A 219,476-nucleotide genomic window follows, 5' to 3' on the forward strand; every position below is an offset into this window, starting at 1 on the left:
CAGCCGGGACAGCCGCTTGCTCGCGGACGGCTGGCTGATCCGCAGCTCCCCGGCGGCGGCCGTCAGGCTGCCCCGCTCGGCGACCAGGACGAGCAGCCGCAGCGAGTCGATGTCGGGGTGAGGGGTCATGCCCTCAGGCTATGACGTGAGGCCGAAACGGCCGGTACCGGGCGTGCGGGGCGGGCGGAAGCCTCGGATGCATGAGCACTCTGGACGCGGTCCGCCCCGAGCGGGCGAGGTCATGGTGGGAGCGGACGGGGCCCGGCCTCGCGGTGGCGGCGGGCGGCGCGGGCGCGGCGATGGCGGTCAACCGGCTCGTCCCGGCGGTGAGCGCGCTGACCGTCGCGGTGCTCATCGGGGTCGTGGTCGGCGGGGCGCTGCCCGCGGTGACGGCGGACGGCCTCCAGTGGGCGACCCGCACCCTCCTGCGCGCCGGCGTCGTCCTCCTCGGGCTCCAGCTCAGCCTCACCGAGGTGGTGCGGCTCGGGCCCGGCATGCTCGCGGTCGTCGCGGCCACCGTCGTGCTGGCGTTCGCGGGGACGCTCGGGCTGGCCCGGCTCACCGGGGTGCCGCGCGGCCTGGGGCTGATGGTCGCGACCGGGTTCTCCATCTGCGGGGCCTCGGCGATCGTGGCCATGGACAGCGTCGCCCGCGCCCGGAAGGAGGACGTCGCGACCGCCGTCACGCTGGTGACGATCTACGGAAGCGCCGCGATCGCCGTCGTCTCGTTCCTGGGCGGCCGCGTGCTCGGGCTGGATCCGGAGACGCTCGGCATGTGGGCGGGGCTGAGCGTCCACGAGGTCGCCCAGGTGGTGGCCGCCGCGTCCCCCGCCGGGGCGGCGGCCGTCGGCACCGCCGTGATCGTGAAGCTGACCCGGGTGGTGCTGCTCGCGCCGATGGTGGCGGGGATGGGCGTGGTCGAGCGCCGGGCGGGCGGGGCGACCGGCGGGAAGCGTCCGCCGATCGTGCCGCCGTTCGTGGCCGGGTTCCTGGTGATGCTGCTGCTGCGCAGCGCGGGCGCCGTGCCCGGCCCGGTCCTCGCGGGGGCGAAGGAGGTCTCGACGGTGCTGCTGGCGGCGGCGATGTTCGGGCTGGGGACGTCCGTCCGCGTCCGCTCCCTGCTGCGGACGGGACGGCGCGGCCTCCTCCTCGGCCTGCTCTCGACGGCGCTCGTCGGCGCGGTCTCCCTGGCGGCGCTCAGCCTGCTCGGGCACCGGTGAGGACCTTCGGGCGGCCTCGGTCTAGCGTCCTGATACGAGTTGGTCGCCGAGGGGGCTTCGGCGGTACAGGACGTGCCGGCCGTCCCGGGCGCGGGTGAGCAGGCCCGCGTCGTGCAGGACCCGCAGGTGCTGCGAGACGGCGCTGGGGGTCACCTTCAGGCGGCGCGCGAGTTCGACCGTGGGCAGCGGCTCGTCGAGGACGGTCAGCAGCTCGGCGCGGCGCGTGCCGAGCAGCGCCGACAGGGCGGTGGCGCCGGGGGCCGGCGCCGGCGTCCACAGGGTGGCGACGCCGCGGCAGGGATAGGACAGGCCGGGCGGCTCGTCCGGGTGGACGGGCGGGGCGGGCTTGTGGGCGAACACCGCCGGCATGAGGAGCAGGCCGCGTCCGGACGCCGCCACGTGGTGCCGTCCGATCATCTTGTCGATGGAGAGCACCCCGTCCCGCCAGGTCAGGTTCGGGTGCATGTCGGCGAACAGCAGGCGGGCGCCGCCCACGGCGAGCTGCCGCGCCCGGTAGGTCATGTCGGCCTCCAGGACCAGCCGCATCTGCGGCCACACCGGTTCGAGCGCCGTCCGCCAGTAGCGCAGCAGCACGTCGCAGGCGTCGTCGCGGAGCCTCGCGGCCGAGGCGCCGTCCGGGGGCGTCGCCTTGACGAGCGCGGCCTCCATGTCCCTGCGGACCGTCTCCGGAGGCGTCCGGCGGACGAGGGCCAGCTGGTCCTCGAAACGCGGCGCGAAGGTCGTGGGGCGCGGCGACAGGAAGTCCGGGACGGCCAGCCTCGTCCCGACGAGGGAGGTCAGCAGGCGGACGTCGTCCGGGTCGAGCCGGGCGAGCACCGCGCGGCGCCAGGGCAGGTGCACCGTCTGCAGGCCGGGCTCGCGGAGGACGCGCAGGCTCAGGCACGCCTCGTTCACCGGTGACAGCGCGAACCGGGTGTCCGCGAGGTCTTCGACGCCGAGCTCGAAGCTGATCATTAAGCCCCACGCTACATCCGTTGGCGGACGCGAGCGCGTGGCGTGGACTGCTCTTCACGGCACCGAACGGAAGGACGTGCGCATGAAGGGCTTCGACCCGCGGACCAGCTTCGGCAGGGACGTGTCCGAACGCTACGACGCCGAGGAGATCCGGGGCGACGAGGAGGAGACGGCCGCGTTCCTCGCCGGCCTCGCGAACGGCCGTCCCGCCCTGGAGTTCGCGGTCGGCACCGGCCGCATCGCGCTCCCGCTGGCGCGGGCCGGCGTGCGGGTGGACGGCATCGAGCTGTCGCCGGACATGGTCGACCGGATGCGCGAGAAGCCGGGCGGCGACCGGATCGACGTAACGATGGGCGACATGTCCCGCGTCACCACCGGGCGCGCCTACGGCCTCGTCTACCTGGTGTTCAACACGATCGGCAACCTCCTCACCCAGGACGACCAGGTCCGCTGCTTCCAGAACGCCGCCCGGCATCTGGACGACGGCGGGGCGTTCGTCCTGGAATGCCGCGTCCCGACCGCCCCGGCCCGTCCCGGCCACCAGTACGTCGACCCGGAGCACATCGGCCTCGACGACGTCGGCCTCGACGTCAGCAGGTACGACCCCATCACCCAGATCCTCGACATCAACCACGTCCGGATCAGGCCAGAGGGCATTACCTTCGGCCCGATCAGGCTCCGCCTCGCCCATCCCCCGGAGTTCGACCTCATGGCCAGGATCGCGGGCCTCCGCCTGCGCGAACGGTGGGGCGGCTGGGAGGGCGAGCCCTACACCGCCGGCAGTTGGCGCCATATCAGCGTCTATGAACACGGCACATCCGCCGGCAACTGATCTGGTTATGGTGAGGCGGTGACAGAGACTCCTCGCGAAATCTTTCTCAAGCTCGTGAACGGCGTCTGCGAAGAGCGCTGGGCGGACGTGGTGGACCTTTACGCTGAGGAGACGGACGTCTCCCACCCGTTCCATCCTCTGGGGGCGCCCGCCATGCTCTCCCGGGAAGAACTCCGCGCCCATTTCAGCGCCGGGCCGCAGCCGGACGACGGCCCAACGCTGCGGCGCCGGCCGACCCGGATCAACGTCCACGAGACCACCGATCCCGAGGTCATCGTGGCGGAATTCCAGTACGAGGGCGTCGTGGTGGAGACCGGCGAGCCCTTCACCATTCCGGGCGTCTTCGTGATGCGCGTCCGGGACGGAAAGATCGTCGAATCCCGCGACTACCTGGACCACCTGCGCTCGGCGGCGGCGCGCGGCCAACTCTCCGAAGTCCTGGACGCCGTCAAGCGGCATCACGAGAAGGGCCGCGCCGGCTAGTCGGGGGCGGGGGCGAGCACCGCGAAAAGCCGGATGGCGACCATTCCGTCGGGCAGCGGTGCGGGGGTCGCCGCGACCACCGCCTCGCCGCCGGGCCACGCCTCGCCGTCCAGAAGCACCTCGTTGGTGTGCAGCCGGCCGTCGCGGTGGGCGGCGAAGAGGCGGAGCCCGTGCACCCGCCGGGTGAGCGGCTCCGCCCGCAGCGCCTCCAGCAGCCGGTCGAGCAGGGGACCGGCCGGCGGCACCGGGCGGTCGGTGAGCAGGATGATCTGCGGGCCCAGCACCAGGTCGAACGCGCCGCCCGGGTGCGCGTACCGCTCCCGCACGACCTGGCCGGGCGCGGCGCCGGGACGCAGCAGGCCCTCCACGAGCGGGTGCAGCGAACCGCGCTCGAACTTGTGCACGGCCGCGCTGATCGCCTCGCGCCAGGTGGTGCCGTACCCGGCGAGGCTCTCCACGAGCCACGGCACGGCCAGCGCCGGGTGCGACACGGCGAAGTCGATCTGGACCATCACCGTGCCCGGCCGGGCGGGGTGGACGAACAGCTTCGCGTCGACGTTCGTCTCGCCGCCGAGCGTCACCCCGTGCCCGCGCAGGAGTCCCTCGAACACGGCCCGCGGCGACGGCACGCCGCCGTCACCGGGCCGGACGGGGTGCAGGTCGGCGAGCAGCCGGGTCTCGGCGAGCGCCAGATCGGACATCTGCGAGCCCGCGTTCAGCGCGTTGTTGACCGCGCCGACCTCACTGCTGCGCAAGGCGATCCGTTCGAACTCGCCGCGGTCGGCCCATGCCGCTCGCGCCAGGGCGGCCGCGAACACCGGCTCGGCCGGGAGGCTCACCCGGCCGCCCGGCGCCGCCACCGCGTCCGGGAAGGCGACGTCCGGCAGCATCCGCCGCGCGTACGCCATCGGCAGGAAGACCAGCAGCCGCTCGGCCAGCCACGGCTCGACACCGGCTCCGGTCAGCCGCGCCCACACCTCGTCATCGCTCGGCGACTCGGTGCCCGCGCAGAAGGCCGCGACCCCCGCCTCGACGGCCGCGTCGAACCCCGGCATTTCGATCACCGCGCCACCGTACCGGCGGCCGGCCGCGGCGTCGCGCCCTTTTAGATCGGGTACCGGGTGGCCTCGTCGACCTCCGCGCTACTCGAGTCCGCGATCACCTGGGGTGCGGGCGGGACCTCCTGCCCGGCCACCAGGTCCTCCAGCGGCGTGCGCGGCGGCAGGGAATGCCACCGCGCGGACGTGTCGTCAGGTTCCCGATCATCGTTCATATGACCAGGATGTCCCGTCCCGGAGCGTTTTGGAAGCGTCCACGGGGCGCGGCCGGGCCGCGTCACGGCACGATCGAGATCTTGCCGATGACCGAGCCGCGGCGGAACGCGTCCTGAGCCGCGTGGATGTCGGCCAGCCGGTACCGGGCGGCGATGCGCGGCCGCAGGGCACCCGTGCGGGCCAGCTCCGCCAGCGCCTCGAAATGGGCCGGGGTGTGCATCGAAGAGCCGATGAGGCTGAGGTTGTGCAGGTAGAGGCGCCGCAGGTCGAACGAGACCACGGGCCCGGCGACCGCGCCGGCGATGACCCAGCGGGCACCGTCGCGCAACGCGGGCAGCACCCGTTCGAGCCAGGGGCCGCCCGCCACGTCGGCGACGGCGTCGAGCCCGCCGGGTGCCGCCGCGCGCAGCTCGCGGTGCAGGTCGGCCGGGTCCATGTCACGGGACAGGGTCACCTCGGCCCCGGCGTCGCGCACCGCCTCGGCCTTGGCGCCGCTGGTCAGCGCCAGCACCCGCGCGCCGCGTGCGGCGGCGAGCTGGACGAGCGCGAACCCGACGCCGCCGGACGCGCCGGTCACGAGGACCCCCTCGCCTCTCCCGATGCGGGCCCGCTCCAGCATGCCCATCGCCGTGCCGTAGGCCACGGGCAGCGCGGCGAGCTCCTCGTCCGACAGCGGTGACTCGCTCATGTCGTGCAGCCGGGCGGCGTCGACGACCACATGGGTGGCGAAGCCGCCGTCCGCCTCACTGCCCAGCAGGCCGACGGGCACCGCGTCCTCGCGCTCATCGGCGTAGAAGGCCGGGTCGACCAGCACCCGGCGCCCCACCCAGGCCTCGGGGACGCCGTCGCCGACCGCGCCGACCGTGCCGGCGATGTCGCCGCCCTGCACGCGGGGGAAGTGCAGCGGGCCGCGCCACCCGGCCTTCGCGTCCGGACGTCCCGGCAGCCCGTACGCCCCCTCCCGCGTCCAGATGTCGGTGTTGTTCAGCGCCGACGCGCCGACGCGCACGAGCACCTGCCCCGGGCCGGCCTCGGGCAGCGGCCAGTCCTCCCGCACCTCGAGGGCGTCCGGCCCGCCGTGCCGGCGCAGAACGGCGGCGGTCATGGAGGAAGCGCTGGCCATACCCCCACTCTGCCCGCAGCGCCTCAAGGCTCACATCGTTCCTCGTCGGCTCTGCTGATTCGGGCGCCGCCGCCTTGTGGCCGACGGGGCTGCGCACTTCGGAGTCGAGGCGTCAGCGGGGGCGGGGCGGGTGCTTGGCGATGAAGAGGCCCTCGGCCGACACGCAGGTCTCGCCGCCGGCCTTGATCTCGCCCGTCGTGCGGATCTTGCGGCCGTCCACGGAGACCTGGCGGGCGGTGATCGTGAGCGGTTCGAAGAGCGGGGTCAGGCGGTGGTAGCGGACGGTCAGCTCCGCCGTCACGCCCGATGCGCCCGCCCAGCCGTTCGCGACGCCGAGGGTGTGGTCGAGCAGCAGGGCCGAGACGCCGCCGTGGACGCACGACGGCGGCCCCTGGTAGGGCAGGCCGAGGGTCGTTTCCGCCTCGATGGTGCGGGAGTCCACGGCCGTGTAGTCGAGGGGCGGCGCGATCGGGTTCTCCCGGCCGGCGACCGGGTCGTGGCGGGTCATGCCGTCGCCGCGCCACATGTCGACCAGGCGGTCGTCCACGGGCGGGGACGACGACTCCAGGTCGCCGGCGACGGCGTTGAGCCGGTCGGCGATGTCGGACATGTCAGCGTCCGTCATGTCGCCGGCGCGGACGAGGGCGTCGATGACGCGGCGGGCCGCCTCGACGGCCGCCTCCACGCCTGCGGGACGGGTTCCGGAGTGCAGGTCGATCGTCATCACGCCACCGGGTCGCGGGGCAGGCCGAGGATGCGCTCCCCGATGATGTTGAGCTGGACGTCGGTCGTGCCGCCCGCGATCGACATGTTGCGGGAGTTCAGGAACATCCAGGTCGGGTCCTTCATGCCGCCCTCGCCGCGTCCGGCGAGCGCGTCGGGGCCGATCCAGTCCATGGCGGTCTCCCACACCTGCTGGATGTGCTCGACGCCGATCAGCTTGCCGATGCTCGACTCGGCGCCCGGCTGGCCGCCGGCCAGGGACCGCAGCGTGATGCGCAGCCCGAACAGGCTGCTCGACTGCGCGTCGCAGAGGATGCCGCCGAGCGTGGTGAGGCGCTCGTCGTCGGCGTCCGTCGCCAGCTTGAGGAGGGCCTCGCCGCCGCTGCCGAGGGACGAGTCGTTCGAGAGCGAGACGCGCTCGTTGGCGAGCGTCGTGCGGGCGAGTTTCCAGCCGTTGCCCGGGGTGGAGACGAGGAGGTCGTCCGGGATGAAGACGCCGTCCAGGAACACCTCGTTGAACAGGGTGTCGCCGGTCAGCTCGCGGAGCGGGCGGATGTCGATGCCCGCGGACTTCATGTCCAGCAGGAAGTACGACAGGCCCTTGTGCTTCGGGACGGACGGGTCGGTGCGCGCGAGCAGGATGCCCCAGTCGGCCTCGCGGGCCATGGACGTCCACACCTTCTGGCCGGTGATCGTCCAGCCGCCGTCCACCTTCTCGGCCCGGGTGGTGAGGGACGCGAGGTCGGAGCCCGCGCCGGGCTCGGAGAACAGCTGGCACCAGCGGATGTCGCCGCGGAGGGAGCCGGGCAGGAACCGCTCGTGCTGGGCCGGCGAGCCGTGCGCGATCAGCGTCGGCACCACCCAGTTGCCGATGATCATGTCGTGCGCGCGGAGGCCGACGGCGCGCATCTCCTCGGCGATGACGAGCTGGGTGACGGCGTCCGCGCCCTTGCCCCACGGGGCCGGGAGGTGCGGGGACGTGTAGCCGCGGTCGGCCAGGTAGGCCGCGCGCTCCTTGCCGTCCAGGGCCTTGGCCGGCTCCAGCTCGGCCCGGACGTCCGCGCGGATCGCCTCGGCCTCGGGCGGCAGTTCGACGCTCAGCTCGCGGCGGACGCCGTCCAGGGTCAGCCGCGCGACCCGGCGGCGCCACGACGCGGTGGAGCCGAGCAGGCTGCGGAGGGTCTGCGCGCGGCGGAGGTAGAGGCTCGCGTCGTGCTCCCAGGTGAAGCCGATGCCGCCGAGCGTCTGGATGCAGTCCTTGGCGGTCTGGAACGCGGCCTGGACACTGGTCGCCCCGGCGACGGCGGCGGCGAGCGACGCCTCGCCCAGGCCGGCCGCGTCCGGAGCGGTCGCGCGCGGGCCGGCCGCGTCCGGGTCGGCCGCGCTCGCCTGCCCGTGGCGCTCGTCCTGGGCGCGGGCGGCGTCCCAGGCGCAGGCGCGGGCCTGCTCGGCGTGCGCGAGCATGCGGGCGCAGCGGTGCTTGACGCCCTGGAACTGGCCGATCGGGCGGCCGAACTGCTCGCGGACCTTGGCGTACTCGGCGGCGGTCGCGGTGGCCCAGTCGGCGAGCCCGGACGCCTCGGCGGCGAACAGCACGGCCGCGAGGTCGCGCACCGCCTGCGAGTCCAGATTCAGGACTGACCCGGCCGGTACAGTTTTCTTCTCCAACTCGATCGTGGCCAGGCGCCGGGTCAGGTCGTGGCTGGGGAGTTCGTCCACGGTCACGGCGTCGCGGGGCAGGACGAGCCAGGCGTCCGCGTCGCCGTCCTTCGCCGGGACGACCAGGACGTCCGCCAGCGCGGCCCCCAGGACCGGCCCCGAAACACCGGTCACCGTGACCTCGGAACCGGAACCGGAACCGGAAACGACCAGGCTGCCGGCGTCCAGGCCCACCGCGCCGACCGCGCTCCCGTCGGCCAGCGCGGGCAGGTGCTCGGCGTGCCCGGCCCGGTTCAGCACGGCGCTCGCCAGGACGGTCGGCAGGAACGGCCCGGGGACGATGGCGCGCCCCAGTTCCTCCAGGACGACGGCCAGTTCCACCAGCCCGTAGCCCGCGCCGCCCGCGTCCTCCGGAAGGTGCAGCCCGAGCAGTCCCTGCGCGGCGAGGTCGTCCCAAAACGCCGGCGCCTTCTCCCGGTCGGCGTCCACGGCGACGCGCACCACCGCCTGCGTCACCTGCCGGGAGGTGAAGGCGCGCACGGCGTCGCGCAGGTCGCGGTGCTCCTCGGTCAGCCCGATGGTCATGTTCAGATCCGTTCGATGATCGTGGCCGTGGAGTGCGCGCCGCCCGCGCACATCGTGACGAGGGCGGTCGACCTGTCGGACCGTTCCAACTCGTTCACGGCCTGCGTGATGAGGCGGGCGCCGGTCGAGCCGACCGCGTGGCCGAGCGCGATGGCGCCGCCGTTGACGTTGACCTTGTCCATGTCGGCGTCCAGCACCGACGCCCACGACAGCACGACCGACGCGAACGCCTCGTTGATCTCGACGAGGTCGATGTCGGACAGCTTCATGCCCGCCCGCTCCAGGACGTGCCGCGTCGAGTCGATCGGCCCGTCCAGGTGGTAGTACGGGTCGGACCCGACCATCCCGGACGCGACGATCCGGGCGCGCGGCCGCAGCCCCAGCCCGGCGGCCCGCTCGGCCGACATCAGCAGCACCGCGGCGGCCCCGTCGCTGATCTGGGACGAGTTGCCGGCGGTGTGGATGCCGTCCGGAAGGACCGGCTTCAGCCCGGCGAGCGCCTCGGCGGTCGTGTCGCGCAGCCCCTGGTCGCGGGTGACCGCGGCCGTCTCCCCGGTCGGGCCCTCCTTGGTCATGACGGGCGCCTCGATCGGCAGGATCTGCCCGGCGAACCGGTCGTCCTCCCACGCCGCCTTGGCCTTGGCCTGCGACGCCAGCCCGAGCGCGTCGGCGTCCTCGCGGGTGATGCCGCGCTTCTTCGCGATGCGCTCGGCGGCGGTGAACTGGTCGGGGTAGTCGATGTCCCAGCCCTCGGGCGCGGGGCTGCCGGTCTCGGGGGTGAGCGCCTGCCCGAGGAACACCCGGCTCATCGCCTCGACGCCGCAGCCGATGCCGGTGTCGATCGCGCCGGACGCGATCAGCCCGGCGACCATGTGCACGGCCTGCTGGGACGACCCGCACGCGCAGTCGATCGTCGTGCACGCCGTCGTGTAGGGCAGCCCGGCGTACAGCCACGCGTTGCGGGTCACGTTGTTGGACTGCTCCCCGGCCTGGGTCACGCAGCCGCCGACGACCTGCCCGACCGTCGCCGCGTCCACGCCGGCGCGCTCCAGCAGCCCGCGCTGCGCCGACCCGAGCAACTGCGCCGGGTGCAGCCCGGACAGGGCGCCGTAGCGCTTGCCGACCGGTGTCCGGACGGCGTCGACGATGACGGCCTCAGGCATGAGAAGTCTCCTTGTCTCAGAACGACGCGCACCAGCACCGAGTGCGTTGACCTGCGGCGTGTTGTTGTTATGAGGCGCCTCATAACAACACCACGCCGCAGATCAACGGCTCGGTGGCGCGGGGGTCGCGTATCGCGGGTCAGGCACTCGGGGTCTGCTCGGTCAGGACGCGTTTGGCCCAGCGGTAGTCGGCCTTGCCCGACGGGGAGCGGACGATCGCGTCGGTGAAGGTCACCGCGGCGGGGAGCTTGTAGCCGGCCAGGTGCTCCCGGCAGTGCGCGCGCAGGTCGTCGGCGGTCGCGGACGTGCCGGGCCGCAGTTCCACGACGGCGGCGACGCGCTCGCCGAAACGGTCGTCGGGGACGCCGGCGACCAGCGCGTCCATCACGGCCGGGTGCGACTTGAGGGCCTGCTCGACCTCCTCGGGGAACACCTTCTCCCCGCCGGTGTTGATGCAGCCGGAGCCGCGCCCGAGGACGACGACCGTGCCGTCGGCCTCGACCCGGGCCATGTCGCCGAGGATCGTCCAGCGCTTGCCGTCGACGACCGGGAACGTCCGCGCGGTCTTCTCCGGGTCGTTGTGGTAGCCGAGCGGGACGTTGCCGGAGCGCGCGACGTAGCCGACCTCGTCCGAGCCGGGCGCGATCGGCTTCATGCCCGCGTCGACCACGGTGACGCGGGGGTCGGCGGCGAGCCGCATCAGGCCGTCGTCGCCGACGCTGATGTTGCCGTCGACGCCCGACTCGGACGCGCCGAACCCGTTGTTGATGTGGATGCCGGGGATCAGCGCGGCGAAGTCCTCCTGCACGCTGCGGGACAGGATCGCCCCGCCCGAGCCGAGCACCTTGAAGGACGACAGGTCGTAGTCGGCGCCGTGCGCGCGGATCGCGTCCGCGAGGGGCCGCGCGATCGCGTCCCCCACCACCGCGACGATCATCGGCTTCTCGCGGTCGATGGTGCGGAGCGCGTCCATCGCGTCGAAGCGCCGCATCAGGATCGTCTTGGACCCGGTGAACAGCGCCATGAGCAGCGTGTAGGACGCGGCGCCGTGCATCAGCGGCATCGTCAGCAGGAAGCTGAGCTCGAACCCGTTCCGCGCCGCGTCGGCCAGCTCCTCCGCGCTGAGGCGGGGCTCGCCGTAGGGGTTGCCGCCCTTCACGGCGGCCATGTAGAAGTCCTCCTGCCGCCATACGACGCCCTTCGGGTTCCCCGTCGTGCCGCCCGTGTACAGGATGTACCGGTCGGCGGCGCTGCGCCCCTCCCGGAGCGACGGGTCGGGCTCGCCGGGCTCGGACGTGTAGTCGCTGACGCTGATCCGCGACGGCCACGCCGGCTTCTCGGCGGTCTCCCCCGTCCGGACGACGGCGACGACGCGCAGGTCGGGGCATTCCCCGGCGACCCGGGCGGCGGCCGGGGCGAACGCGTCGTCCACGACCAGGCCCGCCAGCCCGGCGTCGGTGTAGAGGTAGTGGAGCTCCCGGTCGGTGTACCGGTAGTTGATGTTGACCGGGACGGCGCGGATCTTCAGGCAGCCGAGCAGCGCCTCGACGTACTCGGGCCCGTTCAGCATGTGGAGGCCCACGTGCTCGCCCGGCGCGATGCCCGCCGACCGCAGCCGGGCCCCCGCCGCGTCGGCCCGCGCGTCCAGGTCGGCGAAGGTGAGCCCGCGGTCGCCGCAGACCAGGGCCGTGCGGTCGGGGACGGCGGCCGCCACGGCCTCGAAGAGGGTCGCCAGGTTCAGCGTCATACCGGCGAGACTAGAATTCGTTCTTATCGGCGGGCAAGCGCCGTCCCACTCAGCGGTCTCGCCGCTCGCACGCCCTGCGGCCGACCGCTCAGCGGGACCGGACGACCGGCAGAAGTAGAATTCGTACTAGCCTCCGACCCGGCTACCGAACACACCGACCCGGAGGCTCCGATGAACGCTGACCTCTCCCTGGCGGGCCGCACCGCCATCGTCACCGGCGCGGGCGCCGGGCTCGGCCGCGCCGAGGCCCTCGCGCTGGCCGCGCAGGGCGCGAACGTCGTCGTCAACGACATGGGCCCGGCGGCGGACGACGTCGTCGCCGAGATCACGAAGGCGGGCGGCGAGGCCCTCGCGGTGAAGGGGGACGTCGGCGACTGGTCGATGGGCGACACGCTGGTGTCGGCCGCCGTCGACACGTTCGGTTCGCTGGACGTCCTGGTGAACAACGCGGGCGTGCTGCGCGACAAGATGCTGTTCAACCTGTCGGAGTCGGACTGGGACGACGTCGTCCACGTCCACTTGAAGGGCCACGCGTCGGTGTCGCGCGCCGCCGCCGTGCACTGGCGCGCCGCGAGCAAGGCCGCGGGCGGCCCCGTCTACGGGCGCGTGATCAACACCTCGTCGGAGGCGTTCCTGTTCGGGTCGGCGGGCCAGCCGAACTACTCCGCCGCCAAGGCCGGCATCGTGGCGCTGACGCTGTCGACGTCCGCGGGCCTCGGCCGGTACGGGGTGCGCGCCAACGCGATCTGCCCCCGCGCCCGGACGGCGATGACCGAGGCGACCTTCAACGAGGGCACCGCGCCCGGCGGCCTGGACGTGATGGCTCCCGAGCGGGTCGGCACGTTCGTCGGCTACCTGGCGTCGCCCGCCTCGGAGAAGATCACCGGGCAGGTGTTCGTGGTCTACGGCGACATGGTCGCGCTGATGGCCGCGCCGACGGTGGAGCAGAAGTTCACCGCGGCCGAGGGCGTCTTCTCCGTCGAGGAGTTCGGCGCGCAGCTCACGCCGTACTTCGAGGACCGCGACGCCCACCGGACCTACGCCGCCTACAGCGTGGCCGCGCTCGACAACACCGGTACCAGCAAGTACTGATCCCCGGCTCACCGGCGGCCGCCCCACGGCGCGAGGGGGCGGCCGCCGGTGTCTCTCGGACTCCGGTGCCTCTCGGACTCCGGCGTCCCTCAGAAGTGGGACGCGTCGCGCAGCGTGGCCTCGGCGCCGCCGTCCACGTAGATGACCTGGCCGGTCATGTGGGTGTTCCCCGGGGAGACCAGCCAGCGCAGCGCCTCCGCGATCACCTCCGGGTCGGCGTAGCCGTTCAGCGGCATCGGGACGGCCTCGTTCATGATCTGGAACATGGCCTCGTCCTCGAACAGCGGCTTGGTCATCGCGGTCTTGACGACGCCCGGCGCGATCGCGTTCAGCGGGATGCCCGCGCCCGCCCACTCGGGGGTGGTGCAGACCCGCCGCATCCACTGCGCGAGCGCCGACTTCGACGACGGGTACAGCCGGCCGCCGGCGCCGCTCTCCTCGACCTTCGTCGCCGCCGCGATCGCGGCCGGCTCGTCCAGGTCCAGGCAGGCGCGGACGACGTCGTCGTCCACCGGGTGGGTGCCGGAGATCGAGGCGACGACGGCGGCGCGCGGAGCCTCGGCCTCCGCCAGGGCGGGGCGCAGCCCGTCCAGCAGCTCGACGACGCCGAAGAAGTTCACCTTGACCGGCATGATCGTGAAGTCGGAGACGCCGGCGCAGGCGACGACGGCGTCGAGCCGCCCGCCCGCCTTCTCCAGGGTCCGCGCGACCGCGTCCGCCCGGCCCTCGGGGACGCTGAGGTCGGCGCAGACGTCGGCGCCGCGCAGGTCGATGCCGATGACGGTGTCGCCCGCGTCCCGCAGCAGGGCGGCGAGGGCCCTGCCGATGCCGGACGCCGAACCGCTGACGGCGATGGTGCGTGCCATGGTCACCCTCCTAGGTGTGGGAGCCGCCGTCGACGCGGAAGTCGGCGCCGGTGTAGTAGGCGGCGTCGGACGAGCCGGCGAACGCGATCGCCGCGGCGATCATCTCCGGCTCGGCGGCGCCGTAGTAGGACCGGATCTTGGAGAAGTAGTCCAGGTCGATGCCGGGCGGGAACATGTGCGGCGACCGGATCAGCGGGGTGTCGACCGACCCCGGCGAGATCGGCACGACCCGGATGCGGCGGCTCGCCAACTCGGCGGCGAGGCTGAGGGAGAACGCCAGCACCGCGCCCTTGGACGCCGAGTACGCCGTCATGTACGGGTTGCCCTGCGTCGCCGACAGCGAGGCGGTGTTGACGATGACGCCCGTCCGGTCCGGGAGGTGCTTCAGCGACTCGCGGCAGAACAGGGCGGTGCCGACGAGGTTGACGGAGAACAGCCGGTTCAGGTCCTCGACGGTCAGGGTCTCGATCGGGGTGGTCTTGTGGACGCCGGCCACGTTCACGAGGACGTCGATGCCGCCGAGCGTCCCGGCCGCGTCCGCGACGGCCGCGATCACCGCGGCCTCGTCGGTCACGTCGGCCGTGCGGGTGGCGATGGTGCCGGGCCCGGTGACGGCTTCGGCCGTCTCGGCGAGGCCCTGCTCGGAGATGTCCACGCCGTAGACCGCGGCGCCCTCGGTGGTCAGCCGGATCGCGGTGGCCCGCCCGATACCGGACGCGGCCCCGGTGAGCAGCACTTTCACGCCGTCATAGCGGTTCATGGCGGCACGCTAGCCGCGGCCCCGCGGTGCCCGCCGGGGCCGTCCCGATCACCGGGAGGGGCTGCCGCCGGCCGCGGACGCGTTCGAGCGGGGCGCCAGCAGCAGCTTGCAGGCGAGGCGGATGTCGGTCTCCACGTCCGCCATGGAGGCGCGGCCGTTCAGGCTCGACTGGAGCACCCCGTACCAGCACTGCATCAGCAGCCGGACGAGCGTGACGTCCTGCACGGTGGGGACCTCGATGCCCACGGCGCGCAGCAGGATCTCCCGGAACGTGTTGTCGATGTGGACCGTGTCGGCGACGGTCGCGACGTGCGCGGTGTTCGACGCGTGCAGCATCGACGCCGACAGCACGGGCTGCGCCATCAGGTTCCGGCTGGCCTGCACCAGCATGTCGGCGACGGCGTCCTCGGGCGCGACGCCGGGCGCGGGCTCGGCGACCTGCTCGCGGAGCCGGTCGACCTGCGCCGCCATCACCGCGGTGAACAGGTGGACCTTGGACGGGAAGTACCGGTACAGCGTGCCGATCGCGACCCCGGCGGCCTTGGCGACCTCGTGCATCTGGACGCGTTCGAGGGACTTCTCCATGCCGATGCGCGACGCCGCCCGCAGGATGCGCTGCCGCCGGTCGTGCTGCTCGGGTGAGCTGGGCTCGGCGGACATCCTCGCCGCTGAGATCCTCGCCACGGTCCTCCCTCCGGGTCCGTCGGTGTGCTGACTAGGAACAATATCCAGACTGCGCGCCGTCCCCGCGATCGCCGATACCGGTCAGTGGGACCGGTCGCCCCGCCGCGCCGGGCGCCGCGTCTACGGTGTGCCCGCGCCGCGATCGCGCAGGCTGGAGGGGACGTCACGTGGGCAAATGGGACGACGAGTACGACGTGGTGGTGGCCGGCTCAGGGGCCGGCGCGATGGCGGGGGCGCTCGCCGCGGCCGCGTCCGGGCTGCGGACGGCCGTCCTGGAGAAGACGCGGGTGCTCGGCGGGACGTCGGCCTACTCGGGGTCGGCGATCTGGCTGCCGGGCACGCGGGTGCAGGAGCGGGCCGGGCTCGGCGACTCGGCCGAGTCGGCGCGCACGTACCTGCGGGCGCTGCTCGGCGACGAGAACGAGGCGCACCGGGAGGCGTTCCTGGCGACCGCGCCCGAGCTGGTGGACTTCCTGGAGAGCGACCCGGCGCTCGAATTCACGTTCCAGGCGTTCCCGGACTACTTCGACGCTCCCGGACGCATGGACATGGGACGCTCGTTCGTCCCGCTGGAGCTGCCGGTCGAGCAGCTCGGCGACTTGGCCGGGCTGGTGCGCCCGCCGGTCGACCGCGACCGGGCGGGGCGCGGGCACTCGGCGTCCAAGCCGATGGCGCAGGGGCGGGCGCTGATCGGGCGGCTGCTGCTGGCGTTCACCGCGACCGGCAACGGCGCCGTCCGCACCGAGACCCCGCTGACCGGCCTGGTCGTCGAGGACGGCCGCGTCGTGGGCGTGGAGGCGGGCGGCCTGCGGCTGCGGGCGCGGCGCGGCGTGCTGCTGGCCGCGGGCGGGTTCGAGGCGTCGGCCGAGCTGCGCGCCGCGCGCGGCGTGCCGGGCGCGGCGGACTGGACGATGGCCCCCGACGGCGCGAACACCGGCGACGCGATCGAGGCGGCGGTGAAGATCGGCGCGTCCACCGGCCTGCTGGACCAGGCGTGGTTCTGCCCCGGCCTCCGCACCGCCGACGGGCGTCCCGCGTTCACGCTCGGCTTCCGCGGCGGGCTCATCGTGGACGGCTCGGGGCGCCGCTTCGCCAACGAGTCCCTGCCCTACGACCAGATGGGCCGGAAGATGGCCGCGGCCGAGGGACCGTTCCATCTGATCTTCGACGCGCGCTCGGACGGGCTGCCGGCGATCTCCGTCCCGCCGCTGGCGCGGGACGAGCAGCTGGCGTCCGGCCAGTGGGTCCAGGCCGGATCGGTGGAGGAACTGGCCGGGAAGATCGGCCTCTCTCCCGACGCCCTCAGCGAGACCGTCGCGCGCTTCAACGGATTCGCCGAGAAGGGCGCGGACGAGGACTTCCACCGCGGCGAGGACCCCTACGACCGGTACTTCTCCGGCGGCAGGCCGTGCGTCGTCGCGCTCGACCAGGCCCCCTACTTCGCGGCGGAGGTCGTCCTCAGCGACCTCGGGACGAAGGGCGGGCTGCGCACCGACCCCGACGGCCGCGTCCTCGACGCCTCCGGCGGCCCGATCCCCGGCCTCTACGCCGCCGGCAACACCAGTGCCTCGTTCACCGGGCCCGTCTACCCCGGGCCGGGCGTTCCGATCGGGTCGGCGATGGCGTTCGCCTACCGCGCCGTCCAGGACATCAAGAGGAGCAGCACGTGAGACCGATGGGAGGGGTCGCCGTCGCGGCCGTCACCTGCGCCGCGGCGGCCGGGCTCACCGCCGTCCCCGCCCAGGCCGCCCCGGCGCACCCGGGCAAGGGGCAGCGCGGCACGCTGCTCGACAGCCGTCCCCTGACGAACGCGGCGGCGCTGCCGAGCGCGTCCGCGAACCGGTTCGTCAGCTACGTCTCCGAGGGCGTGGGCGGGAAGCGGATCACCGTCACGGGCACCGTCGCCGTCCCGAAGGGCACGCCCCCGCCCGGCGGCTGGCCGGTGCTGAGCTGGGCGCACGGCACCACCGGGACCGCCGACGCCTGCGCCCCGTCCGCCGACACCGCGGACGGCCCGGCGCACGACTACCTGTCGATCACCGAGCAGTACCTCGACAAGTGGGTGCAGAACGGCTTCGCCGTCGTCCAGACCGACTACGAGGGCCTCGGCACGCCGGGCGGGCACCCGTACATGAACGGCGCCAGCGAGGCGAACACGGTCACCGACATCGTCCGCGCCGCCCGCAAGGCCGACCACCGCATCGGACGGGACTGGTTCGTCGCCGGGCACAGCCAGGGCGGCCAGGCGACCCTCTACACGGCCGCGGCCGCGCAGAAGCCCCGCGACATCCGCCTCAAGGGCGCCGTGTCGATCGCGCCCGGCTCCTCCATGAGCCAGACCGCGCAGTACGTGAAGGCGCAGTACCCCGGTGCCGAGATCGCGCTGCCGTTCCTGTTCGTCCTGCTCAACGGCGCGCACGCGGCCGACCCGGCGTTCGTCCCGGAGGACCTCCTGACGGACGACGCCGCCGCCATCGCCGAGGCGGGCCGGACGAACGCCTGCCTGGCCCAGCTCAAGCAGCTCACGGCGAACCTGCCGCTGACCGACGTGTTCCGCCCGGACGCCGACCTGACGCGCTTCGAGAACTACTACGACTCGCAGGAGGCGCTCGGCCTGACCATCAAGGTCCCGACGCTGGTCGCCCAGGGCACCGCCGACCGCGAGGTCTCCCCCGCCGCGACGCAGAACATCGTGACCGACCTCTGCAAGCGCTACGGCGCCATCGCCTACCGCACCTTCGACGGCGCCGACCACCGGGGCAGCATCAACGCCTCCTTCGAGGCCGGCCTGCAATTCGCCCAGTCCGTCCGCAACAACGAAACCCCACCCACCACCTGCTGACGCAGCCCGCGTGCCTCAGGCCCGCCCCCAGGCCCTGGCCATGCCTCCCGCCCGCGCAGGCCGCCCCTGCGCGGGCGGGACGAGCCGGAACCCCGCCTTGCCGAGGGTCTCGCGGAGCCGCTGGAACGTCAGCCGCACCTGGGCGCGCAGATCGCCCGGGTGCGCGATGGAGCCGTCGTCGGCGCGCGCCTCGTGGCCGGACACGAACAGCCAGCGTCGCGGTTGCTCCACGAGGACCGCCTGCTGGTAGCCGACGCGGTCGCCGGAGACGCGCGGATCGATGTCGGTGCGTCGCATGCGGCACCGCCTTCCGAGTGGGCCGGTGGTCCCTTCGGCACCGTCCGTACCCGGTATCAGACGAGGTTGTCCTCGACCTTGAGGCCGAAGATGCCGCGGCCCCACATCGAGAGGGCGTGCTCGACGTCGTTGGCGACGTGGACGCTGCCCGCGTGGGCGTCGCGCCAGGCGCGTTCGATGACGTTGCCGCGGTGCAGGGAGTTGCCGCCGGCGGTCTTGAAGAGGACGTCGATCGCCTGGATGGCGCGCTCGGTGCCGCGGACCTGGTCGCGGCGGGCCCGCAGCCGCAGCTCCATCGGGATCTTCTCGTTGCGGGTCGCGTACTCGTGGATCTCGCGGACGTTCCGGTCGGTCTGCAGGATCGCGGCGTCGATCTCGGACGCGGCGCGGGCGACGGCGACCTGGGCGTGCGGGTCCTCGACGAAGCGGCCGCCGCCGAGGCTGAGCCGGATGCGGTCGCGCATCCGCGCCACGTAGAGGTCGTGGCAGCCGGCCGCCATGCCGATCACGCTGGCCGTGACGGTGCTGGTGAAGATCGTCCCGAACGGCATGCGGTAGAGGGGGCCGGTGTTGACCTTGCGGCCCGGGTTGCGGAGCTGGGCCTGCTCGAAGTTGCGCATGGCGCGGTGGGACGGGACGAACGCCCGGTCGACGACGATGTCGTCGCTGGCGGTGCCGCGCAGGCCCATCGAGTCCCATACTTCGCGGATCTCGTAGTCGCGCTTGGGTACGAGCACCGTCATGAAGTCGACCGGCCTGCCCTCCGCGCCGACGACGAGGGCGCCGAGCAGGGCCCAGGAGGCGAACTCGACGCCCGAGGAGAACGACCAGTGGCCGCTCAGCTCGTAGCCGCCGTCGACCGGGGTGAGGCGGCCGATCGGCGAGTAGGACGAGGAGATCAGGGTGTCGGGCCCGGCGCCCCACACCTCGCGCTGCGCCTCGTCGGCGAACAGGCCGAGATGCCAGGAGTGGACGCCGAGGATCGCGGCGACCCAGCCGGTCGAGCCGCAGGCGCCGGAGATCGCGCGCACCACCTCGTAGAAGGCGACCGGGTCGCCCTCGGCGCCGCCGTAGCGGGTGGGCTGGAGCATCCGGAACACCCCGGCGGCGGTCAGTTCCCGTATCGTCTCGGTGGGGATCCGGCCCTTCTCGTCCACGGACCGGGCCCGCTCGGCGATGCCCGGCAGCAGCCCGTGCACGGCGTCCAGGACCTCGTTGCTCATCCGTCGACTCCCGTCTTCCCTAGTCCGACCATTGGAGCAGACCACGCCGCGGCACCGTCGGGGGGCCCCGCGTCCCGGCCACCGGGACTCGCCGGTCGGGACGGTGACCTGCGACCTAACGTTCGAATCACGCATCCATCGCTGAAGGGATGATCCACGTGACCGCAACCGAGTCGGACGCCGTCCGCGCCATCGAGGCGGAGGCCGTCTCCTCCCGGTTCGCCCGGGGATGGCACTGCCTCGGGCTGGCCGAGACGTTCAAGGACGGCAAGCCCCACACGGTCCACGCCTTCGGGCAGAAGCTCGTGGTCTTCACCGGGGCGGACGGGAAGACGAACGTCCTGGACGGCTACTGCCGGCACATGGGCGGCGACCTTTCCCAGGGCACGGTCAAGGGGAACGAGATCGCGTGCCCGTTCCACGACTGGCGCTGGGGCGGCGACGGCCGCTGCAAGTCGATCCCGTACTCGCGCCGCGTCCCGCTGCGCGCCCGGACCGCCGCGTGGCCGACGATGGAGCAGGACAAGCTGCTGTTCGTCTGGAACGACCCGGAGGGCAAGCAGCCGCCGGCGGACGTCCGGATCCCGGTGATCGAGGGCGCCACCCGCGACGACTGGACCGACTGGCGCTGGACGGAGCAGGTGGTCCACACCAACGCGCGCGAGGTCATCGACAACGTCGTGGACATGGCGCACTTCTTCTACATCCACAAGTCGTTCCCGACGTACTTCAAGAACATCTTCGAGAACCAGACCGCCACGCAGATCATGAAGGGCGTGACCCGGGAGGACGCCCGCCGGGCGCGCGAGGGCAGCGGCGGCGGCGGTCCGCGGATGCTCGGCAACACCTCGGTCGCGTCCTACCACGGCCCCTCGTTCATGATCGACGAGCTGACGTACCACTACGAGGGCTACGACCTGCACTCGGTGCTGATCAACTGCCACTACCCGATCGACGAGAACTCGTTCTCGCTGCACTCGGGCATCATCGTCCAGCACAGCGACGCGCTCCCGCCGGAGGCGGCCGAGGCGACCGCGGCGAAGCTGTCGGAGTTCATCCTGCTCGGCTTCCAGCAGGACGTCGAGATCTGGAAGAACAAGACCCGCATCGACAACCCGCTGCTGTGCGAGGAGGACGGGCCGGTCTACCAGCTGCGCCGCTGGTACGAGCAGTTCTACGTGGACGCCGCGGACGTCAAGCCGGAGATGACCGACCGGTTCGAGTTCGAGATCGACACGACCCGTCCGGTGGAGTCGTGGAAGAAGGAGGTCGAGGAGAACCTCGCGCGCAGCGAGGGGGCCTCGGCGTGACGTCCCGCCAGGACGAGCGGCTGCTGGACGGCCCGCTGGTCCCGGTCGCCTGCCGCCGCTGCGCCGCCGAGGTGCTGGTCCGCAAGTCGACCTGGGAGCAGACGAGCATCCAGTGGAACGCCGCCGCGCGGGCCGCGTGCGTGGGCATCCGGGACCCGCACGACACGTGCCCGGCGCTGCGCTCGTCGATCCAGGAGGCGGCGCTGACCGGCTCCGTCAAGGTCGTCGATGGGTGAGCTGGACGGGCGCGTCGCGGTCGTGACGGGCGCGGGCGACGGCATCGGACGCGGCGTCGCCCGCCGCTTCGCCGCCGAGGGCGCCCGCGTCCTGGTGGCGGAGCTGAACGAGGAGACCGGCGCCGCCGTGGCCGCCGAGATCGGGGAGAACGCCCGGTTCGTCCGGACGGACGTGACCGACCGCGCCCAGGTCGAGGCCATGATCGCCACCGCGGTCGAGACGTGGGGCTCGGTGGACGTCCTGGTGAACAACGCCTGGGGCGCCGGGACCGTGAGCCGCGTCGAGACCAAGACCGACGAGCAGCTCGCCCGCGGTTTCGCGATGGGCTACTACGGCCCGCTGTGGGCGATGCAGGCCGCGTTCCCCCACATGAAGGCGCGCGGGTGGGGACGCGTCGTGAACATGTGCTCCCTCAACGGGGTCAACGCCCACATGGGGACCCTGGAGTACAACTCGGCCAAGGAGGCCCTCCGGACGCTGACCCGCACGGCCGCCCGCGAATGGGCGCCGACCGGGGTCGTCGTGAACGCGATCTGCCCGGGCGCCAAGAGCGCGGCGTTCCGGCGGATGGCGGCCGAGCACCCGGAGATCGAGGCCGCCGCCGACCGCGCCAACCCGATGGGCCGCCTCGGCGACCCGGAGACCGACATCGCACCGGTGGCGGTGTTCCTCGCGTCCGAGGGCGCCCGCTACCTCACTGGAAACACCCTGTTCGCGGACGGCGGCTCGCACATCAACGGCGTCGCCTGGACCCCGGACCTGGACGGAGAGCAATGATCGACGCATATGGCCCGTGGGCCGTCATCGCCGGCGGTTCGGAGGGGGTCGGCGCCGCGTTCGCACACCGCCTCGCCGACGCGGGCCTGAACCTGGTGCTGATCGCCCGCAAGCCCGGCCCGCTGGCGGAGACCGCCGCGGCCGTCCGGGCGAAGGGCGTGGAGGTCCGGACGGTCGAGCTGGACCTGGTCTCCCCCGACCCGCTGAAGAAGGTCCGCGAGGTCACCGACGGCCTGGACGTCGGCCTGATGATCTTCAACGCGGGCGCGAACAGCTACGGGCACGAGTTCGTCACCGGCGACCTGGACCGCTTCCAGGGCGTCATCGACCTCAACATCACCGCGCAGCTCGCCTTCACGCAGCACTTCGGCGCGCTGATGAAGGAGCGCGGCCGCGGCGGCCTGCTGCTCGTCGGCTCCCTCGCCGGGTACATGGGCCAGGCGCAGATCAGCATCTACTCCGCCGTCAAGGCGTTCGGCCGCGTCTTCGCCGAGGGCCTGTGGCTGGAGATGCGCGAGCACGGGGTGGACGTCCTGGAACTCGTCCTCGGCGTGACCCGCACCCCGGCGATGGAACGTGCCGGCCTCAACATGGACATGCCGGGCCTGAACGTCGCCGAACCCGACGACATCGCCCGCGAGGGCCTGGAGCACCTGAAGGACGGCCCCGTCTGGGTCGCCGGCGGCAACTACGAGGCGGCGCAGAAGCGCGCGGGCTTCCCCCGCGACCGCAAGGTCCTCGGCGCCCACGAGGCCATGAAGCGGATGCTCCCGGACCCGTCCTGACCTTCGTCTGCGCGTGCTGATCGCGGCCCAGGGATTGCGGGAAGTCCTCCTGCCATCCCTGGGCCGCTCTGTTCGCGGGGTCCGGGAGATCGATTTCCTCGCTGGGTGAAAGATCCGGGCGGTGTCCCGACATGTGCAGGGTGACCACCGACCCGAGGAGGCCACGTTGCCGAGGACGCGGCCGACGTCGTCGCCGAGACGTTCACGATCGCCTGGCGCCGCGCGGCCGACATGCCGGCGGGCGACGAGGCCCGGCTGTGGCTGTTCGGGGTGGCGCGCCGCGGCGCCGCCGCCTCCCCCGGTTCGTCCGGCCCGCCATCGGCACGGCACTGGCCGGCGTCGCGGCCACGACGGTGCTCGTCCTGTCCGCGCAGGACTCCGGCCCGCTGCGCGCCTACGCCAACGCCGCCGTGCGGATCGACATGGCCGACGGCGCGTACGAGGTGGAGGTCAAGGACGCCTTCGCCGACCAGCGGGAGTTCCAGGAGGCGTTCGCCAAGGTCGGGCTGCGGGTCGAGCTCCGCATCGTGCCGGTGTCGCCGGGGCACGAACGCGACGTCATCGGCGTCGGCTCACTGCCGGCGCCGCCCGGGAAGCACGTTCCGGCCGACAGCGGGGCGGGGTCGTTCACGACCGTCCTGAAGTGCCCGCCCGGTCAGGACGCCTGCCCGCTCAGGGTCCGGCTCAGCGGTCCCATGTTCCGGACGTCGGGCGGCGAGATCGTCATCGGCCGCAAGGCCCGGCCCGGCGAGGTCTATGGGGACGCCCGGCCGGCGCGGGGCGACCACCCGGCGAGCCTCCGCCTCACCGGCCGGACCGCCGGCCGGGCGCTCGCGGACCTGCGCGGGCGCGGGCTCACCGCGTCCTTCACCATCGGCGACTTCAAGGCGGACGGCTCCGGGTTCATGTACGACCCGCCCGAGGGCTGGCACCCCGGTGACGGACGCCGGATCACCGGAGCCTGGGTGCGCAGCTCGGACTCGGTCGGCCTGCTGGTCGCCCCTGCCGAGGGCGACCCGCAGCCGCGGCCGACCGGCTGACCCCCGCCCCGCCGCGCGGCTTGACCTCAAGTTCGGTCGAGGTCCTAGCGTTCCTCATGATCGACGACGAAGGGGGACGACCATGCGGGTCGTGGGATTCACCGAGCCGGGCGGACCGGACGTGCTGACGGTGCTGGAGGTGCCCGTACCGGAGGCCGGCCCCGGCGAGGTGCGGGTCCGGGTCGCGGCGGCCGGGGTGCAGCCGTACGACCTGGCCATCCGGGAGGGGTGGTCGCCGCCGGGGACGCCGGAGGGCTTTCCGCGCGTCCCCGGCAACGAGTTCGCGGGCGTGGTGGACGAGGTGGGCGCGGGCGTCACGACCGTCCGGCCGGGTGAGGAGGTGCTGGGCTTCTGCCGTCTCACCGCCTACGCCGAGTACGTCGTCGTCCCGGCCGACGCGGTGACGGCCAAGCCCGCGGGCATGCCGTGGGACGTGGCGGGCGGCTTCCCCGCCGCCGTCATGACCCCGCACATCGCGCTGGAGGAGATGGCGGTCGGGGAGGGCGACACCCTGCTCGTCCACGCGGCGGCGGGCGGTGTCGGGACGGTCGCCGTCCAGCTCGCCCGCATCGCCGGCGCGACGGTCATCGGCACCGCCCGCGAGGCCAACCACGACTACCTCCGCTCGCTCGGCGCGATCCCCGTCACCTACGGGGACGGGCTGGAGGAGCGCGTGCGGGCCCTGGCGCCGGACGGCGTGGACGCCGCCCTCGACGGCGCCGGCGGCGACGCCCTGGACGTGTCGCTCACCCTGGTCAAGGACCGGACCCGCATCTTCACCCTGGTCGACCACGCCCGCGCCGCCGACCTCGGCGTGCGGACGATCCCGCCCACGAAGCGGTCGGCGTCCCGTGTCGCCGAGGCCGCGCGCTTTTACGAGGAGGGCCGCCTGCGCATCCACGTGCGGGCGTCCTTCCCGCTGGAGCGGGCCGCCGACGCCCACCGCGAGGTCGCCACCGGCCATGGCCGCGGCAAGGCCGTCCTCCTGACCTGACCGGCGGCATAGGCTGATCATCGGCGAATGACCGAGGAAGGACGGCATGGCCGATATCAACGAGTTCGACCGGATGCTGAGCGAGACGCGGGGCCTGCTCGACCAGATCCGCGGCGGCGGGACGCCTCCCGGCGCCGCGGAGGTGGAGGGGCGCGGCGAGGGCGCGGACGGCAGGGTGCGGGTGGTCGCCGGGGCCGGCGGGGAGCTGACCTCGGTGGAGCTGGACCCGCGCGCCCTGCGGATGCCGTCCGAGGAGCTGGCGGAGGAGCTGAAGGAGGCCGTCAACGCGGCGCTGCGCGAGCTGCGCTCGCGGTCGCAGGCCGCCGACACCGCGATCGACCCGGACGTCCTCGCCGAGCGGCTGCGCGAGGCCCAGGACCAGGGCCTCCGCCAGATGGCCGCGTTCACCCAGAGCCTGGACGACCTGATGACCCGCATCGGCGCCCGCTCCACCGGCGGGCAGCCCCCGCGTTAGGGCGCGTGTCGCGGGCGGGCGGCCGTCACGCCTCGACCAGGGTCAGCTCGATCCGCGGGTTGACCTGGTCGGGGGCGAACGGTTCGGCGGCGCCGCGGGTGTAGCCCAGCTCGATGCTCATCCGCGGGTACGCCCGCAGGAACTGCTGCATCGCCGCCCGGCACGACACGCACGGATAGTGCTCGCTGTACATGCGCAGGTGGCCCTTCGCGCGCCGGTTGGCGATCCGTCCGGCGGCGGCCTCCAGGACGAGGTACTCGGCATGGGCGGGCTCCGGCGTGCTGAAGCGGGGCGAGGCGGGCGGACGGCCCTCGCCGGTCACCCCGTCGAACGAGCCGCGGACGCCGCCGGCCTTCAGGTCGGCGGTGACGACGTTGCCCTCCATGGTCAGCCGTCGTCCTCGACGCGGGTCATGCTGAACCTGCCGGACGCCTCCAGGTCGCGGTAGGTGGCCACCTCGCGGCGCCGCATGTTCTCCAGCGAGACCAGGAACTCGCGGAAGGTGGGGAACGACTCGGACGGCTCCTCGCCCTCCACGTACGTCCACACCGGCGGGTCGGCCGGGGCCGTCGAGGCGTGCGGGATGTAGTACAGGACGTATCCCTGGTGCATGGCGATGACGAGCGCGTCGTCCAGCATGGACGGGTCGAGGTCGTTCTCGGCGAGCAGTTCGGCCGCGTCCTGCCGCAGTTCGAGGAGGTCCCGGTAGGCCCAGTCGGTGCCCTGCATCAGCGGGTAGGGGCGCTTGCCCATCACCGCGAGGAAGTCCCGGTAGAGCGCGGGCAGCGCGACGACCCGCTGGGCCCGCACCACGGCGGCGATCTCCTCGTCGGAGCAGCCGAGGAAGTCGCCGGGAGTGGCGAGGCCCTCCGCCAGCAGCCGGTCCCGGAACTGCACGACCGAGAACGCGTCACCATTCATCGAATCTCCACCGCTTGGCCGGCGCCGTCCAGAATGGACAGCAGGAATTCACGGAATGTCGCATGGAGCCGCACGCGGTCGGTTCCGTCGCTCGCCGTCCAGACCGGCGGATCGTCCGGCGCGGTGCTCGCATCGGGGATGTAGTAGATGAAATGCCCGGAGCCGAGGCCGATCACCAGCGCGTCGTCGAGAAAGCCCGTGTCGACCGCGTCGGAGCGCAGATCCTCCAGCACTTCCGCCTTCGCCTGGAGAAGGTCGGGATAGGACCAGTCGACGGTCGGCATCAGCGGCTTCGGGTTCTTTCCCATGGCGCCGAGGAACTCGCGGTACAGCCACGGGATCCGGCCGACGCCCTGGGTGTACATCAGCGTGTCGATCTCGCCCGGCGAGCATCCGGCCAGCTCTCCGGGCCGGACCTGCCTCCTCGCCTGCACGGCCGCCCGGTACTCGGCGATCGTGAAGCGCCGCGGGTCGAGGGCGGACGCGGGCGCCCGGTCGCGTTTGCGGCTCATCTCCGGGAGACTACCTCGCTCCGCGCGTGTAGTGGTGCGTGGTGATCCGGTCGTTCACATAATCGCCGGGGAACTTGTTCTGCGTGCCGATCGTCGGCGCCCCGCCGTCCACGTCCTTGTAGGTATAGACGATGTCCACCTTCATGTTGGGATAGCGGCGCAGGAAATCCTGGGTGGACATGGAGCATCCGTCGCACGGATGGCGCTCGGTGTAGATGGTGATCCGGCCGCTCGTGCGCGTATCGGGGAATCTCCGGGAGAAGTCCTCGTATATCTTCTTCTCCGAGTCGAAGCTGCGGTCATGGTTGTCCGTCTTGTAGTTGGGCAACCGGTCGTCCCCGGAACGGTCGATCGGGGTGAAGCCCTTCTTCTCCTGGTTCCCCCGGCCGCTCACCGTGTCGATCTGGCCGCGCTGCCTGCCCCGTCCGGGCGGGAAGACGTCGTAGTCGGACGTGGCGACGTTCTTGCGCTTGCCGACCCGCGTCTTGAGGGTGCGGGCGCGGTTCACCAGGCCGTCGAACTTGCGGTTGTTCGGCGTCCCGACCCGCGGTGTCGGGCTGCTCCCGGGGGCGCGGCGGCGCCCCGGCGCGGGCTTCATCAGGTCCTGCAGGCCCATCTTCTTGAACAGGCCCTTGGCCATGCCGCGGCCGCGGTTGCGGCCCCGGCGCGCCCGTCCTCGCTTTCCCCGTCCCATACCCGCGCCCTACTCGCCGAGGATCTGGTCGATCGCCATGCCGATGAGCTGGTCGATGATCAGCCCGGCGATCTCCTTGAAGATCGGGATCTCCGCCAGCGACGCCCCGAAGGTCACCGCCGCGGTCGCGATCGCCTGCGCGATCTGGATGGCGAGGATCACCAGCTGCACGATCACGCTGATCTTCAGCGCCAGCACGATCACGGCGGCCACGATGAGCCCGATGCCGACCACGGTCGTCCCGGTGACGGCCTCGCGCAGCAGCGAGTCGGGCGCCTCGGGGTCGGTCCACGCCTGCTGGAACGCCTCGAAGCCCTGGCCCGTCCCGGCGGCGTGGACGGCCTGGGCCGCGCCGCCGGACTCGCCGACCCGCGAGGCCAGCGTCCCGCCGAAGTCCACCCAGCGCTGCCCCATCTCGAACAGCTTGGTCTCGTCGGCCTCGGGCCAGGTGTAGCCGAGCATGCCGAGGAGGGAGATCAACTCGCCCGGTAGCTGGAGCCCCATCAGCCGAGGATCTCCCTGACCCGGTTGACCTCGATCTCGGAGAGGTCCTCGGCGTCCTTGTAGTTGTCGGCCATCTCCTCGAGGTCCTCGGCGAACGAGTCGAGCTCGTCGAGGTTGCTGTCGTAGCAGTCCATCGCCAGCTCGAAGGCGCCCTGGTAGCAGGCCCCGATGAGCATCCCGATGTCGTCGCCGCCCCACGGCTGGCCGTATCCGGACAGCTCCCCCTTGAAGGCGGCGAGGTCCTGGTCCATCTGGTCGATGGCCTGACCCAGCCGCGACGCCGCCTTGCGGAGGTCGGCCTCGCTGACCCGCAGTTCCTTTCCCACGGCACCTCCCCGATCATGAGGAGTCTAAATACGGCATCAGACGCGCACCACCACGAATCCGGCGCCGAGCAACAAACCATCACATCGTCGCAGGGCAATGCGGCCCTTTGATGTTGATCACATGCGCGGCGTCGCGGTGCTCAGACGATGCGGGTGCAGAGGGTGCGGCCGCGGACCTCCCAGTCGACCCTTCTGCCGCCGGACGGGCAGGAGGACGCGGTGGTGTACGCGGTGATGCGAAGGACGAACTCGTAGTCCCCCGGAGCGGAGCCGTCCCCGCAGGGCCACGAGGTCATCAGGTCGGCTTCGCTGACGGAGACCGTGTCCTCCTTCGCACCGTTGTGGGCCAGGAAGCACTGGCCCACGCGGAACTGGCGCCGCACGCAGAGGACGATCTCGTTGCCCTCCTCGCCATGGCTCCACCGCGACTGCCCTTCCAACTCGCTGCTGCCGCGGCAGGCGGCTTGGTCGTCGGCCACCTTGAACACCTTCACGTAGGCGTCCGCGCGGCCGCAGTCGACCGCGCGCGGCTTGCTCCTGCTCCACTCGTCGGATTTGTAAGGGTCCCGGTGGGCGTCCAGGCAGTCGCCGGCGGAGATCTTCTCGAACGCCGCGCGGGTGGAGTCGGGGAGGACGGCGCTGTCGGGCGTGCTCGCGCCGGACGCCCGAGGACTGGGCGTCGTGGGAGTCGAGGACGGGCCGGCCGTGCCGGCGGTGGTCGCCGCGGCGGCGGGTGCGGACGGTTCCTCCCCGCCGTTCCCGATGGCCCAGACGGCGAAGGCGATCACGAGAACGCCCAGCACCGCCGCCGCGGCCGCGATCAGCGGGGGCTTCGGCCGGCCGAGCGGCGGGATCCGCGGCGCGCTCCCGGCCGGGGGCGCCAGCACGTCCGTCTCCGCCACGCGCGTGGCGATCATTGTGGAGACGGGCTCGGGCAGCGCGGGGTCCCCGTCCCGCACGAACTCGGAGCAGCGGTCGAGGAACTCCCCCGGGTCGGGCCGGTCGGCCGGATCTTTCGCCAGCCCGGCCGTGATCAGTGGGAGCAGCGGCTCCGGCACGCCGTCCAGGTCGGGGCCTCGTTGACGACGCGGTAGCCGAGGGCGTCGATCGGGCCGTCCCCGAACGGCCGCCGACCGGTGGCGGCGAAGGCCAGCACGGCGGCCAGGCAGAACACGTCACTGGCCCGCCCGACCTCGCCGCCCCGGAGCTGCTCGGGCGACATGAACCCGGGCGTCCCGGCCACGCTGGTGCTGGACTGCGAGGTGGCGTCGAGCGCCCGCGCGATGCCGAAGTCGATGATGCGGGGCCCGTCCTGGGCGAGCAGCACGTTGCCGGGCTTGAGGTCCCGGTGGACGACGCCCCGGTCGTGGATCGCCATCAGCCCTTCGGCGAGCCCGGCCCCCAGCCCCGCGACCGCCTCCTCGGAGAACGCGCCGTGCGCGGCGACGGCCTCGTGCAGCGAGGGACCGGCGATGTAGTCGGTCACGAGCCAGGGCGGATCGGCGCCGGTGTCGGCGTCCACCACGTGGACGGTGTGGATGCCCCCGACCCGCCGCGCCGCCGCGACCTCGCGCTCGAACCGCCGCCGGAACTCCGGGTCCTCGGCGAGATACGGGTGGATCACCTTGACCGCGACCGGCCGTCCGCCCTTCGACCGGCCCAGGTAGACCCGGCCCATCCCGCCCGCCCCGAGCCGCGCCAGCAGCCGGTACTCGCCGACCTTTCGCGGGTCGCCCGCCCGCAGCGGTTTCAGTTTCTCGCTCGACACCCGCACGTCCTCCCGCACCGACCGGTGATCAGGATCGAACTTTTCCATAAGGGCGGGCGAATGTCTCCCGCGCGGCCCCCGGCCCCCTTCTCCATGCGCTCGGGGACGACGCTAACTATCCTTCGTCGATCTTGGTGAGGAGATGGCGAGTGCGCAGAGCGGGCATGTCACTGGTGCTCGCGGCCGTCCTGGCCGCGGGGTGCGGAACGGAGTCCGGCGGGAAGGCGGAGGCCGCCTCGCCGAGCGCGGCACCGGCTTCACCGGCCGCGGCGGGGCTGACCGAGTCCCAGGTCAAGCCCGCGCTCCCGGACCCGCACGCGATGGGCGCGTGGGAGCCGGTGACCAGGGGCGTGAACAGCGCGAAGGCCACCTCAACTGCCCCAGCGAGCAGCAGTGCAAGGGAAAATGGTTCGGGCACATCAAGTAGCGTCTGAATTCCGGCACCATCGTGTCCTTTCGATGACGACCTTCGGCAACGCGGCCGACGCCGGCGAGCATTTCCAGGAGCAGAAGGCAAGGTACTCGGAGTACGCGCCGATCGAGATGCCGAAGCTCGGCGATGAGAGCCTCGCCTACCGGCGCAACGCCGGCGGCCTGACCGGCGCCTACCTCACGGCGAAGGTCGGCACGGTGGTCGCGACCGTCCTCGTGGAACGCGGCGACTACGAGGTGACGCTCCCGCAGACCGCGAAGATGTTCGTCGACCGGATCCGCCAGGCCCAGGCGGGCCGGAAACCCGACGCGGGCCTACCCCGCTTCTGAGCCGGTCACCGACTACCGGTAACCGCGCTTGAGCAGGTACTTGGCCCCGGCATCGAAGCCGTCCCGGTCGAGCACTTCGAAACCGAAGGCGTCGGCGAGCCGGTCGGTGATGGTGAAGGCGGCGCAGACCGCCAGCGCGTCCCGCACCTGCTTCGGCGAGACCCCGGCGGCCAGCACGTCCCGCACATCATCAGCGCCGACTGCCCCGTCCCGGGTCAGCGTGCCGAGCATCCGCAACGTAGCCCGCAGCGACTCCTCGATAGGCGCCGACTCCAGGTCGGCCAGCACCGCCGCAACGCGCGACTCGTCCTGATACGCCAGCCGCGCGCACGCGCTGTGCGCGCCAACGCAGAACGCGGTGCCGTTCACCTCGGACACGTAGGCGGCCATCAACTCCCGGTCGCCCACCGACCAGTCGGACGGCCCGCGCATCGCCTCATGGGTGAACTCCTTGGCCCGGTCACCGTAGAAGTCGGGCCGGTAGAAGACCAGCTTGGCGGCGTCCGGCAGCGGACGCCCGGAGAACAGCCGGACGACCCCGAACACCACCTTGGTCTTCGGGCTGTAACCGCGATTGAGGATGTCAAGACGCATGCTCCGGCCCCTCCCCCGCGGTCGCCTCGGCCAGGGCGGCCAGCCCGGCCGCGTACAACCGGTCGGACTGCCCCACCGCGGCGCACACCACCAACTCGAAGACCTGGTCCTCGCTGTACCCGGCCGCCGCCACCAGCGCCAGATCCGCCTCGCTCACCTCCGAGGGCCGGTCGACGACCTTGCCGACCAGCACGTCCAACGGCGGCGAAAGCCCCTCATTCCGAAAGGCATGCCCCCGCAGCTCCGCAGAAGCCCTACCGTCCCCACGCAGCACCCGATCAACGAGCGCCCGGAAGGCGCCCAGCTTCCCGTCCGCGTCCGTCATGGCACCCTCACCCTCCTCCACGACCGACAACCATCCTCACCAACAAGACGATCGCCACACCCCCGACCACGACACACCCCGGCAGAACTTCAGCCACCCCGCTCCACCAAAGCTCAGGCCGGCATCCGGTGACGACCCACGGGGTTCCCCATCCACTCCTCCCGGAGGGATGTTCTGTCGCCGGTGATGCCACTTTCCGGCTCGTCCGTGAACTGGGTATGCGGACGTTCCCTATCGCCCCCTTGCGCCGCCGCGACGCAGATGTCGCACGCCTCCTGCAACTCTTGTGCGCCCTTGTGCTCACGGAACATCGTCCACAGCACCCTCATCCCGACGACCGTATCCGCCGGCGCCGCCCTCCAAGTGGAGCGCACCGCAACGAGCGATCCTGACGCCGACTACATCGACAGACATAGCGGGTGTGAGTGCAATCGTCCACCATTGGCCTGCATGTGCCAGTTTTCAAAATCGGTTGCGCAGCAACGCGTGTGAGCGGTGAGGTACATGGGTGCGGATACGACGAGTGAAGGTTCAGAACTTTCGGTGCCTGCCGGACGTGGACATCCGGTTCGACGACATCACGAGCTTCATCGGGCCCAACGGCGTCGGAAAGTCGGCCGTGCTCCGGGCCCTGGACTGGTTCTTCAACGGTGCCCCAGGGGGCCGGGGGCTCACGGAGAAGGACGTCTGGGCCGGCGCTGAGCATAAGCGCATCAGTGTCGGGGTCGAGTTCGGCGACCTCACCGACGTGGACCGGAACATGCTCGGCAAGTACGCGGCCGACGGCACGCCCACCGTGTGGCTGTGGCGCCGGTGGGAGGACGGCACTGACAAGCTGTCAGGCCGAGCACTGACCTACCCTCCCTTCGAGGAGATCAGGCGCGGCGGCACCGCCACCGAGCGACGCAAGAGGTACCAAGCGCTGCAGACTAAGCGGCCCGACCTGGACTTGCCGGCAGTCCGGAACGCCGAGCAGCTCAATGCGGCGCTCACCGCCTGGGAGCGTGAACACCCTGACGCGCTGACGGGCACGGAACTCGTGGCCGACACCCACTTCTTCGGTTTCGCGGGTCAGGCCAGGATGACCGGCCTGTTCGACTATGTGTTCGTCAGCGCCGATCTGCGCGCCAGCGAGGAAAGCCGGGATGCCAAGGGCTCCATCATCGGACGGATTCTGAATCAGGCCATCGACCGCAGCGAAGCGGAGACGGAGATGGCCGCCCTGCAGGATCTGGTGAATGCCAATCGGGAGACCATCCAGAGCAAGCATTTCGGGACCCAGCTCGAAAAACTGTCCGCACGACTGACCGGCGAGATCGAGCAGTTGACCATGGGACGGCGCGTGCAGGTCACCTCGCTCGTCCCCGAGCTACTCCTGCCGCAGGCTCAGTTCCAGGTCTCGATCGAGGACGGGAAGGCTCACACGCGCATCGACCAGCAGGGCCACGGTTTCCAGCGTGCGCTGCTCGTCACGGCGCTGCGGGTGCTGGCACAAAGCGAGGTCAACGCGGACGATCGCACCATCTTCCTGGCGGTCGAGGAGCCGGAGCTCTTTCAGCACCCGGTACAGGCCCGGGCGTTTGCGGCCGTCCTCCGTGCCCTGGCAATGGAGGCCGGGCACGGAGTGCAGATCGCATACGGGACGCACAGCCCCTACTTCCTCGATGCCGAAAGCTTCAGCGAGGTACGGCGCTTCTCGCGGGAGTTCACGGCGGGCGCGCCGTCGGCCCGGATCCATTCAACCACCCTCGACGCCGTCGCAAACCGGCTCGGCGCACTGCTCGACAAGGGAAAGATCAACCGGCGGCTCGCGAGCATGTGCCTCCACAACCTTCCAGAGGCGCTGTTCGCCCACGCGGTGATCCTCGTCGAGGGCTCCACGGAAAAGGGCGTCCTTGAAGGGTGCGGTCTGAGGCGGGACCCGCTCAACAGGCACGGGATCGTGGTCGCCGATGTCGGGGGCAAGGACGGCATCGCGCTCGCGCACGCGATCCTCACCGAGCTGGGCATCCCCTGCTATCCCGTCTTCGACGGCGACGCGGGATGCCGAGAGCGCGCCGCCCGTAAGAAGGGCCGCAGCGAAGAAGACCTGGACAAGCTCGCCCAGGAGATGAAAGACAAGAACCGCGCCCTGCTCGCCTACCTAGGCGGGCAGCCCGAGGACCACCCACCGACGAAGGCACATGCCTCATACGCGGTCGTCCACGACACCCTAGAGACCTCACTCGCGACGGAGTGGCCCGAGTGGGATGTCGCTCGAAAGAACCTCGTGAGCGAGGGGCACGGCGTGGACGGCAAGAACGAGAACACCTACCGCCAGGCCGCACGCGACGCTGCGGCCGACCCCCCGAGCTGGCTTCGCGAGGTGATCAACACGGTCACGAAGATGTGCCCCGATGGCTGACCCGCGTTAGGCGCCGATGAGGCGCATAAAACAGTCGAATAAGCCAGGGGCTAATAGGAGATCTCGCGAGAGTTGCACCTGACTAAACACGGTTTGATCCGTTCAGGGGTGGTGGGCGGTTACTGTCCAGGCGCGGGAGTCGAAGCAGATGCCGTCGTCGGTCAGGTGCGTGGCGAGCATGTCGCGCAGTCGTTCGGTCGCGCGGGTCGCGGCGGCGGGGTCTAGACGTTTCAGGGCCTCGTTGGTGCAGGTGAAGCCTCGGATCCATTCGAGCGCGGCGTCCACATTCGGGCCGTAGTAGACCGGTTCGCGGACGTCGGTGATGGCGATGTCCGTGAAGCCGGCGGATCTCAAGACCTCGCGGACGGTCGACGGATCGGAGAGCGAGAACGCATCCGGTCCCGCACGATCGGGTGCCAGTGGTTCTTCCGGTTCTGCCAAGGCTCGGCGGATGACGACGTCCCACTCGTTGTGCTCTGGGGCTTGCCAGACCAGCATCACCAGGCGACCGCCCGGGCGCAGTGCTCGGTTGATGTTGGCGAAGGCGGCCGCAGGGTCGGCGAAGAACATCGTGCCGAACCTGCTCATTGCCAGGTCGAAGCGCTCTGGCGGGAAGCGGTGAACCTGTGCGTCGGCCAACCTGAAGGTGACGTTGTCGAGGCCGTCCGCGCGGGCCAGTTCGCGGGCGCGGTCGATCGCGGGCGCCGAGACGTCCACCCCCAACACGCTTCCCTCACGGGCCGCTCGCGCGGCGTCGCGGGTCGTCTGTCCGGCTCCGCAGCCGATGTCGAGGATGTGGTGGTGCGGCTGGACGGCGACCGCTCGGCGCAGCACCTCGTTGTACCGCCGCAGTTCAGCGTCATAGCCGCCGGTGCTGGGCGCGTTCGCCGCGTCTCGCATCGCGCTCCCTTCTTCACGCCCCGGACTACTGACCGCCACGCCTCGCGGCTCAGACCTCGGGGAGGGTCGGATCGGGTGTCCACGGTTCCGGGGCTGTGATGGCCCAGCGTTGGTGGTCTTGCCAGCTTCCATCGATATAGAGGTAGGCGGGCGAAAGCCCTTCGTAGCGGAAGCCGAGCCGCTGGACCAACGCCAAGGAGGCCTTGTTCGCCGGCTGGATGTTGGCCTCCAGTCGGTGTAGCCGCAGTTCGGTGAAGGCGTGCCGCAGGGCGGCAGTGAGCCCTTCGGTCATGTAGCCCTGGCCGGCGGACGGGGCGAACGCCGCATAGCCGAGGGACGCCCCCTGGTAGCGGCCCCGGATGATCGAGTTGATGTTGACCATGCCGGCGGCTGCGCCGGTCTCCCGGAGACGGACCAGAAAGCCCTGGTTGGCGCCGTCGTCGAAGCGGCGCATCCAGGCCTGGAACTCCTCAGCCGTCGCGGGCAGTCGCATCCACGGCCGGTGCAGTTCGGTGCTGGCCCGCACGAGCGAGCAGAACTCGTCCTGGTCAGAGCGTGTGAGCGGGCGCAGTTCGACCCGCGACGACATCTTGCGCATGAGCCAACGTTAGGGACAAAGAAGGTCAGACGATGAGCATTGGACGCTGACAGCACGGCATCAAGGCCGAAGCACTACTTCCACGTCCAGCTCATGTACGACACGGGCGAGGACGTCCGCTACCTGCGCTCGCGCGGCCTGCGCCGCGCGCACTTGGCCCGCGACCTCGCCGTCCACCGCAGGTCACGTCAGCGTGGTCGCGAGACGGCGTTCGAGGCCGCAACGGAAACGTCGAACGGGCGCTGACAGGACTGGCGAACGCGGTGCGGCGAGGTCAGGTGCTGTCGGCGGCGCCCCGGTCGTAGTGTCCGAACCTCGCCCGAGTCATGAAGGCGTCCCAGGCTTCGGGGGTGAGCGTGAGGTGTCCGGCGTCCGGGGCCTTGCTGTCCCGCACTCCGATGCCCGCCGGGAGGGCGGCGACCTCGACGCACTGGCCGTTGGAGCTGCTCCGGCTGCTCTTTCGCCACTGGGCATCGGATACATCGTGCGGGGTGGTCATCATGCTCCCCTAACCTGGACGCAGATCTTCCGCCACCGCGGCGATCAACGAAGCAGATGCGCTCGGGCTGAGCGCTCCAGCGCGAAGATGTGTAAATACCAGGTTATACCGAGCGATGTCGGCCTCCTCTTCCAAGAAGAGGTCCCCCGCCTGACTGTCGACGTACACGATGTCGGGTCCAGCCGCCTCACCAAAGGTCATAACGACGAAAGAACCGGTCATGCCAGGATGAGCTCCTGCATCGAACGGGACCATCTGCACCTGCACGGTCGGGAGTTCAGCGATGCGCAGCAGGTGGTCCAGTTGCTCCCGCATGACCTCGTGGCCGCCCACCACACGGCGGACGGCGGCCTCGTCCATGATCGCCCACAGTCTCAGCGGCTCAGCCTTTGTCAGGGCTGCTTGCCGCCTCATTCGAGCCTCGACTCGGTTCTCGACCTCTTCACGAGCCAGCCCGGGATCACCGCCGCTGATGGCGGCTCTCGCGTAGCGCTCGGTTTGGAGGAGGCCGGGGATGAACAGGCACTCGTAGTTCAGCACTTCGCGCGCCTCGGACTCGAACTCGATGTAGGAGGCGTAGCGCTCTGGGAGGTCCGAGGGGAAGGTGTGCAGCCAGCCGCGGGTCGCCGACTGCTTGAGTAACGTCCTCAGCTCGGAGCGCTTCGGCTCGGCCACCCGATATACGTCCAGGAGGCTGGTCAGGGTGCGCGCCTGGGGACGGACGCGAGCGGTCTCGATGCGGTAGAGCGTGGCCACGTTGATGCCGGTCTGCTCGTTGACCTGCTCGCGGGTGAGTTCAGCGAGCTTGCGCAGCTGGCGAAGCTCCGCCGCGAGGCGACGAAGACGCACCGTTGGCGCTCCCACTGCGGCTCCTTTCCGTGTGACGGCTGCGGATGCCGGCCGGTCCCGTCCCCCTCGGCGCCTCCCGAACGATCACGAATGCAAGCAATGTTAATGCAACCCTTGCATACGTACTCTGTGTGATGCATCCTTTGCAGAGCGTTCCACAGGACGCCGGTCGGCCGCAGGGAATCAGCAAGAAAACGAAGGGAACGTGATGCCGGTGCCGGTCGTGTCGCGGCGGTGGTCGCTGGCGGTGCTCGTCGTTCGAGACCGTGGCGGGTGGTCCTATCTGTGGGACGCCGTGCACCGGACCCCGGCCGAGCACATCGCGGGGGTCGCTCGGTGATCGTCTGGGACGAGAAGCACGCGGAGCGGGTGTGCTCGGACGGTGTCCTGGACGTCCGGGAGGTTCGGGCCCGGGTGCTGCGGACGGTGACCCGATGCGCCGACGGGTTCGATCTGGGTGACGTGGACCTGCTCGTCTGCGAGATCGCGACCAACGCCGTCCGGCACAGCGCGAGCGGCCGGCCCGGAGGCGGGCTGTGGGTGACCGTGCTCGTGTCGGCCGGGCGGCTGCGGGTGGAGATCCAGGACGATGGCGGCGCGGAGGGGTGCCCGATGATCCCGGTGAAGGTGTCGGCGTGGGACGAGGGCGGGCGCGGGCTCCTCATGGTGAGTGAACTGGCCGATCGCTGGGGTGCCCTACGCGGGGAGAACGGACGCCACACGGTCTGGTTCGAGGTCGTCCGGTGATGGACGTGCCGTGGCTGCGCCATGCGTGGGTTGCCCGGCGAGGCGCGGGCGTGGCGGGCGCTCGCGGAGATGCCGCAGGGACGGGGCGTCAGATGGTTCGGAGTGTGTAGGTGCCGTTGCGGTGCTCGTAGATCGGGTCGGTGGTGTTGTGGGCCGTTTCGCGTAGTGGGCGCTTGATGACCTTGTTGGTCGGGGTGCGCGGTAGGGCGTCCACTATGCGGATGTAGCGGGGCGTCCACTTGGTGCCCAGGTCGGGCTGTGCTTTCAGGAAGGCCGTGAAGGACTCCGGGTCGAAGGGGTGCCCCTCGGCGAGGGCTACGGCTGCCATGACCTGGTCGCCTACGTGGTCGTCCGGGACGGCGTAGACCGCTACTTCTGTGAAGTGGTCGTAGCGGGACAGCAGGCGTTCGACCGGGGCTGCGGCGAAGTTCTCGCCGTCCACGCGCAGCCAGTCGTCGTTGCGGCCGGCGAAGTACCAGTAGCCCTCGGCGTCTCGGTAGGCGAGGTCGCCCGACCACGTCCAGCCGTTGCGGACGCGTTTCGCCGTCGCCTCAGGGTTGTTGTAGTAGCCCTCGAACTTGCCCGCCCCGTTGGTGTCGACGATCTCGCCGATCGCTTCTTCTGCGTTGAGGAGCGTGCCGTGCGCGTCGAACTTGGCGGGCGGGCATTCGTGCAGGGTGTCCGGGTCGATGACCAGGGTGCCCGGCTCGGCTACGCCCAGGGAGCCCGGCGGTGTGCCCGGGACGCGGTTCAAGCGGATCTCGCCCTCGCTGGAGCCGTACGAGTCGATGACCGTGCAGCCGAAGCGGCGCGCGAACTCTGCGATGTCGCGTTCGTTCGCCTCGTTGCCGAAGGCGATGCGGAGAGTGTTGTCGGCGTCGTCCGGCTTCTCCGGGGTGGCCAGGATGTAGTTCAGCGGCTTGCCGACGTAGTTGAAGAACGTGACGCCAAAGCGGCGGACGTCCGGCAGGAAGCCCGAAGCCGAGAACTTGCGCCGCAGGGCGATGCGGCCGCCCGTTGCCACCGCCGGGGCGATGCCCGCCATCAGCGCGTTCGAGTGGAACATCGGCATGACCACGTAGAACACGTCGTCGCCGGTCAATCCCCTGCGGTCGCGCTGCTGGACGGCGATCCGGCCGAGGCGGCCCTGGGAGCAGATCACCGCCTTGGGAGCCGATGTCGTCCCCGACGTGAAGACCAGGGAGAAGATCGTCTTCGGGGACACGGGTCGGACGTCCGCCAGAGAGGTCGTCGCCAGGCGGTCGGAGTAGGCGGCCGTGCCGATCGTCAGTGCCGGAACATCCGCCAAGCCCTCCAGCAGCGATTCCCTGGACGTCTCCGTGACCAGCAGCGCGCAGTCGGTGTGGGAGATGTCGCGCGCCAGTTCAGCGCCCCGCCGCGTCGGGTTCAGTTCGACGACCGGGACGCCCGCCAGCGCCGACCCCAGAAGCCAGAACAAATGCTCCGGGCCGTTCTCCAGGAAGAGCCCGACATGTCCGCCCGCCGAACGAGCCAGAGTCGCGCGGCGACGGGCCTCCTCGATGACCTCGCGCCACGTCCAGGACGCGTCCTCGAAGGTCAGAGCCGGGCGATCATCGTCCGCCCGGGCCGCGACCAGTTCGGCGAACGTGATCTCGTGGTCCGGGCGGTCGTCCTGCAGCGCGGGCATCGGCACTCCCTAGGCGCGGTGGGGGCGGTTCGTCCAGCCCTGGTCGTCGGCGCGGGCGAACCAGCCGGACGCGGCAAGGGTCCCTCCGTCCACCGGGATCGTGTGGCCGGTGACGAAGCGGGCGTCATCTGAGGCGAGGAACGCGACCACGGCGGCATAGTCGTCCGGCTCGCCGAAGCGGGCCAGCGGCACCCAGGTGTGCTCCAGGCCCTCGTCATAGCCGCGCCGCATCCACTCGACCGGGGTCTGTTCCGTATTGGCGAGATCAGGCGCGATCGCGTTCACGCGCACCCCGTGCCGTCCGACCGCGACTGCGAGGCTCCGCGTGAACGCCGAGACGCCCGCGTTGAACGCCGAGTACACCGGATGCTGCGGAATCCCCCGGAACGCCTCGACCGTGGAGTTGTTGACGATGCTCCCCGACCCCTGCTCGATCATGGTCGGCAGCAGCGCGTGGGTCAGCTTGAACACGTGCAGCAGGTTCAGCTCATAGAGCCGCTGCCATTGCTCAGGCGTGCTGTCCTGAAAGGACGAGGCGGCAGGACGAAAGTCGCCCACGTTGTTGACCAGCACATCCACCCGGCCGGAAACCGCCGCCGCGACCCGCTCGACCGTCTCGTCCTCGACGATGTCGCCGAGGACGGTGACGCACCGGCCGCCGGCCGCCTCAATGTCGGCCTGAGCCCGGCCGGCGGCGTCCGCGTCGATGTCGTTCAGGACCACCAGGTCGCCCCCGGCGGCAAGGCGACGCGAGATCGCCCCGCCGATGCCGAGCGCGCCGCCCGTGACGACACTTACACGCCTACTCACCGCGCCACCTCCGCACCGGACGGGTCTCGATCGAGTCGATGCGCTGCTCGCGCCGGGCGATCCGCCAGGTCTGGCCGTCCAGGCGGTAGGTGTCGGTGTAGCGGCAGTGCCAGACGAGGTCGGAGACCGTGCCGTCCTCCCGCCTGGCCAGGTGGTGGGCGACGCAGGCGATCTCGCCGGCGGCCGTCCCGGGTTCGGAGCCGACGTCGAACACCTGCCCGGCAAGGGCGTGGAACGTTACGGGGATGCCGTTCAGCACCGACAGCGTCGCGGTGATCTCCTCGCGTCCGGTGAACGTGCGCACCGGGTCGAGGTCGCCGGGGGCGTCCGGCAGGACGAGCACGGCGTCCTCGGTGAACAGCTCCCCCATCGCGTCGATCTCGCGGCGGTCGGCGTGCAGCGCGTACCGGGCGACCAGGTCGCCGAGGGCGATCTGGTCGACGACTCCCAGCGTCATGCCAGGCCCAGGCGCTCGGCGCACGCCGACAGCTCGTCCATCGCCTCGTTCAGGTCCTTGGTCGGCGCGCCGCGCAGGACGAGCCGACCGGCTCCCAGCGCGCCCAGCCTCTCCGCCTTCTCCGGCGTCACCACGGACAGCGAATGGCCGAGGGTCAGCTCCAGCGCGTCCGGGTCGCGGCCGTTCCTCTCGGCCTCCTCCCGCATCAGCGCGACCAGCGAACGGAGCTCGTCCCCCGCCACGCCGAGCGGCTGCAACCCGTCCCCGTACCGCCCGGCGCGCCGCGCGGCGGCCTTCGTGTGCCCGCCCACATGGATGGGCACCCCACCGGGCTGAACCGGCTTCGGGTAGCTCATAGCCCCCTTGAACCGGAAGAACTCCCCGTCATGCGAAGCCCCCGAGGGCGCCGTGTCGGCCCACAGCTTCCGGAGCACCTCCAGCTGCTCGTTGCCGCGCCGCCCCCGCGAGTCGAAGTCGGCGCCGCACGCCTCGATCTCCTCGCGCATCCAGCCCATCCCGACGACCAGCCGCAACCGTCCGCCCGACAGGGCGTCGATCGTCGCGAGCCGCTTCGCCAGCACCACGGGGTGGTGGTTCGGCAGGACGAGCACACCGGTGGCGAGCCCGATCCGCGACGTCTGCCCGGCCAAGAAGGCCAGCAGATCCAGCGGATCCGGAATGTCCAGGTCATCGGCCAGTTCCATGCGCCCCGACGCGTCGTACGGGTAGACGCTGGAGTAGGAGCTGGCCACCACCGCGTGCTCGACCGCGCCGACCGACTCGAAGCCGCAGGCCTCGGCGTGCCGGACGTAGGGGCCGATCCACGCGGGATCGGCCGTCACGCCCGCCGCCACGGGGAGCAGGACGGCGTACTTCATGCACATGCCTCTCAGTTCGAATCAGCTCGACGATGCGGCGGCGGCGGCCCGGCCGGCGCGGCGGCCGAAGAACGTGCCGTCGCCGAGGGACGTCCCGCTGATGTAGCCCTCGCCGTGGATGCCGGACGCCGTCCGCCCCGCCGCGTACAGGCCGGGGATCGGCTCGCCGGAGTTGTTGCGGACCTCGCCGTCCACGGTCGTGTCCAGGCCGCCGAGGGTGAACCCGCCGGCGCCCGTCCCGGCGCCGTGCTTGCCCGCTCCGAAGAACCCGTCGCGCGGGTCGATCGCCGCGAACGGGCCCCTCAGCGGACGCAGCCACTTGGCGTCCTTGTGGAAGTAGGGGTCTTCGCCCTTCTCCGCGTACCGGTTGTAGGTCTCGACGGTCGCCTCCAGCGAACCGGGCGGCAACCCCAGGGACTCCTCCAGCTCCGCGAGCGTCTCCGCCGCGTGCGTCGGCCGGACGCCCCACATGTCGGCCTCGGCGATGTCGTCGTGCCCGGCCTCGTCGATGATCGCCCAGTAGGGGCCGGGCTGGTGCTGGACGGCCTGGTGGCTGAACAGCCCCGGGTAGACGTCCTCGTTGATGAAGCGGCGGCCGAGGCCGTCCACGAGCATGCCCCGGCAGATGACGGCGGGGTTGGCGGTGAGCGCGATCTCCACCGTCGCCATGCGGCGGGTCGCGGCGCCGGCCGCGGTCGCCATCCGGATGCCGGAACCGTCGCTCGTCCCGTCGCTGACCTTGTCGTGCCCGAGCAGCACCGGGGCGTGGTCGGCGAGCATCTCCTCGTTGTCGACGAACCCGCCGGACGTCAGGACGACGCCCCGCCGCGCCCGGTACGTCACCGTGTCGGCGAACTTGCGCGCGACGACGCCGACGACCCGGCCGCCGCCGTCCACGACGAGGTTCGTGGCGTAGGTGTCCTGGTGGGCGACGGCGCCCGCCTCGGCGGCGGCCGCGATCAGCTTCTCCATCAGGATCCCGCCGGCGAACATCGGCGTCTCCGGGCGGTGCCCGCGCGGCGCCGGCCTGGCGATCGTGTTGTACGGCCAGGCGTTCTCGCCGAGCCACATCAGGCCGTCCTCGGTGTACGGCATCCAGCCCGGCGCGTCGAACAGGGTCTCCTTGAACGGCACGCCGCGCGCGCGGAACCACTCGAAGTGCTCCACGCTCTCGTCGCAGTACAGCCGCAGCTTCTCCTCGTTGGCGTGCGGGCCGAGGGCCGCCTTGAGGAACGCGAACATGTCGTCCGGCGTGTCCTCGAAACCGCACGCCTTCTGCACCTGCGTGCCGCCGCCGAGGTACAGCTCGCCGCCCGACTGCGCGGACGTCCCGCCGGGGCCGCTCGACCGCTCCAGGACGAGCACGTCCGCGCCCGCCGCCGCGGCCTCGTACGCCGCGGCGGCACCGGCGGCTCCGTAGCCGACGACCAGCACATCGCACTCGTGGTCGAACTCCGCGTCCGCGGCGGCGACCGGTTCCACCGAAGGCCTGGCCACCGGCGTCAGCCCTTCTTCTGCGGGGTGAAGGCGGCCAGCGGCTCGGAGCCCGACCAGTCGTGGCCCCAGTAGCTGTCCTTGGTGATCTCTTCGGCGGTGTAGTACGTCTCGTCGACGAGCATGCCCTCGCAGCCGTACTCGACGTCCCAGCCGCCGGGGGCGCGGACGTAGAACGACACCATCTTGTCGTTGGTGTGCCGCCCGAGCGTGGACGAGATCGAGAAGCCCTTCTCCTTGACGCTGTCGAGCGCGATGCCGACCGCGTCGAGGGAGTCGACCTCGACCATCAGGTGGACGAGGCCCGGGTCGCCGTCGTGCGGGGCCGGGCAGACCGCGAGGCTGTGGTGCCGCTGGTTGACGCCCATGAAGCGGATCCGGACGGCGCCGCCGCCGACCTTCATCGCGCCGCGCGGCAGGAACCCGAGGACCTCGTTGTAGAACGTGACGTTCGCGGCGAAGTTCGGCGTCGGCAGGACGACGTGGCCCATGCCCATCGCGCCGGTGACGAACTTCTGCGCGAAGCCCGTGCGCACCGGGCTGTGGTCGAGCACCGGGCCGAAGAACACCTCGACGGGGGTGCCGCCGGGGTCGGTGAACGCGATGACCTCTTCGGCGTCGCGCTCCGCGGCCTCCTTGGCGGACAGCACCGTGACGGCCGTCCCGGACTTCTCCACGGCCTCGCGGACGGCGGCCAGCGCGAACTGGTCGCGGACCTCCCAGCCGACGGCGAGCACCCGGTCGCTGTCGCCCGGCAGCACCTGCAGGCGGGAGCGGCGCTCGTCCATGCGCAGGTAGAGGCCGTCGGGGTCCGGGCCGCTGCCCTCCGCGAACCCGAGCCCTTCGAGGGCGAACTCGCGCCAGCGGTCGATGTGGCGGGTCTGGACCTTCAGATAACCCAGCCCTCGGATCTGCGTCACTGTCCTCGATCCCTTCGGTGTCGCGGCCCGCGCGTCGGCGGCCCACGCGCGGTCCGCGCGCGGTCCATGCTCAACCTGCCAAACCCCGTGGTGCGCTGCCCGGACCTTCCCGCTCAGTGAGAGTCGCGCGGCGGTCCCGGGCGGACGACCGGCGAGGATCGTGGGATGACAGCAACGAGACCGGTCGCGCTCGTGACCGGGGCGAGCCGGGGAATCGGCCGGCGGACGGCGCTAGCGCTGGCCGCCGCCGGGCACGACGTCGCGTTCACCGCGCGGACCGTCGCGGAGGGCGAGGGCCGGATCCCGCCGCGGCACGGCACGGCGGCGGCGATCCCCGTCCCCGGCAGCCTGGCGCGGACGACGGCGGAGATCGAGGCGCTGGGCGTGCGGGCCCTGCCCGTCCAGATGGACCTGCTCGACCGGGCGAGCGTGCGGGCCGCCGCGCAGACCGTCCTGGACGCCTGGGGACGCGTGGACGTCCTGGTCAACAACGCGGTCGCGCACATCGCGGGCACCCACGAGCGGTTCCTCGACCTGGACGTGGACGTCGCCGAGCAGTTGGCCGCCGGCAACTACCTCAACCAGATCGTCCTACTCCAGGCCGTCCTCCCCGCGATGCTGGAGCAGGGCGGCGGGACGATCGTGAACCTGTGCTCGGGGTCGGCCACCAGCGACCCGCCCGGACCTCCCGGCGAGGGCGGCTGGGGCGTGGCCTACTCGGCGTCCAAGGCGGCCTTCGGACGGCTCGCCGGCGCGGTCAACGCCGAATACCGCGAGAACGGGATCCGCGCGTTCAACCTCGACCCCGGCTTCGTGATCACCGACGCGGGCGCCGCGCGCGGCGGCCTGGACTCCCTGAAGGAGAAGGGCTTCGAGCCGACCCCCGAGGAGGCCCCGGGAGCAGCCGTAGTCTGGCTGGTCACCCACCCAGAGGCGGAAGCGTTCCTAGGCCGCGTGATCTGGACGCCCAAACTAGTCGCCGACCGGTCCCTACTCCGTTGATCTGCGGCGTGTTGTTGTTATGGAGGCGCTCATAACAACAACACGCCGCAGGTCAACGGGAATGGGGGGGTTAGATCATGGAGCGCATCGGGCCCTGGGGGGGTTCGATGTCGAGGTCTGTCAGGGCGCTCACGTGGTAGACGGAGCCTGGGACGTGGATCGCGTGGGCCAGGCCGACGTGCGCGTCCCGCCAGAAGCGCTGGATCGGGTTGTCGTTGCGCATCGCGTTGCCGCCCGACCGGACGACGATCTCGTTCATCGCCTGGCAGGCCCGCCACGCGGCGCGCACCTGGGTGCGGCGGCCGGCGGCGCGCTCGGCGAACGTCGGGACGTGCCCGGACGCGACCATGTCGTACATGCGCGAGCAGTTGTCGAGCAGCGCCGTCCGGGACGCCTTGATCTCCTCGGCCGCCTCGCTGATCGCGTACAGCACGTACGGGTCGTCCTTGATCTTGGTGCCGGTGATCTGGACGCGGTTGCGCTGGTAGGCGAGGTGGTGGTGCAGGGCGCCCTCGGCGATGCCGATCACCGCGGAGGTGATGCCGAGCGGGAACACGCAGGAGAACGGCATCAGGTAGGACGGGTTGGTCAGCCCGGCCTCGCGGGGCGCGGAGCCGTCGACGACCTTGGAGTACTCCAGCGTCCGGTACGTCGGAACGAAGGCGTCCTTGACGATGATGTCCTTGCTGCCGGTGCCCTTGAGCCCGGCGACGTCCCACGAGTCCTCGACGATCTCGTAGTCGGAGCGGGGCAGGATCATGTGCAGCGACTGCGGCGGCATCGCCATCTTGCCCTCGTCGTCGCCCAGCATCGCGCCGAGGAAGATCCAGTCGCAGTGGTCGGTGCCGGAGGAGAACTGCCAGCGGCCGTTGAAGATGTAGCCGCCGTCGACCGGGCGGGCGATGCCCATCGGCGCGTAGGGGGACGCGATCCACGTGTCGGGGTCCTCGCCCCAGATCTCCTGGCGCACCTTCGGGTCGGCGTAGGCCATCTCCCACGGGTGGACGCCGACGATGCCGGCGATCCAGCCGGTGGAGCCGTCCAGGGAGGCGACGCCCATCACCGTCTCGGCGAACTCGCGGGGGTGGACCTCCAGGCCGCCGTACTCCTTCGGCTGGAGCAGCCGGATCGCGCCGGACTCCCGCAGGATCGACGCGGCCTTGTCGTCCAGCCGGCCGAGCGCCTCGTTGGCGGGCCCCAGCTCGCGGATCTGCTCCGCCCTCTCCATGATCGTGTCAAGCACGCGGTTCGCCATCGCCTGTCTCCCGTGATGTGTTTCAGCCGTCGTAGGTGATCTTCAGCCGGTCGGTGACCGGCCTCGCCTGACAGGCGAGGATGAGGCCGTCGGCGAGATCCTGCTCGTCGAGGACCGTGTTGGCGTCCAGGGTGACCTCGCCCTCCAGCCGGATGCAGGCGCAGGCCGAGCAGTTGCCCTCCCGGCAGGAGAACGGGGCGTCGACGCCGGCGCGCAGCAGCGCGTCGAGGAGCCGGTCGGACTTCGGCCAGGGGACGGTCCGCGTCTCGCCGTCCATCTCGACCTCGACCTCGCCCGCGTCGCCGGTGTCCTCGGCGGCCTCGGGCTCCTCGAACGGGTCGCCCTCCAGCGAGAAGAAGCGCTCGACGTGGACGCGCATGCCGAGGCCGGTGAAGGTGTCGGTGACGAGGTCCATGAAGACCTCCGGCCCGCACACGAACGCCTGCCGCCCGGTGTACGGCCCGGCCAGCGAGCGGAGCGTCGCCGGGGTCGGCAGGCCCTGCACCGACTCCAGGACGTGGACGACCGTGAGCCGGTCGGGGTGCGCCTCGGTCAGCGCCCGCAGCTCGTCGGCGAAGATCACCGATTTCTCGTCCCGGTTGGCGTAGAGCAGCGCGACCCTGCCGCTCCCGCCCGCCAGGCACGACTTCAGGATCGACATCACCGGGGTGATGCCGCTGCCGCCCGCGACGAGCAGCAGGTCGTCGTCCAGCGACGCGGGCGTGAACGTGCCCGCCGGGCGCAGCACCTCCAGCACGTCGCCGGACGTGATGTTGTCGCAGATCCAGTTGGACCCGAGACCGCCCGCGACCCGCTTGACCGTGACCTTCAGCCGGTCGTCGGTGAGCGGCGAGCTGCACAGCGAGTAGCAGCGCGCCGCCCAGCCGTCCCCGGCCGGGACGCGGACGGTGAGGAACTGCCCGGGGCGGTAGCCGAACCGGTCCCGGTCGCCCTCGGCGGGTTCGAGGACGAGCGTGTGCGCGTCGGCCGTCTCCTGGACGACCTCCACCACCCGCGCCTTCAGAGCCGTCATGACCGTTCCGGGGCCTTTCCTGCCGCGTGCCGCGCGGCGATGTAGCCGAACACGATGGACGGGCCGATCGTCGCGCCGGGGCCGGCGTACTCGTTGCCCATCACCGACGCCGAGGAGTTGCCCGTCACGTACAGGCCCTCGATGACCGTGCCGTCCTCGCGCAGGACGCGGGCGTGCTCGTCGGACACGAGGCCGCCCTTGGTGCCGAGGTCGCCGACCTCCAGCCGGAACGCGTAGTAGGGCGCAGTCTCCAGCGGGTCGAGGTTCGGGTTCTTCAGGTTCGGGTCGCCGTAGTAGCGGTCGTAGGCGGAGTCGCCGCGGCCGAACTCGGGGTCCTTGCCCGCGCGGGCGTACCCGTTGAACGTCTCGACGGTCTCGGCCAGCGCGTCCGCCGGGACGCCGATCTTCCCGGCGAGCTCCGCCAGCGAGTCGGCCTTGAACGCGATGCCCTTGTCGTAGAACGCCTTCGGGATCGGCGCGCCCGGCAGGATCTGCGCGAACGGGTAGCGGGCGCGGGACTTCGCGTCCATCACGAACCAGGCCGGGACGTGCCCGCCCTCCAGCTGGTCGTGGACGAAGTTGACGTAGGGCGCGGCCTCGTTGGTGAACCGCTTCCCGTCCTGCGACACGATGACCTGCCGCGGGATGGCGCGCTCGGACACCAGCGGGATCACCGCGCCCGCCGGGTGCCGGACGGCGGGCATCCACCATGCGTCGTCCATGAAGTCCAGGCCGGCGCCGAGCGCCTCACCGGCGCGGATGCCGTCGCCGGTGTTCTCGCGGGCGCCCATCGCGAAGTCCTCCTGCCCTCCCGTGGGCAGGTACTTGTCGCGCATGTCCTGGTTGTGGTCGAAACCGCCCGTCGCGAGCAGGACGCCCTTGCGGGCGCGGATCCGCATCGTGCCGCCGTCGCGCTGGGCCGCGACGATGCCGATGACGCGGCCGTCCTCGTCGGTGACCAGCTCGGTCATGGCGGTCTTCAGCCACAGCGGGACCCCGGCGTCCTTCAGCGCCATCCGCAGCCGGGCGACGAGCGCCCGGCCGCCGGTCGACATGTGCCGGCGGCGGACCATGTTGGACGACACCCGCCACGCCGCGACCAGCGACGCGCGCCGGCCCGCCCAGGTGCGCTTGGCCATCGCGAGGTCGTGGTAGTCCTTCGCGGTGATCCACAGGCCGAGCGGGCCCTTCATGTTGTTCGGCCGCTGGTACTGCTCGTCCTCGCCGAGCTTGCGGGTGTCGAACGGCACGGCCTCGATGGAGCGGCCGAGCGGCCGGCCGCCCTCCAGCTCGGGGTGGTAGTCGGCGTAGCCCTTCGTCCAGAAGAACTTCACCCACTTGCTCCGGCCGATGAGCTCCATCGCGGCGGGGCCGTTGTCGACGTAGGCGTCGAGCCGCGCGGCGGGGACGCGCCCCTCGGTGAGCAGGTCGAGGTAGCGGCGGATGGACTCGCGGCTGTCGTCGTGGCCGCGGGCCTTCAGCGTCGGGTTGTTCGGGATCCAGATGCCGCCGCCGGACAGCGCGGTGGATCCGCCGAACTTCTTGCCCTTCTCCACGATCAGCGCGGACAGGCCGGCGTCGTGCGCGGTCAGCCCGGCCGTCATCCCGCCGCCGCCGCTGCCGACGATGACGAGGTCGTACTCGTGGTCCCACTCCTGGGCGGCGGCGCTCATCCCTGCTCCTTGGTGGTGAGGAAGGCGAGGACGGCGCTCTCCCAGGCGGCCTTCTGCTCGATCATCACCCAGTGCCCGCAGTTCGGGAAGATGTTCACCTGGACGTCCGGGATCGTCCGCATCGGGATGAGGGCCATGTCGACGGGGCTGACGCGGTCGTCCCGTCCCCACGTGATGAGGGTCTTGGCCTTGAGCTTGTGGAGCATCGCCCAGTAGGGCGGCTCGTCGGACGCGGCCATCGCCTTCGCGCGGGCCGCCATCGCCTTCGACCCGTACATCCGGCGGGCGGCGGCGAGCGTGTCGGGGTCGGTGGCCTGCTGCCAGCGCTCCTCGATCAGCTCCTCCGTCACGACCTTCGGGTTGTAGACCATGGAGTTCAGCCACCGGACGAGGCCCTCGCGGGTCGGATCGTCGGTGAACTCCGCCAGCAGCTTGATGCCCTCGCCGGGCGCCGGGCTGAACACGTTCCGGCCGATGCCGCCGATCGTGACCAGGCGGCCGATGCGGTCGGGGTGCTTCAGCGCCACCTGGGTGGCGACGATGCCGCCCATCGAGTTGCCGATCACGTCGACCTGGCCCAGGTTCAGGCCGTCCAGGAACCGGATGACGGCGCCGCCGGCGGCCATCATCGGGTGCTCGTCGGTCGGGTCGCTGACCCCGAACCCGGGGAACTCCAGGACCAGGCACCGGAAGTGCTCGGCGAACCGGGCGAGGTTGCCGCGGTAGTTGCGCCAGCCGGTGACCCCGGGGCCGGACCCGTGCAGCAGCAGCAGGGGCGGGCCCTCGCCGGCCTCGTGGTAGCGCAGGACGCCCTGGTCGGTGGCGAGCTCCCGCAGCGTCGACTCGTAGGTCAGCTCGGCAGGCATGATCTCCCAGTCCTTCGACGGTGGCTTGACCGGAACGTAGATCCGGTCGGGGCAAGGTCACCCGGCGTATCCCGATCAGCGGGACGCGCGTGCCGGCGGGGCCCTCCGGGGCCGGTTCGGCGCGCGCTTCCACTCAACGGGATCGGTACGCGCCGCCCCTGCCGGGCATGCCTACGTTTCAGGCTCACCGGCGACTTGACCGGCGACGCGTCCGCACTGCTTATTGGACAGTGCCGCTTATTGGGCATTGTTGATGGACATGTTGGTGTTGAAAAGGACGTTGCCCGACAGGGAACACGTCCCGTACCGAGCCCCGAGGTGAACAGATGCCAGCCGAGCCCGCGCTCACCGCAGCCACCGGCCCCGCGCCCTCCGACGCCGCCGCCCCCGATCCGGCGGAGTTCCGGAAGGCGATGGCCGAGTTCGCCACGGGAGTCACCGTGATCACCGCCGTCGACGGCGGTGAGCCGGTCGGGTTCGCCTGCCAGTCGTTCGCGTCGGTGTCGCTGGAGCCGCCGCTGATCCTGTTCTGCGCGGACAAGCGCGGCCGGTCCTGGCCGCGGATCCGCTCCGCCGGGCACTTCTGCGTGAACGTGCTCGGCGAGGAGCAGCGGGAGCTGTGCGAGCGCTTCGGCTCCAGCCGGGGCGCCAAGTTCGAGGGGCTCGACTGGGGCGTCTCGGCGTGGGGGGCGCCGACGCTGCCGGACGTCCTGCTCGCCGTGCACGCGGTCGTCCACGACGTCCACGAGGCCGGCGACCACGAGGTCGTGATCGGGCGGGTCCTGGACGTGGAGCGGCACGACAGCCGGAACGGCGTGTGGCGGCGCCCGATGGTGTTCTTCCGCAGCCGGTTCGGCGTCGGCGAGCCGGACGCGCCGATCGCCCCGGACCCGTGGGGGCTCGGGGACCGGTGGGGCTGGGGCTGACGCCCCGCCGCACCCGGCGGCCCCGCCCCCGGCCGGGCGCGGGGTCACATCCAGGTGCCGCGTCCGTCGACGGCGAGCAGCCGGTTCATCGTCTCGGACGACCATGTCGACTCCTCGCTCGTCCGGCGGACGCCGGCGCGGCGGCCGCGCGGGCGCTCGGTGCCGGGCGCCGACCCGGGGAAGAGGATCTGTGAGGTCTCGCGGGCCGCGGTGACCACCAGCGGCGCGACGTTCTCCAGCGGCGTGCGGATGTCGCCGACCAGCGAGATCCCGGCGACCGGCCCCTCCGCGCTGCGGATCGCGGCCGCCACGCAGGCGATGCCGGCGAACGACTCGCCGCGCTCGAACGCCAGGCCGCGGCGCTGCCGGATGCGGTGCAGCTCCTGGTGCAGCGTGCCCAGCTCGCCGATGGTGCGGCTGGTGAACCGGCTGATGTTCTCGCCGAGCAGCGCGTCGACCTGCTCGGGCTCCAGCCACGCCAGCATCGCCTTGCCGAGCGCGGTGCAGTGCGCGGGGGCGCGCCCGCCGACCCGCGACGGCACGGACGCGGCGAGCCGCCCGCCGAGCTTGTCCAGGTAGAAGACCTCGGCGCCGTCCAGGACGGCCAGGTGCGCGACGAGCCCGGTGGTGACCTGCAGCTCGTGCAGCAGCGGCGCCGCCGCCTCGCGGATCTTGCCGTGCCCGCCGTCCTGCCCGCCGAGCCCGAGGGCGCGCTGGCCGAGCCCGTAGCCGAACGAGTGGTGGGCGAGCCAGCGCTGCTTGACGAGCTGGTCCAGGATGCGGTGCGCGGTCGAGCGCGGCAGCCGCGTGCGGCGCGCGACGTCCTCCAGCGTCAGCCGGGCGGTCGGCCCGTTGAACGCGTCCAGGATCAGCGTCATCCGCTCGATCATCGACGGCGGCGACTCCCGCCGTACCGTCCCCGCCGACAGTGCGTCCGACGCCAGTGCGTCCGCTGCCCCGTGCACCATCGCCTCGGTCATCGCACCTCCCAGAACCGACTGAAATGAATTCTTGTTACCTGGAATGTAGCAACCGCTTGGTGTCCTGTGAAGAGGGCCCGTAACTCCAGGTCAGCGGAGCCTACGATGCTGGAACCGCTGCTCGGGACGCTGCGGCATCCGTGATAGAACGTTTTCCTGCCGACGAGGGGAGCAACGATGCGCATCGGGATCGTCACGCCGGTGGCGGCGCAGCCGCCGCCCGGCGCCGCCGCCTGGGAGCGGGACGCGGGGATCGAGGAGATCGCGGCGATCGCCGAGACCGCCGACCGGCTCGGCTACCACCATGTCACCTGCAGCGAGCACGTCGCCGTCCCGGCCGAGGCCGCCGAGCAGCGCGGCGGCGTCTACTGGGACCCGCTCGCCACCTTCGGCTACCTCGCCGCCCGGACGTCCCGCGTCCGGCTCGCCACGCAGGTCCTCGTGCTCGGCTACCACCACCCGCTCGCGATCGCCAAGCGGTACGGGACGCTCGACCGGATCAGCGGCGGGCGGCTCGTGCTCGGGCTCGGCGTCGGCAGCCTGGAGGAGGAGTTCGACCTGCTCGGCGCCCCGTTCGCCGGCCGGGGCGCCCGCGCCGACGACGCCCTGGCCGCCCTCCGGGCCTCGCTCGGGCGCCGCGTCCCCGAGTACCACGGCCCGCACTACGACTTCTCCGGGCTGGTGGTGGAGCCGCACGCCGTCCAGGAGCGCGTCCCGCTGTGGATCGGCGGCCGGTCGGGGCGCTCCCTGCGGCGCGCGCTGACCGCCGACGGCTGGGTGCCGTTCGGCCTCCCGCTGAAGACCCTCGCCGAGATGCTGCGGGACGCCGACGTCCCGCCCGGTTTCGAGGTGGTGCTGGCGCCGTCCCGTCCGCTGGACCCGCTGGCCGACCCCGAGGCCGCCGGCACGGCCCTCACCAGGCTCCGCGAGGCGGGCGCCACGATCGCCGGCGTGAAGTTCGCGTCCACGTCCCCGGCGCACTACCGCGAGCAGATGGCGGCCCTGCGCGACCTTGCGGACGCCTACGGACTGGCCTTCGAGGAGGAGCTGTGACCGTCGAGTCCCGTCTCGCCGCCCTGGAGGAGCGCCTCCGCGCCCTGGAGGACGAGCGCGAGATCACCCGCCTGATCCTGTCCTACGGCCCGCTCGTCGACAGCGGCTGCGCCGGCGAGGTCGCGGCCCTGTGGGAGCCCGGCGGCGTCTACGACGTGGACGAGATCATGATGACCGGGCGGCCGGAGATCGAGGCGATGGTGCGCTCGGCCAACCACCAGCGCTGGATCGCGGGCGGCTGCGCGCACGTCGTCGGCCCGCCGCACGTCACCCTCGACGGCGACGAGGCCACCGCCGTCGGCTACACCCTCATGATCGTCAACCGGGACGGCTTCACCCTGCGCCGCGCCACCGCCAACCACTGGCGCCTGCGCCGCACGGAGGACGGCTGGCGCGCCGTGAACCGCACCAACCGGGTCCTGGACGGCCGCGAGGAGTCCCCCGACCTCCTCGCCTCCCACTTCCCCGAGGCCGTCCGCCACCGCTGACCGGGGACCGCCGGCCGAGGATTTGCCAACGGGCGGTTGCATCGTTGAGTGATATTCTGAATACATAGGGCGACCATCAGATTAGTTCACCATGGGAATGCACATCGGATGGCCGAACATGTGTTCGATTGACGGAGGGGGGTGGTGAGCTTGAACCGCGGACCTACACTGGACGTTGTGACGGCTCCTGCGCCACTCCGGGGGCCCGCGGCGGCCATCGCCTACCTGCTGGCGTCCGCCCGGGCCAATGGCACGCGCGTGAACCGCACCAAGCTCACCAAGCTCCTCTACCTGGCCGACCTGCGCGCGGTCGAGTCGGGCCTCCCGCCCGGCTCCGGGCTGGAGTGGCGGTGGCGCCACTACGGGCCGCACAGCCTCCGGCTGAAGGAGGTCGAGCGCGACCTGGTGGAGGCGGGCCACATCCAGGTGACCGACACCCTCGACCCGTTCACCGGCAGGTGCGAGTACACCATCCACCTGCTGGACGCCCCGCAGACCGTCATCGACGCCGAGTTCACCGCGATCGTCGACGGCGTCCTGATGGAGTTCGGCGACTGGTCGGCGAGCCAGCTGCGCGACCTCGCCTACCAGACGCCGCCCATGCAGGAGGCCGTCCGGCAGGGCAGGCGCGAGGTGCGGCTCGACCTCTCCGGCGGCGCGCCCTTCCCCGACCTCGGGCCCGGGCTGGCGCGCCTGCGCGACTGGGCCGCCCGCAACCCGCTCCCCGGCGACGAGCCCGGCGGGGTCGACGACCTCGCCGAGGAGATGGAGCACCTCGCCGACCACCGCGCCGACGCGACCCGACGGCTCCTGGAGGAGTAGTGCCGGGTCCGTACGTGGCCGGCGGGGTCTACCTCGTGCCCGACAAGGTGCTGCGGCTCATCCCCGAGGAGGGCAGGGACGTCCACGACGAGCGCCGCCCCGTGGTCGTCGTCACCGGCGGCGAGTCCAACGGGGACCCCGACTGGCCCTTCCTCCTCGCCTGCCCCGTGTCGGGCTCGACGCGGCGGCGGACGCGGTTCGACGTCCAGCTCTCCCGGGGCCAGGGCGGCGCCGTCAAGAAGTGCTGGATCCGCATCCCGGCCGTGCAGCCGCTGATGAAGTCGGCCCTCGAAGACCGCACGGGCGTGCTGGACGAGGAGCTGCTGACGCAGGTCCAGGGGCGGCTCGCGCAGTATCTCGGCCTCCTGAGCTGAACCCCGGGCGGGCCGTGGGCCCGGGTCAGGGGTGGGGAGGACCGCCCGTGGGAGCGCCGCCCGTGGGGGCTCCGCCGGCAGGGCCGCCACCTGTGGGACCGCCGCCGCCGAACCATTCACCGGCGGGCGGGCGGGAGTCGGACGGGGCCATCGGGGACGGCGGCGCCGGCCGCGGCTGGTTGCGGCGGGCCTCCAGGCGCTCCTGGAGTTCGGCCTCGATGCGCAGCTCGTCCTCGTTCGGGGCCATCGCGATGATGATGAGGAGGATGGTCGCGACCGCGCCGACGCCGCCGACGAGGGGCAGGATGAAGTCGACGGCCTTGGCGCCGGTGGGCGTCATCTCGTGCCCGTGCAGGCGGACGCGCATGGCGGCCATGCCGGTGTAGTGCATGCCGGTCACCGCGACGCCCATGATCAGCGCGGCGCCGGCCGTCGCCCACATGCCGCGGACCGTGAGCGCGAACCAGAGCGCGGCGGTGGCCGCGACCACGGCGATCACCACCGAGAGCACGACGAGCCCCGACCGGTAGCCGAGGTCGGCGGCCATGTTCATGGCGGCCATGCCCATGTAGTGCATGCTCGCGACGCCCACGCCGGTGATGGCGCCGCCGATGACGATGACCGGGGTGCCGCTGCCGGCGAAGCCGACGATGAACAGCCCGACCGCGACGACCGCGATCGCGATGAGGCAGCTCAGCAGGGTGAGCGGCACGTCGTAGCGGATCTCGGCGTGCGGGACGCTGAAGCCGAGCATCGCGATGAAGTGCATCACCCAGATGCCGGTGCCGCCGATGGCCAGCGCCGCGAGGCCCAGCCAGGAGGCCCGGGAGCGGCCGGTCGTGGCCCGCGCCCGCGCCGTGCACATCAGCCCGAGCAGCGAGCCCACGAAGGACATCAGGTACGCGGCGACCGGAGTCACCAGGCCGTAGGAGAAGTGGTGGACTTCCGTCATAGTCGCCCCCGGAACGGTCCAAATGTGATCGCCGCATACTAACCCTGCTGATCAGCACGGATCGAACGCGGTTCGGCCCTGGGGACGAAAGATTCAGGGGGTGATGGCCATGGCGGCAAGGATCCGGGCGGCGAGGGCGGCGTCGCCCGTGACGTGGACGGTCACCTCGTCGGGGGTGCGGCGGCCCGCGGTCAGGCGGACGTAGGTCTCCCAGTCCATGGCGAGTTCGACGGTCGCATCGCCCGGGGCGGACGGGGCGCCGCGGCCGTTCTCGTCCACCCGGACGGCCGCGCGGACGTCGGGCGGGCCGGTGATCGTGAAGGTCGCGGAGTCGCCGGGCGCGGCCTTGGCGCGGCGGGCGACGATCAGGGGCAGGGCGGGGCCGAACAGGTTCCAGAAGCAGTGCGCGGCCGGGGCGTCGAGGTTGCCGGGGCGGCCGGTCGCGCGGCGGACGTCCTGCTCGTGCGTCCAGCAGTCCATGGCGCGGACCATCATCAGCCGGGAGTAGGGGCCGTCCCGGCCGTCCGGCATCGTGACGACGCGGTGGGGGTCCAGGGTGGGGAGCTGGGCGAGGCGGCGCTCCAGGGCGTCCGCGAGCTCCGCGGCGACGGCCGGCCCCGGGACGGGGCGGCGCACGTGCACCGCCGCCTCCAGGGACCGGCCGAAGTCGTTGCGGACGTGGTCGAAGTCGGGGACGTCGATGTCGGGCGCGGGGTCGCCGAGGAGATCGAGCTCGATGCCCACCAGGTGGGACAACTGGTCCTTGACCGTCCAGCCGGGGCATTCGGTGGGCCGGTCCCAGTCGTCGCCGGTGAGCGTGGCCGCGAGGGCGAGGGTCGAACGGACCGTCTGCTCATAGGCGGCGACGTTGGCGCGCATCTCCTCGTTCATCCCCGGAGCCTACGCTCCCAGCGCGTTGCCGATGATGGCGGCGTAGGCGGCCTCGCCGCGCGCGTTCGGGTGCAGCGGGGCGGCCGGGTTCAGCGGGACGTAGCCCTCGACCCAGCGCCTGGTCGCCGACTGGCAGGCGTCGTGGCCGGCGGACGGGGTGACGAGGTCGATGTAGGTGGCGCCGTGGGCGGCGGCCTGGTCGCGGATGACGCCGTTCATGGCGTTGACGGCGCCCTGCAGGAAGTTGGCGTCGGTGGGCAGGACGGGCTGCACGGGCCAGCAGCCGTTCGGCTTGATGTAGAGGCCGTATCCGGTCACGACGATGCGGGCCTTCGGCGACCTGGCGCGGATACCGTCCAGGACGGCGCTCAGGCTCGCACCGAGGGCGGCGGTCTTCTGCGCGACCTCGTCCTCGAACTCGCCCTTGCAGGGGGTGGCGGTGGGGTCGAGGTTGACGCAGTCCTCGGCGATGCCGACGAGCCCGACGTCGTTGCCGCCGATGGTGAGGGTGACGAGGGTGGTGGACGCGGTGAGGGCGTCGAACTGCGGCGGGACGGTACCGGTGTCGACACCGGCGACGCTGGTGCTCTGCGACTCGGTCATGTGCTTGGTGCGGGCGCCGCTGCAGGTGACGTCGGTCAGGTCGGCGTCGAGCGCGTCGGCGAGCTCGTGGGCGTAGTTGTGGGTGGACCGCCCGCAGCCGATCGGGCCGGTGATGTTCGGGATGAGCGGCCCGGAGGCCATCGAGTCGCCCAGGGCCACGTACTCCGCCCCGGCGGCCAGTGGGGCCGCCTGGGCGGGGGTGGCGGCGAAGGCCGTTCCCGCGAGGACGAGTGCGCCGACCATGCCGTGCAACAGACGCTTCATGCCAACTCCCGGCGTCATGGACGATGTCGCCGTGATCGTCCAGAATCTGGACAGACCGTTCAATTGGCGTGAAAACAGACTCTTGCGGGAGCCGTTGTGACGCTGGACAACACCGGTGGCATGCGGGCCCTGCGCATGGGCGGCCGGCCGATGGCGGCCCATCTGCGGGCCCGCGCTCCGCGGCTGACCCGGCGGGTGCTCGCGCGGCTGCTCGCCGAACTGCCCGTCTACGCCGAACTGCCGCAGGAGGAGGTCGCCGGGGACATCGCCGGTATCGTCCAGCACAGCCTGCGCCAGTTCGCGGACGTGCTGGAGCGGCGCCGCCCCGCCGGGCCCGGGGAGTTCGGCGCCCAGCGCGAGTCGGCGGCGCTGCGCGCCGAGGAGGGCGTGCCGCTGGACGCGATCCTCGCCGCGTACCAGATCGGCGCGGCGATGGCGTGGGAGGAGCTGACCGCGGGCGCGGAGCCGTCCGACCTGCCCGCCTTCCAGGAGGCGCTCGGCTACTTCCTGGACTTCCAGCGGCTGCTGATCTCCTCGGTCAGCGCCGCCTACCTGGAGGTGCGGCAGATCCTCGACAGCCAGGAGCACGGCGGGCGGCACGCGCTGATGACCGCCCTGATGACCGGGGAGACCGCGGGGCACCGCCCGGCGCCCCGCTGGGCGGTGCTGACGCTGGCGTTCGCCCCGCACCCGGACGAGGCGGGCACCGGCCAGCGCGCCCGGATCGCGACCCGGCGCAAGATCCGCCGGGTCCGGACCGTGCTGGACGAGGTCGCCGACGAGCCCGCGTTCACCACCCTGGACGCCGCCGGCGGCACGGCCCTGCTCCCGTTCTCGGCGGGCTGGGACGTCCTGCACGACCTGGTGGCGCGGGCGGCCAAGTGCGCCGACACCCCGGTCACGGCGGCAGCGGAGATCACCGGCCCCGCCGGGATCCCCGCCGCCGTCGGGCAGACCGCCGAGATCATGGACCTGGTCCGCCGGGCGGGCCGCCCGCCCGGCCTGTACCGGCTCACCGACGTCCTGCTGGACTACCAGCTCAGCCGGCCGAGCGGCGCGCTCGCGGGGCTCGCCGCCCTGCTGGCGCCGCTCGACCCGAAGCCGGAGCTGCTGCGCACGCTGGAGCGGTACCTGGCCTGCGACCTGGACCGGCGGACGACGGGCGCGGCCCTGCACGTCCACCCGAACACGGTCGCCTACCGCGTCCGCCGGATCAGCGCGCTGACCGGGCTCGATCCGGCCCGGCCGAGCGACCTGCGGTTACTGCACGCGGCGATGATCGCCCGCCGCGCCCTTCCGTAGGGTCACCTCCCCGGCCAGCGGGTGTCGAGGACGTCGAACTCGTGCGGCAGCCGCAGCGCGTAGCGGAGCTTGTCCTTGGCCTTGAACGGAATCCACAGCGGCTGCTCGTACAGCTCGTGGACGTCGCACCGGCCGGCGCTCGAACCGGCCGCGTCCAGCAGCGCGTTGACGGCCTTCCGGCCGCCCTGGTTCGCGCCCTCCATCGTGGTGACGTTGATCGGCGTCTTCACCCAGTCCCCCGCCAGGAACAGGTTCGGGATCTTCGTCTTGGACTCCGGCCGCAGCCTCCACGACCCGGGCTGCTGGATGAACAGCGGGGTGTCGTTGGTGACGCCGCCGCTCCCGGTCGGGACGATCGCCGGGTCGAGGAACCAGGAGTGCAGGTCGGCGTCGGTGAGCAGCGTCTCCCCGCTGTCGTTGAGGTGGGCCTTGATCTGCTTCCAGGTCTCGGCGGCGATCTCGTCGGGCGTGCACTCCGACGCCTTCTTCCCGTTGAAGGTGCCGGGCGTGAACCAGTCGGAGATGATCGAGGAGAGGCAGTCCCGGACGGTCCCGTCGCCGTAGGTGGCGAAGTCGCGCCTCCAGAACTGCTCCTGGCTGATGGACGTGACCGCCCAGGCCGAGTCGCCGTAGTTGACGTGGCCGGCCGCGAGCGGCAGCTTCTTCTTGAGGAAGAACTGGAGCCCGGTCATCCAGTCGGTGCGCAGCCCCCGGATGTTCGCCAGCGACGGGTCGGCCCGCAGGACGGCGTCGCTCAGCAGCGTCACGGCCCGCTCGCACGGCATCGCGACGACGAACCAGTCGGCGGAGATCGGCGACTTGCCCTTGACGCCCGCGGACGTGATCCTCCCGTCGGAGACCGAGAGGGAGTCGACCTCGTACCCGACGTTGAACTTGACGCCGAGGTCGCGCAGGTGCGCGATCCACGGGTCGAGCCACATCTCCGACGAGGACCCGTTCAGCACCCGGTCGACCGACCCGCCGGGCTCGTTGCCGAGCCCGAGGATGCTCCACACGGTGGCCTCGCCGACCATCGCGATGGAGTGGGTGCTCGCGTCCTTGGACTTGGTGGCGGCGAGGTTGCGGATCGTCCCGTCGGCGATGAACTTGTTGTACTCGTCGGAGAACCGGTCGGCGCGGATGTAGTCGGCCCAGGTGATGTTCTCCCACTGCCCGAGCTTGCGCTCGTCGCAGCTGGTGACGTAGACGAGCAGCTTCTGCGCGGCGAACGCGGCCTCGGTCAGCGACAGCTTGGCGATCGTCTGGAGCCCGGACGTGATCGTGGCGAGGAAGCTGGTGGTGTCGTAGATCGACGAGTGCGGCGGCAGCGGGAAGGGGAACGGGATGGTGAGGTCGGGGCGGCCCTGCCGCGACATCATGTACGCGTCGGCGCGGACGAGGTTGTCCCATGTCCCCTTGGCGTTGCCGGGGAACGGGGTGCGCCGCATGGTGTCGGTGAGGTTGAAGTAGAAGCCGGGGAAGAAGCGGAACCCGTGCTCGCCGGGCAGGTCCAGCCGGCCGCCCGTCCCGGTGCCCGCGGGGAAGATGCTGCGCGCCTTGCCGCCGAGGGCGGTGCGCTCGTAGACCTCGACCTCGAACCCGCGCTCGACCAGCTCGTGCGCGGCGGTGAGGCCGGCGACGCCGGCGCCGAGGACGGCGACCCGCCGCCCGCTCGCGGCCCGCGCCGGGACCGGTCCCATGGCCATCGCGCCCGCGGTGGCGGCGCCCACCACTCCCGCGTCTCGAAGGAACTTCCTGCGTGTCGTCACGGCGACCCTCCCGGTGCCAGGCCCCCGACCCGATAAGTGGTGAGTTACTTGTAACACGCTATTAGCGACCTGCCAATAAGTCGGGACGCGCCGGCTCCGGTCGGCGCGGTATGGGCCCGGCCGAAACGGCGGAAGGCGCCGGGCGCCGCGGAAGGGCGCGCACGGGCCGAGACAGGCGAAGACACCGGACGCGCGCGTCCGGTGCCGCTCCGCGCTCAGCGCGGGAGATTACCGGGGGGCGACCCGGGGCCTCAGCCCGCGGTCGCGCCGGGGTGCTCGGTGCGCAGGTGGTACTGCAGCGAGGACAGTTCGAGATGCGGCTGGTGGCAGTTCACGCAGGCCCAGATCCCGCTCGGAATGGTGACGCCGTGCTTCGCCGCGTCGTCGCGCGCGCACAGCGCGGTGTAGGACTGGACGAGGCGCCGCCACGTCCGCCGGACCGCCGATGACATTCCCGCTCCCCCTCCGGGCCGACTCTCTGGCTCGGCCCAGGATAAGGCAACGGGAATGTCAAGGCGAAACGCCGGAGATCACTGTCCGATCTTCACCCCCGGCTCACCGTGCCGGTACTCCAGCGGGCGGATGCCCCGGCCGCCGGGGACGTTGCCGGCCACGCGGTACTTGCCGGTGGGCAGGATCGTCCGTCCGAAGGTGTTCTCCATCATCATGGCCGCCGCCGCGTACAGCGCGATGACCGCGGACGCGACGAACAGCCAGCCGCCGACGTCCAGGGACCAGTTCGACGGAGCCCAGAAGCCCGCCGCGGTGAAGCCGGCGCCCACGGCGAGGCACGCCAGCAGGATCGCCAGGACCATGTTCTCGCCGAGCGCCGCCAGCGCGCACAACCCGGTGATCACCGCGAGGGCGATGAACCAGAACGCGAATCCCTGTCTGACCGTGCCGAGCGTCGGTGCCAGGGCGGCCGGTGCCGCGCCGATGCTGACCAGCATGAACAGCAGCCCCCAGGCGAGCCAGAACGCGCCCCACATGCCGTGCACTGCGGTGGCGAGGCCGTCGCGGGCCCGGTAGGCCCACATGCCGGCCAGGAACTGCGCGAGGCCGCCGAAGAACAGCACGAACGGCCACAGGATGAGCGGGGTGGCGGCGTTGCCGAACCAGCCGGCCTGCCAGGCGCCGACCATCATGGTCGCGCCCGCGAATCCGAACAGCCCGAGGATGGACGGTGCCGCGATGGGCTGCAGGAAGACCCGCGTGCGGTCCTCCCAAAGCGCGTGCTCGCCGGGCTCATTGGCGCCCCGGCGGGGAGCCGCCGCAGCGCCCTGAGCGGGGGTCGCGGCCGCAGCGCCCTCGCCGGACATCGGCGATTCTCCATGCTCTCTTCGCCTTGCCATGAGATCCCCCTCTGGAATCGGAGAGCTGTAAATGCCTCCTAACCGTGGTTTGGGGGGTCAAACAGGTCATACACCGATCCTCGCGGGACCGTCCGCAATCTCCTCGATCGTTTACCGCGCCGAGGCGCGGGCGTGGTGGTGCGATGACCCGCTCACACCCGCGGGCGGCAGTGGATCTCCAGGCCGGGCGAGGTGTGCCAGCCGATCAGCCGGAACAGCCGGTCGATGTGCGGCGACACCGTGTGCAGGACGAGCAGCCGGCCGTGCTCGTGCATCTCGCGGGCCGCGACGGTGAAGGCGCGCAGGCCGGCGACGTCCATGAAGGCGAGGCCGGTCAGGTCGATGTGGACGTCCCCGGGCACGCGGGCCTGCGCGGCGTGCAGCGCCGCGGCGACGGCGGGGGCGTTGGACACGTCGATCTCGCCGCTCATCCGCAGCCAGGGCGAGGACGAGGCCGCGGCGACGTGCAGCAGCGGCGTGTCGTGCTCGACGACGTCGTAGCGGGGAGCCGCGCGCTCCCCCGCCCCGGAGGCGCCCTCGCCACCGGTGATCCGCCAGATCGTCATACCGTGCGCACCTCGCCCTTGGCCGGGGCGCGCGCTACCTGCGCGGCCCCGTATATGCCAGGCTCTCACCTGACGGCATCTTATGAACCTCAGCGGACGGATTTCATGGACGAGAAGGCGATTCTGGACCGTATCAACGAGTTCATCGAGGAGGAGCACTCGCTCCGGCAGGCGCACGAGCGCGCCGAGACGGGCGACGCGCAGGCGCAGGACCGGCTGCGCCGCCTGGAGGTGGCGCTCGACCAGTGCTGGGACCTGCTGCGCCAGCGCCGGGCCCGGCTGGCGGCGGGACAGAACCCGGACGAGGCCGAGGTCCGTCCCGCCGGTGAGGTGGAGGGCTACCTCCAGTAGCGGCGCCGGCGCCTCACGGGACCATCCAGCCGAGCACGCCGGTGGACTGGAGGCCCGACAGCAGGCACATCCCGGCGAGGAACAGCAGGCTCCACAGGACGACGCGGCGGAAGATGTCCCCCTCGCGGCCGTCCAGGCCCACCGCGGCGGCGGCGATGGCGAGGTTCTGCGGCGACACCATCTTGCCGAGCACGCCGCCCGAGCTGTTCGTGGCCGCCATCAGGACGGTGTCGAGGTCGGCCTTGTGCGCGGCGGTGACCTGGAGGGCGCCGAACAGCGAGTTGGACGAGGTGTCCGACCCGGTGACGGCGGTGCCGAGCCAGCCGAGGATCGGTGACAGCACCGCGAACGCGCCGCCCGCCCCGGCCATCCAGGTGCCGAGCGTGACCGTCTGCCCGGACGCGTTCATCACGAACGCCAGGGCGAGCACGGCCATCACGGTGATGATCGCCCACTTGAGCTGGACGAGGGTCGTCCAGTAGGCGCGCAGGGCCTTGCCGAACCCGACGCCGAGCGCCGCCATCGTGATCAGCCCGGCGACGAGCATCTGCGTGCCCGGGGTCGTCAGGTAGTTGAAGTTGAACGTCGGCAGGCTGAGCGGCTTGCCGGTCGGGTCGGCGAGGTCGAGACCCGGCCAGGAGAACGTCCGCGTGGCCCTGTCGAGCTGGTCCTTGACCGCGCCGATCTGGCAGATGACGAAGACCGCGATGATGATCGCGTAGGGGGCGTAGGCGCGGGCGATCTCGGCGCGCGAGTCGCGCTCCCCGCCGGACCCGGCGCGGGCGGCGAACCCGGGCGTCGGCTCGTCGGCGGCGCCGCCGGCGACCGGCGCGGGGCGCACGGACGGCCGCGGCCGCAGCCGGACCACCAGGACGACGGCGGCGGCCGACACCAGGGACGCGACGACGTCGGCGAGCGGCACCGAGATGAAGTTCGCGGTGACGTACTGCGCGACCCCGAACGCGGCGCCGCAGAACAGCGCGGTGGGCCACGTCTCGCGCAGCCCCCGCCTCCCGTCCACGATCGCGACGAGGACGAGCGGGACGAACAGCGCGAGGATCGGGGTCTGCCGCCCGACCATGGCGCCGAGCGTGTCGCTGGACTCGCCGGTGACCTTGCCGAGGGTGAGGATCGGCGTCGCCATCGCGCCGAACGCCACCGGGGCGGTGTTGGCGGTGAGCGCGAGGACGGCGGCCTTGAGCGGCTGGAAGCCGAGGGCGATGAGCATGACGGACGTGACCGCGACGGGCGTGCCGAAGCCGGCGAGGGCCTCCAGCAGCGCGCCGAACGAGAACGCGATCAGCACCGCCTGCAGCCGGTTGTCGTCGCTGACCGACGCGAACGAGCGGCGGAGCACGTCGAAGTGGCCGGTCGTGACGGTGATGTTGTAGACCCAGAGCGCGTTGATGACGATCCACAGGATCGGGTAGAAGCCGAACGCGGCGCCCTCGGTGCCGGCCAGGAACGCCTGGCCGGCGGGCATGCCGTACGTCCAGACCGCGACGGCCAGCGAGACGGCCAGCGCGATCAGGGACGCCAGCCACGCGCGCATCCGGACGCCCCCGAGCAGGACGAACAGCACGGCGAGCGGCAGCGCGGCGACGAGCGAACTCCAGCCGAGCGAGTCGGCGACGGGATCGAGGACCTGCTGGTACACGGCGATCACCTCGCGGGTTGGGAGCGCCCCCGAGCACGTGATCGATACCCACCGGCGTGACGCACATCACCTTGATAGTGAACTTTTCAATCAGTCATCCCGACCTCCACAGGGGACGGCCGCCGTCACAGGTGCGGGAGCAGCTTCGCCGGGGTGATGGGCAGGTCGCGGACCCGCACCCCGCAGGCGTGCGCGACGGCGTTCCCGACGGCCGCGGCGGCGCCGACGATGCCGATCTCGCCGATGCCCTTGGAGCCCATCGGGTTGAGGTGCGGGTCGGACTCCTCCACCCACACCGCCTCGATGTCGCGGACGTCGGCGCAGGACGGGACGTGGTACTGGGCGAGGTCCCGGTTGAGGTAGTCGCCGAACTCCCCGTCCATGACGCTCTCCTCCATCAGCGCCATGCCGATGCCCATCGTCATCCCGCCGATGAACTGGGAGCGGGCCGTCACCGGGTTGATGATCCGCCCGACGGCGAACACCCCGAGCATGCGGGGGACGCGGACCTCGCCGGTGTCCATGTCGACCTCGGCCTCGACGAAGTGCGCGCCGAAGCCGTGCCGGGCGTACTCCTCCTCCGCCCTCAGCTCGGCGGCGGTGTCGGCCGACGCCTCGATCCCCTCCGGCGGGACCGAGCCGTTCTCCGTGTGGGGGGACGACCCCCCACGCCCCCCGGCAACGGCCCCGTTGAGCCGGCCCCGCAGCGACTCGCAGGCCCGCACGACGGCGGTCCCCCAGCTGGCCGTCCCGCTGGACCCGCCCGCGACGGACGCGGTCGGGAAGGAGCTGTCGCCGACCTCCATCCGCACCCGGTCGAGGTCGGCCTTGAGCGTCTCGGCGGCGATCAGCGCGAGCGCGGTGCGGGCGCCGGTGCCGATGTCGGACGCGGCGATCCGGACCGTGAACGTCCCGTCCGGCTCCGCCCGCGCCGTCGCCCGCCCGGGGTTGCGGCGGGCCGGGTAGGTGGTGGCGGCGACGCCCGTCCCGAGCAGCTTGCGGCCGACCCGCCGCGACCTCGGCGCCGGGTCGCGGGCCTCCCAGCCGAACCGGTCGGCGCCCTCCTCCAGGCAGGCGACGAGGTTGCGGGAGCTGAACGGCAGCCCGCTCTCCGGCTCGCGGTCCGCGTCGTTGCGGACGCGCAGCTCGACGGGGTCGATCCCGGCGGCGACGGCCAGCTCGTCCATGGCCGATTCGAGCGCGTACATGCCGGGCGTCTCGCCGGGCGCCCGCATCCAGGACGGCGTCGGGACGTCCAGCCGGGCGACCCGGTGCGTCGTGCGCCGGTGCGGGGCCCGGTACATGACCCGGGTGGGCGCGGCGGTCTGCTCGGCGAACTCCTCGACCGTGGAGGTCTGCTCGACCACGTCGTGCATGACCGCGCCGAGCCGCCCGTCCGGGCCGGCGCCGAGCCGCATCCGCTGGATGGTGGGCGTGCGGTAGCCGGTGGTCGCGAACATCTGCTGGCGCGGCACGGCGAACTTCACCGGGCGGCCCACCTCCCGCGCGGCCATCGCCGCCAGGACGGAGTTGGGGCGCGGCGTGCCCTTCGACCCGAACCCTCCGCCGACGTGCGTCGACACCACCCGCACCTGGTCCCTCTCCAGCCCGAAGATCTGCGCGAGCGTCCGCTGGTGGCTGGACGGCCCCTGGGTCGACTCGTAGAGCGTGAGGGTTCCGTCCTCGTTCCACTGGGCGGTGGTGGTGTGCGGCTCCATCGGGTTGTTGTGCTCGGCGGGGGTCGTGTAGGTGACGTCCACCCGGACGGCCGAGCCGGCGAACGCCTCGTCTGGGTCGCCCATCTCGGTGTCGGTGGGAATCCCCGCGTTGACCTGCTCGGGTGCGTAGAGGCCGGGGTGGTCGGGGCGGAGCAGCACGTCCGGCTCCTCGGCCGCGTACTCGACGCGGACGAGCCGCGCCGCCTCCCGCGCCGTCTCCAGCGTCTCGGCGACGACGGCCGCGACGAACTGGCCGCGGTAGGAGACCGTCCGGGACTGGAGGACGGCCAGCTCGCCGCTCGCCGCCTCCGCGAGCCGGGGCGCGTCCTCGCAGGACAGGACGGCCAGCACGCCCGGCAGCCGGCGCGCCGACCCGGTGTCCACGGACACGACCTCGCCGCGTCCGGCGTGCGCCTGGACGGCCGACAGGTAGGCGGGGTCCCGCACCGGGTACTCGTAGGCGTACCGCGCCCGCCCGGTGACCTTGTCGCGGCTCTCCAGCCGGTACGTCATGGCCTCTCCCCCAGTTCGGTCAGCGTCTGCACGATCAGGTTCCGCGCGAGCGGCACCTTGTAGCCGTTGTGGCGCAGCGGCTCGGCCGCCGCCAGCTCGGCGTCGGCGGCGCGGGCGAACGCCTCCCCGGTGAGGGCGGCGCCGCGCAGCACGTCCTCGGCGTTCCGGGCCCGCCACGGCTTGTGCGCGACCCCGCCGAGCGCCAGCCGGACGTCCTGGATCGTGCTGCCGCGCACCTCCAGCGCCGCCGCCACCGACACGAGCGCGAACGCGAACGACGCCCGCTCCCGCACCTTGCGGTACACCGTCGGCATCCGCAGCGGCGGCACCACGACCCCGGTGATCAGGTCGCCGCGGTCGAGCGTCGTGTCATGCTGCGGCTCGTCGCCGGGCAGCCGGTAGAAGTCGTCCAGCGGGACCGTCCGCTCGCCGTCCCGGCCGAGCACGCGGACCGAGGCGTCCAGCGCCATGAGCGCCACCGCCATGTCGGACGGGTGGGTCGCGACGCACGCCGCCGAATGCCCGAGGATCGCAAGGTTCTGGTTCTCGCCCTCGCGGGCCGGGCAGCCGGTGCCCGGGGCGCGCTTGTTGCACGGCTTGGACGCGTCCTGGAAGTACGGGCAGCGGGTGCGCTGCAGCAGGTTGCCGCCGACCGTCGCGAGGTTGCGGAGCTGGCCGGACGCCCCCGACAGGACGGCCTTCGCCAGCATCGGGAACTCCTCGCGGACCGTCCGGTCGGCGGCGAGGCCGCTGTTGGTGACGGCGGCGCCGATGAGCAGCGTCCCGTCCGCGTCCCGTTCGACGCGGTCGTAGGGCAGGCGGGTCACGTCGACGAGCTTGGAGGGCTCCTCGACGCCGAGGCGCATCAGGTCCACGAGGTTGGTGCCGCCGCCGAGGTAGTAGGCGCCGTCCCCGTGCTCGGCCCGCGCGTCCTCGGCCGTGGTCGCGCGCGCGTACGCGAAGGGCCTCATGCCCGCGCTCCTTCCCGGACCTGCCGGGCCGCCGCGCGCGGGTCGGCCGCCGCCCGGTTCGGCTCCCCGGCGGCCTCGCGCAGCGCCGCGACGATGCCGACGTAGGCGCCGCAGCGGCACAGGTTGCCGCTCATCCGCTCGCGGATCTCGGCGTCGTCCAGCGGCGGCGCGGAGGCCAGGTCGGCGGTGACGGCGCTCGGCCAGCCGCGGGCCGCCTCGTCCAGGACGCCGGTCGCGGAGCAGAGCTGGCCCGGCGTGCAGTAGCCGCACTGGAAGGCGTCGTTCTCGATGAAGGCCCGCTGGACGCGGCTGAGCTCCCCGTCCTGCGCCAGGCCCTCGACGGTGACGATGTCGGCGCCGTCGTGGGCGACGGCCAGCGCGAGACACCCGTTGGCGCGGCGCCCGTCGAGCAGGATGGTGCAGGCACCGCATTGGCCGTGGTCGCAGCCCTTCTTCGAACCGGTCAGGCCGAGGTCCTCCCGCAGGACGTCCAGCAGGGACGCGCGGGTGTCGACCGTGAGCCTGTGTTCTCTGCCGTTCACGTTCAGCGTGATGTCGGCGTGGATAGGCATGTCCATGCCGCGCCCCTACCCCGAGCGGCGAGGGTGAGTCAGCGGCGCCGCGGACGCAGCCGGTAAAGGCGGTACCAGGCGGCGGCGACGAAGACGGCGAGCAGCACGGCGGCGACGCCCATGTCGAACGCCCACGTCGCGGCGGCCGGTTCCCACAGCGGGTCGGGGTCGCCGGTCGGCGGGGAGATCCGCCCGAGGTCGATGGTCGCCGCCGCCGCGCCCATCCCCCAGCGGGACGGCGACAGCCACGCGAGCTGCTCCAGCCCCGGCCTGCCGTTCAGCCGCACCAGCGCCCCGGACAGCACCAGCTGCGCCATCGACAGGACGATCAGCAGCGGCAGCGTCTTCTCCGACGTCCCGACCAGCGCCGACACCAGCAGCCCCAGCGCCATCGACGCGACCCCGAGCACGGCCATGGACAGCATCAGCTCGGGCAGGACGGCGGTGAACGTGCCGTGCGGCGGCAGCCGCACCCCGACCGTGCCGATCAGCACGAGGACGACCGCCTGCAGCGCCGTGATCACGCCGAGGACCAGCAGCTTCGACATCAGGTAGACGCCCGCCGACAGGCCCGCCGCCCGCTCCCGGGTGTAGATCGTCCGCTCCTTGACCAGCTCGCGGACGGCGTTGCCCGTGCCGGCGAAGCACGCGGCGAACGCCATCACCATCAGCTTGGACGCCGCGTCCGGGTTGGTGCCGGGCGGCCCGGCGAACCCCTTCGCGGCGGGGATCGCGGCGGTCAGCCCGCCGAGGATCAGCGGCATCACCCCGAGCAGCACCAGGTAGCTGCGGTCGGACGCGATCACCGCGAGGTAGCGCCGGCACAGCGTGCGGAGCTGCGCGAGCCGGGACTGCCGCGGGGGCGGCGGCTCGGGCGCGGCCGCGGCGGACGGCCGGGCCGTGCGGTCCGCTGCGCCCGCGACGTAGCGCGCGTGGCGGGGCGAGGCGCGGAACTCCGCCGCCCAGTCGCGGCCCGGCTCGCGGTCGAACGCCTGGAACACCTCCGCCCAGGTCTTCCGGCCGAAGTGGGCGAGCCCCTCGTCCGGCGGGCCGTAGTAGGCGAGCCGGCCGCCGGGGACGAGGACGAGCAGCCGGTCGCAGGTGTCGAGGTTCGCGACGCTGTGCGTGACGACGATGACCGTCCGGCCGTCGTGGGCCAGTTCGCCGAGCATCTCCATGACGGTCTTGTCGAGGCCCGGGTCGAGGCCGGAGGTCGGCTCGTCGAGGAACAGCAGGGACGGTTTCGTCAGCAGCTCCAGCGCGACGCTGACCCGCTTGCGCTGCCCGCCCGACAGCCGGTCGATGCGGGTGCGGGCGTGCGGGGTGAGGCCCAGCTCGTCCAGCACCTCGTCCACCCGCTCCTCGCGCTCGCTCCGGCGCGTGTCGCCGGGGAAGCGCAGTTCGGCCGCGAACAGCAGCGCCTGCCGCGTCGCGAGCTGCGTGTGCAGGATGTCCTCCTGCGGGACGAGCCCGATCCGGTGCCGCAGCTCGTCGTAGTCGGCGTACAGGTCGCGGCCGTCGTAGCGGACCGTCCCCTCGGTCGCCGGGCGCGTCCCGGTGACGGCGCCGAGCAGCGTCGACTTGCCGGCGCCGGACGGGCCGATGACGCCGACGAGGGAGCGCTCCGGGATCGGGAAGCCGACCCCGTCCAGGATCACCTTGCCCTCGGGCGTCCGGACGGTGAGGCCCTCCACCGAGACCGACACGTCGCCGGTGTCGACGAACTCCCGCAGCTCGTCCCCCACCAGCCGGAACGTCGCGTGCCCGATGCCGACCAGGTCGTTCTCGGCGACCTCGGCGGCGCCGACGCGGTCGCCGTTGACGTAGGTCCCGTTGTGGCTGCCGAGGTCGACGATCTGGTACCGGCCGGGGACGAGCGGCCGCAGCTCGGCGTGGTGCCGCGAGACCGCCAGGTCGGGCACGACGACGTCGTTGCCGGCGGCGCGCCCGATGCGCAGCGTGCGCGGCGCGACCCGGAAGATCTGGCTGGGCCGCCGCTCGGCCGGGACGGCGGCGTGCGGCAGCGGGTCGGCGTCCGAGCAGGCCAGCTCCTCGCCGGTCGCGGCGTGGCCGAGCCGGAACGTCAGCGCGCCCCGGATCGGCATCCGCGTGACGCGGCGGCCGTCGAGGAACGTGCCGTTGCTGCTGCCCGCGTCCTCGATCCGCCAGCCGTCCGGGCCGGCGCGCAGCACGGCGTGGAACCACGACACGCGCGGGTCGGTGAGGACGATGTGCGACGCGGGGTCGCGGCCGATCCGGTACTCGATCCCGGCCCGCAGCCGGTGCACCCCGCCGCGCGTGCGGACGAGGAGCGGCGTCGCGCGCGATTCCGCGTCCGGAACGGCCGTCATGGACCGGAGTGTAATTCGCCGCGCCGATATTGACAGGACCCCATTCCGGGAATTGAGTGAATGCCATGGCGAAGCCGTCCGGCGAGGCGACCGCCACCCGCGTCGACCGGCTGCCGCGGCGGCCCGCGCGGCGCCGGCCCGTCGCCCTCTTGGCCCTGGTGGCACTGCTGTCGCTGCTGGTCGCGGTGGTGGACCGGGGCGCCGCCGCGATCGCGCAGCACGAACTCGCGGCGGAGATCCGTAAACAGGGATTTCCCTCCGAGCCGGAAGTGGCCATCAAGGGAATCCCGTTCTTGACACAGGTGCTCTCCCGTGATTTCCGCGATGTGCGGCTGGAAGCGGACAACATTATCGAGGGGCCCCTGCGCATCACGAGTCTCAAAGTGCGCGCAAGGAATGTCCGGGTCGATTCGGGCTTCCAGCGCGGCGTCCTCGGGTCGGTCGACGGGACCGCGTTCATCGCCTTCGGCGACCTCGCGAAGGCGGGCGGCGACCCCGACCTGGAGCTGACGGCGGGCGCGGGCAACCGCATCGAGGCGAAGATCGACCTAGGCATCACCAAGGCCACGGCCACCGCGAGCGTCACAAAGGAGAACGACGCGATCCGAGTACGCGCCCTGTCGGTCGAGGGCTTCCCCCTCGACGCCCTGGACGGCGCCCTCGACTTCACCGTCCCGGTGAAGGCCCTGCCCCTGGGCCTGGCGTTCCACAGCCTGAAGGTCTCATCCGGCGGCGTGTCACTGCACGTAACCGCCCGCAACATCCCCTTCCCCTAGCCCGCTGTTTCGTTGATCTGCGGCGTGTTGTTGTTATGAGCCGCTCCATAACAACAACACGCCGCAGGTCAACGAAGCGGGCTAGAGGAGGGCTACGGCGGCGTCGACGGCGGATCGGACGTCGCCGTCCGGCGGGTACAGGAGCGAGCGGCCGGCCACGAGGCCCTTCACGCCGGGGAGGCGCAGCGCGTGCCGCCAGCCGTCCAGCACCGCGCCCGTCCCGCCCGTCGCGCCGGTCTCGCCCGTCGCGCCCGTCCCGCCCGTCGCGCCGGTGCCGCCCGCGAAGTCGCCGCCGAGCAGCAGCACGGGGAGGGTGGTCGCCGCCACCACCCGCTCCATGTCCGGGACGACGGGGAGCTTCAGCCACGTGTACGCCGACGTGGCGCCGAGCCCGGACGCGACCGACACCGCGCGGATCATCGCCTCCGGCGTGAGCAGGTTCCGGGCGCGGCCGTCGATCCGGTGCGCGACGAACGGCTCCACCATCGCCATCAGCCCGTGCCCGGCGAGGCCCGACACCGCGTGCGCGCAGGCTTCGAGGGTGCGGGCGGTCGCCGGGTCGGCGTCGTCGATGCGCAGCAGCATCTTGCCGCCGTCCAGCCGCGCCGCCGCGATCGCGTCGGCGTCGTAGGCGGTGAACCGGTCGTCGATCTCGAAGGACGTCCCGGCGAGGCCGCCCCGGTTCATCGACCCGATCGCGATCCGGTCGTCCAGGACGCCGAGCAGCAGCAGGTCCTCCAGGACGTCGGGGGTGCCGAGCACACCGTCCACGCCGGGGCGCTCCAGCGCGGCGCAGAGCCGGTCGAGCAGGCCGGCGCGGTCGGCCATCGCGACCGGGTCGCCGCCCGCCCCGAGCGCGCCGCGCGCCGGATGGTCCGCCGCGATGATCATCAGCCGGGCGCCCGCGTCCGGCGGCGGCCGGCGGACGCGGGCCGCGGCGGCCTCGGCGATCGCACCGGGTCGCGCCGCCCTGACGCCGGTCAGGTCGCTGATGCGCACTCCGCCGAGTCTGCTGAGCACCGCCGCCGGCTGTCAATCGGTCCGGTGCCGGTCAGTCGGTGTCGGAGAGGATCTCCACGACCTGGCGGGCCGTCTCGGTCGGCAGCGGCGGCGGCAGCCCCCTCCACCTGCGGGACGCGGCCAGCGCCGCGGCGCCCGCCCCGCCGCCGTACACCGCCGCGGCGACGAACGACGCCAGCTCGGGCGGCAGCTTCTTCTCCAGCAGCAGCACGTTCATCCGGTACGTCGCGGCGGTCGCGAGGACGCCGAAGGCCCCGGCGACCGCGCCCAGCCGCAGCGCCGGGATGCGCTGCCGGGCCTTGTCCACCATCTCCTGCTGCGCGGCGTCGACCACCCGCCGGGCGAGCAGCAGGTTCTGCTCCAGCGGGCCGTCGACCTCCGCGGGTTCGCTCGACTCCGTCATGACCTCCGGCTTACCCGCAGCGGGGCGAAGGAATCAGGAGAGCAATGTGTCACCGTCCGTAACTTTGCGGGTGCTGTAGGTTGCCGAGCGGATCCCGCCCCGGAGCCGACTGATCCTGGAGCCGACAGAGAGGCCGGTCGATGCAACCGTTCGAGCTGCCCGACTTCTACGTGCCGTACCCCGCGCGGCTGAACCCGCATCTGGAGGGCGCGCGGACGCACACGATGGCGTGGGCGCGCGAGATGAAGATGCTGGACGACGACCGCGACCCCGGCACCCCCGACATCTGGGACGAGGCGGCGCTTGAGGCGATGGACTACGCGCTCCTGTGCGCGTACACGCACCCCGACTGCGACGGCCCCGAACTCGACCTCATCACCGACTGGTACGTCTGGGTGTTCTACTTCGACGACCACTTCCTGGAGGTGTTCAAGAAGACCCAGGACCAGGACGGCGCCCGCGCCTACCTCGACCGGCTGCCGCTGTTCATGTCGCTCGAACCGCCCGAGGCGACGAACGCCGTCGAGCGCGGCCTGGCCGACCTGTGGGCGCGGACCGTCCCGGCCAAGTCGGACGCCTGGCGCGAGCGGTTCTCGGTGAGCACGGTGAACCTGCTGCGCGAGTCGCTGTGGGAGCTGTCCAACATCAGCACCGGGCGCATCCCGAACCCGGTCGAGTACATCGAGATGCGGCGCAAGGTCGGCGGCGCGCCCTGGTCGGCCGACCTCGCCGAGCACGCCGCCGGGGTCGAGGTCCCCGAGCGCGTCGTCGGGACGCGGCCGCTGCGCGTCCTGAAGGACACCTTCGCCGACGGCGTCCACCTGCGCAACGACATCTTCTCCTACCAGCGCGAGACCGAGTCCGAGGGCGAGGTCAACAACTGCGTCCTGGTGATGGAGCGGTTCCTGGACGTCGCGCCGCAGACCGCCGCGGACACGGTGAACGACCTGCTCACCTCGCGGCTGCGGCAGTTCGAGAACACCGCCGTCACCGAACTGCCGCACATCGTCGCCGACCACGCGCTCGACCCGGCCGAGCAGGCGAGCCTCGCCGCCTACGTCAAGGCCCTCCAGGACTGGCAGTCCGGCGGCCACGAGTGGCACATGCGCTCCAGCCGCTACATGAACAAGAAGTCCCTCGGGATGTCGGCCGCGCGCATCCCGGCGCTGCTGAAGTCGGCGCGGATCAGCCTGCCGCACGTCCCGTTCCAGAAGGTCGGCCCGACGCCGCTGCCGGAGTTCGACATCCCGTACCCGCCGCGCGTCAACCCGCACCGCGAGGCCGCCGGGCGCAACGTCGTCGTCTGGGCGCGCGAGATGGGCATGTTCTCCCCGCATCCCCGGCTGCCGGTGTCGGTGTGGTCGGCCGAGCGGCTCCGCGGGATGGCGCTGGAGATCTGCGCGGCGTCCCTGAACCCGGACGCGAGCGCCGAGGGCCTCGACCTCGCCACCCAGTGGCTCGCCTTCGGCACCTACGGCGACGACTTCTTCCCCGCGATCTACAACCGCGACCGCGACATGGCCGGGGCGAAGCTGTTCAACGCCCGCGTCGGGGGCTTCATGCCGCTGGACTGCGGCTCCACTCCCCCGCCGGAGAACGCCTTCGAGGCCGCGCTCGCCGACCTGTGGCCGCGCACCGCCCTGCCCATGGACGACCACGGCCGCCGCGAGTTCCGCGCCGCCGTCGAGCACATGGTGGAGAGCTGGGTCTGGGAGCTGAACAACCACCTCCAGTCGCGCATCCCCGACCCGGTCGACTACGTCGAGATGCGGCGGCACACGTTCGGCTCCGAGATGACGATGGCGCTGTGCCGGATCGACCACTCCCACGAGATCCCGCAGGAGGTGTTCCGGACCCGCACGCTCCGCGAGATCGACGTGTCGGTGATGGACGTCGCGTGCCTGCTGAACGACTGCTTCTCCTACCAGAAGGAGATCGAGTACGAGGGCGAGCTGAACAACGGCGTCCTCGCCATCGAGAACTTCTTCGGCTGCGGCCGCGACGAGGCGCTGCCGATCGTCAACGACCTCATCACGTCCCGCCGCCGCCAGTTCGAGCACCTGGTCGCCCACGAGCTCCCGGCGCTGGCCGACGACCTCGGCCTGGACGCCGCCGCCCGCGCGTCCCTGGACGCCTACGTCGGCGAACTCCGCGACTGGATGGCCGGCATCCTCAAATGGCACCGCGAGTCCGACCGCTACGACGAGCGCCGTCCGTCCCTGCCCAAACCCCGGGGCCTCGGCACGTCGGCGTTCTACCTGTTCAGCCGCGGCGGCCCGCAGAGCCCGGTCGCACCCTGATCTCTCCCCCCGCCCCGGGGTCAGGGAGCCGGCGCTTCGTGCTCCTCGGGGACGGGGCGGGGGGACGGGATCATGAGGGTGGTGCGCTCTTCAGCGGTCAGGTCGCGGAAGACGCGGGTGCGGGCGCGCTCGACCAGGGCGGCGCCGTCGGTGACGGCCTCCCAGGTGCGGACGGTGCGGTCGCCGGAGGCGGTGGCGATGCGGGTGCCGTCCGGCGACCAGCTCACATCCCAGATGAGGTCGTCGTGGACGGCCGCGACGCACAGCTCCCTGCCGGTCGGCGCGTCCCACAGGCGGACGGTCCGGTCACCGGACGCGGTCGCGAGGACCCGGCCGTCCGGCGACCACGCGAGCGACCAGAGCCAGCCGTCGTGCCCGGACAGCACGGACACCTCCGTCCCCTCCGCCGCGTTCCACACCCGGACCCCGCGGTCGCCGGAGAGGGCCGCGATGTGCGCGCCGTCCGGCGACCAGGCCACCGCCCGGACGGCGCCCTCCGGCACGGTCAGCGCCGTGACCCTCAGGCCCGTCCGCGGCTCCCAGATGAGGACCGCCCCGTCCTGCGATCCGGAGGCGATCCGCTCGCCGTCCGGCGACCAGGAGACGGCGCGGACGGTGTCCTCGTGGCCGCGCAGGACCACCGGCGCGGAGCCGTCGCGGTCCTGGAGCCGGATCGTGCGGTCGTCGGACGCGCTGGCCAGCCGGGTGCCGTCCGGCGACCACGCCACCGCCCGCACGCAGTCGGCGTGCTCGGACAGGACGCCCTCCTGCGCGCCGTCCGCCGTCCAGACGCGCACGGTGCGGTCGCGGGAGGCCGTCGCGAGGCGGGTGCCGTCGGGCGACCAGGCCACGTCCCAGATCTCGTCGGTGTGCCCGCGCAGGACGCGCGGGCCGCCGTCGGCCCAGATCCGGGCGGTCCCGTCGTGGGAGGCGGAGACGATCCCGCCCGCCGACCAGTCGACCGCCGACACGGCGCGCTCGTGGCCGCGCATCACCGCGAGCTCGGCGGCGCGGTCGGCGTCCCAGAACCGGACGGTCCGGTCGTTGGACCCGCTGGCGAGGCGGGCGCCGTCCGGCGACCAGGCCACCGCGCGCAGCGCCTCCCCGTGCCCGCGGAACACCGCCAGCTCGGTGCCCTCCGCGGCGGACCACAGCCGGATCGTCCGGTCATGGGACGCGGTGGCGAGGCGGGCGCCGTCCGGTGACCAGGCGACGCCCCACACGATGTCGCCGTGCCCGGTGAGCACCGGCGCGGACGTGCCGGTCGCCACGTCCCACACGCGCGCCGTCCGGTCGTAGGAGCCGCTGGCCAGGCGGGTGCCGTCCGGTGACCAGGCGGCCGTGCGGACGGTGTCGTCGTGGCCTTCCAGCACGGCGACCGTCCGGCCCGCCGCCACGTCCCAGATCCGGATCGTGTGGTCGTCGGACGCGCTGGCCAGGCGGGTGCCGTCGGGCGACCAGGCCACGTCGCGGACCCATCCCCCGTGGCCGCTCAGCGTGGCCTCGACCGCCCCGGACTCGGCGTCCCAGATCTTCACGTCGCCGTCGCGGGACGCGGAGGCGAGGCGGCGGCCGTCCGGCGACCAGGTCACACCCCACACCATGTCGCGGTGGCCGCGCAGGAGGCCGGTCCGGGCGTGGGCGGCGGCGTCCCACACGCGGACGGTGCCGTCGTCGGACGCCGACGCGAGCCGCAGGCCGTCCGGCGACCAGGCGATCGACACGACCGGGGCCTCGTGCCCGCGCAGCACCGCGATCTCGCCGCCGGCCGCGTCCCAGATGCGGACCGTCCGGTCCGAGGACGCGGTCGCCACCCGCGCGCCGTCCGGCGACCAGGCCACCGACCAGATCCGGTCGTCGTGGCCGCGCAGGACGCCCCGCACCCGGGACACCGCGAGCGCCGACGACAGCGCGCGGCGGGCCAGCGGCGTCGGGGCGCACTCCTCGTGCGCGGCGAGGGCGAGCAGCAGGCTGTGCTCGGGATCGGTCCGGAAGACGGTGAGCGCCTGCCGGGCGATGGAGTCGGCGAGCCGCCGCATCGCGACGCCGTCGGAGCGGTGCGAGATCTCGACGAACTCGATGACGAGCGGTTCGGCGGCGGCGAGGCCGTCGGCCTCGGCGAGCCACTTGCGGGCGGCGGCGAGGCGCTCGCCGCGCAGCAGGTACGCCTCCTGGCGGCCGTAGCGGTCCCATTCGGCGGCCCACTGCGCCAGGTCGGCGAGGCGGCGGAGCGTCTCGGCGTGCAGCGCGATCGTCTGCCGCAGCGGCGCCCACGCGGAGAACAGCGCCTCGTGCGAGACGTCGAACACCGCCTGGTCGCCGTCCTCGCCGCTGGTGCACAGCCGCTCGCGGACGAACGCGTCCACGACTCGCCGGGCCGCGTCGTCCAGCTCGCTCGCGGGGACCCGCCGCCGCGTCGGCCGCCCCTCGGTGAACCGGACGAACTTCAGCAGCGTCTCCAGGACGGGCGGCGCCGGGTCGAGGGCCTCCAGTTCCCGCAGGACGCGGTCGGCGCGGCGGGTGAGCGCGCCGTCGACGCCGCCGGTCCGGCGGTAGTCCTCGGCGGTGGCGACGCCGTCGCGCCCGACGCGCAGGTACAGCTCGTGGAGCAGGTAGGCGAGCAGCGGCAGCGCGGTCCCGTCGCCGGTGTCGTCGGCCATCTGCGCGACGAGTTCCGGCGGCTCGAACGTGATGCCCGCCCGGCGCGCCGGCTCCCGGATCACCGTCCGCAGCGCCTCCCGGTCGAGCGCGGAGACCGTGAACGGATGCCGGAACAGCCCGGCGGACGCGCCGCTCAGGAACGCGGTGAGGAACTCGGCGCGGAACACGAACACGACCCACAGCTTGGTGTCGGCGTCCAGCGCGTCCTGGAGCATGCGCAGGAAGGCGTCGCGGTCGTCGTCGGACGTGAGCGTCAGCAGTTCCTCGGCCTGGTCGACGACGATCAGCGCCGACCGGTTCCGCCGCCCCCGCCGGAGCGCGCCGACGCGCCGGCCCAGCTCGGCGGGCGCGTCGCGCAACCGGTCCGCGATCCCGTCGGCGTCGGGCTCGCCGAGGGCGTCGGCGAGGCGGTAGGCGAGGCCGGCGAACGGGTCGTCCTCGGGGGTCATCGGCGGCAGCACCACCCAGCGCCGCTGCTGGTGGAGGCGGGGCAGCAGCCCGGCGTACAGCAGCGACGACTTCCCGACCCCGGACGGCCCGGTCACCGCGATCGACCGCGGCTCGCCGCCCGGCCGCAGCCGCTCGATCAGCTCCTGGATCTCGGCGTCGCGCCCGAAGAAGACGCCGTCGTCCTCCTCGGTGAAGGCCTCCAGGCCCGGGTACGGCGACCGGCCGGCGGCCGACGCCCACACCGGCCGGGCCAGGCTCCGCCGCTCCTGCCCCTTCTCCCACGCGAGGACGAGCGGGATCAGCAGCATGCACAGGATGATGACGGGAAGCGCCCACTTTTGAACTACATGAGTGGTTTGTGGTGAAACCTGCAATGCCAGCCCGAGCAGCGCCACCAGCAGGATCATCAGATACCCGGGGAATACCGGCCCCTGGCGACGACGCATGCACCATCCTCCGAATCCCGTGAACCGCCGTCCATGCTACGGGGCCGCTCCATTCCGGCCCGTGAACGGCCGGACGAAATGCCGCCCCCTTTCCGGACATGTGGAGGGTGTTAGGCCAGTCCACCGCGCCCATGGCGCGCGACGAGAGGAGAAGGCTTGCCGTCCACCTTGGAGGACCCCCATCCGCCCGGCGACCGGCGGCTGCGCTTCGAGGAGGTCTACGCGGCCCACCGCGCCCAGATCCTCGGCTACGCGCTGCGCCGGACCGCCGACCCGCAGGACGCCGCCGACGTCCTCGCCGAGACGTTCCTGACGGCGTGGCGGCGGCTGGACGACGTCCCGCCGGGCGAGCAGGCGCGGCTGTGGCTGTACGGGGTGGCGCGCCGGGTGCTCGCCAACCACCACCGGGGCGAGCGCCGCCGCTCCGCGCTGGCCGCCGACCTCGGCTCCCTGCTCCGGGACGCGCCCGCCGTCCCGGAGACCGGCGACATGGCGCACATCGCCGCCGCGTTCCGGAGCCTGCCGGACCGCGACCGGGAACTGCTGTCCCTCGTCGGCTGGGAGGGGCTGGACCACGGCGAGATCGCGACCGTCCTCGGCTGCTCCCGCAACGCCGTGCGGATCCGCCTGCACCGCGCCCGCCGCCGCTTCGCCCGCGCGCTGGACGCCGCGGACGCGCCCGCCCTGCCCGCCGCACGCATCCCGAACGGAGAACACGTATGAACCGCGACATCGACCCCCTGATCGGCGCGCTCGCCACCGTCACCGACGCGCAGGCCGCGCGGCTGCTGCCGGACGACGCCGCCGCCGACCTGGCCGACCGCATCACCGCCGCCGCCCCCGGCCCCGCGCCGGCGGCGCCCCGCAAGCGGCGCACCCCGCTGCTGACCATCGGCCTGCCCCTCGCCACCGCGGGCGCGGCCTGCGCCGCCGCCGTCGCGGTGACCGTCCTCCCCTCGGACGACGCACCGGCGCGGACCCCGGCCATCGTCACGGCGAACCCCACCCCGAACGTCTCCCTCGTGGCGGCCCTTTCCTTCACGCGCAAGGGCGGCCACATCGACGTGAAGGTCCGCGACCCCCTCGCCGACCCGAAGCGGTACCAGGAGGAGTTCGCCGAGCACGGCCTCAAGGTCAAGCTCTCCCTCGTCCCGGGGTCGCCGTCCATCGTCGGCACCGTCGTCATGATGGACACCAGCGACGGCACGAAGCCGAAGGACATCACGACCATCACCGCCAAGGGCGAGTGCGAGACCGGCGGCGGAGGCGACGTCTGCCCGGTCGGCGTCCGCATCCGCACCGACTACAAGGGCACCGCCGAGATCGTGTTCGCCCGCGCCGCCCGCCCGGGTGAGCAGTACTCCAGCAGCGCTCCGGTCACCGCCCCGGGCGAGGCGATGCACGGCATGGCCTACCAGGGCCACCGCGTGGGCGAGGTACTGGCCGCCCTGAAGAAGCGCCACGTCTCCGTCCCCGAGTACCGCTACGAGGTCGGCAACGAGAGCAAGGCCCTGGCTCCGGGCCAGGTCCCGGAGTCGTGGTACGTCCACGACGCGGTGCCGTGGGCCGAGAACCAGGTCCTCCTCTTCGTGGGCAAGACCCCGAAGAGCGAGAGCACCCCCTCCGGCCCCGGCCGCCCGGTCCCGACCGCCCGCCCCGCGACCTGACCGGAAACAATGCCCCGCGCGCATAGCGGGGGACATCGCCGCGGGCCGACTGGACAAGGCCCGCGGCGATGCCGCATGCGTCCACCAGCAGCTCCGCCGAATCGCACGGGCCGATCCGGCCACTGCACCAGCGCCGTACCTCGGCACGAGCTACGGCGTGTTACCGGGGTGGATCAGAGGTCGTAGGCACCCAGCTTGATCTGCGACACCATCGCCGCCCACACATCCGGGTCCAGCGTCAGAACGCCGCCTTCGGTGTCCTTGGAGTCCCTCACCAGCCGGCTGACACCCAGTCGGGCGACTTCAACACAGTCGCCACCGGTGCTACCGCTATGCGAACTCTTGCGCCAAGCCATGCCGGACAACTCGCCGACCTTCATGCACCCAGCCTCTCCGTTTCGTCCAAGTCTGCGGCAATCTTCTCAATCATGCCGATTGAGTCTCTAGGGCTCAATGCCTGGGCTCGCAGGGAGTCGAACGCCAGCCGGTGGGTCTCGACCTCGGGCATCTTGTCCATGAGCAGCGTTCCCGCCCGGTTTTCGACGTAGGCGTATTCAGACACGGCAGCGTCCCCGAGGTCGAGTGTGAGCAGTGTGAACGAACCGCATGTCCCTGGATGAGCTCCGATCGAGAACGGCAGGACCTGCAACTTGATGTTGCGGCGCCGAGCCACGGAGGCAAGAACACGCAGCTGTTCGGCCATGACTCCGGAACCTCCGACAGCGCGGCGTAGAACTGCCTCGTCGAGCACGACCCAGTATTGGAGAGGGGCATCTCCGCCGAGAATCGCCTGGCGGGCGAGACGGGCCTCGACACGCGCCTGGATCTCCTCGTCCGATGGCGGTCGAGGCTCGACAGACAGCACGGCATGGGCGTACTCCGCGGTCTGGAGCAGGCCAGGTACCCACTCGCTGACGTAGGCGTGCATCTCCGTGGCTTCGGCCTCCAGACCGAGGTAGAGCTCGAAGCCGGGGTGCAGGACTTCGCCGTAGCGCTGCCACCAGCCGCGTTGCCGTGCCGCCTTGGCCAGTTCGGTGAGCTGCGCCGTCTCATCCGGCGTCGCGCCGTACAACTCCACGAGCCGTTCGAGGACGCGCGCGGGCACGGAACTCTGGCCAGTCTCCATCCGGCTGATGGTCGAGTCCGTCCGGGCGATGTGGCGTGCGGCGTCGTCCGCCGCGACGCCGGCGCGGGTCCGCAGCGCGCGGAGCCGGATACCCAGCATGATCCGGCGGACGGTCGGGCTCTCGGGGCGTGGCATCGGGGCACCTCCTCGGTGGTCGGTCGTCATTTTGCCCTCCCTTCATCACCTTGCGTGGCCGATTCCGCACACTCCGTTCATTTCGGTCATTGCATATGAGTTTTCAAAACGGGATTGCATCCTAGCCTTGCGTCAGTCAGTATCGAGCCGTCCGCACGGCATGTGACGCGATGCATACGCATCGTGATCGTTAGAAGGAGGGGCTCGATGGAAGTCAAGGGGGCGTGGGGGCTGGTGACCGGGGGGCTGTGTGCGTGGCGGCTGCCCGGGGACGAAAGCGGGCCATCGATGGCGCGTCGGCTCGTCCGGCAGACGATGACCGAACTGCGGCTCGACCCAGACGTGATCGAGGACGGCGAACTCGCCGTGTCCGAGACCGCCACCAACGCACTACGACACGCCAGATGCGTGCGAGGCGACCGGCCGCCCACCCCACCGGAACTGTGGATCTGGGCCCGGACCGTCCCCTCCCCGCAACTCATCGTCTCGGTCTTCGACGGCGCGCGAACCACCACGCCGCACACCTCCGGGGCCGGGCTGCTGGACGAACACGGCAAGGGCCTCGAACTCGTCCGCCAAGTCACCGCCGCCTGGGGCAGCAACCCCACCCGCTCCCGCGTCGACCCCGCGTCCGTCCCCGGCAAGACGGTCTGGTTCGCGCTACCGCTCCCCCACGACTGGCCCGGACTGCACTACCGCATCCACCCGGGTACCGCCGCACACCACCTGCTCCTCAACCTCAACCACCGCAGCTTCCAAGGCACACGCACCACCACCGACGACGGCCTCTCCGTCCTCCTCCTCCCCACCCTCAACGTCTGGGTCCACCGCCGCACCTTCTGCTGGTGGTCCACCCCCCACCGCTACCTCCGCCGCCCCCTCATCGACCTCCAAGAAACCACCGAACTCCTCATCCACCACCTCGACACCACCCCCGTCCCCGCCTACACCCCCGCCTCGCAATGACCGGGCGGTCGCCCGGCCGAGGCGCCGCCTCAGAGCGAACCACCCTTGGCCTTCACAGGGCTGACACGAAGTCGATCATGCTTGCCGAGCAGCTCCGCGCCCTTCTCGCCTACGGACGGCAGCGCACCGCCGAACTCGGGATCGAACCCGCCGACGTACCCACCCACATCCGGGCGTTCCTCAAGGGCAAGAACGGCGCCTGACCATGTCGGCCCCGGCGCCAACGTCCGGGGTCGCGCCGCCCCCTGAACCTGCGATAGTCGCGGGGTGAGCAGCAAGGAACGGCATCGGACGATCGTGGACGTACACGCGCTCCTCTTCGACCAAGAGGGTCGGGTGCTGCTGATGGAGCGGGCCAACACCGGCTACGCCGACGGGCAGGCCGGAGTGCCGTCCGGCCATCTGGAGGCGGGCGAGTCCGTGCTGGAGGCCGTCCTGCGGGAGACCTACGAAGAGGTCGGCGTGCACCTGGCCGAAGGCGACGCGCAGTTCGTTCACGTGAGCCACCGCTGCAAGCCGGGCGAGGACGACCGGGTCGGTTTCTTCTTCGCCGCCGCCCGTTGGACTGGCGAACCCGTCAACGCCGAGCCGCACAAGTGCGCGCGCATCTGGTGGCACGACCCGGACGACCTGCCGTTCAACACGGTCGACTACATCGCCGACGCGATCGCCCGGCTGCGCGGCGGCGGCACGTTCTCAACGCACGGCTGGCGTTGACGGCTCAGGAGTCCTGCTGGAGGGCGAGGGCGTCGAGGGCCGCGTAAGTACCGGTGATGGTTGCCAGGGCGGCCATCGACGTGCGGGGGACGTCGCCGCGGGCCAGGTGGACGAGGCCCGCGGCGGTGTCGCAGGCGTCAACCAGCAGGCAGAGCCTCCGCCACCGCCGCCGAGCCGCCGGATCGCTCATCAGGTAGCCGAGGCCGAGCGCCACGGCGCGGCTGCCGAAGATGCGGATGAGGTAGCGCAACTCGGGGGCGTCCCGGTCGCTCATGCCCGCGAGCTTCACGTTGAGGCCGGGTGCGGCCAGTGCCAGCGTCCCCCAGGCGACGCGGCCGGCCGCCAGCGTTTCCAGTGCGCGTTCCATGCCACCGACCCTGCCAAGGCGCCGGCGCGAGGGCGATTACCTCGGAGGTAACTCAGCGGAGGCTCTCGCGGGCGGTCATGAGGGCGAAGCCGAGGAGGTTCTCGCCGCGCCAGGAGGACGGGTCGGCGGCGCGGGGGTCGTCGGCGGTCAGGCCGATGCCCCAGACGCGGTCCAGGGGGCTGGCCTCTACGAGGATGCGGTCGCCGGTGCCGAGGAGGTAGTCGCGGAGTTCTTTGTTCTGGCCGAACTTCGCCTCGCTGCCCCTTGTGACTATCGCCACACGGTTGTCGCGCCACCTTTGCTCGTCGAAGTTCCGGACGCTGCGGCCGAGGTCTTTCGCGCGGCGGGGATGAGTGGCGGCGATGATGGCGGACGCCGTTTCCTCGTCGCCGAAGAGGCGGGCCTTCTCCGCCATCATGAAGTGCTCGGCGGTCGCGTAGGTCGTTCCTTCGAGGGTGAAGGGGGACGGCCACCACTGGCTGAGGTAGCCCCGACCAGGGGTCTGGTGGCCCCAGAAGAACAGGAGCTTCAGGCGAGCGCCCTCGTTCTGGAGGCGGGTCAGTTCGGCTGCGTCCATGGGGAGAAGGGTGCCGGACGGGGCGCAGTCGGGGCCACCGGGTTTCCCGGACGGGAATAAATGATCCATTAGAGGTGTTACCGGTTCTGTCGCGTCCCGCGGGGGAGGGACGCGGTCTAGACCATTTTGCGAAAGCGGGCCGGTGGCCGCGAACATCGTGTCATTGCCCCGGCTCGAACTGGGAGGACAGCAGTAGCAATGGACAACGCCCTGGCGAACCCCCGTCGCACCAAGATCGACTCCTGGCCGGAGCGGCCCGCGGACGCCGAGTCCGAGCGTCCCGCGGAGGCGGAGGCCGAGGTCGATCTCGCCGCACGCTGACGGCACATAGATCGAGACCCGTCCGGACGATCCGGGCGGGTTCTTCGCGTTCTGGGGGGCGGCGCGCCCGGCGGCGTCCTGGACGGTGGGACGGCGGGCGCGCCGCGGGTCAGCGGGGCGGGGCCGTGCTCGCCCGCAGGACGATCTCGCCGGCGACGCGCTCGATGCGGCTGCGGCGGGCGGCGGGCTCGCGCATGGCGAGGCCCATGACGCGCTCGCCCATCGCGTCCAGCGGCAGCGCGACGGTGGTGAGCGGCGGGGTCAGGTCGCGGACGATCGGGATGTCGTCGAAGCCCGCGAGCGAGATGTCGTCCGGCACGGCGACGCCGTGGTCGCGGAACGCGGCGAGGGCGCCGATCGCCATCACGTCGGTGACGGCGAACACGCAGGTCGGGCGGGTGCGGCGGGTGAGCAGTTCGGTCGCCGCCGCATAGCCGCCGTCGCGGGTGAAGGCGGCCTCCACGATGTGCTCGGACGGGACGCGCACGCCCGCGTCGGCGAGCGCGTCGGTGAAGCCGCCGAGCCGGTCGGACACGGTGGTCAGCGCGTGCGGGCCGGTCAGCACGGCGAAGTCGCGGTGGCCGAGGTCGAGCAGCGCGCGGGCGAGCGCGGCGGCGCCCTCCCGGTTCTGCGGCAGGACGGCGTCCACCTTGAGGCTGCGGTGCCGGCTGAGGACGGCGACGCGGCCGCCGGTGCGCTGGTAGGGGTCGAGTTCGGCGGCCATCGCGCGCTCCCACTCGCGGTCCTCGAAACCGGACCCGATCAGCAGGATCGCGCGGGCCCGCTGGGCGCGCAGCATCGCCACGTACTCGATCTCGCGGGCCGGGTCGCGGAACGTGCTGGCGAGCATGACGAGCATCCCGTGGTCGGCGGCGGTGCGCATCACGCCGCGGGCCACGGCCGCGAAGTAGGGGTCGCTGACGTCGTGGCAGACGACGCCGACCGACTTGCTGGAGGAGCTGGCGAGCGCCTGCGCGTGCGCGTTCGGGGTGTAGCTGAGCCGCCCCGCCGACGCGAGCACGCGCTCCCGCAGGTCGGCGCGGACCTGCGAGGTCCCGTTCAGGACGCGGGACGCGGTGGCGAGCGAGACGCCGGCGTCGCGGGCGACGTCCTGCAGCGTCACGTAGGCCCGGTCCGCGCGCTGCTCCTCGGCGGCTTCGGTCATCGCGCTCCTCGGTCGACGCGGGCCAGCGCGGCGGGTTCCCGGCGAACTCCCTCTTGACCGCGGTGCGCGTCCCTTCTTACGGTACATCAGAAAGCGCTTTCTGAACGCGCTTTCACTGGCACCCGTCCCGGAGGACCCCATGGTGAGTCAGGGCACGACGACCGCGCCGCCCCCCGCGCAGGCGTCCGGCGTCGTCGAACGCGGCCGGCCCGGCGCGGGCGAGCGGATCCGCGACGGCCTGGAGCGGTCGTGGCGGCCGGTCGCGCTGCTGCTGGCCTGCTTCGCCGCCTGGTGGGCGGTAAGCGCTTTCAAACTTGTCGAGGAGTACCTCGTCCCCTCGCCCGGCGCGACGCTGCGGCTCATGGTCGACAAGTGGGGCTACATCTGGCACCACACCTGGGTCACCACGTACGAGACGCTGATCGGCTTCGCGCTCGCGGTGCTCATCGGCGTCCTCGCCGCGGTGCTCATGGTGTACTCGGCGACGGTCGAGCGCACCCTCTACCCGATCCTGCTGTTCGCCCAGGTCATCCCGAAGATCGCGATCGCCCCGCTGTTCGTGGTGTGGCTCGGCTTCGGCATCGGCCCCAAGATCGTCGTCGCGGTCCTGATCGCGTTCTTCCCGGTGGTGATCTCGATGGTCGCCGGGCTGAAGGCGGTGGACCCGGAGATGCTGGAGCTGTCGGCCACGATGGGCGCGAGCCCGCTGGCCGCGTTCACCAAGATCCGGCTGCCCGCCTCGCTCCCCCACCTGTTCTCCGGCCTGAAGGTCGCGGTCACCCTCGCCGTCACCGGCGCCGTCGTCGGCGAGTTCGTCGGCGCGAACGAGGGCCTCGGCTACGTGATCCTGCAGGCCAACGGCAACCTCGACACCCCGATGCTGTTCGCCGGGCTGCTGGTCATGTCGGCCATCGGCGTCGTGCTGTTCGTCGTCGTCGAGGTCGCGGAGAAGCTCCTGCTCCCCTGGCACGCCAGCCGCCGCGCCGAAGCCGTCACGACCACCTACTGACCCCCCCGCCGCAACCCACCCCACCTTACGGAGGGCCGTCCGAAATGAAACTCCGCACTCTCGCCGTCGCCGTCCTCGCACCGGTCGTGGCGTTCACCGGCACCGCCTGCGGCGGGGACTCCGACGAGACCACGAGCGCCTCGGGCAAGAAGCTGACCAAGGTCACGCTGACCCTGAACTGGTACCCCTACGGCGAGCACGCGCCGTTCTACTACGGCAAGAAGAAGGGCATCTACGAGAAGCACGGCATCGACCTGGAGATCAAGGCCGGGCAGGGGTCGCAGAAGACCGTCCAGGCCACCGCCGCCGGGCAGACCGACTTCGGCTGGGCCGACACGCCCGCGCTGCTCGCCGCCGTCGACAAGGGCATGCCGGTCAAGAGCGTCGGCGTGTTCCTGCAGACCACGCCCGCGTCCGTGCAGTCGTTCACCTCGTCGGGGATCAAGAAGCCCGCCGACCTGAAGGGCAAGAAGATCGCCGGGACGGCCGGGGACGCGCTCGCGCGCACCTTCCCCGTCTTCCTGCGGAAGAACGGGATCGACCCGAGCGAGGTGCCCGTCCAGAACACCGACCCGGCCGGGAAGATGGCGGCGGTGCTGTCCGGCAAGACGGCCGGGCTGATGGGCTTCGCCAACGACCAGGGCCCGACGATGGCCGACAAGTCCGGCAAGGACGTGTCGTACCTGCGGTACGCCGACTTCGGGCTGAACTTCTACTCCAACGGCCTGATCGTCGGCGAGCGGAAGCTGAAGAGCGACGCCGGCCTCGTCAAGAAGATGGTCGCCGCCACCAGCGAGTCGTGGACGGCGGCGGAGGGCGACCAGGCGGGTGCCGTCGCGAGCATGGCCGGCGCGTCCGAGCAGCTCCCGCCGGAGAAGGTCGTCACCGAGCAGTTCAAGACGACGCTGACGCTGCTGCACACGCCCGCGACGCAGGGCAAGGCCCCGGGCGTCAACTCCGAGGACGACTGGAAGACGACGATCTCGACCTTCCAGCAGGCCGGGGTCATCGAGAAGGCGCAGCCGCCGTCGGCCTACTGGCAGGCGTCGGCCGCTCCGCAGGCATGACGGGACGAGCATTGAAGACCATGAGCGAAACGGCCGCCGAAGCGAAGACCGGGCGGGAGACCGCCGTCAGCCTCGACAAGGTCGCGGTCCGGTTCCGCACCCGCAAGCGCGACGTCACGGCGCTGCGCGAGGTGTCGCTGGACGTCGCGATGGGCGAGTTCGTCGCGATCGTCGGACCGTCCGGCTGCGGAAAGTCCACGCTGCTGAAGCTGGTCGCGGGGCTGCTGAAGCCGTCGTCGGGCTCCGTGCTGCTGCGCGGCGACAAGGTCGCCGGGCCGCGCCACGACATCGGCTACGTGTTCCAGCGCGCCGCGCTGCTGGAGTGGCGCAGCGCCCGCAAGAACATCCTGCTCCAGGCGGAGATGCGCAAGATGCCGGCCGAGCAGGCCCGCAGGCGCACCGCCGAGCTGATCGAGATGACCGGGCTGACCGGGTTCGAGGACGCGCTGCCGCACGAGCTGTCCGGCGGCATGCAGCAGCGGGTCGCGCTGTGCCGGGCGCTGCTGCACGAGCCGCCCGTCCTGCTGATGGACGAGCCGTTCGGCGCCCTCGACGCGCTGACCCGCGAGCAGCTCAACGTCGAGATGAACCGGATCTGGCGGGAGACGGGCACGACGATCCTGCTCGTCACGCACTCGATCGCGGAGGCCGCGTACCTGGCCGACCGGGTCGTGGTGATGAGCGACCGGCCCGGCACGATCGAGGAGGTCATCGACGTCGACCTGCCGGTCGAGCGCGACTACTCCGCGACCATGGCCCGCCCCGAGTTCGCCCGCGTCACGAGCCGCGTCCGAGGTCTGCTCGGCGCGGGTGCCGCGGCCGATTGACACACATACACCACAGGTTGGGAAGGAACGGGATGGAACGCAGGTCCATCGGGATCGTCATGAACGGCGTCACCGGCCGGATGGGGTACCGCCAGCACCTCCTCCGCTCGATCCTCGCGATCCGCGAGCAGGGCGGGGTGCGCACGGGCGACGGCACCGTGCTGTGGCCGGAGCCGGTGCTCGTCGGGCGCAGCGAGGCCAAGCTGCGCGGCCTGGCGGAACGGCACGGGCTCACCGCCTGGACGACGGACCTGGCCGAGGCGCTGGCGCGTCCGGACACCGACGTCTACTTCGACGCGCAGGTCACCGGCGCCCGCGTCGACGCGATCCGCGCGGCCGTCGCGGCGGGCAAGCACGTCTACACCGAGAAGCCGCTCGCCGAGGACCTCGACGAGGCGCTCGCGCTGGCCCGGCTCGCGGACGAGGCGGGCATCAAGCACGGCGTCGTCCAGGACAAGCTGTTCCTGCCGGGCCTGCTCAAGCTGAAGCGCCTGGTCGACGGCGGCTTCTTCGGCCGGATCCTGTCGGTGCGCGGCGAGTTCGGCTACTGGGTGTTCGAGGGCGACTGGCAGGAGGCGCAGCGGCCGAGCTGGAACTACCGGGCCGAGGACGGCGGCGGGATCATCCTCGACATGTTCTGCCACTGGCGGTACGTGCTGGACGGGGTGATCGCGCCCGTCCGGTCCGTGCAGGCGCTCGGGGCGACGCACATCCCCGAGCGGGTGGACGAGGACGGCAAGCCCTACGAGGCCACCGCCGACGACGCCGCCTACGGCATCTTCGAGCTGGACGGCGGGATCATCGCGCAGGTCAACTCGTCCTGGACGACCCGCGTGTTCCGCGACGAGCTGGTGGAGTTCCAGGTGGACGGGACGGAGGGCTCGGCGGTCGCCGGGCTGCGCCGCTGCCGCGTCCAGCACCGGTCGATGACGCCGAAGCCGGTGTGGAACCCCGACCTGCCCGCCACCGAGGACTTCCGCTCGCAGTGGCAGGAGATCCCGGACAACACCGAGTTCGACAACGGCTTCAAGGCGCAGTGGGAGATGTTCCTGCGGCACGTCGCCGACGACGGCCCGTTCGCCTGGGACTTCTACGCGGGCGCGCGCGGCGTCCAGCTCGCCGAGCTGGGCCTGCGCTCCTGGCGCGAGGGCCGCCGCCTGGAGGTCCCGGAGCTGTGAAGATCGAACTGCCGGGGTCGCTCACGCCCTACACGATGGGCGAGCCCCGCACCTACGAGCCGCCTCCCGGGCCGAGCACGGCGCGGGTCGCGTACGCCGCCGCGCATGTGGTGCCCGATTTGTCCGGCGACTCGCTCGACTGGGACACGACGCTGGCGTTCCGGCGGCACCTGTGGTCGTACGGGCTCGGCGTCGCGGAGGCGATGGACACCGCGCAGCGCGGCATGGGCCTGGACTGGGCGGCGACCCGCGAGCTCATCGTGCGGAGCGGTCGGGAAGCGCTTTCAGTCGGCGGCCGCATCGTCTGCGGCGCGGGCACCGACCAGCTCCCGCCCGGCCCCGCGACGCTGGAGGAGATCGTCGCGGCCTATACCGAGCAGCTCGCGGTCATCGAGTCGGCCGGCGCGGTGCCGGTGCTGATGGCGAGCCGCCACCTGGCCGCCGCAGCACGCGGTCCGGAGGACTACGCCGACGTCTACGGGCGGCTGCTAGGGCAGGTCGGGCGGCCGGTCGTCCTGCACTGGCTGGGGCCGATGTTCGACCCGGCGCTGGACGGCTACTGGGGCTCCCCCGACCTCGACGTGGCGGCGGACGCTCTGCTGGCCCTGATCGGCGAGCACGCGTCCCGGATCGACGGGGTGAAGATCTCGCTGCTGGATGCCGGCCGGGAGATCGCGTTCCGGCGCCGGCTGCCGTCCGGAGTGCGCCTCTATACCGGGGACGACTTCAACTACCCGGAGCTGATCAGAGGCGACGCCGAGGGGCACAGCGACGCGCTGCTCGGCATCTTCGACCCGATCGCGCCCGCCGCCGCCGCGGCCCTGCAAGCGCTCGACGGCGGCGACCTCACGTCCTATGAGGAGATCTTCGCCCCGACCGTGCCGCTGTCGCGCCACCTGTTCGAGGCGCCCACCTACTACTACAAGACGGGTGTGGTGTTCCTGGCCTGGCTGGCCGACCACCAGCGGCACTTCCGCATGGTGGGCGGGCTGGAGACCGCGCGTTCCGTGCCGCACATGGTGCGCCTGTTCCAGCTCGCCGACGCGGCCGGCCTCTTCCCCGATCCCGGTCTCGCGGCGCACCGGATGCGCGCCTGGCTGACCGTCCAAGGAGCCGCGTCATGAGGTTCAGCCTCAACCAGTGGACGACCCGGCACTGGCCGCTGCCCGACCTGGCGGACGGCTGCGCGGCGGCGGGCGTCACGGGTGTCGGCCTCTGGCGGGAGCCCGTCGCCGAGTACGGCCTGGCCCGCACCGCCAAGCTCATGCGCGACCACGGGCTGGCGGTCACGTCCCTGTGCCGGGGCGGCTTCTTCCAGGAGCCGGACGCGCTGGAGAACAACCGGCGCGCCATCGAGGAGGCCGCCGAGCTGGGCACGGGCGTCCTGTGCCTGGTCAGCGGCGGGCTGCCGGACGGCTCCCGCGACCTGGACGGCGCGCGCGCCCGCGTCGCCGACCTCCTCGCGGAACTGGCGCCCTACGCGGGCGAGCACGGCGTCCAGCTCGCGATCGAGCCGCTGCACCCGATGTACTGCTCCGACCGCTGCGTGGTCTCCACCCTCGCGCAGGCGCTCGACCTGGCGGCGCCGTTCCCGGCCGCGCAGGTCGGCGTCATGGTCGACACCTACCACCTGTGGTGGGATCCGGACGCCTGGGCGGGCATCGCCCGCGCGGGCGCCGAGGGCCGGATCTCGCTGTTCCAGGTCGCCGACTGGGTGACGCCGCTGCCCGAGGGCGTCCTCACCGGGCGCGGCATGCTCGGCGACGGGTGCGTGGAGCTGCGGCGCTTCCGCGAGGCCGTGGACGCGACCGGCTACACCGGGCCGATCGAGGTGGAGATCTTCAACGACGCGCTGTGGGCCATGCCCGGCCCCGAGGCCCTCGCCCTGGCCCTCGCCCGCTACGACGAGCACGTCGCATGACGCACGCGCCCGGACCCGGCGTGCCGCCCTCATGAGAACGGCACGCCGCGGCCCGACGCGCCCGGCCGCGGCGCCCGGCCGGAGCTGGCGGTCGGCGTCGGGGGCATGGCTCGGGATCGGCACCGCGCCGGGCGCGCTCGTCCTCGGGGCGCAGGTCGGCGGGCGGCACGGCGGCGCGCTGCCGCTCCTGGTCCTGGTGATCGGCGGCGCGGTCATGGCGGCGCTGCTGGTCGCGCAGGGGCGCCTCGGCCTGCGCGCACCGGCCGGAGAGAACGCGGGCATGGCCGAGCTGGCGCCGCGCTACCTGCCGCCGGTCGCCGAGCGCGCCTTCACCGCGCTGCTCGCGATCGCGATGGTGGGCTGGTTCGGCTTCAACCTCGGCCTGGGCGGCGCGGCCGCCGCGGCGCTCGGCGGCGTCCCGGACGCGGCCGGGGTCGCGGCGCTGACCGTCCCGCTGGTCGCGGTGCTGATCGGCGGCGGCGGGCGGTGGAACGCGGTCGCGGTGGTGACCACGCTCACCGCGATCGCGCTCATCGGCATCGTCGCGGTGAAGCTCGCGCCGCCCGCGTCCCCGGTGTCGCTCGCGCGGGACGCCCCGCCGGGCGTCCTCGCCGCGGACCTCGCCGGCTACATCGGGTACGTGTCGGTGTTCGCCGTGCGGGCGCCCGACTTCACGGTCGGCCTGCGCGGGCGCGGCGACCTCGCGGCCTGCGTCGCGCTCCTCGTCGTCCCGGCGCTCGCGGCCTCCGTCGTGGGCGCCGGGGTGGCGGCGGCGAGCGGCTCCACCGACGTGGTCGCCGTCCTCGCCGGTCCGGACGGGCTCCCGGCCGCGAACCTGTTCGTCGCCGCGTCGGTCATCGCCCCGACCTTCGCGGCGGTGCATTCCGGCGCCCTGGCCGTCCGCCGCTTCCTGCCCCGCGAACGCGGCCGGAGCAGTGGCTCCCCGGGCGCGGACGGTGGGGCGGCCGGGGACGCACCGGCGCGCGGAGCCGGATCGGAGCGGCTCCGGTCGGCGCGGGTGGACGGGCGGCAGGCGGCGGCCGTGCTGGCGATCGCCGTGCCGGGGGCCGTGCTGGCCGCGCTGCGCGTCGACCGGATGCTGCTCGACTGGCTGACGGTGCTGGCCGCGGCGCTCCCGGCGCTCGTCCCGCCGATGGCGGCGGAGGCGGCGCGGCGGCGGCGCGGGCGGTCGGCGCGTCCCGTGGCCACCTGGATCTGGGCCCCCGGGGCCGCGGTGGCGGTGGCGCTGACCGTGGCCGGGTACGCGGCGGCGGCCCCGGCCGGGCTGCTCGTCTCCGCCGCCGGGACGCTCGTCCACGCGTGGCGGCGCCGGGTCCGGGCGTGACCCGATGTGGACATGTGCCAAGACCGGAAATCGTCCTTGACGCCGGGCGGGACCGGTCGTACGTTCGAGAAAGCGCTTCCAGAAAGCGCTTTCCAGCCACCCCTCACACCCTGGACGGCCGGAATGCAACGAAGGCTCCACTGGTGTCTCCTCGCGCTCGCGGCGCTGCTGCTGCCGCTGCTCGCCGTACCCCCGGCGGCGCAGGCGCGGGACGACGCGCCGATCCTCGACCCGATCCCCGACGACCCCGCCCCGTCCGGCCTCGGCCTCGTCCTGCAGGAGGTCGCGCAGCTCCCGCAGTCGAAACCGACCGGAACCCCGACCGACCCCCGGCTGCTGCGGTGGAACCGCATCAACTACGTCGGCGAGGTCCCCGACCACTCGGGCCGCCTGTACGTGCCGGACCTGAACGGCAACCTGTACCTGCTCGACAAGAAGACCCGCACCCCGCACGTCTACCTGGACGTCGCCGCCACGTTCGCGCCCGACTTCTTCTCCCAGGCCGGGCTCGGGCAGGGCTTCGGGTTCGTGGCGTTCCACCCCGACTTCCGCGAGAACGGCAAGTTCTACACCGCGCATGTCGAGGCCGGTGAGGCGCTGAAGACCAAGACGCCCGACCTCACGCCGCAGCCGAAGACCGGCTACCACGGCGTCATCGACGAGTGGACGGCGTCCGACCCGGAGGCCGACACGTTCTCCGGGACGCACCGGGAGGTCCTGCGCATCGGGTTCTCCGGCCGCATCCACAACCTCCAGCAGATCGACTTCAACCCCAACGCCCGTCCCGGCGACGCCGACTACGGCATGCTCTACCTGACGGTCGGCGACGGCGGCAACGGCAACGTCGGCGACAACGGCGGCGACCCGCAGAACCTCGCCGTCCCGCAGGGCAAGATCCTGCGCATCGACCCGTCGGGGAACAACAGCGCGAACGGCAAGTACGGCGTCCCGGCCGACAACCCGTTCGCCGGCCAGGCGGGCAAGCTCGGCGAGATCTACGCCTACGGCATGCGCGACCCGCACCGGTTCAGCTGGGACACCGGCGGCACGCACCGGATGTTCCTCGCGCACATCGGCGAGCACGAGATCGAGTCGATCCACGAGATCTACCCCGGCGCCAACATCGGGTGGAGCGAGCGGGAGGGCGCGTTCACCTTCCGCAAGGACGACCGCTGCCACCTGTACCCGCTGCCGGCGGACGACGACAAGTACGACTACGAGTACCCGCTCGCCGCCTACGACCACGACCCGCCGCCGGACTGGGACTGCCGCAGCGACGTCGGCCACGCGATCTCCGGCGGCTACGTCTACCGGGGCGCGAAGCTGCCCGCGCTGCGCGGCAAGTACCTGTTCACCGACATCGTCGACGGCCGGCTCATGTACACCGAAGAGTCGGAGATGAAGCACGACGCGTCCGGCAAGAACCGCGCGCAGATCTACGAGCTGGCCGCCTACGACACCTCCGGCAAGCCCGTCACCATGCGGGAGCTGGCCGGTGACGAGCGCGTCGACCTGCGCTACGGCATGGACGCCAAGGGCGAGCCGTACCTGCTCGCCAAGGCCAACGGGAAGATCTGGAAGGTCGTCGGGACGAAGCGGGTCGCGTCCTGCAAGGCGGGCCCGGTCCAGGTCAAGCACGCGACGGACGCCGGGAGCTGGGCGCCCGTCACGCCGTCGAAGTGGCAGTTCACCGGCGGCGAGGTCGTCCTCGCCGAGGCCGGCGAGCAGCGGCCGGGCCCGCGCCGCCCGTTCGAGTACGCGGTGCTCACCAAGGGACCGGTGCTCGGCTCGACGCGGATCGAGGCACAAGTCCGGCTCGACACGCCGGTGTCGGTCAGCAACCGGGACGTCATCGTCGTCTTCGGCTACCAGGACGACACGCACTTCTACTATGCGCACCTGTCCAGCGACAACACCATCTACCCGCACAACGGGATCTTCCTGGTGAACGGCGCCGACCGGCAGCGCATCGACCAGCAGTGGAACGCCAACCGGTCGCACGGCGCGCCGCCGTCCATCACGGACGAGGCGTGGCACGGCGTCCGGGTGGACCGCTGCGCCGAGACCGGCGAGACCGCCGTCTACGTGGACGGCTCGTCCCGCCCCGTGTTCACGGCGCTCGACACGACCCTCGGCTCCGGCCGGGTGGGCTTCGGCTCGTTCGACAACACCGGCCGGCTCCGCGGCCTGACCGTCCGCGGAACCCCTGCGAAGTAACGGCCTCCTCCGGGCGGGCGGCGGGCCCCGGCGCCCGCCCGGAGGGCTCCAAGGAGTCCACCATGCTGATTCGCCGCGGCCCCGCAGCGCTCGCCACCGTGCTGCTCGGCGCCTCCCTCACCGTCGCGACCCCGGCCCACGCCTCGACCGGCGGCGTCTTCCCGCCCCTGAAGAAGAACCTGATCTCCTACTACGACTTCGAGCATCCCGTGCCGGGCGATCCGTCCCGCGAGGCCGACCGCGGCCGGTCCGGGACGACGATCGACCTGGTCAACGGCGGTGCCGCCATGCGGGTGCGGGACGGCGCGCGGCGGCACGCCGTCCAGCTCAAGCAGGTGGACCCGTCCGCCAACGGGAACGACGACTGGAAGGCGGGGATCTACTCGGCGACGGGCGTCCCGTCCCTGCACGCGTTCAACGCCGCCAAGGGCGCGACGCTCATGGGCTGGTTCAAGATGACCGGCACCAACCCGAGCCCCAACACCGTCACCGCGAACCCCGACGACGAGTACAACGCGATCGGGCTGTCCGGGCTGCTCACGGGCGACTCCGACGGGCACGGCGTGCGCGCCCTGCTGGAGATCATCGACGTGTCCGGCACCCTGCGCGTCGTCGCGCTGGGCCGCCGCGTGGACGGGTCGAAGTCGCAGACGTTCGCGGCGAGCGAGGACTGGCAGAGCGTCCTCCCGCAGAACACCTGGGTGCACCTCGCCGCGACGTTCGACTACGACACCGGTCAGATGGCGCTCTACAAGAACGGCGCGCCGCTGCCCGGCTTCTACACCGTGGCCGGTGACCCGTGGGGCGTCGAGGGCGAACCCGAGCCGGACGTCACGTCCGCGACCGACCCCCGCGGCATCAAGATCGGCGGCAGCTTCCCGCAGAACAACCTCGAACGGAACCCCTGCAACTGCCGCATGGACGGCCTGATGTTCCTGGACCGCGCCCTCACCCCCAGGGAAGCGGCCATCCAATACAAATTCGCGAACCACTGACCCTGGCACCCGCCGGCGCCCGCCCCCGCGCGTGCGCCGGCGGCGATGTCGGACCCGCCTGCCAAGCTCCGGGCCCATGGATCAGGACGCATTCTGGGAGCTGGTCGACCGCTCCCGCGAGCACTCCCCGTCCCCCGAGGCCCGCGTCGCATGGCTGCAGGACGCCCTCGCACGCCGTCCCCTCGCGGACGTCGCCGGCTTTCAGATCTGCCAGGACCGGACCCGCCTCCGCTCCGACACCTACGCCCTCTGGGGAGCCGCCTACCAGATCATGGACGGCCTCTGCTCCATGGACGGCTTCTGGTATTTCCAGCCCTGGCTCATCGGCCTTGGCCGCGACGTGTTCGACCGCGTCACCGAGAACCCGGACCTCCTGGCCGACGTCCCCGAAGTGCGCCGCCTGGCCGGACATCCCCTCTCCGACTGGTCCGACGACGACTTCCCGGAATGGGAGTCGTTCAACTACATCGCGGCCCAGGTCTACGAACAGCTGACCGGCGCGGAGGACGGCTTGTACGACGCCCTACGCGCCCAAGGCCACCAGCCCTACGACACCGCCCCCGCCGACGCGGCCTGGGATTTCGAGAACCCGGCCGAAGTCGCCCGCCGCCTCCCCCGCCTCTCCGCCCTCTTCCCGCTGACCGACCGCGCATAATGCGAGGTCAGCGCACGACCTCCGCCTCATCGGGCGTTCGCTCGGTGTCCTGTGTCGCGGCCCAGGTGCCGAGCAACCGGAGTGCCTCCTCGGAGGGCGATCCGGGCTCCGGCGCGTAGGCGTAGATCCAGCGCTCGCCGTCGTGCAACTGGAGCGCTTCGACCTGAAGGCTGAGCTCACCTACCACGGGATGGTGGAAGCGCTTGGGACCCCGGCACGGCACCTCGACATCGTGCTCGGCCCACCAGTTCCGGAACTCCGGGCTCGCGACGGACAACTCGCCGATCAGCGCCTGCAGCCGCTTGTCGCGCGGGTAGCGGCCCGCGGTCTCCCGCAGGACCCCGACGCTCACGCGCGCGTTCATCTCCCAATCGAGGTGGAGGTCGCGCGTCGACGGCTCCAGGAACAGCCAGCGCGGATGGTTGGACGCCTCGGACGGCATCGGTTCGAGCCCCGCCAGCAGGGCCCGCCCCATCCGGTTCATCGCGTGGACGTCCCCGCGCGAGTCGATGACGAACGCGGGGATCGTGAAACTGCCGAGCATCGTCCGCATGCCCGCGTCGAGGGGCGGGAGCCGCAGTTCGCCGGGCTCGGCCGGGGCGACGGCCGCCCGGACGAGGTTGTGCAGGTGCAGCCGCTCGACCTCCGCCAGCCGCAGCGCGCGGGCGATCGCGTCGAGCACCTGGTCGGACGGCTGCAGGGGCCGGCCCTGCTCCATGCGGGCGTAGTAGTCGAGGCTCACGGCGGCCAGCATCGCGACCTCCTCGCGCCGCAGGCCCGGGACGCGGCGCCGGCCGCCGGCGGGGATGCCCACGTCCTCGGGCCGGACGCGCGCCCGCCGGGTCCGCAGGAACTCTCGCAGCTCAGCGTTCTTGGCCATGCCTCAACGGTAGGCGGCGGATACCCGGCTTGGGTGGGTCTGTGCGTCCGAGGTCGCCGCCGCAACTGGTGGGGCCGCTACGCGCGCCCCAGGGTGAACGCATGACCACCATCACTCAGACCTCACCGCTCGGCGACCGGACCGTGCGGCGCATCGGCTTCGGTGCGATGCAGCTCGCCGGCCCGGGGGTGTTCGGCCCGCCCGCCGACCCGGACGCGGCCCGTGCCGTGCTGCGCCGTGCCGTCGACCTCGGCGTCGACCACATCGACACCGCCCAGGTCTACGGCCCCGACGTCGTCAACGAGCTCATCGCCGAGGCGCTGTACCCGTACCCGGACGGCCTCGTCCTCGCCACGAAGGTCGGCGGCGCCCGCGACGAGCAGGGCGGATGGGTCCGCGCGTCCCGCCCGGAGCAGCTCCGGGCGACCGTCGAGCAGGACCTGCGCACCCTGCGGCGCGAGCGGATCGACCTCGTGAACATGCGGTTCCAGGTCGGCGGCCCCGAACCGGACGACGTCCCGCTCGCCGACCAGCTCGGCACCCTCACCGACCTGCGCGACGAGGGCAAGCTCGACCTCATCGGCCTGTCGACCGCGTCGGCCGAGGCCGTCGAGGCCGCGCTGGAGATCACCCCGATCGCCGAGGTGCAGAACGCCTACGGCATCGCGAACCGGACGGACGAGCCGGTCGTCGACCTCTGCCGCGCGAACGGCATCGCCTACGTCCCCTACTACCCGCTCGGCTCCGCGTTCACCGGCGGCCCGCAGGCACTCGCCGCCGACCCGGCGATCGCGTCGGTGGCCGCCGAGCACGGCGCCTCGGCATCGCAGATAGCCCTCGCCTGGCTGCTCGCCCACTACGACCGCATGCTGCTGATCCCCGGCACGAGCTCGATCGCCCACCTGGAGGAAAACCTGGCCGTAGACGCCGTCAACCTGAACGAAGCCGACCTGTCCGCCCTGGACCGCGTCACTCACGTGGCCGCCCCGAGCTTCTGACCGCACCGGCCGCCGGCGCCCGCCTCCCGCGCGCCGGCGGTCTATTTCTGCGGCAGGTCAGCGCATGGCCTCCGCGTCATTCCACAGAGGACCCGCCGCCCGCCGGACGGCTTCCCGGATCGTTTCCGCATCCTTCTCGTACGGGCTCAGGTCGCACACCTTCACACCGGCGAGATCGGCCTTCCATTCGGGATGGTGCATGCGCCTGCGGAATTGCATGGGTGCCTGCTTCGGCCAGGCCATCAGCCACGTGTCCTTCGGGACGTCCAGCGGGCGGGCGATCCGCACCTCGTCCAGCTGGCCCCAGAGGATCCTCGTCGTGGTGCCGCGCGCCCGCACCTCCACGCCGCCGTCGTCCACCCGGAGTTCCATCGGATTGAGCACGGTCTGGAGAGTGCCCAGGCCGCCGACGAGAAGGACGGCGAAGACGCCGATCACGATGATGCCGATTCCTTTGGCGTCCACACCGATCAACGGCATCACGATCATCACGGCGACCATCAGGGCGGCCACGCCGAGCGCCCCGAACGTCGCCTGCCGGAAAGGCTTCTTGTCCGCGTGAAAGACGACAGGCTCCATAGGACTTCCCCACTTTACCGACAAAGCCGCTACTCGCCGGGCGCCCGCTCGAATCGCGCGGCCCACCGATGGAGCGCCTTCACATGGCCGCAGGTCAGGCTGCGCGCCGGAGGTACGCGGAGGAGCCGCACATGCCGCCGGTACGGCAATGCCTGGCGCCGAATCGTCAGCGGGATCACGTCGTCCACCCAGGCGAACGGACGACCGTCCGCATGCCGCAGGATCGGCGCCCACTTGCGCATGTACGGCAGTTGCAGCAGCGGGACGCGCGGGTCGCCGGGCTGCGCAACGTAGTCGAAGAACGCGACATGCGGGAGCGGCGGAAGGCCGAGGAGCGGGCCTATGTGCTCGTTGGCGTGCTCCTCCCAGGTCGTGGCCCAGACCAGGTCGTAGCGGGTCGCGAGATCCCGCAGCCAGGTGCCGTGCTCGGGGTTGATCCGGACGGTGAGCCGCCCGATGGCGTGTTCGGTGAACCGTGCGTCCGGTGTCTCCGGGTTGATGACGCCGTCTATATCGAGGTAGAGGAGGGGCTTTCCCTGGCGGGTGCCGGGGCGGGGGGTGTCGCCTAGCCGCATAGGCGGGCGGTGTGGAGGCCGGTGTCGGTGGCGGCGATGAGGGTGCCGTCCGGGCAGAGGGCCAGGTCGTTGACGGGGGCGGGCACCTCGATGCGGTGGGACGGGGTCAGGGTCGCGGCGTCCCAGGCCAGGAGGGTGCCCGGGTCGTCGCGGAGGGCGGCGGCGACGAGGAGGGTGTCGTCCACCAGGGCAGCGGCCACATGGTCGCAGGGGGACGGCGTCTCCAGGGTCGCCGCCCGCTCCCCGTCCAGGCCGCGGACGTGCAGGGCGGACGGGGTCGGCTGGACGAGCACGAGCCCGGCCGGGGACGGGGTCAGTACCGGGGCCGGCACCGAGGTGGGCAGGGCGGCGATCTCCTCGCCGCGTTCGACGTCCACGAGGCCGACCGCGGAGTCGCCGGGGAGGCCGATGAGGGGGCCGGTGGCCGGGGTGGCGTGCAGGATCCAGCGGTCGATGGCCGTCCCGTGGCCGAGCCAGAGGGTGAACTCGGTGAGGCGCTCGCCGGTGACGGCGTCCCACACGAGGACCTCGGCGTCGCTGGCAGGGCCGAAGACGGCGACGACTCCGGCGCGGCCGTGGTGGACGGCGAGGCCGAGGAGGTCGGGCCGCCCGTCGAAGACCGGCTCGCTCCCGGTGGCGAGGTCGTGGACGTGGACGCGGTCGCGGTGCGTCCATGCGACGGCCGGCGAGCCGGCGGGGAGGCCGAACGCCCAGTCGGCGCGGTCGGTGGGGAAGTCGGGGATCGGCGCGCCGAGCGCCGCGCCGGCGGCCAGGTCCCAGAGCTGGCCGGTGTTCGCGCCGCGCGCCGCCTGCGAGGTGAACGCCAGCGGCGCGCCCTCGGCGGTGACGGCGACGCCGTCGAACGATCCCTGCGCCAGCGGTTCCGCCAGCACCCTTTCCGGCATGCGCAGGAGAGTAGGCCACCCGGCCTCGATCGTTCCACGGACTCGCGAAAACTCGGCGCCGGTGTGACGTTCCCGCCGCCGGCGGCGCTGTCATCACCCGGCGTCGCGCAGGCGCGCGGCGATGTCCTCCGGGGAGACGTCGTTGATCCAGGCGGCCATGCCCGACTCCGAGCCGGCCAGGTACTTGAGCTTGTCGGGTGCGCGGCGGATGGAGAACAGCTCGAGGTGGAGGCGGAGCGCCTCGTTCCCGGTGGGGGCCTGGTGCCAGCCCGCCACGTACGGGAGCGGGGTGCCGTAGAGGGCGTCGCAGCGGCGCAGGAGGTCGCGGTAGAGGACGGCGAGCTCGTCGCGCTCGGCCGGGTCCAGCGCGGTGAAGTCGGGGACGTGGCGGTGCGGCATCAGGTGCGCCTCGACCGGCCAGCGGGCGGCGGCGGGGACGTAGGCCGTCCAGTGCTCGCCGGCGAGCACGACCCGGCTCCCCGCCCGCTCGGCCTTCAGGACGTCGTCGAACAGCCCCGGGCGGGCGGCGGCCATCGTGAGCATGCGGTCGGTGCGCGGCGTGATGAACGGGTACCCGTAGATCTGGCCGTGCGGGTGGTGGAGGGTCACGCCGATCTCCACGCCGCGGTTCTCGAACACGAAGACCTGCCGGACGCCGGGGACCGCGGCGAGGTCGGCGGTGCGGTCGGCCCACGCGTCGATGATCGTCCGGACGCGGGAGACGGGCAGCCGCGCCATCGACGCGGAGTGGTCGTCGGTGAAGCACACGACCTCGCAGCGCCCGGCGCCGCGGGCCCGCGCGACCCCGTCGATCTCCGGCGGGACGGGCGGCGTCCGGACGTCGAAGGACGGGAACCGGTTCTCGAACGACACGACCTCGTAGGACGGGTCGGGGATCTCCGAGGCGGGGCCGCCGGGGCACAGCGGGCACTCGTCGGCGGGCGGCAGGAACGTGCGGGTGTTGCGGTGCGCGGTGATCGTGACGTGCTCGCCGGTGAGCGGGTCGCGGCGCGTCTCGCAGAGCGGCTCGACCGGCGGCAGCCCGCGCGGATCGGGCACGGGCACCCGGCCCGGCACCTCGTCGTAGTAGACGATCTCGCGGCCGTCCGACAGGCGTGCGCGTGTCCGGTTCATGTCGCCGGAAGCCTACCGCGCGGCAAGATCACCCCGTGGGCGCACCCGCCGGGTGCTGTGCCTGGTGGACGGCGAGGAGATGCTTCACCAGCGTGGTGAGCACCTCCTTTCCGGAGGCCCGTTCGCGGACGTCGCAGAGCACGACCGGGACGTCCGCGCGGAGGTCGAGCGCCTCCCGGATCTCCTCGGGCGTGTAGTCGTAGCCGTCGTCGAAGCAGTTCACGCCGACGACGAACGGCAGGCCCCGGTTCTCGAAGTAGTCGACGGCGGGGAAGCAGTCGGCGAGGCGGCGCGTGTCGGCGAGGACGACGGCGCCGAGCGCGCCGTAGGACAGCTCGTCCCACATGAACCAGAAGCGGTCCTGGCCGGGCGTGCCGAACAGGTACAGGACGAGGCCGTCGCGGATCGTGATGCGGCCGAAGTCCATCGCGACCGTGGTGGTGGTCTTCTGCTCGACGCCCTCGGTGTCGTCCACGCCGAGGCTCCGGTCGGTGAGCAGCTCCTCGGTCTGCAGGGGGCGGATCTCGCTGACCGCGCCGACCAGCGTGGTCTTGCCGACCCCGAACCCGCCGGCGACGAGGATCTTCACCGCGACCGGGACCGCGGGGGCGGCGCCCTCGCCGTCGCCCGCGTTCTCAGAGGGCTTGGAGGCCATGGAGCACTTCTCTCAGCAGACGTTCCTTGGAGAGCGGGCTCTCCTGGTGGGGACGGGTGGCGGTGATGAGCCGGTGGTGCAGCAGGTCGCCGAGCAGGACGCGCACCACGACCAGCGGCAGCCGCATCCGGGCGGCGATCTCGGCCACCGGCTGCGGCTGCACGCACATCTCCAGGATGTCGAGGTGCTCGGGGCCGATGCCGGGCGAGCCGGACCGGGGCCGGGCCGCGGTCGCCACGATCGTGATCATGTCGAAGCCCTCGCCGGCCGCGGGCCGCGCGCGCCCCCGGGTGAGCGCGTACGACCGGACGATCGGGCCGGCCTCGTCATCGAGCCATTCGCTGCCAGGACCGGTCATGGCCCGTCACGATTCCTCGGTGTCGAGGGCCTCGGCGCGGCCGCGCCGGGTGCCCTGCTGGATGGACGACATCATCGACCGCAGCTCCTCGGGCGACCGTCCCGGGCGCGTCGCGGCGGGCGGCGGACCGGTGACGGTGGGGTCCTCGCGCAGTTGGGCGGCCATGTTCTCCTGCCGGACGCGCTTCGGCAGCGGCGGCCGCCCGGCCGCCCCGGACCCGCTCGACCCGCTCGCCGGGCGGCGCCGGACCTCGCGCGGCGAGCGCGGGACGCCCGGCTTCACGGGCGCGGGGGGCGGGTCCCCCCAGGGGGACGGCGCGGGCTCGGCCGCCGGCGGGTCGCCCCACGGCGACGGGGCGGAGGCGTGCCGTCCCGGCGGGAGCCGGAGCACCGACCCGCCCCGCTCCGGGCCCCGGTCCGGGCCGCCGACGACCGAGCCGACGGGGATGAGCGCGTCCTCCGCACGGCGGGTGGTGAGCGCGGGCGTGCCGGGCGCGGTGTCGCCCTCGTCCGGGACGACGAGGCCCTCGGGCAGCAGGACGATCGCGGTCATGCCGCCGTACGGGGACGTCCGCAGCGTGACCTTGATGCCATGCCGGCGGGCGAGCCGGCCGACGACGAACAGGCCGAGCTGGGCGCTGTCGGACAGGTCGAACTCGGCGGCGGTGGCGAGCCGCTCGTTGGCGGCGGCGAGGCTCGGCTCGTCCATGGACAGGCCCCGGTCCTCGACCTCCAGCGTGAAGCCGTGCGAGACGGCCTGCCCCTGCACCTGGACGGTGGTGTGCGGCGGCGAGAACGCGGTGGCGTTCTCGATCAGCTCGGCGAGCAGGTGGATGACGTCGGCGACGGCGGGCCCGACGATCGCGGCGCGCGACATCGGCGCGACGTTGACCCGGGTGTAGTCCTCGACCTCGGACGCGGCGGCGCGGGCGACGTCGACGATCGCGACGGGGCTGCGCCAGCCGCGGCCGGGCGCCTGCCCGGACAGGATGATCAGGCCCTCGGCGTGCCGGCGCATGCGGGTGGCGAGGTGGTCGACCCGGAACAGGTCCTCCAGGTCGTCGGGGGTCTCGATGCGCCGCTCCATCGCGTCCAGCAGCTTGAGCTGGCGGTGCAGCAGCGTCTGGCTGCGCCGGGCGAGGTTGACGAACACGTCGCTGACGTTGCGGCGGAGCGTCGCCTCCTCGACCGCGCCCTGGATCGCGGTGCGCCGGGCGGCGTTGAAGGCGTCCCCGACCTGGTCGATCTCGCGGGTGCCGAACGCCAGCGGCGGCGCCTCGGCGGCCACGTCGACCTCCTCGCCGCGGCGCAGCCGGCGGATCACGCCGGGCAGCCGGACGTCGGCGAGGTCGAGCGCCTCGCGGCGCAGCCGGGCCAGCTCCCGGACGACGGACCGGGCGACCCAGACCGCGAGGACGAGCGAGGCGGCGACGGCGACGAGCCCGAGCGCCCCCGCGAGGAGGACGCGGGTGATGATGCCGTCCGCGATCGGCTCGGCGCGCTGCTCGGCGCCCTCGGACACGGCGAGTTCGAGGCCGCGCAGCCGGGTCAGGTTGGAGTCGGCGGTGGTCTTCCACAGCACCCCGCCGTTCGCGGTGCCGCCCTTGACGTACCGGGGGGACCCGACGAACCGGTCCTCCAGCGTGCGGAGCCGGCCGTACTCGGGCATCGCGACGACGCGCCGGTAGTACGCCTGGTCGGCGGAGCGCAGCTCGGCGGCCGCGTACCCGTAGAGGGCGCGCTGCGTCCCGACGAGCTTGACGAACCGGGCGTGCTCGGCGCCCGTCATCCGGCCGGCGGCGAGCGCGCCGGCGAGCAGCGCGTCCTCCTGCGCGAGGACCTCGCGGGCGCGGGCCAGCGACGCCTCGTTGCGGGCGTCCTTGGCGACCTCGGAGTTGTCGAGCGTGGCGAGGGAGCCCTGCAGCGCGCCGACGTCGTCGAGCAGCGCGGTGTAGTCGGCGAACGCGCGGTCCCGGCCGACGGCGCCGGTGTCGATGGCGCGGCGGCGGCCGTCCAGCCCGTCCAGCTCGGCGAGGATCTTGTCGGCGATCCGCCGGGTGTCGGCGGGCGCGGCGCCGCGGGCGCCCGCGTCCCCGGCGAGCCGCCGGAACAGCTCGGCCTGCCGGTCGGTGACCAGCCGGCCGGACTCCATCGCCGCCCGGTCGCCGTCCGCGCGTCCGCCGAGGTACACCATCGACAGCCGCCGCTCCGCCTGCAGCGCGCCGCCGAGCGCGCCGGACGGGTACCCGTAGTGGTCCTGGACGGTCTTGACGTGCCGGAGGTTGAGCCCCTCGCCGAGCGCGATGCTCGCGGCGAACGCCCACAGCACGCCGAGGGACACCACCGAGACGGTGACCATGAGGACGACCTTGAAGCGGATGGAGCGGAATCGCGCCGCCTTGGGAGCCCGCCGGTGGCCGGCGGCTGAGTCCGTGGTGGTGCGGCCTCGTTTTGGCACTGCGGCTGAACTTTCACTCGTGCGGACGGCTGGCGGGGACGGAGGCGACCGCCGGGGAGGACGGGTCGTCGGGAACGGTAGGAGAGCCTAGGACCGTCCGCCGCCGTGTGTCGACAGTTTCCGGATCATCACGTTTTGTATGCACAGACGGACGAAAATACCCCTACGATGCCTCAGCGTGATGGCTCGTTCTCCCCAAGCGACGAAAAACGCCAGGCCGCCCGTCCGCGCGCACAGGTCCGGGGCGGTGCTCGCGGCGGGCGCGCTGTCCGCCGTCGCGGCGCTCACCGCCGGATGCAGCGGCGGCTCCGCCTCCGCCGCCACACCCCCCGACATCCCCGCCATGCAGGAGCTCGGCACCCCGGAGGGGCGGCTCGACCTCGTCGCCTGGACCGGCTACGCCGAGGACGGCTCCAGCGACCGCAAGGTCGACTGGGTCACCCCGTTCACGAAGGCGACCGGCTGCAAGGTGCACACCAAGGTCGCCGACACGTCCGACTCGATGGTCGCGCTGATGGAGACCGGCCGGTACGACGGCGTGTCGGCGTCCGGCGACGCGAGCCTGCGGCTCATCTACGGCGGATTGGTCGCGCCGGTCAACACGGGGCTGCTCGGCAACTACGACGACATCGCCAAGTACCTGAAGAACCAGCCGTACAACTCGGTCGACGGCCGCATGTACGGCGTCCCGCACGGCTACGGCGCCAACATGCTCATGTACCGGACGGACAAGATCCCGCAACGTCCGACCTCGTGGAGCGTCGTGTGGGACAAGGACGGCCCGGCCGCCGGGCACGTCGTCGCCTACGACTCCCCCATCTACATCGCGGACGCGGCCCTCTACCTCAAGGCCCACCGCCCCGACCTGGACATCACCGACGTGTACGAGCTGGACGAGAAGCAGTTCCAGGCCGCGGTCGGCCTGCTCAAGCAGCAGCGCCCGAACGTCAACCAGTACTGGGCGAACTACCTGGACGAACTCCAGTCGTTCAAGAGCGGCTACAACTACGCGGGCACCGCGTGGCAGGTGACCGCCAACCTGGCCCTCGCGGACAAGGCGCCCGTCGCGACCACCATCCCGTCCGAGGGCGCCACCGGCTGGTCCGACACCTGGATGATCTCCTCGAAGGCCCAGCACCCGACCTGCATGTACAAGTGGATGAACTGGATCACCACCCCCAAGGTGCAGGCGGAGGTCGCGCAGTGGTTCGGCGAGGCCCCCGCCAACCCGAAGGCGTGCGCCTACACCGCGAAGGGCTTCTGCTCGACGTACCACGTCGGCGACCCCGAGTTCTACAAGCGCCTGGCCTTCTGGAAGACCCCCGTCAAGGACTGCGGCGACGACCGAGGCACCACCTGCGTCGACTACACCCGCTGGGCCCAGGCCTGGACCCAGATCAAGGGCTAGCCGCGCGGCGCCGGGGCGGCGTCAGTTGCCGACGACCTCTACGACGACCACGGCGAAGAAGCTCAGGAGCAGGGCGTCCGCCATGACGTAGGCGGCGAGGAACATGAACGCGAGCGCCGAGGAGGGCGAACGCCGCGATGCCGGGAACGGTGGCGAGCGCCTTGGCCGGCTCCCAGAGGACGGACATCGGCAGGTGCGGCGTCCAGACGCCGAGGGCGTCCTGGAACCAGCCGGGCCGGCGCCGGACCGCCCCGCTCTCGACGAGTTGCGCGGCCATGTCGAGCGCCATGCACGACAGGACCACGCCGCCGATGTCGGCCCAACCGGAGACCGTTTACGGTCAGAACTCCCCGGGGGTTTCTCGGTGCTCAGAACGGCCGAACGCCATTCCGGCCGGAACGGCGGGCGGTCAGGAGGCGGGCTTCACCGCGTAGCAGTAGTTCGACCTGCCCTTGAAGTAGTGGCGGGCCCTGCTGTCGCCGTACCGCCACTGGCATCCCGCGTCGAGCTGCGCGGACGACAGCTTCATCGTGTCGCCCGAGCGTTTCACGCAGTACGCGCCTGCGCTCGGCGTCTGGCGGTACTCGACCCACTCCCAGCCGAGCTTCTTGCAGTACTCCGTGAAATGCCCGGGGCCGAGTTCGACGCTGACGGGCTTTGCCGGGGGTGCCGGTGCGGAGGACGGGGTTTTCTGGGAGCCCGCCGTTTGTGCGGGCGGTTGTGCTCCGGGGGACTGTGAAGAGGTCCGCTTGGCGCTCTTGCTCGGGCTCGCCGACCGGGTTCCGGCGTCCGGTCCCGCTGCGGCGGCCGGGGCGGACGGTGAGGCCGCCGGGCCCGTCGAGCCCTGTGTCACCACGCGGCCGTCGTGGTCGGCGGGGTCGTCGCCGGAGAACCACGCGATGCCGAAGACGACGGCGATGACGGCGGCCACCGCGGCGCCCGTCCCTGCCAGGACCGCCTTCGTCCGGCCGCCTCCTGGTCCGTGCGGCGTGGTCGTCCCTGAGCCGGGCGGGGGCGGGGGTGCCGCCATCGGCGGCGGCGGTGGGGTGTGGGCTGTGTCCTCGTCGGCGCGCGGGGGCGGCTCGGACGGGGGCAGCAGCGCCGCCGCGGGGACGGGCGGGCGCATCGTGCCGGGTGGGGGCGGCGCGGGCACCGGGGGTGTGGTGCGGCCGGGGCGGACCAGGCGGTCCAGGACGTCCTGCGCGGACGGGCGGCGCGACGGGTCCTTCGCGAAGCACGCGGTGAGGAGGGCGCGCAGCGGCTCCTCCACCCCGGCGAGGTCGGGCTCGTGGTTCGCGATCCGGTTGAAGACGATGGGGACGGTCTCGTTGCCGAACGGCGCGCGGCCGGTCGCGGCGAACACCATCGTGGACGCCCACGCGAAGACGTCCGCGGCGGGGGTCAGCTCGCCCGGTTCGAGCTGCTCGGGCGCCATGTAGGCGGGCGTGCCGACGGCGCGGCTGACCATCGTCTGCGCGCCGGACAGCGCGCGGGAGATGCCGAAGTCGATGACGCGCGGGCCGTCCGTGCCGATCAGCACGTTGTGCGGTTTGAAGTCGCGGTGGACGATGCCGGCGTCGTGCAGGGCGACGAGGGCCGTGGCGGTCGCGATCGCGAGCCGGTCGAGGGCGCTGCCCGAGCGGGGGCCCTGCTCGGCGACCACCCGGCTGAGCGGCGGGCCGTCGATGAACTCGCTGACGATGTAGCGGCGGTTGCCGGCCGTGCCCGAGTCGAGCACCTGCGCGGTGCAGAACCGCGCGACCTGCTTGGCCGCCTCCAGCTCGCGGGCGGCCGTGTCGTCGCCGCCGAGCACGCCGCTCGGCTGCGGGTGGAACAGCTTCACCGCGACCCGGGTGCCGTCGCCGCCGGTCCCGAGGTACACGACGCCCTGGCCGCCCTCGCCGATCCGCGCGGTGATCCGGTAGGCGCCGAGCTGCCGTGGGTCGGACGGTTCGAGGGGCTCCACGCAAGCAGTGTAGGGCGGTCAATGATCGCGTTGGGCGGAGAGCCGGACGAGGGTGAGAAGTTCCGCGGCCGGGGCCTCGGCCGCGCCGGCGAGGTGGCCGCGGGCCTCGGCGAGCAGCCTGCCGGCGTGGCCGGTGGCCCAGTCCCGGGCGCCGGTGCTCTCGATGAGGGCGGCGGCCCGCGCGGTGTCGGCGGCCGTCAGCGGCGCGCCGCGGAAGTAGAGGCCGGCCAGCTCCGCGGCGGCGGGCGTGCCGGAGGTCAGCGCGGCGACGACCGGCAGGGACTTCTTGCGGTTGTGCAGGTCGGAGTGGACGGGTTTGCCGGTGGCGGCGGGGTCGCCCCAGATGCCGAGCAGGTCGTCGGCGAGCTGGAACGCCAGACCGAAGCACCGCCCGAAGGCGCGCATGCGCTCGACCTCGGCGGAGGCGGCGCCGCCGTAGAGGGCGCCGAGGGCGCAGGACGCGCCCATCAGCGCGCCGGTCTTGCGGCCCGCCATGGCGAGGCACTCGTCGAGCGTCACGTCGTCGCGGTCCTCGAAGGCGAGGTCGGCGCACTGCCCCTCGACCAGGTCGAGGACGGCGCGGGCGAGGATGCGGACGCCGTGCGCGACGGCCGGGCAGCCGTCCTCGGCGAGCGCCTCGTAGGCGGCGGCGAGGAGGGCGTCCCCGGTGAGGACGGCGGCGTTCGTCCCGAAGACCGTCCAGGCGGTGGGGCGGTGCCGGCGGGTGGGGTCGCCGTCCATGACGTCGTCGTGCAGCAGGGAGAAGTTGTGCGTCAGCTCGACCGCGACGGCGGCCGGCAGGGCGGCGGCCGCCGTCCCCCCGGCCGCCTCCGCGGCCAGCAGCGCCAGTGCGGGCCGGATCGCCTTGCCCGCCGGGCCCTCGGCGGGGCGGCCGTGCTCGTCCCGCCACCCGAAGTGGTAGGCGGCGACGCGGGCGGCCTCGCCGGGCATGGCCTCGACCGCGTCCCGCAGGGCGGGGTCGAGCAGGCGGCGGCTCCAGCGCAGGATGCCGTCCGCCGACCGGGCGCGCTCGTCCGGCCGGTGGTCGCACCGGACGATGGCGGGGTCGTCCTTCCAGGCGGGCATGGCCCTCCCCTTCCTCAGCGGGCTCAGCGGGTCAGCGGGCGATCTCGACGTTCTCCAGGACGCCGAGCGCGTCCGGGACCAGCACGGCGGCCGAGTAGTACGCGCTGACCTGGTAGGTCAGCAGCGCCCGCTCGTCGATGCCGGTGAACCGGACCGACAGGCCCGGCCGCACCTCGCCGGGCAGCCCGGTCCGGTGCAGGCCGATGACGCCCTGGTCGTCCTCGCCGGTGCGCAGCGCGAGGATCGAGCTCGTCCCGGACGCGGTGATCGGGATCTTGTCGCAGGGGTGCATGGGGACGCCGCGCCACGCCTGGACGCGGCGTCCCTCGACCTCCACGCCGTCCGGGTACACCCCGCGCCGGGTGCACTCGCGGCCGAACGCGGCGATCGTCTTCGGGTGCGCGAGGAGGAACCGGGTCTTGCGCCGCCGCGACAGCAGCTCGTCCAGGTCGGCGGGGGTCGGCGGGCCCCCGCGCGTCTGGATGCGCTGCCGCAGGTCGGCGTTGTGCAGCAGGCCGAAGTCGCGGTTGTTGATCAGCTCGTGCTCCTGGCGCTCGCGCAGCGCCTCGATCGTCAGCCGCAGCTGCTGCTCGACCTGGTCCATCGGGTCGCTGTACAGGTCGGCGACGCGCGTGTGGACGCGCAGGAGCGTCTGGGCGACGCTCAGCCCGTACTCGCGCGGCGCGGCCTCGTAGTCGGCGAACGTGCCGGGCAGGACGGGTTCGCCGTCGTGCCCGGACGCCACCTCGATCGGCGCCTCCCCGTGCCGCGTCCGCGGGGGCCGCGGGGCGTCCCGGTACTCCTCCAGGCGGGTGCGGAGGGCCTCGGACCGTTCGGTCAGCTCCTCGATCGCCTCCCGGGACAGCGTCAGGACGGTCGTCGGGGTCAGCGCGCGGAACGTGTGCGGCCAGACCTCGGCCGTCCCGAGCAGGGCGCGGTCGCCGAAGAACCGGCCGTCGGCGAGGACGCCGACGCCCGCCTCGGCGCCGTACTCCCCCGGCGCGGTCTCGGCGACCTTGCCGTGCGCGATCAGGTGGACGCCGTCGAGGGGGCGGCCCGCCGCCGCGATCTCCTCCCCCGGCGCGTACTCGCGCTGCTCGAACCGCGCGGCGAGGCCCTCCAGGACCGCCGGATCGTCCAGGCCGTCCAGCGGGGGCAGCTCGGCCAGCTCCGGCGGGACCACCCGGACGTCGGCGCCGTCGTTGACGAACGTCACGAGCCCGTCGCCGAGCCGGTAGGTCAGGCGCCGGTTCACCCGGTAGGTGCCCGCGTCCGCCCGCACCCACGGCAGCAGCCGCAGCAGCCACCGCGGGGTGATGCCCCGCATCTGCGGGACGGACTTGGTCGTCGTCGCGAGGTTGCGCGCGGCGCCGGTGCCGAGGGCGAGCCGCCCCCGCTCTTCGGTGGGCGAGGTCACGCGCCGGCACCGCCGTGCGCGATCTCGACCGACTCCAGCATGCCGAGCGCGTCCGGGACGAGGACGGCGGCCGAGTAGTAGGCGCTGACCAGGTAGTTGATGAGCGCCTTCTCGTCGATGCCCATGTACCGGACCGACAGCCCCGGCTGGTACTCGTCCGGCAGCCCGACCTGGTGCAGGCCGATGACGCCCTGCGCCTCCTCGCCGGTCCGCATCAGCAGGATCGAGCTGGTCTTGGTCCTGCTCACCGGGATCTTGTTGCAGGGGAAGATCGGCACGCCGCGCCAGGCCGGGACCTTGTGGCCGCCGACGTCGGCGCTGCCGGGGTAGACGCCGCGCGCGCTGCACTCGCGGCCGAACGCGGCGATCGCCTTCGGGTGCGCGAGGAAGAACGCCGGCTCCTTCCAGACGAGGGTGAGCAGGTCGTCCATGTCGTCGGGGGTGGGCGGGCCGGAGCGGGTGTGGATGCGCTGCGACAGGTCGGCGTTGTGCAGGAGCCCGAAGTCGCGGTTGTTGATCAGCTCGTTCTCCTGGCGCTCGCGCAGCGCCTCGATCGTCAGCCGCAGCTGCTGCTCGACCTGGTCCATCGGCTCGTTGTAGAGGTCGGCGACGCGCGTGTGGACGCGCAGGACGGTCTGCGCGACGCTCAGCTCGTACTCGCGCGGCGAGCCCTCGTAGTCGACGAACGTCCCCGGCAGGACCGGTTCGCCGTCGTGCCCGGACGCCACCTCGATGGCCGCCTCGCCGTGCGCGTTGTGCGCCTTCGCCGGGCTCGCCTTGTACTCCTCCAGGTGGGTCTGGAGGGACGCGGACTGGCCGAGCGTCTCCTGGAAGTCGGCCTGGCTCATGCTGAGGACCGTGCAGGCGGTCACGGCCTTGACCGTGCTCTCCCACTGCTCCGGTTCCGCGCCCTCCTCCGTCCCGAGGAGGGCGTTCTCGCCGAAGAAGTCGCCGTCGGCGAGCGTCCCGAGGACGGCGTCGGTGCCGTACTCGCCGGCGCCGATCCGGTTGAGCTTGCCGTGCGCGACGAGGATGACCCGGTCGACCGGGTGCCCGCGCTCCACGACGACCTCGCCGGGCTCGTACTCCTGCTGGGTGAACCGCCCGGCGATGGCGTCCAGCGTGAGGTCGTCGTCGTAGCCGCGCAGCGGGGGCAGTTCGCCGAGCTCGCGCGGGATGACCCGGATGTCCGCGCCGGTCTGCACGAACGTCACCCGCCCGTCGCCGAGCGTGTAGGTGAGCCGCCGGTTGACGCGGTAGGCGCCGCCGGCCGCCTGCACCCACGGCAGCAGCTTGAGCAGCCACCGCGAGGTGATGCCCTGCATCTGCGGGACGGACTTGGTCGTGGTCGCCAGGTTCCGTGCCGCCGCGGTACCGAGGCTCAACTGCTGCTGCTGTTCCGTCACGTCCACACCACCGATTCGTCGAGGGTCCGTCATGAGCCGGCCGTCTCCGGCCAACGGAGACGCTACAGACCGTAATCGTCCGATCGCAACGGGCCATTGCCTCCACCTGTGCTTGGCGGCGGCGCCACACAAGTCGCACCCCCGCGCCACTGCCCGCCCGTGCGTCGACCCCGGACGCTCCTCGACGCCGTCCCGCGCCCGGCTCGCCGGAGAGGTTTCGCCGCAGGTCAGCGGGGGGTGACGTGAGGCGAATCACGGAAAGACCTACCCCACCCTGGCGTTGCTCTTAAGAGAAGCTCGGGCCGGTGAAGGAAGGCCCGACCAGACCGGAGGGGAGGCTCCCAGTGACCGCAGTTTGGACCGCACTGGCAATCGAGACCGGCGCCGCACTGGTGATCGCGGGCTCGCTGGCGGGCTGGGCCCGCCGGCACTTCCGCCGCTCCGACTGAGGCGTCCGCGCCGCGCCCCGCGGCGTGCGGGTCAACCCGCCCCGGAACCCGCCGGTTCCGGGGCGAGTTCGGTTCCGGCCTTCTCGATCGGCACCCCGGCCGTCTCCGGGATCCTGATGATCGGGTACAGCGCCACCAGCGCCGCGAGCATCAGGTAGTACGCCGGGATGTAGTTGGACCCGGTCACGTCGATCAGCGACCCGACCAGCACGGCCGCCGTCCCGCCGAACAGCGACGTCGAGATGTTGTAGCCGATCGCGAACGCCCCGTACCGCACCTGCGTGGGGAACATCGCCGGGAACGTGGCCGCGATGACCGCGAGGACCAGCACCAGCAGCCCGCCGACGATCGCGTAGCCGAACGCGACGCCGACCATGTTGTTGGTCTGCATCAGCGCGAACGCCGGCCAGGACAGGAAGATGTAGCCGACCGCGGCGGTGATCAGCAGCGGCTTGCGGCCGATCCGGTCCGACAGCGAGCCGATCGGCACGATCACCAGGATCATCAGCGCCTCGATGAGGATGGTGATGAGCTGCGCCGTCGTGTCGTTCTTGTGCAGGAAGTCGACGAGGTAGGACGGCATGAACGTCAGCAGCGTGTAGTCCGCGACGTTCAGCATGAACACGATGCCGATCAGCATCACGATGACGCGCCAGTGGTGCTGCAGCGTCTCCTTCAGCGGCGAGTGGGCCTTCTTGCCGGCCTTCTCCATCTCCTGGAACGTCGGGGTGTCCTCGATCCGCGTCCGGACGTACAGGCCGACGAACCCGAGCGGCAGCGCGAGCAGGAACGGGATGCGCCAGCCCCAGTCGTTCATCGCGCCGGTGCTGAGCGACAGGTCCATGACCAGGACGAGGCCCGCGCCGAGGATGTAGCCGGTCAGCGTGCCGAGCTCCAGGAAGCTGCCGAAGAACCCGCGCCGGTGCGTCGGCGCGTACTCGGCGATCATCGTGGCGGCGCCGCCGTACTCGCCGCCCGTCGAGAAGCCCTGCACCAGCCGGACGGCGAGCAGCAGCAGCGGCGCGGCGATCCCGATCGTGTCGTAGCCCGGCAGGATCCCGATCACGAACGTCGAGCTCGACATCATGATGATCGTGACGGCCAGCACCCGCTTGCGGCCGAGCTTGTCGCCCATCGGGCCGAAGAACAGCCCGCCGAACGGGCGGGCGAGGAACGCCGCCGCGATCAGCGCGAACGAGCGCAGCGACGCGCTGCCCGCCGCGCCCTCCGGGAAGAACACGGTGCCGATGATCGCGGTCATGATCCCGGCGCTGAACACGCCGAAGTCGAACCACTCGACGCAGTTCCCGATGGCGGACGCGATCACGGCCTTGTGGACGCCGGCGGCCCCGCCCCGGTCGGCCGGCAGGCTGGCACCGTCGTCGGTGCGCTCCGGGTCGTCGTTCACGCGCTACCTCTGCCCGATGATCGGCAAAGCTAACGCCGTGCTCGGGGCCATGATCACCCCGTCGGCCGGACGCGCGTCAGTTCTTGCGGGTCTTCTTCTTCGCCGCGCTCTTGGGCTTGCCGGGGCGGTGGGTGCGGGCGGTGTCCTCGTCGTCCTCGGCGGCGGGCTCCTCCGGCGGCGGGGTGAGCACGGCGGTCCGCTGCGGGTCGTCCTCGGGGAGCTCGGGCAGGGCGGACGTCGGCCCCTCGCCCTCGCCGGCCGGCTCGCCGGACACGTCGCCGGGCAGCTCGTCGGTGCTCGTGGGGTCGCCGTCGAGGAGTTCGTCGAGGGTGACGGTGCCCTGCGGGTCGGCGCGCAGCTCGTCCAGCAGGAGGTCGTCCTCGGGGATGGAGACGAGCGCCTGCGTCTCCTGCGACTCGCGGGTGATGACCCCGCTGGCGAGGACGGTGTTGCGGTGCCGCAGCGCGCCGTTCTCCCGGAGGAGGTTGTCCACGTCCGAGCGGGCCCGGGCGATGCGGCGGCTCAGCCGCATGTGCACCACGAACCCGCCCGCCGCCGTACCGAGGACGAAGCCGGCGACCGGGAAGCCGACCGCCGCCGGCGCGAGCAGGGCCACCAGCGCGACCACGACCAGCGCCACGACCGCCGCGAGCGCGACAAAGTGCTGTTCCACCCAGTCCAGAACGGCGTTGACGCGCTTCGGGATCCTCACTCCGTGACTCCTCCATCGGTTCGGGTGGCAAACGACCGGCGCCCGGCGCGATGTTCCATCGCCGCGACGCCGCTGTCCGGGGGCAGACCGCCGGGCTCCGCGGCCGGGACGGTCCGGGCCCGCGCCGCACGGCGCGCCGCCCTCGTTCTCTCGACGTGCCTCCCGCGAATGCTCACCGCCGCGAAGGCCGCCCAAACACTAACTGTACGTGACATCGGTCCCGTCGACGGCGGCGCCGTCCCGACCGGGATGCGAACACCTGGTCACGCCGAATATCGTCCATTGACATGAGCGAACACTTTGACGTCGTGGTCCTCGGCGCGGGCCCGGGTGGATATGTCGCCGCGATCCGGTCGGCACAGCTCGGCCTGAAGACGGCCATCATCGAGGAGAGGTACTGGGGCGGGGTGTGCCTCAACGTCGGCTGCATCCCCTCGAAGGCGCTGCTGCGCAACGCGGAGCTGGCCCACATCTTCACGAAGGAGCAGCAGACCTTCGGGATCAACGTCGAGGGCACCGTGTCCTTCGACTACGGCGTCGCGTTCCAGCGCAGCCGCCAGGTGTCGGACAAGCTCGTCAAGGGCGTCCAGTTCCTGATGAAGAAGAACAAGATCACGTCCTATGACGGGCGCGGCACGTTCACCGACCCGAACACCCTGCAGGTCTCCCGGCAGGACGGGTCGAGCGACACCGTGACGTTCGACAACTGCATCATCGCCGCGGGCGCGCACACCAAGCTGCTGCCCGGCACGTCCCTGTCCGAGCGGGTCGTCACCTACGAGGAGCAGATCCTCAGCTCGGAGCTGCCGGAGAGCATCGTCATCGCCGGCGCGGGCGCGATCGGCGTCGAGTTCGCCTACATCCTGCACAACTACGGGGTGAAGGTCACGATCGTCGAGTTCCTCGACCGGATGGTCCCGAACGAGGACGCCGACGTCTCCAAGGAACTCGCCAAGCGGTACCGCAAGCTCGGCGTGGACGTCCTCACCTCCACCCGCGTGGACGCGATCGACGACTCCGGCGAGAAGGTCAAGGTCACCGTCACCGGCAAGGACGGCGCCCAGCAGGTCCTCGAGGCCGACAAGGTGCTCCAGGCGATCGGCTTCCAGCCGAACGTGGAGGGCTACGGCCTGGAGAAGACCGGCGTGGCGCTGACCGAGCGCGGCGCCATCGACGTGGACGGCCGCTGCCGCACGTCCGTCCCGCACATCTACGCCATCGGCGACGTCACCGCGAAGCTGATGCTCGCGCACGCCGCCGAGGCCATGGGCATCGTCGCGGCCGAGACCATCGCGGACGCCGAGACGATGGAGCTCGACTACATCATGATCCCCCGCGCCACCTACTGCCAGCCGCAGGTCGCCTCCTTCGGCTACACCGAGGCGCAGGCCAAGGAGCAGGGCTTCGACGTCAAGACCGCGAAGTTCCCCTACAGCGCCAACGGCAAGGCGCTCGGCATGGGCGAGGGCGACGGCTTCGTCAAGGTGATCAGCGACGCCAAGTACGGCGAGATCCTCGGCGCCCACATGATCGGCCCCGAGGTCACCGAACTCCTCCCGGAGCTGACCCTGGCCCAGCAGTGGGACCTCACGGTCAACGAGGTGGCCCGCAACGTCCACGCCCACCCCACCCTGGGCGAGGCGATGAAGGAGGCCGTCCACGGCCTCGCCGGCCACATGATCAACCTCTGACCCGCCCCGGCGTGTTCGCCTCCCACCGAGGCGACCACGCCCCTGGCCGTGGAGGGGTCATCCCCGTCCGCCCTCGGCCCCGTCCGACCATGCCTCCAGCACCCGGTACAGGGGCGTGAAGCGCTGCGCTTCTTCCCCTTCGGGAACGCAGATCTCCAGCAGGACGCCGGTCCAGGCGGACGGGAACACGTGGGTCGTGGCGTCGTTGATGTCCACGGCGACGATCGGCTGCTCCGCCCGAACGATCTGCCCTGGCCGCGCCCTCCATTCGATGACCTTGACGGTCGCCGGGTATTCACCGCCCAGATCCGGAAGCTCATAGGCGTGGACGTACCGCTGCCACTCCCGCCCAGCCCCTGGATCGCCGGCAGGGGCGGTGCCACCTCCTGCCGAACCGTCGCCCACCTGTCGCGAAACCGGCGGCGTGACCGTATACCGCTGCCTGAACTCTGGGAACGGCAGCCCGAAGATCTCCAGGTCCAGCGGCGAATCCTCAAGGCGAAAACTGGACGCGGGCGGCCGGGTGTCCCGCCACAACTCGAACCAGGCGCCGTCCTCTCCGAGATCATCGGGAGTGGGCAGGCGGTATCGCCCGGAGGGCGACGCCGGCCCCTCTCCGCTCGAATGGTTCTGCCGCACCAGGTCCCGGCAGACGGCGAGCATGCCCTCCACGGTCCGCCATTTGAGAGGCGATGTCTTCGTGCCGCGCAGGTAGCCGCCGAGCGTCGAATGCCTGATCGCCTGGCCTTTGTCGACCTTCTCCAGGCTGAGCTCCTCCAGGACCTTGTAGGAGGGGCCGCCGGCCGCGTCCAGCAGCAGCCGGAGATGCAGCGCGAAGGCGGTGGGCCTGGTCGGCTCGGCCATACCGCACCTCCCGAACCGTCCATTCCCATCCATTCCCGTCCATCCGATTTTACCTGGATGCCGATGGACGGTTCCGGGCGCATTTGGACGCATCCGTTTCATCCATTGCGGTCCATGGATGACCGACATCGACCCGGTGTTACAGTCCACAGAGAACTGACGCCAAGCCGATGTTTTAGGCAGGTTTGCGCAGGTCGCAGGCGGGAAAATCCGAGCCATCCAGGACAGCGATCACCTCGCCGCCCCGGTGTGGGGCGCCGACCGAGGAACCGGCGATCGCCCCAAATCCTCAACTCGCCCAGTCATGTGAAGCCCTTCACGAACTCCGGAGGCACCCCCGGCGCGTGCGCACCGTGCGGTGAATCAGGCGGTACGTGAACCTGCGGGAGGACCGGCCCCCGGCCGCCGCCGTCTGTCGCCGAACAGTCCCAGGCGGCGGCCGGGGAGCGGTCCCTTTCGCGCAACCTCGCAATCCCCGGACAGAGAGGCTGCCCGCTATGCGCCAGACAGGCGCCGGCGGTGGATGCACATCCCCCAACCGACCCCCGGCGACAACGTTGGAACGCCTGCGACGATACTCAGTTCCGGCGGCCGCGGCCGCCATGACGGCGAACAAGGCCGGCGAGTCATGACTCTCGTGCGCCCGCCGGGTACCGACCCGGACGACGCCCGGCGAGCCCTCCAGTCGCCCGAGCCGCAGGCGGTGGAGGAAGCACAGCCGCAGGCGGTGGAGGAACAGGACGCGTCGCATGGCGAGCCCGCGTCCGCCGGCTGGATGCGTCCCCTCATCACCAAGGTCGGGGCGTTCGCAACGTGCGTCGGAGCCGCAGCCGGCGCCGCGGCGGCCGGCGGCCGGCTTCACCCCTCGATGCTCGTGATCGCCCTGGGGCTGGTCGTCCTTCCGGTACTGGCCGTCCTTGTCGTGATCATCTGCGGCCTGGTGTTCCCGCAGATCATCTTCGCCAAGAAGGGCGCTTCGCTGGCGAAGACCCCCGCCGACGTGACAAACCTGATGAAGGCCAGCGCGGCGGCGTTCACCCATCCGTTCGCCGCCCTGGTCCGCGGCCAGACCGCCGACGACGTCCACCCGGCCGAGGAGGAAGTCCCCGGCGCCCGGCAGGAGGCCGCCGAACCAACGGTCGGCGACCTCCAGCGGCAGATCGACGAGCTCCGCACGGAGCGTGACGGAGCCGAGCGTCCTGGACCAGGGCCCGGCGGTGGCGGGAGCGTCACCTGACCAGTGATGCGGGCGCGCCGAGGGGTCGATCAGAGGGTCGGCCAGCGGGGCTGGTTCTCGTAGGCGGGACGCCATTGGGTTTTGTAGGCGGTGCGGGCTGGTTCGGGGAGTAGGGACAGCATTGTTGCGGCTTGGGTTTCGGGGGCGCCGTCCAGGAGCCAGGGGATTATGGCGGGGGCGTTGGGGCCCAGTTTCGCGGCGTGGACCTGGCCGAAGGTCGCGAACTGCTCGGGGGCCAGGGTCTCGTCGATCAGCGGGAGGGCGGCTTCCTCTTCGTGCTTCAGGTGGGCGGTGAGGCTCGCGGTCAGGCGGTCGACGAGGGGGGCGAGGGGTTCGGTGCCCGTGTCGATCGCTTCTATCGCCGGGTCGATGGTGGCGTGTTCGGCCTCCATCGCGTCCATGAGGGCCAGGCCGTCGGGACGGGCGGCGAGGGCGGCGCGCATCGGCGGCCAGAGGGCCTCGTCCTCGGCGGCGTGGTGGATGTGCAGGGCGGTCTTGAACAGGTCCCAGCCGGGCGCTCCGGCGAGGATGCGGCGCGCCTCGGCGTCCTCGCGGGCGGCGAGCTTGGACAGATGATCCAGCTCCCGCCTCAGCGCGTCGTGCATGACGTACATCGCGGTCCAGTCGTACTTCGCCATGGTCTTCCCCTTTCGTTCACCGCATTGACGGTTTTGAAGCGAAAAAGGTGACGGGACGCGGCCGAATCGGCCATGCTGGGGACTTGGCGGTGCAGGTCGGGTGGTAGATCGCGAAAGCGTGCTGGCCTGCACCGCCGTCCCTTCGCCTCAGGACGCGGGGGCCGGGCTGGACAGGCGGCTCAGGAGGCGCTGGCCCTGGCGGGAGCTGATGTTCAGGCGGCGGCCCAGTTCGGCGCCGGTGATGTTCGGTTCGGCGTCGATGATGGCCAGGGCTCGGGCCTCGTTGTCGGTGGCCACGCCGCGGGGGGCGGCCGGCTTGGCCCGCTTCGGCGGGGCCTTCGGGGCGGGAGCCGGCGGCTCGGGTTCGGGCTGCGGCGGCGTCGTGAGGGTGGTGACGCGGGTCAGGGCCTCGTCCAGCATCACGCCGTCCTTGAGCATCCAGACCACGTCGGCGGGCGCCTTGGTCTTCCACTTGCGGCCGTAGTGGTCGTCCAGGAGCGCCAGGGCGTGGCGGCGGCGTTGCTCGGCCTGGAGGGCGTGCGGGTAGGACGTGATCTGCCACAGGACCATGCGCCGCCACAGGCGGAAAGTGGAGAAGGGGGCGAGGAGCCAGCGGGCCACCGGGACGCCTTCGCGGACGGTCCCGGCGGCGATCCCGGCGCGGCGGCGGATCGCGTGCCGGACGGCCTCGATGAAGGTGATGAACAGGACGGGCATGGCGGCGTGCATGACCATGCCCGTGATGTCGCCGTGGGCGGCGGAGATGTTGAGCCAGACGGTGGCGGCGGTGAACGCGAACGCCATCCAGCGCAGGGCCGGCATGGGCATGGCCAGCCATTCGAGGAGGAGCGCCACCGAGACCAGGGCGAGGATGCCGAGGTCGACCCCGGCCGGGACGATCCAGGCCTGCGCGCCGAACCAGGGCTCCGCCACGTCCCGGACGGACGCGAACGAGCCGTAGCCGCCCAGCGCGGCGAGGCCCGCGAAGAGCAGGCCGCCGACCCCGGCCAGGACGCGCTGGGCCCGGGTCAGCGGCATGATCGCGCGCGCCCCGCCGGTCGAATCGTCCATCGGCGTCCCTCCCGTCTCGGGGTCCTAGATCACCCCGGAGACGTTAGCGCGCCGGTGCCGTCCGTCCGGACGAAAGTGCCATAACCACCCAGAAGCCGCAGGTCGTCAGCGCAGCGGGTTGAACGGGTCGAGTTCGCTCGGGCGGCGGCCCGTGGCGATCTGCTCGGCGAGCAGGCGTCCGGTGGCGGGGCCGAGCGTGATGCCCCACATGCCGTGGCCGCCGGCTGCGAAGACGCGCGGGGAGCGGGTCGCGCCGATCAGCGGGAGGCCGTCGCGGGTGCAGGGGCGGGAGCCGACCCACTCGTCCTGCCGGGAGTCGAGGTCGGCGCCGCGCAGCAGCGGGCGGGCGGCCTCGACGATCGCCTTGATCCGGCGGGGGTCGAGCGCCGCCTCCGGGCTGCGGAACTCCATCATCCCGGCGACGCGCATCCGGTCGCCGAGCGGCGTGCAGGCGACCCGCTGGGCGGGGAAGTAGACCGGGGCGTCCGGGACGCGGTCCATCGGCACGCTGAAGCTGTACCCGCGGCCCGCCTGGACGAGGGACCGGACGCCGAACTGCCGGGCGAGGTCGCCGAGCCACACGCCGCTCGCGAGGACGACCGTGTCGAACTTCTCGAAGTCGCTGCCCGTGGTGCGGAGGGAGACGCTGCCGCGCTCGTGGGCGATGTCGGTGACGGCGGCGCCCGTGCGGATCTTGCCGCCCCGGTCGCGGACGGAGTCGGCGAGCGCGTGCACGAACGCGCCCGGGTTGATGAACCGCTGGCCGCGCAGCACGATCGCGGCGCCGACCTCGTCGGACAGCGCGGGCTCCAGCGCGCGGGCGTCCGCCCCGCTGAGGGCCTCGTACTCCAGTTCCTGGCCGGCGGCGCGGATGTGCTCGATCTCCTCCAGCAGGACGCGCCGCTCGGCGGCCGTCCGGTAGGCGGCGAGGAAGGAGCCGGCCTCGTTGGTCTCGGCCTTGACGCCGCCGTCCAGCAGCGCGTCGAAGCTCGGCAGCGCGCGGCCGTTGATCGGCACGAGCGCCTCCATCGCGCGGCGCCAGCGCGCCGCGGTGCTGTTGCGGGCGAACCCGGCGAGGAAGCGGAGCAGGCGCGGGTTCGCGCTCGGCGGCACGTAGACCGGCGAGGACGGGCTGAGCACCGCCTTCACGCCGTAGGAGAGGACGGCCGGTTCGGGCAGCGGCGTCGCCAGGCCGGGGGTCAGCCAGCCGGCGTTGCCCCAGGACGCGCCGGCGGCGACGTCCCGGCGGTCGAACACGGTGACGTCGGCGCCGTGCTCCTGCAGGAACCAGGCGGTGGACAGGCCGACCATGCCGGCGCCCACGACGGCGACGCGGCGCGGCGGTGCGTCGAGAGCCATGGCGACTCCTCTCCTCGCTGAAGCGTGTCACTTCGATGGTGGGTCGCGTTCGGGCGAACGTCTCTGTCGCGTTCGGCCAATCCGGAGGAGGTCCATCGTGCGGACGGCACAATGGACGGATGGTGAAGCTCGATGTCGCCGACCTGGTCGACTCGCTCGGGCTGCTCCGGCTGGTGACGCCGGGCCGCGGCGGGCAGGTGCACGACGTCGTGCTGGCGGAGCCGGGCGAGCCGGCCGGGCAGCCGGGCGAGATCGTCCTCGGCGTCGGCGTGACCGACCCGGCGGACGCCGTCGCGCTGCTGGAACGGGCCGACACGGCCGGGGCGGACGGCGTCGTCCTCAAGGCGCCGATCGCGGCGGAGGTCGCCGCCGCGGCGCGCCCCCTGAGGCCCGCCCTCATCGAACTCCAGCCGGACACGTCCTGGACGCACGTCGTGTGGCTGGTGCGCGGCGCCATCGACCGCGCCTACGCGCCGCAGGGCGTGCACGACGACCTGTTCGCGCTCGCCGACACCGCCGCGGAGATCGCCGACGCGCCCGTCACCCTGGAGGACGCCCGCTCCCGCGTCCTCGCCTACTCCGGCCGCCAGGACACCACCGACCCCGCGCGCGTCTCCACGATCGTCGGCCGGCGCGTCCCGCCGCAGGTCATCGCCCATCTGCGGGCCTGCGGGGTGTTCCGGAAGCTGACGCGCTCGTCCGAGCCCATCCTCGTCCCGGCCGGGCCGGACCAGATGCTGCCGCGCCTCGTCATCCCGGTGCGCGCGGGCGGCGAGTGGCTCGGCTCGATCTGGGTGGTGGCCAGAAAGCCGATCCCGCAGGACCGCGTCCGGCGGCTCACCGACCTCGCGTCCGTCATCGCCCTGCACCTGCTGCGGCTGCGCGCCGAGGCGGGCGTCGCACGCCGGGTCTCGGCCGACCAGCTCCGCGCCGCGCTCCGGGACGGCGTCCGCCCCGGCGCGGCCGAGCCGCCGTGGCGGGTCGCGGTCCTCGGCGGCGGCGAGGACCTCCCCCGGCGGCTCGACCTGTGGGAGGCGATCACGCACCGCTTCGGCTGGCACCGCCCGCTGCTCGCCGACCTCGACGGGGCCCTGTTCGCGCTGCTGACGGACCGCCCGGGCGGCGAGGCCGGGTCGCTGCCGTGGCTGCGGACCGTCCTCGCCGAGGTCCGCGCGCACGACCGCACCCTGTACGCGGCGGCGGGCGGCCCGGCCCACGCCGCCACCGACCTGCCCCGCTCCCGCACCGAGGCCGCCGAGCTGGACGCGCTCGTCGCGTCCGGCCGCCTCTCCCCCGGCCTGGTCCTCCTGGAGGACGCCTGGGACGCGGTGATCGTCGAACGCGCCCGCAAGGCCACCCGCATAGAAGCCGGTCTCCTGGGCGGCCCGCTCCCCGTCCTCCAGGCGCACGACGAAGCCCACGGGACGGCCTTCCTGCCGACCCTCGACGCCTGGCTGGACCACTACGGCGACCCGAAGGCCACCGCCGAGGCCCTCTCCGTCCACCCCAACACTTTGCGCTACCGCCTGCGCCGCATGACAGAGGTGACCCCGGTGGACCTCACGTCCGCCCAACGACGCCTGGCCATCCGCCTCCAGCTCAGCGCTCTGAACGAGCGGCCATAGCCCCGCCCTCACCGAGGTTGGAGGCGGACGAGGGCGGCGCGGCCCCGGTCGTCCACGCGGATCACGGCGGTCAGCCGTCCGGCCGCGACGTCCTGTTCGAGAGCGCGGGCGCGGTCCTCGGAGACGAAGAAGCTGCCGAGCCCGCAGTCGAGGCCGCCGCCGGGCGATCCGCAGGCCAGATAGGGCTGCCGGGCAGGACGCTCCTTGACCGCCCCGGCCCCCTTCCACAGGGCGCCGTCCCGGACGAGAGGGACGTAGTACCGCCCCGAACCGGGGACTCCGGTGGGCAGGCCCGGGTAGCTCAGCTCCACGTAGGCGCCCCGGAACGGGTCGATCGGGTCGACCGGCGCCACCGCCAGCCGGTACTCGCGGCCGGTCAGGCGGGGCGACAGCTGCGGCTGGACGGCCCAGGCGAGCAGCGCGGCCTGGACGAGCACGGCGCCCGCCACCGCGGCGGAACCCCTGCGGAATCTCATGAGGAGACCTTCGTGATCAGACGGCGGCCCCGGTAGACGAGCACACCGGTGCCGAGGAAGACGGCGCCGAGCACCAGGAAGAGCGCCGCGCCGGAGAACAGCGGCGCGAAGACGGCGAAGCTCTGCGTGGTCACGAAGACGACCAGCGCACCGGCGGCCGGCGGCACCATGCCCGGCAGGTCCCGGGACGTCCCGAGGACCGCGAACCAGGCGGCCGCCAGCACGTAGCAGACGATCCCCGCGATGGCGCGGACGAGCGCCTCGCCGCTCGGCGATGCCATCGACCCGGCCGGGTCCCAGAGCGCCAGCAGCACTCCGGCGGCGAGGATGCCCGGCATCGCGGCGACCTGTCCGGGTGCGGAACCGAGCCGGACGGCGACGGCGGAGACGAGGACGGTGACGGCGATCCCCGCCCACAGCGCGTCCGTCATCCGGAAATCACGGTCGGGGAAGGCCGCGATGTAGAGCCCCACGAGTGCCAGCAGCACACCGACGGGCCGCCAGACGTCCGCGAAGGCCGGTGTCCACCGCTCGTGCAGGACGGCCAGGGCCGTCGCAAGCCCGGCGGCCACGAGCATCGCGCACGCCACCACGCCGTGGCTCGGCGCGTTCTCGGCCGCCCACCAGGCGTACCAGCCGACACCGAGCCCCGCCGCGACGAGCAGCGGAGCCCGCCCGCGCGTCGCGTAGGCGTAGGCGAGCGCCCCTCCGGCCCATGCGCCGAGGAGGGTGGAATCGCCCGCCGGAACCTGGAGGCTCTGCGCCGCCTGGAAGACCGTCCCGCCGCCGGCGGCCACCGCGATCACCCGGGCGGCGGCCGGCAGCGCGCCGGAGACCCGGGAGGCGAGCAGTTCCGCACCGACGACCGCGGCCAGCCAGATCGCGACGATCCCGGCGAACCTCGCGATCGGGGAGAGCCCCTCGTAGTTCGCCGCGACCGTCCAGATCAGCCCCACGCCCAGGAACGCCGCGCCGAGGAAGAGAACCAGTCTTTCCAGGGCGAAGCGGCGGCTGTGCGCGTACCTGTCCGCGATGCGCGCCGCCGTCTCGCCGTCGATCAGCCCGTCCGCCTGCCAGGCCGCCACCTCGCCCCGCAGCCAGAGCAACCTCTTCGGCGGAATGTGCGCTGTCTCCATACCCGTCGAGCCTGGACGATCGCGGCGCTTTTGCCCTGAGCATCCCTACTCAACCGGGCTGAGTACTCCAGGACGTCGCTCAGTGGCGGTCTCGGGCGCGCCGGGCGCGTCCGCGGCGTACTCGCCAGACGACGAGGGCGAGGACGGCCGCGCAGGCGACGGCGATCGCGGCGGCCCGGCCGGCGTCGTGCTCGATGCGGGAGTAGGCGTTTCCGGCGAAGTAGCCGAGCAGGGCGAAGCCCACGCCCCACAGCAGGCCGCCGGCGGCGTTGAACAGCAGGAACACGTGGCGGGGCATGCGCGACATCCCGGCCAGCGCGGGCATGATCGCGCGGAAGAACGCGATGAACCGGCCGAGGAAGACGGCGGCGCCGCCGCGGCGCCGGATCAGGTCGCGGGCCTTGTCCACGCGGTCGCGGTGCGGACGGAGCGGACGCGCGTCGAGGATCGCCGGGCCGGCCCGGCGGCCGATCAGGTAGCCGACGAAGTCCCCGGCGACCGCCGCGAGGACCACCACCGCGCACAGCCAGGCGATCGAGACCCGGCCCTGTCCGGCGAGGACCCCGCCGAGGACGACGGCCGTCTCGCCGGGCAGCACGAACCCGAAGAACAGCGCGTCCTCGCAGAACACCACGCCGCCGACGACCCCGTACACGACCGGCCCGGACAGGCCCCCCAACCACGACGTGACCGAGTCGAACACCGTGCCGCGCCCCCCTCGTCCGTGTTCCTCCCTCTACCCCGGGCACGGACGCCAACCCGGCGCTAGGGCTTGTTCAGGTAGGCGAGGACGGCCCGGACGCGGCGGTTCGTGTCGTCGTCGACGACGATGCCGAGCTTGCCGAACATGGACGTCGTGTACTTGCCGATGGCGCTCTCGCTGAGGAAGAGGCGGCGGCCGATGGCCTGGTTGGAGAGCCCCTCGGCCATGAGGGCGAGCACCGCGTGCTCGCGTTCGGTGAGCCGTTCGAGCCCCCGGGCCGGGGACGTGCCGGACAGCAGCCGGGCGATGACGGCCGGGTCCATCGCGGTGCCGCCGCCCGCGACGCGTTCCAGCGCGTCGATGAACTGGTCGCCGTCGAACACGCTCTCCTTCAGCAGGTAGCCGACGCCGCCGGAGCCGTCGGCGAGCAGTTCCCGGGCGTACAGCTGCTCCACGTGCTGCGACAGGATCAGCACCGGCAGCCCCGGCGCCTCGGCCCGGGCGGCGAGCGCGGCGCGCAGGCCCTCGTCCGACTGCCTCGGCGGCATGCGGACGTCGATCACCGACACGTCCGGACGCCAGGCGAGCAGCGCCTCCAGCGTCTCGGGCCCGGTGGCCGCCGTCGCCACCACCTCGTGCCCGTACGCCTCGATCAGGCGGATCATCCCGTCCCGCAGGAGGTAGAGGTCTTCGGCTACAAGGACTCGCATGGCACCGCCATCCGCACACGGGTCGGGCCGCCGGGCGGGCTGGCGATCTCCAGGGTGCCGTCGAAGACGGCCATGCGGCGGCGCAGGCCGTCCAGTCCGCCGCCGGCGACGGCCTCGGCCCCGCCCTTGCCGTCGTCCTCGACCTGGACGACGATTCCCGCCTCGTCCCGCGTGAGGGAGATCCGCACGGCGGTGGCTCGGGCGTGCTTGACCGCGTTGGTCAGCAGCTCGGCGACGCCGAAGTACACGGCGGACTCGATCGGCGGCTCCAGGCGCGGCCCGGCGCCGGCGCCGACGGTCACGTCCAGCGGGGTGTCCAGGGCCAGCGCGCGGACGGCGTCGACGAGGCCGCGTTCGTTCAGCACCGGCGGATTGATGCCCCGGACCAGCTCGCGGAGCTCGGCCAGCGACGCCGCCGCCCCGCCGCGCGCCTCCCGCATCAGCGCCTTGGCCCGCGCCGGGTCGGTCTCCATCAGCTTCTCGGCGGTCGCCAGCGACAACCCGAGCGAGACGAGCCGGGCCTGGGCGCCGTCGTGCAGGTCCCGTTCGATGCGGCGCAGCTCGGCGGCCTGGGAGACCGTGATGTCGGCGCGCTGACCGGCCAGCTCCTCGACGCGGTCGGCCAGCGCCATCGCCCGCGACGGCCCCAGGTACCGGACGGCCGCCGGCACGAGCGGCCGCCACGCGTAGGGCGCCACGACGACCGCCACGACCAGGCCGGCGGCCCCGGCGGCGTGCGCGGTGCCGAGCCCGGCCGCCGCCGCTCCCACCCCGGCCGGAGGGACGCATGCCGCGAGACCCGCCGCGAACGGCGCGACGGCCGTGAAACGCAGGTCGCGCCAGTTGGCGGGGTCGAGCCACCGGACGCGCCACCTCTGGTCAAGGAGTGCGTCGCGGCGGGTGCGCTCGTAGGAGAAGCCGTTCCACCAGTACCCGGTGGACATCCGCACCACCGGGCCGGCCTCGCGGTAGCCGGCCGGGATCGCGGTGCCCGTCCACCTCTCGACGAGGAAGCGGACGGCCCGGCAGACCGGCCGGGACAGCCCGACCGTGCCGACGCACACCAGCACGAACGGCCCCGCCCACGACCACGGGTTCCCCGGCCCCCACCAGACCGCCCACGCCACCGCCAGCCCCCACACGGCCGGGACGAGCATGGTGACGACCGCCACGAGGCATGCGCGAACGAACCCCACCCCCGTCCGCGCCGCCCAGGCACCCAGTTGCCGCATGACTCACCCTCTCGTTCGACGCTTCCAGCGTGCACCCAAAAGAGCGCTCCGCCACGTCCGATCCCCGAGGAGTGGGCCTAGCCCCACCCACCCGTGCGTCTAGCCCGATACCGCCCGGACCAGGCGCTTCGTAGCGTCACCGACATGGAAACGAACACGCTTTCAAAGGCCGTCAAGCTCTACGCGGGGCTCAGCACCGCCGCCCTCGTGGCGGTCATCGTGGCGTCGAGCAGCGGCCACACCGTGAACACGTTCATGTGGGTCCGGGCGATCCTGCTGCCCGTGGTCGCCGTGGCCGTCCACCGGATGGCCGTCGCCGCGTCCCGAGGGTCCCGGCGCGCCTTCGAGCGCCTTCGCGCCGTGGCCGTCGCCATGCCGGTGGCGATCGTCGGCGTCGACCTGATCCCCGGCGTCTGCCCGGCGTGGTACACCGCCGTGCAGGTCGCCTGCATGCTCCCCGTTCTCCACGTCGCGCTCATCCTTCGCCGCGCCACCGCGCGCGGGCGCAACGAATAGGGCGTCTCCGGGGTGAACACGCAACGAAGTGGCAGGTGGGAGCAAGGTTGGCGCATTGGATTGCTCCGCTTTCCTTCCTAGGCTTCCGATTAGTCGATCCCCCTCTCGGACGTCCCCTGGAGACACGTATGACCGTCCTGCCGGCAATGGAGCCGAGCACCGTCGAGCGCACCGCGCTGCGGCGGCACTTCCTGATGTGCCGTCCCGAGCACTTCGCCGTCACCTACGCGATCAACCCCTGGATGGACCCGGCGGCCGGTGCCGACGCCGGGACGGCCGTCGCGCAGTGGGAGGCGCTGCGGGCCGCGTATCTCGCGCTCGGGCACGAGGTCAGCCTCATCGACCCGATCGAGGGGCTGCCCGACATGGTGTTCGCGGCGAACGGCGCGCTGGTCGTCGGCGGACGGGTCTACGGGGCGAAGTTCACCTTCCCCGAGCGGCACGCGGAAGGCCCCGCGTACGCGGCGTGGATGCGGGAGAACGGGTTCTCCGAGGTGCTGGAGGCCCAGCACACCAACGAGGGCGAGGGCGACTTCCTCACGCTCGACCACGTGATCCTGGCGGGCACCGGGTTCCGGACGGACATCGCCGCCCACCAGGAGGCGCAGGAGTTCCTCGGACGCCCCGTGGTGACGCTCCGGCTCGTCGACCCGCGCTTCTACCACCTGGACACCGCGCTGTTCCCGCTCGGCGGCGGCAACGTCGCCTACTTCCCGGGCGCGTTCTCGCCGGGCAGCCGGGCGGTGCTGGAGCGGCTGTTCCCGGACGCCGTCATCGCGACCGAGGACGACGCGGCCGTTCTGGGCCTGAACGCGGTGTGCGACGGCCGCAACGTCGTCATCAACGCCGAGGCGACCGGGCTGATCGCGACGCTGAAGGGCCACGGGTACGAGCCGGTTCCGGTGGATCTGTCCGAGCTGCGCAAGGCGGGAGGCGGGCCCAAGTGCTGCACGCTGGAACTGCGCGCCTGATCAGCGGCGGCGCCGGCGTCCGGTGCTGAGGCCGATGTGGCGGCGGGCCAGGTGGCGGGTCCGCAGGACGCCGGCGATGCCGATCGCCCAGATGCCGATCTGCACGGTCCACGCGGCGCGGAACGCCTCGGGCGTGAACTCGCCGTCCGGCGACAGGGCGTCCAGGACGATCCCGATCAGCAGGATCGTGACGAGGGAGGCGATGAAGCCGCCCACGTTGACGATGCCGGTCGCGGTGCCCTGCCGGCCGGGCGGGTTGAACGTCCGGGCGTAGTCGAAGCCGATCATGGAGCCGGGGCCGCCGGGCGCGACGCACAGGATGAGCAGCACCAGCAGCCAGGCGGGCGCGGGCGGCGGCCAGGCGAGGACGACCGCCCAAGCCGCCGCGTTCATGCCGACGATGCCGAGGACGAGCCACGACCGGCGCAGCGGGTAGCGGGCGACGAGCCGTCCGATGAACGGGCCGGACACGACGTTGACCAGCACGAACAGCGTCAGCAGCGTGGACGCGGCGGCCGGCTTCATGCCCTGCCCCGACACCAGGTACGGGTAGCCCCACATCAGCGCGAACGTGTTGGACGAGAACTGGGTCACGAAGTGCGACCAGAGCCCGAGGCGCGTCCCGGGGTGCCGCCACGCCTCGACGAGGTTGGTGCCCGTCTCGCGCAGGCTGGGGACGTCGGCGTGGCCGGGCCCGTCCCGCAGGAAGGCGACCGACAGCACCGCCATGAGGACGCCGAGCGCCGCCGCCGACCCGAACGCGGTGCCCCAGCCGGGGCCGTGCAGCAGCGCGACCAGCGGGATCGCGCTGAGCACCTGGCCGAGCTGCCCGAGCTGCCCGGTGAGCTGCGTCACGACCGGGATGTACCGTCCGGGGAACCAGGTCACGACGATGCCGAGGACGCTGATGAACGTCATCGCGTCGCCCGCGCCGACCATCACGCGGGCGGCGACGGCCGTCCCGATGTCGGTGGACACGGCCATGAGCGCCTGCCCGCCGGCCATGAGCAGCGCGCCGCCCGCGACCATCCGGCGGGGGCCGACGCGGTCGAGCAGGAGCCCCACGGGGATCTGCAGGCCGGCGTAGACGAGCAGTTGCAGGACGGTGAAGGACGCGAGGATCCCGGCGGACGCGTCGAACCGGTGGACGGCGTCCAGGCCGACGACGCCGAACGACGTCCGGTGCAGGACCGCGACCGCGTAGGCGAGGACGCCGACGCCCCACAGCAGCCACGCCATCGGCGCGGCTCTCCGATCATCCGGGCATTCCTGGGGAGGTTGGGCGGTCTGCACGGATAACCAAGTTATGTCACTTCTGCCGGGGTCTGGCCCGCAGGTGCATCCGCTCCCCCTGCGGCCCGAACAGGGAGAGGACCTCCGCCGTCCCGTCCACGGCGCCGAACCAGTGCGGCAGCCGGGTGTCGAACTCGGCGGCCTCGCCCGGCTCCAGGACCAGGTCGCGTCCGGCGAGGTGCAGGCGCAGCCGCCCGTTCAAGACGTACAGCCAGTCGTAGCCCTCGTGGGTGCGCGGCTCGGTGTCCGCCGGCCGCTCCGGGACGATCATCTTGAACGCCTGTACCCCGCCGGGCCGCCGGGTCAGCGGCAGCACGGTCATGTCGCCCATCTTCTTCGGACGCGGCCTGATCCGCGGGTCGCCGACGGCCGGGGCGCCGACCAGCTCGTCCAGCGGGACCCCGTGCGCCTGCGCCAGCGGCAGCAGCAGCTCCAGGCTCGGCCGCCGCTTGCCCGACTCCAGCCGCGACAGCGTGCTCACCGAGATGCCGGTGGCCTCGGCGAGCGCGGTGAGGGTGATGTCGCGGTCCTGGCGGAGCCTGCGCAGCCGGGGCCCGACCCCGGCGAGGACGTCCTCGGTCGTCTCCATGCGTCCATTGCAGGATCGGCAAAGAAATTTGTCAATCCGGGAAGTCCCGGCGCATCCTCGCGGCATGGCTGAGAACAGGGAACGCGAAGTACTGGTCATCGGCGGCGGACCGGCCGGGCTAAGCGCCGCGCTCGTCCTGGCCCGGGCCCGCCGCGACGTCACCGTGGTCGACGCGGGCGAGCCCCGCAACGCGACCGCCGAGCACATGCAGGGCTTCCTCACCCGCGACGGCATGCCGCCCGCCGCGCTGCTGGAGACCGGCCGCACCGAGGTGCGCGGCTACGGCGGCGAGATCGTCTCCGGGAGGGTCGAGCACGCCGCCGGGGACGCGGCCGACGGCTTCGTCCTCACCCTCGCGGACGGAACCGCCCTGCGCGGACGCCGGCTGCTGGTCACCACCGGCGTGACCGACGTCCTGCCGGACATTCCCGGCCTCCAGGACCGCTGGGGCCGCGAGGTGCAGATGTGCCCGTACTGCCACGGCTGGGAGGTCCGCGATCAGAAGATCGTCGTGCTGGCGTCGTCGCCGAACTCCGTCCACCAGGCGTCGCTGCTGCGGCAGTGGTCGCCGGACGTGACGTTCCTCGCCGCGAAGGCGCCGGCCGGCGAGGACGCGGCCCGGCTGGACGCGCGCGGCATCCGCGTCGTGGAGGCCGAGGCGCGGCGCCTCGTGGCCGACGACGACCGCGTCACCGGGTTCGAGCTGGCGGACGGCTCCGTCCTGCCCTGCGACGCCGTGTTCGTCGCGCCGACGTGGGTCGCCAAGGACGGCCCGCTGACCGACCTCGGCTGCGAGATCGGCGACAACGGCTTCGTGAAGGTGGACGAGACCGGCCGGACCAGCGTCCCCGGCGTGTGGGCCGCGGGCAACGTCACCTTCCCCGGCGGCCAGGTCATCATGGCCGCGTCCGCCGGCTCGATGGCCGCCGCCATGATCAACGCCGACCTCATCGAAGCCGACATCGCCCCCAAGCTCGCCGCCTGACGCCCCCGTTGATCTGCGGCGTGTTGTTGTTATGCGGCCGCTCATAACAACAACACGCCGCAGGTCAACGTTTAGGGTGGGCGGGTGGACGAGCGGGGGTGGCGTGCGGGGCGGGCGGCGCTGAACGCCGGGCGGGCTCGGCTCGGTGAAGTGGCCAGTGCGCTCTACCCGGATTCGCCGCGCGTCGCCGGGACGTCGCTGCTCTGCCGGGAGGGGTGGGTGCCGGACGCGCCGGTCCCGCTCGGCGATGTCCGGCTCGAATGGGACGCGCGGCCCGTCCCGCCCGCCGTCGCCGACCCTGCGGACGGGCTGCCTTCCGGGTACCGGACGTATGCCGAGGCCATGGGTGCGCTCGCTCCGCCGAAGGTGTTCGAGGATCGGCCGTCCTATCGGCTGCTCGATGTGCGCCTGCCGGTCCTGCGGTTCGGGGGCGCCCGCTACTTCGACGGCGTGAACGTGGGCGAGTCCGCCGCGCACGAGCTGGCGGCGGGGGCGGACGGCCTGCCGCTGCGGACCCGCGTCGGCGACCCGTGCGATCTCGCCCGCCGGCCCGCCCTGTGCGCGATCACGACGGTGACGGTGACAGCGTCGGGTGAGTACGTCCTGCATTGGCGCGACCCGGCGAAGGTCGCGCACGCGGGCGGGCTGCACCAGGTGATGCCGGTCGGGGTCTTCCAGCCGCTCCGCGACGAGGCGCCCGACATGTGGCAATGCATGGTGCGGGAGTACGCCGAGGAGCTGCTCGGGATGGAGGAGAAGTACGGCGACGGCTTCGTCCAGGAGGAGTGGCCGTTCCATCGGGCCATGAGCGCCGCCCGCGAGGACGGGCGGCTGCGGGCCTACTTCCTCGGCCTCGGCGTCGACCCGCTGACGTTCGCGCTCGACCTGCTCACGGTCGTCGCCGTCGACGACGACCTGTTCGCCGACCTGTTCGGCGGGCTGGTGCCGGTCAACGACGAGGGCACCGTGTCGACCGCGCCGTTCGACGGGACCGTCCCGCGGCCGATGCAGCCCGCCGGCGCCGCCGCGCTGAGGCTCGCGTGGCGGCACCGCGAGGCGCTCGGCCTGACGCCCGGCCTCACTCGCGGCTGAGGGCCTTCAGCTCGTCCAGCGCGTCCACGAGGTGGTCCACGATCTCGGACGGGTCGGGGATCAGATCGCGGCAGGCGACGATGCCGATGTTCACCTTGCCGTCGTAGGAGAAGACGGTGATGTTCAGGCCGCCGCTCACGTCCGTCACGACGGAGATCGGGTAGTAGCCGAGCACCTTCGCGCCGCGCAGGTACAGCGGGAACTGCGGCCCCGGCACGTTCGAGATCATCAGGTTGACCGGGCGCAGCGACAGCGCGGGCGCGGCCTGCAGCGCCAGCTTCGTCACGGCGGCGGTGAGCGGGGCGGGCAGGACGCCGCTCATGTCCCGCACCCAGGCGCCGGACGAGCGGGTGAACCGGCGCTTCGCCACGTCCATGTCGCGCCGGACGGCGGCGTACCGGTCGGCCGGGTCCGGGATGTGCGTGGCCAGCGGCGCCGTCATCAGCGACAGCTGGTTGCCCGGCTCGGCGACCGCCGCGCCGCGCCGCAGCGACACCGGGACGGCCGCGACCAGCGGGCGGTCCGGCAGGTCGCCGCGCTTGTCGAGCCACTGCCGCAGCGCCGTCGCGCACACCGCCATCACGACGTCGTTCACGCTGCCGCCGAGCCCGCGCCTGACCTCCTTGATCTCGGCGAGCGGCAGTTCCCCGAAGGCGACCGAGCGGCGGCGGCCGATCGGCAGGTTGAACGGGGTCGGCGGCGCGCTCGTCCGGGGCGGCTTCGGCGACCCCGGGCGGCGCAGCGCGCCCTGCAGGGCCGACGCCACGAGCCCCACCCCGGGGACGGACCCGAGGCCGGGGATCTCGTCCAGGTACGGGGCCGTGCGCGCCAGCGACACCGCCGACCGGACGGGATGAAGCGCGGCCCGCAGCAGCCCGGTGCCGACCATGTCGATCATGCTGGGCGCGCACGCCGGGGCGGACTCGTCGGCCGGCACCTCGCGCGGCTCCGGGGACAGGTCGAGCAGCGCGGCGAGCGTCTCGGCGGCCATCACGCCGTCGACGGCGGCGTGGTGCACCTTCACGTAGACGGCGGTGAGCCCGCCCTGGAGGCCCTGGATCAGCACCAGCTCCCAGAGCGGGCGGGCGAGGTCGAGCGGCTGCTCGTGGAGCATCCCGACGATGTCGGCGAGCTGCCGGGCGGTGCCGGGGGCCGGCAGCCCGATCTCGGTGATGTGCCGTTCGGGCTCGAAGTCGGGGTCGTCCTCCCAGTACGGGTTGTCCAGGCCGAAGGGCACCTGCACGAGCCGCTGCCGGAGCGGGCGGGCCGCGAGGTGCGCGCGTTCGCGGATCAGCTCGGCGACGAGCGGCACCGTGAGCCGGCCGCCGGGGCACGTCCCGGCGTCGACGAGCCCCAGCCCGGCGATATGGGCGTGGGTCGTATCGGTCTCGGCGTGGAGGAAGGTGGCGTCCACGGTGGTCAACTGGCTCATGCTCTGGTCCCGTCCGCTCGTTCTGCGCCTGCCCTGCCTCTCTATGGGTTATGCGCTCGGAGACGGCAGGTCAACGCGGGCCGGAAGGAAGCAACAGGGATTTAACGGGGCGTTTCGCCCAGTTCATATGCCGTTTTGAGCGAGCGCTGGACAAGATTTTCACCACCCCCGACCTCATGCGGTCAGAAAACTTCACAAAGTGGGTGCCGAGCGAAGCTCGTCGACTGAATGGCGGCGGGTGGGGGCTGGAGGACGGACAACAAGGGCATTTATCGGCGGCGACCTGATCGGCGCACTAGGCTGGTGCGCCATGACGGCACGACCACTCTCGGAGATCGTCGAAGCGGGATGGGCGACCGCGCTGCAGCCGGTCGCCGGGACGATCGCCGCGGCGGGCGACTGGCTGCGCGCCGAGGTGGCCGCCGGCCGCCGCTACCTGCCCGCCGGGAACCACATCCTGCGCGCGTTCACGCAGCCGTTCGACGACGTCCGCGTCCTCATCGTCGGGCAGGACCCCTACCCGACGCCGGGCCACCCGGTCGGCCTCAGCTTCTCCGTCGCGCCCGACGTCCGGCCGCTGCCCGCGAGCCTGATCAACATCTACCGCGAGTACTGCAGCGACCTCGGGCACCCCGAACCGTCCAACGGCGACCTCACCCCGTGGACCGAGAACGGCGTCTGCCTCCTGAACAGGTCGCTGACCGTCATGCCCGGCAAGCCCGGCTCGCACCGCAACAAGGGCTGGGAGGAGGTCACCGAGCAGGCCATCCGCGCGCTCGCCGCCCGGAACCGCCCGCTCGTCGCCATCCTCTGGGGACGGGACGCCCGCAACCTCAAGCCGATGCTCGGCGCCGTCCCGTGCATCGAGTCGCCGCACCCGAGCCCCTACTCGGCCGACCGGGGCTTCTTCGGCTCCCGCCCGTTCTCCCGGGCCAACCAGCTCCTCGAACAGCAGGGCGCCGCCCCGGTCGACTGGAAGCTGCCCTAGCCCTCTTCGGGCAGGTGGCGCAGGAGGGTCGCGAACTCGCCCGTGCCCTCCGTGGGGGCGTCGGCCGGCAGCGGGGTCAGCCGGCGCGCTCCGTGGCTCCAGTAGACGCCGGGCGCGCACGGGTCGTCGGCGACGTCGTACATCTCCCGCACCACGTCCGCGAACACCGGCAGCACCTCGCGGACGGCCGTGGACGTGATCGGGTACAGCAGCAGCGTGCTGTGGCACGGGACACCCACCAGGGCGCCGTGCTCGTTCGGCCACGGAAGGAACTGGTCGACCTCGCTGAGCAGCGCCGACACGTACCGGCTCCCGGGCTTGGTCACCACGCGGACGTCGCGTCCCGGCAGGAGCGGCTGGTCGTGGACGGAGACGTCCGCCAGCTCCCGGTCGTGCGTGTTCGTCATCACGTAGCCGAGCTTGTGCAGGCCGAGCAGCCCGGCGCGGGCCTTGGTGAGCGGCCCGCCGTAGCGCGGATGCTCGATCATCACCATCGCGTCGAAGTGGTCGCCGGCCGGGACCACGACGAGGCCCTCCCGGTCGCGGGGCGCGAGCTTCGGCACTATGCGCAGCCGCAGCAGTTCCCTGACGTCCCCGAACAGCTCCATCTCACCGATCGCGAGGAACGCGCGGTCGCCGACTTCGCGGACCCACTCGTCCACCACCTGGGGCCATACCGAGCGCGGCTCGCGCGCGCACCGCTCCAGGACCGTCCAGCTGGAGGCCCGCGCCTCGGACCGGCCGACGGGCAGCACCACCTCGGACGTGCCGGGGTCGAACCAGGCGCTGGGCGCCAGGGCGGGCAGCACGTCGCGGATGAGCGCGTGCACGTCCGCCGCCGCGTCCAACGGTTCCATGAAAGCTCATCCTCCTTCAGCCGTCGGCGGATCACGTCACCCCCCAACCTTCTCAGAGATCCGCCCCGTTGTGTGATCCATCGCGATGCCCGCCGCACACTCGCTGATCATGGACGGCTCAAGTACGGTGCCTACATGCGCGAACTCGTGTACCCACCGGTGATCAAGACGGCAGTCGGTGTGTTCAAGGCCCTGAACATCAAGTTCCGTCTGGAGGGGACCGACCAGATCCCCAGTACCGGCGGCGCGGTGCTCGTCAGCAACCATGTGAGCTATCTCGACTTCATCTTCGCCGGTCTCGCCGCCCACCCCGCCAGGCGGCTGGTGCGGTTCATGGCGAAGAAGGAGATCTTCGACAACCGGATCGCCGGGCCGCTCATGCGTGGAATGCACCACATCCCGGTCGACCGGAACGCGGGCGCCTCGTCCTACGCCGCGGCGCTGAAGGCGCTGAAGGGCGGTGAGATCGTCGGGGTGTTCGCGGAGGCGACGATCAGCCGGTCGTTCACGGTGAAGGACATCAAGAGCGGCGCGGTGCGGATGGCGGTCGCGTCCAAGGTGCCGCTCATCCCCGTCGCGCTCTGGGGGCCGCAGCGCATGTGGACGAAGGGCCGCAAGCGGCGGCTGCTCCAGCGCAACATCCCGGTGACGATCCTCGTCGGCGAGCCGATGTACCCCAAGCGCGGCGACGACTACGAGGCCGTCACGCAGGAGCTGCACCGCCGCATGTCGGAACTGCTGGAGAAGGCGCAGCGCGAGTACCCCGAGGTCCCCCGCTCGGACGAGACCTGGTGGCAGCCCGCCTACCTCGGCGGGACGGCGCCCACCCCCGAGGAGGCCGAGAAGCTCGACCTCGAGGAGGCCGAGGCGCGCAAGGCCGCCCGCGAGGCCCGCGAGTCCGGCGGCTCCTGAGCGGCGTAATTCGTTGGACGCCGCCCATCACCGTGCGTGATCATGCTTGGCATGACCATGTCGCAGGAGAGGCCGCAGGAGGTCCTGCATCTGATCGAGCCCCTGGAGAACACCGACGCGCCAGGGGCCGGGCCGCTGCTGCCCGTGGTCTTCAACCTCTCGGACGACAACTCTCCGTCCGACGTGCTGGACGTGCTGTCGCTGCGCCCGTTCGCGTCCGGCGAGCAGCCGTGGTCGCGGTCGACGCGGCTGGAGAACGTGAAGGCGGACGCGCCGCTGCGCCCGGACGGCGCCCGTCTGGTGCGGGCCTCGCACGACAACGGCAACGCGTCGCTGCTGTCCGAGGGCGACGGCTGGACGCTGCTGGTGAACCGCTGGAAGAACGGCGGCGCCTACGTCGCGGTGTCCGCCGTCACCGATGAGCTGGCCGAGACGATCCTCGACGCGACCGTCAAGGACGCGACCGAGCCGCCGAAGACCGACGAGAACAACGTCGAGATGGGCTTCTGGCACATGGGGTCGCGCGGCCCGGTCCGCAACGAGCGCGGGATCACCGCCGACTCCTGGGACGAGATCCGGCGCAACTACACCGCACCGGTCGCCGAGGCGCTCGACGAGGTCATGGCCCTCACCCGCGACGAGGTCGCCGGCCGGCTGCTGCTCCTGCACGGCCCGCCCGGCACCGGCAAGACCACCGCGCTGCGCGCCCTCGCCCGCGCGTGGAAGGGCTGGTGCCAGGCCGACTGCGTCCTCGACCCGGAGGCCCTGTTCGGCACCCCGAGCTACCTGATGGAGGTCGCGGTCGGCGACGACCACGACGAGAACCGCCGCTGGCGGCTGCTCATCCTGGAGGACTGCGACGAGCTGATCCGCGGCGAGGCCAAGCAGTCGACGGGCCAGGGCCTGTCGCGCCTGCTCAACCTCACCGACGGGATGCTCGGCCAGGGCCGGGACGTCCTCGTCGCCATCACCACCAACGAGGACCTCGCGATGCTGCACCCGGCCGTCGTCCGCCCCGGCCGCTGCCTCGCCCAGATCGAGGTGGGCCGCCTCACCCGCCAGGAGTCGCTGGCCTGGCTGGACGACGCCGACGTCCCGCCCACGGAGATCGGCGCCGACGGCGCGACCCTCGCCGAACTGGCGTCCCTCCGCAAGGGCGAAAAGCGCCCCGACACCCGAGGCGCCCCGGCCACGGCGACCGGCTTCTACCTCTAACCCGGTCCACCGCCTGCGTTGACCTGCGGCGTGTTGTTGTTATGAGCCCGTCGAAAACAACAACACGCCGCAGATCAACGAATGGGGCGGGCGGGCGGGGTTTGCGGGCACCGCACTAGGTCGCCTTGTGGAGGGCCTGGGTTATGTCGGTCCAGATGTCTTCGGGGTGCTCCAGGCCGATCGAGAGGCGGACCAGGCCCTCGGCTATGCCGGCGGCGGCGAGGGTGGGGGCGTCCATCTGGCGGTGGGACGTGCTCGCCGGGTGCATGACCAGGGTCGCGATGTTGCCCAGGGACGGGCCCAGGGAGATCAGGTCGACGGACTCGGAGAAGACCCGGCCCGCGTCGCGGCCGCCGGTGAGTTCGAAGGCGAGGACGCCGCCGGCGCCGTCCCGGAGGAGGCGGCGGGCGACCTCGTGCTGCGGGTGGTCGGGCAGGCCCGGGTAGTGGACGCGGGTGACGGACGGGTGCCCGGCCAGGCGGCGGGCGATGTCCAGGGCGGAGGCGCTCTGCCGGGCCACGCGCATCGGCATCGTGGCGAGGCCGCGGACGGTCAGCCAGGCGGCGTGCGCGTCGGCGGTGGAGCCGAGTTCGATGGCGTGGTGCCAGACGCGCCGGTGGACGTCCGGGTCGGCGAAGACGGCGATGCCCCCGATGATGTCGCCGTGCCCGCTCAGGAACTTGGTGGCCGAGTGGACGACGATGTCGACGCCGTGGTCGATGGGCTTGCACAGGAGCGGCGCGAAGGTGTTGTCGACGACGGTCAGCACGCCGGTGCCGCGCACGGCCTCGGTGAAGGCGGGCAGGTCGGTGACGTGCGTGGTGGGGTTGGCGATCGTCTCCAGGTAGAGGAGGCGCGTGGTGGGGCGCAGGGCGTCGCGTACCTCGGCGGGGTCGTCGCCCTGGACGAAGGTGACGTCCACCCCCCAGCGCTCTGCCAGGTTGGTGAGGAGCGCGTAGGTGCCGCCGTAGAGGGCGGTCTGGGCGATGACGTGGTCACCGCTGCGCAGCAGCCCCATGAGGACGGCGTTGACCGCGCCCATGCCGGACGCGGTGGCCAGCGCCCCGGCGCCGCCTTCGAGTTCGGTGACGGCGCGCTCCAGGGAGCGGACGGTCGGGTTGCCCATCCGGGCGTAGAAGAACGCCCCGTCCGGGCCGGCGAAGGCGGCGGCCAGGTCGTCGGCGGCGTCGAAGGCGAACAGGTGGCCCTGGTAGATCGGGACGGCGAGCGGTCTGCTGCCCTCCGGAGCGATCACGGGCGGGTGGACGGCGCGGGTCTGCGGGTGGTGTCCGGTCATGGTCCCAGCCTGCGCCCGGATCGGCGGAACCGGGAACGGCCAATCGCGACCAGTGGCCCGGACCACGCCCCCGGCTTTCCGCTCCGCGGCCGCGGACCACCGGCCCGGCCGGGGGCGCCGGGCCCCCTCACCGGTACGGTTCCCGTCGCCGGCCGGCCCACCCCGCGAGGACCGACCGGCGATCGGGATCGTCCCGGACAAAGGCGCCGTTTCGGCATCCCTCGACCGGAGTTCCGAGCATCACCCGGCGGACCCCCGCGCCGCCATCCGGGAGATCACCGCCATCTCGCGGCGCGGGTCCGGGTGCGGGGCCGTACGTACCTACGGGTCAGCCCCGGGCCGCGCGGGCGAACAGCGTCCGGTAGACGCGGCGGAGACCGTGGAGATCACTGACAGGCCGGGCGAACGCGAGCCGCACGTCGAACGGCGACGGGTGGGCCGGCGGTGAGCAGCGTACCCAGATCCCGTACCGGTCGAGCGCGAGCGGCCGGACGGGCCCGGACGGGACGGAGTCGGGCAGCAGCGCGGCCATCTCGTCCCGGTGCGCGGAGTCCAGGTGGGTGAGGACGCCGGCCTCGATCGCGACGAACGGGTCCGGTGCGGCGGCCGCGTACTCCTCGGGTTCGAGGGTGGCGCTCCCCCACACGTCGTCGATCTCGACCTGCGCGACTTCGAGGGCGAGGACCGTCCAGTCCCCGTCCTTGAGGTCGAGCAGTTCGGGACGCGGGTGGACGTGCGACAGCCGCAGCGCCGCACCCCGCAGTTCGGCGTCCGGCACCCGGCTGAGCCAGCCGTGCAGCCAGGCGCGGCCGCGCACCCGGTCGGGGAACGCGACCGGCGCGACGTCGCAGATCCGCAGGGTGGCGGGCATGTCGTCCGGTTCGGCGGCGAGCGCGGCGACGACCGGCGCGGCGGACGGCACGAGCAGCAGCGGACGGCCGCCCCGGTCGGTGGTGTGCGCGGGGACGTGCGCGTCCGGAACGCAGGGCGCGGCGAGGACGCCGCCCGCCATGCCGTAGGCCAGCGTCCGCGCCCGCTCCGCCGGCGCCGGTCCCTCCGCAGTCGTCTCCGCCGTCGTCTCCGCTCGCCGCACCGCTGCCTCCTTGACGTATCAGGTTAGGCTTACCTAACTTAGGTTCACCTAACCACTAAGGAGAGTGATGAACAACCCCCGTCCGAAAGTGCGGTTGTCGCGGGCGCTCGGCGTGCCGCTGACGCCGAAGGCCGTGAAGTACTTCGAGGCCCGGCCCTATCCGCCCGGCGTGCACGGGCGCGCACGCAAGCAGGAGAGCGACTACAAGGTGCGGCTGCGGGAGAAGCAGCGGCTCCGCGCGCAGTACAACATCCGCGAGGCGCAGCTTCGCAACGCCTTCGCCAAGGCCGCCAAGGCCGAGGGCAAGACCGGCGACGCGCTCCTCACCGACCTGGAGTGCCGGCTGGACGCGCTGGTCCTGCGCGCCGGGTTCGCCCGCACCATCTACCAGGCGCGGCAGTTCGTCGTGCACCGGCACGTGCTGGTGAACGGGCGCCGCGTCGACCGGCCGTCCTACCGGCTCCGCCCCGGCGACGTCATCACGGTCGCCGAGCGCAGCCGCGCCATGGACGCATTCCAGATCGCCGCCGCCGGCGGCCACGCCGAGAACGTCCCGCCCTACCTGGACGTCCGGCACGAGGCGCTGGCCGCGCGGCTCACCCGGCTCCCCGAGCGCACGGAGATCCCGGTGACCTGCGACGAGCAGCTGGTGGTCGAGCACTACTCCCGCTAACGCACCGCCCCAAGCTCCCCCAGATGCGTTGACCTGCGGCGTGTTGTTGTTATGAGAGGCGGAATAACAACAACACGCCGCAGGTCAACGATGTGGCGGGCCGGTCTACGTTCGTGGGCGCCGCGCTAGCGGAGGTCGCCTAGTTCTTCGCGGGCCGTGGCGCGGAGGGTGCGCAGGGCGTCCACTAGGGCGCGGTGCTGCTCCTCGCTGAGGGGGCCCGCGAAGTGCTCGCGGAGCGTCTCGGCGTGGACGCGCAGGGCCTCGTCCAGCTTCGCGCGGCCCGCCGGGGTGAGGTCGACCATCTGCCGGCGCCGGTCGCCGGGGGCCGGTTCGCGGCGGACGAGGCCGGCCTCCTCCATCCGGTCGATGATGCGGGTCATGCCGCCGCTGGTCAGGATCAGCTCGCCGGCCAGGCCGCCCATCGAGCGCGGGCACTCGGCGCCCGCGCCGGACAGCCGCAGCAGCACCTCGAAGACCGCGTGCCGGATGCCGCAGCGGCGCTCCAACTCCCGGCCCGCGATCCGCTCCAGCGCCGACGCCGCCCCGAGCAGCGCGCCGAACTCGTGGACGACATCGTCGGCGACGATCGCGCCCTGCCCGTCCTGCTCCGTCACCGTCGCCATGGTCCCCCGCCTTCGTCCCGCCGCCCCGTCGTCGTACGCATAACGTGCGACCGCCCCGCACGCTTCCGTGCGGGGCGGCCCCTGCCGGCGAACGTCAGTTCTTCGGCTTCTCGCTCTTCTCCGCCTTCGGCGACGGAGACGTGGACGCGCCGCCGCTCGGCACGCCCGGGATCTGGCCCTGCTGCTGGTTCCGGTTCTGGTCGTTGATGCCGGACGGGTACTGCTGGGTGATCTTCCAGTCCCCGTCGATCTTGCTGAGGGACAGCCGCAGCAGCGTCGCGGGCTGGTTGATCGCCCCGCTCTTGGTCTTCAGCGACATGTCCATCATGAGCACCGCCGTGGCGAACTTGCCGTTGACGCTGCCGACGAAGACCTGGTTGCTCTTGGAGGACAGCGCCACCTGCGCGTCGGCCTGGAAGGCGCTGGCCACGGTCGGCACCGTGTTCTTCTTGTAGTCGTCGAGCATGTCGCCGGCGAGCAGCTTCACGGCCTTGTCGGTCTGCGTCTGGTAGTTCGTGGCGTTGTAGTTGTACGCGACGTCGCCGTACGCGGCGGCGACCTTGCCGATGGCCTCCCGCTCGTCCTGCTTGGACGACATCGAGTGGGCGCTCGTCCCCTGCCAGATCGCCAAACCGCCCAGCACCACGATCAGGACGGCCAGCACCACCGTCGGCACGAGGGGCAGGCTGAAGGCGTCCGCGCGCGCCGGCTCCTTCTCCTCGGCCCTCTCCGGGGGTTCGAGGGCGGCCGGACGCGGCTTGACGGTCTTCACCGCCGGCTTCACCGCCGGCTTCGCGGCGGACTCGGCGGCCGGCTTGACGGCCGACGTGGGAGCGGCCTTGGCGGCGGGCTCGGCCGGAGCCTCCGCCTCGGCCTCCGCCGCGTCCTCGGCGTCGAGTGCCTCCAGCACCTCGTCCAGGTCCTCGTCGTCGATGACCTCGATGACCCGCACGCGGCGCTTGCGCTTGGCGGCGGGCCGCGCCGGAGCCGCGGCGGCCTCCACGGCGGCCTCCGCGGCCTCACCGCCGGCCGCCGCCTCCTCGGTCTCCGCCTGCTCCTCGGCCGGGACCGCCTCGACCTCGTCGACCTCGTCCTTGCCGGTCTTGCCGGTCTTGGCTGTCACTTGGGCAACTCCTCGGGGATTGGGTCAGTCCTTGCTCCGGCGCGGCCGGCTCAGCACGTCACCGGCTCAGTCCTTCCGCCGGCGCAGCCGGCTCAGGCGGGACACCACGGGCACCGAGCCCATCATGACCCTGATCAGCACCAGCAGGGCGATGACCGGGGGAACGTACACTAGCCACAGCGGCGGGCCGCCGGAAGAGTCCTCGTTGTTCGCGGCCTTCTTCGCCTGCACGTTCTTCTGGTCCAGCGCGGGGTCGTGCGTCGGGATCGTCTCGCCCGGGTTCTTGGCCTTGTAGGGCTTCTGCTTCGTCACCGCCGGCATCCGCCCGCCGGGGCAGGTGGGCACCTTGTTCACGGCCGGCTGCCCGAGCGGGTACTTGTACTCCAGCGTCGCGGGCGCGTTCAGTGTGACCTGGAAGACGACGTTCAGGACGGGCTTGCCCTGGTCCATCCCGATCACGTTGTCGAGGACGTTCTTCAGCTGCGGCGCCCGCCCCAGCGTCTTGTTCAGGTCGTACAGGTAGCGGGGGTTGTAGGTGCCGACGCCCCAGTTGCCGAGCATGTCGACGGTGCAGCCGAAGTCGCCCTCGGTCTTGTCGAGCAGCCCGTTGACGGTGGACAGCAGGTCCGGGCCGCGGTCGCGCAGCTCGGCGATCTGCCCGCGGACCTGGCTGAGCGCGGCGGTGAGCGCGGCCAGGTTGTCGATGCCGGCGCCGAGCGAGCCGCGGTTGCGGTTCAGCACGGTGGTGATCCGGCCGAGGTCCTTGGTCAGCCCGTCGAGCAGCTCGGTGTTCTCCGCGAACGTCTTGGTCAGGTCGTCGCCGCCGTTGATGATCTGGCGGAGCGACTCCTCGCGTCCCGACCAGCCCTCGGCCAGCTCGTGGGTGAGGATCTTGGCGTCCTCGGGGTTGATGGCCTTGAGCGAGTCGATGACCGCGCCGAACAGGTCCCCGTACTTCGGCGGGACGGACGTCTGCGACACCGGGATGACGGTGCCCGGCTTCATCGCCGGGGCGTCGGCCTTGCCGGCGCCGGGGGTCAGCTCGACGACCGGCTCGCCGACCGCCGACTTGCGGGCCGCGGCGGCGGTGACGCCCTGCGGGATCGTCACGCCGCGCTCGATGTCGAGCCGGACGACGACCTTGTCCTTCTCCAGCTTCACCGAGTCGATCTTGCCGATCCGCAGCCCGAGGTAGTCGACCTCGAAGTTCGGGTGCAGGCCCGGCGAGGACTCGAACTCGACCGTGATGTGGTACGGCCGGTCGATGAAGTCGAACCGGATGACGTTGTTGAACGCCCACACCAGCATGACCACGGCGAGGACGCCGAAGGCCGCCAGGTTGATCGTCAGTCGCCTGTTCATCCGCGCGGCTCCAGCATCTTCTCCAGGTCCGGCAGAGCGTCTCTGAGCTGCTTCGGGATCTCCGGGGCCGTGCTCTTCTTCTTCGGCGGCTCGCTGAGGCCGGGGAAGATCGGCCGCCCGTCCGGCCAGGTGACCCGGACGATCGGGTAGAGCAGCAGCTGGCCGTCGTAGCTGGCCAGCGGGATCTTGTAGGAGAAGGCCACGATGCCGTCCACCACGGCGGTGAGGCGCTTGCGGTTGCTGCCGAGCTGCTGCAGGACGGGGTCGAGGTCGTTCAGCAGCTTGCGGAACCGCTGGATGCGGCCCTCCAGCACCTTGTCGTTCAGCTCGCGGGCCATGGTGGTGAGCTTGTCGACGGCCTTGATGATCTTGTCTTTGTCGTCGTTCAGCATCCGGCTGGTGCGCTCGAGCTGGCCGGGCGCCTCGGCCAGGGCGTCGCTGCCCTTGGCGAGCGAGTGCCCGAGCTGCGCGAAGTGGTCGATGGACTCGCCGAGCTCGACGCGCTGGGCGGCGAACATCTTCAGCAGGTCGCTCGCCTGCGCGATCGTCTTGTTGAGCTTCTGCCCGTTGCCGTCCAGCGCGGTGGCGCCGGCGTTGACGACCGTCGCGACGTCGTCGCCGGCGAGGGCCTGGATCAGCGGCCCGGCCTGCCCGACGACGTCCTCGAACGCGGGCTGGACGCTGGTGTCGGTGATGGCGGCGCCGGAGGCGAGGAACGGGCCGCGGTCCATGCTGCCGCCGGGCGGCAGCTGCAGGTCCACGTAGTTCTCGCCGAGCAGCGACGTCACCTTGATCTCGGCGCGGGTGCCCTTGGGGATCTTGACGTCGTCCTCGATGGACAGCGTCGCCTTGGCCTTGTAGCCGGCGAGCTCGACCTTGGTGACGGTGCCGATCGTGATGTCGGACATCTGGACGCTGTGCCCGGCGACGAGGCCCTGGGCGTCGTCGAACGTGGCGGTCAGGGTCAGGTCGCCCTTCGGCGCGCCCGCGGTCTTGTAGGAGCAGCCGGAGACCGCGAGGACCGCGGCCACCATGACGGCTAGGAGTCTCCCGCCCATCAGTTGCCTCCGTCCCAGGGGCAGTTGGAGTTCGGCTTGGGCAGCGGGCAGCCGACGTCGTCGGTGTTCATCAGGCCCTTGAGCCACGTCCGCAGGAAGGCGTCGGTGGCGAAGCGGATCTGCAGCGACTTGTTCTTCGGGTTGTAGCCGCCGATGAGGGCGTCGCCGATGCCGGGCAGCACGTGCAGGAGCTGCGCGATCTCCTTGGCGTTGCCCTTGAGGACCAGCGCGGCCCGGGTGAGGACGGCGAGGTCGTAGGGCAGGTTGCCCTTGTACTTCTGGATCAGCTTGTCGCCGTTCTTGGCGAGTTCGAGGATGCCGCTGATCAGCTGCTGCAGCTCGCCGCGCTCGGAGCTGAGCACCCGGCTCGCCTCGCCGAAGTCGCGGATCATCGTGCCGAGGACCTGCTCGCGCCCGCGCACCACTCCGGCGAGCCGGTCGAGGTTCCGCGCGACCTCGATGAGGTCCTGGTCCTGCCCGGCGACGTTCTCGATCAGGCGGGCGCTCTGCTCGAGCGTGGCGTTGAACTCCTTGCCGTTGCCCTTGACGGTGTCGGCGGCGGTGCCGAGCGCCGACTGCATCTTGGTCGGGTCGAGCGCGTTCGCGAGGTTGGTGAAGGAGCTGAGCGCGTCGTCGACCTCGACCGGCACGTGGGTGCGCTCGATCGGGATGACGTTCGCGGTCTCCTTCGCCTCCCCCGGCTTCCACGCCGGGTGCAGGACGAGGTTCCGCTCGCCGATGAGGTTCAGCGGGACGATCGACGCCTGCACGCCGCGTGGGAGCGGGACGTCCCGGCGGATGTGGAACGTGACCTTGACCTTGTCGCCCTGGTTCTCGACCTTGTCGACGAGGCCGACGTCGGCGCCCATCACCTTGACCTTGGACTCCGGGTAGAAGGAGCGGGCCTTCGGAACGAAGACGGTCATGGTGCGGTCGCCGCCGGACGGGGCCAGCGAGCAGCCGCCGGCCGACGCGGCCATGGTGAGGGCGAGCGCCATGGCGAGGCCCTTCCCCCTGCCCATCAGTTGCCTCCCTGGCGCCGGGTGGAGATCGGGCCGGGCGGCTGGAGCGGGCCGAGCCCGGTGAGCACGCCCTCGATCCAGTTGCCGTTGCCCTTGAGGTTGGCGACCTGCTGGAACGTGGGCCCGAGCAGCGAGAAGTCGGTGTTGAGCGCGTCCATGTTGGGCGCGAGCCGGGTGGTGAGCAGGTGCAGGTTGTCCAGGAGCGTGTCGAGCTGCTTCTGGTTCTTGGAGATGACGTTGGACAGCGTCTGGACGGTCCGGTTGCCCTGCCCGATCGTCGCGGCCAGCTCGTTGCGGCGCCGCACCAGCGTCTGCAGCAGCACCTGGCTGGAGTTGATGATCTCGCGGAGCTGCTCGTCCTTGCTCGCCAGCGTCCCGGTGATCGTCTTGCTGCTCTCGATGAGCTTCTGGATCTGCGGGTAGGAGTCGTTGAGCATCCGGGAGACGTCCTGGATGTTGGTGAGGACCCGGTTCAGCTTCTCCGCGCCCGGCGACTTGATCTTGTTGACCTCGGTGAGCAGCTTGTCGATGCTCTTCTCGTCGAGCTTGCCGACGATGTTCTGCGCGCCTTCGAGGGCGTCGGGGACGGTGAACGGGACGCTGGTGCGCGTCAGCGGGATGCGCCGCTTCGACTCCGGCACGTCCGACATGTAGGGCTTGGACACCGGGCCGGACAGCCGCAGGTACCGGCCGCCGAGCAGCGTCGTCGTCTGGATCTCCGCCCGAGTCTTCGGCCCGAGGTCGATCCCGGCGTTGACGTGCCAGGTCACGATGATCTTTCCGTGCTTGAAGTCCGGCGTCACCGAGGTGACCCGTCCGGACTTCACGCCGGCGACCCGGACGTCCTGGCCCTTCTTCAGGCCGGCCGCGTCGCTGAACTCGCCGCTCATCGTGTAGCCGCGCTCGAACAGGTGCAGCTGCCCGACGGCGAACGCGAACACGCAGGCGGCGCCGAGCGCCGAGACCGTGACGATCGCGACGAGCTTCTGGTTGACGTCCCGCAGGGACTTCAGCGCCATCAGCCGCCACCCCCTTGCAGCATCGCCTTGAGCTTGGCGAGGTCGTCCTTGGACGGCTGGCCGGTGCCGGGCGCCTTCGGCAGCTCCATCGGGAACGGGCAGGGCCCCTGCATCACGTTCAGGCAGAGCGCGTTGGTGCGCAGGAAGTGGCCGCCGTTCGCGGTGGAGAACAGCTGCCGCAGCGTCAGCGGGAGCTGCTGCACCATCTTCTCCAGCTGGTCGACGTTCAGCCGGAACGTGGTGGCGAACTTGCCGAGGTTGTCGATGATGCGGGCGAGCTGGGCGTCGTTGCCGCCGAGCACCTGGTTGAGGTTGGTGGTGACGCCGCCGATCTCGACGATGGCGTTCTCCAGCAGCCGCCGGTTGTTCGCGAACACCTTGGTCAGCGACTCCAGGTTGTCGATGCTCGCGGCGATCTGCTTGTCGCGGGTGGCGACGGCGCCGCTCACCGTCTCGTAGTCGTCGATCATTCCCTCGATCGTCTTCTTGCGCGCCGCGAACGTCTGCAGGAGCAGGTCCAGGTTGTCGGTCAGCATCGAGATGTTCTGCTCGTTGCCGTCCAGCGCCTGGGAGAAGGAGAAGAGGATCTTGTTGAGCTGGTTCGGGTCGAGGTTGCGCGTCAGCGGGCCGAGCGCGTTGACGACGTCTCCGAGGTCGACCACCGACCGGGTGTGCGGGACGCGGTCGCCGTTGCCGAGCATCTTCTGGCTCGTCCCCGGCTCCAGGTAGACGACCCGCTGCCCCATCACGTTGCGCCAGCGGATGGCGGCGGTGGAGTCGGACGGCAGCTTGACGTCCTTGTCGACGGCCATCCGCACCACGGCCTTGCCCCGCACCACCTCGATGCCGTCCACCTGGCCGACGGGCGTGCCGGCGACCTTGACGTCGTCGCCCTTCAGCAGGCCGGTGACGTCGTCGAAGGTGGCGGTCAGCTTGTAGCGGGCGTTGAAGCTGGTGCCGAGGATCTGCTGGCCGATGTAGAAGGTGAGCAGCCCCGTCAGCGCCACGAAGACCAGGAACTTCAGCGTGGTCGCGTAGTCGGGTCCGCGCGCCGCCTTGCGGCGAATCCGCGGGCTCATGGGCGCCCCCCGGTCTTCTTCTTCTGCCCCGGGAGCTGCATCTCGAAGGCCGTCTTCGCCGGCGGTGTCGTGCACGCGTCGATGAAGATCTGGCAGATGTCCAGCGGGAGGTCGTCGCGCGCCTGCGCGATCAGGGTGCCCTCCGGGCCGGGGATGCGGATGATCTGGGCCAGCAGGTTGAAGAACCCGTTCAGGCTGTCGAGCAGCACCGGGATGTTGCGGCGCTGGTTGTCGAACACCGACACGACGTCGCCGCCGTTGTCGATGATCTTCCCGAGGTTGCCGCCGTGCTGCTGGAGGTTCCTGCCGAGCGTGTCGCCGAGCCTGGTCGACTGGTCCAGGAGCTGGGAGACCTTGTCGGGACGCTCGTTGATCGCCTGCGACAGCCGGTTGAAGTCGCCGGTGAACGCGGCGATGGTGCCGCCGCGGGACGCGAGCGTGCCGGACAGTCCGTTGATGTCGTTCAGCAGCGCGTTGATGGCGGCGCGGTCCTTGTGGGTGGCGTCGACGACGATCGCGCCGTTGTCGATCGTGCGGCGCAGCGCCGGGCCCTGTCCGGCCAGCCCGGCGCCGAACGTGTGCAGGATGGTCGCGACGTCGTCGGGGTTGATGGCCTTGGTCAGCTCGTAGGCGGGCCAGGCGGTGTCGGACAGGTCCTCCGGGTCGTGCGTCTTCGCGATCGTCCCGCCGTCCTTCAGGTACGGGCCGCTCAGCTCGTGCGCGCCGAGGTCGAGGCTGATGTCCTTCGGGCCGAACACCGAGACGGGCTCGACGGTCGCGACGGCGGTGTCGGCGACCCGGACGCCCTTGTCGACCCGGATCCGCACCTTGACGCGGCCCTGGTCGTCGAGTTCGAGGCGGTCGACGGTGCCGACGGAGATCCCGCGGACCTTCACCTCGGACTTGCTCGGGTCGAGGCCCTGCCCGGCCCGGCTGAACGTCGCGTCGTAGTACGTGGAGCCGGAGTGGTCGGGGGTCGAGCCGATCGCGACGAACGCCGCCGCGGCGGCGATGACGCCGGCGCCGACGAGCCCGAAGACCGTCCGGGAGCGCTGGGAGAGGGTCTCTTCGCTCATCCGGTCAGCTTCACTGTGCTGCCGTGTCCCCAGAAGATGTAGGACAGGACGAGGTTCATGAGGATCATCAGGATGGTCGACTCCCGGATCGCGCGGCCGGCGGCGACACCGACGCCCACCGGGCCGCCCGCCGCGTAGTAGCCGCGGTAGCAGTGGATGAACATGATGATGAAGGCGAACACGGCGACCTTGATGACGCTGTAGAAGACGTCGATCGGCGGCAGGTAGAGGTGAAAGTAGTAGTCGTAGATGCCGGGCGAAAGACCGAAGTACTGGATCGTGATGAACCTGGTGGCGAAGAACGCCATGAACAGTGACACGAGGTACAGCGGCACGAGCGCGATGACGCCGGCGGCGACGCGGGTGCAGACCAGGTAGGCCAGGGAGTTGATGCCCATGACCTCCAGCGCGTCGATCTCCTCGGAGATCCGCATCGCGCCGATCTCGGCGGTGAACCCGGTGCCGACCTGCGCGACCAGCGCGACGCCCGCGATGATCGGGGTGACCTCGCGGACGTTGGAGTAGCTCGCGACGAGGCCGGTGAACGCCTCGGCGCCGATGCGCTCCAGCCCGGGGTAGCCCTGCAGGCCGACCATCGCGCCGGTGGCGAGCGACATCGTCGCGATCACGAAGATCATGCCGCCGCCGATGACGAGCGCGCCGACGCCGACGGTGATGTCGCTGACCTGCTTGGCGAGCGTCTTGCCGTACTTGCGCTTCAGGATGATGTCGAAGAACAGGTGGTAGAGGACCCGGCCGAGGAAGATCGGCAGGTTGGCCGAGGCGGCGAGGCCGGCGGTCCGGCCCTTGAAGGCCCGGCCCAGCTTGCGTACGGGGGATATGGCGACCATCAGAACCTCGGGGGGAAGAGGACCTGGTAGATCATGGTGAGGATGTAGTTCGTCGCGAACACCACGATCGAGGTGACGACGACGGCCTTGTTCACCGCGCGGCCGACGCCGACGGGGCCGTAGTCGCAGTTCATGCCCATGTAGCAGGCGACGGCGGCGGCGATGAAGCCGAACACCCACGCCTTGAACAGGGTGATGACCAGGTCCGAGAACTGCAGCAGGGTCGTCGAGCCGTCGAAGAACGCGCCCGGACTGACGCCCTGCTGGATGACGTTGAAGTAGTAGCCGCCGATGACGCCCGCCAGGATCACCACCGAGCACAGCAGCCCGGACACCATGCTCGCCGCCCACAGCCTGGGGGTGACCAGGCGGTGGATCGGGTTGATGCCCATGACCTCCATCGCCGCGAGTTCGTCGCGGATGTTGCGGGCGCCCATGTCGGCGGTGATCGCCGACCCGCCCACGCCGGACACCAGCAGCGCGGCGGCCAGCGGCGCGACCTGCTGGATCATCGCGGCGGTGAGCAGCGCGCCGGTGCCCGACTGGGCGCCGAGCTGCCGGGCGATGTCGCCCACCTGGAGCGAGATCGTGGCGCCGAGCGGCACCGCGATGAGCATCACCGGGACGGCCGTGACGCGGGCCAGGAACCAGCACTGCTCGATGAACTCGCCCCACCACTGGCGCAGGTCCCAGGAGCGGCGCAGCCCTTCCAGCAGGGTCACGCACAGCAGCCCGGTCTCGTCGAGCGCTCGCCCGACGCGTCTGCGTGCCAGGTCGGGGGCCTTGGTCAAGCTCAAGGCCATCAGCCGGTGACCTCCCCCTGGGGGGCGGGGTGAAGGTACATACCAGCCTCCTTCGTTCTCGGACGTCGGCGCCCATCCGATACTCCGGATCCCGCCGGACCATAGGCGGCGCCAACGTCCTTGCCAGTGCGCGCCTCCGTGGTCTCGGCAGAGACCGGGATCACCAGGGTGCCCAAGCAAGCACTCGGGCACCACCCGTGTGATCTGAGGCACTCTATTGGAAGAAGGTCTAAGAAGCGAGTACTTACATCTGCTTTTGTCCGAAGCTACGATCGGCCGCACGATGATCGAGGCGGGACGAGAGATGGCAGCGGACCCGGGCGGCGGAGCCGACCCGCTGGTCATGGGCGTGCGCGACCGCTGGGACGCGCACGGGCTCCAGGGCGAGCCGTGGCCCTTCATGGCGATCTGCTCGGTCGCGCGGCTGCACCAGCTGCTGAAGAAGGCGCTCGACGACGAGCTGAAGCGGCTGGACCTCACCCGCACCGGCTACTTCCTGCTGACCGCGCTGGCCCTCACCACGCGCGGCAGCGCGCGGCTGAGCACGCTCGGCCGGTTCCTGATGATGCATCCGACGACCGTGAAGCTGACCGTCGACCAGCTGGAGGCGGCGGGGCTCGTCGGCCGCACCCGCCATCCGCGCGACCGGCGCGCGACCCTCGTCGAGATCACCCCGGACGGGCGGCAGCGGGTCAACGAGGTCGGCGCCGCGCTGGAGGCGCCGGGCAGCGCGTTCGCCCCGTTCGGGGGCATGCACCGGGAGCTGTTCGAGGCGCTGCAGCCGGCGCGCCTCGCGGCCGGCGACGTGGAGCCGGTGCAGCGCGCGGACTGAACCGCGTACCATGCGGCCCGCGTACCTTCACTCCGACGACATGAATCCCGGGCGATAAGGCAGTCTTCTCCTATGCCACAGAGTCACGGCACTCGCAGACGTCCCTCCGGCGGCGGCCGGCGTGCCCGCTCCGCCCCCGTCCCCGCCCCGCGTGAGGCGCCCGACTCGCGCGGCCCCGGCGGTCCCCGCGGCCCGTACGACGACGACCGGTTCGACGGGATGCCGCCGCTGCCGCCGGAGAAGAAGCGGCGCGTCCGGCGCGTCCTCACCAGCAACGTGACCATCACCGTCGCCGCCATCGCGATCATCGGCACCGGAGTGACGCTGGTCGACCTGGACGCGTTCACCGGCGACGACACCAAGCCGCCGAAGGCCGCCGCCGCGGGGCTGTCGACGAACGACATGCTCGCGAAGCTGACCTCGGCGTCCGACATAGACAAGGTCACCGCCAACGCGGTCGCCCAGGCCAAGGAGCGCGCCTACAAGGAGCACCAGGCCGAGATGAAGCGGCTCAGGGAGAAGGCGAAGCGGGACGCGGCGGCGCGGGCGAAGCTGAAGGCCGAGCAGGAGCGCGAGCGCGAGCGCAAGCGGCTCGCCAACTCCAACCCGAGTGCCGCGCAGAACAAGGCGTACGGCAAGAAGATGAACGCCCTCAAGGGCTGGGGCCGCTGCTGGCCGTCGCTGCTGACGCTGTGGAACCACGAGAGCGGCTGGAACGAGCGGGCCGAGAACCCGTCCAGCGGCGCCTACGGCATCCCGCAGGCGCTGCCCGGCTCGAAGCTGGCGAGCGCGGGCGCCGACTGGCGTACCAGCTCCCCCACCCAGATCGCGTGGGGCCTCGGCTACATCAAGGCCCGCTACAAGGACCCGTGCGGCGCCTGGTCCTGGTGGCAGGCCCACAACTGGTACTAACCCCCGCCTCCGAGCACCGCGACGTCCCCGCCCGCTACACCTTCCGTTGATCTGCGGCGTGTTGTTGTTATGGACGCCCCCATAACAACAACACGCCGCAGATCAACAAGGTCGGTGGGAGCATGGGGGGATGCGGACTAGCAGGACGCGGCAGCAGAACGGCGACGGGGGCGGCGGGCGGCAGTGGGCCCGCGCCGACGCCACCCGGCAGGCGCTGCTGAGCGCGGCGCAGCAGGTCTTCGCCGACCGCGGCTACGCCGACGCGGGCATCGCCGAGATCGTGGAGCGGTCCGGGATCAGCGTCGGCAGCCTCTACCACCACTACGGCGGCAAGGCCGGGCTGTACGTGGCGCTGTGGGAGGAGCTGTCCGCCGAGCAGGAGGCGAGCGCCGCACAGGCCGTGTCCGCCGCCCGCAAGGACGGCGAGTCCGACCCGATCGCGCTGTTCACCGCCGGTGCGCGCGCGTACCTGCGGGTGTGCTGGGAGCGCCGGGAGGCGGCCCGGCTGTTCCTCGGCGGCGAGGGCCCGTCCGGGTCGTCGCTGATGCGCCGCAGCCGCGCCCAGCACTGGATCGCGCAGAACACCAAGCTGCTGCGCGGCGCCGGGCCCGGCGAGCCCGCGGGACGTCCCGAGAAGGTGCTGAGCCTGGTGCTCACCACGGTCATCGGCGAGGCCGGACGCGAGATCGCCACAGCCGAGGACGAGACCGAGGCCGCCGAGATCATCGACGAGGTCTGCCGCATCCTCATCCGCCTCGCCCGCTGAGCGCAGCGCCCGGTGCGACCTTCCACCCGGCGGGCCACGGCAGTTGCCGGCTGCTGAGCGCCTGGCCCGGCGGCCACCCGGAGTGGGCCGGGCTCAGGGGCGGGCCGTGCGGACCTGCGTGACGTACAGCCGGATCGGCGGGACGGGCTGCAGCGGTCGCGGCGGGCGCACGCGCGCGGGCTGCGGCGGCAGGGTGCGGAGCCGCGCCGCGGTCGGGCGCTTGCCCGCGAGCCGCGTGCGGGCGGCGCGCAGCCGCCGGCGCGTGACCCGCTGCATGCGGGCCTCGGTGCGGCGGATCAGCCGCAGCCGGAGCAGCAGCAGCGTCACCGCGGCGCCGAGCGCGGCGAGGAAACCCGCCTGGAGCGCGGCCATCTCCGCGATGGTGAACGGCTCGGCGGGGAGCCTGCTCAGGTTCGACACCGGGACGAGGGGCCCGGAGGCGGGCGCGATCTGCGGGGTCGCGGGCGCGATCGGCGGCAGCGCCACCTGCGGGCCCTTCATGTCGGCGAGCGGGTCGAAGGCGGGCGGCGTCAGCGCCGGGACGCCGGTCGGGAACCGGGTCGGGCTGATCCCCGGCGGCAGCGCGCCGGACGGCGACGTGATGATCAGCTTGTAGCTGCGGGACACGCTCCTGGCCTTGGCCGCCGACACGGCCGCGCGCACGGTGATCACGCCGGGTTTCGCGTTGGACGGCGCCCGCACGGTCGCGATCGCGGCGGCCCCGCCGGCGCCCACGCTGCCGAGGTTCTGCGTCCCGGGGCTGACCGTCGCGCCGGAGGCCGACATCTTCAGCACGGTGCCGGTCGCGGTCGCGTTCGCCGACGCCACCCGCACGGTCGCGGTGATCGAGCCCCCGGGGCGCATCGTCGCCTCCGACACCGTCAGCGCGAGCGACAGCACGGGCGTCTTCGGCTTGCCCGGCTGGGTCGTCGGCGGGGTCGTCGGCGTCCCGGTCGGGGGGTCGGTGGGCGTCCCGGTCGGCGGGTCGGTGGGCTCCCCCGTCGGAGGGTCGGACGTCGGCGGGTCCGTGGGCGGATCGGACGTCGGCGGGTCCGTCGGAGGGTCGGACGTCGGCGGATCGGTGGGCGGGTCCGACGTCGGCGGGTCGGTCGGTTCCTGAGTCGCCGGCGGGTCCGTGGCGGGGGTGTCGGTGGTGGGCGTGTCGGTCGGCGTGTCGCTGACGGTGGCGGTCGGCGTCGGGGTCTCGTCGGCGAGCACCGGGTGCACGCCGATGGCGCCGACGAGCGTGACCGCGCCGAGTCCGGCCAGGACCGAGACAGCCGATCGTGAGCGCACCCCGAACGCACCTCCATCGCCTCGCGGCCGTCCTGCCGAAATTGCGTTGAATTTGATGGAAGCATGCGGTGATTCGGCGGATCAACCCCGCGTGTCAAGGTCCGTCCGAGGTGCTCATATTCGACCGGCGCCGCTTTTGCGGTTTATCAACCGGTGCTTATTTCCGCGGGCGGTTCCCGGTCCTGTCCGGCGGCCGCCCGCGGCGCCGCGTCGGCCCGCTCGCGCAGCCGCATCGCGCGCAGCACCGCCTCGATGGCGAAGCGCGCCTCGGAGTCGGCGAGCCGGTCGCCGAGCGTGCTCTCGACCTGCCGCATCCGGTAGCGGACGGTCTGCGGGTGGATGCCGAGCTCCGCGGCGATCTCGGTGGCGGTGCCGCGGGTCGTGAGCCAGGCCCGCAGCGTGTCGAGCAGCCGGTCGCGCTGCCGGGGCGCGAGGCCGTCCATCTCGCCGAGGTGGCGGCGGGCGAGCTGGCCGATGAGGGCCTGGTCGGACAGCAGCCAGATGGTGATGAGGTGGTCCTCGCAGTCGATCACCGGGGCGTACTCGAGGATCCCCGTCTCCACCAGGCGCAGGGCGTGCCGCGCCCACCGCAGCGAGTCGGCGACGCCGGTGGGCGGCACCGGGATGCCCATGACGAGCTGCCCGTCGGGCAGGACGCGGAGCAGGGCCTGCCGCCGCTCGGGGGTCGGCCTCCCGGGGACGACGAGGAACGGCTGGGTGGCGGTGAGGTCGGCGAGGACGTCGCCGTCCAGCGCGGCCCGGACGTAGCGGGCGCCGGGCGGGGCGACGACGGCGGTCACCTCGTCCGGGATCGTCCAGCCGGCCTGCTCGGCGGCCTCGGCCAGCACGCGGGGCGCGCCGGGCGGGCGCAGCAGCAGCTCCAGCAGCCGCCGCCGGTGCGCCTCGGCCTCGCCGTCGGGGCGGGCGTCGAGGTAGCCCTCCAGCGCGAGCGCGGCGAGCTCGTCGATGTAGGCGAACAGCGCGTCGGCGAGCTGCGCCATGACCTCGGGCGCCACCCGGCGGCGCGGCCCGACCTTCATGACGCGGCGCCAGGCGACCTGCGCGCCGATGCGCAGCGCGGCCTGGAGGGTGTCGAGCGTCCGCCCCTCCTGGGCCTCGAACCGGCCGAGCCTGCGGTAGGTCTCGTGGTGGCGCTCGCGCGGGGCGAGCGGGTTGGCGACGCGGTCGACGAAGTCGGCGAGGGCTCGCTCGACGCCGATCCGCAGCGCCTCGACGTAGGGGTCCTTGAGCGGTCGCCCGTACTCGGGGATCGACCGGCGCACCTCCTCGATGATCTCCTGCGCGAGACTGGGCAGTTCCGGCCGCATCAGCAGGGCGAGCCGGCGCGGGAGCCTGGCCCGGCGCTCCACCGTCCCCCGCGTCAATGCCTGCTGTGCCATGGGCACACCTCCAAGGCGCCGCCGCCGCGGACCGGGGCATGTCGCCGGGCGGGGGCACCCGGCCGTCCGGGCGGTCGGCCGTATGGCGTAACGCGGTGGGCGCGCCGAGCGGGGGACCCCAGCGCACCCCCCGCTTTCTGTGAGTTGAAGCACATTGAACTTAGATCAAATACGATGCGTCAAGGTAAAGGCAGAGTAAAATCAGCAGTCTGTGGCGTTGCCGCCACATTCGGCTCCCAATTAGGACGTGCTCTCTTTCAGGGCGTTCGCCGCTCCCGCATTCGGTGGGCGCGCAGCACGGCGTCCAACACGAAACGCGCCGCCGGATCGGTCAGCTGCCGGTCGAAGGTGACACTGATCTGCCGCATCCGGTAGCGGACGGTCTGCGGGTGCAGCCGGAGCCGGCGGGCCGCCTCCACCGCGTTCCCCTGCGCCTCCAGCCACGCCCCCAGGGTTTCGGTCATGCGCATACGCCGGGTCCGCGGCATGCCGGCGAGGGCGGCGAGTTCGCGGCGGGCGAGCTGGTCGAGCAGCGGGCCGTCCGACAGCAGCCACAGCTCCAGCAGGTGCCGCTCGCACAGCGTCGGGCCGCCGTCCTCCAGCAGCCCCGCCTCGACGAGGGCGAGGGCGCGCCGGGCCCAGCGCAGCGAGTCGCCCGCCTCCTCCAGCGGGACGGTCAGCCCGACCGCGAACCGGCGCTCGGGCAAGGCCCGGCCGAGCATCGCCGCGCGCTCGGGGCCGTACCCGCCGGGGATCAGCAGGTGGGGGGCCGCGTCGGCGAGGTTCACGAGCACGTCCGCGTCGAGGGCCTCCCGGATGCAGCGGGCCCCGGTCGGCATCGCGACCATCGCCACCGTGCCGGGCAGCTCCCAGCCGACCGCCTTCGCCGTCCGGGCGAGCGCACCGGTCGCCGCGCCCGGCCGGAGGACGAGCCGCAGCAGCCGCCGCCTGTCGCCGGGCGGCTCGTCCCCCGCCGACCGCACCTCCAGATACCCCTGGACGGACAGCGAGGCCAGTTCGTCGTTGTAGGCGAACAGCGCCTCGGCCAGCCGGGTCATGACCTCGGCGGGCAGCCGCTTGTCGCGCGCGACGGCCGCCACCCGCCGCCACGCGACCTGCACCCCGACCCGGTAGGCGGCCTGGAGCGCGTCGAGTGTCCGTCCCTCGTAGGCCACGGTGCGGCCGAGCTCGCGGCACAGCTCGTCGCGGCGCTCGTGGCCGACGCTGCTGCCGGAGATCTGGTTCAGGAAGGCCGCCATGGTCTGCTCGACGGTGACCCGGAACGCGTCGGGCACCGCCGTCCCGTCCCGCTCGGCGTACTCGGGCACCGCCCGCCGGATCTCCCCCATGATCTCCCCGGCCAGCGACGGCAGCTCGGCGCTGAGGATCGCGATGACCTGCGGCGGCAAGGCCCCGGGACGGCCCCCTCTGCCGGTGAGGGTCTCCGTCATTCGGTCCCCCTCCCGTCCCGGAAATTCCGCATGATTAAACGGTAGCCCAGGATTATCGTGGGCTGCACCATTCCGGACGATATCTACGCGGGAGTAATAACGCCGGTACTCACCAGGAGACAAAAGCCCGCACACCAAATGATCAGCAAACGACAATGCCACCGGAATACCGCAGCCGCCTCGTTACAGCCGCCACTCGCGCCCCGTCCGCCAATCGGCGCGGCAGGAGTCCCGGCGAGCCGCCGCCCGACCGCGAGGCGTCGCCGGATCACTCGGAGCCGGCCGTCACAGCCCGCCGCAGTCGGAACTATGGCCACAACTCCGCCATAGCGCCATGTAACGATTTTCCCTCACCGTAGTCAGTCGGACACCGTTAGTGTCCGTGTCATGCCCTCCGCCGACCACGAGCTGCCGATCGCCCTGCTCAAGGACCAGCCCGCGCTGGCTCCCGAGCTCCTGCAGGCCGTATCTGGCATCAAACCCCCCGAATGCGAACACATCGGACTTGGATCGGACTCCTTCACCGACAACTACCCGACCGAGTACCGGGCCGACACGGTCGTCATCCTGGGCGAGCCGAAGCGCCCGGACCTCGCGATCGTCGTGGAGAACCAACTCAGACCGGACCCGCGCAAGCGCTTCGTCTGGCCGGTCTACCTGTCCACGCTGCGCGCCCGCCGCGAGTGCCCGGTGACGCTGCTGGTGCTGTGCCCGGACAAGGCCACGTCCGCCTGGTGCCGCATGCCGATCGAGACCGGGCACGAGGGATGGGCCTTGCGCCCCTGGGTACTGAACCTCGCCGAGGCGCCAGCGATCACCGACGTGGAGAAGGCACGCGCGCTGCCGGAACTGGCGATCCTGTGCACCCCCGCCAACGCGGACGGCCCTCATCAGAGAGAAGTCCTGACCGCCTTCGCCGAGGCTCTGGAGGTCACGGACCGCGACAGGGGCAGCAAGTACCATGACTACGTGCGGTCGAAGCTCTCCGAAGCCGCGCGAGACTGCTTGGAGGAGATCATGCAAGCGGACGTCTACGAGTGGAAGAGCGACTTCGCCCTCAAGTACATCGCCGAAGGCAAAGCCGAGAGCCTCTTCACTGTTCTCAAATCACACGGGTTCGCCATCGACGACGAACTGCGACGACGCATCACCGCCTGCACGGACCCTCAGCAACTCGACATCTGGACTGGCCGCGTCGCCAAGGCCCAGACCCTGGGCGAGATCTTCGACTGACACGCGTACGTCCGAACCGCGGCTCGCCGTTCCAGGGCGGGCCGCGGTTCTGCATCCGGGAGACCGCCAGGGACAATTCCGTCATTACATCATGTAGCGATTCTCTCGCCCCGCCGTCACCCGAGTACCGTTAGCGTCCATCTCATGCCCCCCGTCGAATATGACAAGTTGCGTGACATGATTCGGAACCGGCCCGACCTGGTGGTGGAGCTCTACCAGGAGGCGTCCGGGATCGAACTCCCCCGGTACGATCTGATCTCGGTCCCGTGGATAGGTTTCGTCGACCAAATGGCGACCGTCCTCATCGGTGACCTGGATCAGCCGGACCTCATGATTCATGTGGAGCTCCTCTCCGAGATCATCACGGAGAGGCGTTACTCCTGGCCGTCCTACTTGGCGCGTCACCGGGCCTATTACAAGTGCCCGGTCACCATGGTGGTCCTGTGTGCGGACGAGGCTACGGCCGAATGGTGCCGCCAGCCGATCGAGTGCGGGCTCGATGAGGGATGGGTCCTGCGCCCCTGGGCGCTGAACCTCGCCGACGTACCCGCCGTCACCGACCTCGACAAGGCCCGTGCAATGCCGGAACTGACCGTGCTGAGCATCCTCGCCCACGCTGACGGCCCGGATCAGGACGCCGTCCTCACGGCCTTTGCCGAAGCGATGTCGGTCGTGGACCTCGGAGACGCCTGGCGGTACCAGCGGTACATACGCTCACAACTCTCCGAGTCCGCGCGATCCCGCCTGGATGAGATCAGCTATGCCAGAGGCAAGGCAAAGGGGGGCGCGGAAGTACTCTTCACCGTCCTGGACACACTGGGGTTCACTGTCGACGATGCCCTCCGCAAGCGCATCACCACCTGCCGGGACTACGAGCAGATCCGGACCTGGATGCGTCGCGCCTTCAAGTCCCAGACCCTGGACGAGATCTTCGGCTGACGCGCGCATGCGCGCGACCCGCGGCTCGGCCATCAGCGTCGAGAGGCGCTTTTCCGGCCTCCGTACGCTGCGTGCGGGCTAGCCGCACGGCAACTGTGCGGCGGCCGCCATACCGGACGCACTCCGCCGTTGGAGTCTCACGCCGAACACCTGCTATGCGGGGCAGGGTGACCGGCACCGCGGAGGTGGAGCCGCCAGCCGTCGGATGCACGAGGGCGAGCAGATACGGCACGTCGACCACCCACGGCCCGCTTCGTTGATCTGCGGCGTGTTGTTGTTATGAGGGCACCCATAACAACAACACGCCGCAGGTCAACGGGACGGGCGGCGGGCGCTGAGGGCCTTGCGGATGCGGTTCACCACCTGCCGGGGGTTGCGGAACAGTCCGTCCTTGTTCACGCGGATGACGACCCAGCCATCGTCGATCAACCGGCCGTCGCGTTCGATGTCGCGGCTGTACTGGCCGTAGTCCTGCTGGTGGTGCAGCCCCTCGTACTCGATGGCGATCTTCACAGCGGGATAGGAGAGGTCGGGACGCGCCAGCCAGACGCCCCAGTCGTTGAAGACGTCCTGGTTGGCGACGGGACGGGGAAGGCCGGCGTCGACGATCAGCATCCGCAGCCGCGTCTCCGGCGGTGAATCGCTTCGTGGTTCCAGATGAGTCATGGCGAGCCTGGCCTTTCTGACTCCGCGACGCCGGTAGCAGTCCTTCAGGAATGCGTTGAGGAGTTCTCGCGTGCTGATCTGCTGCCTCAGCAGGTGGTCGCCCGCGATGATGAGGTCAATGCGGGGCACCGAGGCCGCCAGTTCGAGGAACAGCCGCTCTGGGCCGATCACGCGGCGGCCTTTTTCCTTGCGCACTTGCCCCGCGGGAATCGCATAGCCGTGCAGCTTCAGCTGCTTGATGCGAGGCACGGTGGACGCCGTGGCCGGTACGGCCGCGTGGACTCGCAGGTCCTTGTCCGGCACCGGTACGCCGTACAGGCGAGCGGCGGTCACCCCGCAGAAGACCGCGTCCGGCGGGAGTATCAGCGCGGCGGCATCACAACGGACCTGGATGGAATCGTCCAGGCTCGCGGGCGCGTACACGTCGTGGAGCACATGCCGGTACAGCCGGGATCGGAGCTGCTGAGCCGTCACGCCCGCCTGCACCGCCTCAGCCGACCGAAATGGACGATTTTGGAGAGTATGTGGAATATCGCGGGGGGTTCTCACCGTCAATTCATAACCGCCGCAGCACCACGCCGCACGTCCCGTGACTGGGCCGTATCCCACTCGTTGATCTGCGGCGTGTTGTTGTTATCAAGCACCTCAAAACAACAACACGCCGCAGATCAACAAACCCCGCCGGACGCGTCGGACGTGTCGGACGCGTCGGACGTGTCGGACGTGTCGCACGTGTCGGAGGCGCCGGACGTGTCGGAGGCATTGGAAGCGTTGGACGCGTCGGACGCCGCCGCGTTCCCGCCAGGGGGAGGTCGCGGCTGCCCCGGTTCCGCGCTTGAGGGGCAGTCAGGGAGCCGTGAGTCGGCATGCGGAGACTCGGTGACCGCCTCGCCGACGACTTCGGATCGCGCAACGAGCCGGCCTCGTCCGACCACCGGGCCAGCACGCACGAGGCCGCGCCCTGCGACCTCACCACCCCCGGGCCCCGCCCCCGCCGCTTCGTTGATCTGCTGCGTGTTGTTGTTATGGGGGCGTCCATAACAACAACACGCCGCAGATCAACGAGTTGGCGGCTCCGTCTGACGGGCCGGGATCATCGCCGGGCGGGGAGGGGCGTGCGCCGGACGCTGTGGTCACGTCCGGGGCGGTTGTTCGGTTCGGTTGTGGCGGCCGGCGGCCAGCCGTCGGCGGTCGGCGGCGGGCGCTGGCTGATTTGGGCGTCGTGCGGGAGGACGTCGCGCGGGAGAGTGGGATGGGGGCGTGGGATGGGGGCGTGGGACAGCGGGAGGGCGGGATCGAGGGCGGGACGAGGGAGGTGGGACGCGGGAAGACATCCCACGTGGGAGGGCGGGACGCGGGACGGCGTCGGGTGGGAGGGCGTTACGCGGGGTCGAGGCTGCCGCTCTTCACGGTGTCGAGGAAGGCAGTCCAGGCGTCGACGCCAAAGCCGAGCACTGGTCCGTCCGGGTCCTTTGAGTCCCGAGCGAGCACCACCGCCCGCTCTGAGGCCACCTCAACGCACTGGCCGCCGTTGCCCGTGCTGTGGCTACTCTTGCGCCACGCTCCGATCTCGACGCACTCACCACCGTTACCAATGCTGTGGCTGCTCTTCCGCCACGCTCCGATCTCCACGCAGTTGCCCTCGTCGGCGCTCCAACTGCTCTTCCGCCAGGTAACGCGGGATATGTCCATGATGCTGACCTACACTCTCCTGGTTGTCACGCCTCGGACATCTCGCCGGACGCCCTTGCGATCAGGGCTCGCGACTCGTCTGGCCCGAGTGCCCTCGAACGAAGGTGGTCGAAAACCTCGACGTAATGGCCGATATCGGATGGGTCCTCCAAGTAAACACTCCCGCGACGGTATTGGACATACGCGACGTCTGGGTCAGCGGGTTCGGGAAACCGAAGGAGGGTGCAGGGTCCGTGCATGCCTGGGTGAGCTCCAGCACTGAACGGCAGGACAACGATGTTGACGTGATTGAGCTGCGACAAAGAGGTCAGGTGGTCGAGTTGTTGGCGCATCGTCTCGCGCCCGCCGACCTGCCTGCGGATCGCGCCCTCGTTGAGGATTGCCCACACCTTTGGAGCATCGCTGCCGGTGAGGCGTTCTTGACGCTTGAGCCGTAGGGCGACACGACGCTCAAGCTCCTCGTCAGGCGGCGCCTCCAAGCCCGCGAGAGAAATCGCCCGGATGTACCCCTCGACCTGCAGGAGGCCAGGTATCGCCTCCGGCTCGTAATGAAGGACCTCGGAGGCTTCCTCTTCGAGGCCGACGTAAACCTCGAACCAGTCGGGGATGGAGCCGGAGTACTGGTGCCACCAGCCGCGTTGGCGACTCTGGCGGGCGAGGGTGACGAGGACTTCGGTGCGGTCGTCGTCCAGGCCGTAGAACTTGCAGAGCGCCATGATGTCGGCGACCTTCGGGGCGTGGACGGCGGCCTCGATGCGGCTGACCGTGGCGGGGGCGATGTCCGCGAACTTGGCCGCCTCTTCGCGGGTCTTTCCCGACTCTCTGCGCAGTCGCCGCATTTCAGCCGCGAGGCGCCGCCTGCGGACCGTGGGGCTCGTCCGACTTGCCACGTTCGTACCTCCACTTCGTATATACCCATCGAGCGGACCATGATTCTTTGAGCGAGTTCACTTCTTTGGGTTTACAAACTCAGACCGTCCGCTTCATGCTCTGACCGTAGCGAAAATTACGCACGGTAGATGAGCGATCACACAAGAAGGTCGGGTGAATTGTGGTCGTTCGCGTGCCTGGAGAAGGGGCGTCCGACGATGTCAGCGGATCAGCGACCGCACGTGGTGCGGTTCAGCCTCCTGGCTGATCTGTGTCTCAAGCTGGGGGAACGTCAGCAGTGCGCGTCCATGCTCGTCCACCCGTCGCGGGGTGAGGCGGTGCTGTGGGTGCCGGGACGGGCCTGGCCGCGCAGGTGGCTCGGGGTCGCGGCGGTCGACCACCGGGGACGGTGGCTCTACGCCTTCGGCGACCAGTGGAGCATGTCCGGGGACGTGGGCGAGGCCGCGGCCCGGGTCGCGTGGGCGGTGCGGGCCCGATGAAGCACCTGGGGACGTGCGTCATCCCGTCCGCGCCGCAGAACGTGGCGAACGGGCGGCGGTGGCTGCTGGGACGGCTCGAACCGTTCCTCGGCGCGAAGCACGGCGCCTGCGAGGACAGCGTCCTCCTTCTGTCGGAGACGCTGACCAACGCGATCGTTCACGGCGAGGGCCACCTCGTGGAGGTGGACGCCTACGTGGACACGTCCAACATCCGGATCGAGGTCACCGACGAGGGCGGCAGCAGCGTCCCGCATCACCGGGACGACCCGCACGGCGAGCACGGGCGCGGCCTTCCGATCCTGGCGATGCTCGCCAAGTCGTGGGGGTTCGAGCAGCTCGACGACGGCCGGCTGCGGGTCTGGTTCGAGGTCCCGCACACCGTCCCGCCCGACACGCGCGCCACCAAGCCCGAGGACGTTCCGACTCCGCCGCGTCCCCGTGACGGAGCCCATGAGGGCTTCGGCTTCGGCGCGAATACCTCCTTGCACTCCGGCGATCGCTGACCGCCGCGGCACGTCAATCTGCTGCGGCGGGACGTGCACGCCAGCGGTCCAGTGCGATGACGGCGACACCCGCCAGGAGCAGCAGGGCGGTGTAGAGCCAGAGGTGGCCGGGCTCGCGGAACAGTTCCTCGTTCGGTCCCCGGCGGCCGGTTCCCTGCCAGTCTCCGAGGAGGCCGCAGGCTCCGATGACGGTCGCGAAGAGCAGCGGCCCCAGGACGGCCGGGGAAAGGCCGTCCTGGGTCAGCCAGGTGCCGAGCGAAGCGATCGCGACTGTGACGGTGGCGGTGAGGAGAACGATGATGAGCACGGTCACGGCGTCCGGGCGGATCAGCATGATGGCGGCAAGCGCGGCGGCGCAGGCCATGCATCCGGTCAAGGCGGCCCAATTTCGCCAGGGCGAGAACGCGGCGGCGGTCCCGACCACCACGCCGAGCGCCACCAGGAACCACATGCCGACGAAGCTCGTGTTCATCCCCTGGATGAGCGCGCTCGCCGGGCCGGAGGCTCCGACGACGATCGCCGACGCGACGACAGTGCCGAGCGCCGCGCGAAGCCCTGCGACGGCTGCCGCCGCCAGGCCCGCGCCCAGCAGGAGCCAGCACGCGCCGACGCCGAACCCGCCCTTGACCGTGGCCATGGCGGCGGCCGGGACGAACGCAAGGGCCGCCGCCGCGCCCGCGATCGCCGTCCGGGCTTCCATCGCGGGCTTCGCTTCGGACGGCCCGGCCAGTTCGGGCCGTCCGCCATAGCGGAAGTACAGGCCCAGCAGGAGTACCGCGCCGCCTATCGCGGTTGCCAGGAACGCGAGGTGCAGCAGGACCTGGACGGCCTCCGCGAAGTCGATCGAGAGACCCCGGGGCTGGACGATCTGGATGTGCGCGATCCACACGTCCGTGGCCGCGCCGAAGACCTGCGCGCCCGCGCCCGCCCCGATCAGAATCGCCCCCGCGCCGGGTGCCCCGATGTCGACGAGTCGCAGCCCGGCGCCCAGGGTGCCCAACAGCACCAGCTGCGCCCCGGCCGTGACCGAGCCGAAGTAGAACCAGGCCGCACCGCCGAACAACTCGTTGTGCGCCACGACGTTCACGAACTCGGTGGGGAGCGTCAGAGCCACGCCGGCGACCAGCAACCACGGCCAGCTCCTCCGCAGCGACCACCAAAGTGCCGCGAACCCGGCGGCCATCACCACCGCGACCACGGCGGTCTGGCCGACCGACACCACGCCCGGATTGATGCGCAGGACGTCCGCGAACCCGGCCGCGCGGCCGACCTCCCCTCTGGGGTGCGCCGAATTGGCGACCGCACCGAGCGTCCCGACCGCGCAGAGGAGAACTGCGCCGATCACCCACGGCCGGCTGGTCTCGAACGGAATCCGGTCCTTCAAAGCTGCGGTTGCCATGCCACTCCTACGAGTTCGCCGTCGTGCGCCGGGCGAGTTGAGGCCGTCGGCACTGGCGGCACGTCATCGCTTGTCGTCTTTCCTCTGGTCGTCGTCCCGTTCAGCGAGTCGTCGGAGGTTCTGGCGCACCTGCCAGGCCGTCGCCGCCATGCCCACGATGTTCGGATCTCGGCGGGTGAGGAGCTGCGCAATCGGCGTATCGGGCGAGTGGCGCATGACCGTCTCGGTCAGCCTCTCCTTATCCAGCCGCCAGCCTTGGATTTCCTGCGACACCAGCGACGGCTCAGCCGCCAGCCGGTGAAGCCAGGGACGAAAGAGCGCCTCGTTGAACTCCTGTTCCGCAGCGGTCGGCGGCGGCAGTTCAGGTGGCCTAGGCAGGCGGCCCATTCGGGCAGTGACACCGGCTTCATTGAGCTCGACTCCCGCGTACCCTTTCAGGCCGCCGTGGTGCACTATCCGATCGAAGGTCACGATACGATCGATCCATGACCAGGGGATCAGTTCTGGTTCAATGTCCTTGCCGCTGTAGCCGAAATAGACGCCGCGGGCGTCCACCGCGAACGAAACCTCACCACGGCGCACCGATCTCATGACGAAAAAGGCGAGTAGCGCGGTGAACCCGCCGAACCCCATTAGTGCGAGGCCCGCCCCGAGCCCGGGTTTCCGAATGGTCTGATAGAGCACGAACACGTCCACGGCGCCGAGGATGACCAGGATCGGCAAGTTGCTGCGCCAGGTCTGACGCGCGATATACGCGCCTTCAGTGAACTCGTCGGGAAGGTCATCGGGTCTCATGAGCAGCACTCCCGTGCCGGCCGCACGGGCGGCAGCAGCACCGATGCTCGGCGGGCCGGCGCGGGCTCTCCGAACACGGTTGAGGAAGGGGTCACGGTCACCACATCGATCGGGATGATCGAGTCGCCGGGCTCGACACCCGCACTCGGCTCGGACGGCAGGCCCACCGCCGCGTCGTTGAGCGCGTAAACGGTGAAATGGTACCGCTGGTACGGCGACAGGCCGTCGAGGACGGCGTTCGTCACGTCCCCGCGCACATAAGTCGTGGTGGTGGCCGGGCTGGTCACGATCGCGTACTCGCGGACGGGCAGCGGTCCCGGCCGTTCGGGCGGGGTCCAGGAGACGGTCGCCGACGCGGGGCCGGGGACGCCGGTGACGCCGCGGGGTGCGGACGGGCTGATTCCCGGGTCGGGCCCGTCGGCCGCCGGGCTCACGGCGGCCAGGGTTCCGGCTCGGCACAACACGTAGACCAAGGCGGTCGCACTATAGCCCGCGCTGGTGGCCGTGATCTCCGAGGTACCTCTCTCAGATGAGACGAAGCGGCCGTTGGCATCGATGGTCCCCGGCCCCGAGGTGACCTTCCAGGTGACGGGTCCCGGCGGGATTCCAGCGAAATTGGCCGTGAAGGCGACCGGCACATTGACGTCGGTCTCAGTACGTGCGGGCTCGACCGTGAGCCCGATGAACGGCCCGCCGGCGTGGAGCAGGGTCCAGAAGAGGTTGATGAGGCGGTCGAGCCGCGCCTCGCCCTCGCCTAAGAGTTTACTCAACCGGAAGTACGCATCGACCCGGATACCGACTCTCACCTCCCACCAGGGATTCTGTGTGGTGTCCGCCTTCGCCTCGATGTACGGGCCGACGCCTATTCCGGGACCGCCGGTCTCGTCGAAGATCAGCGTGAACTCCGCCAGCACTGCGGCATGGGCGAGTGCATCGAGATAGAAGCTGGCATGGACTCCCTTGTTGGATCCGTCCCTGTCGATCTTCTCGAAGTGGAGGCCCGTGTCGTCCTTCCAGATGTGCGCACCGACCTCCCGATCGTGTTGCAGTGCCACGGTCACACCGCCGGAGTCCTCGATTCTGATGTCGAACCGGAGGTTGAAGGTGGGTTGCACCCAGAGCGGCGGTACGTAGTAGAGCAGTTTGCGGCGAAACTTTATCTTGGCAAAATCCTTGCTGATCTTGAGTTCGGCGCCGATGCCCAACTTCACCCGGTATTCGTCTGCGTAGGCCAGCGACAGGTGGGAGTCCATATAGATCTTTCCTGCAGACACCCACACTCTCGGACGGATGTGCGGGGTGAAGGTCCACCACGCTTCCACCTTGCCGACCCGTCCCTCCGAGTCCGGTTCGGTGGCGTAGGAGAATTCGAGCACCAGGCTGCCATCCCGAATGCCGACCGATACGCCTCGCGGGGTCACACCGCCTGAGGGCGCGCCCTGGTCGACGGTCTTCCCGCGGATCGTGGGGCGGCGAATCCGCACGCCGGGGCCCAGCGCCTCGAGTTGAGGCGTGTCGTCTGCCCCTAGGAAGGCGTCCATCGAGAACCCGCCGTCGGTCACTGCCTCGTTCAGCGCCGCCTGGCGTGCCGACAGGATCAGCAGCCCCGCCCGCCGGGTCACTCCGGTGATCGTGCGGAAGACGCCGTCAGGAGCCTTGCCTGTGGGGGTGATCACTACGATGGAGCCGACGGTGAGGGCGGCGACCTGGGGTGTGGGCTCCTCGAAGTAGAGAGTCCCGTCCTTGTGGGCGGCGCGCAGGGTCTTGACAGACGCCTCCGACAGCACCACCAGCGGATTCGCCGTTACCGTCAGCTTTGGGGTGAGCGGGTCGGTTGCCGCACTCGGCTGTCCCGCCCCGTGGGTGTTGGCGGCGCGGACGGTGAAGGTGTACTGGCTTGCGGGATCCAACCCGGTCATGGTCGCGGTCGTACCGGTCGTGGTCGTGGTCGCCCCGCCCGGCGAGGCCGTGACGGTGTAACCGGTGATCGGTGCGGTGCCGGTGTCGCTGGGCACCGACCAGTTCAGCGCCACCGAGCCGGTCGCGGTGACGCCCGCCTGTATCTCTCGCGGGGCGCCCGGCGGCCGCGCCGCGTCCGGTACGACATCGGCCTGCTCGGACGGCCTGCTGTCGCCGGCCTTGTTCGTGGCAACCACCTTCACCAGGTAGGCGGTGCCGTTCGTCAGGCCGGTGATCGGAGCCACGGTCGTACCAGCGGGCACGTCCACCGCGTGCCCCCCGGGCTCGGCCGTCAGCTTGTAGCCCGTGACAGGCGCTCCGCCGTCGGGGGGCTCCACCCATTGGACGTCGATCCGTCCGTCCAGCGGCGTCGCCAGGAGACCGGCCGGCGGCAGCGGGACGTCGGGCGCAACGGGGGTGACCGGATCGGAGGCCCGCGAGACCGCGTAGCCGAAGTCGTTGATCGCGGCCAGGGAGAAGGTGTAGGACTCATCGTTGGTCAGGCCGGTGATCGTGGCCTCGGTCTTGTCCGGCTCGACGGCGGTGAGCTCCCCGCCCGGGTTGGTGATGACCCGGTATCCGGTGAGACCGGAGGCTCCGGTCTCCGGCGGGCTCCAGCTCACCCGGACCGCGCCGTCCCGCGGGAAGACCTCGGTGATCAGGGGTTTGCCGGGCGCCCGCGGCGGCTCGGGGGCGATCAGGTCCGAGGGCGCCGACGCGGGACCGGTGCCGATGCCGTTGGTCGCCGTGACCGTGAAGGCATACTGTGTTCCGTTGACGAGGCCGGTCACCGTGGCCTCGGTCTCGTCGTAATGGGTGCGCACGGTCTCGCCTCCGGGCGCGGCGGTGACGGTGTACCTGGTGATCGCATCGTCACCATCATCGGCCGGCGCCTTCCACGACACCTTGATCTGGCCGTGGCCAGGGGTTCCGGTGACGGCGGTGGGCTGGCCGGGCACCCGGCCCGCCACCGGCGTGATGGCCGCGGATGGCGCAGACGGCGGACCGGTCCCGACGAGGTTGGTGGCCGTGACGGTGAACGTGTAGGCCCGGCCGTTCTCCAGCCCGCGGACGGTGGCCGTGGCCTCACCGGACGTGGTGGCGGTGGCCCCGCCGGGAGAGGCGGTGACCTTGTATCCGGTGATGGGGGAGCCGCCATCCTCGGAGGGCGGCTGCCAGGTCAGTTGCACCGCCTGGTGCCGGGGGACTCCCGTGACATCGCCGGGAGCCCCCGGTTTGGTCGGCCCGGTGTAGTACACGAACACGTCGATCTGCACCGTAACGGCGGGGCCCGCGTTGCGGACGTTGATCGTACCGTTGTCACCGATCTTGGCCGTGGTGTAGCCGCTCGCAGTCGCGCTCCCCGCGTATTCCACCGTGAGCGCGTCGTTGACCATCACGGCGTAGCAGCATGTGCCGGCATTGCCCTTGACGATGACGTTGATGCCCACCGCCCAGACGCCGGGGTCCGTGGGGACACCCCCCTTGCCCAGCGGCGCGAAGGTGTGACTGCTGTACTCCCCGATGCTCACGTTGGTGGCGATCCGGGTCGGCTGCAGAGGCCGAGCGACCGCGCCGGTCCTGGTGGTCGAGGGCTTCACGTAGTAACCGGCCACGTCGACGTAGATGGTCGCCGCGGCCCCGGTGGCACTGATGGTCACCTCGCCGTCGTCGCCCACGGGGACGATCACGAAGTTCCGCGCCGGGTTGTTCCCGCTGAAATCCAGGTTGGGCAGGGCAGGTCGGGCGGTTCCCGAAGGGTAAAACGTGATCTTTCCCGTGCCCGACGAGCCGGCGTTGACGGTGACCGCGATGTGAGTCACGGAGAGTGAGTTGGGAATGCCGCCTTTTCCGAGAGGTCTGAAGGTATACGTAGCACCGGCTTCAATATCGGTCCTTCCGAGGAGGGAGGATCCCGGCAGCGCGACGTAGACGCTCCCGGCCGCGGTACCGGCCTGCGAGAGCGTGTATCCGTACAGATCGGCATAGACCCGAACAACACCCCCGCCGCGGTTGGCGATCTTGACCTGGCCGTCCGTGCCGACCTTGGCGGTCACCAGGTTGTGGACGTAGATATCGCCGCGATAGGCCGACGCGACCGCCCCCGGCTCGGCCGCCCCGGAGGGGAACACCACGAGAGAACCGGCTGCGCTGGTGCCCTTCGATGCCAGGTTCAGCGCGACGGTGGCCACTCCCGATGCCGGCACGCCGGCCACCCCCGCCACCTTCACCGTGGCGGTCGCACCGGCGGCGATGTCCAGTGGGCCGGCCGCCCGACCCCGTACCGAGTAGAACTGCCCGGCCTGCGGGGACGCCGGGTCGGCGGCCTTCGCCGCGAGGGCCGGCGATCGCGGCGCGGCCGCCGCCCTGCCGCCGCTGCCGGCCTGGTCGGCGAGCACGGTCGTCAGCGAAAGCGCCAGCGCCAGCGTGAGGCAGCGGGCCAGAAGGGGGATGAGGCGGCGTTTCATGACTGTGCCCTTCGTGCGTGAACGCTGGTCGGGTCGGTCCGCCCTGGGGTGAACGCGGGGTCCGCACCGCCCGCGTGGCGCCGCACCTGCTGCGCAATGGCGGCGAGGGAGTCACGGGCAGGGCATGGGGGGACTCGTTCGAGGGCTCGCTCAGCCTCGTCGACGAGTTCGCGGATCCAGCCGCGGGTCTGCTCGAGCACGGTGGTCGTGCCGATCAGGCGGACCAGTTCGGCCGCCCGGTCGGCGCGGGTGCGGGTGTCGCCCGCGAAAGAGTGAACCGCTTCCAGCCGCGACCCGAGATGCACCCGTGCCAGCCGGAAGGGCGCGCACGGGGACGCTTCGTCGAGATCGGCCAGCGCATCGCGACCGAGCTGATCGGTGCCGCCGGACAGGCGGCGGTCGTCCTCCAGGAGCTGGACCGCCAGGCCGATGCTCCGGCCGTACGCACCGAGGGCCGCGATCACCTCCTCGGCGGCCCCGGCGGCACGGGCGCCGAGCTCACAGGAGGCGGCGGCCAGCGCGGCGAGCCCCGACCGCGACGACAGCTCCAGCCACCGGCGTGGCTCGGGCGGCGTACTGAGCCGGTGGGCGGCCAGCTCGCGAATCCGGCCCCGGCACGCCTCCTCGACGGCAGACGCGACCTGTGCGGCCAGCTCCGGGCTCGTGGTCGCACAGAGCGCCAGCGCCCGCGCGAGCAGCAGGTCGGAGGAGAGGACGGCGAAGGTCGTCCCCCAGTTCGGCCCGGCGGGGGCGGCCGCGGCGGGGTGTACGTCCACGCTGGCGGCGGCCAGCACCGCCATCGCCGCGAGGTCGGCCGCAGCCGCCAGCGTGATCAGACGATCGGATGCCGTATCGGCCCCGGAGGTCGCGCGGGGCGCACCGCCGCCGTCGCTCCGGCAGCGCGCGGCGAGCAGCACGAACAGCGCCGGACGCGCGAGGACATGCTCGTCGGTCGTCATCGAGTGCAGCCGCGCCAGGAAGGGCCAGTCACGGCGGACCGTGTCGGCGAGGATCTCACTGGCCACGACCAGCTGGGACCCGAGGCCGAGCCCGGGGCGCAGGCAGCCGCGCAGGTCGGCGGACACTGCCTGCGCCCGTGAGTCGATGCCGGGGCCGGGGGAGAGAGTGGTGCGCCGGACCAGGGCGAAGATCGGCCGGTCGGACTCGAACGTGTCCTCAAGGACCCGCCACGCGAGCCGGTGCCGGACGGCGGCGTGCCGGCCCGTCTCCAGATGGCCGCTGAATCTGCGGGCCAGGCATGTCGCGTAGGCCGAGAAGTCGTCCGTCCGCCCGGTCTCGAGCCCGGCGTCGATGGCCTCCGCCGCGATCTTGCCTGATTCGAGGGCGAAGCTGATGCCCTCCCCGGTCGCCGGGTTGATCATGCCGGCCGCGTCTCCCACCAGGAGCAGCCCCGGCGCCCAGGACCGCTCCGGCACGAAGCCGGTGCACAGGGGGGCGCCGCGCAACGGTCCGGTCTGCCGGGCGGCGGCGAAGCCCGGCAGGTTGGTACGCAGCTCATCGGTGAACCCGGCGAACATGTCGGCCAGGTTCACGCCGGGCTGCCGCTCGGCGACGCCGACGCCGACGTTGATCCGATCCGGACCCATCGGGAAGATCCAGCCGTAGGCGGGAAGCCGCGCCCCGGTCGCCGGATGCGCGAGCGGCATGACGAAGCGCAAAAGGTCGTCGAGCCCACCCGCCTCCTGGAGGTCGAAGTACGCGCGGACAGCGTATCCGTACCGGCCTTGCCGCCGCCCTTCCCGCGTGGACCGCCTGGCCAGGACCGAGGTACCCCCGTCCGCGGCCACGACCACGGGGGCCTGCAGGACACCCGCCCCGCCGGCGATCTCGACCCCGCGAACCGCGCCGGCGTCCGTCTGGACCAGCCGCGCCACCCGGACGCGATCGCGGAAGTCGGCACCGGCGCCGACGGCGCGGGCGACGATCGCCTCGTCCAGCACGGCGCGCGGGACCACGATCCCGTACCCGTCGTCCCCGTAGCGGAAGTCGCGTGTGCTGCGCCGGCCCTTCGCGCCCATCGAGACGCTGAGCCCGCCGATGACTCGGGTCCCGCCGAGATCGGCGAGCACGCCCATCTCGGCCAGCAACCGCACACCGGCCCGGGTGACCGCGTCACCGCAGGGCTTGTCGCGCGGGAAGGCGGACCGGTCCAGCAGGATCACCCGCCTGCCGCGCCGCGCGAGATGGTACGCGGCCGCCGCCCCGGCCGGACCGGCTCCCACGATCACCACATCCGCGTCGTCCATCATCGGCTCCCGGCCATCTGGGCTCAGCTCGCCTGCTGCAGGCAGGGCACCGACTTGTTCCCGGCCCGTTCGGGGCCCCGCATGCGGCCGGGACCGCGCTGTTCGGGCAGCACCCGGATCAGCCGGGCGTACAGGCGCCCGGCCGAGTACGCGTCCACCGGCCTGGACTGCTCACCGGCCAACCCGCTCACGGCGAGACCGATCGCGGAGGTGAGCGGCCTCTCCTGCGGTCCGGTGAGGTGCTCTGCCAAGCGGACGGCGCGGTCGCGGGTCTCCCGTGACGAGCGCCCGACGGCGCCGAGCACCTCGGTGACGGCGTCGAGCGCCGCATCGATCTCCGTGCGCTCAGCGGTGGTCGCCTTCGCATACCAGGCGACGATTCGCTCCTCGGCCGTCGTCACATCGCTTCCGCGGTCAGAGCCCCGCAGGCCGGCCACGGTTTCGGCCACCGCTCGGTAACTGAGCCGCCGGGCACCGGCCAGGGCGTCGGTGACCGTGCGGCCGGACGCGGCCGGAGCCGCCGGCATCGCCGCGGGGAGGCCGACCGCCGCCGCGGCGCCGAGGATCCCCAGCCCGGCTGAGCGCAGGAATCCGCGCCGGGTCTGCGTCCGCGCACCGTCCACGGAACGGGGCGTGTCTCGTCGGGGCATCTTCGTCGTCTCCGTCCTGCTCCTCGGTTTGTCGGTGATCCGTCCTCGCAGAACCTGCCGCGCCTCCAGCGGGCCGGTTCAATGTCGCCGGAGCACCACGTACTGCGGCAGCCGTATCAGGGACTCCTTGGCATCCGAGTCGGCCAGTACGGCGATCTGCGCCACGGCCTCCTGCCCGTACCGGTGCGCGACCTTGACGGCCCCGGCCACGCCTCCGGCGGCGATGACCAGGTCCCGTACCTCCGCTTGAGCGGCCTCGTCCAGGGCGTCCCGCTCCAGGATCCGCCGGAGCCGGTCGGCCTCCGCGGTCTTGCGCTGCAGCGCCAGCAGCACCGGCAGCCCGTAGACCCCCTCGCGCAGGTCGATGCCCGGACGCTTGCCGAGACCGCCCTCGGCGGTGATGTCGAGCGTGTCATCGGCCGCCTGGAAAGCCAGCCCCAAGCCCCGGCCGTACAGCCCGAGGGCGTCCGCGGTCTCCCGGCCGGCGCCGGCCAGACGAGCGCCGACCCGGCAGGAGAGTTCGAACAGCGCAGCCGTCTTACGGGCTGCGATCTGGATGTACGAGTCGAGCCGATGGCCGACGTTGTAGGCGTTCTCCGCCTCCTGGAGTTGCCCCAGCGCGAGGGCCAGCGCGCTCTGGCCCGCCCAGCCGGCCAGCCGCCCGTCCAGTTCCACGAGCATTCGGATCGCGCGCGCGAACAAGAACGTGCCCGCCGTCAGGGCCTCGGCGTCGCCGCGCAGTGCGTTGACGGTGGACGCGCCGCGCCGCATGTCGGCCCGGTCCATGACGTCGTCGTGATAGAGCGCGGCCACATGCAGAAGCTCGATCGCCGCGGCAGCCGTCAGCAGATCGGCGTCCTCGGCGGCGGACTCGGAGCCGGCACCCGGCGCAGGGGCCCCGACACGTGAGGCGGCCCCGGCCGCGGTGAACAGCAGTGCCGGACGCACCCGCTTGCCGCCTCGCCGCACCAGATGTTCCGCGACCTCGGACAGCCGTACATCGTCAGACCGACTGAACGTCACCAGTGTGCCGTCGAGGGACGACAGCAGATCGTGCGCCCGACCATAGGTGAGCCAGCCGAGGTCCGGGCCGGACGAACCTCCGCCGGGCCGGGAACCCATGTGCCCACCGCCTTCAGGCATAGGGATCGGAGATCGAGTCGGACGCGGCGGCGATCTCCCTGATCCGCTGGTACAGCGTCTCGTCGTCGAGCAGCGCGATGAGCTCGCGGCCGTTCTTGCCGAGCACCCTGTCCCGGCAGAGCTCGAACACCTCCTGTACCGCGTCGGCCTCCTCGGGCAGCATGTACTTGCGTGCCCTGTTGATGGCGTCCTGAGTCTCGGTCACATGCTGCTGAGTGACCCGGATGTCGTCGCGGTCGGGGGCGTAGAGCGCCACCTTCACCTCGCTGAAGTACTGGCCGTAGACCGCCTGGACGAAGGCGCGGTCCTCCTCCGGGACCTCTCCCTCGTATCCGTCCTGGACTCGGGTGACCAGGTTCTCTTGATTCCGGTTGTCGAAGAACGTGTCGATGACCCAGCGCCCGGTCAGCGAATTGGCAAGGTATTTGTCCCGCGCGTACCGGATCGGCTCCCACTCCTGGGACCACGGCACCCCGGTGAACTCCTCGGCCGCGGCGAGAAAGACACATCCGCAGTTCATCGTGGACACGGCCCCCGACCCGCCCCGGCACACGATCGACCCGGAGTCACCCGGGCAGCTCATTCCGGTGACGGCGATCTGGTTGTCGAAAAGGGCCGAGCTCCCATCGCCCATGTTGATCTCCAACATGACGTCGATGTCCACGATCCGGCCGGTGGTGTACTCGCTGGTGCGGCCGGTCTTCTGCACCGGTGCCCCGGGCGGCTGCGCATCCTCGGGCCGGACGGCGGACCGGGCGCCGGCTCCGGCCGTCATCTCCACGTTGAGCCGTGCGGCGACCTCGTTGATCGGACAGAGAAAGGTCCGCGTCTCCACCCCGTCGAATGACTGCCCCGCGAACAGCAGGCCGACGGCCGGCTGCTCCCGGCTCGGCCGGGTCATGTCGCCGCGCACGTCATCGACGACCGCGCAGTCCACGTCGAGATCGGCCACCGCGCAGTCGACGTAGTTCGTCCCGCCGAAATCGATCGGCACGAACCTGGTGAGCCTCGCGATTATATTCTCCGGCGCCTTCGGCAGGTCGGCCGGCCCGGGCTGGTAGATGGGGTCTCCGGCCACTCCTCGATTGATATCTGCGAGCACGTGGTTGTTGGAGAGTATGGACAGCCGGTTGCCGTTCGCCTTGTCCAGGACGTAGCAGCCGAGGGTGCCGGCGGTGATGTTGCCATGGCCGATGCTCAGGCCGGCGAGCGCCGGCCGTTCGCGATCCCGGTACTCGTGCGCGTATATACGGCCCGTCTCGACGACATCCGTCTCTATTCGGCTGCCGCCGACCGTCACCGACCGCGGCAGAACCTGCGCCTTGGCCAGTTCATCCTCGGGTTTCTTGCGCACCACGTAGATGACGCACGCGGGGGTGTCCAGTCGTTCGCCACCACGCCTCGGAGCACCGAATGCAACACCGACGACATTGGGGTCGCGGCCGTGGCGGGCCCAGATTCTCTTCTTGGCCTGGGCCGCCAGTGGCCGTGCTTTTCGCCAGTCTTCTGGTCTGGTCATGCCATTGTCCCGATAACCTGCCCGCCCTCAAGATCAATCGGTCCCATGTGCGCCACGGTCAACCTTTCTTTGCTCCCTGTCAAGGGCATCGAGCACTGGCACAGATGGCCGGAAGTGGACGCAGATTTTTTTGGACGCCGGCGCTACTCTCAAGTAGACAGAGGTCTCACCCAAAAAGCCAAGACCCTGATGTGACCAAACCGGTACAGGTGCTTACCATGCTCAAGACGGCGAAACAGCCCCAGTCAACGCCGCCCGCCTTTCTACCGGCGGCATGATATGTACAGTACTGCGATTGCGCAATTACGTAACGCAACCTTCGGGCAGTTGCTCACCGGAAAGCCGCTCCTCCTCACCGCGCTTGCGGGCACTCTCGCTCTCACCCTGAGCTCAGGAACCGCCGGCTACAAGGCCGCGGAATCCAATCTCACCTGGAGCGTCCCGCTCAGCGGGGTCTCGACTGCCGTCAACAGCCAAGTCTTCATCGGTACTGCCGGGCCGTGGTGGGCCCAATGCGACAGCGTGAGAGCGAAGGTCAGCGCTAGACGCGGAACCGGTCTCTCCGGAAACGGCATCGTCTCCATCGACAGCGTCGAGTTGAAGAATTCCGCAAACGCCCGTGGCGCGTGCACCGCGCCGCAAGGCTACGAGGTGACCATCGTCGCAGCGGGTCTGCCCTGGAAGTTCAACGCTCGCGCCTACGATGCCAGGACGGGCATCACCACCGGACGGGTCTCTGGCATCACCATCAACGCAGAGGTCTCCAACGGCTGTCACGTCACCGTCACCGACTCACCGGGCGACTCCGGCGGAGTCGATGCCACATACGATAACTCCACCGGCGAGATCACTGTCTTTGACTACACTCATCTGAGCGTCTCAAGCTTTACTGGCTCGTGTTCGCTCCAAGGCAGCGACCAGGTCGTCATCGGTTGCACGTTCAGACTGGCGCCCTACGGCATCATCAGGAGCCCCTAGCCTTGACTCAATGGCCTCCGGACCGGAGGTCGATCGACCCGCTGAGGTGCCTCTTCAGAGGTACTCCTTCAAGCGATTCCGGTATGTCGAGCCCGGACAGGCTCCTCACGTATACGACGATCCCCCAGATCCTCGGTCCCGTCCTGCCGCCGCGATCCACCGCGGTTATGCCCGTTCCCACCACACCCTTTTTTCGCATGAGCTCAGCACGGTGCCGGTCGAGCACCCGCTTCGCCGTCGCGTACTCGACACCTGTCACGGGCCCGCCCCTCGTCGATGCCGTCGTCATGCTCGTCGGTGGAATCCCTCTCGCCGTCATGCCCGTCGTCTCGCTCGGCGCTGGAGTCGGATGGGCCGATCCCCCGGGACTATAGTCTCCGCCGCCTGACCCGCATCCGAAAAGGGAGACCGCCACGGCCAGCAGGCCAATGATTCTCATCAGCACAACAGTCACCTCCGGACACGACGGTCCGTGGTGTCCGAGCCCTTCGGGGCGTGCGCGCGGAAGGGTGCCGCGCACGCCCCGGACCGTCTCGTGGGCTAGGAGCCGAGCGCGGTGTAGGACTTGGACGCGATGTACTCGTTGAAGACCATCGCGTTCTCGCCGGGGTCGGACGGGACGCCGGCCTGCGAGTTCACGATGGCGTTCACCAGGCCCCAGTCGAGGGCGCAGTCCTGGGCGCCGGGGACGCCGAAGGTGTTGTCGACGTGCTTGGCGGACCGGACCACCATCGGCAGTTCGACCTTCACGATCTGCGCGGCCTCACCGGTGAGCGGCTCGACCCCGGCCGGCGGGCTGGTGGTGCCCGTCGTCAGGTTCAGCACGATCGGGTTGCTGTCGCTGCCGATCAGGCACTTCCCGCCCAGGAACGGGTTGGTGAGGCGGATCTTCAGACCGAGCTTGATGCGGTAGTCGGTGCTGGGCGGCAACTCGAACACGCCCGCGAACTCGGGCTTGGCGTACACCGCGCTGAGGATCGGGTCGCCGAAGATGCCCGGCTGGACCAGCATCTTCTCCGAACGCATCTGGCCGAACACCGGGGTGTTCTTGCGCTCGGTCGGGTTGTACTGCGTGGCGAACGTCATCCGGATCGGCGACGTGATGTCCTGGTCGAACTTGCCGAGCTGGAACTTCCCGCTCGTCACGACCGTGCTGAAGCACACCGAGCCCGCGTTGGTGTAGCCGGGCAGCAGCGCCGGGCAGTCACTGAAGTCGAACGTGGCCGGGATCGGGTCGGGGTTCAGCGCCGGCAGCGCCGGGGCCGCCTGGGCGGGGGCGGCCACCGCGGCCATCGCCACGGCGGTGGCCGCGCCGGCGAGCGGAAGCGCCAGCCGGGCGACGCGCTTGGTCTTCTTCGCGGACCGCATGTCCATTTCCTTTCGCGAACTACGCTTCTTCACATCCGCGTCGGCCCTGGCGAAAACCGACACCCCTGGTGACGTGTGTGATCGTGCCTGCCCTGGGGGTGGTGGCGGGCAGGCACGACCCACCTCCGGGCACGACGGCCCGAAGCCTCAGAGCCCTCCGGGGCGTGCGCGGGGAAGGGTGCCGCGCACGCCCCGGACCGCCTCGTGGGCTAGGACCCGAGCGCGGTGTAGGACTTGGACGCGATGTACTCGTTGAAGACCATCGCGTTGTCCCCCGCGTCGTTCGGGAGGCCGGCGACCAGGTTGACGACGCTGTTCACCAGACCGCCGTTCAGCGCGCAGCCCTTGGCGCCCGGTGCGGGGGCCGTGTTGTCCACGTGCTTGGCGGACCGGACCACCATCGGCAGCTCGACCTTCACGATCTGCGCGGCCTCACCGGTGAGCGGCTCGACCCCGGCCGGCGGGCTCGTGGTCCCCGTCGTCAGGTTGAGGGTGATCGGGTTGCTGTCCGAACCGATCCGGCACGAGCCCCCGAGCAAGGGATTGATCAGACGGACCTTCAGGCCCAGTTTGAGCTTGTAGTCGGTGCTCGGGGGCATCTCGAACAGGCCCGCGAACTCAGGCTGCGCGTAGACGGCGCTGAGGAACGGGTCACCGAAGAGGCCCGGCTGCACGAGCATCTTCTCGGCCCGCATCTTGCCGAACACCGGGGTGTTCTTCCGCTCGGTCGGGTTGTACTGGGTGGCGAACGTCATCCGGATCGGCTGGTCGATGGTCTGGTCGAAGTTGCCGAGCTTGAACGTCCCGCTCGTCACGACCGTGCTGAAGCACACCGAGCCCGCGTTGGTGTAGCCGGGCAGCAGCGCCGGACAGTCGCTGAAGTCGAACGACGCCGGGATCGGGTCGGGGTTGAGGGCGGGCAGGGCGGGCGCGGCCTGCGCCGGCATCGCCGAGGTCAGCGCCATGGCGGTGGCCACGCCGGCCAGCGGCAGCGCCAGTCGAGCGACGCGCTTACTCTTCTTCATGGACCGCATATTCTTTCCTCTCGAATTACGGTTCTTCACGTCCTCATCGGCCTGGCGAAGCCGACGTTGCCGAACTGCTGGGCTGCTCTCCTCCTTTCCGGTCGCCGTCCATGTGTCACCAAGCCCGAACGAAGGTCTGCTTCGGACTGAAGGTGAAGGTAGGTGAGAGAATCAGCTGGCGCGGGCTCGCGGGATCGAACCCGGGCACATCGGTGCAAGCGCTGGAATCGAAGGTGTAGAGCCTGATGGCCGTCTCGGCCGCTCCCCCGTCCTTGGGGACGAAATATGTCACCTTCGCGGGGACTTCTGCATTCTTGCGCACGGGGCGCGGGCCGCTTCGATCGATGTAGACGGCCTCGAGGCCCATCTTCAGGCAGCCCTTCTGCCCGCCGCGCTCGACTTCGAGGTTGAGCCCGGCCATCTCGAGAGATACGGCGTCCCCCACGATGCCGTCGATGCTCAGGGTCAGGGGACCGTTGTTCGTGACGGTCACGGGCTCGACACCAGCTGCCGTGCGCAATTCGCAACCGGACAGCCTGATGTCCGACGTACTCGCTATGTGCAGCCTTCCGGTCCAGTGCGCCTTGGGCAGATCGAACCCGATCGAGAACGAGTCGCAGACGATGGAGGAGGTGGGCACCGAACCGGGGATGGTGAACTGCTTCGACTCGACGACCCATCTGCCACCGGGCTTGATCGTGTAGGTCTCCGGCGGCGGTTCGGTCTCCGAGGTGCAGTCACTCGGATCCCGAGTCGCGGCGCACCACTTGCCGGCGTCCACCTTGACGGTGTTCCCCCCGCCGGAGATGGCGGCGCTCAACAGCGGGCTGAGATCCTCTCCAACGCCGCAGCCGGAGAATTGAGGAATGTTCACCGTTCCCGTGAAGGTGGATCCTTCGCTGACGTCGACGCCGCCCCTCGTTATGCTGCCCAGGTCGCTTTTCAGGAAAAGTACCGTCGGGGCGGTCTGGCACGACTCTCCCATTCTCAGCGGAGTGCCGTTCACCTGGACGTCGTTCACCTTGACCTGGACGAACGACCTGGACCAGGCGACGTCATTGGGCAGCCAGTCGGGAGTCGGCAGACTTCCGTTGCTGCCGAGGTCGTTCCGGAAGTTCCCGACGACTCGCCCGTCCGGTCCGCTCCCCGGCGGCTTCACCTGGCGGACGGACGTCGCCGCCAGAGTCGGCATGAAGCCGAATCCCAGGGCTGTGGAAACACTGCGCGCTTCCTTGACCATGCTGTAGGAGCGGTGCTGAATGTAGTTCGTACTGGGCACCGGCGGACGGCTCTTGAACGTAACGTATTCCACACCGCGCCGCAGAAGTGTTTCCGCTCCGAGCGGGCTGGATGCGTGCAACTTCTTGATATCGGTGAACCCGGAGGCCCGGATGCAGAATGCGCCGACATCCGCCGGCCTCGCCTCCAGCTCGTCCGGATCGCTCCCCGGTGTGATCACATAGGACGGGTAGTCCCCGCCCGGTTCTCCGTCGGCGCCCCACAGTTTCAGCCGCGGATCCTGGTTGAAACCCCATGTCTTTCCGTCCGCAGCCGGGATCACCTCGCACTCCGGGTTGACCTCGGGAGCGGCGGCGGCCGAGAGGCCGTTCGCGGGCAGGGAGTTCCGTGCCCCCGGCGCCGGTGCGGCCCCCTCCTTCACCGGAAGCCTTCCGATGACGCCGTCGCCCTCCGGAGCGCAGGTCACCTGCCGCGGCTCCTCGCCGGTGCCGGTGCTGAGCGCCAGTGTGAGTCCGCGCACGGTCCACACCAGGTCGCCGGCCTCGGCCGGCACCAGTGACGGAGCCGTCGCCGTCCCGCCGAGGTTGACCGTGCCGTCCTCGACGGCCAGCGCGGAGGAGGCGTCGAACGCGACGTCCGACCACGCCGCGTCGGTGCTGCGCCCGTTCTGCGTCACCGTGACCGCGAGACGGGCGGCGCCGCCGACGTTCACGGTCGGCCGGCCCGGTGCCGCCGTCACGGGGGCTTCGCCGGGCCGGTCACCGGCGCGGTCCGGCAGCATCGCCACCGGCACCGCCAGGCTCAGCGCGATCTTGCCCATGCTGACCTGCTCGCCGGCCCGCCCCTCCAGCGAGCCCGGCGCGATCACCGCGGCCTTGACCTTGGTGGTGCCCGTGGAGCCGGCGCAGAGGAAGGTCAGCTGCGCACTGAGGTCGGCGTGCGCGGGCGGAACCGCGCCGGCGAGGCCGGCCGCGGTGCACAGTCCGGTGAACACGGCGCCGAGGCCGAGGGTGCGAGCTTTCCACTGCATGGGCATGGACCTTCGTGACGTCATGGGGGCGGGGCCGCACCTCGCGGTGGAACGAGGTGCGGCCCACTCTGGAACTCGCCCGGCGGCCGGCTGCCGCCCGGCGTTCGATCAGTGACCGAGGTGGATACCGGGGGCCGTGCCGTTGATCTGGAAGACCCCGTCGAGGAAGATCTCGTCACCGGGCTGGATGAGCGTCGGGTCGCAGTTCTGCTCGGTGCCCGACACGAACGAGTGGACGATGAGGTCGCCGCCGGTCACCCAGAGGCTCCCGTCGCCGTTGTCGTAGTTGCCCTCGATGGTGCCGGTGCCGCCGCCCGGGCCGGTGATGTTGGCCTTGCAGCCGCTGCTGTCGGTGAGCTGGGCCTTGATGCCCGTCAGCGTTCCCGACACCACGTGGTTGGCGTCCTCGGTGTCGGCGTTGAGGTGCCACGGGAGGTTCTGCGCGTCCAGTGCCGCGGTGAGCGAGCCCGGGGCGACGCAGTTGCCGTCGGGCGTGGTCGTGTCACCGAAGCTGATCCCGCTGACCGAGGCGATGTTGGCGCCGGTCGCGTAGGAGCCGTTGGTGGTGCTGCCGGACGCGCTGGCGGTGTCACAGGTGACGGTGGCACCGGTGTTGAGGTCCTGGGCGATCAGGATGCCGACGTTGCTGGCAGTGAAGGAACCGCCGTTGGTGACATTCCAGTTCGCGGCCAGGGCGGGGGTGGCGGTCATGCCGATGGCCGTTGCGGCGGCTGCGGCCGCCAGTGCCACGTTTCGGGTGAGCTTGCGCATTTCAGTGGGTGTCCCTTCGTGGGGGGGGAGTCATACTCGTAGGGAAACTGAACTGCGGTTTGCGAGGCGGGCCTCCTAGGAGCGGGAACCGGAGGATGAAACCCGGCCGGCGTCCACCAGAACCTGCTGGACGGATCCGACCCTGAGACCACCCCGTCCCATCCGGTTTGCAAATATGAACATACGCGCCCGAACCGGACTTATCAATATCCGACCAGGGATTCTCTTCGGCAAAAAATCCGGTTCTTTCAAATTGTCACTCAAGGCGCGATTCAATGACATGTGACATGCTCGGCGCTGTCAGTCGGTGATAACCCGCGGGATCCCCACCCCTGCATTGTGACCAGGCATAACACGGGCACTACTCCCCGTTGCGGCCGAGTCAGCCGGCCAGCGGGTCAATGTTTCCGATCCTCCATTTACCATTGATTCGGACGGCGTCCACGGCGATGACGGCGGCCGAGTAGGACGTCTGGTTCTTGTCGGTGCGCGTGTTGCGCTGGTCCGCGAAAACGAGGAGCCGCGCCCGGTCTCCGGCCAATGACTTGACCGCGGAGTCGGTGACCGTCGTGGTAAGGACCTGCTTCTGCTCCGGTGCCTGCCGGTGAACCAGCGCGAACAGCTGCTCGTACTGCTGCACGGCCTTTCCGGTGAGCACTTCCCGTGCGGCCTTCTCGGTTTTCCCCACGTCCGCGTAGTTGTAGGAGAACGCGGTGTTGACGGCGGAGGTGATCTGTCCCTTCACCTCGCTCGTGCCGGCATTGTCGGTCAGTGCGCCGTTCCGGGCGGACGGAGCGCCGGTCAGATCGCCGGCCTCCCCGTGCAGCCAGGCGGCGCCGACGCCGAACGCGATCGTCAGTGCGCCCAGGAGGACGACGAGGCGGCCGCGGCCCCCGCCGGGGACCGTGCGCCCGAGGCTGCTGATCACTGCCATGAGTCCTCCTCGTCAGGGGGTTCCGGTCGGGGCCTGGCCGAGGGCGGACAGCTTCCAGCCCGAGGAGGTCCGGGTGAGCTGTCCGGCGAGCCGGCGCAGGTTGCTCGACGGCCTCCCGTCGGCGCGGGTGATCGTGATGCGGACGGCCGCGATGACGGACGCCTTCCCCGCGCGGGTGTCGAGTTCGGTGAGCGCCGACTCCGCGATCGCGGCCGTACTGATCGTCTTCGCCTTCTGGATGTCGCTCGTGAGCTGGGTCCGGCCCTTGGCGATCTCGTCGTAGAGCTGGGCGGTCGACGAGTCCTGCCAGAGCTTCAGGCCCGCGTCCACGTTCCGGTAGTCGAGGGTGTTGAGGTTGACGATCGCCTGGTCGGCGGCGGCGAGCACCCGGTCGCGCTCGGCCGCGTACCCGAGGGACTCGTCATGGGACGCCGAGTAGTAGGCGTAGCCGAACCATGCGCACACCAGAGCGGCGATCACGGTCACCGCCAGGGCGACCCTGACGAGCGGGTCTCTGGAGAGCGGCCGGGACGGCTCCGGCGTCTTCTCGGCCGACGTCTCCTCGGCCGGCGTCTCCTCGGCCGGCGTCTCCTCGGCCGATGCCTCCCGCTCCGGCGTCTCCTCGGCCGATGCCTCCCGGTCGGGTGTCTCCCGTTTCGATGTCTCCCGGTCCGGTGTCGACTGGTCCGGTGTCTCCGCGTCCGCGGTCCCGGCCTCGGCGTCGTCGGTCCGGACTCCGGATTCCTCCGGCCCGGCCGCGGACTCGCCGGCCGCCGGGTCGGCGGTTCTGATCTCGGTCACCTGAACTCCACCCCTTTCCTTCAGGCGGCCCGAAGGTCGCTGATGCGCCAGCCGTGGTCTTCGCGGGCGGTCACGATGAGCTGCGCCGCGACGGGCGCGCCGGCGGGCTTTCCGGCACGGGTCGCGCTCTGGTCGAGGAAGACGATGAGGACGGCCTTTCCATCGCGGGACAGGTTGATCAGCCCCGCCTTGGCGACACGGGTCGTCAGGGACAGCTTCATCAGCGGCGCCTGCCGTTTCACCTGGCCGAAGAGCTTCTCGTAGTCGGCGGCGGCACGCCCGGTGAGGACGGCGCGGGCGGCCCGCTCGGTGGCCGCCGGGTCGGTGTGCGCGTAGCTGAAGATCCGCGCGACCTTCGCCGACACGTCCGCGACGACCTCCGCGGTCCGGTCCGCGTCGACGAGTGCTCGGTTGGCGGCCGGTGAACCCTCGCTCCGCCTGTCGGCCCAGCCGTCGACGGCGAAGGCGGACAGGCAGATCGCCAGGGCGAGGGCCACCGGCCACCCCAGCTCGGCGACCCGTCTGGCGGCATGGCCGAAGGGGCGCCGGGCGGTCTTCTTCTTCCGGGGGATCGGGACGCGGCGCGCGGGCCGGTCCTGCTCGGTGACGCTCACGGCCCGCTCCCCCCCGGCGTCAGCGGCTTCAGCGAACTGACCTTCCACACGCCGCCGACCCGCCGCATGCCGGCCTCGTAGCGTTTGCGCTGCTCGGTGCCCTGCGCGGCGTCGCCGGTGGGATCGGTGAAGACGCGCACGGAGGCGATGACGGTCGCCTCGCCACCGGACCGGTCGAGCCGGGTGACGGCGAGCGCGGTGACCTTGCCGCGCGAGCGCGCGGCCTGGTCGGCGACCTTCGCCCGCGCGTTCGGCATGTCGCGTTTGAGCGCCTCGTAGAACGGGCCGGTGGCGACGTCCAGCCAGTGCTGCAGGTCCAGGTCCGCCACCTTCGGATCGACGCTGTTGAGGAGTGCGAGGTCGCGGACGGCCGTGCGGCTCACCTCGTCCCGCGCGGTGGCCAGATCGTGGTCGGCGCCGCGCCCCGACCGGGCCAGCGACCACAGCGACACGCACAGGAGCGCGGTGGCGGCGGCGATGAGGACGTACCCGGCCGGTCGGATCCAGCGGATCACCCGGACGCGCCCGCCCGGTGTCGGCGCCCCGCCGGTCACCTCGTCCCCTCCAGACCGAGGAGCGCCGCGAGGCCCGCCGGCGACGTCGGCTGCGCCGGGCTCGACAGGCCCAGCGAGTCGAGGAGGTTCGCCTGCCTCGGGCCGCTCAGGGTGCCGGGTCGGGCCGCGGCCGGGACGCCCTTGCGCGGTGCGTTGGCGGAACCGCGCACGTTGATGCCGGTGCGCGGGCTTTCGGCGCAGTGCGCATCGGTGTTGAACGGGGGCGGGGCCGACAGGTCGAGCCCGTCGCGGTACTGGGTCCCGCCGTAGCCGCGCGTGCACGGCTGCGGGTTGAAGAACGTGTTCACCAGGCCCAGCCGGATCTCACCGCCGGCCACGATGGTGGAGCCCACCCCCGCGACCTTCGGAAGGTTGGCCAGCAGCTCCTCGATGGCGGCCTGGCGCGGCTCGCCCACGCGGGCGGTCGTGAGCAGGTTCGCCAGCAGGACGCTCAGGCTCGGGTCGAGGTCGTGGAGCAGGCCGGACATCTCGTTCGCCGCCCCCGGCCCGGCCGCGATGACCTCGCGCAGGTCCGTGTCGGAATCGCGAAGCTGCCGCGCCAGCAGGCTGGAGTTGGAGGCGAACGATTGGAACGCCGCCGACATCTCGTTCTGCGTCCGCAGCACCGCCTCCCCGTTGTGGATCAGCGCACGGGACTCGGGGAACGCCGCATCGGAGGCCGACACGAACCGGGCGCTGGTGTCGAGGAGCTGCTGGAGGTGCGGGCCCTGCCCGGCGAACGCCAGCCCCAGCTCGTCGATGAGGATCTTGGTGTCGTTCAGCGGCAGCGAGGCGGCGAGGTCGTTGACGCTCTTGAGCGTCTCGTTCACCGGTGCCGGGACGGTGCTGGCGCTGCGCGGGATCGTGGTGCCCTGCGCCAGGTAGGGCGCCGCCTCCGCGCGGGGGCGCAGGTCGACGTACTGCTCGCCGACGGCGGAGCGGTTGGCGACCACCGCCTGGAGGTCCTTCGGGATCTTCGGGGCCGAGCCGTCGATCCGGAGTTCGGCGATGACGCCGTCCTGGCTGAGGTCGAGCTTGCCGACCGTGCCGACGGTGACGCCCCGGTACGACACCGCGGACCCCTCGAAGAGGCCGCCGGTGTTCGCCAGGTCGAGCCGGACGGTGTAGTAGCCCCGCTGCCCGACATAGCGGCCGAGATCGGCGTAGGTGGTCCCGATGTAGCCGACCACCATCAGTGCGATGACGATGAACGCGGCGATCTTGACGCGGGTGACGGCGGTGAGCATGTCAGTCTCCCTCCCCGAGCGGCGGCAGCGGCAGGGCGGGCCGGTCGCCGGAGTCGTCGTCCGGGGGCGCCACCGGAGCCGTCGACCCCGGCGTCGACGGCGCGGTCGCGGCTCCGGTCTCGGCGCCGGAGCCGACGCCCGGGCACGGTGTCGGCAGCGGCCCGGAGAGGGGGGCCGCCGCCAGAGCACGGGCCTGCGCCCGGTTCTGCTTCTCCGCTGTGTCGCCCACCGGCGGGATGACGCAGTTGCTGCTCTCGTCGGCGACGACGGTCAGGTAGCCGTTCAGGTAGTCGCCCTTGACGGCCTTGAGCGCCTCGTCCGTGAACGGATACGTCAGCAGCACCTCGAGCGACTTCGGCAGGTCCCGGCCCGAGTCGGCGAGCTTGCGCAGGATGACCGACAGCGCCCGCAGGTTCGCGACCGTGTCGTCCTCGCTGGCGTTGATCGTCTTGACGGCGACGTCCGACAGCTTCTCCAGCCGGCGCAGCATCTCGACGAGCTGGCCGCGCTGGTCCTCCAGGACCTTCAACCCCGGCGACAGGTCGTCCAGGACGGTCGTGACCTGCCCGTTGCGGGCCGAGACGGTCGACGACAGCCGGTTGAGGCCGTCCAGCGCGCGGACGATCGACTGCCGGTTGGCGTTCAGCGTGCTGGTGAGCGTGTTGACGTTCTCCAGCGCCGAGCGGACCTTGTCCTCGCGGCCGTTGAGCGCCAGGTTCAGCTCCTTGTTGATCGTCCGGATCTGCGGGAGCCCACCGCCCGACAACAGCAGCGACAGTGCGCCGAACACCTCCTCGGTGTCGGCGTTCTTCGTCGTGCGGGACACCGGGATCACCGAACCGTCCGTGAGCCGCTGCGGGGACGGCGCGGTCGCGGGCGCGGCCAGCTTGATGTACTTCTCCCCCAGCAGGCTCGACTGCTCCAGATTCGCGGTGGCGTTGGCCGGCAGGTGCACGTCGCCGTTCACGATGAGCGTCACCTCGGCCTGCCACGCCCCCTTCGGCAGCGCGACCTTCTTCACCCGGCCGACCGGGACGTCGTTGACCCGGACGGCCGCCTGCGGGACGAGGTTCAGCACGTCCTCGAACTGGACCTTGACCGTGTAGGGGTGGTCGCCGAGGTCGGCGCCGCCCGGCAGCGGGACGTCCTCCAGCCGCACCGAGCAGCCCGCCGCGAGGACGGTCACGGCGGTGCACGCCGCGATCACGAGTCGGGGCATCCGCATCAGCGGCCTCCCTCTCCGCCGGGGCCGGCATAGGTCTGTCCGGCGGGCGGCAGCGGCAGTGCCGGGACGTCGGCCGTCCGCCCCGGCGGGACGGCGACGAGCCCGTCCTTCTCCAGCCGCTCGCACTGCTCCCGCAGCGTCCTGGTCGCCGAGGCCGCCACCGCGCAGACCGGACGCCGGTCGGCGGCGGGCGGGTCGACGCCCGGCTGGCTGGTGCTGCCGAACGCCTTGGTGATCTCCAGGAGGTTGCCGCGGGTCATCAGCGAGCGGGTCTTCGGGTCGTAGGCGTTGAGCGCGTTCTGCGTCAGCAGCGGCGCCGTGTCGAGGATCTCGGCGAGGGACGCCCGCTGGTCGACGAGGACCTGGGTGACGTCGGCGAGCTTGCCGACGTTCTTCTTCAGCGCCTCGCGGTTGTCGCCGATGAACCCCTTCACCTCGGCGAGAGCGCGCGCCAGCTCCCGCAGCGCCGCGCCGAGCTCGTCCCGGTCCGCGGCCAGGAACCCGCTCACCTCGGCGAGCTGGTTCTCGGCCAGCCGGATCTGCCCGTCGTTCGCCCGGAGCATCTTGCTGAACTCGTTGAGGTTGGCGACGGTCGCGTACAAATCTCCGCTGGAGTCCGCCAGCGTCTGGGACGCCTTGCCGAGGTCGGCGATCGTGGTGTTGAGCGCCTTACCGTTGCCGCCGAGGTTGGCGGCGCCGACCCGGATGACGTCCGACAGCGCGCCCCGGGCGTTGAGCCCCTGCGGCCCCAGGTCGCCGGAGAACTTGCGGACCGCGTCGTAGAGCTGGTCGAGCTCCATCGGCGTCGCCGTGTCGGCCACGTCGATGGAGCCTCCGTCGGCCATCTTCGGGCCGCCGCTGTAGGCGGGGTCGAGCTGCACGTACCGGTCGGACACCAGGTTCGGCGCGATCACGATGGCGCGGGCGGCGGCGGGGACGTCGACGTCCTCGTCCACCTTCATCTCCACCTTGACCCGGTCGCCGATCGGCTCGATGCTCTCGATCGACCCCACCTTGACGCCGAGGACCCGGACGTCGGAGCCGGGGTAGACGCCGATCGCGGTGGCGAAGTACGCGGTGATCCTGTGCGTCGGCCCGCCCCCGAGAAAGGGGACGAGCGCGACGGCGACCAGCAGGACGAAGATCGCGACGAGCGCCTGGACCACCCGCGTCCGGTGGTCGCGGATCGGCGAGCCGAGCTTCGGCAGCCTCACCGTGCGCGTCGTGGGGGACGCCATGTCACCGTCCTCCCGTCAGATGCGGCGGTTCGCAGGCGTTCCCGGTGGGCTTCCACCTGCCGTTCTCCAGGTACTCCTCGGGGACGGTGCCGCACAGGTAGCCGTCCACCCAGCGGCCGTTGCCCATCGAGTTGCCGACGACGCGGACGTACGGGGCGGCCTTCTCCAGGGCGCGGTCGAGGTTCTTCTGATTGCGCTGGAGGACGCCGGTGACCCGCTCCAGGGAGTCGAGCGTCGGGCCGAGCGTGCGGCGGTTGTCGTTGACGAGGCCGACCAGCTCCTGCGCGAGCCGCTGGGTGCCGACCAGCAGCGCGTGGATCGCCTCGCGCCGCCGGCGCAGCTCGCCGAGCAGCAGGTTGCCGTCCTTGAAGAGGGTCTCGAACTGGGCGTTCTGCGCCGCGAGGGTGCCCGACAGCTTCTTGGTCCCGGCGAGGAGCCGGGCCAGTTCGGCGTCCCGCGACGCGATCGTGTTCGACAGTGACGACAGGCCCTGCAGCGCGACCCGGACGCTCGCCGGGGTGTCCTCGAACGTCGTGGAGATCGTCTCCAGGCTCTGCGCGAGCTTGGCGGTGTCGAGGTCCTCGAACGTCCGGCCCAGGTCCTGGAACGCGGTCGTGACGTCGTAGGGCGCCACGGTCCGGTCGAGCGGGATCGGCTCCTTCGGGTTCTGCCTCCGGTAGCCGACCGGGTCGATCTGGAGGTACTTCGACCCCAGCAGCGTTTTGATCATGATGGCGGCGCGGGTCTGGTTCCCGACCCAGGTGTCCTTGACCCGGAACGTGACCTTGACCTTGTCGCCCGCGAGCGAGACGCCCGTGACCTTGCCGACCTTCACGCCGGCGACGCGGACCTCCTGGCCCTCCTTCAACCCGGCGGCCTCGGAGAAGTAGGCGCTGTAGGTCGTCCCGCCGCCGATGACCGGCAGCCGGTCGGCGCGGTAGGCGAGCGTGCCGAGGACGAGCAGGATCACGATGCCGATGACGGCGACCACGATCGGGTTGCGCTCGCGCAGCGGCTTCAGCCGCGGCCGGCCCTTCTTCATCCGCGGCAGGGCGCGCGGCAGGGGTGCACCCGGCCCGCTCGGGGTGGAGCCGCCGCCGGGCGGTCCGGTCGGGGTCGGTCCGCCCGGCGGCGGAGTCGGCGGCGTCGGGGGCGTCATCCGCGGCACCTCGCGTCCTTGATCGGGAGGCCGGTCGGCGGCGGCTCGTTCGTGACGTCGGAACCGGCATAGCTGACGCCGATCAACTTCACCTCGCACTGGTAGAAGTTCATCCACGACCCGTAGGAACCAAGGCGGCCGAAGGTGTCGAGCTTCGCCGGCGTCCGCTGGAGGAAGCGCTCCAGCAGCGGCTCGTCGCGGTCGAGGTTGTCGCTGAGCCGGCCGAGCTGGACGATGTCGTCCTTCAGCGGGTCCCGCGCGACGTGGAGGAGCCCCGCGGTGGCGGTGGTCAGGTCGGCGATCGAGCCGAGCGCTTCGCCGATCGGCTCACGGTCGGCGGCGAGGCCGGAGGTGAACCGGCGCAGCGTGCCGATCAGGTCGACGAGCTGCTCATCCCGCCCGTTGACGGTCTGCACGACGCTGTCGAGATTCGTGATGACCTGGCCGATCACCTTGTCCTTGGCGGCGAGCGTGGTCGTCAGCTGCCCGACGGTGCGCAGCAGGCTCTCGATGGTGCCGCCCTCTCCCTGGAGCACCTTCACGATCGACTCGGAGAGCTTGTTGGCGTCCCCGGGCGACAGCGCCTGCATCAGCGGCTGGAAGCCCTGGAACAGCTGGGTGAGGTTGAGCGTCCCGGCCGTGTGCTCGACCGGGATCGTCCCGCCGGGCTTCAGCACCTGTCCCGGCGAGCCGGTGCCCTGGCCGAGCGCGATGTACCGGCCGCCGACCAGGTTCAGGTACTTGACGGCGGCGGTCGCCGACGCGGGGATCTGCCGGTCCCTGTCGACGGAGAACTTCACCCGGGCCAGCCGCCGGTCGCTGACCTTGATCTCCTCGACCTGGCCGACCTCGACGCCCGCGATCCGCACCCCGTGCCCCGGATGCAGCCCGGCCACGTCGGTGAACTTGGCGTAGTAGGTGACGCGGTCTCCGCTCGTCGCGCCGGTGATGCTGGACGCCAGCAGCGCCGTCGCCAGCACCGTCACCACGATGAAGATCAGCGAGCTGACGAGCGGGAACCCCAGGCCCTTGATCCCTTGTCCGGTGAGCCTCACTTGACCGTCACCTCCGTGCCCCGGTAGATCGGCCCGACCAGCACGCTGGACCAGTCGGGCAGTTCCTCGGGGACTTCATCGAGCGCCGGCCCGGCGAGTTCGTTGACCAGGTCGTTCTCGGACGCGGAGTTCGCCGGGCCGAGACCGCCCCCGGCCGCGCCCGCCTTGCCGGGGACCCCGCCCGCCGGCAGCACGCGCACCCCGTCGCCGGACGCCAGGTAGGGCACGCTCGGGCAGCGGGGCCCGTCGCCGCCGTCATAGCGGGGCGCATCCTTGCCCGGCACGTAGCGGCCCTTGGAGGGGATGGACACGATCACGCCGTGGACGCCGTGCCGGTCGGTGCCCTTGCCGAGGACCTTGTCCATCTTCGGGACGAAGTCGGCGAACGTGCGGAACGTGCAGGGCGCGGCCGGCGCGTAGCGGCGCATCAGCTCCAGGCTCCCGCGGCTCGCCGACGCCAGCTCGATGATGTTGCCGGAGTTGGCGCGCAGGAAGTCCTCCAGGTCCGCGGACGACTTCGACACCGCGTCGTACAGGCTCGCGAGGGCGAGGCGCTGCTCGGCGATCGTCCGGCTGGTCACCGTGAAGTCGGTGAGCGCCTGGAGCAGGTCGGGCGCCGCGTCGGACGCGTGCTGGGTGAACTTCGCGAGTTCCTCCAGGTTGCGGGTGAGCGCCGGTACCTCGGGGTTGAGCCTGCGCAGGAACGCGTCGAGCTGCTCGAAGTTGCGGCCGATCTGGTCGCCGCGCCCCTCCAGTGCTCGCGACATGGCGTTCAGCGTCGCCGACAGCTTCGCGGGCTGGATCGTGTTCAGCAGGTCCATCGTGTGGTTCAGGACCTCCGACAGCTCCACCGCGTTCTGGCTGCGGTCCTCGGAGATAACGTCGCCGTCGGCGATCGGCCGGCCCGCCGACCCCGGCGGCGGGACGAGCGAGACGAACCGGGCGCCGAACACCGTCGTCGGCAGCAGCCGCGCCTGGACGTCCGCCGGGATCCGGTCGGTCATCCCCGGTTTCAGCGCCAGCTCCATCTTCGCGCCGGACCCGTCCGCCTTGATGGAGCGGACCTCGCCGACCACGACGCCGCGGACCTTCACGTCCGCCATCGGATGCATCTCGTGCCCCGCCGTCGAGGTCCGCAGCGTCACCATCGTCGCGTCGGTGAACTGCTTGTCGTAGATCGCGATCGACAGCCAGATCAGCAGCGCCGGGACGAGCAGGAACGCCACCCCGGTGAGCCGCTGCCCGACCACGTGCCGGGTCCTGCGTTTCGCCATGTCAGCCCGTCACCTTCACCGTCGTCGTGGCGCCCCAGATGGCGAGGCTGGCGAAGAAGTCCGTCACGCTGATCAGCACGATCGCGGTGCGGACCGCGCGGCCGACGGCGACGCCCACGCCGGCGGGGCCGCCGACCGCGCGGTAGCCGTAATAGCAGTGCGCGAGCACCACCATCACGCTGAAGATCAGTACCTTGGCGAACGAGAGCAGCACGTCCTCGGGGGCGAGGAAGATGTTGAAGTAGTGGTCGTAGGTGCCGGCCGACTGCCCGTTGAACCACAGCGTCACCTGTCTGGACGCCAGGTAGGAGCTGAGCAGCCCGATGCCGTACAGCGGAATGATCGCGACCGTGCCCGCGATGATCCGGGTCGTGACGAGGTAGGGCACCGACTGGATGCCCATGCCCTCCAGCGCGTCGATCTCCTCGTTGATCCGCATCGCGCCGAGCTGCGCGGTGAACCCGGCGCCGACCGTGGCCGACAGCGCGAGCCCGGCCACCAGCGGCGCGATCTCACGGGTGTTGAAGTACGCCGACACGAACCCGGTGAACGCCGCCGACCCGATCTGGTCGAGCGCGGCGTAACCGGACAGGCCGACGACGACGCCGGTGAAGACCGTCATGCCGATCATGACGCCGACGGTGCCGCCGATGACGGCGAGCGCGCCGCTGCCGAACGCGACCTCGCCGAGCAGCCGCAGCGACTCGCGCAGGTAGCGGCGCAGCGCGCGCGGCGTCCACAGCAGCGCCCGGACGTAGAAGCCGAGCTGGTCGCCGGGCTGGTCCAGCCAGGAGACCAGCTTCACCGGCCGGAGGCGGCGAGCCCCGGGGACCGCCATGTCACGCTCCCTTCGGGGGGACGACCTGCAGGTAGATGGCGGTCAGCACGAGGTTCACGAAGAACAGCATCAGGAACGTGATGACCACCGACTGGTTGACCGCGTCCCCGACGCCCTTCGGGCCGGAGCTCGGGTTCAGACCGCGGTAGGCGGCCACGACCCCGGCGATGAACCCGAAGATCAGCGCCTTGAGCTCGCCGATGTAGAGGTCGGGCAGCTGCGCGAGCGCGGAGAACGAGGCGAGGTAGGCGCCGGGCGTCCCGTCCTGCATCGCCACGTTGAAGAAGTAGCCGCCGGCGACGCCGACGACGGAGACCAGTCCGTTCAGCAGCACCGCGACCGCCATGCAGGCGAGGACGCGGGGGACGACGAGGCGCTGGATGGGCGAGACGCCCATCACCTCCATCGCGTCCATCTCCTCGCGGATCGTCCGGGAGCCGAGGTCGGCGCAGATCGCCGACCCGGCCGCGCCGGAGATCAGCAGCGCCACGATCAGCGGGCTCGCCTGCTGCACCACCGCGAGGACGCTGGCGCCGCCGGTGAGCGACTGCGCGCCGAGCTGCTTGGCCAGCGACCCGACCTGGAGCGAGATGACCGCGCCGAACGGGATCGACACGAGCGCCGTCGGCAGGATCGCGACCGAGGCGATGAACCAGAACTGCTGGATCAGCTCGCGGACCTGGAACGGGCGCCGGAACGACAGCGCCAGCACGGTCCCGGCGAGCGCGAACAGCCGCCCGGTCTGGCGCAGCGCGCCGGCGCCGGGGACGGCGGCGTCAGGTGCGGCCACGCGCGTCTCCTTCCGCTCGCTCGGGCACGCGCGCGTCGCCGCGCCGTGCGGTCGGGGCCTCAGTTCGCATCGGCGCTGCCCTCCTGCATGTTCCTGCGGTTGGCGTAGATCGCCTGCTGGGCCTGGTAGGAGAGCCGCGGCATCATCGCGTCGACCGCCATCGCGTGCCGCCGCTCGGCCTGCCGGGGCGGTGTGCCGGGGGTCGGGCGCAGCTGCGGCGGGATCTCCAGGGTGCGGTGCGTGCGGGCCGGGGCCGCGGCCTCGGCGGCGAGCAGCGCGGCGTCCTTCTCCTCCGACATGCCGATGGGGCCGTGGGTGTCGCCGTGCAGGAACTGCAGGACGGCCGGCTCCTCGCTGGTCAGCAGCGCCTCGCGCGGGCCGAACGCGACGAGGTCGCGGCGGTACAGCATGCCGATGTTGTCGGGGACGGTCGCGGCGATGTCGATGTTGTGGGTGACGATCAGCATCGTCGCGTCGATCCGCGCGTTGACGTCGATGAGCAGCTGCGAGATGTGCGCGGTGCGGACGGGGTCCAGGCCGGAGTCGGGCTCGTCGCACAGGATGATCTCGGGGTCGAGGACGAGCGCGCGGGCGAGGCCGGCGCGCTTGCGCATGCCGCCGGAGATCTGGCCGGGCAGCTTGCGCTCCTCGCCGCCGAGGCCGACCATCTCCATCCGCTCCAGCACGATCCGCCGGATCTCCGACTCCTTCTTCTTGGTGTGCTCGCGCAGCGGGAACGCGATGTTGTCGAAGAGGGTCAGGGAGCCGAACAGGGCGCCGTCCTGGAACATCAGCCCGAACCGCTTGCGGGCCTCGAAGACCTCGCGGTCGCGGTCGTTGACCATGTCGATGCCGTCGATCATGACCCGGCCCTCCTCGGGCTTCAGCAGGCCGACCAGCGACTTGAGGAACACCGTCTTGCCGGTCCCGGACGGCCCGAGCAGCACGCTCACCTCGCCCGGGGGGAGGGTGAGGGTGACGTCCCGCCAGATCGTCTGCCGGCCGAATACCTTCGTGAGCCCCTCGACGACGACTTCAATTCCCAACGACACCACGCTCGCAAAAATAAGGAGGTTGCGAGGACGCTACGGCGCAATAGACGCGGCGTTCAATAGCCTGCACGAACTTATTGGCACAATCCGGTAAATGGCGGCCGGAATTTGTCACCGGCTTAGTGTTCGATCTCGCCCGATCCGTCGCCGGTGATTACCAGCGGGTAGGATGGCGGGGGGACGCCGGGGGCGGCCCGGCGGCACGGAGCCCCGGCGGGCGCGGGGTTTGTCACCCGTCCAGCAACCGAACGGCGTTCTTGTCACATCGCGCGCAAAACCGCGCGGTCTCTCGTCCGATCGAACGGGAAGCCCTTGCCAGCCGCGACTGGCGAACTTATGTTCGCGGTGTCCCCGATCCCGCCCCGGATGTTGCTTCCCGCCCGGCGCAACCCATCCGGCGCCACCGTCCCCGGCGGCGGCGCCCGGGCATCCGGCCGGCCTGATGCGGAGGTTTGGTTTCACATGGTGCAGGCTTTGGAATTGTCCGGACACGAAACGAGTCAGACCGGCTTCCAGGATTTCCTCGACCTGCTGCGCGCGGAACTGGGCGATGTCACGCAGGAGGTCGTCACCGAGATCAAACGCAACATCCCGGAGTACGACCGGCCCGACCCGACCTACGACCAGACCCTCCAGCTCTGCACCGACATCCTGCTGCCGACCTTCCTGGACTGGGTCACCGACCCGGCCTCCTGCACCGCGCAGCGCGACGAGACCTGCCGGACCCTCGGCCGCTTCGAGGCCTTAGAGGGCCGCAGCCTCGACCACCTCCAGGCCGCGGCCCGGATCGCCTTCCACGTCGCGTGGCGCCGGACGGCCGTCCTCGCCGAGCGCGAGCACGTCCCCACCTCCGTCGTGGCCGCCGCCGTCGACGCCATGCTCGTCTACCTGGAGGAGGCCGTCGCCCAGGCGCGGCTCGGCTACCAGCAGGCCACCGGGCACGCCGACGTGCGGCGCCGCGAGGAGCGGCGCCGGCTGCTGCACCTGATCCTGCAGCGGCCCGCCGTCGTCCCCGAGGCGATCGAGGACCTCGCCAAGTCCGCCGGCTGGTGGCCGCTGCCCGCCGAGGCCACCCTCATCGCCATCGCGGCCGACGCGCCGTGCACGCGCTCGGCGCTGGACGCCGACGTCCTGGCCGACTTCGACTCGGCGGAGCCGTGCGTGCTCGTCCCGGGACCGCTCACCGCGGACCGGCGGACGATGCTGCGCGCCGCCCTGTCCGACGCCAGCTGCGTGCTCGGGCTGACCCTGCCGCTGGAACGGGCCACCCACTCGCTGCGCTGGGCGCGCAGCGTCCTCGGCCTCGCCGAGGAGGGCATCATCCCGGACGGCTCGCTCATCCCCTGCCAGGACCACCTGATGACCATGTGGCTGCTGTCGGACCCGCCGCTGGTCGAGGAGCTCACCCGGCGGCATCTGGAGCCGCTGCGGGACGTCTCCGACGGCCAGCGCAAGCGCCTCGTGGAGACGCTCGCCGAGTCCGTCACCACCCGCGCGACCGCGGTCGACATCGGCGAGCGGCTCAAGATCCACCCGCAGACCGTCCGGTACCGGCTCCGCCAGCTGGAGGGGTACCTCGGCGACAGCCTGGAGGACGCCGACACCCGGTTCTCCCTCGACGCGACCCTGCGCGCCGCGAGCCTGTACCGCCGCCGGCGGCTCGGCCGCCGGAAGGGCTGACCCCAGGCGGGGCGCACCTTCCGCAGGGGGCCGGTGGGGTTCAGGTCACACGGGACGGCATGGACCGTTATCCTGACGTTCTGGTTACCGGTTCCTTACGGGAAGTCGAAGGAGTCCATGCCGACGTCGACCTGGTTCCGCCTCAACGTCGCCAAGCGCGAACGGGTGCTCGAAGTCGCGATGCGCGAGTTCGGGGAGCACGGGTACTCGACGGGCAGCCTGAACACGATCGCGCGCGAGGCCGGGATCGCCAAGGGCTCGCTGTTCCAGTACTTCAGCGACAAGCTGGAGTTCTTCGCGTTCGTGGTCGACGAGGCGTCCCGGCGCGTCCGCGAGGAGATGGAGCGCCGGATCGCGCGCATCGACTTCGACCAGTCCTTCGACGAGTGGCTGTTCGACGTCCTGTGCGACTGGACCGAGTACATGGCCGACCACCCGCTGGAGCGCGGCGTCACCGCGGCGACGAACTTCGAGCTCGACAACAGCGTCCGGTCGGTGGTGCGCGACACCGCGAACCAGCACTACCTGCAGGTCATCCACCCGACGCTGGAGCTGTGGAAGGCGGAGGGCGCCATCCGCGAGGACGCCGACCTCGCCGTCCTCGCCACCTGGCTGATGACCCTGCTGCCGTTCCTGGCGCTCGCCCCGTACTACGACGGCCTCGACCCGATCCACGACCTGCGCGGCCGCAGCCCGGCCGAGCAGCGGCCCGTGATCCGGCAGCTCGTCGCGGGCTTCCGGCCCATGTTCGCGCCCGAGAAGTAGCGGCACCCGAGCCGCCGCCGCGCGGCCCGTCCGGGACACCGCGCGGCGCCCCGGACGGTCGTCCGCTCAGCGGGCGGATCAGCGGGTGATGACGTACTCGGCCGGGTCGGCCTTGCGGGAGCCGGCCCAGAACTCGAAAGTGTGGCCCGGCCACAGGGTGCGGTTGACACCCTGGTCGTCCAGGTACCAGCTGCTGCAGCCGCCCTCGTTCCAGACGGCGCGGCGCAACCGCTTCTGCATGCGGTCGTTGAAGCGGCGCGACGCCTCCGGCTTCGGCTCGATCGCGTCGGCGCCCGCGTCCTGCAGGAGGCGCAGGCAGCTCAGCACGTGCCGGATCTGCACCTCGATCATGAAGACGACGGAGTTGTGGCCGAGGCCGGTGTTCGGGCCGAGCAGCATGAAGAAGTTCGGCATGCCGGGGACGGTGGTGCCGTGGTGCGCCTCGATGCCGTCCGCCCAGATCTCCTGCAGCTTGGTGCCGCCCCGGCCGGTCACGCGCAGCTCGTTGAGCGCGTCGGTCACCTTGAAGCCGGTGCCGTAGATGATGCAGTCGACCTCGTACTCGCGGCCGTCGGCCGTGACGATCGAGTTCTCCCGGACCTCCGCGACCGCGGACGTCTCCAGGTGCACGTTCGGGCGGGTCAGCGCCGGATAGTAGTCGTTGGACAGCAGGATCCGCTTGCAGCCGATCGTGTAGTCGGGCGTCACCTTCGCGCGCAGCTCGGGGTCGGCGATCTGCTTCTGGATGTGCCGGCGGGCGATCTGCTCCTGCGGGGTCGACAGCCGCGGGTCGATGGTGAAGCCGACGGCGCGCGCCTCCAGCGCCCAGTAGATGCCGTTGCGGAACGCGCGGGCGGCGCCCGGCACCCGCTTAAACGCCGTGCGCACCGGGGCGGGGATCGGCAGGTCGGGCTTCGGCTGGATCCACGGCGCCGTCCGCTGGAAGACGACGAGGTCGGCGGCCTGCTTCGCGACCTGCGGGACGAACTGGATCGCGGACGCGCCCGTCCCGATGACGGCGACGCGCTTGCCCGCGAGGTCGTAGGAGTGGTCCCACTCGGCGGAGTGGAACGCGGTGCCCTGGAACCGCTCCATGCCCGGCAGGTCCGGGAAGGACGGGACGTGCAGGGCGCCGATGCCGGACACGATGGCCTTCGGGGTGAGGACGGCGCCGTCCGCGAGCGCCACGTTCCAGCGCCTGGCGTCGTCGTCGTACTCCATCGACTCGACCCGCGCGCCGAAGCGGATGTGCTCGCGCACCCGGTACTTGTCGGCCGTCCGCTCCATGTAGGCGCGGATCTCCGGCTGCGGCGCGAACATCCGCGACCAGCCGGGGTTCAGCTCGAACGAGAACGAGTACATGTGCGACGGGACGTCGCAGGCGCACCCGGGGTAGGTGTTGTCGTGCCACGTCCCGCCGAGCGCCTCGCTCTTCTCCAGCACGACGAAGTCGTGGAAGCCGTTCTGCTTGAGCCTGATCGCCATGCCGAGGCCGGCGAAGCCGGAACCGATGATGACGATCGCCGGGGCACGCTCGCTCATAACCCATCCTCTCGCGTAACCTACTCGGGGTAAGTTACCTGGAGTAGGTTACTGACGGTAGGTCCAACAGAGAGGTTTCCCCTGTGAGTGCCGCCACACCGCACCCTCCACGCCGCAAGCGGATGTCCCGGGCGGCGCGCGAGCAGCAGATGCTGGACGTGGCGGAGGCGGTGTTCGGCGAGCGCGGCTACCAGGCCACCTCGATGGACGAGATCGCCGAGCGCTGCGGGGTCTCCAAGCCGATGCTCTACGAGTACTTCGGCTCCAAGGACGGCCTGCTCGTGGCCTGCGTGAGCCGGTCCAAGGCGGAGCTGCTCGACGTGACGCAGAAGGCCATGGCGGGCGCCACCGACCCCGAGGACATCCTCTGGCGCGGCATGGTCGCCTACTTCTCCTTCATCGACTCCCACGGCGACTCGTTCTCGATGCTGCTGCGCGAGCCGACGGCCGCGTCCCCGGAGACCGCCGAGGCCGTCGAGGCGACCCGGCGGCAGCAGAGCGAGCTGATCGCGGGGGTGCTGGCGACGTTCGCGCCGTCCGCGCCCGCCGACGCGATCGAGGCGTACACGCAGATCATCATGGGGGCGAGCGAGCGGATGGCGCTGTGGCTGACCAGCCGTCCGGACGTGTCGGCCGAGGACGCGGCCCGGCACATGACCGACTTCTGCCGGCGCGGCCTCAGCCCCTACCTCACTCCGGCTCCGCCGCCGATCGGCGAGGAAGCGCCTCCAGAGCTGAGATGAGCAGGTCGAGGCCGAACTCGAAGTCGCTCTCGGGGTCGTGCGCGGCCAGTTCGGGGCCGTAGGCGATGACATGCCGGAACTCGTCGGGGTCGAGGTTGTTCCACGACTCGACGCCGGTCTCCTCCAGGTGCCCGAGCATCTGCTCCATGCCGGCCTCGCGCATCTGGGCGCCGATCGCGTAGGCGAGCAGCGCGCGCATGATGCGGACGGCCGTCGCCGCGTCGAACCCGGCGGCGTCCGCGAGCGCGAGCGCCCGCTCCATCGGCCGCAGGCCCGCCGCCGTGTCGACCTTGTGGGTGAGGACGATCGTCATGCAGCGCGGGTAGTCGTGCGCGACCTTGCGGAACGCGCGGACGAGGGCGCGCGCGCCCTCCTGCCACGACTGGGCGGGGTCGGCGTCCAGCTCCAAACCCGCGACGACCCGGTCGGCGACGCCCTCCAGCAGCGCGGTCTTGTTCGGGACGTGGTTGTAGAGCGACATCACGGCGACGTCCAGCTCGGCCGCGACGCGGCGCATCGACAGCGCCTCGGCGCTCTCCCGCTCGATCAGCGCGACCGCGGCCTGCACGATGCGGTCCCGGGTCAGCGCCGGGCGCGGGGTGTCGGCCGGACGCGGTGTGTCGGAGGCCACCCGCCGCTCCTCTCTGCGTCGTTGACACCGGTAAGTGTCCCATGACACCGTACGTACATCGTACGTTAGACGTACAGCGTACGTTCGCGCTTCGGGGAGGAGTGCCCATGTCGACCCACGACCTCTACACCGACCCCGTCCCGTCCGAGACCTGGAACGTGCCGATGGCCGGAGACGCCAGGTTCACCTGGGAGTACGACGACGGCCGCGACCGGCTCCTCGCCCTGTACCAGAAGGGCAAGGACAAGCAGTGGGACTCCGTCAAGCGCATCGACTGGGATCTCGAGGTCGACCCGCACGACGTCCTCGGCGTCCCCGACCAGTCCCTCGCCATCTACGGGACGAAGTACTGGGACATGCTGTCGGAGAAGGAGCGCGGCGAACTGCGGCGGCACTCCACGTCCTGGCAGTTCTCGCAGTTCGTGCACGGCGAGCAGGGCGCCATGGTCACCGCCGCGCGGATCGTGGAGTCGGTCCCCGACCTCGACTCCAAGTTCTACTCCGCCACCCAGACGATGGACGAGGCGCGGCACGTCGAGCTGTTCACCCGGTTCCTGCACGAGAAGGTCGGGATGGTCTACCCGATCAACACCAAGCTGCAGGACCTGCTGAACGAGACCCTCACCGACTCCCGCTGGGACATGCCCTACCTCGGCATGCAGGTGCTCATCGAGGGCCTCGCGCTCGCCGCGTTCGGCGTCATCCGCGACATCACGACCAAGCCGCTGCCGAAGCAGATCCTCGCCTACGTCATGCAGGACGAGGCCCGGCACGTCGCGTTCGGCCGCCTGGCGCTGCGCGACTACTACAAGCAGCTGTCCCCGGCCGAACTCCGCGAGCGCGAGGACTTCGTCATCGAGGGCTGCTACCTGATGCGCGACCGCATCCGCGGCCGGGAGATCTGGACCAACTTCGGGATCGACCCGAAGGAGGTCGACGAGATGGTGGAGAACTCCCCGTACATGCGGATGTTCCAGAGCCTTCTGTTCAGCCGGATCGTCCCGTGCGTGAAGGACATCGGGCTGTGGAGCGAGCGGATCCAGCAGGTCTACGACGACATGGGCGTCCTCGACATGTCCAAGGCCGACCTGGAGGCGCTCATGAACCAGGACGAGGAGATCGCCGAGAAGCTCGACAGCGAGCGGTTCGCCGCCGAGGAGGCCGCCCGCAAGGCCGAGGTGGACGCGGTCATCGCCGACGCCGCCATCGCCGACGCGGCCGCGGGCTGACTGAGTACGTTTGGATCACTCGGTCCTCGATCACTCGGTCCGCACACCTCGGAGGTCTGGATGCCACTCGCGCATTTCGATGGAGCGCTCGCCGTCGTCACCGGAGCCGGCAGCGGGATCGGCCGCGCCATCACGCTCGCCCTGGCCGGGAGCGGGGCGAGCGTCATCGCCGCCGACATCGACCTGCCCGCCGCCGAGCGCACCGCCGCCCGCGCCAAGGCGGTCGGCGCCGGCGGCACCGCCTACCGGGTGGACGTGTCCGACGCCGCCGCGATGGAGGCGTTCGCCGCCGAGGTGAAGGAGGCGCACCGCGTCCCCGACATCGTCGTCAACAACGCCGGGATCGCGGTCGCGGGCTCCTTCCTCGACACCGAGCTGGACGACTGGCACCGGGTCGTCGACGTCAACCTGTGGGGCGTCATCCACGGCTCGCGCCTGTTCGGCAAGCAGATGCGCGACCGCGTCCAGGCCCTGCCCAACAAGCCCGACAAGCCGAACTTCGGCGGCCACATCGTCAACATCGCCTCCGCGTCGGCGTTCGCGCCGTGGCGGGTGATGCCCGCGTACTGCACGACGAAGGCCGCCGTCCTGATGCTGAGCGAATGCCTGCGCGCCGAACTGGCCGGCTCCCGCATCGGCGTCACCGCCGTCTGCCCCGGTTTCGTCAGCACGGACCTGGTCAGGAACGGCAGTTTCGCCGACGGGAGCACCGGGTCCCCGGAGAGGCTGAAGCAGCGCGGCCAGAAGGCCATCCAGCTCCGCAACTACCCGCCGGAGAAGGTCGCCGAGCGGGTCGTCGACGCCATCGTCAAGAACAAGGCCGTGGTCCCGGTCAACTTCGAGGGCCACCTGCTGCACGCGCTGTCGCGCGTGTCCCCCGCCACCGTCCGCCTCCTGGCCAGAATCCCCGCCCCCCAGGGCTGACGCCCGCGCCGGGCGCGGCCCCCGACACTCTCCGAGGTGAAGGATCCATGCCCCCCGATGTGCTGCTGCCCGACGGCCGTCCGCGTACCTGGACGGCGCGGATCAGGTGCAAGGACGGCGACCACACGCTGGAGCTGACGCATCGGGAGGTGGTGGCCGAGCGGCTGCTGCGCACGTCCCGCAAGCACTCCTTCGACCCGGACGTGGACGTCGACTGGGACGCCCCGCAGGACCCGGACGCGTTCTACATGCCGCCGCAGCTCGTGTCGGTCTACGAGACGCCGCTGTGGGACGCGCTGACGCACCGGCAGCGGGTCGAGCTGACCAAGCGGGAGATGTGCAGCATCGCCTCGTTCGGCATCTGGTCGGAGATGCTGCTCATGCAGTCGCTGGTGATGCACGCCTACCGGCACCGCTACGACAGCGACCACGTGGCGTACGCGCTGACCGAGATCGCCGACGAGTGCCGGCACTCGAAGATGTTCGGCCGGATGGTGCGGACGTGCGGGCTGCGCACGCACCGGCCGCGGGCGCTGGAGTACCACTTCGCGAAGCTGTTCGGGGCCGTCTACGACCCGATGCCGATGTTCGCGGGCACGCTCGTCGTCGAGGAGTTCACCGACGCGTTCCAGCGGCTGACGTTCCCGGACGAGGACGTGCAGCCGATGATCCGGCAGGTCACCCGGATCCACGTGATCGAGGAGGCGCGGCACATCAAGTACGCGCGCGAGGAGCTGAAGCGGCTCGTCGCGAACGCGCCGGCGTTCCAGCGGCGGGCGGCGGCCTACGGCATGGCGCAGGCGACGCGGCTGATGGCCACGCAGGTGATCCACCCGTCCTGCTACACGGCGGTGGGGCTCGACCCGAAGCTCGCGCGGCGGGTCGCGGCGCGCAGCCCGCACCGGCGGGCGACGATGGCGTGGGCGTTCCGCAAGTGCACCGCGTTCTTCGACGAGGTCGGCTTCCTGGACGGGCGGGCCCGTGACGTGTGGGTCCGCTCGGGTCTACTGGAGGCGTGACACGTTCCGCCCGGCGGCCATTTATCTCGATGTCGAAAGGCTTTTTAGAAAGCAGTTCGGTAATGCGCGCATTGGTTCGGCCGCCGGCACGCAAAGGGCCGCGGAGCGGGGGTCCACTCCGCGGCCCATCGGGGGTACATGTGCGCCTGCCTGGGACTATCTCACCCAGGACACTCCAACCGATTGCACGGTCACGACGTCGCCTCCTCCTCCCAGGCGTTACCAGTACGCCGATCGGTTGCCTGGCGCGGGAGCATGATCGGCATACCGCCTCCCCTTTACCGAATCACCTTAGAAGGTGCTGACAGAAAATATGCCATGATCGGCCGAATCAGGTCAGAAATCATTTAGCGCGGTGAAGACTTCGCGCGCGGCGGCGGTCGCCGTGGCGAGGATCGCCCGCTCCCGCTCCGCCCCCCGCGCCTTCGGCGGCGCCTGCTCGCTGTAGCTGACCGTGAAGACCGCGTTGCGGACCCGGGCCGTGACCTGCCCGACCACGGTCGGCTGCCCCTCGTCCGCCTTGAACCAGCGGTACGCCTCGTCCCCGACGCCGCCCGCGCGCTCCAGCGCGATCGTCCGGACGAGCGGCGCGTCGTGCGCCTGCGCCCACTGCGCGTCGTAGTAGCTCTCGGCGTCCCGGACGGGCGTCGCGGTGTAGGCGGGCGCGTACAGCCGCGCCTCCACCCGCAGCCAGCGGAACGCCGACCCGGTCGAGGAGTACGTGCACGTGGTGAGCGTCGAGTTCGCGCTCTGCCGCTTCGCCGCCTTCGGGACCGCCTTCGCCACGGTGCCCTCCGACACCGTCCCGCACGGCGGCGGCAGGGCCGTGACGATCCGCTGCGCGGGCTCGGACGCCCTCGGCGCGGTGTGCCGGGGCTCCACGGAGGCCCGGTCGGTGCCGCCGCCGCGGCCCGGCGCCACCAGGAACACCGCGACCGCGGCCGCGGCGAACGCGGCGGCCGCCACGAGCAGCGCGACCAGCCGCCTCGGCCGGCGCCCCGGAGACGGCGGCTCCGGCCCGGCGTACGGCCGGTGGAACGGTTCGACCGGACGCTGCAGCCCCACGTCCCGCTCCTCACTCCCCCGTCGCGTCATGGCCCGCCTCCCGTCAACGTAGTCAGGCGCGCCGCCGCTGACCAGGCCCCCCTGACGGTGCTGATTGTCAGACCTCCGGGTCACTATGGAGGGGTGCTGATCGCTGACATCGCGCGGACGTCGGGGGCGGTGGCGGGCACCTCGGGCCGGAAGGCCAAGGTAACCGCGCTCGCGGAATGCCTGCGCCGCGCCGACGCCGACGAGGCCGCCATCGTCGTCGCCTACCTGTCGGGTGAGCTGCCGCAACGCCAGATCGGGGTCGGGTACGCCGCGTTGCGGGACGTCCCGCCGCCCGCCGCCGGGCCGTCGCTGACCGTCCACGAGGTGGACGCGGCGTTCACCGAGATCGGCGCGGTGTCCGGGCCCGGCTCGGTGGCCCGCCGCCGCGAACTCGTCGCCGATGTCATGGGCCGAGCTACTCGTCCCGAGCAGGATTTCCTCATCAGGCTCCTCGCGAGCGAACTGCGCCAAGGCGCGCTGGACGGCGTCATGGCCGAGGCGATCGCGGCCGCCGCCGAGGTGAAGCCCGCCGAGGTGCGCCGGGCGTTCATGCTCCGCGGCTCGCTGGGGCCGGTCGCCACGGCCGCCCTCGCCGACGGCGTCGCCGGCCTGCGCGCCTTCACGCTGGAGGTCGGCCGCCCGATCAAGCCCATGCTGGCCGCGTCGGCACCGTCCGTCGACGACGCGTTCGCCAAGCTCAAGGCGGAGGCCGCGGTCGAGTGGAAGCTCGACGGCATCCGCGCGCAGGTGCACGTCTCGGGCGATGAGGTCCGCGTCTTCACCCGCACCCTCGACGAGATCACCTCCCGCCTCCCGGAGGTGGTGGAGGCCGTCCGGCGGCTGCCCGTCCGCGAGGCGGTCTTCGACGGCGAACTCATCGCCCTGCGTCCGGACGGTCGTCCCCACCCCTTCCAGGTGACCGCCGCCCGCACCGCGACGCGCACGGCGAAGAACACCGAACCGGTGTCGCTGAGCGTGTACCTGTTCGACGTCCTGTACCTGGACGGGGCCGATCTGCTCGACGCGCCGGGGGCGGAGCGGAACGCGGCGCTGGCGCGGGTCGTGCCGGAGGAGCTGCGCATGCCCCGGGTGGTCACGGGCGATCCCGTGCGGGCCAAGGAGGTGTTCGACGAGGCCGTCGCGCGGGGGCACGAAGGCGTCGTGATCAAGTCGCTCGACACGCCCTACACGGCCGGGCGGCGGGGCGCGGGGTGGATCAAGGTGAAGCCCCGGCACACGCTCGACCTCGTCGTGCTCGCCGTGGAGTGGGGGCACGGGCGGCGGCGGGGGCTGCTGTCCAACCTGCACCTCGGCGCGCGCGATCCCGAGACGGGCGGGTTCGTGATGCTCGGCAAGACGTTCAAGGGCCTCACCGACGAGCTGCTCGCCTGGCAGACCGAGAAGCTCCGCGCACTGGCCGTCCGCGAGGACGACTGGACGGTGCACGTCCGGCCCGAGCTCGTCGTGGAGATCGCGTTCGACGGCGTCCAGCACAGCCCCCGCTACCCCGGCGGCATCGCCCTGCGGTTCGCGCGCGTGCTCCGCTACCGCCCCGACAAGTCCGCGAGTGAAGCCGACACGATCGACACCGTCCGCGCCGTCGCCCCCGTCATGGACTAGGCCGCGACGACGCGGTCAGGCGATGCGAACGCCCTCCGGTCGGGCCGGTCGGCCGGTGCCGGCGGGCTCTCCGTCCGGACGTGGCGGCGGGCGGTGCGGCCGGGGTCAGGGAGGGTCTTCGTTCGCGCTCGGGGGCTTCTCGCCGAGGGGGGCCGCTTCGGGCGGCGGAGGGGGCGGCGGGCTGGGCGGCAGGCGGCCGCCGGGGCGGAAGCCGGAGGGGAACCTGTCCCGGGGGCGGCTCGCCCGCCGGGCGGCGGCGCGGGCGCGCATGCGGGACGCGGCCCGGCCGGTCACCCGCGGCGACGGGGTCCGGGCGCCCGGCTGGCGCCGGCCGGCGCGCTCGTCCGTGCGTGCGCGCTCGTCCGTGCGTGCGGGGTCGTCCGTGCGGCCGGGGGCCTCGTTCCGCGCGGTCGCGGCCGCGGCGGGCGTCGCGGCGCGGCGGGCGGCCCGGCGGGCGGCGCGGCGCGCGGCGCGCCGTTCCGCGCGGGCGGCGGCCGTGCGCTCGTCGCGGACCAGGGCGCGGCGCTCCGCGCGGGCGGCGGCGCGGCGCTCGGCGCGCTCGAGGCGGCGGAGGCGGGCGAGGCGGGCGCGCTCGGCGGCGTCGGCGCGGCGCTGCAGCAGTTCGGGCGGGATGAGGTCGTGGCGTCCCGCGATGAACTCCTGCACCCAGATCTTGCCGCGGATCAGCGGCCGGCGGAACTGCCGCTCCCGCCGGACGGCGCGCTGGTGGCGGCGCGAGTCCTCGGGGTAGCGCCAGCGCGCCCACGGGGAGCCTGGGCGCGCCACCCGGATCGCGCCGACGATCAGGAGGGCGGGCATGAACAGGCCGATCAGGCCCGTCCAGATCTTGCCCTTGAGCAGGGTGATCACCGCGAAGACCAGGTTGACGACGAGGGACACCACGTAGACACGGGTCAGGATGCCCGTGCCGGGGTCGGGCGCGATGCCCTCGTAGCCGAGCGGGCGGATGCCGAGCAGCAGCAGCCCCGTCACCGCGATCGCGACGAACACCGCGTCGACGGACGCGCGGCCCTTCTCCGTCCAGTAGACGTCGCTGAGATGCAGGATCAGCGCGAACTCGTCCAGGACGAGCGCGGAGCCCATGCCGAACACGACGGCGGCGGCGACGCTGAGGCCGGTGTAGGCGTCCGGGACGGCGAGGCTCCCGACCCCGCCCGCCAGCATCAGCACCACGCCGAACACGACATGGTGGATGTGCAGGTCGCCGACCGTCACGTTGCTGAACCACCAGCGCACGTCCGCCCGGATCAGCCGCACGTTGACCCGCGTCAGCATGAACGTCACCAGGAACGCGACGAAGAAGCCGAACAGCGGAAGCCGCCCGGTCGCCAGGATCCGCTCGTCGAACATCTCGATCATCTGCCCCCCGCTGCCTCCATGATGCACCGTGACATGCGCGGATATCGTTGGACCCGGCCGATCAACGACGATCGAGGAGAACATCACCGTGAGCCGCACCGTGGACCGCTGCGACCCGGGCTACCGGGCGTGGATCGCCGAGGCGATCCGGCTGGTCGACGCCGACGCCAACCGCAGCGCGGACACGCACCTGCACGTGTTCCCGCTGCCGCCGGAGTGGGGCATCGACCTGTACCTGAAGGACGAGTCCGTCCACCCGACGGGTTCGCTGAAGCACCGGCTCGCGCGGTCGCTGTTCCTGTACGGGCTGGCCAACGGCTGGATACGGCAGGACACGACGATCATCGAGGCGTCCAGCGGGTCCACGGCGGTGTCGGAGGCGTACTTCGCGCGGCTGCTCGGCCTGCCCTTCACCGCGGTGATGCCCGCCTCGACCAGTCCGGAGAAGATCCAGCTGATCGAGTTCTACGGGGGCCGCTGCCACCTGGTGGACGACCCGTCCGCGATCTACGACGAGTCGCGGCGGCTCGCGGCCGAGTGCGGCGGGCACTTCATGGACCAGTTCACCTACGCCGAGCGCGCGACGGACTGGCGCGGCAACAACAACATCGCCGAGTCGATCTTCGAGCAGATGCGGCTGGAGCGGTTCCCCGAGCCGTCCTGGATCGTGGTCGGCGCGGGCACCGGCGGGACGTCCGCGACGATCGGCCGGTACGCGCGCTACCAGCGGTTCCAGACGCGGCTCGCGGTCGTCGACCCGGAGGGCTCGGCGTTCCACGGCTCGTTCGCCGACGGCGACCCGGAGCGGACGGCGGCGGGCTCGCGGATCGAGGGCATCGGCCGGCCCCGCGTCGAGCCGTCGTTCCTGCCGACGGTCATCGACCGGATGATCCGGGTGCCGGACGCGGCGTCCATCGCGGCGATGCGCTGGACGAGCGCGGTCAGCGGCCGCAACGTCGGCGGCTCGACCGGCACCAACATGTGGGGCGCGGCGGAGCTGATCGCGGAGATGCGGGCGCGCGGCGAGCGCGGCAGCGTCGTCACGCTGATCTGCGACGGCGGCGAGCGCTACGCCGGCACCTACGGGTCGGACGCGTGGCTCGGCGGGCAGGGCCTCGACATAGCGCCCTTCCTGGCCGCGCTGGACGGCTTCCTGAAGACGGGCGAGATGCCCGCTATCCCGTGACCGTGACCGGGTTCACCAGGTCGGCGTAGATCAGCAGGCCGCCCATGACGATCAGCACGACCGCCATCACGTACGTCACCGGGAGCGCCTTGGCGACGTCCACGTAGCCGGGGTCGGGCCTGCGGAAGACCTTGGCGAACGCCTTCTTGACCGCCTCCAGCAGGGCGCCGGCGATGTGGCCGCCGTCCAGCGGCAGCAGCGGGATGAGGTTGAACAGCCCGACCGCGAGGTTCAGCGACCCGAGCAGCATGACGAAGAACGACACCTTCTCGGCGGCGGTGTAGTCCTGGGAGGCGGCGACCTCGCCGCCGATCCGGCTGACGCCGACGACGCCGACCGGGCCGTTCGGGTCGCGCTTCTCATCGCTGAACGCGGCGTTCCAGACGCCGACCATCTTCTGCGGCATCCGCACCAGCGCGCCCGTGGTGCGCGCGGTCAGGTCGACCATCGTGCTCGCGACCGCGCCCGGGCCCTGCCGCTCCATCGCCTGGATCGGGGTGATGCCGAGGAACCCGACGTTGACCACCTTGTCGTGGTCCTTGAGGTCGTACATCTGGTTGCGGGTGATCGGGACGTTCAGCTTCACGTCCTGCCCACCGCGCTCGACGGTCATCGGGACCGTCCTGCCGCCGTTGTCGCGGATCAGGACCTGCAGCTTCTCGTAGTCGCCGTCGATCTTCCTGCCGTCGAACGCCACGATCCGGTCGCCGGCCTTGAGCCCGGCCTGCGCGGCCGGCGTCGGCTTCGCGTCCTTCGGGCACTCCGTCGTCTGGGACTGGCTGGCGGGCACCATGCATTCGAGGACCTCGCCGATGACCGGCTGCGACCGCATCGTGCCGATCCCCATCAGCAGGATCGCGAAGAACATCACCGAGAGCACCAGGTTCATCGCCGGGCCGCCGAACATGATGAGCAGCTTCTGCCACCACTTCTTGGCGTAGAAGACGCGGTCCTCGTCGCCGGGGCGGATCTCCTCCAGTGCGGCGCCGCGCGCCGACTCGATGAGGCCCTGCCACGGACCGGTGCTGATCTGCCGGACCTGCCCGGGGGCGTCGCCCTTGCGCGGCGGCAGCATCCCGATCATGCGGATGTAGCCGCCGAGCGGGATCCACTTGACGCCGTACTCGGTCTCGCCCTTGCGCTTGGACCACATGGTCGGGCCGAAGCCGACCATGAACTGGGTCGTCCGCACCTTGAAGAGCTTGGCGAAGGAGAAGTGGCCGAGCTCGTGCAGCGCGATGGACACCAGCAGGCCGAAGAACAGGATCAGCATCCCTGCCAGGTAGACCATCCGGCAATGCCCCTCAGCTCGGTGCACCCGCGCTCACCGCGGGTGATCTCGATGACCAAAACAGAGTACGCGAACGGCCCCGGTTCGGTTGAAGTCAACGCGTGGACGCGGCATCCCGGGCGCCTGCGAGCCCCCTTTGAGGCAGGGTGCTAAATCGTGCGCGCGTCATTGGCACGTGCCTGAATAGCCGGGCACCGCCCCACCCGCGCATCATGGGCCGATCTCACCCCCTGAGCACGGAGGTCCCCTGTGAAGCGCGGTCACGTAGGCGTGCTGGTGCTCGTGCTGGCGCTGAGCGGATGCGGCGGCTCCGACGGCGGGGACGCGGGCGCGTCGCCGCCGCCCTCACCGGCCGCCTCAGCACCGGCCTCGGCGCCGCCCGGCACGGCGCCCGGCAATACCGCCGCGACGCCGGTGCCCGAGGTGTCGCGGGCGACCGAGAGGTTCAACAACTGCATGCACGAGCAGGGGGTCGAGCTGCCGAGCCCGAACCCGTCGACCACGCCCGACAAGCAGGACCTCGAAAAGATCAAGGCGGCCCTGCGGGCGTGCGTGAAGTCGATGTCGGCGTCGCCGCCGGCGGGCTGACGGAGGGTGGTCGCAGGGCGGGGGCCGCTGCTAGATTGGCGGCCAGCCGACGACCCCGTGCGGGAGAGTCCCACGCAGCCGGTGTGGGACGCCGAAGGAGCAAATCCTCCCCGGAACCTCTCAGGCCCACGGACCGCACGGGTCAGGCGACCTCTGGAAAGCGGGGACCCGGTCCCCCGCCGAAGGTGAAAACCCGCCGCCCGGCGGCGGGTGAAGCTCTCAGGCGCAGATGACAGAGGGGGAGGCACCGCGACGCCCGGTGCGCGAGTGGGACGATGGACCACGCGCGCCCGCGACGAAGGAGCCGAACCGATGTCCGCCGACCCGTCCGCCGACCCGAAGACCACGCCGCTGCACGACGTCCACCGGGACCTCGGCGCGACCATGGTCGACTTCGCCGGGTACCTGATGCCGCTGCGCTACAAGAGCGAGACCGCCGAGCACGAGGCCGTCCGCACCGGCGCGGGGCTGTTCGACCTGTCGCACATGGGAGAGATCTTCCTGTCCGGGCCGGGCGCCGGTGCCGCGCTCGACTACGCGCTGGTCGGGAACCTGTCCTCGATGCCGGTCGGCAAGGCCCGCTACACGATGATCTGCGCGCCCGACGGTGGCGTCCTCGACGACCTGATCGTCTACCGGCTCGCCGACCGGGGGGTGGCGGGGCGTAGCCATGGGGGCGAAACACAGACCTTCATGGTCGTCGCGAACGCGGCGAACACCGCCGTCGTCCGGGACGCGCTGGTCGAGCGGGCCGCCGGCTACGAGGCCGCCGTCGACGACCGCACCGACGCCTACGGGCTGATCGCCCTGCAGGGCCCCCGCGCCCAGGAGATCCTCGAAGGCTTCACCGACGCGCCGGTCGCCGACCTCAAGTACTACGCCGTCCTCGCCGAACGCGTCGCGGGCGTCGACACCCTGATCGCCCGCACCGGCTACACGGGCGAGGACGGCTTCGAGCTCTTCGCGGACGCCTCCGACACCGCCGCGCTGTGGCGCGCGTTCGCCGCCGTGGACGGGGTCGTCCCGGCGGGGCTCGCAGCGCGCGACTCGCTGCGCCTCGAAGCGGGCATGCCGCTGTACGGCAACGAGCTGACCGCCGAGACGACGCCGTTCGAGGCGGGCCTCGGCCGGGTCGTGAAGCTGGACAAGGCCGTCGATTTCGTGGGCAAGACCACCCTGGCGGCGCAGGCGCAGACCCCGCCGGGCCGTAGGCTCGTGGGGCTGGTCGCGCGCGGGCGTCGCGCGCCGCGGAAGGGGTACCAGGTCGTCACGTCCGGCGGCACGCCGTGCGGGATCGTGACGAGCGGCGCCCCTTCCCCCACACTGGGCAGGCCGATCGCCCTGGCCTACCTCGACAGCGGCGTCGAGGACACGTCCCTGGCCGTGGACGTCCGCGGCCGCCCCGAGCCGGTGGACGTGGTCGACCTGCCCTTCTACAAGCGTTCCTGAAAGAGAGAGAATCGTGAGCGTTCCGGAGCAGCTCCGCTACAGCGAAGAGCACGAGTGGGTGTCCGGCCTCGGCGGCGAGGACGGCATCGTCACCGTCGGCATCACCGCGCACGCCGCCGACGCCCTCGGAGAGATCGTCTACCTCGAGTTGCAGCCGTCGGAGGGCGACACCGTCGAGGCGGGCGAGCCGTGCGGCGAGGTCGAGTCCACCAAGTCGGTCAGCGACCTGTACTCCCCGGTCAGCGGCGAGATCACCGCGATCAACGCCGCCGTGGTGGACGAGCCGAAGGTCATCAACGACGACCCGTACGGCGAGGGCTGGATCTTCAAGGTGCGGATCTCCGACGAGCCGGGCGACCTGCTCGACTCGGCCGCCTACGAGAAGCTGATCGAGGAAGCATGAGCCTCTACGACTCCCTCGCGACGGCCGACCCGGAGGTCGCCGAGGCCGTCGCCGCGGAGCTGCGCCGCCAGCAGTCCACGCTGGAGATGATCGCGTCGGAGAACTTCGCGCCGGTCTCGGTGCTGGAGGCGCAGGGCTCCGTCCTGACGAACAAGTACGCCGAGGGGTACCCGGGCAAGCGGTACTACGGCGGCTGCGAGTACGTCGACGTCACCGAGCAGCTCGCCATCGACCGGGCGAAGTCGCTGTTCGGCGCCGAGCACGCGAACGTCCAGCCGCACAGCGGCGCGCAGGCCAACACGGCGGTGTACTTCGCGCTGCTGCAGCACGGCGACACGATCCTCGGGCTCGACCTCGCGCACGGCGGCCACCTCACGCACGGGATGCGGCTGAACTACTCCGGCAAGACGCTGAACGTGGTCCCGTACCACGTCCGCGCGGAGGACGGCCTGGTCGACATGGACGAGGTCGCCTCGCTCGCGGCCGAGCACCGTCCGAAGATGATCGTGGCGGGCTGGTCGGCGTACCCGCGGCAGCTCGACTTCGCGGCGTTCCGGGAGATCGCCGACTCGGTCGGGGCGCTGCTCATGGTCGACATGGCGCACTTCGCGGGCCTGGTCGCGGCGGGGCTGCACCCGTCGCCCGTCCCGTACGCCGACATCGTCACCACGACCACGCACAAGACGCTCGGCGGGCCGCGCGGCGGGCTGATCCTCGCCCGCGAGGAGTACGGCAAGAAGATCAACTCGGCGGTGTTCCCCGGCATGCAGGGCGGCCCGCTGGAGCACGTGATCGCCGCCAAGGCCGTCGCTCTGAAGATCGCCGCGTCGGAGGAGTTCCGGGCCCGGCAGGCGCTCACCGTGGAGGGCGCGAAGCTGCTCGCGGAGCGGCTCCTCGCCGAGGACTCGGCCAAGGCCGGCGTGAAGGTCCTCACCGGCGGGACGGACGTCCACCTCGTCCTGGTCGACCTGGTCGACTCCGAGCTCACCGGGCGCGACGCCGAGGACCGCCTGCACGACATCGGCATCACGGTGAACCGGAACGCGGTGCCGAACGACCCGCGCCCGCCGATGGTCACCTCCGGCCTGCGGATCGGCACCCCGGCCCTCGCCACCCGCGGCTTCACCGCCGAGGACTTCGCCGAGGTCGCCGACGTCATCGCGCTGGCGCTGCAGCCGTCCTTCGACCGGGACGCCCTGTCGGCCCGGGTGAAGGCCCTGGCGGACAAGCACCCCCTTTATCCGAACCTGTGACGTCTCCGCGCCCCCTTCCGCCAGCGGGAGGGGGCGCAGCTACAACGAGGTAGCTCATGGCCATCAGTGTTTTCGACCTGTTCAAAATCGGGATCGGCCCTTCGTCGTCCCACACCGGCGGCCCGATGGCGGCGGCGCACCGTTTCGCTCGTGGCCTGGAACGCGACGGCCTGTTGGAGAAGACCGCGTCGGTGCAGGTCGTCCTCTACGGTTCGCTCGGCCTCACCGGGAAGGGCCACGGCAGCGACAAGGCCGTCATCCTCGGTCTGGAAGGCGACAAGCCCGAACTGGTCGACGTCGACCGGGTGGACGAACGCCTGGCGGCGATCCGCGAACGCGGAGCGCTGAGCCTTTTCGGCGACCACGACATTCCTTTCGTGGTCAACGAGCACCTCCACTTCGAGCGCAAGGAATCGCTTCCCGGCCACCCCAACGGCATGCGTTTCACCGCCCTTGGCGACTCCGGCGAGGAACTGCGCTCGAAGGTGTACTACTCGGTCGGCGGCGGCTTCATCGTGGACGAGAACGCCACCGGCGCCGACCGCATAAAGCCGGACGACACCGTCCTGCCGCACCCCTTCGACACGGCCGCCGACCTCCTGGACCGCTGCCGCGAAACGGGCCTGTCGATCTCGGCTCTGACGCTGGAGAACGAGAAGGCGTTCGGCCGGTCTCCGGAGGGGATCCGCGAGGGCCTGCTGAACCTCTGGCAGGTGATGCGGGCCTGCGTGACGCGGGGGTGCGCCCGCGAGGGCCTTCTGCCCGGCGGGCTGAAGGTGCGCCGCCGCGCACCGCAGCTCCACCGCCAGCTCTCCACCGAGAAGGCCTCGGATCCCCTTCACGCGATGGACTGGGTCACCCTTTTCGCCCTCGCCGTCAACGAGGAGAACGCCGCCGGGGGCCGTATCGTCACCGCTCCCACCAACGGCGCCGCCGGGATCATCCCGGCCGTCCTGCATTACTACGACCGGTTCCTGCCCAGCGACGACGACGGCATCGTCCGGTTCCTGCTGACCGCGGGCGCGATCGGCGTCCTGTTCAAGCAGAACGCCTCCATTTCCGGTGCCGAGGTCGGCTGCCAGGGCGAGGTCGGGTCCGCCTGCTCCATGGCGGCCGCCGGCCTCACCGAGATTTTGGGCGGCACCCCGGAGCAGGTGGAGAACGCCGCCGAGATCGGCATCGAGCACAATCTGGGCCTTACCTGCGACCCGGTCGGCGGGCTGGTCCAGGTGCCGTGCATCGAGCGCAACGCGGTGGGCGCCATCAAGGCCATCAGCGCCGCCCGCATCTCCCTTCGCGGCGACGGGCGCCATTTCGTCACCCTCGACAAGGCCATCAAGACGATGCGCGACACCGGCCGCGACATGCTCGACAAATACAAGGAGACGTCGCGCGGCGGCCTCGCCGTCAACGTCATCGAATGCTGATCCGTACGGTCAGCCGTTCGCGGACATCTCCGCCAGGCGGCGGGCGAGGCGGGCGGTGGCGGCGCGCAACTCCGGCGGTTCCAGGATCTGCGTCGTGAAGCCGAGGCGGGCGATGTGCACGGCGAGCCAGTCGATGTCGTCGCCGCCCACGGTGAGCAGGCACCAGCCGTCGCGGTCGTCCTCGACACGTCCCACCTGGGGCGGTATCAGCTCGCGCACCTGGTCGGACGCGGCGCGGAGCCGGACGCGGGCGAGGTACCGGTAGGGCGCCTCCGTCACGGAGCGCTGGACGTAGGCGACCGGGTCCGGATGCTCCCTCGGCCGGAAATGCCAGGTCGTCGGCGCGGCATCGCGCATCCGGTCCAGGCGGAAGGTGCGCCAGTCGCCGCGGTCGACGTCCCAGGCCATGAGGTACCAGCGGCGGGCGGTGGCGACCATCCGCACCGGCTCGACCGTGCGCCCCCGCTCCTCGCCGCCGCGGGCGGCGTACCGGAACCGGACCCGGACGGCGTCTCGGCAGGCCCGCGCGAGCGTCACCAGCAGCTCCGCGTCGACTTCGGCCCCGGGGCCGACGAGGGTCTCGGTGGCGCCGTGCACGGCCCGGACCTCGGCGCGCAGCCGGGGCGGCATCACCTGGTCGAGCTTCGCGAGGGCCCGCAGCGCCGCCTCGCCCGTCCCGGCGACGGTGCCGCCCGACGCCAGCCGCAGGGACACGGCCGTGGCGATCGCCTCCTCGTCGTCCAGGAGCAGGGGCGGCAGCCGGGTGCCCGCGCCGAGCCGGTAGCCGCCGCCGACGCCCGCCGTCGCGTGGACGGGGTACCCGAGCGCGCGGAGCCGCTCGACGTCGCGGCGCACCGAACGGTCGGTGACCTGCAGCCGCTCGGCGATCTCGGCGGCGGTCCAGGACGAGCGGCGCTGCAGCAGCGCCAGCAGCCGCAGCACCCGCTCGGTCGTCCCCTCGGCGGTCACGCGGCTCATCGTTCCACAGATCGCGGAACGTACCTGTCCGCAATAGGGGAAAGACTGGCCTAGACGGCCTCCCCTCGCGGGAGGCCGAGTACCTCTACCTGCACAGGAAGGCGAGCTGACATGGCCCGCGATATCCAGATCACCTTCGACTGCGCCGACCCCGCCGCGCTGGCCGCGTTCTGGGCCGAGGCCCTCGGCTACCGGCTCCAGGACCCGCCCGGGGACTTCGCGTCCTGGGACGAGGCCCTGGCGGCGATGGGCGTCCCGCCGGAGCGGCGCAACGACGCCTCGGCGCTGACCGACCCCGCCGGCGCCGGGCCGCGGCTGTTCTTCCAGCGGGTGCCGGAGGGCAAGCAGGCCAAGAACCGCGTCCACCTGGACGTGCGTGCCGCCCCCGGCCTGGACGGCGACGCCCGCATGAAGGCGCTGGAGGCGGAGGCCGAACGCCTGGTCTCCCACGGCGCCACCCGCCTCCAGCGCCACGAGCCCGCACCCCCACTCGGCGCCGGCCACATCGTGATGGCCGACCCCGAAGGCAACGAATTCTGCCTCGACTGACCCCCGGCCCTCGGGGCCGTGCTGATCGCGCTGGAGTTCCTCATGGACGGCACGGTCGGCGTCCTCGCAGGACGCATCGGAGACCGGCTGACACGGCTTGACCTTGACGCCGGCGGCAGGGTTCGGAGCTGGGCGGTGCAACTCACGCCGCGCGGCGTCCGGGTCGTGGCGGTTGCGCCCGGCGCGATCGGCACGCCCATCGGACGCGCTGCGCGAGGCGGCCGGACGGATCGCCGCCCGTCCGGTCGCCTGACGCGTCGCTTGACGCCGGTCGCCTGGCGTCAGCGGAGCGGGATGTCGGTCCCATGCTCGCTCTCGGGGCGCGGGCCGTGGATGCGGCGGTCGGCCTCGTCGATGCGCACGTCGTTGATGCTCGCCTCGCGGCGCCGCATCAGCCCGTGCTCGTCGAACTCCCACAGCTCGTTGCCGTAGCTGCGCCACCACTGGCCGCCGTCGTCGTGCCACTCGTACTGGAACCGGACGGCGATCCGGTTCTCGCGGAATCCCCACAGGCTCTTGCGCAGCGCGTAGTCGAGCTCCTTCTCCCACTTCCCGGTGAGGAAGGCGATGATCTCGTCCCGTCCGGTGACGAAGCGGTCGCGGTTCCGCCAGACGGAGTCGACCGTGTAGGCGCCCGCCACTTTCTGCGGGTCGCGGGTGTTCCACGCGTCCTCGGCGGACTGCACCTTCTGCCGGGCGGTCTCCTCGGTGAACGGCGGGTAGGGCGGGCGGTCTTCGGGCATCACGGCCTCCTCATATTGAGAACGTACGTTCTCCATCACTGTCGCCTAACCTAGGGAACGACCGTTCTCAACGTCAAGCGGGAGTGTCGATGCCGGCCGCGATCACCGAGGAGCAGCAGGCCCTGGACCGCCGGGCGCTGCTGGACGCCGCGGAGGACCTCTTCTACCGGCGGGGCATCCAGGCGGTCGGCATGGACGACCTGCGGAGCGCCGCAGGGCTGCCCCTCAAGCGCATCTACCGGCTGTTCCCGACCAAGGAGGCGCTAATCGTCGCCGTGCTGGAGCGCCGCGACCTGCGCTGGCGCGGCGACCTGGCCGCCCACCTGGACGCGGTGGCCGACCCCCGCGAGCGCGTCCTCGCGCTGTTCGACTGGCTCGGCGCCTGGTTCGCCGAACCCGGCTTCCGCGGCTGCGCCTGGGTGAACGCCCACGGCGAACTCGGCCCGTCGGCCCCGGCGATCGCGGAGGCGGCGCGCGCGCACAAGCGCGCCTTCCACGCCCAGGTCACCGCCCTGGTCGCGCCCGTGGCGCCGTCCGCCACCGAGTCGATCTACCTGCTCGCGGAGGGCGCCATCGTGATGGCCGGCATCCACGGCGACCCCGCCGCGGCGGCGCGGGCGCGGGCGGGCGCCCGCGCGCTCCTGGACGCGGCCGGGTCAGGAGGTGCGGGCGCCGCGGCCGGTGGGTGAGTGGGCGCCCATGCGGGCCTCGTTGCCGCAGTGGCCGCAGATGACCAGCGGGCTGAGCGTGTCGCCGCACGAGTGCTGCCAGCGGACCGGCGGGTCGTCCGGGTGCAGGTGCCGGTCGCCCCACCGCATCAGGACGAGCAGCACGTCGCACAGTTCGAGCCCGGCAGGCGTCAGGTGGTACTCGTAGCGCACCGGGTGGTCGCTGTAGCGCTCGCGCCGGATGATGCCGTTCGCCTCCAGCTTGCGCAGCCGGGACGTGAGGATGTCGCGGGCCGCACCCGTGTTCCGGACGATCTGGTCGAACCGCCGCACCCCGTAGCTCAGCTCCCGGATCACGAGCAGGCTCCAGCGCTCGCCGACCAGG

218 protein-coding genes, 1 pseudogene and 2 riboswitches (2 of these 221 cut by a window edge) are annotated in these 219,476 nt (G+C 71.6%); of the genes and pseudogenes, 80 read left to right on the forward strand and 139 right to left on the reverse strand.

The features are described 5' to 3' along the window. On the reverse strand, nt 1–129 hold the 5' portion of the coding sequence (locus tag ABFX46_RS01030; RefSeq protein WP_346039426.1) for a LysR family transcriptional regulator. It extends 768 nt beyond the left edge of the window; only the first 129 of its 897 coding nucleotides appear in the window; the start codon lies at nt 127–129; the stop codon falls past the left edge of the window. Between the two features lie 71 nt (nt 130–200). Here ABFX46_RS01030 and ABFX46_RS01035 point away from each other — a divergent pair, with 71 nt between their 5' ends. Further along, nucleotides 201–1,220, forward strand: a complete 1,020-nt coding sequence (locus ABFX46_RS01035; RefSeq protein ID WP_346039427.1) for a YeiH family protein — start codon at nt 201–203, stop codon at nt 1,218–1,220. A gap of 21 nt (nt 1,221–1,241) precedes the next feature. Here the strand turns inward: ABFX46_RS01035 and ABFX46_RS01040 are convergent, their stop codons facing one another. Continuing rightward, nucleotides 1,242–2,195 carry an ArsR/SmtB family transcription factor gene (locus tag ABFX46_RS01040; RefSeq protein WP_346039428.1) on the reverse strand — a complete coding sequence of 318 codons (954 nt, stop codon included), beginning with the start codon at nt 2,193–2,195 and terminating at the stop codon, nt 1,242–1,244. A gap of 82 nt (nt 2,196–2,277) precedes the next feature. Between ABFX46_RS01040 and ABFX46_RS01045 the strand changes: the two genes are divergently transcribed. Both ABFX46_RS01045 and ABFX46_RS01050 read left to right on the forward strand, forming a co-directional pair. After that, the gene (locus tag ABFX46_RS01045; RefSeq protein ID WP_346039429.1) at nt 2,278–3,027 is read left to right on the forward strand and encodes a class I SAM-dependent DNA methyltransferase; all 750 of its coding nucleotides are present in this window, start codon (nt 2,278–2,280) and stop codon (nt 3,025–3,027) included. 18 nt (nt 3,028–3,045) lie between these two features. Beyond that, nucleotides 3,046–3,510 (forward strand): nuclear transport factor 2 family protein, encoded by a 465-nt coding sequence (locus ABFX46_RS01050; RefSeq protein ID WP_346039430.1) that lies wholly within the window; start codon nt 3,046–3,048, stop codon nt 3,508–3,510. On the opposite strand, the gene ABFX46_RS01055 is transcribed toward ABFX46_RS01050, so the two are convergent. The 7 genes from ABFX46_RS01055 to ABFX46_RS01085 all read right to left on the reverse strand — a co-directional run bounded on the left by ABFX46_RS01055 (nt 3,507) and on the right by ABFX46_RS01085 (nt 11,784). Next, nucleotides 3,507–4,565 (reverse strand): DUF6348 family protein, encoded by a 1,059-nt coding sequence (locus ABFX46_RS01055; protein ID WP_346039982.1) that lies wholly within the window; start codon nt 4,563–4,565, stop codon nt 3,507–3,509. The two genes, ABFX46_RS01050 and ABFX46_RS01055, sit on opposite strands and share 4 nt — an antisense overlap. 50 nt (nt 4,566–4,615) lie before the next feature. Continuing rightward, nucleotides 4,616–4,783 carry a hypothetical protein gene (locus tag ABFX46_RS01060; protein ID WP_346039431.1) on the reverse strand — a complete coding sequence of 56 codons (168 nt, stop codon included), beginning with the start codon at nt 4,781–4,783 and terminating at the stop codon, nt 4,616–4,618. A gap of 62 nt (nt 4,784–4,845) precedes the next feature. Next, on the reverse strand, nt 4,846–5,907 hold the full coding sequence (locus ABFX46_RS01065; RefSeq protein ID WP_346039432.1) for a zinc-binding dehydrogenase: 1,062 nt from the start codon (nt 5,905–5,907) through the stop codon (nt 4,846–4,848). A 112-nt stretch (nt 5,908–6,019) separates the two neighbouring features. Further along, nucleotides 6,020–6,631 (reverse strand): PaaI family thioesterase, encoded by a 612-nt coding sequence (locus ABFX46_RS01070; RefSeq protein ID WP_346039433.1) that lies wholly within the window; start codon nt 6,629–6,631, stop codon nt 6,020–6,022. Beyond that, nucleotides 6,631–8,874 carry an acyl-CoA dehydrogenase family protein gene (locus tag ABFX46_RS01075; protein WP_346039434.1) on the reverse strand — a complete coding sequence of 748 codons (2,244 nt, stop codon included), beginning with the start codon at nt 8,872–8,874 and terminating at the stop codon, nt 6,631–6,633. Before ABFX46_RS01075 ends, ABFX46_RS01070 begins: the two co-directional genes overlap by 1 nt. A 2-nt stretch (nt 8,875–8,876) precedes the next feature. Beyond that, nucleotides 8,877–10,037 carry a steroid 3-ketoacyl-CoA thiolase gene (locus tag ABFX46_RS01080; protein WP_346039435.1) on the reverse strand — a complete coding sequence of 387 codons (1,161 nt, stop codon included), beginning with the start codon at nt 10,035–10,037 and terminating at the stop codon, nt 8,877–8,879. Nucleotides 10,038–10,176: 139 nt separating this feature from the next. Continuing rightward, nucleotides 10,177–11,784 (reverse strand): AMP-binding protein, encoded by a 1,608-nt coding sequence (locus ABFX46_RS01085; RefSeq protein ID WP_346039436.1) that lies wholly within the window; start codon nt 11,782–11,784, stop codon nt 10,177–10,179. A gap of 171 nt (nt 11,785–11,955) precedes the next feature. Here ABFX46_RS01085 and ABFX46_RS01090 point away from each other — a divergent pair, with 171 nt between their 5' ends. Beyond that, complete coding sequence (locus ABFX46_RS01090) at nt 11,956–12,876, forward strand: SDR family NAD(P)-dependent oxidoreductase (RefSeq protein WP_346039437.1); 921 nt, start codon at nt 11,956–11,958, stop codon at nt 12,874–12,876. Between the two features lie 89 nt (nt 12,877–12,965). Here the strand turns inward: ABFX46_RS01090 and ABFX46_RS01095 are convergent, their stop codons facing one another. Genes ABFX46_RS01095 through ABFX46_RS01105 form a run of 3 tightly spaced genes read right to left on the reverse strand, consistent with a single transcriptional unit; the run spans nt 12,966 to nt 15,186 of the window. Further along, nucleotides 12,966–13,742 carry an SDR family oxidoreductase gene (locus ABFX46_RS01095; protein ID WP_346039438.1) on the reverse strand — a complete coding sequence of 259 codons (777 nt, stop codon included), beginning with the start codon at nt 13,740–13,742 and terminating at the stop codon, nt 12,966–12,968. A gap of 10 nt (nt 13,743–13,752) precedes the next feature. Further along, on the reverse strand, nt 13,753–14,502 hold the full coding sequence (locus tag ABFX46_RS01100; RefSeq protein ID WP_346039439.1) for an SDR family NAD(P)-dependent oxidoreductase: 750 nt from the start codon (nt 14,500–14,502) through the stop codon (nt 13,753–13,755). Between the two features lie 48 nt (nt 14,503–14,550). Next, a complete protein-coding gene (locus ABFX46_RS01105; RefSeq protein ID WP_346039440.1) occupies nt 14,551–15,186 on the reverse strand; it encodes a TetR family transcriptional regulator in 636 nt (211 codons plus the stop codon). Nucleotides 15,187–15,353: 167 nt separating this feature from the next. On the opposite strand from ABFX46_RS01105, the gene ABFX46_RS01110 reads away from it, so the two are divergent. Both ABFX46_RS01110 and ABFX46_RS01115 read left to right on the forward strand, forming a co-directional pair. Then, nucleotides 15,354–16,856, forward strand: a complete 1,503-nt coding sequence (locus ABFX46_RS01110; protein ID WP_346039441.1) for an FAD-dependent oxidoreductase — start codon at nt 15,354–15,356, stop codon at nt 16,854–16,856. A 5-nt stretch (nt 16,857–16,861) separates the two neighbouring features. Next, on the forward strand, nt 16,862–18,028 hold the full coding sequence (locus ABFX46_RS01115) for an alpha/beta hydrolase family protein (protein WP_346039983.1): 1,167 nt from the start codon (nt 16,862–16,864) through the stop codon (nt 18,026–18,028). A 15-nt stretch (nt 18,029–18,043) separates the two neighbouring features. On the opposite strand, the gene ABFX46_RS01120 is transcribed toward ABFX46_RS01115, so the two are convergent. Next, nucleotides 18,044–18,325: a Rid family hydrolase gene (locus ABFX46_RS01120; RefSeq protein WP_346039442.1), complete on the reverse strand. Its 282-nt coding sequence runs from the start codon at nt 18,323–18,325 to the stop codon at nt 18,044–18,046. Nucleotides 18,326–18,381: 56 nt separating this feature from the next. Then, complete coding sequence (hsaA, locus tag ABFX46_RS01125; RefSeq protein WP_346039443.1) at nt 18,382–19,548, reverse strand: 3-hydroxy-9,10-secoandrosta-1,3,5(10)-triene-9,17-dione monooxygenase oxygenase subunit; 1,167 nt, start codon at nt 19,546–19,548, stop codon at nt 18,382–18,384. A 149-nt stretch (nt 19,549–19,697) separates the two neighbouring features. Between hsaA and ABFX46_RS01130 the strand changes: the two genes are divergently transcribed. The 8 genes and pseudogenes from ABFX46_RS01130 to ABFX46_RS01165 all read left to right on the forward strand — a co-directional run bounded on the left by ABFX46_RS01130 (nt 19,698) and on the right by ABFX46_RS01165 (nt 25,166). After that, nucleotides 19,698–20,858: a 3-ketosteroid-9-alpha-monooxygenase, oxygenase component gene (locus tag ABFX46_RS01130; RefSeq protein WP_346039444.1), complete on the forward strand. Its 1,161-nt coding sequence runs from the start codon at nt 19,698–19,700 to the stop codon at nt 20,856–20,858. Further along, a complete protein-coding gene (locus ABFX46_RS01135; RefSeq protein WP_346039445.1) occupies nt 20,855–21,094 on the forward strand; it encodes a ferredoxin in 240 nt (79 codons plus the stop codon). Before ABFX46_RS01130 ends, ABFX46_RS01135 begins: the two co-directional genes overlap by 4 nt. After that, nucleotides 21,087–21,872, forward strand: coding sequence for an SDR family NAD(P)-dependent oxidoreductase (locus tag ABFX46_RS01140; protein WP_346039446.1), 786 nt, complete (start codon nt 21,087–21,089; stop codon nt 21,870–21,872). Before ABFX46_RS01135 ends, ABFX46_RS01140 begins: the two co-directional genes overlap by 8 nt. Next, on the forward strand, nt 21,869–22,657 hold the full coding sequence (locus ABFX46_RS01145; protein WP_346039447.1) for an SDR family NAD(P)-dependent oxidoreductase: 789 nt from the start codon (nt 21,869–21,871) through the stop codon (nt 22,655–22,657). Before ABFX46_RS01140 ends, ABFX46_RS01145 begins: the two co-directional genes overlap by 4 nt. A 171-nt stretch (nt 22,658–22,828) precedes the next feature. Continuing rightward, a pseudogene (locus ABFX46_RS01150) lies at nt 22,829–22,939 on the forward strand (RNA polymerase subunit sigma-24); the annotation flags it as partial. Next, nucleotides 22,915–23,697 (forward strand): hypothetical protein, encoded by a 783-nt coding sequence (locus ABFX46_RS01155; RefSeq protein ID WP_346039448.1) that lies wholly within the window; start codon nt 22,915–22,917, stop codon nt 23,695–23,697. The pseudogene ABFX46_RS01150 and the gene ABFX46_RS01155, both read left to right, overlap by 25 nt. Nucleotides 23,698–23,779: 82 nt before the next feature. Continuing rightward, nucleotides 23,780–24,691 (forward strand): NADP-dependent oxidoreductase, encoded by a 912-nt coding sequence (locus ABFX46_RS01160; RefSeq protein ID WP_346039449.1) that lies wholly within the window; start codon nt 23,780–23,782, stop codon nt 24,689–24,691. A 46-nt stretch (nt 24,692–24,737) separates the two neighbouring features. Next, on the forward strand, nt 24,738–25,166 hold the full coding sequence (locus tag ABFX46_RS01165; protein ID WP_346039450.1) for a YbaB/EbfC family nucleoid-associated protein: 429 nt from the start codon (nt 24,738–24,740) through the stop codon (nt 25,164–25,166). Between the two features lie 25 nt (nt 25,167–25,191). Here ABFX46_RS01165 and ABFX46_RS01170 read toward each other — a convergent pair whose 3' ends face one another. The 9 genes from ABFX46_RS01170 to ABFX46_RS01210 all read right to left on the reverse strand — a co-directional run bounded on the left by ABFX46_RS01170 (nt 25,192) and on the right by ABFX46_RS01210 (nt 30,261). Then, nucleotides 25,192–25,551 carry a deaminase domain-containing protein gene (locus ABFX46_RS01170; RefSeq protein WP_346039451.1) on the reverse strand — a complete coding sequence of 120 codons (360 nt, stop codon included), beginning with the start codon at nt 25,549–25,551 and terminating at the stop codon, nt 25,192–25,194. A gap of 2 nt (nt 25,552–25,553) precedes the next feature. After that, a complete protein-coding gene (locus ABFX46_RS01175; protein WP_346039452.1) occupies nt 25,554–26,087 on the reverse strand; it encodes an SMI1/KNR4 family protein in 534 nt (177 codons plus the stop codon). After that, the gene (locus ABFX46_RS01180; RefSeq protein ID WP_346039453.1) at nt 26,084–26,599 is read right to left on the reverse strand and encodes a hypothetical protein; all 516 of its coding nucleotides are present in this window, start codon (nt 26,597–26,599) and stop codon (nt 26,084–26,086) included. Before ABFX46_RS01180 ends, ABFX46_RS01175 begins: the two co-directional genes overlap by 4 nt. A gap of 10 nt (nt 26,600–26,609) precedes the next feature. Further along, entirely contained in the window at nt 26,610–27,293 is a 684-nt protein-coding gene (locus ABFX46_RS01185; RefSeq protein WP_346039454.1) for a deaminase domain-containing protein, read from the reverse strand. A 9-nt stretch (nt 27,294–27,302) separates the two neighbouring features. Beyond that, the gene (locus ABFX46_RS01190; RefSeq protein ID WP_346039455.1) at nt 27,303–27,797 is read right to left on the reverse strand and encodes a WXG100-like domain-containing protein; all 495 of its coding nucleotides are present in this window, start codon (nt 27,795–27,797) and stop codon (nt 27,303–27,305) included. Further along, the gene (locus tag ABFX46_RS01195) at nt 27,797–28,123 is read right to left on the reverse strand and encodes a hypothetical protein (protein ID WP_346039456.1); all 327 of its coding nucleotides are present in this window, start codon (nt 28,121–28,123) and stop codon (nt 27,797–27,799) included. The genes ABFX46_RS01190 and ABFX46_RS01195 overlap by 1 nt, the downstream gene beginning before the upstream one ends. 140 nt (nt 28,124–28,263) lie before the next feature. After that, nucleotides 28,264–29,181: an LppU/SCO3897 family protein gene (locus ABFX46_RS01200; protein WP_346039457.1), complete on the reverse strand. Its 918-nt coding sequence runs from the start codon at nt 29,179–29,181 to the stop codon at nt 28,264–28,266. Continuing rightward, a complete protein-coding gene (locus ABFX46_RS01205) occupies nt 29,157–29,891 on the reverse strand; it encodes a serine/threonine-protein kinase (RefSeq protein ID WP_346039458.1) in 735 nt (244 codons plus the stop codon). The genes ABFX46_RS01200 and ABFX46_RS01205 overlap by 25 nt, the downstream gene beginning before the upstream one ends. A gap of 115 nt (nt 29,892–30,006) precedes the next feature. Then, nucleotides 30,007–30,261, reverse strand: a complete 255-nt coding sequence (locus tag ABFX46_RS01210; RefSeq protein WP_346039459.1) for a hypothetical protein — start codon at nt 30,259–30,261, stop codon at nt 30,007–30,009. An 89-nt stretch (nt 30,262–30,350) separates the two neighbouring features. On the opposite strand from ABFX46_RS01210, the gene ABFX46_RS01215 reads away from it, so the two are divergent. Beyond that, a complete protein-coding gene (locus tag ABFX46_RS01215; RefSeq protein WP_346039460.1) occupies nt 30,351–30,653 on the forward strand; it encodes a hypothetical protein in 303 nt (100 codons plus the stop codon). A gap of 12 nt (nt 30,654–30,665) precedes the next feature. Here ABFX46_RS01215 and ABFX46_RS01220 read toward each other — a convergent pair whose 3' ends face one another. The 3 genes from ABFX46_RS01220 to ABFX46_RS01230 form a co-directional block, all read right to left on the reverse strand. Further along, complete coding sequence (locus tag ABFX46_RS01220; protein WP_346039461.1) at nt 30,666–31,247, reverse strand: carboxymuconolactone decarboxylase family protein; 582 nt, start codon at nt 31,245–31,247, stop codon at nt 30,666–30,668. Further along, nucleotides 31,237–31,446, reverse strand: a complete 210-nt coding sequence (locus ABFX46_RS01225) for a hypothetical protein (RefSeq protein ID WP_346039462.1) — start codon at nt 31,444–31,446, stop codon at nt 31,237–31,239. The genes ABFX46_RS01220 and ABFX46_RS01225 overlap by 11 nt, the downstream gene beginning before the upstream one ends. Nucleotides 31,447–31,685: 239 nt before the next feature. Beyond that, nucleotides 31,686–31,901, reverse strand: coding sequence for a hypothetical protein (locus ABFX46_RS01230; RefSeq protein WP_346039463.1), 216 nt, complete (start codon nt 31,899–31,901; stop codon nt 31,686–31,688). 194 nt (nt 31,902–32,095) lie between these two features. Here ABFX46_RS01230 and ABFX46_RS01235 point away from each other — a divergent pair, with 194 nt between their 5' ends. Beyond that, the gene (locus ABFX46_RS01235) at nt 32,096–33,976 is read left to right on the forward strand and encodes an ATP-dependent nuclease (RefSeq protein WP_346039464.1); all 1,881 of its coding nucleotides are present in this window, start codon (nt 32,096–32,098) and stop codon (nt 33,974–33,976) included. Between the two features lie 102 nt (nt 33,977–34,078). On the opposite strand, the gene ABFX46_RS01240 is transcribed toward ABFX46_RS01235, so the two are convergent. Together ABFX46_RS01240 and ABFX46_RS01245 are read right to left on the reverse strand one after the other, a co-directional pair. Further along, nucleotides 34,079–34,876 carry a class I SAM-dependent methyltransferase gene (locus ABFX46_RS01240; protein ID WP_346039465.1) on the reverse strand — a complete coding sequence of 266 codons (798 nt, stop codon included), beginning with the start codon at nt 34,874–34,876 and terminating at the stop codon, nt 34,079–34,081. A gap of 49 nt (nt 34,877–34,925) precedes the next feature. Further along, complete coding sequence (locus ABFX46_RS01245; RefSeq protein WP_346039466.1) at nt 34,926–35,474, reverse strand: GNAT family N-acetyltransferase; 549 nt, start codon at nt 35,472–35,474, stop codon at nt 34,926–34,928. 39 nt (nt 35,475–35,513) lie between these two features. On the opposite strand from ABFX46_RS01245, the gene ABFX46_RS01250 reads away from it, so the two are divergent. Next, entirely contained in the window at nt 35,514–35,720 is a 207-nt protein-coding gene (locus ABFX46_RS01250; RefSeq protein ID WP_346039467.1) for a hypothetical protein, read from the forward strand. Between the two features lie 28 nt (nt 35,721–35,748). On the opposite strand, the gene ABFX46_RS01255 is transcribed toward ABFX46_RS01250, so the two are convergent. Together ABFX46_RS01255 and ABFX46_RS01260 are read right to left on the reverse strand one after the other, a co-directional pair. Further along, nucleotides 35,749–35,976, reverse strand: coding sequence for a DUF397 domain-containing protein (locus tag ABFX46_RS01255; protein ID WP_346039468.1), 228 nt, complete (start codon nt 35,974–35,976; stop codon nt 35,749–35,751). Between the two features lie 6 nt (nt 35,977–35,982). Then, nucleotides 35,983–36,837, reverse strand: coding sequence for a helix-turn-helix domain-containing protein (locus ABFX46_RS01260; RefSeq protein WP_346039469.1), 855 nt, complete (start codon nt 36,835–36,837; stop codon nt 35,983–35,985). A gap of 321 nt (nt 36,838–37,158) precedes the next feature. On the opposite strand from ABFX46_RS01260, the gene ABFX46_RS01265 reads away from it, so the two are divergent. Beyond that, complete coding sequence (locus ABFX46_RS01265; RefSeq protein WP_346039470.1) at nt 37,159–37,569, forward strand: ATP-binding protein; 411 nt, start codon at nt 37,159–37,161, stop codon at nt 37,567–37,569. Nucleotides 37,570–37,657: 88 nt separating this feature from the next. On the opposite strand, the gene ABFX46_RS01270 is transcribed toward ABFX46_RS01265, so the two are convergent. From ABFX46_RS01270 to ABFX46_RS01295, 6 genes are read right to left on the reverse strand one after another with little or no spacing between them, the layout of a single operon-like run. After that, nucleotides 37,658–39,238 carry an AMP-binding protein gene (locus ABFX46_RS01270; RefSeq protein ID WP_346039471.1) on the reverse strand — a complete coding sequence of 527 codons (1,581 nt, stop codon included), beginning with the start codon at nt 39,236–39,238 and terminating at the stop codon, nt 37,658–37,660. Between the two features lie 9 nt (nt 39,239–39,247). Further along, nucleotides 39,248–40,048 (reverse strand): SDR family NAD(P)-dependent oxidoreductase, encoded by an 801-nt coding sequence (locus ABFX46_RS01275; protein WP_346039472.1) that lies wholly within the window; start codon nt 40,046–40,048, stop codon nt 39,248–39,250. Next, nucleotides 40,041–40,505, reverse strand: coding sequence for a nuclear transport factor 2 family protein (locus ABFX46_RS01280; RefSeq protein ID WP_346039473.1), 465 nt, complete (start codon nt 40,503–40,505; stop codon nt 40,041–40,043). Before ABFX46_RS01280 ends, ABFX46_RS01275 begins: the two co-directional genes overlap by 8 nt. Further along, nucleotides 40,502–41,383: an LLM class F420-dependent oxidoreductase gene (locus ABFX46_RS01285; protein WP_346039474.1), complete on the reverse strand. Its 882-nt coding sequence runs from the start codon at nt 41,381–41,383 to the stop codon at nt 40,502–40,504. Before ABFX46_RS01285 ends, ABFX46_RS01280 begins: the two co-directional genes overlap by 4 nt. Nucleotides 41,384–41,404: 21 nt before the next feature. Next, a complete protein-coding gene (locus ABFX46_RS01290; RefSeq protein ID WP_346039475.1) occupies nt 41,405–42,880 on the reverse strand; it encodes an FAD-dependent oxidoreductase in 1,476 nt (491 codons plus the stop codon). A 5-nt stretch (nt 42,881–42,885) separates the two neighbouring features. Beyond that, nucleotides 42,886–43,797: a VOC family protein gene (locus tag ABFX46_RS01295; RefSeq protein WP_346039476.1), complete on the reverse strand. Its 912-nt coding sequence runs from the start codon at nt 43,795–43,797 to the stop codon at nt 42,886–42,888. Between the two features lie 165 nt (nt 43,798–43,962). On the opposite strand from ABFX46_RS01295, the gene ABFX46_RS01300 reads away from it, so the two are divergent. Then, complete coding sequence (locus tag ABFX46_RS01300; protein ID WP_346039477.1) at nt 43,963–44,799, forward strand: SDR family NAD(P)-dependent oxidoreductase; 837 nt, start codon at nt 43,963–43,965, stop codon at nt 44,797–44,799. 70 nt (nt 44,800–44,869) lie between these two features. Here ABFX46_RS01300 and ABFX46_RS01305 read toward each other — a convergent pair whose 3' ends face one another. The 4 genes from ABFX46_RS01305 to ABFX46_RS01320 are packed head-to-tail and all read right to left on the reverse strand — an operon-like array spanning nt 44,870 to nt 49,626. Then, entirely contained in the window at nt 44,870–46,054 is a 1,185-nt protein-coding gene (locus ABFX46_RS01305; protein ID WP_346039478.1) for an acyl-CoA dehydrogenase family protein, read from the reverse strand. 22 nt (nt 46,055–46,076) lie between these two features. After that, nucleotides 46,077–47,087, reverse strand: coding sequence for a 2Fe-2S iron-sulfur cluster-binding protein (locus tag ABFX46_RS01310; protein WP_346039479.1), 1,011 nt, complete (start codon nt 47,085–47,087; stop codon nt 46,077–46,079). Next, entirely contained in the window at nt 47,084–48,760 is a 1,677-nt protein-coding gene (locus tag ABFX46_RS01315; protein ID WP_346039480.1) for an FAD-binding protein, read from the reverse strand. The genes ABFX46_RS01310 and ABFX46_RS01315 overlap by 4 nt, the downstream gene beginning before the upstream one ends. Next, nucleotides 48,757–49,626 (reverse strand): alpha/beta fold hydrolase, encoded by an 870-nt coding sequence (locus ABFX46_RS01320; protein WP_346039481.1) that lies wholly within the window; start codon nt 49,624–49,626, stop codon nt 48,757–48,759. Before ABFX46_RS01320 ends, ABFX46_RS01315 begins: the two co-directional genes overlap by 4 nt. Nucleotides 49,627–49,952: 326 nt before the next feature. Between ABFX46_RS01320 and ABFX46_RS01325 the strand changes: the two genes are divergently transcribed. Further along, a complete protein-coding gene (locus tag ABFX46_RS01325; protein WP_346039482.1) occupies nt 49,953–50,552 on the forward strand; it encodes a flavin reductase family protein in 600 nt (199 codons plus the stop codon). A 44-nt stretch (nt 50,553–50,596) separates the two neighbouring features. On the opposite strand, the gene ABFX46_RS01330 is transcribed toward ABFX46_RS01325, so the two are convergent. Further along, nucleotides 50,597–51,532 (reverse strand): IclR family transcriptional regulator, encoded by a 936-nt coding sequence (locus ABFX46_RS01330; RefSeq protein ID WP_346039483.1) that lies wholly within the window; start codon nt 51,530–51,532, stop codon nt 50,597–50,599. Nucleotides 51,533–51,709: 177 nt separating this feature from the next. Here ABFX46_RS01330 and ABFX46_RS01335 point away from each other — a divergent pair, with 177 nt between their 5' ends. The 4 genes from ABFX46_RS01335 to ABFX46_RS01350 all read left to right on the forward strand — a co-directional run bounded on the left by ABFX46_RS01335 (nt 51,710) and on the right by ABFX46_RS01350 (nt 54,269). Then, a complete protein-coding gene (locus tag ABFX46_RS01335) occupies nt 51,710–52,585 on the forward strand; it encodes a TIGR03619 family F420-dependent LLM class oxidoreductase (protein ID WP_346039484.1) in 876 nt (291 codons plus the stop codon). Beyond that, entirely contained in the window at nt 52,582–53,073 is a 492-nt protein-coding gene (locus tag ABFX46_RS01340; RefSeq protein ID WP_346039485.1) for a nuclear transport factor 2 family protein, read from the forward strand. Before ABFX46_RS01335 ends, ABFX46_RS01340 begins: the two co-directional genes overlap by 4 nt. A gap of 177 nt (nt 53,074–53,250) precedes the next feature. Further along, a complete protein-coding gene (locus ABFX46_RS01345) occupies nt 53,251–53,895 on the forward strand; it encodes a Panacea domain-containing protein (RefSeq protein ID WP_165965438.1) in 645 nt (214 codons plus the stop codon). After that, entirely contained in the window at nt 53,895–54,269 is a 375-nt protein-coding gene (locus ABFX46_RS01350) for a type II toxin-antitoxin system PemK/MazF family toxin (protein ID WP_165965439.1), read from the forward strand. Before ABFX46_RS01345 ends, ABFX46_RS01350 begins: the two co-directional genes overlap by 1 nt. A 25-nt stretch (nt 54,270–54,294) precedes the next feature. On the opposite strand, the gene ABFX46_RS01355 is transcribed toward ABFX46_RS01350, so the two are convergent. The 3 genes from ABFX46_RS01355 to ABFX46_RS01365 all read right to left on the reverse strand — a co-directional run bounded on the left by ABFX46_RS01355 (nt 54,295) and on the right by ABFX46_RS01365 (nt 56,979). Then, nucleotides 54,295–55,221 carry an MHYT domain-containing protein gene (locus ABFX46_RS01355; RefSeq protein WP_346039486.1) on the reverse strand — a complete coding sequence of 309 codons (927 nt, stop codon included), beginning with the start codon at nt 55,219–55,221 and terminating at the stop codon, nt 54,295–54,297. Between the two features lie 93 nt (nt 55,222–55,314). After that, nucleotides 55,315–56,112, reverse strand: a complete 798-nt coding sequence (locus ABFX46_RS01360; RefSeq protein ID WP_346039487.1) for a maleylpyruvate isomerase family mycothiol-dependent enzyme — start codon at nt 56,110–56,112, stop codon at nt 55,315–55,317. Nucleotides 56,113–56,121: 9 nt separating this feature from the next. After that, nucleotides 56,122–56,979, reverse strand: coding sequence for an SGNH/GDSL hydrolase family protein (locus tag ABFX46_RS01365; RefSeq protein WP_346039488.1), 858 nt, complete (start codon nt 56,977–56,979; stop codon nt 56,122–56,124). 96 nt (nt 56,980–57,075) lie between these two features. Between ABFX46_RS01365 and ABFX46_RS01370 the strand changes: the two genes are divergently transcribed. Next, nucleotides 57,076–58,281, forward strand: coding sequence for a PucR family transcriptional regulator (locus ABFX46_RS01370; RefSeq protein ID WP_346039489.1), 1,206 nt, complete (start codon nt 57,076–57,078; stop codon nt 58,279–58,281). Nucleotides 58,282–58,283: 2 nt separating this feature from the next. Here the strand turns inward: ABFX46_RS01370 and ABFX46_RS01375 are convergent, their stop codons facing one another. The 4 genes from ABFX46_RS01375 to ABFX46_RS01390 form a co-directional block, all read right to left on the reverse strand. Continuing rightward, nucleotides 58,284–60,050, reverse strand: a complete 1,767-nt coding sequence (locus tag ABFX46_RS01375; protein WP_346039490.1) for a hydroxysqualene dehydroxylase — start codon at nt 60,048–60,050, stop codon at nt 58,284–58,286. 251 nt (nt 60,051–60,301) lie between these two features. Further along, entirely contained in the window at nt 60,302–60,502 is a 201-nt protein-coding gene (locus tag ABFX46_RS01380; RefSeq protein ID WP_131942561.1) for a hypothetical protein, read from the reverse strand. A 78-nt stretch (nt 60,503–60,580) separates the two neighbouring features. Further along, a complete protein-coding gene (locus ABFX46_RS01385) occupies nt 60,581–61,369 on the reverse strand; it encodes an acetate uptake transporter family protein (protein ID WP_346039491.1) in 789 nt (262 codons plus the stop codon). 185 nt (nt 61,370–61,554) lie between these two features. Next, nucleotides 61,555–61,968 carry an STAS domain-containing protein gene (locus ABFX46_RS01390; protein ID WP_346039492.1) on the reverse strand — a complete coding sequence of 138 codons (414 nt, stop codon included), beginning with the start codon at nt 61,966–61,968 and terminating at the stop codon, nt 61,555–61,557. A 105-nt stretch (nt 61,969–62,073) separates the two neighbouring features. On the opposite strand from ABFX46_RS01390, the gene ABFX46_RS01395 reads away from it, so the two are divergent. Further along, nucleotides 62,074–62,319: a DUF2630 family protein gene (locus ABFX46_RS01395; RefSeq protein WP_346039493.1), complete on the forward strand. Its 246-nt coding sequence runs from the start codon at nt 62,074–62,076 to the stop codon at nt 62,317–62,319. A 13-nt stretch (nt 62,320–62,332) separates the two neighbouring features. Here ABFX46_RS01395 and ABFX46_RS01400 read toward each other — a convergent pair whose 3' ends face one another. From ABFX46_RS01400 to ABFX46_RS01420, 5 genes are all read right to left on the reverse strand, one after another. Continuing rightward, entirely contained in the window at nt 62,333–63,976 is a 1,644-nt protein-coding gene (locus ABFX46_RS01400) for an L-lactate permease (RefSeq protein ID WP_346039494.1), read from the reverse strand. 125 nt (nt 63,977–64,101) lie between these two features. Further along, a complete protein-coding gene (locus ABFX46_RS01405; RefSeq protein ID WP_346039495.1) occupies nt 64,102–66,207 on the reverse strand; it encodes a xanthine dehydrogenase family protein molybdopterin-binding subunit in 2,106 nt (701 codons plus the stop codon). After that, on the reverse strand, nt 66,204–67,178 hold the full coding sequence (locus ABFX46_RS01410) for an FAD binding domain-containing protein (RefSeq protein ID WP_346039496.1): 975 nt from the start codon (nt 67,176–67,178) through the stop codon (nt 66,204–66,206). The genes ABFX46_RS01405 and ABFX46_RS01410 overlap by 4 nt, the downstream gene beginning before the upstream one ends. After that, entirely contained in the window at nt 67,175–67,756 is a 582-nt protein-coding gene (locus tag ABFX46_RS01415) for a 2Fe-2S iron-sulfur cluster-binding protein (RefSeq protein WP_428831204.1), read from the reverse strand. Before ABFX46_RS01415 ends, ABFX46_RS01410 begins: the two co-directional genes overlap by 4 nt. A 32-nt stretch (nt 67,757–67,788) precedes the next feature. Further along, the gene (locus ABFX46_RS01420) at nt 67,789–70,101 is read right to left on the reverse strand and encodes an FHA domain-containing protein (RefSeq protein WP_346039497.1); all 2,313 of its coding nucleotides are present in this window, start codon (nt 70,099–70,101) and stop codon (nt 67,789–67,791) included. A 65-nt stretch (nt 70,102–70,166) separates the two neighbouring features. On the opposite strand from ABFX46_RS01420, the gene ABFX46_RS01425 reads away from it, so the two are divergent. Further along, entirely contained in the window at nt 70,167–70,877 is a 711-nt protein-coding gene (locus ABFX46_RS01425; protein ID WP_346039498.1) for an LmeA family phospholipid-binding protein, read from the forward strand. An 81-nt stretch (nt 70,878–70,958) separates the two neighbouring features. Here the strand turns inward: ABFX46_RS01425 and ABFX46_RS01430 are convergent, their stop codons facing one another. Continuing rightward, nucleotides 70,959–71,876, reverse strand: coding sequence for a Cgl0159 family (beta/alpha)8-fold protein (locus ABFX46_RS01430; RefSeq protein ID WP_428831205.1), 918 nt, complete (start codon nt 71,874–71,876; stop codon nt 70,959–70,961). A gap of 52 nt (nt 71,877–71,928) precedes the next feature. Then, nucleotides 71,929–72,300: a phage holin family protein gene (locus ABFX46_RS01435; protein WP_346039499.1), complete on the reverse strand. Its 372-nt coding sequence runs from the start codon at nt 72,298–72,300 to the stop codon at nt 71,929–71,931. Between the two features lie 140 nt (nt 72,301–72,440). Between ABFX46_RS01435 and ABFX46_RS01440 the strand changes: the two genes are divergently transcribed. After that, nucleotides 72,441–74,600: a terpene synthase family protein gene (locus ABFX46_RS01440; protein ID WP_346039500.1), complete on the forward strand. Its 2,160-nt coding sequence runs from the start codon at nt 72,441–72,443 to the stop codon at nt 74,598–74,600. Nucleotides 74,601–74,620: 20 nt separating this feature from the next. Here ABFX46_RS01440 and ABFX46_RS01445 read toward each other — a convergent pair whose 3' ends face one another. Next, complete coding sequence (locus ABFX46_RS01445; protein WP_346039501.1) at nt 74,621–78,157, reverse strand: nSTAND1 domain-containing NTPase; 3,537 nt, start codon at nt 78,155–78,157, stop codon at nt 74,621–74,623. A gap of 156 nt (nt 78,158–78,313) precedes the next feature. Between ABFX46_RS01445 and ABFX46_RS01450 the strand changes: the two genes are divergently transcribed. Beyond that, complete coding sequence (locus ABFX46_RS01450) at nt 78,314–78,880, forward strand: RNA polymerase sigma factor (RefSeq protein WP_346039502.1); 567 nt, start codon at nt 78,314–78,316, stop codon at nt 78,878–78,880. After that, nucleotides 78,877–79,824 (forward strand): hypothetical protein, encoded by a 948-nt coding sequence (locus ABFX46_RS01455; protein ID WP_346039503.1) that lies wholly within the window; start codon nt 78,877–78,879, stop codon nt 79,822–79,824. Before ABFX46_RS01450 ends, ABFX46_RS01455 begins: the two co-directional genes overlap by 4 nt. A 173-nt stretch (nt 79,825–79,997) precedes the next feature. Here ABFX46_RS01455 and ABFX46_RS01460 read toward each other — a convergent pair whose 3' ends face one another. Both ABFX46_RS01460 and ABFX46_RS01465 read right to left on the reverse strand, forming a co-directional pair. Then, entirely contained in the window at nt 79,998–80,204 is a 207-nt protein-coding gene (locus tag ABFX46_RS01460) for a DUF397 domain-containing protein (RefSeq protein WP_346039504.1), read from the reverse strand. Beyond that, nucleotides 80,201–81,115, reverse strand: coding sequence for a helix-turn-helix domain-containing protein (locus ABFX46_RS01465; RefSeq protein WP_346039505.1), 915 nt, complete (start codon nt 81,113–81,115; stop codon nt 80,201–80,203). The genes ABFX46_RS01460 and ABFX46_RS01465 overlap by 4 nt, the downstream gene beginning before the upstream one ends. 177 nt (nt 81,116–81,292) lie before the next feature. Here ABFX46_RS01465 and ABFX46_RS01470 point away from each other — a divergent pair, with 177 nt between their 5' ends. The 3 genes from ABFX46_RS01470 to ABFX46_RS01480 all read left to right on the forward strand — a co-directional run bounded on the left by ABFX46_RS01470 (nt 81,293) and on the right by ABFX46_RS01480 (nt 82,768). Beyond that, entirely contained in the window at nt 81,293–82,051 is a 759-nt protein-coding gene (locus ABFX46_RS01470) for an ATP-binding protein (protein WP_346039506.1), read from the forward strand. Between the two features lie 77 nt (nt 82,052–82,128). After that, on the forward strand, nt 82,129–82,254 hold the full coding sequence (locus tag ABFX46_RS01475) for a hypothetical protein (RefSeq protein ID WP_346039507.1): 126 nt from the start codon (nt 82,129–82,131) through the stop codon (nt 82,252–82,254). A 64-nt stretch (nt 82,255–82,318) separates the two neighbouring features. After that, nucleotides 82,319–82,768: an NUDIX hydrolase gene (locus tag ABFX46_RS01480; RefSeq protein WP_346039508.1), complete on the forward strand. Its 450-nt coding sequence runs from the start codon at nt 82,319–82,321 to the stop codon at nt 82,766–82,768. 4 nt (nt 82,769–82,772) lie between these two features. Here ABFX46_RS01480 and ABFX46_RS01485 read toward each other — a convergent pair whose 3' ends face one another. Both ABFX46_RS01485 and ybiA read right to left on the reverse strand, forming a co-directional pair. Next, entirely contained in the window at nt 82,773–83,135 is a 363-nt protein-coding gene (locus tag ABFX46_RS01485) for a hypothetical protein (protein WP_346039509.1), read from the reverse strand. Nucleotides 83,136–83,187: 52 nt separating this feature from the next. Continuing rightward, nucleotides 83,188–83,712: a riboflavin biosynthesis intermediates N-glycosidase gene (ybiA, locus tag ABFX46_RS01490; protein ID WP_346039510.1), complete on the reverse strand. Its 525-nt coding sequence runs from the start codon at nt 83,710–83,712 to the stop codon at nt 83,188–83,190. Between the two features lie 198 nt (nt 83,713–83,910). Here ybiA and ABFX46_RS01495 point away from each other — a divergent pair, with 198 nt between their 5' ends. Beyond that, the gene (locus ABFX46_RS01495) at nt 83,911–84,033 is read left to right on the forward strand and encodes a hypothetical protein (protein WP_275406714.1); all 123 of its coding nucleotides are present in this window, start codon (nt 83,911–83,913) and stop codon (nt 84,031–84,033) included. A gap of 109 nt (nt 84,034–84,142) precedes the next feature. Here ABFX46_RS01495 and ABFX46_RS01500 read toward each other — a convergent pair whose 3' ends face one another. Then, nucleotides 84,143–85,198: a LacI family DNA-binding transcriptional regulator gene (locus ABFX46_RS01500; protein ID WP_346039511.1), complete on the reverse strand. Its 1,056-nt coding sequence runs from the start codon at nt 85,196–85,198 to the stop codon at nt 84,143–84,145. 139 nt (nt 85,199–85,337) lie between these two features. On the opposite strand from ABFX46_RS01500, the gene ABFX46_RS01505 reads away from it, so the two are divergent. The 10 genes from ABFX46_RS01505 (at nt 85,338) to ABFX46_RS01550 (ending at nt 96,412) form a co-directional block, all read left to right on the forward strand. Further along, a complete protein-coding gene (locus ABFX46_RS01505) occupies nt 85,338–86,207 on the forward strand; it encodes an ABC transporter permease (protein ID WP_346039512.1) in 870 nt (289 codons plus the stop codon). A 44-nt stretch (nt 86,208–86,251) separates the two neighbouring features. Beyond that, the gene (locus ABFX46_RS01510; RefSeq protein ID WP_346039513.1) at nt 86,252–87,274 is read left to right on the forward strand and encodes an ABC transporter substrate-binding protein; all 1,023 of its coding nucleotides are present in this window, start codon (nt 86,252–86,254) and stop codon (nt 87,272–87,274) included. A 20-nt stretch (nt 87,275–87,294) separates the two neighbouring features. Beyond that, entirely contained in the window at nt 87,295–88,101 is an 807-nt protein-coding gene (locus tag ABFX46_RS01515) for an ABC transporter ATP-binding protein (RefSeq protein ID WP_346039514.1), read from the forward strand. A gap of 32 nt (nt 88,102–88,133) precedes the next feature. Next, the gene (locus ABFX46_RS01520) at nt 88,134–89,279 is read left to right on the forward strand and encodes a Gfo/Idh/MocA family protein (RefSeq protein ID WP_346039515.1); all 1,146 of its coding nucleotides are present in this window, start codon (nt 88,134–88,136) and stop codon (nt 89,277–89,279) included. Beyond that, the gene (locus ABFX46_RS01525; RefSeq protein WP_346039516.1) at nt 89,276–90,403 is read left to right on the forward strand and encodes a dihydrodipicolinate synthase family protein; all 1,128 of its coding nucleotides are present in this window, start codon (nt 89,276–89,278) and stop codon (nt 90,401–90,403) included. The genes ABFX46_RS01520 and ABFX46_RS01525 overlap by 4 nt, the downstream gene beginning before the upstream one ends. After that, nucleotides 90,400–91,200 (forward strand): sugar phosphate isomerase/epimerase family protein, encoded by an 801-nt coding sequence (locus tag ABFX46_RS01530; protein WP_346039517.1) that lies wholly within the window; start codon nt 90,400–90,402, stop codon nt 91,198–91,200. The genes ABFX46_RS01525 and ABFX46_RS01530 overlap by 4 nt, the downstream gene beginning before the upstream one ends. 31 nt (nt 91,201–91,231) lie before the next feature. After that, nucleotides 91,232–92,545 (forward strand): SLC5/6 family protein, encoded by a 1,314-nt coding sequence (locus ABFX46_RS01535; protein WP_346039518.1) that lies wholly within the window; start codon nt 91,232–91,234, stop codon nt 92,543–92,545. A 123-nt stretch (nt 92,546–92,668) separates the two neighbouring features. After that, nucleotides 92,669–94,762 carry a PQQ-dependent sugar dehydrogenase gene (locus ABFX46_RS01540; protein ID WP_346039519.1) on the forward strand — a complete coding sequence of 698 codons (2,094 nt, stop codon included), beginning with the start codon at nt 92,669–92,671 and terminating at the stop codon, nt 94,760–94,762. A 62-nt stretch (nt 94,763–94,824) separates the two neighbouring features. Beyond that, complete coding sequence (locus tag ABFX46_RS01545; RefSeq protein ID WP_346039520.1) at nt 94,825–95,757, forward strand: LamG-like jellyroll fold domain-containing protein; 933 nt, start codon at nt 94,825–94,827, stop codon at nt 95,755–95,757. Between the two features lie 76 nt (nt 95,758–95,833). Beyond that, nucleotides 95,834–96,412, forward strand: coding sequence for a DUF4240 domain-containing protein (locus tag ABFX46_RS01550; protein WP_346039521.1), 579 nt, complete (start codon nt 95,834–95,836; stop codon nt 96,410–96,412). 7 nt (nt 96,413–96,419) lie between these two features. Here ABFX46_RS01550 and ABFX46_RS01555 read toward each other — a convergent pair whose 3' ends face one another. Beyond that, nucleotides 96,420–97,292, reverse strand: coding sequence for a helix-turn-helix transcriptional regulator (locus ABFX46_RS01555; RefSeq protein WP_346039522.1), 873 nt, complete (start codon nt 97,290–97,292; stop codon nt 96,420–96,422). 101 nt (nt 97,293–97,393) lie between these two features. On the opposite strand from ABFX46_RS01555, the gene ABFX46_RS01560 reads away from it, so the two are divergent. Then, nucleotides 97,394–98,290, forward strand: coding sequence for an aldo/keto reductase (locus ABFX46_RS01560; RefSeq protein WP_346039523.1), 897 nt, complete (start codon nt 97,394–97,396; stop codon nt 98,288–98,290). Between the two features lie 57 nt (nt 98,291–98,347). On the opposite strand, the gene ABFX46_RS01565 is transcribed toward ABFX46_RS01560, so the two are convergent. The 7 genes from ABFX46_RS01565 to ABFX46_RS01595 all read right to left on the reverse strand — a co-directional run bounded on the left by ABFX46_RS01565 (nt 98,348) and on the right by ABFX46_RS01595 (nt 104,854). Then, a complete protein-coding gene (locus ABFX46_RS01565; RefSeq protein WP_346039524.1) occupies nt 98,348–98,935 on the reverse strand; it encodes a hypothetical protein in 588 nt (195 codons plus the stop codon). Beyond that, nucleotides 98,899–99,444, reverse strand: a complete 546-nt coding sequence (locus tag ABFX46_RS01570) for an HAD domain-containing protein (RefSeq protein ID WP_346039525.1) — start codon at nt 99,442–99,444, stop codon at nt 98,899–98,901. The genes ABFX46_RS01565 and ABFX46_RS01570 overlap by 37 nt, the downstream gene beginning before the upstream one ends. Then, on the reverse strand, nt 99,435–100,349 hold the full coding sequence (locus tag ABFX46_RS01575; RefSeq protein ID WP_346039526.1) for a WD40 repeat domain-containing protein: 915 nt from the start codon (nt 100,347–100,349) through the stop codon (nt 99,435–99,437). The genes ABFX46_RS01570 and ABFX46_RS01575 overlap by 10 nt, the downstream gene beginning before the upstream one ends. Nucleotides 100,350–100,442: 93 nt before the next feature. Continuing rightward, nucleotides 100,443–101,483: a galactose-1-phosphate uridylyltransferase gene (gene galT / locus ABFX46_RS01580; protein WP_346039527.1), complete on the reverse strand. Its 1,041-nt coding sequence runs from the start codon at nt 101,481–101,483 to the stop codon at nt 100,443–100,445. A 28-nt stretch (nt 101,484–101,511) separates the two neighbouring features. Then, on the reverse strand, nt 101,512–102,138 hold the full coding sequence (locus tag ABFX46_RS01585; protein ID WP_346039528.1) for a GTP-binding protein: 627 nt from the start codon (nt 102,136–102,138) through the stop codon (nt 101,512–101,514). After that, on the reverse strand, nt 102,119–102,496 hold the full coding sequence (locus ABFX46_RS01590) for a DUF742 domain-containing protein (RefSeq protein WP_131944723.1): 378 nt from the start codon (nt 102,494–102,496) through the stop codon (nt 102,119–102,121). The genes ABFX46_RS01585 and ABFX46_RS01590 overlap by 20 nt, the downstream gene beginning before the upstream one ends. Before the next feature lie 6 nt (nt 102,497–102,502). After that, nucleotides 102,503–104,854, reverse strand: a complete 2,352-nt coding sequence (locus ABFX46_RS01595; RefSeq protein ID WP_346039529.1) for a sensor histidine kinase — start codon at nt 104,852–104,854, stop codon at nt 102,503–102,505. A gap of 280 nt (nt 104,855–105,134) precedes the next feature. Here ABFX46_RS01595 and ABFX46_RS01600 point away from each other — a divergent pair, with 280 nt between their 5' ends. Continuing rightward, nucleotides 105,135–106,361 carry an ABC transporter substrate-binding protein gene (locus tag ABFX46_RS01600; protein WP_346039986.1) on the forward strand — a complete coding sequence of 409 codons (1,227 nt, stop codon included), beginning with the start codon at nt 105,135–105,137 and terminating at the stop codon, nt 106,359–106,361. A gap of 409 nt (nt 106,362–106,770) precedes the next feature. On the opposite strand, the gene ABFX46_RS01605 is transcribed toward ABFX46_RS01600, so the two are convergent. The 6 genes from ABFX46_RS01605 to ABFX46_RS01630 all read right to left on the reverse strand — a co-directional run bounded on the left by ABFX46_RS01605 (nt 106,771) and on the right by ABFX46_RS01630 (nt 114,805). Next, complete coding sequence (locus ABFX46_RS01605; protein WP_346039530.1) at nt 106,771–108,327, reverse strand: serine/threonine-protein kinase; 1,557 nt, start codon at nt 108,325–108,327, stop codon at nt 106,771–106,773. An 18-nt stretch (nt 108,328–108,345) separates the two neighbouring features. After that, nucleotides 108,346–109,413, reverse strand: coding sequence for a family 2 encapsulin nanocompartment cargo protein polyprenyl transferase (locus tag ABFX46_RS01610; RefSeq protein ID WP_346039531.1), 1,068 nt, complete (start codon nt 109,411–109,413; stop codon nt 108,346–108,348). A 31-nt stretch (nt 109,414–109,444) separates the two neighbouring features. Continuing rightward, a complete protein-coding gene (locus ABFX46_RS01615) occupies nt 109,445–110,830 on the reverse strand; it encodes a family 2B encapsulin nanocompartment shell protein (RefSeq protein WP_346039532.1) in 1,386 nt (461 codons plus the stop codon). Further along, the gene (locus ABFX46_RS01620; RefSeq protein ID WP_346039533.1) at nt 110,827–112,269 is read right to left on the reverse strand and encodes a family 2B encapsulin nanocompartment shell protein; all 1,443 of its coding nucleotides are present in this window, start codon (nt 112,267–112,269) and stop codon (nt 110,827–110,829) included. Before ABFX46_RS01620 ends, ABFX46_RS01615 begins: the two co-directional genes overlap by 4 nt. 447 nt (nt 112,270–112,716) lie before the next feature. Beyond that, entirely contained in the window at nt 112,717–114,093 is a 1,377-nt protein-coding gene (locus ABFX46_RS01625; protein WP_346039534.1) for an MFS transporter, read from the reverse strand. 76 nt (nt 114,094–114,169) lie between these two features. Further along, nucleotides 114,170–114,805 (reverse strand): hypothetical protein, encoded by a 636-nt coding sequence (locus ABFX46_RS01630; RefSeq protein ID WP_346039535.1) that lies wholly within the window; start codon nt 114,803–114,805, stop codon nt 114,170–114,172. 287 nt (nt 114,806–115,092) lie between these two features. Between ABFX46_RS01630 and lpdA the strand changes: the two genes are divergently transcribed. Further along, nucleotides 115,093–116,496, forward strand: coding sequence for a dihydrolipoyl dehydrogenase (gene lpdA, locus ABFX46_RS01635; RefSeq protein WP_346039536.1), 1,404 nt, complete (start codon nt 115,093–115,095; stop codon nt 116,494–116,496). A 57-nt stretch (nt 116,497–116,553) separates the two neighbouring features. Here lpdA and ABFX46_RS01640 read toward each other — a convergent pair whose 3' ends face one another. Further along, entirely contained in the window at nt 116,554–117,360 is an 807-nt protein-coding gene (locus ABFX46_RS01640; RefSeq protein WP_346039537.1) for a biotin/lipoyl-containing protein, read from the reverse strand. A 628-nt stretch (nt 117,361–117,988) separates the two neighbouring features. On the opposite strand from ABFX46_RS01640, the gene ABFX46_RS01645 reads away from it, so the two are divergent. Further along, on the forward strand, nt 117,989–118,597 hold the full coding sequence (locus ABFX46_RS01645) for a hypothetical protein (RefSeq protein ID WP_346039538.1): 609 nt from the start codon (nt 117,989–117,991) through the stop codon (nt 118,595–118,597). 29 nt (nt 118,598–118,626) lie between these two features. Here the strand turns inward: ABFX46_RS01645 and ABFX46_RS01650 are convergent, their stop codons facing one another. The 3 genes from ABFX46_RS01650 to ABFX46_RS01660 all read right to left on the reverse strand — a co-directional run bounded on the left by ABFX46_RS01650 (nt 118,627) and on the right by ABFX46_RS01660 (nt 121,665). After that, nucleotides 118,627–119,235, reverse strand: a complete 609-nt coding sequence (locus ABFX46_RS01650; protein WP_346039539.1) for a hemerythrin domain-containing protein — start codon at nt 119,233–119,235, stop codon at nt 118,627–118,629. A 147-nt stretch (nt 119,236–119,382) separates the two neighbouring features. Next, nucleotides 119,383–120,306: a DUF2637 domain-containing protein gene (locus tag ABFX46_RS01655; protein ID WP_346039540.1), complete on the reverse strand. Its 924-nt coding sequence runs from the start codon at nt 120,304–120,306 to the stop codon at nt 119,383–119,385. A 105-nt stretch (nt 120,307–120,411) separates the two neighbouring features. Continuing rightward, nucleotides 120,412–121,665 carry an NAD(P)/FAD-dependent oxidoreductase gene (locus tag ABFX46_RS01660; RefSeq protein WP_346039541.1) on the reverse strand — a complete coding sequence of 418 codons (1,254 nt, stop codon included), beginning with the start codon at nt 121,663–121,665 and terminating at the stop codon, nt 120,412–120,414. Between the two features lie 119 nt (nt 121,666–121,784). Here ABFX46_RS01660 and ABFX46_RS01665 point away from each other — a divergent pair, with 119 nt between their 5' ends. Next, entirely contained in the window at nt 121,785–123,290 is a 1,506-nt protein-coding gene (locus ABFX46_RS01665) for a PucR family transcriptional regulator (RefSeq protein ID WP_346039542.1), read from the forward strand. An 8-nt stretch (nt 123,291–123,298) separates the two neighbouring features. Here the strand turns inward: ABFX46_RS01665 and ABFX46_RS01670 are convergent, their stop codons facing one another. The 5 genes from ABFX46_RS01670 to ABFX46_RS01690 form a co-directional block, all read right to left on the reverse strand. Then, a complete protein-coding gene (locus ABFX46_RS01670; protein ID WP_346039543.1) occupies nt 123,299–123,766 on the reverse strand; it encodes a GDYXXLXY domain-containing protein in 468 nt (155 codons plus the stop codon). Then, nucleotides 123,763–124,902, reverse strand: a complete 1,140-nt coding sequence (locus ABFX46_RS01675) for a DUF2157 domain-containing protein (protein ID WP_346039544.1) — start codon at nt 124,900–124,902, stop codon at nt 123,763–123,765. The genes ABFX46_RS01670 and ABFX46_RS01675 overlap by 4 nt, the downstream gene beginning before the upstream one ends. A gap of 79 nt (nt 124,903–124,981) precedes the next feature. Continuing rightward, nucleotides 124,982–125,605 carry a DedA family protein gene (locus tag ABFX46_RS01680; RefSeq protein WP_346039545.1) on the reverse strand — a complete coding sequence of 208 codons (624 nt, stop codon included), beginning with the start codon at nt 125,603–125,605 and terminating at the stop codon, nt 124,982–124,984. Between the two features lie 62 nt (nt 125,606–125,667). Beyond that, nucleotides 125,668–126,315: a response regulator transcription factor gene (locus ABFX46_RS01685; RefSeq protein ID WP_346039546.1), complete on the reverse strand. Its 648-nt coding sequence runs from the start codon at nt 126,313–126,315 to the stop codon at nt 125,668–125,670. Continuing rightward, nucleotides 126,300–127,547 carry a sensor histidine kinase gene (locus ABFX46_RS01690; RefSeq protein WP_346039547.1) on the reverse strand — a complete coding sequence of 416 codons (1,248 nt, stop codon included), beginning with the start codon at nt 127,545–127,547 and terminating at the stop codon, nt 126,300–126,302. The genes ABFX46_RS01685 and ABFX46_RS01690 overlap by 16 nt, the downstream gene beginning before the upstream one ends. A 144-nt stretch (nt 127,548–127,691) precedes the next feature. Between ABFX46_RS01690 and ABFX46_RS01695 the strand changes: the two genes are divergently transcribed. Together ABFX46_RS01695 and ddaH are read left to right on the forward strand one after the other, a co-directional pair. Further along, nucleotides 127,692–128,063, forward strand: coding sequence for a hypothetical protein (locus tag ABFX46_RS01695; RefSeq protein WP_346039548.1), 372 nt, complete (start codon nt 127,692–127,694; stop codon nt 128,061–128,063). Nucleotides 128,064–128,191: 128 nt separating this feature from the next. Then, complete coding sequence (gene ddaH, locus ABFX46_RS01700; RefSeq protein WP_346039549.1) at nt 128,192–129,034, forward strand: dimethylargininase; 843 nt, start codon at nt 128,192–128,194, stop codon at nt 129,032–129,034. Here the strand turns inward: ddaH and ABFX46_RS01705 are convergent, their stop codons facing one another. After that, on the reverse strand, nt 129,035–130,273 hold the full coding sequence (locus ABFX46_RS01705; RefSeq protein ID WP_346039550.1) for an MFS transporter: 1,239 nt from the start codon (nt 130,271–130,273) through the stop codon (nt 129,035–129,037). 70 nt (nt 130,274–130,343) lie between these two features. Further along, complete coding sequence (locus ABFX46_RS01710) at nt 130,344–130,916, reverse strand: helix-turn-helix domain-containing protein (protein WP_346039551.1); 573 nt, start codon at nt 130,914–130,916, stop codon at nt 130,344–130,346. 97 nt (nt 130,917–131,013) lie between these two features. On the opposite strand from ABFX46_RS01710, the gene ABFX46_RS01715 reads away from it, so the two are divergent. Both ABFX46_RS01715 and ABFX46_RS01720 read left to right on the forward strand, forming a co-directional pair. Continuing rightward, nucleotides 131,014–131,901 carry an NAD(P)/FAD-dependent oxidoreductase gene (locus ABFX46_RS01715; protein WP_428831209.1) on the forward strand — a complete coding sequence of 296 codons (888 nt, stop codon included), beginning with the start codon at nt 131,014–131,016 and terminating at the stop codon, nt 131,899–131,901. An 84-nt stretch (nt 131,902–131,985) separates the two neighbouring features. Further along, the gene (locus tag ABFX46_RS01720; protein WP_346039553.1) at nt 131,986–132,993 is read left to right on the forward strand and encodes a hypothetical protein; all 1,008 of its coding nucleotides are present in this window, start codon (nt 131,986–131,988) and stop codon (nt 132,991–132,993) included. Here ABFX46_RS01720 and ABFX46_RS01725 read toward each other — a convergent pair. Then, the gene (locus ABFX46_RS01725; protein WP_346039554.1) at nt 132,980–134,425 is read right to left on the reverse strand and encodes a WS/DGAT/MGAT family O-acyltransferase; all 1,446 of its coding nucleotides are present in this window, start codon (nt 134,423–134,425) and stop codon (nt 132,980–132,982) included. The two genes, ABFX46_RS01720 and ABFX46_RS01725, sit on opposite strands and share 14 nt — an antisense overlap. Nucleotides 134,426–134,735: 310 nt before the next feature. Here ABFX46_RS01725 and ABFX46_RS01730 point away from each other — a divergent pair, with 310 nt between their 5' ends. Beyond that, nucleotides 134,736–135,413 (forward strand): uracil-DNA glycosylase, encoded by a 678-nt coding sequence (locus tag ABFX46_RS01730; RefSeq protein ID WP_346039555.1) that lies wholly within the window; start codon nt 134,736–134,738, stop codon nt 135,411–135,413. Here ABFX46_RS01730 and ABFX46_RS01735 read toward each other — a convergent pair. Next, nucleotides 135,410–136,270 carry a hypothetical protein gene (locus tag ABFX46_RS01735; RefSeq protein ID WP_346039556.1) on the reverse strand — a complete coding sequence of 287 codons (861 nt, stop codon included), beginning with the start codon at nt 136,268–136,270 and terminating at the stop codon, nt 135,410–135,412. The two genes, ABFX46_RS01730 and ABFX46_RS01735, sit on opposite strands and share 4 nt — an antisense overlap. Nucleotides 136,271–136,405: 135 nt before the next feature. Between ABFX46_RS01735 and ABFX46_RS01740 the strand changes: the two genes are divergently transcribed. Together ABFX46_RS01740 and ABFX46_RS01745 are read left to right on the forward strand one after the other, a co-directional pair. Then, nucleotides 136,406–137,182 (forward strand): lysophospholipid acyltransferase family protein, encoded by a 777-nt coding sequence (locus ABFX46_RS01740; RefSeq protein WP_346039557.1) that lies wholly within the window; start codon nt 136,406–136,408, stop codon nt 137,180–137,182. A gap of 51 nt (nt 137,183–137,233) precedes the next feature. Next, nucleotides 137,234–138,397 (forward strand): DUF5925 domain-containing protein, encoded by a 1,164-nt coding sequence (locus ABFX46_RS01745; protein WP_346039558.1) that lies wholly within the window; start codon nt 137,234–137,236, stop codon nt 138,395–138,397. Nucleotides 138,398–138,512: 115 nt separating this feature from the next. Here ABFX46_RS01745 and ABFX46_RS01750 read toward each other — a convergent pair whose 3' ends face one another. Further along, nucleotides 138,513–139,694: a trans-sulfuration enzyme family protein gene (locus ABFX46_RS01750; RefSeq protein ID WP_346039559.1), complete on the reverse strand. Its 1,182-nt coding sequence runs from the start codon at nt 139,692–139,694 to the stop codon at nt 138,513–138,515. Nucleotides 139,695–140,022: 328 nt separating this feature from the next. Beyond that, nucleotides 140,023–140,787, reverse strand: coding sequence for a DUF2470 domain-containing protein (locus tag ABFX46_RS01755; protein WP_346039560.1), 765 nt, complete (start codon nt 140,785–140,787; stop codon nt 140,023–140,025). A 67-nt stretch (nt 140,788–140,854) separates the two neighbouring features. On the opposite strand from ABFX46_RS01755, the gene rpsD reads away from it, so the two are divergent. Beyond that, a complete protein-coding gene (gene rpsD / locus ABFX46_RS01760) occupies nt 140,855–141,460 on the forward strand; it encodes a 30S ribosomal protein S4 (RefSeq protein WP_346039561.1) in 606 nt (201 codons plus the stop codon). Between the two features lie 125 nt (nt 141,461–141,585). Here the strand turns inward: rpsD and ABFX46_RS01765 are convergent, their stop codons facing one another. The 10 genes from ABFX46_RS01765 to ABFX46_RS01810 form a co-directional block, all read right to left on the reverse strand. Beyond that, complete coding sequence (locus ABFX46_RS01765; RefSeq protein WP_346039562.1) at nt 141,586–142,083, reverse strand: MarR family winged helix-turn-helix transcriptional regulator; 498 nt, start codon at nt 142,081–142,083, stop codon at nt 141,586–141,588. 94 nt (nt 142,084–142,177) lie between these two features. Further along, the gene (locus ABFX46_RS01770; RefSeq protein WP_346039563.1) at nt 142,178–143,206 is read right to left on the reverse strand and encodes a hypothetical protein; all 1,029 of its coding nucleotides are present in this window, start codon (nt 143,204–143,206) and stop codon (nt 142,178–142,180) included. A gap of 66 nt (nt 143,207–143,272) precedes the next feature. Next, nucleotides 143,273–144,568, reverse strand: a complete 1,296-nt coding sequence (locus ABFX46_RS01775) for an MCE family protein (protein WP_346039564.1) — start codon at nt 144,566–144,568, stop codon at nt 143,273–143,275. Continuing rightward, on the reverse strand, nt 144,565–145,626 hold the full coding sequence (locus tag ABFX46_RS01780) for an MlaD family protein (protein ID WP_346039565.1): 1,062 nt from the start codon (nt 145,624–145,626) through the stop codon (nt 144,565–144,567). Before ABFX46_RS01780 ends, ABFX46_RS01775 begins: the two co-directional genes overlap by 4 nt. Further along, complete coding sequence (locus ABFX46_RS01785; protein ID WP_346039566.1) at nt 145,626–146,648, reverse strand: MCE family protein; 1,023 nt, start codon at nt 146,646–146,648, stop codon at nt 145,626–145,628. The genes ABFX46_RS01780 and ABFX46_RS01785 overlap by 1 nt, the downstream gene beginning before the upstream one ends. Then, nucleotides 146,648–147,667, reverse strand: coding sequence for an MCE family protein (locus ABFX46_RS01790; protein WP_346039567.1), 1,020 nt, complete (start codon nt 147,665–147,667; stop codon nt 146,648–146,650). Before ABFX46_RS01790 ends, ABFX46_RS01785 begins: the two co-directional genes overlap by 1 nt. Next, nucleotides 147,667–148,746 carry an MCE family protein gene (locus ABFX46_RS01795; RefSeq protein ID WP_346039568.1) on the reverse strand — a complete coding sequence of 360 codons (1,080 nt, stop codon included), beginning with the start codon at nt 148,744–148,746 and terminating at the stop codon, nt 147,667–147,669. The genes ABFX46_RS01790 and ABFX46_RS01795 overlap by 1 nt, the downstream gene beginning before the upstream one ends. Beyond that, the gene (locus ABFX46_RS01800; protein WP_346039569.1) at nt 148,743–149,822 is read right to left on the reverse strand and encodes an MlaD family protein; all 1,080 of its coding nucleotides are present in this window, start codon (nt 149,820–149,822) and stop codon (nt 148,743–148,745) included. Before ABFX46_RS01800 ends, ABFX46_RS01795 begins: the two co-directional genes overlap by 4 nt. After that, nucleotides 149,819–150,673: an ABC transporter permease gene (locus ABFX46_RS01805; RefSeq protein ID WP_131939620.1), complete on the reverse strand. Its 855-nt coding sequence runs from the start codon at nt 150,671–150,673 to the stop codon at nt 149,819–149,821. The genes ABFX46_RS01800 and ABFX46_RS01805 overlap by 4 nt, the downstream gene beginning before the upstream one ends. Continuing rightward, nucleotides 150,673–151,476 carry an MlaE family ABC transporter permease gene (locus tag ABFX46_RS01810; protein WP_131939619.1) on the reverse strand — a complete coding sequence of 268 codons (804 nt, stop codon included), beginning with the start codon at nt 151,474–151,476 and terminating at the stop codon, nt 150,673–150,675. The genes ABFX46_RS01805 and ABFX46_RS01810 overlap by 1 nt, the downstream gene beginning before the upstream one ends. 304 nt (nt 151,477–151,780) lie before the next feature. On the opposite strand from ABFX46_RS01810, the gene ABFX46_RS01815 reads away from it, so the two are divergent. The 3 genes from ABFX46_RS01815 (at nt 151,781) to ABFX46_RS01825 (ending at nt 153,986) form a co-directional block, all read left to right on the forward strand. Next, on the forward strand, nt 151,781–152,308 hold the full coding sequence (locus ABFX46_RS01815; protein WP_346039570.1) for a MarR family winged helix-turn-helix transcriptional regulator: 528 nt from the start codon (nt 151,781–151,783) through the stop codon (nt 152,306–152,308). Nucleotides 152,309–152,380: 72 nt separating this feature from the next. After that, complete coding sequence (locus ABFX46_RS01820) at nt 152,381–153,220, forward strand: aggregation-promoting factor C-terminal-like domain-containing protein (RefSeq protein WP_346039571.1); 840 nt, start codon at nt 152,381–152,383, stop codon at nt 153,218–153,220. Between the two features lie 130 nt (nt 153,221–153,350). Then, nucleotides 153,351–153,986, forward strand: coding sequence for a TetR/AcrR family transcriptional regulator (locus tag ABFX46_RS01825; protein ID WP_346039572.1), 636 nt, complete (start codon nt 153,351–153,353; stop codon nt 153,984–153,986). A gap of 93 nt (nt 153,987–154,079) precedes the next feature. On the opposite strand, the gene ABFX46_RS01830 is transcribed toward ABFX46_RS01825, so the two are convergent. The 3 genes from ABFX46_RS01830 to ABFX46_RS01840 form a co-directional block, all read right to left on the reverse strand. Further along, a complete protein-coding gene (locus ABFX46_RS01830) occupies nt 154,080–155,282 on the reverse strand; it encodes a hypothetical protein (RefSeq protein ID WP_346039573.1) in 1,203 nt (400 codons plus the stop codon). Between the two features lie 146 nt (nt 155,283–155,428). Continuing rightward, nucleotides 155,429–156,682, reverse strand: coding sequence for a PucR-like N-terminal domain-containing protein (locus ABFX46_RS01835; RefSeq protein ID WP_346039574.1), 1,254 nt, complete (start codon nt 156,680–156,682; stop codon nt 155,429–155,431). 257 nt (nt 156,683–156,939) lie between these two features. Continuing rightward, entirely contained in the window at nt 156,940–158,133 is a 1,194-nt protein-coding gene (locus tag ABFX46_RS01840) for a PucR-like N-terminal domain-containing protein (RefSeq protein ID WP_346039575.1), read from the reverse strand. Between the two features lie 387 nt (nt 158,134–158,520). Between ABFX46_RS01840 and ABFX46_RS01845 the strand changes: the two genes are divergently transcribed. Both ABFX46_RS01845 and ABFX46_RS01850 read left to right on the forward strand, forming a co-directional pair. Continuing rightward, entirely contained in the window at nt 158,521–159,366 is an 846-nt protein-coding gene (locus tag ABFX46_RS01845) for a hypothetical protein (RefSeq protein WP_346039576.1), read from the forward strand. 144 nt (nt 159,367–159,510) lie between these two features. Continuing rightward, the gene (locus tag ABFX46_RS01850; RefSeq protein WP_346039577.1) at nt 159,511–160,305 is read left to right on the forward strand and encodes a hypothetical protein; all 795 of its coding nucleotides are present in this window, start codon (nt 159,511–159,513) and stop codon (nt 160,303–160,305) included. A 312-nt stretch (nt 160,306–160,617) separates the two neighbouring features. Here the strand turns inward: ABFX46_RS01850 and ABFX46_RS01855 are convergent, their stop codons facing one another. The 3 genes from ABFX46_RS01855 to ABFX46_RS01865 all read right to left on the reverse strand — a co-directional run bounded on the left by ABFX46_RS01855 (nt 160,618) and on the right by ABFX46_RS01865 (nt 163,553). Continuing rightward, nucleotides 160,618–161,457, reverse strand: coding sequence for a DUF559 domain-containing protein (locus ABFX46_RS01855; RefSeq protein WP_346039578.1), 840 nt, complete (start codon nt 161,455–161,457; stop codon nt 160,618–160,620). 894 nt (nt 161,458–162,351) lie between these two features. After that, nucleotides 162,352–162,663, reverse strand: a complete 312-nt coding sequence (locus ABFX46_RS01860) for a DUF397 domain-containing protein (protein WP_346039579.1) — start codon at nt 162,661–162,663, stop codon at nt 162,352–162,354. Between the two features lie 26 nt (nt 162,664–162,689). Further along, nucleotides 162,690–163,553: a helix-turn-helix domain-containing protein gene (locus tag ABFX46_RS01865; protein WP_346039580.1), complete on the reverse strand. Its 864-nt coding sequence runs from the start codon at nt 163,551–163,553 to the stop codon at nt 162,690–162,692. A gap of 198 nt (nt 163,554–163,751) precedes the next feature. Here ABFX46_RS01865 and ABFX46_RS01870 point away from each other — a divergent pair, with 198 nt between their 5' ends. Together ABFX46_RS01870 and ABFX46_RS01875 are read left to right on the forward strand one after the other, a co-directional pair. Continuing rightward, nucleotides 163,752–164,033 carry a hypothetical protein gene (locus tag ABFX46_RS01870; RefSeq protein ID WP_346039581.1) on the forward strand — a complete coding sequence of 94 codons (282 nt, stop codon included), beginning with the start codon at nt 163,752–163,754 and terminating at the stop codon, nt 164,031–164,033. Further along, complete coding sequence (locus ABFX46_RS01875) at nt 164,030–164,536, forward strand: ATP-binding protein (protein WP_346039582.1); 507 nt, start codon at nt 164,030–164,032, stop codon at nt 164,534–164,536. Before ABFX46_RS01870 ends, ABFX46_RS01875 begins: the two co-directional genes overlap by 4 nt. Nucleotides 164,537–164,549: 13 nt before the next feature. Here ABFX46_RS01875 and ABFX46_RS01880 read toward each other — a convergent pair whose 3' ends face one another. The 7 genes from ABFX46_RS01880 to ABFX46_RS01910 all read right to left on the reverse strand — a co-directional run bounded on the left by ABFX46_RS01880 (nt 164,550) and on the right by ABFX46_RS01910 (nt 176,571). Continuing rightward, the gene (locus ABFX46_RS01880; RefSeq protein WP_346039583.1) at nt 164,550–165,935 is read right to left on the reverse strand and encodes a hypothetical protein; all 1,386 of its coding nucleotides are present in this window, start codon (nt 165,933–165,935) and stop codon (nt 164,550–164,552) included. A gap of 63 nt (nt 165,936–165,998) precedes the next feature. Next, on the reverse strand, nt 165,999–166,730 hold the full coding sequence (locus tag ABFX46_RS01885; RefSeq protein ID WP_346039584.1) for a hypothetical protein: 732 nt from the start codon (nt 166,728–166,730) through the stop codon (nt 165,999–166,001). Further along, the gene (locus ABFX46_RS01890) at nt 166,727–171,157 is read right to left on the reverse strand and encodes a fibronectin type III domain-containing protein (protein ID WP_346039585.1); all 4,431 of its coding nucleotides are present in this window, start codon (nt 171,155–171,157) and stop codon (nt 166,727–166,729) included. The genes ABFX46_RS01885 and ABFX46_RS01890 overlap by 4 nt, the downstream gene beginning before the upstream one ends. Next, the gene (locus ABFX46_RS01895; protein ID WP_346039586.1) at nt 171,154–173,427 is read right to left on the reverse strand and encodes a geranylgeranyl reductase family protein; all 2,274 of its coding nucleotides are present in this window, start codon (nt 173,425–173,427) and stop codon (nt 171,154–171,156) included. The genes ABFX46_RS01890 and ABFX46_RS01895 overlap by 4 nt, the downstream gene beginning before the upstream one ends. A gap of 20 nt (nt 173,428–173,447) precedes the next feature. Beyond that, complete coding sequence (locus ABFX46_RS01900; protein WP_346039587.1) at nt 173,448–174,074, reverse strand: hypothetical protein; 627 nt, start codon at nt 174,072–174,074, stop codon at nt 173,448–173,450. Between the two features lie 78 nt (nt 174,075–174,152). Further along, complete coding sequence (locus tag ABFX46_RS01905; protein WP_346039588.1) at nt 174,153–175,196, reverse strand: polyprenyl synthetase family protein; 1,044 nt, start codon at nt 175,194–175,196, stop codon at nt 174,153–174,155. Between the two features lie 13 nt (nt 175,197–175,209). Continuing rightward, nucleotides 175,210–176,571 (reverse strand): chymotrypsin family serine protease, encoded by a 1,362-nt coding sequence (locus tag ABFX46_RS01910; protein ID WP_346039589.1) that lies wholly within the window; start codon nt 176,569–176,571, stop codon nt 175,210–175,212. A 444-nt stretch (nt 176,572–177,015) separates the two neighbouring features. On the opposite strand from ABFX46_RS01910, the gene ABFX46_RS01915 reads away from it, so the two are divergent. Further along, on the forward strand, nt 177,016–177,714 hold the full coding sequence (locus ABFX46_RS01915) for a hypothetical protein (protein ID WP_346039590.1): 699 nt from the start codon (nt 177,016–177,018) through the stop codon (nt 177,712–177,714). 7 nt (nt 177,715–177,721) lie between these two features. Here ABFX46_RS01915 and ABFX46_RS01920 read toward each other — a convergent pair whose 3' ends face one another. The 18 genes from ABFX46_RS01920 to ABFX46_RS02005 all read right to left on the reverse strand — a co-directional run bounded on the left by ABFX46_RS01920 (nt 177,722) and on the right by ABFX46_RS02005 (nt 195,922). Continuing rightward, nucleotides 177,722–177,973 carry a hypothetical protein gene (locus tag ABFX46_RS01920; protein WP_346039591.1) on the reverse strand — a complete coding sequence of 84 codons (252 nt, stop codon included), beginning with the start codon at nt 177,971–177,973 and terminating at the stop codon, nt 177,722–177,724. Nucleotides 177,974–178,254: 281 nt separating this feature from the next. Next, on the reverse strand, nt 178,255–179,082 hold the full coding sequence (locus ABFX46_RS01925) for a hypothetical protein (RefSeq protein WP_346039592.1): 828 nt from the start codon (nt 179,080–179,082) through the stop codon (nt 178,255–178,257). 209 nt (nt 179,083–179,291) lie between these two features. Then, nucleotides 179,292–180,107, reverse strand: a complete 816-nt coding sequence (locus ABFX46_RS01930; protein ID WP_346039593.1) for a hypothetical protein — start codon at nt 180,105–180,107, stop codon at nt 179,292–179,294. Between the two features lie 115 nt (nt 180,108–180,222). Next, nucleotides 180,223–182,376, reverse strand: coding sequence for a hypothetical protein (locus ABFX46_RS01935; protein WP_346039594.1), 2,154 nt, complete (start codon nt 182,374–182,376; stop codon nt 180,223–180,225). A 108-nt stretch (nt 182,377–182,484) separates the two neighbouring features. Further along, nucleotides 182,485–183,147 carry a hypothetical protein gene (locus ABFX46_RS01940; protein ID WP_346039595.1) on the reverse strand — a complete coding sequence of 221 codons (663 nt, stop codon included), beginning with the start codon at nt 183,145–183,147 and terminating at the stop codon, nt 182,485–182,487. Between the two features lie 382 nt (nt 183,148–183,529). Further along, nucleotides 183,530–184,081, reverse strand: a complete 552-nt coding sequence (locus ABFX46_RS01945; protein WP_346039596.1) for a hypothetical protein — start codon at nt 184,079–184,081, stop codon at nt 183,530–183,532. A gap of 12 nt (nt 184,082–184,093) precedes the next feature. Then, complete coding sequence (locus tag ABFX46_RS01950; protein WP_346039597.1) at nt 184,094–184,882, reverse strand: hypothetical protein; 789 nt, start codon at nt 184,880–184,882, stop codon at nt 184,094–184,096. 20 nt (nt 184,883–184,902) lie between these two features. After that, entirely contained in the window at nt 184,903–185,496 is a 594-nt protein-coding gene (locus ABFX46_RS01955) for a hypothetical protein (RefSeq protein WP_346039598.1), read from the reverse strand. After that, entirely contained in the window at nt 185,493–186,050 is a 558-nt protein-coding gene (locus ABFX46_RS01960; RefSeq protein WP_346039599.1) for a hypothetical protein, read from the reverse strand. The genes ABFX46_RS01955 and ABFX46_RS01960 overlap by 4 nt, the downstream gene beginning before the upstream one ends. Beyond that, nucleotides 186,047–187,297 (reverse strand): MlaD family protein, encoded by a 1,251-nt coding sequence (locus ABFX46_RS01965; RefSeq protein ID WP_346039600.1) that lies wholly within the window; start codon nt 187,295–187,297, stop codon nt 186,047–186,049. The genes ABFX46_RS01960 and ABFX46_RS01965 overlap by 4 nt, the downstream gene beginning before the upstream one ends. A gap of 1 nt (nt 187,298) precedes the next feature. Then, nucleotides 187,299–188,522 (reverse strand): MCE family protein, encoded by a 1,224-nt coding sequence (locus ABFX46_RS01970; protein ID WP_346039601.1) that lies wholly within the window; start codon nt 188,520–188,522, stop codon nt 187,299–187,301. Continuing rightward, nucleotides 188,522–189,760 carry an MCE family protein gene (locus ABFX46_RS01975; protein ID WP_163062425.1) on the reverse strand — a complete coding sequence of 413 codons (1,239 nt, stop codon included), beginning with the start codon at nt 189,758–189,760 and terminating at the stop codon, nt 188,522–188,524. The genes ABFX46_RS01970 and ABFX46_RS01975 overlap by 1 nt, the downstream gene beginning before the upstream one ends. Before the next feature lies 1 nt (nt 189,761). Further along, nucleotides 189,762–190,919 carry an MCE family protein gene (locus ABFX46_RS01980; protein WP_239067804.1) on the reverse strand — a complete coding sequence of 386 codons (1,158 nt, stop codon included), beginning with the start codon at nt 190,917–190,919 and terminating at the stop codon, nt 189,762–189,764. Then, nucleotides 190,916–191,974, reverse strand: coding sequence for an MCE family protein (locus ABFX46_RS01985; protein WP_163062426.1), 1,059 nt, complete (start codon nt 191,972–191,974; stop codon nt 190,916–190,918). Before ABFX46_RS01985 ends, ABFX46_RS01980 begins: the two co-directional genes overlap by 4 nt. Further along, the gene (locus tag ABFX46_RS01990) at nt 191,971–193,248 is read right to left on the reverse strand and encodes an MCE family protein (protein ID WP_346039602.1); all 1,278 of its coding nucleotides are present in this window, start codon (nt 193,246–193,248) and stop codon (nt 191,971–191,973) included. Before ABFX46_RS01990 ends, ABFX46_RS01985 begins: the two co-directional genes overlap by 4 nt. Before the next feature lies 1 nt (nt 193,249). Continuing rightward, nucleotides 193,250–194,086 carry an MlaE family ABC transporter permease gene (locus tag ABFX46_RS01995; RefSeq protein ID WP_346039603.1) on the reverse strand — a complete coding sequence of 279 codons (837 nt, stop codon included), beginning with the start codon at nt 194,084–194,086 and terminating at the stop codon, nt 193,250–193,252. A 1-nt stretch (nt 194,087) separates the two neighbouring features. Next, complete coding sequence (locus tag ABFX46_RS02000) at nt 194,088–194,876, reverse strand: MlaE family ABC transporter permease (protein ID WP_131945016.1); 789 nt, start codon at nt 194,874–194,876, stop codon at nt 194,088–194,090. Between the two features lie 59 nt (nt 194,877–194,935). After that, the gene (locus ABFX46_RS02005; RefSeq protein WP_131945015.1) at nt 194,936–195,922 is read right to left on the reverse strand and encodes an ABC transporter ATP-binding protein; all 987 of its coding nucleotides are present in this window, start codon (nt 195,920–195,922) and stop codon (nt 194,936–194,938) included. Nucleotides 195,923–196,408: 486 nt separating this feature from the next. On the opposite strand from ABFX46_RS02005, the gene ABFX46_RS02010 reads away from it, so the two are divergent. Next, a complete protein-coding gene (locus tag ABFX46_RS02010) occupies nt 196,409–197,608 on the forward strand; it encodes a PucR-like N-terminal domain-containing protein (RefSeq protein ID WP_346039604.1) in 1,200 nt (399 codons plus the stop codon). Between the two features lie 117 nt (nt 197,609–197,725). Continuing rightward, entirely contained in the window at nt 197,726–198,373 is a 648-nt protein-coding gene (locus ABFX46_RS02015; RefSeq protein ID WP_346039605.1) for a TetR/AcrR family transcriptional regulator, read from the forward strand. Between the two features lie 78 nt (nt 198,374–198,451). Here ABFX46_RS02015 and ABFX46_RS02020 read toward each other — a convergent pair whose 3' ends face one another. Next, a complete protein-coding gene (locus ABFX46_RS02020) occupies nt 198,452–199,915 on the reverse strand; it encodes a flavin-containing monooxygenase (RefSeq protein ID WP_346039606.1) in 1,464 nt (487 codons plus the stop codon). 83 nt (nt 199,916–199,998) lie between these two features. Between ABFX46_RS02020 and ABFX46_RS02025 the strand changes: the two genes are divergently transcribed. Continuing rightward, nucleotides 199,999–200,658 carry a TetR/AcrR family transcriptional regulator gene (locus ABFX46_RS02025; protein WP_346039607.1) on the forward strand — a complete coding sequence of 220 codons (660 nt, stop codon included), beginning with the start codon at nt 199,999–200,001 and terminating at the stop codon, nt 200,656–200,658. Here ABFX46_RS02025 and ABFX46_RS02030 read toward each other — a convergent pair. After that, the gene (locus ABFX46_RS02030) at nt 200,606–201,289 is read right to left on the reverse strand and encodes a TetR/AcrR family transcriptional regulator (RefSeq protein WP_346039608.1); all 684 of its coding nucleotides are present in this window, start codon (nt 201,287–201,289) and stop codon (nt 200,606–200,608) included. The genes ABFX46_RS02025 and ABFX46_RS02030 overlap by 53 nt on opposite strands. A gap of 107 nt (nt 201,290–201,396) precedes the next feature. Here ABFX46_RS02030 and ABFX46_RS02035 point away from each other — a divergent pair, with 107 nt between their 5' ends. The 3 genes from ABFX46_RS02035 to ABFX46_RS02045 are packed head-to-tail and all read left to right on the forward strand — an operon-like array spanning nt 201,397 to nt 204,461. After that, on the forward strand, nt 201,397–202,518 hold the full coding sequence (locus ABFX46_RS02035) for a ferritin-like domain-containing protein (protein ID WP_346039609.1): 1,122 nt from the start codon (nt 201,397–201,399) through the stop codon (nt 202,516–202,518). Between the two features lie 60 nt (nt 202,519–202,578). Next, a complete protein-coding gene (locus tag ABFX46_RS02040; protein WP_346039610.1) occupies nt 202,579–203,442 on the forward strand; it encodes an SDR family NAD(P)-dependent oxidoreductase in 864 nt (287 codons plus the stop codon). Between the two features lie 47 nt (nt 203,443–203,489). Further along, on the forward strand, nt 203,490–204,461 hold the full coding sequence (locus ABFX46_RS02045; protein WP_346039611.1) for an AurF N-oxygenase family protein: 972 nt from the start codon (nt 203,490–203,492) through the stop codon (nt 204,459–204,461). Between the two features lie 336 nt (nt 204,462–204,797). Here ABFX46_RS02045 and ABFX46_RS02050 read toward each other — a convergent pair whose 3' ends face one another. After that, nucleotides 204,798–205,556 carry a hypothetical protein gene (locus ABFX46_RS02050; RefSeq protein WP_346039612.1) on the reverse strand — a complete coding sequence of 253 codons (759 nt, stop codon included), beginning with the start codon at nt 205,554–205,556 and terminating at the stop codon, nt 204,798–204,800. Between the two features lie 93 nt (nt 205,557–205,649). Here ABFX46_RS02050 and ABFX46_RS02055 point away from each other — a divergent pair, with 93 nt between their 5' ends. After that, nucleotides 205,650–207,176, forward strand: coding sequence for an ATP-dependent DNA ligase (locus tag ABFX46_RS02055; protein ID WP_346039613.1), 1,527 nt, complete (start codon nt 205,650–205,652; stop codon nt 207,174–207,176). A 105-nt stretch (nt 207,177–207,281) separates the two neighbouring features. Here the strand turns inward: ABFX46_RS02055 and ABFX46_RS02060 are convergent, their stop codons facing one another. Then, nucleotides 207,282–208,556 (reverse strand): hypothetical protein, encoded by a 1,275-nt coding sequence (locus ABFX46_RS02060; protein ID WP_346039614.1) that lies wholly within the window; start codon nt 208,554–208,556, stop codon nt 207,282–207,284. Between the two features lie 88 nt (nt 208,557–208,644). On the opposite strand from ABFX46_RS02060, the gene cds1 reads away from it, so the two are divergent. Continuing rightward, nucleotides 208,645–209,742, forward strand: a complete 1,098-nt coding sequence (cds1, locus tag ABFX46_RS02065; protein WP_346039615.1) for an L-cysteine desulfhydrase Cds1 — start codon at nt 208,645–208,647, stop codon at nt 209,740–209,742. Here cds1 and ABFX46_RS02070 read toward each other — a convergent pair. Further along, nucleotides 209,732–211,033 (reverse strand): M50 family metallopeptidase, encoded by a 1,302-nt coding sequence (locus ABFX46_RS02070; RefSeq protein WP_346039616.1) that lies wholly within the window; start codon nt 211,031–211,033, stop codon nt 209,732–209,734. The genes cds1 and ABFX46_RS02070 overlap by 11 nt on opposite strands. A gap of 249 nt (nt 211,034–211,282) precedes the next feature. On the opposite strand from ABFX46_RS02070, the gene ABFX46_RS02075 reads away from it, so the two are divergent. From ABFX46_RS02075 to ABFX46_RS02095, 5 genes are all read left to right on the forward strand, one after another. Next, the gene (locus ABFX46_RS02075) at nt 211,283–211,621 is read left to right on the forward strand and encodes a hypothetical protein (protein ID WP_346039617.1); all 339 of its coding nucleotides are present in this window, start codon (nt 211,283–211,285) and stop codon (nt 211,619–211,621) included. A gap of 50 nt (nt 211,622–211,671) precedes the next feature. Then, a riboswitch (glycine riboswitch) is annotated at nt 211,672–211,767 on the forward strand. A 4-nt stretch (nt 211,768–211,771) separates the two neighbouring features. Continuing rightward, nucleotides 211,772–211,860: riboswitch (glycine riboswitch) on the forward strand. Between the two features lie 73 nt (nt 211,861–211,933). After that, nucleotides 211,934–213,070, forward strand: a complete 1,137-nt coding sequence (gene gcvT / locus ABFX46_RS02080) for a glycine cleavage system aminomethyltransferase GcvT (protein WP_346039618.1) — start codon at nt 211,934–211,936, stop codon at nt 213,068–213,070. A gap of 13 nt (nt 213,071–213,083) precedes the next feature. After that, the gene (gene gcvH, locus ABFX46_RS02085; protein WP_346039619.1) at nt 213,084–213,473 is read left to right on the forward strand and encodes a glycine cleavage system protein GcvH; all 390 of its coding nucleotides are present in this window, start codon (nt 213,084–213,086) and stop codon (nt 213,471–213,473) included. Then, entirely contained in the window at nt 213,470–214,726 is a 1,257-nt protein-coding gene (locus ABFX46_RS02090) for a serine hydroxymethyltransferase (RefSeq protein ID WP_346039620.1), read from the forward strand. The genes gcvH and ABFX46_RS02090 overlap by 4 nt, the downstream gene beginning before the upstream one ends. Nucleotides 214,727–214,782: 56 nt before the next feature. Beyond that, nucleotides 214,783–216,153, forward strand: a complete 1,371-nt coding sequence (locus tag ABFX46_RS02095) for an L-serine ammonia-lyase (protein WP_346039621.1) — start codon at nt 214,783–214,785, stop codon at nt 216,151–216,153. A gap of 9 nt (nt 216,154–216,162) precedes the next feature. Here ABFX46_RS02095 and ABFX46_RS02100 read toward each other — a convergent pair whose 3' ends face one another. Next, nucleotides 216,163–217,131, reverse strand: a complete 969-nt coding sequence (locus ABFX46_RS02100; RefSeq protein WP_346039622.1) for a helix-turn-helix transcriptional regulator — start codon at nt 217,129–217,131, stop codon at nt 216,163–216,165. A gap of 111 nt (nt 217,132–217,242) precedes the next feature. Here ABFX46_RS02100 and ABFX46_RS02105 point away from each other — a divergent pair, with 111 nt between their 5' ends. Beyond that, nucleotides 217,243–217,680, forward strand: coding sequence for a VOC family protein (locus ABFX46_RS02105; protein ID WP_346039623.1), 438 nt, complete (start codon nt 217,243–217,245; stop codon nt 217,678–217,680). A 281-nt stretch (nt 217,681–217,961) separates the two neighbouring features. Here the strand turns inward: ABFX46_RS02105 and ABFX46_RS02110 are convergent, their stop codons facing one another. Beyond that, nucleotides 217,962–218,423, reverse strand: coding sequence for a nuclear transport factor 2 family protein (locus ABFX46_RS02110; RefSeq protein WP_346039624.1), 462 nt, complete (start codon nt 218,421–218,423; stop codon nt 217,962–217,964). 89 nt (nt 218,424–218,512) lie between these two features. Here ABFX46_RS02110 and ABFX46_RS02115 point away from each other — a divergent pair, with 89 nt between their 5' ends. Further along, nucleotides 218,513–219,112 (forward strand): TetR/AcrR family transcriptional regulator, encoded by a 600-nt coding sequence (locus ABFX46_RS02115; RefSeq protein ID WP_346039625.1) that lies wholly within the window; start codon nt 218,513–218,515, stop codon nt 219,110–219,112. Here the strand turns inward: ABFX46_RS02115 and ABFX46_RS02120 are convergent. Next, a protein-coding gene (locus ABFX46_RS02120; RefSeq protein WP_346039626.1) for a winged helix-turn-helix transcriptional regulator crosses the window boundary here: on the reverse strand, nt 219,080–219,476 show its 3' portion. The gene runs 50 nt beyond the window's last position; the window shows 397 of its 447 coding nt (coding positions 51–447); its start codon lies beyond the right edge, outside the window — the gene reads right to left on this strand; the stop codon is at nt 219,080–219,082. The genes ABFX46_RS02115 and ABFX46_RS02120 overlap by 33 nt on opposite strands.

Origin of the sequence: Actinomadura chokoriensis (assembly GCF_039529475.1) — a bacterium.
Lineage (GTDB): Bacteria > Actinomycetota > Actinomycetes > Streptosporangiales > Streptosporangiaceae > Spirillospora > Spirillospora bangladeshensis.

What these genes read in the sequence shown, in the direction of transcription:
- rpsD (WP_346039561.1), top strand. Translation starts at nt 140,855, where the DNA reads ATGAACAACCCCCGTCCGAAAGTGCGGTTGTCGCGGGCGCTCGGCGTG.
- hsaA (WP_346039443.1), bottom strand. Translation starts at nt 19,548, where the DNA reads ATGAGCAACGAGGTCCTGGACGCCGTGCACGGGCTGCTGCCGGGCATC.
- ABFX46_RS01820 (WP_346039571.1), top strand. Translation starts at nt 152,381, where the DNA reads ATGCCACAGAGTCACGGCACTCGCAGACGTCCCTCCGGCGGCGGCCGG.
- ABFX46_RS01405 (WP_346039495.1), bottom strand. Translation starts at nt 66,207, where the DNA reads ATGACGTACCGGCTGGAGAGCCGCGACAAGGTCACCGGGCGGGCGCGG.
- ABFX46_RS02070 (WP_346039616.1), bottom strand. Translation starts at nt 211,033, where the DNA reads ATGGTCTACCTGGCAGGGATGCTGATCCTGTTCTTCGGCCTGCTGGTG.
- ABFX46_RS01245 (WP_346039466.1), bottom strand. Translation starts at nt 35,474, where the DNA reads ATGCGCAAGATGTCGTCGCGGGTCGAACTGCGCCCGCTCACACGCTCT.
- ABFX46_RS01330 (WP_346039483.1), bottom strand. Translation starts at nt 51,532, where the DNA reads ATGACCGAGGCGATGGTGCACGGGGCAGCGGACGCACTGGCGTCGGAC.
- ABFX46_RS01415 (WP_428831204.1), bottom strand. Translation starts at nt 67,756, where the DNA reads ATGGACATGCCTATCCACGCCGACATCACGCTGAACGTGAACGGCAGA.
- ABFX46_RS01800 (WP_346039569.1), bottom strand. Translation starts at nt 149,822, where the DNA reads ATGAGCGAAGAGACCCTCTCCCAGCGCTCCCGGACGGTCTTCGGGCTC.
- ABFX46_RS01365 (WP_346039488.1), bottom strand. Translation starts at nt 56,979, where the DNA reads ATGAAGCGTCTGTTGCACGGCATGGTCGGCGCACTCGTCCTCGCGGGA.
- ABFX46_RS01995 (WP_346039603.1), bottom strand. Translation starts at nt 194,086, where the DNA reads ATGGCGGTCCCCGGGGCTCGCCGCCTCCGGCCGGTGAAGCTGGTCTCC.
- ABFX46_RS01590 (WP_131944723.1), bottom strand. Translation starts at nt 102,496, where the DNA reads ATGACCGGTCCTGGCAGCGAATGGCTCGATGACGAGGCCGGCCCGATC.
- ABFX46_RS01815 (WP_346039570.1), top strand. Translation starts at nt 151,781, where the DNA reads ATGGCAGCGGACCCGGGCGGCGGAGCCGACCCGCTGGTCATGGGCGTG.
- ABFX46_RS01170 (WP_346039451.1), bottom strand. Translation starts at nt 25,551, where the DNA reads ATGGAGGGCAACGTCGTCACCGCCGACCTGAAGGCCGGCGGCGTCCGC.
- ABFX46_RS01560 (WP_346039523.1), top strand. Translation starts at nt 97,394, where the DNA reads ATGACCACCATCACTCAGACCTCACCGCTCGGCGACCGGACCGTGCGG.
- ABFX46_RS01090 (WP_346039437.1), top strand. Translation starts at nt 11,956, where the DNA reads ATGAACGCTGACCTCTCCCTGGCGGGCCGCACCGCCATCGTCACCGGC.
- lpdA (WP_346039536.1), top strand. Translation starts at nt 115,093, where the DNA reads ATGAGCGAACACTTTGACGTCGTGGTCCTCGGCGCGGGCCCGGGTGGA.
- ABFX46_RS01735 (WP_346039556.1), bottom strand. Translation starts at nt 136,270, where the DNA reads ATGGAACCGTTGGACGCGGCGGCGGACGTGCACGCGCTCATCCGCGAC.
- ABFX46_RS01455 (WP_346039503.1), top strand. Translation starts at nt 78,877, where the DNA reads ATGAACCGCGACATCGACCCCCTGATCGGCGCGCTCGCCACCGTCACC.
- ABFX46_RS01335 (WP_346039484.1), top strand. Translation starts at nt 51,710, where the DNA reads ATGCGCATCGGGATCGTCACGCCGGTGGCGGCGCAGCCGCCGCCCGGC.
- ABFX46_RS01595 (WP_346039529.1), bottom strand. Translation starts at nt 104,854, where the DNA reads ATGGTCACCGTCTCGGTGGTGTCCCTCGGCGTGCTGTGGGCGTTCGCC.
- ABFX46_RS01885 (WP_346039584.1), bottom strand. Translation starts at nt 166,730, where the DNA reads ATGAGACCCGATGACCTTCCCGACGAGTTCACTGAAGGCGCGTATATC.
- ABFX46_RS01460 (WP_346039504.1), bottom strand. Translation starts at nt 80,204, where the DNA reads ATGAAGGTCGGCGAGTTGTCCGGCATGGCTTGGCGCAAGAGTTCGCAT.
- galT (WP_346039527.1), bottom strand. Translation starts at nt 101,483, where the DNA reads ATGAACCGGACACGCGCACGCCTGTCGGACGGCCGCGAGATCGTCTAC.
- ABFX46_RS01300 (WP_346039477.1), top strand. Translation starts at nt 43,963, where the DNA reads ATGACAGCAACGAGACCGGTCGCGCTCGTGACCGGGGCGAGCCGGGGA.
- ABFX46_RS01035 (WP_346039427.1), top strand. Translation starts at nt 201, where the DNA reads ATGAGCACTCTGGACGCGGTCCGCCCCGAGCGGGCGAGGTCATGGTGG.
- ABFX46_RS01070 (WP_346039433.1), bottom strand. Translation starts at nt 6,631, where the DNA reads ATGACGATCGACCTGCACTCCGGAACCCGTCCCGCAGGCGTGGAGGCG.
- ABFX46_RS01925 (WP_346039592.1), bottom strand. Translation starts at nt 179,082, where the DNA reads ATGCGGTCCGCGAAGAAGACCAAGCGCGTCGCCCGGCTGGCGCTTCCG.
- ABFX46_RS01385 (WP_346039491.1), bottom strand. Translation starts at nt 61,369, where the DNA reads ATGTCCGGCGAGGGCGCTGCGGCCGCGACCCCCGCTCAGGGCGCTGCG.
- ABFX46_RS01325 (WP_346039482.1), top strand. Translation starts at nt 49,953, where the DNA reads ATGCCAGCCGAGCCCGCGCTCACCGCAGCCACCGGCCCCGCGCCCTCC.
- gcvT (WP_346039618.1), top strand. Translation starts at nt 211,934, where the DNA reads ATGTCCGCCGACCCGTCCGCCGACCCGAAGACCACGCCGCTGCACGAC.
- ABFX46_RS01550 (WP_346039521.1), top strand. Translation starts at nt 95,834, where the DNA reads ATGGATCAGGACGCATTCTGGGAGCTGGTCGACCGCTCCCGCGAGCAC.
- ABFX46_RS01750 (WP_346039559.1), bottom strand. Translation starts at nt 139,694, where the DNA reads ATGACCGGACACCACCCGCAGACCCGCGCCGTCCACCCGCCCGTGATC.
- ABFX46_RS01065 (WP_346039432.1), bottom strand. Translation starts at nt 5,907, where the DNA reads ATGGCCAGCGCTTCCTCCATGACCGCCGCCGTTCTGCGCCGGCACGGC.
- ABFX46_RS01545 (WP_346039520.1), top strand. Translation starts at nt 94,825, where the DNA reads ATGCTGATTCGCCGCGGCCCCGCAGCGCTCGCCACCGTGCTGCTCGGC.
- ABFX46_RS01130 (WP_346039444.1), top strand. Translation starts at nt 19,698, where the DNA reads ATGATCCACGTGACCGCAACCGAGTCGGACGCCGTCCGCGCCATCGAG.
- ABFX46_RS01510 (WP_346039513.1), top strand. Translation starts at nt 86,252, where the DNA reads ATGAAACTCCGCACTCTCGCCGTCGCCGTCCTCGCACCGGTCGTGGCG.
- ABFX46_RS01765 (WP_346039562.1), bottom strand. Translation starts at nt 142,083, where the DNA reads ATGGCGACGGTGACGGAGCAGGACGGGCAGGGCGCGATCGTCGCCGAC.
- ABFX46_RS01610 (WP_346039531.1), bottom strand. Translation starts at nt 109,413, where the DNA reads ATGCCCGCCTGGAAGGACGACCCCGCCATCGTCCGGTGCGACCACCGG.
- ABFX46_RS01230 (WP_346039463.1), bottom strand. Translation starts at nt 31,901, where the DNA reads ATGAGGGTGCTGTGGACGATGTTCCGTGAGCACAAGGGCGCACAAGAG.
- ABFX46_RS02045 (WP_346039611.1), top strand. Translation starts at nt 203,490, where the DNA reads ATGCCCCCCGATGTGCTGCTGCCCGACGGCCGTCCGCGTACCTGGACG.
- ABFX46_RS01080 (WP_346039435.1), bottom strand. Translation starts at nt 10,037, where the DNA reads ATGCCTGAGGCCGTCATCGTCGACGCCGTCCGGACACCGGTCGGCAAG.
- ABFX46_RS01410 (WP_346039496.1), bottom strand. Translation starts at nt 67,178, where the DNA reads ATGAGGCCCTTCGCGTACGCGCGCGCGACCACGGCCGAGGACGCGCGG.
- ABFX46_RS01445 (WP_346039501.1), bottom strand. Translation starts at nt 78,157, where the DNA reads ATGCGTCGTCGCCAGGGGCCGGTATTCCCCGGGTATCTGATGATCCTG.
- ABFX46_RS02020 (WP_346039606.1), bottom strand. Translation starts at nt 199,915, where the DNA reads ATGAGCGAGCGTGCCCCGGCGATCGTCATCATCGGTTCCGGCTTCGCC.
- ABFX46_RS01645 (WP_346039538.1), top strand. Translation starts at nt 117,989, where the DNA reads ATGACTCTCGTGCGCCCGCCGGGTACCGACCCGGACGACGCCCGGCGA.
- ABFX46_RS01390 (WP_346039492.1), bottom strand. Translation starts at nt 61,968, where the DNA reads ATGACGATCTGGCGGATCACCGGTGGCGAGGGCGCCTCCGGGGCGGGG.
- ABFX46_RS01535 (WP_346039518.1), top strand. Translation starts at nt 91,232, where the DNA reads ATGAGAACGGCACGCCGCGGCCCGACGCGCCCGGCCGCGGCGCCCGGC.
- ABFX46_RS02035 (WP_346039609.1), top strand. Translation starts at nt 201,397, where the DNA reads ATGTCGACCCACGACCTCTACACCGACCCCGTCCCGTCCGAGACCTGG.
- ABFX46_RS01835 (WP_346039574.1), bottom strand. Translation starts at nt 156,682, where the DNA reads ATGGCACAGCAGGCATTGACGCGGGGGACGGTGGAGCGCCGGGCCAGG.
- ABFX46_RS01425 (WP_346039498.1), top strand. Translation starts at nt 70,167, where the DNA reads ATGGCGAAGCCGTCCGGCGAGGCGACCGCCACCCGCGTCGACCGGCTG.
- ABFX46_RS01975 (WP_163062425.1), bottom strand. Translation starts at nt 189,760, where the DNA reads ATGGCGTCCCCCACGACGCGCACGGTGAGGCTGCCGAAGCTCGGCTCG.
- ABFX46_RS01845 (WP_346039576.1), top strand. Translation starts at nt 158,521, where the DNA reads ATGCCCTCCGCCGACCACGAGCTGCCGATCGCCCTGCTCAAGGACCAG.
- ABFX46_RS01945 (WP_346039596.1), bottom strand. Translation starts at nt 184,081, where the DNA reads ATGGCAGTGATCAGCAGCCTCGGGCGCACGGTCCCCGGCGGGGGCCGC.
- ABFX46_RS01320 (WP_346039481.1), bottom strand. Translation starts at nt 49,626, where the DNA reads ATGCCTGCCGAGCTGACCTACGAGTCGACGCTGCGGGAGCTCGCCACC.
- ABFX46_RS01515 (WP_346039514.1), top strand. Translation starts at nt 87,295, where the DNA reads ATGAGCGAAACGGCCGCCGAAGCGAAGACCGGGCGGGAGACCGCCGTC.
- ABFX46_RS01280 (WP_346039473.1), bottom strand. Translation starts at nt 40,505, where the DNA reads ATGACGCTGGGAGTCGTCGACCAGATCGCCCTCGGCGACCTGGTCGCC.
- ABFX46_RS01575 (WP_346039526.1), bottom strand. Translation starts at nt 100,349, where the DNA reads ATGCCGGAAAGGGTGCTGGCGGAACCGCTGGCGCAGGGATCGTTCGAC.
- ABFX46_RS01785 (WP_346039566.1), bottom strand. Translation starts at nt 146,648, where the DNA reads ATGGGCAGGGGGAAGGGCCTCGCCATGGCGCTCGCCCTCACCATGGCC.
- ABFX46_RS01880 (WP_346039583.1), bottom strand. Translation starts at nt 165,935, where the DNA reads ATGGCAACCGCAGCTTTGAAGGACCGGATTCCGTTCGAGACCAGCCGG.
- ABFX46_RS01930 (WP_346039593.1), bottom strand. Translation starts at nt 180,107, where the DNA reads ATGAAGAAGAGTAAGCGCGTCGCTCGACTGGCGCTGCCGCTGGCCGGC.
- ABFX46_RS01655 (WP_346039540.1), bottom strand. Translation starts at nt 120,306, where the DNA reads ATGGACGATTCGACCGGCGGGGCGCGCGCGATCATGCCGCTGACCCGG.
- ABFX46_RS01315 (WP_346039480.1), bottom strand. Translation starts at nt 48,760, where the DNA reads ATGAGCGCCGCCGCCCAGGAGTGGGACCACGAGTACGACCTCGTCATC.
- ABFX46_RS01465 (WP_346039505.1), bottom strand. Translation starts at nt 81,115, where the DNA reads ATGACGACCGACCACCGAGGAGGTGCCCCGATGCCACGCCCCGAGAGC.
- ABFX46_RS01725 (WP_346039554.1), bottom strand. Translation starts at nt 134,425, where the DNA reads ATGAGCCAGTTGACCACCGTGGACGCCACCTTCCTCCACGCCGAGACC.
- ABFX46_RS01255 (WP_346039468.1), bottom strand. Translation starts at nt 35,976, where the DNA reads ATGATGACCACCCCGCACGATGTATCCGATGCCCAGTGGCGAAAGAGC.
- ABFX46_RS01240 (WP_346039465.1), bottom strand. Translation starts at nt 34,876, where the DNA reads ATGCGAGACGCGGCGAACGCGCCCAGCACCGGCGGCTATGACGCTGAA.
- ABFX46_RS01355 (WP_346039486.1), bottom strand. Translation starts at nt 55,221, where the DNA reads ATGACGGAAGTCCACCACTTCTCCTACGGCCTGGTGACTCCGGTCGCC.
- ABFX46_RS01980 (WP_239067804.1), bottom strand. Translation starts at nt 190,919, where the DNA reads ATGACGCCCCCGACGCCGCCGACTCCGCCGCCGGGCGGACCGACCCCG.
- ABFX46_RS01305 (WP_346039478.1), bottom strand. Translation starts at nt 46,054, where the DNA reads ATGGCGAACCGCGTGCTTGACACGATCATGGAGAGGGCGGAGCAGATC.
- ABFX46_RS01420 (WP_346039497.1), bottom strand. Translation starts at nt 70,101, where the DNA reads ATGACGGCCGTTCCGGACGCGGAATCGCGCGCGACGCCGCTCCTCGTC.
- ABFX46_RS01695 (WP_346039548.1), top strand. Translation starts at nt 127,692, where the DNA reads ATGGAAACGAACACGCTTTCAAAGGCCGTCAAGCTCTACGCGGGGCTC.
- ABFX46_RS01190 (WP_346039455.1), bottom strand. Translation starts at nt 27,797, where the DNA reads ATGGGGCTCCAGCTACCGGGCGAGTTGATCTCCCTCCTCGGCATGCTC.
- ABFX46_RS01045 (WP_346039429.1), top strand. Translation starts at nt 2,278, where the DNA reads ATGAAGGGCTTCGACCCGCGGACCAGCTTCGGCAGGGACGTGTCCGAA.
- ABFX46_RS01650 (WP_346039539.1), bottom strand. Translation starts at nt 119,235, where the DNA reads ATGGCGAAGTACGACTGGACCGCGATGTACGTCATGCACGACGCGCTG.
- ABFX46_RS01440 (WP_346039500.1), top strand. Translation starts at nt 72,441, where the DNA reads ATGCAACCGTTCGAGCTGCCCGACTTCTACGTGCCGTACCCCGCGCGG.
- ABFX46_RS01825 (WP_346039572.1), top strand. Translation starts at nt 153,351, where the DNA reads ATGCGGACTAGCAGGACGCGGCAGCAGAACGGCGACGGGGGCGGCGGG.
- ABFX46_RS01850 (WP_346039577.1), top strand. Translation starts at nt 159,511, where the DNA reads ATGCCCCCCGTCGAATATGACAAGTTGCGTGACATGATTCGGAACCGG.
- ABFX46_RS01670 (WP_346039543.1), bottom strand. Translation starts at nt 123,766, where the DNA reads ATGAGATTCCGCAGGGGTTCCGCCGCGGTGGCGGGCGCCGTGCTCGTC.
- ABFX46_RS01660 (WP_346039541.1), bottom strand. Translation starts at nt 121,665, where the DNA reads ATGGCTCTCGACGCACCGCCGCGCCGCGTCGCCGTCGTGGGCGCCGGC.
- ABFX46_RS01095 (WP_346039438.1), bottom strand. Translation starts at nt 13,742, where the DNA reads ATGGCACGCACCATCGCCGTCAGCGGTTCGGCGTCCGGCATCGGCAGG.
- ABFX46_RS01285 (WP_346039474.1), bottom strand. Translation starts at nt 41,383, where the DNA reads ATGAAGTACGCCGTCCTGCTCCCCGTGGCGGCGGGCGTGACGGCCGAT.
- ABFX46_RS01970 (WP_346039601.1), bottom strand. Translation starts at nt 188,522, where the DNA reads ATGCGGATGCCCCGACTCGTGATCGCGGCGTGCACCGCCGTGACCGTC.
- ABFX46_RS02095 (WP_346039621.1), top strand. Translation starts at nt 214,783, where the DNA reads ATGGCCATCAGTGTTTTCGACCTGTTCAAAATCGGGATCGGCCCTTCG.
- ABFX46_RS02090 (WP_346039620.1), top strand. Translation starts at nt 213,470, where the DNA reads ATGAGCCTCTACGACTCCCTCGCGACGGCCGACCCGGAGGTCGCCGAG.
- ABFX46_RS01470 (WP_346039506.1), top strand. Translation starts at nt 81,293, where the DNA reads ATGGAAGTCAAGGGGGCGTGGGGGCTGGTGACCGGGGGGCTGTGTGCG.
- ABFX46_RS02040 (WP_346039610.1), top strand. Translation starts at nt 202,579, where the DNA reads ATGCCACTCGCGCATTTCGATGGAGCGCTCGCCGTCGTCACCGGAGCC.
- ABFX46_RS01145 (WP_346039447.1), top strand. Translation starts at nt 21,869, where the DNA reads ATGATCGACGCATATGGCCCGTGGGCCGTCATCGCCGGCGGTTCGGAG.
- ABFX46_RS01805 (WP_131939620.1), bottom strand. Translation starts at nt 150,673, where the DNA reads ATGGTCGCCATATCCCCCGTACGCAAGCTGGGCCGGGCCTTCAAGGGC.
- ABFX46_RS01075 (WP_346039434.1), bottom strand. Translation starts at nt 8,874, where the DNA reads ATGACCATCGGGCTGACCGAGGAGCACCGCGACCTGCGCGACGCCGTG.
- ABFX46_RS02050 (WP_346039612.1), bottom strand. Translation starts at nt 205,556, where the DNA reads ATGACGCGACGGGGGAGTGAGGAGCGGGACGTGGGGCTGCAGCGTCCG.
- ABFX46_RS01740 (WP_346039557.1), top strand. Translation starts at nt 136,406, where the DNA reads ATGCGCGAACTCGTGTACCCACCGGTGATCAAGACGGCAGTCGGTGTG.
- ABFX46_RS01640 (WP_346039537.1), bottom strand. Translation starts at nt 117,360, where the DNA reads ATGGCCGAGCCGACCAGGCCCACCGCCTTCGCGCTGCATCTCCGGCTG.
- ABFX46_RS01600 (WP_346039986.1), top strand. Translation starts at nt 105,135, where the DNA reads ATGGCTCGTTCTCCCCAAGCGACGAAAAACGCCAGGCCGCCCGTCCGC.
- ABFX46_RS01220 (WP_346039461.1), bottom strand. Translation starts at nt 31,247, where the DNA reads ATGCGTCTTGACATCCTCAATCGCGGTTACAGCCCGAAGACCAAGGTG.
- ABFX46_RS01890 (WP_346039585.1), bottom strand. Translation starts at nt 171,157, where the DNA reads ATGAAACGCCGCCTCATCCCCCTTCTGGCCCGCTGCCTCACGCTGGCG.
- ABFX46_RS01905 (WP_346039588.1), bottom strand. Translation starts at nt 175,196, where the DNA reads ATGGGTTCCCGGCCCGGCGGAGGTTCGTCCGGCCCGGACCTCGGCTGG.
- ABFX46_RS01395 (WP_346039493.1), top strand. Translation starts at nt 62,074, where the DNA reads ATGGACGAGAAGGCGATTCTGGACCGTATCAACGAGTTCATCGAGGAG.
- ABFX46_RS01935 (WP_346039594.1), bottom strand. Translation starts at nt 182,376, where the DNA reads ATGCAGTGGAAAGCTCGCACCCTCGGCCTCGGCGCCGTGTTCACCGGA.
- ABFX46_RS01685 (WP_346039546.1), bottom strand. Translation starts at nt 126,315, where the DNA reads ATGCGAGTCCTTGTAGCCGAAGACCTCTACCTCCTGCGGGACGGGATG.
- ABFX46_RS01775 (WP_346039564.1), bottom strand. Translation starts at nt 144,568, where the DNA reads ATGAACAGGCGACTGACGATCAACCTGGCGGCCTTCGGCGTCCTCGCC.
- ABFX46_RS01540 (WP_346039519.1), top strand. Translation starts at nt 92,669, where the DNA reads ATGCAACGAAGGCTCCACTGGTGTCTCCTCGCGCTCGCGGCGCTGCTG.
- ABFX46_RS01495 (WP_275406714.1), top strand. Translation starts at nt 83,911, where the DNA reads ATGGACAACGCCCTGGCGAACCCCCGTCGCACCAAGATCGACTCCTGG.
- ABFX46_RS01120 (WP_346039442.1), bottom strand. Translation starts at nt 18,325, where the DNA reads ATGCGACGCACCGACATCGATCCGCGCGTCTCCGGCGACCGCGTCGGC.
- ABFX46_RS01790 (WP_346039567.1), bottom strand. Translation starts at nt 147,667, where the DNA reads ATGGCGCTGAAGTCCCTGCGGGACGTCAACCAGAAGCTCGTCGCGATC.
- ABFX46_RS01380 (WP_131942561.1), bottom strand. Translation starts at nt 60,502, where the DNA reads ATGTCATCGGCGGTCCGGCGGACGTGGCGGCGCCTCGTCCAGTCCTAC.
- ABFX46_RS01875 (WP_346039582.1), top strand. Translation starts at nt 164,030, where the DNA reads ATGAAGCACCTGGGGACGTGCGTCATCCCGTCCGCGCCGCAGAACGTG.
- ABFX46_RS01570 (WP_346039525.1), bottom strand. Translation starts at nt 99,444, where the DNA reads ATGCGGCTAGGCGACACCCCCCGCCCCGGCACCCGCCAGGGAAAGCCC.
- ABFX46_RS01040 (WP_346039428.1), bottom strand. Translation starts at nt 2,195, where the DNA reads ATGATCAGCTTCGAGCTCGGCGTCGAAGACCTCGCGGACACCCGGTTC.
- ABFX46_RS01555 (WP_346039522.1), bottom strand. Translation starts at nt 97,292, where the DNA reads ATGGCCAAGAACGCTGAGCTGCGAGAGTTCCTGCGGACCCGGCGGGCG.
- ABFX46_RS01780 (WP_346039565.1), bottom strand. Translation starts at nt 145,626, where the DNA reads ATGGGCGGGAGACTCCTAGCCGTCATGGTGGCCGCGGTCCTCGCGGTC.
- ddaH (WP_346039549.1), top strand. Translation starts at nt 128,192, where the DNA reads ATGACCGTCCTGCCGGCAATGGAGCCGAGCACCGTCGAGCGCACCGCG.
- ABFX46_RS01500 (WP_346039511.1), bottom strand. Translation starts at nt 85,198, where the DNA reads ATGACCGAAGCCGCCGAGGAGCAGCGCGCGGACCGGGCCTACGTGACG.
- ABFX46_RS01745 (WP_346039558.1), top strand. Translation starts at nt 137,234, where the DNA reads ATGACCATGTCGCAGGAGAGGCCGCAGGAGGTCCTGCATCTGATCGAG.
- ABFX46_RS01840 (WP_346039575.1), bottom strand. Translation starts at nt 158,133, where the DNA reads ATGACGGAGACCCTCACCGGCAGAGGGGGCCGTCCCGGGGCCTTGCCG.
- ABFX46_RS01730 (WP_346039555.1), top strand. Translation starts at nt 134,736, where the DNA reads ATGACGGCACGACCACTCTCGGAGATCGTCGAAGCGGGATGGGCGACC.
- ABFX46_RS01055 (WP_346039982.1), bottom strand. Translation starts at nt 4,565, where the DNA reads ATGCCGGGGTTCGACGCGGCCGTCGAGGCGGGGGTCGCGGCCTTCTGC.
- ABFX46_RS01990 (WP_346039602.1), bottom strand. Translation starts at nt 193,248, where the DNA reads ATGGCGAAACGCAGGACCCGGCACGTGGTCGGGCAGCGGCTCACCGGG.
- ABFX46_RS01710 (WP_346039551.1), bottom strand. Translation starts at nt 130,916, where the DNA reads ATGGAGACGACCGAGGACGTCCTCGCCGGGGTCGGGCCCCGGCTGCGC.
- ABFX46_RS01175 (WP_346039452.1), bottom strand. Translation starts at nt 26,087, where the DNA reads ATGAATGGTGACGCGTTCTCGGTCGTGCAGTTCCGGGACCGGCTGCTG.
- ABFX46_RS01520 (WP_346039515.1), top strand. Translation starts at nt 88,134, where the DNA reads ATGGAACGCAGGTCCATCGGGATCGTCATGAACGGCGTCACCGGCCGG.
- ABFX46_RS01165 (WP_346039450.1), top strand. Translation starts at nt 24,738, where the DNA reads ATGGCCGATATCAACGAGTTCGACCGGATGCTGAGCGAGACGCGGGGC.
- ABFX46_RS02100 (WP_346039622.1), bottom strand. Translation starts at nt 217,131, where the DNA reads ATGAGCCGCGTGACCGCCGAGGGGACGACCGAGCGGGTGCTGCGGCTG.
- ABFX46_RS01215 (WP_346039460.1), top strand. Translation starts at nt 30,351, where the DNA reads ATGACGACCTTCGGCAACGCGGCCGACGCCGGCGAGCATTTCCAGGAG.
- ABFX46_RS01475 (WP_346039507.1), top strand. Translation starts at nt 82,129, where the DNA reads ATGCTTGCCGAGCAGCTCCGCGCCCTTCTCGCCTACGGACGGCAGCGC.
- ABFX46_RS01860 (WP_346039579.1), bottom strand. Translation starts at nt 162,663, where the DNA reads ATGGACATATCCCGCGTTACCTGGCGGAAGAGCAGTTGGAGCGCCGAC.
- ABFX46_RS01900 (WP_346039587.1), bottom strand. Translation starts at nt 174,074, where the DNA reads ATGCCCCGACGAGACACGCCCCGTTCCGTGGACGGTGCGCGGACGCAG.
- ABFX46_RS01965 (WP_346039600.1), bottom strand. Translation starts at nt 187,297, where the DNA reads ATGCTCACCGCCGTCACCCGCGTCAAGATCGCCGCGTTCATCGTCATC.
- ABFX46_RS01060 (WP_346039431.1), bottom strand. Translation starts at nt 4,783, where the DNA reads ATGAACGATGATCGGGAACCTGACGACACGTCCGCGCGGTGGCATTCC.
- ybiA (WP_346039510.1), bottom strand. Translation starts at nt 83,712, where the DNA reads ATGGACGCAGCCGAACTGACCCGCCTCCAGAACGAGGGCGCTCGCCTG.
- ABFX46_RS01140 (WP_346039446.1), top strand. Translation starts at nt 21,087, where the DNA reads ATGGGTGAGCTGGACGGGCGCGTCGCGGTCGTGACGGGCGCGGGCGAC.
- ABFX46_RS02110 (WP_346039624.1), bottom strand. Translation starts at nt 218,423, where the DNA reads ATGCCCGAAGACCGCCCGCCCTACCCGCCGTTCACCGAGGAGACCGCC.
- ABFX46_RS01485 (WP_346039509.1), bottom strand. Translation starts at nt 83,135, where the DNA reads ATGGAACGCGCACTGGAAACGCTGGCGGCCGGCCGCGTCGCCTGGGGG.
- ABFX46_RS01620 (WP_346039533.1), bottom strand. Translation starts at nt 112,269, where the DNA reads ATGACGGACCCTCGACGAATCGGTGGTGTGGACGTGACGGAACAGCAG.
- ABFX46_RS02115 (WP_346039625.1), top strand. Translation starts at nt 218,513, where the DNA reads ATGCCGGCCGCGATCACCGAGGAGCAGCAGGCCCTGGACCGCCGGGCG.
- ABFX46_RS01870 (WP_346039581.1), top strand. Translation starts at nt 163,752, where the DNA reads ATGTCAGCGGATCAGCGACCGCACGTGGTGCGGTTCAGCCTCCTGGCT.
- ABFX46_RS01115 (WP_346039983.1), top strand. Translation starts at nt 16,862, where the DNA reads ATGGGAGGGGTCGCCGTCGCGGCCGTCACCTGCGCCGCGGCGGCCGGG.
- ABFX46_RS02105 (WP_346039623.1), top strand. Translation starts at nt 217,243, where the DNA reads ATGGCCCGCGATATCCAGATCACCTTCGACTGCGCCGACCCCGCCGCG.
- ABFX46_RS01100 (WP_346039439.1), bottom strand. Translation starts at nt 14,502, where the DNA reads ATGAACCGCTATGACGGCGTGAAAGTGCTGCTCACCGGGGCCGCGTCC.
- ABFX46_RS01675 (WP_346039544.1), bottom strand. Translation starts at nt 124,902, where the DNA reads ATGGAGACAGCGCACATTCCGCCGAAGAGGTTGCTCTGGCTGCGGGGC.
- ABFX46_RS01915 (WP_346039590.1), top strand. Translation starts at nt 177,016, where the DNA reads ATGTACAGTACTGCGATTGCGCAATTACGTAACGCAACCTTCGGGCAG.
- ABFX46_RS01360 (WP_346039487.1), bottom strand. Translation starts at nt 56,112, where the DNA reads ATGAACGAGGAGATGCGCGCCAACGTCGCCGCCTATGAGCAGACGGTC.
- ABFX46_RS01585 (WP_346039528.1), bottom strand. Translation starts at nt 102,138, where the DNA reads ATGGCCTCCAAGCCCTCTGAGAACGCGGGCGACGGCGAGGGCGCCGCC.
- ABFX46_RS01180 (WP_346039453.1), bottom strand. Translation starts at nt 26,599, where the DNA reads ATGAGCCGCAAACGCGACCGGGCGCCCGCGTCCGCCCTCGACCCGCGG.
- ABFX46_RS01795 (WP_346039568.1), bottom strand. Translation starts at nt 148,746, where the DNA reads ATGAGCCCGCGGATTCGCCGCAAGGCGGCGCGCGGACCCGACTACGCG.
- ABFX46_RS01505 (WP_346039512.1), top strand. Translation starts at nt 85,338, where the DNA reads ATGGTGAGTCAGGGCACGACGACCGCGCCGCCCCCCGCGCAGGCGTCC.
- ABFX46_RS01310 (WP_346039479.1), bottom strand. Translation starts at nt 47,087, where the DNA reads ATGACGGCTCTGAAGGCGCGGGTGGTGGAGGTCGTCCAGGAGACGGCC.
- ABFX46_RS01705 (WP_346039550.1), bottom strand. Translation starts at nt 130,273, where the DNA reads ATGGCGTGGCTGCTGTGGGGCGTCGGCGTCCTCGCCTACGCGGTCGCG.
- ABFX46_RS02015 (WP_346039605.1), top strand. Translation starts at nt 197,726, where the DNA reads ATGCCGACGTCGACCTGGTTCCGCCTCAACGTCGCCAAGCGCGAACGG.
- ABFX46_RS01665 (WP_346039542.1), top strand. Translation starts at nt 121,785, where the DNA reads ATGGTGAAGCTCGATGTCGCCGACCTGGTCGACTCGCTCGGGCTGCTC.
- ABFX46_RS01085 (WP_346039436.1), bottom strand. Translation starts at nt 11,784, where the DNA reads ATGACGCTGAACCTGGCGACCCTCTTCGAGGCCGTGGCGGCCGCCGTC.
- ABFX46_RS01435 (WP_346039499.1), bottom strand. Translation starts at nt 72,300, where the DNA reads ATGACGGAGTCGAGCGAACCCGCGGAGGTCGACGGCCCGCTGGAGCAG.
- ABFX46_RS02060 (WP_346039614.1), bottom strand. Translation starts at nt 208,556, where the DNA reads ATGATCGAGATGTTCGACGAGCGGATCCTGGCGACCGGGCGGCTTCCG.
- ABFX46_RS01160 (WP_346039449.1), top strand. Translation starts at nt 23,780, where the DNA reads ATGCGGGTCGTGGGATTCACCGAGCCGGGCGGACCGGACGTGCTGACG.
- ABFX46_RS01810 (WP_131939619.1), bottom strand. Translation starts at nt 151,476, where the DNA reads ATGGCCTTGAGCTTGACCAAGGCCCCCGACCTGGCACGCAGACGCGTC.
- ABFX46_RS01690 (WP_346039547.1), bottom strand. Translation starts at nt 127,547, where the DNA reads ATGCGGCAACTGGGTGCCTGGGCGGCGCGGACGGGGGTGGGGTTCGTT.
- ABFX46_RS01895 (WP_346039586.1), bottom strand. Translation starts at nt 173,427, where the DNA reads ATGATGGACGACGCGGATGTGGTGATCGTGGGAGCCGGTCCGGCCGGG.
- ABFX46_RS01185 (WP_346039454.1), bottom strand. Translation starts at nt 27,293, where the DNA reads ATGGGACGGGGAAAGCGAGGACGGGCGCGCCGGGGCCGCAACCGCGGC.
- ABFX46_RS01530 (WP_346039517.1), top strand. Translation starts at nt 90,400, where the DNA reads ATGAGGTTCAGCCTCAACCAGTGGACGACCCGGCACTGGCCGCTGCCC.
- ABFX46_RS01270 (WP_346039471.1), bottom strand. Translation starts at nt 39,238, where the DNA reads ATGCCCGCGCTGCAGGACGACCGCCCGGACCACGAGATCACGTTCGCC.
- ABFX46_RS01940 (WP_346039595.1), bottom strand. Translation starts at nt 183,147, where the DNA reads ATGCGCAAGCTCACCCGAAACGTGGCACTGGCGGCCGCAGCCGCCGCA.